This window comes from Streptomyces sp. NBC_01314 (assembly GCF_041435215.1).
Lineage (GTDB): Bacteria > Actinomycetota > Actinomycetes > Streptomycetales > Streptomycetaceae > Streptomyces.
In genome coordinates this window covers 3620898-3851583 of the sequence record NZ_CP108394.1, presented here as the reverse complement: position 1 = coordinate 3851583, position 230686 = coordinate 3620898, and the positions used below count along the sequence as shown (strand labels likewise).

Annotated in this window: 188 protein-coding genes, 7 pseudogenes and 1 riboswitch (2 of these 196 only partly in view); of the genes and pseudogenes, 117 read left to right on the top strand and 78 right to left on the bottom strand. The window is 70.4% G+C overall.

The genetic code is table 11. The annotated features are described in order from the left end of the window. From thrC to OG622_RS16675, 22 genes are all read left to right on the top strand, one after another. Window positions 1-284: the final stretch of a threonine synthase gene (thrC, locus tag OG622_RS16780; protein WP_371576894.1), read on the top strand. The gene continues 775 nt to the left of window position 1, outside the view; the window shows 284 of its 1059 coding nt (coding positions 776-1059); the start codon falls outside the window, past its left edge; it ends in the stop codon at window positions 282-284. Between the two features lie 300 nt (window positions 285-584). Beyond that, on the top strand, window positions 585-1538 hold the full coding sequence (gene thrB, locus OG622_RS16775) for a homoserine kinase (RefSeq protein WP_371576893.1): 954 nt from the start codon (window positions 585-587) through the stop codon (window positions 1536-1538). A gap of 406 nt (window positions 1539-1944) precedes the next feature. Continuing rightward, on the top strand, window positions 1945-4038 hold the full coding sequence (rho, locus tag OG622_RS16770) for a transcription termination factor Rho (RefSeq protein WP_371576892.1): 2094 nt from the start codon (window positions 1945-1947) through the stop codon (window positions 4036-4038). Window positions 4039-4230: 192 nt separating this feature from the next. Then, entirely contained in the window at window positions 4231-5931 is a 1701-nt protein-coding gene (locus OG622_RS16765) for a trypsin-like serine protease (RefSeq protein WP_371584115.1), read from the top strand. 210 nt (window positions 5932-6141) lie between these two features. Continuing rightward, the gene (locus OG622_RS16760; protein WP_371576891.1) at window positions 6142-7284 is read left to right on the top strand and encodes an LCP family protein; all 1143 of its coding nucleotides are present in this window, start codon (window positions 6142-6144) and stop codon (window positions 7282-7284) included. A gap of 187 nt (window positions 7285-7471) precedes the next feature. Further along, window positions 7472-7693, top strand: coding sequence for a 50S ribosomal protein L31 (gene rpmE, locus OG622_RS16755; protein ID WP_371576890.1), 222 nt, complete (start codon window positions 7472-7474; stop codon window positions 7691-7693). A 138-nt stretch (window positions 7694-7831) separates the two neighbouring features. After that, the gene (gene prfA / locus OG622_RS16750) at window positions 7832-8908 is read left to right on the top strand and encodes a peptide chain release factor 1 (RefSeq protein ID WP_371576889.1); all 1077 of its coding nucleotides are present in this window, start codon (window positions 7832-7834) and stop codon (window positions 8906-8908) included. A 38-nt stretch (window positions 8909-8946) separates the two neighbouring features. Then, window positions 8947-9792, top strand: coding sequence for a peptide chain release factor N(5)-glutamine methyltransferase (gene prmC, locus OG622_RS16745; protein WP_371576888.1), 846 nt, complete (start codon window positions 8947-8949; stop codon window positions 9790-9792). Window positions 9793-9851: 59 nt separating this feature from the next. Then, window positions 9852-10499: an L-threonylcarbamoyladenylate synthase gene (locus OG622_RS16740; RefSeq protein WP_371576887.1), complete on the top strand. Its 648-nt coding sequence runs from the start codon at window positions 9852-9854 to the stop codon at window positions 10497-10499. After that, window positions 10496-11167: a protein-tyrosine-phosphatase gene (locus OG622_RS16735; RefSeq protein ID WP_371576886.1), complete on the top strand. Its 672-nt coding sequence runs from the start codon at window positions 10496-10498 to the stop codon at window positions 11165-11167. The genes OG622_RS16740 and OG622_RS16735 overlap by 4 nt, the downstream gene beginning before the upstream one ends. Before the next feature lie 157 nt (window positions 11168-11324). Continuing rightward, window positions 11325-12563 carry a serine hydroxymethyltransferase gene (gene glyA, locus OG622_RS16730; RefSeq protein WP_371576885.1) on the top strand — a complete coding sequence of 413 codons (1239 nt, stop codon included), beginning with the start codon at window positions 11325-11327 and terminating at the stop codon, window positions 12561-12563. A 129-nt stretch (window positions 12564-12692) separates the two neighbouring features. After that, window positions 12693-13970, top strand: coding sequence for an MraY family glycosyltransferase (locus OG622_RS16725; RefSeq protein ID WP_371576884.1), 1278 nt, complete (start codon window positions 12693-12695; stop codon window positions 13968-13970). Between the two features lie 375 nt (window positions 13971-14345). After that, window positions 14346-14780 (top strand): hypothetical protein, encoded by a 435-nt coding sequence (locus tag OG622_RS16720; protein WP_371576883.1) that lies wholly within the window; start codon window positions 14346-14348, stop codon window positions 14778-14780. 273 nt (window positions 14781-15053) lie between these two features. Further along, entirely contained in the window at window positions 15054-15824 is a 771-nt protein-coding gene (gene atpB / locus OG622_RS16715) for a F0F1 ATP synthase subunit A (protein WP_371584114.1), read from the top strand. 78 nt (window positions 15825-15902) lie between these two features. Further along, entirely contained in the window at window positions 15903-16136 is a 234-nt protein-coding gene (gene atpE / locus OG622_RS16710; RefSeq protein ID WP_013000660.1) for an ATP synthase F0 subunit C, read from the top strand. Window positions 16137-16176: 40 nt separating this feature from the next. Then, the gene (locus OG622_RS16705; protein WP_371576882.1) at window positions 16177-16725 is read left to right on the top strand and encodes a F0F1 ATP synthase subunit B; all 549 of its coding nucleotides are present in this window, start codon (window positions 16177-16179) and stop codon (window positions 16723-16725) included. Continuing rightward, window positions 16722-17537 (top strand): F0F1 ATP synthase subunit delta, encoded by an 816-nt coding sequence (locus OG622_RS16700; protein WP_371576881.1) that lies wholly within the window; start codon window positions 16722-16724, stop codon window positions 17535-17537. The genes OG622_RS16705 and OG622_RS16700 overlap by 4 nt, the downstream gene beginning before the upstream one ends. Before the next feature lie 133 nt (window positions 17538-17670). Continuing rightward, window positions 17671-19260 (top strand): F0F1 ATP synthase subunit alpha, encoded by a 1590-nt coding sequence (gene atpA / locus OG622_RS16695; RefSeq protein ID WP_371576880.1) that lies wholly within the window; start codon window positions 17671-17673, stop codon window positions 19258-19260. A 21-nt stretch (window positions 19261-19281) separates the two neighbouring features. Beyond that, complete coding sequence (locus OG622_RS16690) at window positions 19282-20199, top strand: F0F1 ATP synthase subunit gamma (RefSeq protein WP_371576879.1); 918 nt, start codon at window positions 19282-19284, stop codon at window positions 20197-20199. Further along, on the top strand, window positions 20199-21635 hold the full coding sequence (atpD, locus tag OG622_RS16685) for a F0F1 ATP synthase subunit beta (protein WP_046705579.1): 1437 nt from the start codon (window positions 20199-20201) through the stop codon (window positions 21633-21635). Before OG622_RS16690 ends, atpD begins: the two co-directional genes overlap by 1 nt. 130 nt (window positions 21636-21765) lie before the next feature. After that, window positions 21766-22140 (top strand): F0F1 ATP synthase subunit epsilon, encoded by a 375-nt coding sequence (locus OG622_RS16680; protein ID WP_371576878.1) that lies wholly within the window; start codon window positions 21766-21768, stop codon window positions 22138-22140. Window positions 22141-22289: 149 nt separating this feature from the next. After that, window positions 22290-22742: a DUF2550 domain-containing protein gene (locus OG622_RS16675; protein ID WP_371576877.1), complete on the top strand. Its 453-nt coding sequence runs from the start codon at window positions 22290-22292 to the stop codon at window positions 22740-22742. Window positions 22743-22810: 68 nt separating this feature from the next. On the opposite strand, the gene OG622_RS16670 is transcribed toward OG622_RS16675, so the two are convergent. The 3 genes from OG622_RS16670 to OG622_RS16660 all read right to left on the bottom strand — a co-directional run bounded on the left by OG622_RS16670 (window position 22811) and on the right by OG622_RS16660 (window position 26660). Beyond that, window positions 22811-24631, bottom strand: a complete 1821-nt coding sequence (locus OG622_RS16670) for a glycosyl hydrolase family 18 protein (protein WP_371576876.1) — start codon at window positions 24629-24631, stop codon at window positions 22811-22813. A gap of 162 nt (window positions 24632-24793) precedes the next feature. Further along, window positions 24794-25435, bottom strand: coding sequence for a response regulator (locus OG622_RS16665; protein WP_371576875.1), 642 nt, complete (start codon window positions 25433-25435; stop codon window positions 24794-24796). 37 nt (window positions 25436-25472) lie between these two features. Then, window positions 25473-26660, bottom strand: coding sequence for a sensor histidine kinase (locus OG622_RS16660; protein WP_371576874.1), 1188 nt, complete (start codon window positions 26658-26660; stop codon window positions 25473-25475). Window positions 26661-26812: 152 nt separating this feature from the next. Here OG622_RS16660 and OG622_RS16655 point away from each other — a divergent pair, with 152 nt between their 5' ends. Both OG622_RS16655 and OG622_RS16650 read left to right on the top strand, forming a co-directional pair. Next, on the top strand, window positions 26813-27400 hold the full coding sequence (locus tag OG622_RS16655) for a hypothetical protein (RefSeq protein WP_371576873.1): 588 nt from the start codon (window positions 26813-26815) through the stop codon (window positions 27398-27400). After that, the gene (locus OG622_RS16650; RefSeq protein ID WP_371576872.1) at window positions 27397-27618 is read left to right on the top strand and encodes a DUF5708 family protein; all 222 of its coding nucleotides are present in this window, start codon (window positions 27397-27399) and stop codon (window positions 27616-27618) included. Before OG622_RS16655 ends, OG622_RS16650 begins: the two co-directional genes overlap by 4 nt. On the opposite strand, the gene OG622_RS16645 is transcribed toward OG622_RS16650, so the two are convergent. Genes OG622_RS16645 through OG622_RS16635 form a run of 3 tightly spaced genes read right to left on the bottom strand, consistent with a single transcriptional unit; the run spans window position 27615 to window position 29752 of the window. After that, window positions 27615-28187 (bottom strand): cob(I)yrinic acid a,c-diamide adenosyltransferase, encoded by a 573-nt coding sequence (locus OG622_RS16645; RefSeq protein WP_371576871.1) that lies wholly within the window; start codon window positions 28185-28187, stop codon window positions 27615-27617. The genes OG622_RS16650 and OG622_RS16645 overlap by 4 nt on opposite strands. A gap of 13 nt (window positions 28188-28200) precedes the next feature. Further along, on the bottom strand, window positions 28201-28950 hold the full coding sequence (locus tag OG622_RS16640; RefSeq protein ID WP_371576870.1) for an ABC transporter permease: 750 nt from the start codon (window positions 28948-28950) through the stop codon (window positions 28201-28203). 19 nt (window positions 28951-28969) lie between these two features. After that, entirely contained in the window at window positions 28970-29752 is a 783-nt protein-coding gene (locus OG622_RS16635) for an ABC transporter ATP-binding protein (protein WP_371576869.1), read from the bottom strand. Window positions 29753-29853: 101 nt separating this feature from the next. On the opposite strand from OG622_RS16635, the gene OG622_RS16630 reads away from it, so the two are divergent. The 4 genes from OG622_RS16630 (at window position 29854) to OG622_RS16615 (ending at window position 34908) form a co-directional block, all read left to right on the top strand. Next, complete coding sequence (locus tag OG622_RS16630) at window positions 29854-30495, top strand: TetR/AcrR family transcriptional regulator (RefSeq protein ID WP_371576868.1); 642 nt, start codon at window positions 29854-29856, stop codon at window positions 30493-30495. A gap of 129 nt (window positions 30496-30624) precedes the next feature. Then, on the top strand, window positions 30625-31473 hold the full coding sequence (locus tag OG622_RS16625; RefSeq protein WP_371576867.1) for a 3-hydroxyacyl-CoA dehydrogenase family protein: 849 nt from the start codon (window positions 30625-30627) through the stop codon (window positions 31471-31473). Window positions 31474-31657: 184 nt separating this feature from the next. Next, window positions 31658-31981, top strand: a complete 324-nt coding sequence (locus OG622_RS16620) for an STAS domain-containing protein (protein WP_033526497.1) — start codon at window positions 31658-31660, stop codon at window positions 31979-31981. Window positions 31982-32334: 353 nt separating this feature from the next. Further along, window positions 32335-34908, top strand: coding sequence for an ATP-binding protein (locus OG622_RS16615; protein ID WP_371576866.1), 2574 nt, complete (start codon window positions 32335-32337; stop codon window positions 34906-34908). 103 nt (window positions 34909-35011) lie between these two features. Here the strand turns inward: OG622_RS16615 and nucS are convergent, their stop codons facing one another. Continuing rightward, entirely contained in the window at window positions 35012-35683 is a 672-nt protein-coding gene (nucS, locus tag OG622_RS16610; protein WP_371576865.1) for an endonuclease NucS, read from the bottom strand. 394 nt (window positions 35684-36077) lie between these two features. Between nucS and OG622_RS16605 the strand changes: the two genes are divergently transcribed. Beyond that, window positions 36078-36470 carry an SCO5389 family protein gene (locus OG622_RS16605; RefSeq protein WP_037695424.1) on the top strand — a complete coding sequence of 131 codons (393 nt, stop codon included), beginning with the start codon at window positions 36078-36080 and terminating at the stop codon, window positions 36468-36470. A gap of 79 nt (window positions 36471-36549) precedes the next feature. Here the strand turns inward: OG622_RS16605 and OG622_RS16600 are convergent, their stop codons facing one another. Continuing rightward, a complete protein-coding gene (locus tag OG622_RS16600; protein ID WP_371576864.1) occupies window positions 36550-37578 on the bottom strand; it encodes an LLM class flavin-dependent oxidoreductase in 1029 nt (342 codons plus the stop codon). Window positions 37579-37799: 221 nt separating this feature from the next. Here OG622_RS16600 and OG622_RS16595 point away from each other — a divergent pair, with 221 nt between their 5' ends. Next, window positions 37800-38141, top strand: coding sequence for an ATP/GTP-binding protein (locus OG622_RS16595; protein ID WP_371576863.1), 342 nt, complete (start codon window positions 37800-37802; stop codon window positions 38139-38141). Between the two features lie 39 nt (window positions 38142-38180). On the opposite strand, the gene OG622_RS16590 is transcribed toward OG622_RS16595, so the two are convergent. The 7 genes from OG622_RS16590 to mce all read right to left on the bottom strand — a co-directional run bounded on the left by OG622_RS16590 (window position 38181) and on the right by mce (window position 48247). Further along, window positions 38181-39047 carry an ABC transporter permease subunit gene (locus OG622_RS16590; RefSeq protein WP_371576862.1) on the bottom strand — a complete coding sequence of 289 codons (867 nt, stop codon included), beginning with the start codon at window positions 39045-39047 and terminating at the stop codon, window positions 38181-38183. Next, window positions 39044-40318: an ABC transporter ATP-binding protein gene (locus OG622_RS16585; RefSeq protein WP_371576861.1), complete on the bottom strand. Its 1275-nt coding sequence runs from the start codon at window positions 40316-40318 to the stop codon at window positions 39044-39046. The genes OG622_RS16590 and OG622_RS16585 overlap by 4 nt, the downstream gene beginning before the upstream one ends. 196 nt (window positions 40319-40514) lie before the next feature. Further along, window positions 40515-41285, bottom strand: coding sequence for an ABC transporter permease (locus OG622_RS16580; RefSeq protein ID WP_371576860.1), 771 nt, complete (start codon window positions 41283-41285; stop codon window positions 40515-40517). A 3-nt stretch (window positions 41286-41288) separates the two neighbouring features. Beyond that, window positions 41289-42263, bottom strand: coding sequence for an ABC transporter ATP-binding protein (locus OG622_RS16575; RefSeq protein ID WP_371576859.1), 975 nt, complete (start codon window positions 42261-42263; stop codon window positions 41289-41291). Window positions 42264-42500: 237 nt separating this feature from the next. Beyond that, on the bottom strand, window positions 42501-43439 hold the full coding sequence (locus tag OG622_RS16570) for a cellulose-binding protein (protein ID WP_371576858.1): 939 nt from the start codon (window positions 43437-43439) through the stop codon (window positions 42501-42503). 237 nt (window positions 43440-43676) lie between these two features. Further along, the gene (gene scy, locus OG622_RS16565; RefSeq protein ID WP_371576857.1) at window positions 43677-47528 is read right to left on the bottom strand and encodes a polarized growth protein Scy; all 3852 of its coding nucleotides are present in this window, start codon (window positions 47526-47528) and stop codon (window positions 43677-43679) included. A gap of 278 nt (window positions 47529-47806) precedes the next feature. Further along, the gene (gene mce, locus OG622_RS16560) at window positions 47807-48247 is read right to left on the bottom strand and encodes a methylmalonyl-CoA epimerase (protein ID WP_013000629.1); all 441 of its coding nucleotides are present in this window, start codon (window positions 48245-48247) and stop codon (window positions 47807-47809) included. 151 nt (window positions 48248-48398) lie between these two features. Between mce and OG622_RS16555 the strand changes: the two genes are divergently transcribed. From OG622_RS16555 to OG622_RS16545, 3 genes are all read left to right on the top strand, one after another. Further along, window positions 48399-49601: an acetyl-CoA C-acetyltransferase gene (locus OG622_RS16555; protein WP_371576856.1), complete on the top strand. Its 1203-nt coding sequence runs from the start codon at window positions 48399-48401 to the stop codon at window positions 49599-49601. Between the two features lie 46 nt (window positions 49602-49647). Beyond that, window positions 49648-50604, top strand: coding sequence for a methylmalonyl Co-A mutase-associated GTPase MeaB (meaB, locus tag OG622_RS16550; protein WP_371576855.1), 957 nt, complete (start codon window positions 49648-49650; stop codon window positions 50602-50604). Between the two features lie 265 nt (window positions 50605-50869). Continuing rightward, the gene (locus OG622_RS16545) at window positions 50870-52138 is read left to right on the top strand and encodes an MFS transporter (RefSeq protein ID WP_371576854.1); all 1269 of its coding nucleotides are present in this window, start codon (window positions 50870-50872) and stop codon (window positions 52136-52138) included. Between the two features lie 117 nt (window positions 52139-52255). Here the strand turns inward: OG622_RS16545 and OG622_RS16540 are convergent, their stop codons facing one another. Beyond that, window positions 52256-52969: a PepSY domain-containing protein gene (locus OG622_RS16540; RefSeq protein WP_371576853.1), complete on the bottom strand. Its 714-nt coding sequence runs from the start codon at window positions 52967-52969 to the stop codon at window positions 52256-52258. Between the two features lie 172 nt (window positions 52970-53141). Between OG622_RS16540 and OG622_RS16535 the strand changes: the two genes are divergently transcribed. Both OG622_RS16535 and OG622_RS16530 read left to right on the top strand, forming a co-directional pair. Then, a complete protein-coding gene (locus tag OG622_RS16535; protein WP_371576852.1) occupies window positions 53142-53810 on the top strand; it encodes a response regulator transcription factor in 669 nt (222 codons plus the stop codon). Beyond that, on the top strand, window positions 53807-55228 hold the full coding sequence (locus tag OG622_RS16530) for an ATP-binding protein (RefSeq protein WP_371576851.1): 1422 nt from the start codon (window positions 53807-53809) through the stop codon (window positions 55226-55228). The genes OG622_RS16535 and OG622_RS16530 overlap by 4 nt, the downstream gene beginning before the upstream one ends. Window positions 55229-55324: 96 nt before the next feature. Here the strand turns inward: OG622_RS16530 and OG622_RS16525 are convergent, their stop codons facing one another. From OG622_RS16525 to OG622_RS16510, 4 genes are all read right to left on the bottom strand, one after another. After that, window positions 55325-55801: a MarR family winged helix-turn-helix transcriptional regulator gene (locus OG622_RS16525; protein ID WP_371576850.1), complete on the bottom strand. Its 477-nt coding sequence runs from the start codon at window positions 55799-55801 to the stop codon at window positions 55325-55327. A gap of 136 nt (window positions 55802-55937) precedes the next feature. Continuing rightward, the gene (locus tag OG622_RS16520) at window positions 55938-56735 is read right to left on the bottom strand and encodes an AIM24 family protein (RefSeq protein ID WP_371584113.1); all 798 of its coding nucleotides are present in this window, start codon (window positions 56733-56735) and stop codon (window positions 55938-55940) included. Window positions 56736-56737: 2 nt separating this feature from the next. Next, on the bottom strand, window positions 56738-57388 hold the full coding sequence (locus OG622_RS16515) for an AIM24 family protein (RefSeq protein ID WP_371576849.1): 651 nt from the start codon (window positions 57386-57388) through the stop codon (window positions 56738-56740). A 1-nt stretch (window position 57389) separates the two neighbouring features. Beyond that, window positions 57390-58022, bottom strand: coding sequence for an AIM24 family protein (locus OG622_RS16510; RefSeq protein WP_371584112.1), 633 nt, complete (start codon window positions 58020-58022; stop codon window positions 57390-57392). A 191-nt stretch (window positions 58023-58213) separates the two neighbouring features. Between OG622_RS16510 and OG622_RS16505 the strand changes: the two genes are divergently transcribed. The 3 genes and pseudogenes from OG622_RS16505 to OG622_RS16495 all read left to right on the top strand — a co-directional run bounded on the left by OG622_RS16505 (window position 58214) and on the right by OG622_RS16495 (window position 60130). Continuing rightward, on the top strand, window positions 58214-58579 hold the full coding sequence (locus tag OG622_RS16505) for a DUF3817 domain-containing protein (RefSeq protein ID WP_371576848.1): 366 nt from the start codon (window positions 58214-58216) through the stop codon (window positions 58577-58579). Further along, window positions 58576-58713: pseudogene (locus tag OG622_RS16500) on the top strand (MTH1187 family thiamine-binding protein); the annotation flags it as partial. The gene OG622_RS16505 and the pseudogene OG622_RS16500, both read left to right, overlap by 4 nt. 19 nt (window positions 58714-58732) lie before the next feature. Beyond that, the gene (locus OG622_RS16495) at window positions 58733-60130 is read left to right on the top strand and encodes a recombinase family protein (protein WP_371576847.1); all 1398 of its coding nucleotides are present in this window, start codon (window positions 58733-58735) and stop codon (window positions 60128-60130) included. Between the two features lie 246 nt (window positions 60131-60376). Here the strand turns inward: OG622_RS16495 and OG622_RS16490 are convergent, their stop codons facing one another. Further along, on the bottom strand, window positions 60377-61048 hold the full coding sequence (locus OG622_RS16490) for a hypothetical protein (RefSeq protein WP_371572328.1): 672 nt from the start codon (window positions 61046-61048) through the stop codon (window positions 60377-60379). Between the two features lie 69 nt (window positions 61049-61117). Then, a complete protein-coding gene (locus OG622_RS16485) occupies window positions 61118-62353 on the bottom strand; it encodes an IS701 family transposase (RefSeq protein ID WP_371572326.1) in 1236 nt (411 codons plus the stop codon). A gap of 791 nt (window positions 62354-63144) precedes the next feature. Here OG622_RS16485 and OG622_RS16480 point away from each other — a divergent pair. The 6 genes and pseudogenes from OG622_RS16480 (at window position 63145) to OG622_RS16455 (ending at window position 66588) form a co-directional block, all read left to right on the top strand. Continuing rightward, window positions 63145-63381 (top strand): HNH endonuclease, encoded by a 237-nt coding sequence (locus OG622_RS16480; protein WP_371576846.1) that lies wholly within the window; start codon window positions 63145-63147, stop codon window positions 63379-63381. Window positions 63382-63689: 308 nt separating this feature from the next. Next, a complete protein-coding gene (locus OG622_RS16475; protein ID WP_371576845.1) occupies window positions 63690-64481 on the top strand; it encodes a class I SAM-dependent methyltransferase in 792 nt (263 codons plus the stop codon). A gap of 225 nt (window positions 64482-64706) precedes the next feature. Continuing rightward, window positions 64707-65306 carry a recombinase family protein gene (locus OG622_RS16470; RefSeq protein ID WP_371576844.1) on the top strand — a complete coding sequence of 200 codons (600 nt, stop codon included), beginning with the start codon at window positions 64707-64709 and terminating at the stop codon, window positions 65304-65306. Between the two features lie 311 nt (window positions 65307-65617). Next, window positions 65618-65779: pseudogene (locus OG622_RS16465) on the top strand (MTH1187 family thiamine-binding protein); the annotation flags it as partial. Between the two features lie 67 nt (window positions 65780-65846). Then, window positions 65847-66011: pseudogene (locus OG622_RS16460) on the top strand (DUF4166 domain-containing protein); the annotation flags it as partial. A 67-nt stretch (window positions 66012-66078) separates the two neighbouring features. Continuing rightward, entirely contained in the window at window positions 66079-66588 is a 510-nt protein-coding gene (locus tag OG622_RS16455; protein ID WP_371576843.1) for a MarR family winged helix-turn-helix transcriptional regulator, read from the top strand. A 70-nt stretch (window positions 66589-66658) separates the two neighbouring features. Here the strand turns inward: OG622_RS16455 and OG622_RS16450 are convergent, their stop codons facing one another. After that, window positions 66659-67000, bottom strand: coding sequence for a DUF3817 domain-containing protein (locus OG622_RS16450; RefSeq protein WP_371576842.1), 342 nt, complete (start codon window positions 66998-67000; stop codon window positions 66659-66661). A 94-nt stretch (window positions 67001-67094) separates the two neighbouring features. Between OG622_RS16450 and OG622_RS16445 the strand changes: the two genes are divergently transcribed. Continuing rightward, on the top strand, window positions 67095-68795 hold the full coding sequence (locus OG622_RS16445) for a methylmalonyl-CoA mutase (protein WP_371576841.1): 1701 nt from the start codon (window positions 67095-67097) through the stop codon (window positions 68793-68795). A gap of 178 nt (window positions 68796-68973) precedes the next feature. On the opposite strand, the gene OG622_RS16440 is transcribed toward OG622_RS16445, so the two are convergent. After that, a complete protein-coding gene (locus OG622_RS16440) occupies window positions 68974-69609 on the bottom strand; it encodes a TetR/AcrR family transcriptional regulator (RefSeq protein WP_371576840.1) in 636 nt (211 codons plus the stop codon). 191 nt (window positions 69610-69800) lie between these two features. Between OG622_RS16440 and OG622_RS16435 the strand changes: the two genes are divergently transcribed. The 4 genes from OG622_RS16435 to OG622_RS16420 all read left to right on the top strand — a co-directional run bounded on the left by OG622_RS16435 (window position 69801) and on the right by OG622_RS16420 (window position 74274). After that, a complete protein-coding gene (locus tag OG622_RS16435; protein WP_371576839.1) occupies window positions 69801-70778 on the top strand; it encodes a tetratricopeptide repeat protein in 978 nt (325 codons plus the stop codon). A gap of 692 nt (window positions 70779-71470) precedes the next feature. Next, the gene (locus OG622_RS16430; protein WP_371576838.1) at window positions 71471-72106 is read left to right on the top strand and encodes a DUF6230 family protein; all 636 of its coding nucleotides are present in this window, start codon (window positions 71471-71473) and stop codon (window positions 72104-72106) included. 169 nt (window positions 72107-72275) lie between these two features. Further along, the gene (locus tag OG622_RS16425; protein WP_371576837.1) at window positions 72276-72926 is read left to right on the top strand and encodes a DUF6114 domain-containing protein; all 651 of its coding nucleotides are present in this window, start codon (window positions 72276-72278) and stop codon (window positions 72924-72926) included. A 94-nt stretch (window positions 72927-73020) separates the two neighbouring features. Beyond that, entirely contained in the window at window positions 73021-74274 is a 1254-nt protein-coding gene (locus OG622_RS16420; RefSeq protein WP_371576836.1) for a hypothetical protein, read from the top strand. Between the two features lie 123 nt (window positions 74275-74397). On the opposite strand, the gene pyk is transcribed toward OG622_RS16420, so the two are convergent. From pyk to pta, 3 genes are all read right to left on the bottom strand, one after another. Then, complete coding sequence (pyk, locus tag OG622_RS16415; protein ID WP_371576835.1) at window positions 74398-75828, bottom strand: pyruvate kinase; 1431 nt, start codon at window positions 75826-75828, stop codon at window positions 74398-74400. Window positions 75829-75961: 133 nt separating this feature from the next. Then, the gene (locus tag OG622_RS16410) at window positions 75962-77167 is read right to left on the bottom strand and encodes an acetate kinase (RefSeq protein WP_371576834.1); all 1206 of its coding nucleotides are present in this window, start codon (window positions 77165-77167) and stop codon (window positions 75962-75964) included. A gap of 20 nt (window positions 77168-77187) precedes the next feature. Continuing rightward, window positions 77188-79299, bottom strand: a complete 2112-nt coding sequence (pta, locus tag OG622_RS16405; protein ID WP_371576833.1) for a phosphate acetyltransferase — start codon at window positions 79297-79299, stop codon at window positions 77188-77190. A 317-nt stretch (window positions 79300-79616) separates the two neighbouring features. Between pta and OG622_RS16400 the strand changes: the two genes are divergently transcribed. Beyond that, entirely contained in the window at window positions 79617-80642 is a 1026-nt protein-coding gene (locus OG622_RS16400; protein ID WP_371576832.1) for an ATP-dependent 6-phosphofructokinase, read from the top strand. 77 nt (window positions 80643-80719) lie between these two features. Here OG622_RS16400 and OG622_RS16395 read toward each other — a convergent pair whose 3' ends face one another. Further along, the gene (locus OG622_RS16395; RefSeq protein WP_371576831.1) at window positions 80720-81484 is read right to left on the bottom strand and encodes a helix-turn-helix domain-containing protein; all 765 of its coding nucleotides are present in this window, start codon (window positions 81482-81484) and stop codon (window positions 80720-80722) included. A gap of 131 nt (window positions 81485-81615) precedes the next feature. On the opposite strand from OG622_RS16395, the gene OG622_RS16390 reads away from it, so the two are divergent. Then, window positions 81616-82065 carry a PPOX class F420-dependent oxidoreductase gene (locus OG622_RS16390; RefSeq protein WP_371576830.1) on the top strand — a complete coding sequence of 150 codons (450 nt, stop codon included), beginning with the start codon at window positions 81616-81618 and terminating at the stop codon, window positions 82063-82065. Between the two features lie 68 nt (window positions 82066-82133). Here the strand turns inward: OG622_RS16390 and OG622_RS16385 are convergent, their stop codons facing one another. The 3 genes from OG622_RS16385 to OG622_RS16375 are packed head-to-tail and all read right to left on the bottom strand — an operon-like array spanning window position 82134 to window position 85331. Next, window positions 82134-82985, bottom strand: coding sequence for a carbohydrate ABC transporter permease (locus tag OG622_RS16385; RefSeq protein ID WP_371576829.1), 852 nt, complete (start codon window positions 82983-82985; stop codon window positions 82134-82136). Window positions 82986-82990: 5 nt separating this feature from the next. After that, window positions 82991-83899, bottom strand: coding sequence for a carbohydrate ABC transporter permease (locus OG622_RS16380; RefSeq protein WP_371576828.1), 909 nt, complete (start codon window positions 83897-83899; stop codon window positions 82991-82993). A 22-nt stretch (window positions 83900-83921) separates the two neighbouring features. Further along, window positions 83922-85331, bottom strand: coding sequence for an extracellular solute-binding protein (locus OG622_RS16375; RefSeq protein WP_371576827.1), 1410 nt, complete (start codon window positions 85329-85331; stop codon window positions 83922-83924). Between the two features lie 98 nt (window positions 85332-85429). Between OG622_RS16375 and OG622_RS16370 the strand changes: the two are divergent. Further along, window positions 85430-85965, top strand: a pseudogene (locus tag OG622_RS16370) (hypothetical protein). A 10-nt stretch (window positions 85966-85975) separates the two neighbouring features. Here OG622_RS16370 and OG622_RS16365 read toward each other — a convergent pair. Together OG622_RS16365 and OG622_RS16360 are read right to left on the bottom strand one after the other, a co-directional pair. Beyond that, window positions 85976-86659, bottom strand: coding sequence for a response regulator (locus tag OG622_RS16365; RefSeq protein WP_371576826.1), 684 nt, complete (start codon window positions 86657-86659; stop codon window positions 85976-85978). Continuing rightward, window positions 86656-88413 (bottom strand): ATP-binding protein, encoded by a 1758-nt coding sequence (locus OG622_RS16360; RefSeq protein WP_371576825.1) that lies wholly within the window; start codon window positions 88411-88413, stop codon window positions 86656-86658. Before OG622_RS16360 ends, OG622_RS16365 begins: the two co-directional genes overlap by 4 nt. 514 nt (window positions 88414-88927) lie before the next feature. On the opposite strand from OG622_RS16360, the gene OG622_RS16355 reads away from it, so the two are divergent. The 5 genes from OG622_RS16355 to OG622_RS16335 all read left to right on the top strand — a co-directional run bounded on the left by OG622_RS16355 (window position 88928) and on the right by OG622_RS16335 (window position 95398). Continuing rightward, on the top strand, window positions 88928-90328 hold the full coding sequence (locus tag OG622_RS16355; RefSeq protein ID WP_371584111.1) for a cation:dicarboxylate symporter family transporter: 1401 nt from the start codon (window positions 88928-88930) through the stop codon (window positions 90326-90328). 311 nt (window positions 90329-90639) lie between these two features. Then, entirely contained in the window at window positions 90640-91068 is a 429-nt protein-coding gene (locus OG622_RS16350; RefSeq protein ID WP_371576824.1) for a MerR family transcriptional regulator, read from the top strand. Continuing rightward, window positions 91065-91397, top strand: a complete 333-nt coding sequence (locus OG622_RS16345; RefSeq protein WP_371576823.1) for a thioredoxin family protein — start codon at window positions 91065-91067, stop codon at window positions 91395-91397. The genes OG622_RS16350 and OG622_RS16345 overlap by 4 nt, the downstream gene beginning before the upstream one ends. A gap of 175 nt (window positions 91398-91572) precedes the next feature. Continuing rightward, complete coding sequence (locus OG622_RS16340; RefSeq protein ID WP_371576822.1) at window positions 91573-93822, top strand: UvrD-helicase domain-containing protein; 2250 nt, start codon at window positions 91573-91575, stop codon at window positions 93820-93822. Between the two features lie 142 nt (window positions 93823-93964). Then, on the top strand, window positions 93965-95398 hold the full coding sequence (locus OG622_RS16335; RefSeq protein ID WP_371576821.1) for a cytochrome: 1434 nt from the start codon (window positions 93965-93967) through the stop codon (window positions 95396-95398). Between the two features lie 247 nt (window positions 95399-95645). On the opposite strand, the gene glgB is transcribed toward OG622_RS16335, so the two are convergent. The 5 genes from glgB to OG622_RS16310 form a co-directional block, all read right to left on the bottom strand. Further along, window positions 95646-98933, bottom strand: a complete 3288-nt coding sequence (glgB, locus tag OG622_RS16330; RefSeq protein ID WP_371576820.1) for a 1,4-alpha-glucan branching enzyme — start codon at window positions 98931-98933, stop codon at window positions 95646-95648. 38 nt (window positions 98934-98971) lie between these two features. Then, the gene (locus OG622_RS16325; protein WP_371576819.1) at window positions 98972-100423 is read right to left on the bottom strand and encodes a maltokinase; all 1452 of its coding nucleotides are present in this window, start codon (window positions 100421-100423) and stop codon (window positions 98972-98974) included. 94 nt (window positions 100424-100517) lie between these two features. Further along, a complete protein-coding gene (gene treS / locus OG622_RS16320; RefSeq protein ID WP_371576818.1) occupies window positions 100518-102236 on the bottom strand; it encodes a maltose alpha-D-glucosyltransferase in 1719 nt (572 codons plus the stop codon). Next, complete coding sequence (locus tag OG622_RS16315) at window positions 102233-104371, bottom strand: maltotransferase domain-containing protein (protein WP_371576817.1); 2139 nt, start codon at window positions 104369-104371, stop codon at window positions 102233-102235. The genes treS and OG622_RS16315 overlap by 4 nt, the downstream gene beginning before the upstream one ends. Window positions 104372-104600: 229 nt before the next feature. Further along, window positions 104601-105854 carry a S8 family peptidase gene (locus tag OG622_RS16310; RefSeq protein WP_371576816.1) on the bottom strand — a complete coding sequence of 418 codons (1254 nt, stop codon included), beginning with the start codon at window positions 105852-105854 and terminating at the stop codon, window positions 104601-104603. Window positions 105855-106261: 407 nt separating this feature from the next. On the opposite strand from OG622_RS16310, the gene glgP reads away from it, so the two are divergent. Then, window positions 106262-108931, top strand: a complete 2670-nt coding sequence (glgP, locus tag OG622_RS16305; protein ID WP_371576815.1) for an alpha-glucan family phosphorylase — start codon at window positions 106262-106264, stop codon at window positions 108929-108931. A 296-nt stretch (window positions 108932-109227) separates the two neighbouring features. On the opposite strand, the gene OG622_RS16300 is transcribed toward glgP, so the two are convergent. After that, window positions 109228-110391: a helix-turn-helix domain-containing protein gene (locus tag OG622_RS16300; RefSeq protein ID WP_371576814.1), complete on the bottom strand. Its 1164-nt coding sequence runs from the start codon at window positions 110389-110391 to the stop codon at window positions 109228-109230. Window positions 110392-110552: 161 nt separating this feature from the next. Here OG622_RS16300 and OG622_RS16295 point away from each other — a divergent pair, with 161 nt between their 5' ends. Together OG622_RS16295 and OG622_RS16290 are read left to right on the top strand one after the other, a co-directional pair. Further along, window positions 110553-110792 carry a hypothetical protein gene (locus tag OG622_RS16295; RefSeq protein ID WP_371576813.1) on the top strand — a complete coding sequence of 80 codons (240 nt, stop codon included), beginning with the start codon at window positions 110553-110555 and terminating at the stop codon, window positions 110790-110792. A 5-nt stretch (window positions 110793-110797) separates the two neighbouring features. Then, the gene (locus OG622_RS16290) at window positions 110798-110989 is read left to right on the top strand and encodes a hypothetical protein (protein ID WP_371576812.1); all 192 of its coding nucleotides are present in this window, start codon (window positions 110798-110800) and stop codon (window positions 110987-110989) included. Window positions 110990-111191: 202 nt separating this feature from the next. On the opposite strand, the gene OG622_RS16285 is transcribed toward OG622_RS16290, so the two are convergent. Then, window positions 111192-112706 (bottom strand): ATP-binding protein, encoded by a 1515-nt coding sequence (locus tag OG622_RS16285; RefSeq protein WP_371576811.1) that lies wholly within the window; start codon window positions 112704-112706, stop codon window positions 111192-111194. 357 nt (window positions 112707-113063) lie between these two features. On the opposite strand from OG622_RS16285, the gene OG622_RS16280 reads away from it, so the two are divergent. The 3 genes and pseudogenes from OG622_RS16280 to OG622_RS16270 all read left to right on the top strand — a co-directional run bounded on the left by OG622_RS16280 (window position 113064) and on the right by OG622_RS16270 (window position 114148). Further along, window positions 113064-113363 (top strand): helix-turn-helix domain-containing protein, encoded by a 300-nt coding sequence (locus OG622_RS16280; protein WP_371576810.1) that lies wholly within the window; start codon window positions 113064-113066, stop codon window positions 113361-113363. 35 nt (window positions 113364-113398) lie between these two features. Further along, a pseudogene (locus OG622_RS16275) lies at window positions 113399-113602 on the top strand (helix-turn-helix domain-containing protein); the annotation flags it as partial. A 280-nt stretch (window positions 113603-113882) separates the two neighbouring features. Continuing rightward, a pseudogene (locus tag OG622_RS16270) lies at window positions 113883-114148 on the top strand (helix-turn-helix domain-containing protein). A gap of 99 nt (window positions 114149-114247) precedes the next feature. On the opposite strand, the pseudogene OG622_RS16265 reads toward OG622_RS16270, so the two are convergent. Continuing rightward, window positions 114248-114712 (bottom strand): annotated as a pseudogene (locus tag OG622_RS16265) (arsenic resistance protein); the annotation flags it as partial. Between the two features lie 394 nt (window positions 114713-115106). On the opposite strand from OG622_RS16265, the gene OG622_RS16260 reads away from it, so the two are divergent. Beyond that, the gene (locus OG622_RS16260) at window positions 115107-116312 is read left to right on the top strand and encodes an IS256 family transposase (protein ID WP_371584098.1); all 1206 of its coding nucleotides are present in this window, start codon (window positions 115107-115109) and stop codon (window positions 116310-116312) included. Window positions 116313-116585: 273 nt separating this feature from the next. On the opposite strand, the gene OG622_RS16255 is transcribed toward OG622_RS16260, so the two are convergent. The 11 genes from OG622_RS16255 to glgX form a co-directional block, all read right to left on the bottom strand. Continuing rightward, window positions 116586-117722 (bottom strand): YncE family protein, encoded by a 1137-nt coding sequence (locus OG622_RS16255; RefSeq protein ID WP_371576809.1) that lies wholly within the window; start codon window positions 117720-117722, stop codon window positions 116586-116588. Window positions 117723-117785: 63 nt separating this feature from the next. Continuing rightward, window positions 117786-118805, bottom strand: coding sequence for a hypothetical protein (locus OG622_RS16250; RefSeq protein ID WP_371576808.1), 1020 nt, complete (start codon window positions 118803-118805; stop codon window positions 117786-117788). 561 nt (window positions 118806-119366) lie between these two features. Next, window positions 119367-119981: a site-specific integrase gene (locus OG622_RS16245; protein WP_371576807.1), complete on the bottom strand. Its 615-nt coding sequence runs from the start codon at window positions 119979-119981 to the stop codon at window positions 119367-119369. Between the two features lie 170 nt (window positions 119982-120151). Then, a complete protein-coding gene (locus tag OG622_RS16240; RefSeq protein WP_371576806.1) occupies window positions 120152-120694 on the bottom strand; it encodes a DUF1990 family protein in 543 nt (180 codons plus the stop codon). Between the two features lie 95 nt (window positions 120695-120789). Beyond that, on the bottom strand, window positions 120790-122451 hold the full coding sequence (locus tag OG622_RS16235) for a M4 family metallopeptidase (RefSeq protein WP_371576805.1): 1662 nt from the start codon (window positions 122449-122451) through the stop codon (window positions 120790-120792). 316 nt (window positions 122452-122767) lie between these two features. Then, entirely contained in the window at window positions 122768-124837 is a 2070-nt protein-coding gene (locus OG622_RS16230; protein WP_371576804.1) for a M4 family metallopeptidase, read from the bottom strand. 429 nt (window positions 124838-125266) lie between these two features. Next, complete coding sequence (locus OG622_RS16225) at window positions 125267-127042, bottom strand: ABC transporter ATP-binding protein (RefSeq protein ID WP_371576803.1); 1776 nt, start codon at window positions 127040-127042, stop codon at window positions 125267-125269. Continuing rightward, the gene (locus tag OG622_RS16220) at window positions 127039-128796 is read right to left on the bottom strand and encodes an ABC transporter ATP-binding protein (RefSeq protein WP_371576802.1); all 1758 of its coding nucleotides are present in this window, start codon (window positions 128794-128796) and stop codon (window positions 127039-127041) included. Before OG622_RS16220 ends, OG622_RS16225 begins: the two co-directional genes overlap by 4 nt. A gap of 109 nt (window positions 128797-128905) precedes the next feature. Beyond that, window positions 128906-130858: an ABC transporter ATP-binding protein gene (locus OG622_RS16215; RefSeq protein ID WP_371576801.1), complete on the bottom strand. Its 1953-nt coding sequence runs from the start codon at window positions 130856-130858 to the stop codon at window positions 128906-128908. After that, window positions 130855-132795 (bottom strand): ABC transporter ATP-binding protein, encoded by a 1941-nt coding sequence (locus OG622_RS16210; protein WP_371576800.1) that lies wholly within the window; start codon window positions 132793-132795, stop codon window positions 130855-130857. The genes OG622_RS16215 and OG622_RS16210 overlap by 4 nt, the downstream gene beginning before the upstream one ends. Before the next feature lie 317 nt (window positions 132796-133112). Continuing rightward, entirely contained in the window at window positions 133113-135368 is a 2256-nt protein-coding gene (gene glgX, locus OG622_RS16205; RefSeq protein WP_371576799.1) for a glycogen debranching protein GlgX, read from the bottom strand. A gap of 150 nt (window positions 135369-135518) precedes the next feature. Here glgX and OG622_RS16200 point away from each other — a divergent pair, with 150 nt between their 5' ends. From OG622_RS16200 to OG622_RS16175, 6 genes are all read left to right on the top strand, one after another. Further along, entirely contained in the window at window positions 135519-136745 is a 1227-nt protein-coding gene (locus OG622_RS16200) for an Ig-like domain-containing protein (RefSeq protein WP_371576798.1), read from the top strand. A gap of 191 nt (window positions 136746-136936) precedes the next feature. After that, the gene (locus OG622_RS16195; protein WP_371576797.1) at window positions 136937-138187 is read left to right on the top strand and encodes an Ig-like domain-containing protein; all 1251 of its coding nucleotides are present in this window, start codon (window positions 136937-136939) and stop codon (window positions 138185-138187) included. Window positions 138188-138288: 101 nt separating this feature from the next. Continuing rightward, window positions 138289-139056: an enoyl-CoA hydratase/isomerase family protein gene (locus tag OG622_RS16190; RefSeq protein ID WP_371576796.1), complete on the top strand. Its 768-nt coding sequence runs from the start codon at window positions 138289-138291 to the stop codon at window positions 139054-139056. A gap of 317 nt (window positions 139057-139373) precedes the next feature. Further along, window positions 139374-139877, top strand: a complete 504-nt coding sequence (locus OG622_RS16185) for an ATP-binding protein (protein WP_371576795.1) — start codon at window positions 139374-139376, stop codon at window positions 139875-139877. A gap of 258 nt (window positions 139878-140135) precedes the next feature. Further along, on the top strand, window positions 140136-141338 hold the full coding sequence (locus OG622_RS16180) for a YncE family protein (protein WP_371584110.1): 1203 nt from the start codon (window positions 140136-140138) through the stop codon (window positions 141336-141338). A gap of 123 nt (window positions 141339-141461) precedes the next feature. After that, on the top strand, window positions 141462-142097 hold the full coding sequence (locus OG622_RS16175; protein ID WP_371576794.1) for an ADP-ribosyltransferase: 636 nt from the start codon (window positions 141462-141464) through the stop codon (window positions 142095-142097). Between the two features lie 12 nt (window positions 142098-142109). Here the strand turns inward: OG622_RS16175 and OG622_RS16170 are convergent, their stop codons facing one another. Beyond that, on the bottom strand, window positions 142110-142799 hold the full coding sequence (locus OG622_RS16170) for a GNAT family N-acetyltransferase (protein WP_371576793.1): 690 nt from the start codon (window positions 142797-142799) through the stop codon (window positions 142110-142112). A gap of 59 nt (window positions 142800-142858) precedes the next feature. Between OG622_RS16170 and OG622_RS16165 the strand changes: the two genes are divergently transcribed. Beyond that, window positions 142859-143773 (top strand): MerR family transcriptional regulator, encoded by a 915-nt coding sequence (locus tag OG622_RS16165; protein ID WP_371576792.1) that lies wholly within the window; start codon window positions 142859-142861, stop codon window positions 143771-143773. Window positions 143774-143844: 71 nt separating this feature from the next. After that, on the top strand, window positions 143845-144057 hold the full coding sequence (locus OG622_RS16160; RefSeq protein WP_033526808.1) for an EF-hand domain-containing protein: 213 nt from the start codon (window positions 143845-143847) through the stop codon (window positions 144055-144057). A 150-nt stretch (window positions 144058-144207) separates the two neighbouring features. On the opposite strand, the gene OG622_RS16155 is transcribed toward OG622_RS16160, so the two are convergent. From OG622_RS16155 to OG622_RS16120, 8 genes are all read right to left on the bottom strand, one after another. Further along, window positions 144208-145848, bottom strand: coding sequence for a zinc ribbon domain-containing protein (locus OG622_RS16155; protein ID WP_371576791.1), 1641 nt, complete (start codon window positions 145846-145848; stop codon window positions 144208-144210). Continuing rightward, the gene (locus tag OG622_RS16150; RefSeq protein ID WP_371576790.1) at window positions 145845-146402 is read right to left on the bottom strand and encodes a phage tail protein; all 558 of its coding nucleotides are present in this window, start codon (window positions 146400-146402) and stop codon (window positions 145845-145847) included. The genes OG622_RS16155 and OG622_RS16150 overlap by 4 nt, the downstream gene beginning before the upstream one ends. 136 nt (window positions 146403-146538) lie before the next feature. Continuing rightward, window positions 146539-148497 carry a putative baseplate assembly protein gene (locus OG622_RS16145; RefSeq protein WP_371576789.1) on the bottom strand — a complete coding sequence of 653 codons (1959 nt, stop codon included), beginning with the start codon at window positions 148495-148497 and terminating at the stop codon, window positions 146539-146541. Then, window positions 148497-148940, bottom strand: a complete 444-nt coding sequence (locus OG622_RS16140; RefSeq protein WP_371576788.1) for a GPW/gp25 family protein — start codon at window positions 148938-148940, stop codon at window positions 148497-148499. Before OG622_RS16140 ends, OG622_RS16145 begins: the two co-directional genes overlap by 1 nt. A gap of 88 nt (window positions 148941-149028) precedes the next feature. After that, window positions 149029-150930 carry a VgrG-related protein gene (locus tag OG622_RS16135; protein WP_371576787.1) on the bottom strand — a complete coding sequence of 634 codons (1902 nt, stop codon included), beginning with the start codon at window positions 150928-150930 and terminating at the stop codon, window positions 149029-149031. Then, on the bottom strand, window positions 150930-151655 hold the full coding sequence (locus OG622_RS16130; RefSeq protein WP_371576786.1) for a peptidase M23: 726 nt from the start codon (window positions 151653-151655) through the stop codon (window positions 150930-150932). The genes OG622_RS16135 and OG622_RS16130 overlap by 1 nt, the downstream gene beginning before the upstream one ends. Window positions 151656-151669: 14 nt before the next feature. Next, window positions 151670-152095, bottom strand: a complete 426-nt coding sequence (locus OG622_RS16125) for a phage tail protein (protein WP_371576785.1) — start codon at window positions 152093-152095, stop codon at window positions 151670-151672. 82 nt (window positions 152096-152177) lie between these two features. Beyond that, on the bottom strand, window positions 152178-152630 hold the full coding sequence (locus OG622_RS16120) for an extensin (protein ID WP_371576784.1): 453 nt from the start codon (window positions 152628-152630) through the stop codon (window positions 152178-152180). A gap of 1483 nt (window positions 152631-154113) precedes the next feature. Here OG622_RS16120 and OG622_RS16115 point away from each other — a divergent pair. Beyond that, entirely contained in the window at window positions 154114-154746 is a 633-nt protein-coding gene (locus OG622_RS16115) for a hypothetical protein (protein ID WP_371576783.1), read from the top strand. A 654-nt stretch (window positions 154747-155400) separates the two neighbouring features. Continuing rightward, window positions 155401-155751 carry a hypothetical protein gene (locus OG622_RS16110; protein ID WP_371576782.1) on the top strand — a complete coding sequence of 117 codons (351 nt, stop codon included), beginning with the start codon at window positions 155401-155403 and terminating at the stop codon, window positions 155749-155751. A gap of 302 nt (window positions 155752-156053) precedes the next feature. On the opposite strand, the gene OG622_RS16105 is transcribed toward OG622_RS16110, so the two are convergent. The 4 genes from OG622_RS16105 to OG622_RS16090 all read right to left on the bottom strand — a co-directional run bounded on the left by OG622_RS16105 (window position 156054) and on the right by OG622_RS16090 (window position 158897). Beyond that, window positions 156054-156212, bottom strand: coding sequence for a DUF6760 family protein (locus tag OG622_RS16105; protein ID WP_013000546.1), 159 nt, complete (start codon window positions 156210-156212; stop codon window positions 156054-156056). Then, entirely contained in the window at window positions 156209-156790 is a 582-nt protein-coding gene (locus OG622_RS16100) for a hypothetical protein (protein WP_371576781.1), read from the bottom strand. The genes OG622_RS16105 and OG622_RS16100 overlap by 4 nt, the downstream gene beginning before the upstream one ends. Beyond that, window positions 156790-157233 (bottom strand): phage tail protein, encoded by a 444-nt coding sequence (locus OG622_RS16095; RefSeq protein ID WP_371576780.1) that lies wholly within the window; start codon window positions 157231-157233, stop codon window positions 156790-156792. The genes OG622_RS16100 and OG622_RS16095 overlap by 1 nt, the downstream gene beginning before the upstream one ends. A gap of 86 nt (window positions 157234-157319) precedes the next feature. Further along, on the bottom strand, window positions 157320-158897 hold the full coding sequence (locus OG622_RS16090; protein ID WP_371576779.1) for a phage tail sheath subtilisin-like domain-containing protein: 1578 nt from the start codon (window positions 158895-158897) through the stop codon (window positions 157320-157322). Window positions 158898-159178: 281 nt separating this feature from the next. On the opposite strand from OG622_RS16090, the gene OG622_RS16085 reads away from it, so the two are divergent. From OG622_RS16085 to OG622_RS16075, 3 genes are all read left to right on the top strand, one after another. Next, a complete protein-coding gene (locus tag OG622_RS16085; RefSeq protein WP_371576778.1) occupies window positions 159179-160651 on the top strand; it encodes a hydrolase in 1473 nt (490 codons plus the stop codon). A 108-nt stretch (window positions 160652-160759) separates the two neighbouring features. Beyond that, entirely contained in the window at window positions 160760-162187 is a 1428-nt protein-coding gene (locus OG622_RS16080) for an RICIN domain-containing protein (protein WP_371576777.1), read from the top strand. Window positions 162188-162189: 2 nt separating this feature from the next. Then, window positions 162190-163581 carry a ricin-type beta-trefoil lectin domain protein gene (locus tag OG622_RS16075; RefSeq protein WP_371576776.1) on the top strand — a complete coding sequence of 464 codons (1392 nt, stop codon included), beginning with the start codon at window positions 162190-162192 and terminating at the stop codon, window positions 163579-163581. A gap of 60 nt (window positions 163582-163641) precedes the next feature. On the opposite strand, the gene OG622_RS16070 is transcribed toward OG622_RS16075, so the two are convergent. The 3 genes from OG622_RS16070 to OG622_RS16060 form a co-directional block, all read right to left on the bottom strand. Further along, the gene (locus tag OG622_RS16070) at window positions 163642-165768 is read right to left on the bottom strand and encodes an ATP-binding protein (RefSeq protein WP_371576775.1); all 2127 of its coding nucleotides are present in this window, start codon (window positions 165766-165768) and stop codon (window positions 163642-163644) included. Then, complete coding sequence (locus tag OG622_RS16065; RefSeq protein ID WP_371576774.1) at window positions 165765-166508, bottom strand: DUF4255 domain-containing protein; 744 nt, start codon at window positions 166506-166508, stop codon at window positions 165765-165767. The genes OG622_RS16070 and OG622_RS16065 overlap by 4 nt, the downstream gene beginning before the upstream one ends. Before the next feature lie 133 nt (window positions 166509-166641). Continuing rightward, window positions 166642-167355, bottom strand: coding sequence for a LuxR C-terminal-related transcriptional regulator (locus OG622_RS16060; RefSeq protein WP_371576773.1), 714 nt, complete (start codon window positions 167353-167355; stop codon window positions 166642-166644). Between the two features lie 284 nt (window positions 167356-167639). Between OG622_RS16060 and OG622_RS16055 the strand changes: the two genes are divergently transcribed. Both OG622_RS16055 and OG622_RS16050 read left to right on the top strand, forming a co-directional pair. Next, window positions 167640-170822 (top strand): AAA family ATPase, encoded by a 3183-nt coding sequence (locus OG622_RS16055; RefSeq protein ID WP_371576772.1) that lies wholly within the window; start codon window positions 167640-167642, stop codon window positions 170820-170822. A 141-nt stretch (window positions 170823-170963) separates the two neighbouring features. Next, window positions 170964-171416: a DoxX family protein gene (locus OG622_RS16050; RefSeq protein WP_371576771.1), complete on the top strand. Its 453-nt coding sequence runs from the start codon at window positions 170964-170966 to the stop codon at window positions 171414-171416. Window positions 171417-171608: 192 nt separating this feature from the next. On the opposite strand, the gene OG622_RS16045 is transcribed toward OG622_RS16050, so the two are convergent. The 4 genes from OG622_RS16045 to gcvT form a co-directional block, all read right to left on the bottom strand. Continuing rightward, window positions 171609-172976: an L-serine ammonia-lyase gene (locus tag OG622_RS16045; protein ID WP_371576770.1), complete on the bottom strand. Its 1368-nt coding sequence runs from the start codon at window positions 172974-172976 to the stop codon at window positions 171609-171611. A gap of 110 nt (window positions 172977-173086) precedes the next feature. Further along, the gene (gene glyA / locus OG622_RS16040) at window positions 173087-174352 is read right to left on the bottom strand and encodes a serine hydroxymethyltransferase (RefSeq protein WP_371576769.1); all 1266 of its coding nucleotides are present in this window, start codon (window positions 174350-174352) and stop codon (window positions 173087-173089) included. Between the two features lie 18 nt (window positions 174353-174370). Further along, on the bottom strand, window positions 174371-174748 hold the full coding sequence (gene gcvH / locus OG622_RS16035; protein WP_371576768.1) for a glycine cleavage system protein GcvH: 378 nt from the start codon (window positions 174746-174748) through the stop codon (window positions 174371-174373). Window positions 174749-174886: 138 nt separating this feature from the next. Continuing rightward, complete coding sequence (gene gcvT / locus OG622_RS16030) at window positions 174887-176029, bottom strand: glycine cleavage system aminomethyltransferase GcvT (protein WP_371576767.1); 1143 nt, start codon at window positions 176027-176029, stop codon at window positions 174887-174889. 160 nt (window positions 176030-176189) lie between these two features. Then, window positions 176190-176286: riboswitch (glycine riboswitch) on the bottom strand. A 217-nt stretch (window positions 176287-176503) separates the two neighbouring features. Between gcvT and OG622_RS16025 the strand changes: the two genes are divergently transcribed. The 11 genes from OG622_RS16025 (at window position 176504) to OG622_RS15975 (ending at window position 187959) form a co-directional block, all read left to right on the top strand. Continuing rightward, window positions 176504-177172 carry an AAA family ATPase gene (locus tag OG622_RS16025; RefSeq protein WP_371576766.1) on the top strand — a complete coding sequence of 223 codons (669 nt, stop codon included), beginning with the start codon at window positions 176504-176506 and terminating at the stop codon, window positions 177170-177172. A gap of 88 nt (window positions 177173-177260) precedes the next feature. Continuing rightward, window positions 177261-178037: an enhanced serine sensitivity protein SseB gene (locus OG622_RS16020; RefSeq protein WP_371576765.1), complete on the top strand. Its 777-nt coding sequence runs from the start codon at window positions 177261-177263 to the stop codon at window positions 178035-178037. A 214-nt stretch (window positions 178038-178251) separates the two neighbouring features. Next, complete coding sequence (locus tag OG622_RS16015; protein ID WP_371576764.1) at window positions 178252-179043, top strand: enhanced serine sensitivity protein SseB C-terminal domain-containing protein; 792 nt, start codon at window positions 178252-178254, stop codon at window positions 179041-179043. Between the two features lie 367 nt (window positions 179044-179410). Then, a complete protein-coding gene (locus OG622_RS16010) occupies window positions 179411-180409 on the top strand; it encodes an ABC transporter permease (RefSeq protein ID WP_371576763.1) in 999 nt (332 codons plus the stop codon). A 74-nt stretch (window positions 180410-180483) separates the two neighbouring features. Continuing rightward, window positions 180484-182241 carry an ABC transporter substrate-binding protein gene (locus OG622_RS16005; RefSeq protein WP_371576762.1) on the top strand — a complete coding sequence of 586 codons (1758 nt, stop codon included), beginning with the start codon at window positions 180484-180486 and terminating at the stop codon, window positions 182239-182241. A 68-nt stretch (window positions 182242-182309) separates the two neighbouring features. After that, a complete protein-coding gene (locus tag OG622_RS16000; RefSeq protein WP_371576761.1) occupies window positions 182310-183317 on the top strand; it encodes an ABC transporter permease in 1008 nt (335 codons plus the stop codon). Further along, window positions 183314-184408, top strand: a complete 1095-nt coding sequence (locus tag OG622_RS15995; RefSeq protein WP_371576760.1) for an ABC transporter ATP-binding protein — start codon at window positions 183314-183316, stop codon at window positions 184406-184408. The genes OG622_RS16000 and OG622_RS15995 overlap by 4 nt, the downstream gene beginning before the upstream one ends. Beyond that, complete coding sequence (locus OG622_RS15990; protein ID WP_371576759.1) at window positions 184405-185607, top strand: ABC transporter ATP-binding protein; 1203 nt, start codon at window positions 184405-184407, stop codon at window positions 185605-185607. The genes OG622_RS15995 and OG622_RS15990 overlap by 4 nt, the downstream gene beginning before the upstream one ends. A 63-nt stretch (window positions 185608-185670) precedes the next feature. Beyond that, window positions 185671-186306 carry a trimeric intracellular cation channel family protein gene (locus tag OG622_RS15985; protein WP_371576758.1) on the top strand — a complete coding sequence of 212 codons (636 nt, stop codon included), beginning with the start codon at window positions 185671-185673 and terminating at the stop codon, window positions 186304-186306. 63 nt (window positions 186307-186369) lie between these two features. Next, window positions 186370-187218, top strand: coding sequence for a thioesterase family protein (locus OG622_RS15980; protein ID WP_371576757.1), 849 nt, complete (start codon window positions 186370-186372; stop codon window positions 187216-187218). Window positions 187219-187557: 339 nt separating this feature from the next. Beyond that, window positions 187558-187959: a hypothetical protein gene (locus OG622_RS15975; protein WP_371576756.1), complete on the top strand. Its 402-nt coding sequence runs from the start codon at window positions 187558-187560 to the stop codon at window positions 187957-187959. Window positions 187960-188029: 70 nt separating this feature from the next. Here the strand turns inward: OG622_RS15975 and OG622_RS15970 are convergent, their stop codons facing one another. Next, window positions 188030-188656, bottom strand: a complete 627-nt coding sequence (locus OG622_RS15970) for a TetR family transcriptional regulator (protein WP_371576755.1) — start codon at window positions 188654-188656, stop codon at window positions 188030-188032. Window positions 188657-188857: 201 nt separating this feature from the next. On the opposite strand from OG622_RS15970, the gene OG622_RS15965 reads away from it, so the two are divergent. The 3 genes from OG622_RS15965 (at window position 188858) to OG622_RS15955 (ending at window position 190675) form a co-directional block, all read left to right on the top strand. Then, entirely contained in the window at window positions 188858-189022 is a 165-nt protein-coding gene (locus tag OG622_RS15965; protein ID WP_371576754.1) for a hypothetical protein, read from the top strand. Between the two features lie 77 nt (window positions 189023-189099). After that, window positions 189100-189390, top strand: coding sequence for a DUF4190 domain-containing protein (locus OG622_RS15960; RefSeq protein ID WP_371576753.1), 291 nt, complete (start codon window positions 189100-189102; stop codon window positions 189388-189390). 115 nt (window positions 189391-189505) lie between these two features. After that, window positions 189506-190675 carry a cysteine desulfurase family protein gene (locus OG622_RS15955; RefSeq protein WP_371576752.1) on the top strand — a complete coding sequence of 390 codons (1170 nt, stop codon included), beginning with the start codon at window positions 189506-189508 and terminating at the stop codon, window positions 190673-190675. A gap of 98 nt (window positions 190676-190773) precedes the next feature. Here OG622_RS15955 and OG622_RS15950 read toward each other — a convergent pair whose 3' ends face one another. Both OG622_RS15950 and OG622_RS15945 read right to left on the bottom strand, forming a co-directional pair. After that, entirely contained in the window at window positions 190774-192300 is a 1527-nt protein-coding gene (locus OG622_RS15950; protein ID WP_371576751.1) for a multicopper oxidase family protein, read from the bottom strand. Between the two features lie 338 nt (window positions 192301-192638). Beyond that, window positions 192639-193358: an N-acetylmuramoyl-L-alanine amidase gene (locus OG622_RS15945; protein ID WP_371576750.1), complete on the bottom strand. Its 720-nt coding sequence runs from the start codon at window positions 193356-193358 to the stop codon at window positions 192639-192641. A gap of 60 nt (window positions 193359-193418) precedes the next feature. Between OG622_RS15945 and mnmA the strand changes: the two genes are divergently transcribed. The 17 genes from mnmA (at window position 193419) to OG622_RS15860 (ending at window position 214540) form a co-directional block, all read left to right on the top strand. Then, complete coding sequence (mnmA, locus tag OG622_RS15940) at window positions 193419-194549, top strand: tRNA 2-thiouridine(34) synthase MnmA (RefSeq protein WP_371576749.1); 1131 nt, start codon at window positions 193419-193421, stop codon at window positions 194547-194549. Between the two features lie 125 nt (window positions 194550-194674). Continuing rightward, entirely contained in the window at window positions 194675-195601 is a 927-nt protein-coding gene (locus OG622_RS15935; RefSeq protein ID WP_371576748.1) for a class I SAM-dependent methyltransferase, read from the top strand. Between the two features lie 9 nt (window positions 195602-195610). Then, entirely contained in the window at window positions 195611-196150 is a 540-nt protein-coding gene (locus OG622_RS15930) for a TIGR00730 family Rossman fold protein (protein ID WP_371576747.1), read from the top strand. A gap of 40 nt (window positions 196151-196190) precedes the next feature. Next, the gene (locus tag OG622_RS15925) at window positions 196191-196880 is read left to right on the top strand and encodes an SDR family oxidoreductase (protein WP_371576746.1); all 690 of its coding nucleotides are present in this window, start codon (window positions 196191-196193) and stop codon (window positions 196878-196880) included. A gap of 195 nt (window positions 196881-197075) precedes the next feature. Then, window positions 197076-198092 carry a methionine synthase gene (locus OG622_RS15920; RefSeq protein ID WP_371576745.1) on the top strand — a complete coding sequence of 339 codons (1017 nt, stop codon included), beginning with the start codon at window positions 197076-197078 and terminating at the stop codon, window positions 198090-198092. Between the two features lie 15 nt (window positions 198093-198107). Further along, complete coding sequence (gene ligA / locus OG622_RS15915) at window positions 198108-200327, top strand: NAD-dependent DNA ligase LigA (protein WP_371576744.1); 2220 nt, start codon at window positions 198108-198110, stop codon at window positions 200325-200327. Window positions 200328-200554: 227 nt separating this feature from the next. Further along, window positions 200555-202912: a putative bifunctional diguanylate cyclase/phosphodiesterase gene (locus OG622_RS15910; RefSeq protein ID WP_371576743.1), complete on the top strand. Its 2358-nt coding sequence runs from the start codon at window positions 200555-200557 to the stop codon at window positions 202910-202912. Window positions 202913-203235: 323 nt separating this feature from the next. Next, entirely contained in the window at window positions 203236-203532 is a 297-nt protein-coding gene (gatC, locus tag OG622_RS15905) for an Asp-tRNA(Asn)/Glu-tRNA(Gln) amidotransferase subunit GatC (RefSeq protein WP_371576742.1), read from the top strand. Between the two features lie 7 nt (window positions 203533-203539). After that, window positions 203540-205036 (top strand): Asp-tRNA(Asn)/Glu-tRNA(Gln) amidotransferase subunit GatA, encoded by a 1497-nt coding sequence (gatA, locus tag OG622_RS15900; protein WP_239757414.1) that lies wholly within the window; start codon window positions 203540-203542, stop codon window positions 205034-205036. Then, entirely contained in the window at window positions 205033-205275 is a 243-nt protein-coding gene (locus OG622_RS15895; RefSeq protein WP_037695811.1) for a hypothetical protein, read from the top strand. Before gatA ends, OG622_RS15895 begins: the two co-directional genes overlap by 4 nt. Window positions 205276-205290: 15 nt before the next feature. Continuing rightward, window positions 205291-206805 carry an Asp-tRNA(Asn)/Glu-tRNA(Gln) amidotransferase subunit GatB gene (gatB, locus tag OG622_RS15890; protein WP_371576741.1) on the top strand — a complete coding sequence of 505 codons (1515 nt, stop codon included), beginning with the start codon at window positions 205291-205293 and terminating at the stop codon, window positions 206803-206805. Between the two features lie 234 nt (window positions 206806-207039). Beyond that, window positions 207040-209352 (top strand): MMPL family transporter, encoded by a 2313-nt coding sequence (locus tag OG622_RS15885; RefSeq protein WP_371576740.1) that lies wholly within the window; start codon window positions 207040-207042, stop codon window positions 209350-209352. Next, on the top strand, window positions 209330-209905 hold the full coding sequence (locus tag OG622_RS15880; protein ID WP_371576739.1) for a GNAT family N-acetyltransferase: 576 nt from the start codon (window positions 209330-209332) through the stop codon (window positions 209903-209905). Before OG622_RS15885 ends, OG622_RS15880 begins: the two co-directional genes overlap by 23 nt. Window positions 209906-209940: 35 nt before the next feature. Next, on the top strand, window positions 209941-210546 hold the full coding sequence (locus tag OG622_RS15875) for a hypothetical protein (protein WP_371576738.1): 606 nt from the start codon (window positions 209941-209943) through the stop codon (window positions 210544-210546). 185 nt (window positions 210547-210731) lie between these two features. Continuing rightward, complete coding sequence (locus OG622_RS15870) at window positions 210732-210947, top strand: hypothetical protein (protein ID WP_371576737.1); 216 nt, start codon at window positions 210732-210734, stop codon at window positions 210945-210947. Between the two features lie 227 nt (window positions 210948-211174). After that, the gene (locus OG622_RS15865; protein WP_371584109.1) at window positions 211175-214258 is read left to right on the top strand and encodes an AAA family ATPase; all 3084 of its coding nucleotides are present in this window, start codon (window positions 211175-211177) and stop codon (window positions 214256-214258) included. A gap of 81 nt (window positions 214259-214339) precedes the next feature. Continuing rightward, on the top strand, window positions 214340-214540 hold the full coding sequence (locus OG622_RS15860) for a DUF6191 domain-containing protein (RefSeq protein ID WP_371576736.1): 201 nt from the start codon (window positions 214340-214342) through the stop codon (window positions 214538-214540). 11 nt (window positions 214541-214551) lie between these two features. Here the strand turns inward: OG622_RS15860 and OG622_RS15855 are convergent, their stop codons facing one another. Further along, window positions 214552-215718 carry a sorbosone dehydrogenase family protein gene (locus OG622_RS15855; RefSeq protein WP_371576735.1) on the bottom strand — a complete coding sequence of 389 codons (1167 nt, stop codon included), beginning with the start codon at window positions 215716-215718 and terminating at the stop codon, window positions 214552-214554. A 199-nt stretch (window positions 215719-215917) separates the two neighbouring features. Beyond that, window positions 215918-216916, bottom strand: a complete 999-nt coding sequence (locus tag OG622_RS15850) for an aldo/keto reductase (RefSeq protein WP_371576734.1) — start codon at window positions 216914-216916, stop codon at window positions 215918-215920. A 74-nt stretch (window positions 216917-216990) separates the two neighbouring features. On the opposite strand from OG622_RS15850, the gene OG622_RS15845 reads away from it, so the two are divergent. The 7 genes from OG622_RS15845 to OG622_RS15815 all read left to right on the top strand — a co-directional run bounded on the left by OG622_RS15845 (window position 216991) and on the right by OG622_RS15815 (window position 230242). After that, on the top strand, window positions 216991-217992 hold the full coding sequence (locus OG622_RS15845; RefSeq protein WP_371576733.1) for a 2-hydroxyacid dehydrogenase: 1002 nt from the start codon (window positions 216991-216993) through the stop codon (window positions 217990-217992). Window positions 217993-218383: 391 nt separating this feature from the next. Further along, window positions 218384-221446, top strand: coding sequence for a putative bifunctional diguanylate cyclase/phosphodiesterase (locus OG622_RS15840; RefSeq protein WP_371576732.1), 3063 nt, complete (start codon window positions 218384-218386; stop codon window positions 221444-221446). Between the two features lie 352 nt (window positions 221447-221798). Then, entirely contained in the window at window positions 221799-223646 is a 1848-nt protein-coding gene (locus OG622_RS15835) for an acetolactate synthase large subunit (RefSeq protein ID WP_371576731.1), read from the top strand. 21 nt (window positions 223647-223667) lie between these two features. Beyond that, window positions 223668-224195 carry an acetolactate synthase small subunit gene (gene ilvN, locus OG622_RS15830; protein WP_037695846.1) on the top strand — a complete coding sequence of 176 codons (528 nt, stop codon included), beginning with the start codon at window positions 223668-223670 and terminating at the stop codon, window positions 224193-224195. Between the two features lie 118 nt (window positions 224196-224313). Continuing rightward, window positions 224314-225315 (top strand): ketol-acid reductoisomerase, encoded by a 1002-nt coding sequence (ilvC, locus tag OG622_RS15825; RefSeq protein WP_371576730.1) that lies wholly within the window; start codon window positions 224314-224316, stop codon window positions 225313-225315. Window positions 225316-225571: 256 nt separating this feature from the next. Next, window positions 225572-227161, top strand: a complete 1590-nt coding sequence (gene serA, locus OG622_RS15820; protein WP_371576729.1) for a phosphoglycerate dehydrogenase — start codon at window positions 225572-225574, stop codon at window positions 227159-227161. Window positions 227162-227353: 192 nt separating this feature from the next. Further along, window positions 227354-230242 carry an AAA family ATPase gene (locus OG622_RS15815; protein WP_371584108.1) on the top strand — a complete coding sequence of 963 codons (2889 nt, stop codon included), beginning with the start codon at window positions 227354-227356 and terminating at the stop codon, window positions 230240-230242. Here OG622_RS15815 and OG622_RS15810 read toward each other — a convergent pair. Beyond that, a protein-coding gene (locus tag OG622_RS15810; protein WP_371576728.1) for an MFS transporter crosses the window boundary here: on the bottom strand, window positions 230220-230686 show its 3' portion. The gene runs 1078 nt beyond the window's last position; the window shows 467 of its 1545 coding nt (coding positions 1079-1545); its start codon lies beyond the right edge, outside the window; it ends in the stop codon at window positions 230220-230222. The two genes, OG622_RS15815 and OG622_RS15810, sit on opposite strands and share 23 nt — an antisense overlap.

Below are 230686 nucleotides of genomic sequence, written 5' to 3'. Positions count from 1 at the left end.
AGTCGGGCGGCTTCATCGACGAGGTGACGGACCGTGAGATCCTGCGCGCCTACCGGCTGTTGGCCGCTCAGGAGGGTGTTTTCGTGGAGCCCGCCTCCGCCGCCTCCGTGGCCGGTCTGCTGAAGGCCGCCGAGCAGGGCAAGGTCGACCCGGGCCAGACCATCGTCTGCACGGTCACCGGCAACGGCCTCAAGGACCCCGACTGGGCCGTGGCGGGCGCCCCGCAGCCCGTCACGATCCCGGTGGACGCGGCGACGGCGGCCGAGCGCCTCGGCCTCGCGTAGCCTTTCGTCCAGCCGCTCGAAAGACCTGGGAGCCGCGCGTAGACGCCGGTTCCCGGGGGAAAACCCTGACAGGACCCGACAGCGGGTGCACAGGGGGCTTACGACACGCATCGTGCGCCTCCTGTGCGCCCTATGTCGCCACAGAACCTTCCTTCGATAGGCTGTACTGAACCCGCCCGCCGCATATGCCCCGCAGGGGTGCGGCGCCGCGCCGTCCTGAACGGCCGCAGGGACCTCACGTACACATCGAATGTCATTCGACAATCGTCAATCCCGCAGCTCAAGGAGAGTCATCGAGCGATGGCCGGTCCAGCGTTCCGCGCCGCCGCCGTACGGGTGCGCGTTCCCGCCACCAGCGCCAACCTCGGTCCGGGCTTCGACGCCCTGGGCCTGTCGCTGGGGCTCTATGACGACGTGGTCGTCCGGGTGGCCGACTCCGGCCTGCACGTCGACATCGCGGGGGAGGGCAGCGAGACCCTCCCGCGCGACGAGCGGCATCTGCTCGTGCGCGCCCTGCGCACCGCCTTCGACCTGCTGGGCGGGCAGCCCCGGGGCCTCGAGATCGTGTGCGCCAACCGCATTCCGCACGGCCGCGGTCTCGGCTCCTCCTCCGCCGCCATCTGCGCCGGCATCGTCGCCGCCCGCGCCGTCACCATAGGCGGCGAGAACCGGCTCGACGACGCCGCGCTGCTCGAACTGGCCACAGAGATCGAGGGCCACCCCGACAACGTCGCGGCCTGTCTCCTCGGCGGCTTCACGCTCTCCTGGATGGAGGCCGGCGCCGCGCGGGCGATCAGGATGGAGGCCGCGGATTCCATCGTTCCGGTGGTTTTCGTTCCCGGAAAGCCCGTTCTGACGGAGACGGCGCGCGGACTGCTCCCGCGCACCGTCCCGCACGTCGACGCAGCGACCAACGCGGGCCGGGCGGCCCTCCTCGTGGAAGCCCTGACCAGGCGCCCCGAGCTGCTGCTGCCCGCCACCGAGGACCGGCTGCACCAGGAGTACCGGGCGCCCGCCATGCCGGAGAGCGCGGCCCTGGTCGAGCGCCTGCGGGCCGACGGCGTCCCGGCGGTCATCTCCGGCGCCGGACCCACGGTCCTGGCCCTGGCCGACGAGGCCAGCGCCGACAAGGTGGCCGATCTCGCGGGTGTGGGCTGGGCCGCCAACCGGCTGGACCTCGACGCCCGAGGGGCGTGTGTCCTGCCGCTCACCACCACCGTGGCCGAACCCGGCACCGGCGGCGGCGACGAATAGTCGTTCGGTTGCCGGAATTCGAGAGGGGGAATGTTTGTTGGATCCGGTAGTGTTAACCTCAAGTCTGCACCTGCCCCAGCCATGGCGAGGTGCTTATCGTCCCAGTTCGGGACAGTCATTCTTCCGGGAGTCTCCCAAGCCGCACTGCGCTTCGTACGTCAAGCTCTACGCCGTACGCAGGCACTGAGCGGTCTGCCGAGCAGGCCCCGGAACAGGCGTGGCCGAGCCGCGTGACACAGACACTCAGTGCCACGGCTCGGACAAGCGCCGAATCATCAGAAATTTTCCTCCGCCGCCTTTGGCGGACCACCGCCCCGGCACGGTCCACCTGAACAGGACCGAAGTCGGACAGCACAAACGGTCGCCGAGCCAGAAGGCCGACGCCCGCTCCAGGGAAGGACCCTTCGTGAGCGACACCACCGATCTGATGGGCGCACGTGTCGAGGACACCGCTGCCGCGCCCGCCACGGACGCCGCGCCTGCCAGCGGTGCCGGCTCCCGGCGGCGCCGTGGCACCGGCCTCGAGGGCATGGTGCTGGCCGAGCTGCAACAGGTCGCATCCGGCCTCGGCATCAGGGGCACCGCGCGGATGCGCAAGAGCCAGCTGATCGAGGTCATCAAGGACGCGCAGGCGGGAGGGGGTGCCCCGGCGAAGGCCGAGGCAGCCACCGAGACCAAGCCGAAGCGCCGCGCCACCTCAAAGGCACGCACGGGCGACGACGCCGCCCCGGCCGAGAAGGCCGCCGCCAAGAAGGCCGAGGCGCCCGCCGAGAAGGCCGAGAAGGCCGTGGCCCAGCAGCAGATCGAGATCCCCGGCCAGCCGGCCGGTGGCGACGAGGCGCCCACCGAGCGCCGCCGGCGCCGTGCCACCGCCGACGCGGGGAGCCCCGAGACGGTCACCGCCGAGGCCAAGAGCGAGCCCAAGGCCGAGACGCCTGCCCAGGCCGAGGCCAAGGCCGACGCCGCCGACCAGGGCGGCGAGGGCCGTCAGGGCCGCCGTGACCGCGGTCGTGACCGCGGTGAGCGCACCGACCGGACCGAGCGCACCGACCGGACCGACCGCACGGATCGGACCGACCGCACGGATCGGACCGACCGGACCGAGCGCGGCCGTCGGGGCAAGAGCGACGAGCAGCAGGCCGGCGGTGGCCAGCCGCAGCGTGACCGCGGCCAGCAGCAGAGCCAGCAGCAGAGCCAGCAGCAGAGCGGTCGCCAGGACCGTCAGGACCGCCAGCGTGACAACGGCCCGCAGGACGACGACGACTTCGACGGCGGACGCCGTGGCCGTCGCGGCCGCTACCGCGACCGTCGTGGCCGTCGGGGCCGTGACGAGATCGGCACCCCGGAGCCGCAGCTCGCCGACGACGACGTCCTGATCCCCGTCGCGGGCATCCTGGACATCCTCGACAACTACGCGTTCATCCGTACGTCGGGCTACCTGCCGGGCCCGAACGACGTGTACGTGTCGCTCGCCCAGGTCCGCAAGAACGGCCTGCGCAAGGGTGACCACGTCACCGGCGCGGTCCGGCAGCCCAAGGACGGCGAGCGCCGCGAGAAGTTCAACGCGCTGGTCCGCCTCGACTCCGCGAACGGCATGGCCGCCGAATCGGGCCGTGGCCGACCGGAGTTCAACAAGCTGACGCCGCTCTACCCGCAGGACCGGCTCCGTCTGGAGACCGACCCGGGCGTCCTCACCACCCGCATCATCGACCTCGTCGCGCCGATCGGTAAGGGCCAGCGCGGTCTGATCGTGGCCCCGCCGAAGACCGGCAAGACCATGATCCTGCAGGCGATCGCCAACGCGATCACCGTCAACAACCCCGAGTGCCACCTGATGGTCGTCCTTGTCGACGAGCGTCCGGAAGAGGTCACCGACATGCAGCGGTCGGTGAAGGGCGAGGTCATCTCCTCGACCTTCGACCGTCCGGCCGAGGACCACACGACGGTCGCCGAGCTCGCCATCGAGCGTGCCAAGCGACTCGTCGAGCTGGGCCACGACGTGGTCGTGCTGCTCGACTCGATCACGCGTCTGGGCCGTGCCTACAACCTGGCGGCGCCGGCCTCCGGCCGCATCCTGTCCGGTGGTGTCGACTCGACCGCCCTGTACCCGCCGAAGCGCTTCTTCGGTGCGGCCCGCAACATCGAGGACGGCGGCTCGCTGACCATCCTCGCCACCGCGCTGGTGGACACCGGGTCCCGCATGGACGAGGTCATCTTCGAGGAGTTCAAGGGCACGGGCAACGCCGAGCTGAAGCTCGACCGGAAGCTCGCGGACAAGCGGATCTTCCCCGCGGTGGACGTGGACGCGTCCGGTACGCGTAAGGAAGAGATCCTGCTCGCCCCCGACGAACTCGCCGTCGTCTGGAAGCTGCGCCGGGTGCTGCACGCCCTCGACCAGCAGCAGGCGGTCGAGCTGCTTCTCGACAAGATGAAGCAGACGAAGTCGAACGCCGAGTTCCTGATGCAGATTCAGAAGACGACGCCGGGCAGCGGCGACTAGTCCGCACAGCCGGTCCGCACAGCGGAGCGCTGGGGTCACCCTCTTTTGTGAGGGTGGCCCCAGTTTTTCGTATGGGACACGTGTACGATCACGGTCTTCATGCTCTGATCAACCGTTGCACTCCCAGGGGGGAATTGAGTGGCTAGACCCTTGTCCGGAGCTGTTGCCGCCGCGATAGCCGGGGCACTGCTGATGTCGTCGGCGAGTGGGGCGACAGCCGACACCAGCCCGACGCCCGACAAGCTGGATGTGCGGATCGCCAAGGCGATGGCGGCGGACGACACCGCGAAGGTCGCCGAGCGGGAGCCGTCGTCGAGCGCGAGTTCCGACGGTGGCCTGGAGCAGTCCGCCCAGATCATCGGCGGCTCGACGACCACGATCGCCTCGGCGCCGTGGATGGCCCAGCTCTGGTACTACGACCCGACCCAGGACCTTGGCTTCTTCTGCGGCGGCACGGTCGTCTCGCCGACGAAGATCCTCACCGCCGCGCACTGCGTCGACAAAAACTACTACGACTGGGCCGCGTACGGCGAGATCATCACCGGTACCGACCAGCTGCCCACGGCCGTCTACAACGACGACGGCACCCTTGACCACGTCGACTACCACGGCGGCACCCGCAGCACGCTGTCGCGCCAGTGGAACCACTCCTCGTGGAACGAGGACGCGATCGACAACGACGTGGCCGTCCTGACGCTCTCGTCGCCGGTCAAGGCCACGCCGATCAAGATGACGACGTCGGGCGACACCGCCTCGTACACGTCCGGCACCAAGGCCAAGGTCTACGGGTGGGGCCGTACCAGCTCCAAGACCCAGGACATCTCGCAGACGCTGAAGACGGCCACGCTGCCGATCGTCAGTGACACGACCTGCGGGAACACGTGGGGCGACTACTTCATCAAGGGCCACATGGTCTGCGCGGGCAAGCCCGCCGGCGGCACCGACGCCACGACCACCGCCACCTGCAACGGTGACTCCGGTGGCCCGCTCGTCGTCAACAACAAGGTCGTCGGCGTCGTCTCGTGGGGCGTCACGGACTGTGTGTACAAGGGCGCCTACCCGGTCTTCGCCAAGGTCAGCAAGTACGTCGGCGCGACCTACCCGCGGGTCGACGACACCGACATCAGCCGGGACGGCAAGGCCGACGTCTTCCTGCGCAACAAGGAGACCGGCACGGGCTACGTCCGCGCCTCCACGGGGTCCAAGCTCGGTGACCGCCAGGCCCTGCCCTCCGAGGCGGGCAGCTGGACGGGGTACAACCTCGTCCAGCAGACGGACCTGAACCGGGACGGCTACCAGGACTTCGTCCTGCGCCGCTCCTCCGACGGTGACGTCTTCTGGCGGCGGTACGTGCCCTCGTCCGACTCCTGGACGACGACGCAGCTCTTCGACGACTGGAAGACCCGCACCCGGATCATCACCCCCGGTGATGTCACCGGCGACGCCCTGCCCGACCTGCTCTCGGTCGACTCGGCGGGCGCCCTGTGGATCTACCCGGGCAAGGGCACCGGTTCCTTCGGTACCCGCGTCAAGGTCGGCACGGGCTGGAACAGCTACAACGCGGTGCTCGGTCACGGCGACTTCACCGGCGACGGCAAGGCCGACCTGATCGCGCGCACCAAGACCGGCTCGAACGTCTACCTCTACAAGGGCGCCGGCAAGTCCGGCACGGGCGCCTTCGCCGCCCGTGTGAAGGTCCGCTCGGACTGGAGCGCCTACAACACGCTCATCACTCCCGGTGACGTGAGCGGCGACGGCAAGGCGGACCTCCTGGCCCGCACGCCGGCCGGCACGCTGTACCTCTACAAGGGCACCGGCAAGGCCACGAGCGAGATCTTCAGCACACGGGTCTCGGTCGGCACGAGCTACGCCCAGTACGACCTGCTCGGCTGAAACACCGGATGAGCCCGGCCCCGCCGGGCTCATCCGTCACACACGGTGCCCATCGCTCCCAGGCGATGGGCACCGTTCGTTGTGCAACCCTTTCCCGGATTATCCCGTCTGACCGGACGGAGCGACCATGGAGCGTCATGGCCGCGTCCGACCCGACAGGCCTGGGCCTGAGCGCAGGGGGTAACCGACCGGAAAGAGAACGAGGAGCAGATGTCCGCCGAGAGCACGCCGGAGCCCGGCATATCAGGGAAGATCGGCACCACCGCCCCGCGCCACCGCGCGGCCAAGGGCCGCCGCACGTCACGCGACGGGCACAGCAGGGCGGCACTCGCCGTCGTATGGACCGCCGCGGGCGTCCTGGTATTCGGCGGCACCGGAATCGGCTTCCTGTACTTCAAGCTCAACGAGAACATCAAGAGCGTCGACATCAACCAGGCCCTCGGCACCGACCGGCCCCTCGACGTCGACAACGGCTCGCAGGACATCCTCGTCCTCGGTTCCGACACCCGCTCGGGCAGCAACAAGAAGCTCGGCGGCGGCACGGACGACGGCAGCGCCCGCTCCGACACGGCGATGGTCGTGCACGTCTACGAGGGCCACAAGCGGGCCGGCGTGGTCTCCATACCCCGGGACACCCTGGTCGAGCGGCCGGAGTGCACCGACGCGAACGGCAAGACGTACCCGGCCGCCTCGTACGCGATGTTCAACTCCGCGTACTCGACGGGGGGCGCGGCGTGTGCGGTGAAGACCGTCGAATCCATGACCGGTATCCGCATGGACCACTACATCGAGGTCGACTTCTCGGGCTTCGAGAAGCTGATCAACGTGCTCGGCGGGGTCGACATCACCACGGCCAAGGACATCAAGGACCCCGACAGCCATCTGAACCTGAAGGCCGGGGAGCACACCCTCACGGGCAAGCAGGCGCTGGGCCTCGTCCGGACCCGTCACGGGGTGGGCGACGGGTCCGACCTCGGGCGCATCCAGCTCCAGCAGGCGTTCATCAAGGCCCTCATCGAGCAGGTCAAGGACGTCGGCCTCTTCAGCAGCCCGACGAAGCTCTACGACCTCGCCGAGACCGCCACCGACGCCGTCACCACCGACTCCGACCTCGACTCCGTCAAGGCCCTCGCGTCCTTCGCCGGCGGACTCAAGGGCATCGGTTCCAAGAACATGACCATGGTCACCATGCCCGTCCAGTACGACCCCGCCGACCCGAACCGTGTGCTGGTGGACGAGGCGAAGGCGAAGCAGGTCTGGGCCGCCCTGAAGGCCGACAGGACGATCCCGAAGTCGGCGACGAAGGGCACGGCGACGGGCACCGCCGGGGGCGTCGTGACCGCCGGCACCTGAAGCAGCGCGGGGAACCGCGCGACCGGCCCCGTAGGTACGCGGCGCTGACAGGGCGCCGGGAATACCTGAGCCCACCCCCTGGTTTGGGCAGATGGCACCAGTGCTGGCAGACTGGTAAGTCGGCTCCGGTTCACGCTCTCGCAGCCCGCGACAGCGACCCGGCGCCCTCCCGAAACTAGGAGACACCTTGAAGCGCGACATCCACCCCGAGTACGTCGACACGCAGGTCAGCTGCACCTGTGGCGCGTCGTTCATCACCCGTAGCACGATCGAGAGCGGCACCATCCGTGCCGAGGTCTGCTCCGAGTGCCACCCGTTCTACACGGGCAAGCAGAAGATCCTCGACACCGGTGGCCGCGTGGCCCGCTTCGAGGCCCGCTTCGGCAAGGCCGCCGCTGCCAACAAGTAGCGAGCCCCCAGCGCCGGTCCGCGGTGCCCCTCCGGGGGCGTCGGGACCGGCGCTTTGCGGTGCAGCGCACAGGCGCGGCCCCACGGGCGCAGCCCAGGGGTGCGGCCCACTCACAACGTCGTACAGGGAGCCGGAGAGATGTTCGAGGCGGTCGAGGAACTGGTCGGGGAACACGCCGACCTGGAGAAGAAGCTCGCCGACCCGTCGGTCCACGCCGACCAGGCCAACGCGCGCAAGCTGAACAAGCGCTACGCGGAGCTGACCCCGATCGTCGGCACGTTCCGCTCCTGGAAGCAGACCGGTGAGGACATCGACACGGCCCGCGAGTTCGCGGCGGACGACCCGGACTTCATCGCCGAGGTCAAGGAGCTGGAGAAGCAGCGCGAGGAACTGACGGAGAAGCTGCGGCTGCTCCTCGTCCCGCGCGACCCCAGCGACGACAAGGACGTCATCCTGGAGATCAAGGCCGGCGCGGGCGGCGACGAGTCCGCCCTCTTCGCCGGTGACCTCCTGCGCATGTACCTCCGGTACGCCGAGCGCGTCGGCTGGAAGACCGAGATCATCGACTCCACCGAGTCCGAGCTGGGCGGCTACAAGGACGTCCAGGTCGCCGTGAAGACCAAGGGCGGCCAGGGTGCCACTGAGCCCGGCCAGGGCGTCTGGGCCCGGATGAAGTACGAGGGCGGGGTGCACCGCGTGCAGCGCGTGCCGTCGACCGAGTCCCAGGGCCGTATCCACACCTCCGCGGCCGGCGTGCTCGTCACCCCCGAGGCCGAGGAGGTCGAGGTCGAGATCCACGCGAACGACCTGCGGATCGACGTCTACCGCTCCTCCGGGCCCGGCGGGCAGTCCGTCAACACCACCGACTCCGCCGTGCGCATCACGCACCTTCCCACCGGAGTCGTCGCCTCCTGCCAGAACGAGAAGAGCCAGCTGCAGAACAAGGAGCAGGCGATGCGTATCCTGCGCTCCAGGCTGCTCGCCGCGGCTCAGGAGGAGGCGGAGAAGAATGCCGCCGACGCCCGCCGCAGCCAGGTCCGTACCGTCGACCGCTCCGAGAAGATCCGCACGTACAACTTCCCGGAGAACCGCATCTCGGACCACCGCGTCGGCTTCAAGTCCTACAACCTGGACCAGGTCCTGGACGGTGAACTCGACGCGGTGATCCAGGCCTGCGTCGACGCGGACTCGGCCGCGAAGCTGGCAGCCGCGTAAGGCACGTACGAGTACGACCAGTACGACGGAGGACTTGCGTGAACCTGCTGCTCGGGGAAGTGGCCCAGGCCACCCAGCGCCTGGCGGACGCCGGCGTGCCCTCGCCGCGCAACGACGCGGAGGAGCTCGCCGCGTTCGTGCACGGCGTCAAGCGGGGCGGGCTGCACAGCGTCAAGGACTCCGACTTCGACGCCCGGTACTGGGAGGTCATCGCCCGGCGCGAGCAGCGCGAGCCGCTCCAGCACATCACCGGGCGCGCCTACTTCCGCTACCTCGAACTTCAGGTCGGGCCAGGGGTGTTCGTGCCCCGGCCGGAGACCGAGTCGGTGGTCGGGTGGGCCATAGACGCCGTCCGCGCGATGGATGTCGTCGAGCCGCTCATCGTCGATCTGTGCACCGGCTCCGGAGCCATCGCGCTCGCCCTCGCCCAGGAGGTGCCGCGTTCGCGTGTGCACGCCGTGGAGCTGTCCGAGGACGCCCTGACGTGGACCCGCAAGAACATGGCGGGCTCGCGCGTCGACCTGCGCCAGGGCAACGCCCTGGACGCCTTCCGCGACCTCGACGGCCAGGTCGACCTCGTCGTCTCCAACCCGCCGTACATCCCGCTCACGGAGTGGGAGTACGTGGCACCCGAGGCCCGCGACTACGATCCCGAACTCGCCCTGTTCTCGGGCGAGGACGGCCTCGAACTCATCCGTGGCCTGGAACGCACAGCACACCGGCTCCTCCGTCCCGGCGGTGTCGTCGTCGTCGAGCACGCCGACACCCAGGGCGGCCAGGTGCCCTGGATCTTCACCGAGGAGCGGGGCTGGGCCGACGCGGCCGACCACCCGGACCTCAACAACCGGCCGCGGTTCGCGACCGCCCGCAAGGCGCTGCCCTGATGAGCACGCGCCCGACGACAACCCCCCAACAGCAGTACGTGTACGAGGAGGCCCGCTAGATGGCACGGCGATACGACACCAACGACGCGACCGACCGCGCCACCGGTCTGCGCGAGGCCGCGTCCGCCGTCCGCCGGGGCGAGCTCGTGGTACTGCCGACGGACACCGTGTACGGCATCGGCGCGGACGCCTTCACCTCCGAGGCCGTGGCCGACCTCCTGGAGGCCAAGGGCCGGGGCCGCAGCATGCCCACGCCCGTGCTCATCGGCTCCCCGAACACCCTGCACGGCCTCGTCACGGACTTCTCCGAGATGGCCTGGGAGCTGGTCGACGCCTTCTGGCCGGGCGCGCTGACCCTCGTCGCCAAGCACCAGCCGTCACTGCAGTGGGACCTCGGCGACACCCGCGGCACGGTCGCCGTACGCATGCCGCTGCACCCGGTCGCCATCGAGCTGCTGACCGAGGTCGGCCCCATGGCGGTCTCCTCCGCGAACCTGACCGGGCACCCGGCGCCGGAGAACTGCGACGCCGCCGAGGCGATGCTCGGCGACTCCGTCTCCGTCTACCTGGACGGCGGCCAGACGCCGGGCAACGTGCCGTCGTCGATCGTCGACGTCACGGGCAAGGTGCCGGTGCTGCTGCGCGCGGGCGCCCTGTCGGCGGAGGAGCTGCGCAAGGTCGTACCCGACCTCGAGGTGGCGAATTGACGGCCCCTGACGCGGGGCGTGGCATATGGGACGGGGAAGAGACGCGGACCTTCACGGGGCTGCCGCGGGACAGCTTCCGCATCCTCCACGTCAGCACAGGCAACGTGTGCCGCTCGCCGATCACCGAGCGGCTGACCCGGCATGCCCTGGCGGACCGGCTCGGGGACCCGCTGTGGGGCGGTCTGGTCGTCGAGAGCGCGGGAACCTGGGGGCACGAGGGGGCGCCCATGGAGGCCAACGCGGAGGCGGTCCTCGCGGACTTCGGCGCGGACGCCTCCGGCTTCACGGGGCGTGAGCTGCTGGACGAGCACGTCATCCGCGCCGACCTCGTGCTGACGGCCACCCGGGACCACCGGGCCCAGGTCATCTCCATGGGGCACTCCGCCGGGCTGCGCACCTTCACCCTGAAGGAGTTCACCCGCCTGGTCCGCGCCATCGACCCCACCACGCTCCCTCCCCTGGAGGAGGGCATGGTCGTCCGCGCGCGTGCGCTGGTCCGTGCTGCCGCCGCTCTACGCGGGTGGCTCCTGGCCCCCACCGCCGAGGCCGACGAGGTCTACGACCCGTACGGGGCGCCCCTGCCGTTCTTCCAGTCGGTGGGCGACGAGATACATCAGGCGCTGGATCCGGTGGTGACGGCGTTGACGGGGGTGCCTGCGCGGGCGTAGCCGCCCCGCCGGCCTTGGTCACCCAGCGGGAACAGCGGCTGTGGCGGCGCGGCGTCGCGGTGGATGTCCGCGGCGGTTGGAGGTAACAACATCGGGCGCTCCGGGCGTCTCCGGCCTACATTGGTCGTACGTCACCGTCGACGCCCCGGAGTCCATCATGTCGGTCACCCCTGTCCTAGAGGCCGATGTCCTGCGGCGGCAGGACCCCGAGCTGGCCGACATCCTGCTCGGTGAGCTCGATCGGCAGGCGACGACGCTGCAGCTCGTCGCCGCGGAGAACTTCACCTCGCCGGCGGTGCTGGCCGCCCTGGGGTCGCCGCTCGCGAACAAGTACGCGGAGGGCTATCCGGGGGCCCGGTACCACGGTGGCTGCGAGATGGTGGACGCCGCCGAGCGGCTCGCCGTGGAGCGGGCGAAGGCGCTGTTCGGCGCCGAGCACGCCAACGTCCAGTCCCACTCGGGCTCTTCGGCCATGCTGGCCGCCTACGCCGCCCTGCTGCGCCCCGGCGACACCGTGCTGGCGATGGGCCTGCACTTCGGCGGTCACCTCACCCACGGGTCGCCCGCGAACTTCTCCGGCCGCTGGTTCGACTTCGTCGGGTACGGGGTCGAGGCGGAGTCCGGGCTCATCGACCACGAGCAGGTGCGGACCCTGGCCCGTACACATCGCCCCAAGGCCATCGTGTGCGGGTCGATCTCGTATCCCCGGCACATCGACCACGCGTTCTTCCGCGAGGTGGCCGACGAGGTGGGGGCCTATCTCATCGCCGACGCGGCCCATCCGATCGGGCTGGTCGCCGGGGGAGCGGCGCCCAGCCCGGTGCCGTACGCCGACATCGTGTGTGCCACCACGCACAAGGTGCTGCGTGGACCGCGCGGCGGGATGCTGCTGTGCGGAGGCGAACTGGCCGAGCGGGTGGACCGGGCGGTCTTCCCGTTCACGCAGGGCGGCGCGCAGATGCACACCATCGCCGCGAAGGCCGTCGCCTTCGGGGAGGCGGCAACACCGGGGTTCGGCGCGTACGCCCATCAGGTGGTCGCGAACGCCCGCGTACTGGCCCGGGGGCTGGCCGAAGAGGGCCTGGCGGTGGTCACCGGCGGCACCGACACCCACCTCCTCACCGTCGATCCCGCGCCACTCGGCGTCGACGGCCGCACCGCCCGCGGACGGCTCGCGGCCGCCGGGATGGTCCTCGACTGCTGCGCCCTGCCCCATGGCGACGCCCGTGGCCTGCGGCTCGGCACGGCCGCGCTGACCACACAGGGCATGGGTGAGACGGAGATGGCGCGGCTCGCCGTGCTGTTCGCGGGAGTGCTGCGGGACGGCGGGGACGGCAGGCGGACGCGTGAAGAAGTACGGGACCTGGCCGAAAGATTTCCGCCGTATCCGCGCTGAGGTGGGGTAGACGGACCACCAGGCACAGCATCACGTGCAACCATCGTCGCTACCCGGATGTCCCCAACCATATGCGCGCATCGCTAGGGTGTGGGGCTGAGATGGCCAGCGAGACCTGTGGGGAAGCCCGTGCGTGAATACCTCCTGACGCTCTGCATCACGGCCGCGGTGACGTACCTCCTGACAGGGCCGGTGCGGAAGTTCGCGATCGTGGCCGGAGCCATGCCGGCGGTCCGTGCGCGCGACGTCCACCGGGAGCCGACGCCCCGCCTCGGTGGCATCGCGATGTTCTTCGGCCTCTGCGCCGGTCTGCTGGTCGCCGACCATCTGACCAACCTCAGCGAGGTCTTCGCCGAGTCCAACGAGCCACGGGCGCTGCTCTCCGGGGCCGCGCTGATCTGGCTGATCGGCGTCCTGGACGACAAGTTCGAGATCGACGCCCTGATCAAGCTCGGCGGGCAGATGATCGCCGCGGGCGTGATGGTCATGCAGGGTCTGACGATCCTCTGGCTGCCCATCCCGGGTGTCGGCATCGTCGCGCTGACCCAGTGGCAGGGCACCCTGCTCACGGTCGCTCTGGTCGTCATCACCATCAACGCGGTCAACTTCGTCGACGGCCTCGACGGTCTCGCGGCCGGCATGGTGTGCATCGCCTCCTGCGCGTTCTTCATGTACGCCTACCGCCTCTGGTACAGCTACGGCATCGAGGCCGCGGCCCCCGCCACGCTGTTCGCGGCGGTCCTGATGGGCATGTGCCTGGGCTTCCTGCCGCACAACATGCACCCCGCGCGGATCTTCATGGGCGACTCCGGGTCGATGATGATCGGCCTGGTGCTGGCGGCCGGGGCGATCTCCATCACGGGGCAGGTCGACCCGGACGTGATGAACCTGTACCCGCGGACCACGGTCTACTCGATGGTCCCGGTCTACATCCCGCTGCTGATGCCGCTGACCATCATCGCGATCCCGGCGGCCGACCTTGTCCTCGCGATCGTGCGTCGCACCTGGCGCGGCCAGTCGCCGTTCGCCGCGGACCGGGGCCATCTGCACCACCGGCTCCTGGAGGTCGGGCACTCGCACAGCCGGGCCGTGCTGATCATGTACTTCTGGTCGGCGGTCATCGCCTTCGGCACCCTCGCGTACACCGTGAACGAGGCGTCCATGTGGATCGTCCTCGCCATCGCCATGCTCAGCGGAGTCGGCCTCTTCCTCCTGCTGCTGCCCCGCTTCACCCCGCGCGCCCCGCGCTGGGCGGAACGCTTCGTACCACCCCGCTACCGCCGTCGCGCAGCCGTCCAGGCGGCCGCGGAGCCCGTTGCCGACTGGACCCCGTCCCTCAACGGCGCGACGGCGATCGGCGCCCGGGCACAGGAAGCGGAACGCAGCCCGGCGGGCGCGCGCCGCTGAGCCGAGGCCGTCCGTAGAGCGGGCGAGGGCGGGCGAGTGCGGGCGCAGGGCGGTGCATCGGGCTGACGGCAAGGTAAGAATCTGACTAACGCTTTGCCGTTGCCATGCAAGAGCGTGACGGTGCAAACCGGCCTTATACCAGACAAGTCGGCCCTGTTTCTGCACAGGCGGGCGGGTTCACTCTCATGTGTGACACCTTGCGCGGCATTCAGGTAAAGACCTCATCAAATAGTTTGTGATACGGTTCACGAGAACCCGGGACAGAGTCGAAGGACCGCAATACGACGGTCCGTTGGCGCGAGATTTCCCCTCGCCCCCGGGGTCTACGCTCGTCCATGACGACACCCTGCCCCCTCAGCAAGCGGAGTTGCCGCCATGCCCAATGACGTCCGGACCCTCCTTCAGGCCGCCGTACCCACGGCAGCCGCCGGCGCGATCGCCGCTGTCATCAGCGGTGTGGTCGTCGGAGGCAAGGGGGCTCTCGGTGCCGTCGTGGCGGCGGTGATCACGATCCTCTTCATGGGAATCGGGTTCTACGTTCTGCAGCGCACTGCCAAATCGCTTCCTCATCTGTTCCAGATGATGGGGTTGATGCTTTACGCGGCACAGATTCTGCTGTTGTTCATCTTTCTGTCCGCGTTCAAGAACACCACTCTGTTCCACCCCAGGGCCTTCGCGTTCACGCTCGTCGCGACCACGCTCGTGTGGATCGCCGCACAGACGCGCGCACACATGAAGGCCAAGATCCTCTACGTCGAACCCGATGCGTCGACGGGCAACAAGCCCGAAAAATCGGGGCACTCGTCGTGAGGAGTAGGGCCGGGATAAGGGCGTGTGCGAACTCCTGCTATCGTCCGGTGCCAACTGCGGCATCGCGGGCGCGGGCATCTGAGCTGACGCCTGCTCAATCGCGAGGCTTGATGCCCCCCAGCCGCCCCCACATCCGTAAGACCAGTCCAGTGCCGACCCGCGGCTGCGCGCCGCGCCGACACAACGAGGTTGCCGTACCCATGCGTCACGCCGAAGGAGCCCGTGGTGAGTGCTGACCGGACCCAGCTCGCCTTTGACTGGAGCTGTCGGATCATGTCCGACAACGGCTGTGGCTTCCCGGCTCCGGGCCTGCACTCGTTCCTTTTCAAGCCGATCGCCACGGTCGGCGGGTTCGAGTTCAACAAGGTGATGCTGCTCGCGCTCATCACCACTCTCCTGGTGATCACCTTCTTCACCCTCGCCTTCGGCAAGGCGAAGGTAGTCCCGGGCAAGCTGCAGATGATCGGCGAGGCGGGCTACGACTTCGTGCGTCGCGGCATCGTCTACGAGACCCTCGGTAGGAAGGAGGGCGAGAAGTACGTCCCGCTGATGGTCTCGCTGTTCTTCTTCATCTGGCTCATGAACATCTGGTCCGTGATTCCGCTGGCCCAGTTCCCGGTGTCGTCGATCATCGCCTACCCGATGGTCCTGGCCCTGATCGTCTACGTGGTCTGGGTCTCGCTGACCTTCAAGAAGCACGGCTTCGTCGGCTTCTTCAAGAACGTCACCGGATACGACAAGTCGCTCGGCCCGGTGCTGCCCCTCGTGGTGATCATCGAGTTCTTCTCGAACCTGCTGGTCCGCCCGTTCACCCACGCGGTGCGACTGTTCGCCAACATGTTCGCCGGTCACCTGATGCTGGTCATGTTCACCGTTGCCTCCTGGTACCTGCTGAACAGCTGGATGATCCCGGCGGCCGGTGTCTCCTTCATCATGACCATCGTCATGATCCTCTTCGAGCTCTTCGTGCAGGCCGTCCAGGCGTACGTCTTCGTGCTCCTCGCCTGCTCGTACATCCAGGGCGCGCTCGCCGAGCACCACTGAGCCCCGCCGCTTCACAAGCCCCCCAGAACGTCCGGTGGCCAACCCCCGCCGGTCCATGAAAGAGAAGGAAGAATCAGCATGGCTGCCATGGAGACCCTCGCCGCCCTCGAAGGCAACATCGGTTCTGTCGGCTACGGCCTCGCCGCCATCGGCCCCGGCGTCGGCGTCGGCATCATCTTCGGTAACGGCACCCAGGCCCTGGCCCGCCAGCCTGAGGCCGCCGGCCTGATCCGCGCCAACCAGATCCTCGGCTTCGCCTTCTGTGAGGCGCTCGCCCTCATCGGCATCGTCATGCCGTTCGTCTACAACTGACGAACCCTGACGAGCAAACCTTTCAACGAAAGGCACTGATGTGATCGCCAACCTGGTACAGCTGGCGGCCGAGGAGGAGCAGAACCCGCTCATCCCGCCGGGCCCCGAGCTGCTTGTGGGCGCCATCGCCTTCGCCATCGTCTTCTTCTTCTTCTGGAAGAAGGCGCTCCCGAACATCAACAAGGTTCTGGAAGAGCGCCGCGAGGCGATCGAAGGCGGAATCGAAGAGGCCGACCGCATGAAGGTCGAGGCCCAGAGCGTTCTTGAGCAGTACAAGGCTCAGCTCGCCGAGGCCCGGCACGAGGCCGCGCGTCTGCGCCAGGAGGCGCAGGAGCAGGGCGCCACGCTCATCGCCGAGATGCGGGCCGAGGGCCAGCGGCAGCGCGAGGAGATCATCGCCGCCGGTCACTCGCAGCTCGTGGCCGACCGCAAGGCCGCCTCTTCGGCCCTGCGTCAGGACGTGGGCAAGCTCGCCACCGACCTGGCCGGCAAGCTCGTCGGTGAGTCCCTGGAGGACCACGCCCGGCAGAGCCGTGTGATCGACCGGTTCCTCGACGACCTCGAGGAGAAGGCCGAGGCCACGCGATGAACGGAGCGAGCCGCGGGGCCCTGGCAGCCGCACGTGAGCGTCTTGACGCGCTGACGGACTCCACGTCCGTGGACGCGGCGAGGCTCGCCGACGAGCTGGCCGCCGTCACCGCGCTGCTCGACCGCGAGGTGTCGCTGCGTCGGGTCCTCACCGACCCGGCGCAGTCGGGCGAGGCCAAGGCCGAGCTGGCCGGCCGCATCCTCGGCGGCCAGGTCGGCACGACCACCGCCGACATGGTGTCCGGTCTGGTGCGTTCCCGCTGGTCGCAGCCCCGTGACCTGGTGGACGCGCTGGAGCAGCTGGCCGCCGTCGCCGACCTCACCGCCGCGCAGCGGTCGGGCACGCTCGACGACGTAGAGGACGAGCTGTTCCGGTTCGGCCGGATCGTCGCCTCGAACACCGGGCTCCGGTCCGCGCTGACCGACCGCGCCGCAGGCGCCTCGGCCAAGGGCGAGCTGCTGAGCAGCCTGCTCGGCGGCCGCGCCAAGGCCACCACCGAGCGTCTGGTGACGCGACTCGTGACCGCGCCGCGTGGACGTAGCCTGGAAGCGGGACTCGAGTCCCTGTCCAAGCTCGCCGCCGAGCGCCGGGACCGCATGGTCGCCATCGTCACCTCGGCGGTCCCGCTGAGCGACCCGCAGAAGCGACGCCTCGGCGCCGCCCTCGCGAAGCTCTACGGGCGTGCCATGCACCTCAACCTCGACGTGGACCCCGAGGTCCTCGGCGGGATCCGGGTCCAGGTCGGCGACGAGATCATCAACGGTTCGATCGCGGACCGACTCGAGGACGCCGGCCGCCGCCTGGCGAGCTAGCACAAGCTTCATAGCAGTACGTACGTATGTCTGCGGCCCGGTTGGGCCGTGCAGAGGATTCACCTCGTTCAGGGGGGAGTCCCCATCCCCCCAAGTGAAACTTCGGGCCCAACAAGGAGAGCAGGGAACCCAGATGGCGGAGCTCACGATCCGGCCGGAGGAGATCCGGGACGCGCTGGAGAACTTCGTCCAGTCGTACAAGCCGGACGCGGCCTCGCGCGAGGAGGTCGGTACGGTCACCCTTGCCGGCGACGGCATCGCGAAGGTCGAGGGTCTTCCCTCGGCCATGGCCAACGAACTGCTGAAGTTCGAGGACGGCACCCTCGGCCTCGCGCTCAACCTGGAAGAGCGCGAGATCGGCGCCATCGTCCTCGGTGAGTTCAGCGGCATCGAGGAGGGTCAGCCGGTCACCCGTACCGGCGAGGTCCTGTCGGTCGCCGTGGGCGAGGGCTACCTCGGCCGTGTCGTCGACCCGCTCGGCAACCCGATCGACGGCCTCGGCGAGATCGAGACGTCCGGCCGCCGTGCCCTGGAGCTGCAGGCTCCGGGTGTCATGGCCCGTAAGTCGGTGCACGAGCCGATGGAGACCGGCTACAAGGCCGTCGACGCGATGACCCCGGTCGGCCGCGGCCAGCGTCAGCTGATCATCGGTGACCGCCAGACCGGCAAGACCGCCCTGGCCGTCGACACGATCATCAACCAGCGCGACAACTGGCGCTCCGGCGACGTGAACAAGCAGGTCCGCTGCGTCTACGTCGCCATCGGCCAGAAGGGCTCGACCATCGCCTCCGTGCGTGGCGCCCTCGAAGAGGCCGGCGCGCTGGAGTACACGACCATCGTCGCCGCCCCGGCGTCCGACCCGGCCGGCTTCAAGTACCTGGCGCCGTACACCGGTTCGGCCATCGGTCAGCAGTGGATGTACGAGGGCAAGCACGTCCTCATCATCTTCGACGACCTCTCGAAGCAGGCCGACGCCTACCGCGCCGTGTCGCTGCTGCTGCGCCGTCCGCCGGGCCGCGAGGCCTACCCGGGCGACGTCTTCTACCTGCACTCCCGTCTGCTGGAGCGCTGCGCGAAGCTCTCCGACGACCTGGGTGCCGGTTCGATGACCGGTCTGCCGATCGTCGAGACGAAGGCCAACGACGTCTCGGCGTTCATCCCGACCAACGTCATCTCCATCACCGACGGCCAGTGCTTCCTGGAGTCGGACCTCTTCAACGCCGGTCAGCGCCCCGCGCTGAACGTCGGTATCTCCGTCTCCCGAGTCGGTGGTTCCGCGCAGCACAAGGCGATGAAGCAGGTTTCCGGCCGTCTGCGCCTCGACCTCGCCCAGTACCGTGAGCTGGAGGCGTTCGCCGCCTTCGGTTCCGACCTGGACGCCGCGTCGAAGTCGCAGCTGGAGCGCGGTCAGCGACTGGTCGAGCTGCTCAAGCAGGCTCAGTACCAGCCGATGCCGACCGAGGACCAGGTCGTCTCCGTGTGGGCCGGCACCACCGGCAAGATGGACGACGTTCCGGTCTCCGACGTCCGCCGCTTCGAGAAGGAGCTGCTGGAGTACCTGCACCGCAAGGAGCAGGGCCTCATGACCTCCATCAAGGAGGGCGGCAAGATGTCGGACGACACCCTCACCGCTGTTGCCGACGCGATCGCCGAGTTCAAGAAGCAGTTCGAGACCTCGGACGGCAAGCTTCTCGGCGAGGACGCCCCGGCCGCGGCCAAGTGACGTAAGGAAGGGACCTGACTCATGGGAGCCCAGCTCCGGGTCTACAAGCGTCGCATCCGATCCGTCACCGCGACCAAGAAGATCACCAAGGCGATGGAGATGATCGCCGCCTCGCGCGTCGTCAAGGCGCAGCGCAAGGTGTCGGCCTCCACGCCGTACGCGACCGAGCTCACCCGCGCGGTCACGGCGGTCGGTACCGGTTCGAACACCAAGCACCCGCTGACCACGGAGGCGGAGACGGCGACCCGTTCCGCGGTACTGCTCCTCACGAGCGACCGCGGACTGGCCGGCGCCTTCAACTCCAACGCCATCAAGGTCGCCGAGCGGCTGACGGCGCGCCTCGAGGCGGAGGGCAAGGAGGTCGACACGTACATCGTCGGCCGCCGCGGTCTGGCTCACTACAACTTCCGCGAGCGCAAGGTCGTGGAATCGTGGTCGGGCTTCACCGACGAGCCCAGCTACGCGGACGCGAAGAAGGTCGCGGGTCCGCTCATCGAGGCCATCGAGAAGGAGACGGCGGACGGCGGCGTGGACGAACTCCACATCGTCTTCACCGAGTTCGTCTCGATGATGACGCAGACGGCGCTCGACGACCGTCTGCTGCCGCTCAGCCTCGACGAGGTGGCCGAGGAGTCGGCGACGAAGGGCGAGATCCTTCCGTTGTACGACTTCGAGCCGTCGGCGGAGGACGTCCTCGACGCTCTGCTGCCGCGCTACGTCGAGAGCCGTATCTACAACGCGATGCTCCAGTCGGCTGCCTCCAAGCACGCCGCCACGCGCCGTGCGATGAAGTCGGCGACCGACAACGCGGGAGACTTGATCAACACGCTCTCGCGCCTTGCCAACGCGGCCCGCCAGGCCGAAATCACCCAGGAAATCAGCGAGATCGTCGGTGGCTCCGCAGCCCTGGCCGACGCGACCGCGGGGAGTGACAGGTAATGACGACGACAGTTGAGACGGCCGTGGCCACGGGCCGCGTCGCCCGGGTCATCGGCCCGGTCGTCGACGTGGAATTCCCCGTCGACGCCATGCCGGAGATCTACAACGCCCTTCACGTCGAGATCTCCGACCCGGCCGAGGCCGGCAAGAAGAAGACGCTGACCCTGGAGGTCGCCCAGCACCTGGGTGACGGCCTGGTCCGCACGATCTCGATGCAGCCCACCGACGGTCTGGTCCGCCAGGCCGCCGTCACCGACACCGGCACGGGCATCTCCGTCCCGGTCGGTGACTTCACCAAGGGCAAGGTGTTCAACACCCTCGGTGAGGTGCTGAACACCGACGAGAAGTACGACGGCGAGCGCTGGACCATCCACCGCAAGGCCCCCAACTTCGACGAGCTCGAGTCGAAGACCGAGATGTTCGAGACCGGCGTCAAGGTCATCGACCTTCTCACCCCGTACGTCAAGGGTGGAAAGATCGGCCTGTTCGGCGGTGCCGGCGTCGGCAAGACGGTGCTCATCCAGGAGATGATCTACCGCGTCGCCAACAACCACGACGGTGTCTCCGTGTTCGCCGGTGTCGGCGAGCGCACTCGTGAGGGCAACGACCTCATCGAGGAGATGGCGGAGTCGGGCGTCATCGACAAGACCGCCCTGGTCTTCGGCCAGATGGACGAGCCCCCGGGCACCCGTCTGCGCGTGGCCCTGGCCGGTCTGACCATGGCGGAGTACTTCCGCGATGTGCAGAAGCAGGACGTGCTGTTCTTCATCGACAACATCTTCCGCTTCACCCAGGCCGGTTCCGAGGTCTCGACCCTGCTCGGCCGTATGCCCTCCGCGGTGGGCTACCAGCCGAACCTGGCCGACGAGATGGGTCTCCTCCAGGAGCGCATCACCTCGACCCGTGGTCACTCGATCACCTCGATGCAGGCGATCTACGTCCCCGCGGACGACCTGACCGACCCGGCCCCGGCCACCACGTTCGCCCACCTCGACGCGACGACGGTTCTCTCCCGTCCGATCTCCGAGAAGGGCATCTACCCGGCCGTGGACCCGCTGGACTCCACGTCCCGCATCCTGGACCCGCGCTACATCGCGGCGGACCACTACAACACCGCCATGCGCGTCAAGACGGTGCTGCAGAAGTACAAGGACCTCCAGGACATCATCGCGATCCTCGGTATCGACGAGCTGGGCGAGGAGGACAAGCTCACCGTCCACCGTGCCCGTCGCGTGGAGCGCTTCCTGTCCCAGAACACCCACGTCGCCAAGCAGTTCACCGGCGTCGACGGGTCGGACGTCCCGCTGGAGGAGTCGATCACCGCGTTCAACGCGATCATCGACGGCGAGTACGACCACTTCCCCGAGCAGGCGTTCTTCCTGTGCGGTGGTATCGAGGACCTGAAGAAGAACGCGAAGGAGCTCGGCGTCTCCTGACGCCCGGCGACTCGTGAACAGTGGGGGGCGAGGCCACACCTCATGGGGTGCGTCCCGCCCCCCTCTGCACTCCCCCTAGAATTGACCCAACACCCGGCTGAGGCGCCGGGTGGTGACCCGAGGAGCCACCTTGGCTGCTGAGCTGCACGTCGCGCTGGTCGCGGCCGACCGAGAGGTCTGGTCGGGCCAGGCCACCCTGGTCGTCGCCCGTACCACGTCCGGCGACATCGGCGTCATGCCCGGTCACCAGCCGCTGCTCGGTGTGCTGGAGTCGGGCCCGGTGACCATCCGTACGAGTGAGGGCGGCACCGTCGTCGTCGCTGTGCACGGCGGTTTCATCTCGTTCGCGGACAACAAGCTGTCCCTGCTGGCCGAGGTCGCCGAGCTGGCCGACGAGATCGACGTCCAGAGCACGGAGCGGGAGCTGGAGCGTGCGAAGGCGGCGGGCGACGCCGCCGCCGAGCGCCGCGCGGATGTACGACTGCGTACGGCGGCGGCGCGCTGAGCCCGCACGTCGTGTGATGCTGTACCTCAGCCGCGGCTGGGTCTGGATGTCTTCATCCCGACCCGGCCGCGGCTGAGGCAAATGTGGGTGTTTTTTACGTTCCATTACCTGGCAGTCGCATTACCTAGGAGACGAGGAGGTCGGTGTCGATGGTCCTCGCTCTGACTGTGTGCGGGTCGGTGATCGCGCTCGTGGTGGTGGGGCTCTTCGTCTTCGGACTGCGCCGGCGCCTCATCCAGCGCTCCGGCGGCACCTTCGACTGCAGCCTCCGCTGGGACGCCCCGGAGAAACCCGGCAGCGACGAGAACGGCAAGGGCTGGGGCTACGGGGTCGCCCGCTACAACGGCGACCGCATCGTGTGGTATCGCGTCTTCTCGTACTCGCCCCGCCCCCGCCGGGTCCTGGAGCGCTCGGCGATCGAGGTGGCCGGGCGCCGCACCCCCGAGGGTGAGGAGGAGATGGCGCTTCTCTCCGACGCCGTGATCCTCGCGTGTCTGCACCGCGGGACCCGTATCGAACTGGCGATGAGCGAGGACGCGCTGACCGGTTTCCTCGCGTGGCTGGAGGCAGCCCCGCCTGGTCAGCGAGTGAATGTGGCGTAGCCACATTCACTCGCTGGGTGGGGGTCCCCCCGGACGAAGTCTGGGGGAGCGTCAATGTCGCCCAGTCGCTACTTGAGCCCGTTGCTGATCGCGTTCACCAGCTCTCCGTTGCCGGTGTCGCCGCTGAACTCCCAGAAGAACGCGCCGCCCAGGCCCTGGTTCTTGGCCCAGGTCATCTTCGTGCCGATGGTGGCCGGGGTGTCGTAGCTCCACCAGTTGGTGCCGCAGTGCGCGTAGGCCGTGCCCGCGACGGTGCCGGTGGCCGGGCAGGAGTTCTTGAGCACCTTGTAGTCCTCGATGCCCGCCTCGTAGGTGCCGGTGGCCGCGCCGGTCGCCGTGCCGCCGGGGGCGGACTGGGTGACGCCGGTCCAGCCGCGGCCGTAGAAGCCGATGCCGAGCAGGAGCTTCGAGGCCGGGACGCCCTTCGCCTTCAGCTTGGCGATCGCGTCGGCCGAGTTGAAGCCCGCCGTCGGGATGCCGGAGTACGAGGTCAGCGGGGAGTGCGGGGCGGTCGGGCCGGTGGTGGCCCAGGCGCCGAAGTAGTCGTACGTCATCACGTTGTACCAGTTGAGCGAGGCCGCGGCGCCGCCGTAGTCGGCCGCGTCGATCTTGCCGCCGGAGGAGCCGTCGGCGGTGATGGCCGCGGTGACCAGGTAGTTCGAGCCGAACTCGGTGCGCAGTGCCGACATCAGGTTCCTGAAGGCCGCCGGGCCCGAGGTGTCGCAGGTCAGACCGCAGGCGTTCGGGTACTCCCAGTCGATGTCGATGCCGTCGAAGACGTCGGCCCAGCGCGGGTCCTCCACGACGGCCTTGCAGGACTTGGCGAACGCGGCCGGGTTCTGCGCGGCCTGGCCGAAGCCGCCGGAGTAGGTCCAGCCGCCGAAGGAGTACAGCACCTTGATGTGCGGGTACTTGGCCTTGAGCTGGCGGAGCTGGTTGAAGTTGCCGCGCAGCGGCTGGTCCCAGGTGTCGGCGGTGCCGCTGACGGACTGGTCGGCGGTGTAGGCCTTGTCGGTGGCCGCGTAGGCGTCGTCCAGCACGCACTGGCCGTTCTTGACGTTGCCGAAGGCGTAGTTGATGTGCGTGATCTTGGCGGCGGAGCCCGAGGACACCAGGTTCTTCACGTGGTAGTTGCGGCCGTAGACGCCCCACTCGGTGAAGTAGCCGAGGTTGACCTTCGCGCCGGGGTTCGGGTTCGTGCCGCCCGTGGTGCGGACGGCGGCCGCGCCGCTCACCGGTCCGGTCTGGTCGGCGGTGTCGCGGGCCTGGACGGTGTACGAGTAGTCGGTGCCGGCGGTCAGGCCGGTGTCCGTGTAGCCGGTGCCGGTGACGGTGGCGACCTTGGTGCCGCCGCGCAGGACGTCGTAGTTCTTGATCCCCTTGTCGTCGGTGGCGGCGCTCCAGCTCAGCTTCACCGAGGTGCCCGTGACGTCCGAGGTGGTCGGGGTGCCGGGGGCGGAGGGTGCCGCGTCACCGGGGACGCCGGGGCCGCCGTCGCAACTCCCGCCGTTGAGCTTGCAGTTGGCCGGGGAGCCTGAGCCGCTCCCGTTGAAACCGAAGGAGACGGAGGCGCCCGGCGCGAGGGTGCCGTTCCAGGACTTGTTCCTGGCGGTCCAGTGGGTGCCGGAGGAGGTGACGTCCGCGTCCCAGGCGGAGGTGACGGACGTGCCGGAGGGGAAGTCCCACTCGACGGTCCAGGAACTGATCGTGGTCGTCCCGGTGTTCTTGACGGTCCACTTGCCTTCGAAGCCGGAGCCCCAGTCCTGGGGCTTGGCGTAGGTGGCGGTCGCCGCCGTGGCCGCCTGGGCGGGGGTGGCGAGACCGACCAGGCCGGCGAGGGGGAGGAGAAGGGTGGCGAGACCCGCTATGGCTCTGTGCCTGAAGCGCATGTGCGCCTCCTTGTGGGGTGTCGTGAGCATGAGCATGACGTGGCGCGGTGCGGCTGAGAATAGAAAGGTCTGGACCATAGGTCAATGGGTCTGGACCAGTGCGCTCACGCGTGACACCCCCGGCGGATCAGAACGGGGTCGAAAGCAAGCTCAGGAACAGGCTCAGACCCCCAACTCCTGTGCGAGTACCGCCGCTTGCACCCTGCTGCGCAGGTCGAGCTTCCCCAGCAGACGGCTGACGTGCGTCTTCACCGTCGCCTCGGCCATGTCCAGCCGCCCGGCGATCTCCGCGTTCGACAGCCCTTCGCCCAGGCAGGAGAGGACTTCCCGTTCGCGCCGGGTCAGGGAGTCGAGGACGGCCGGATCGACCGTGGGCTCGCGTACGGGCTTGGCGGCGAACTCGGCGATCAGCCGCCGGGTGACGGCCGGGGCGATCAGGCCCTCGCCGCGCCCCACCGCCCGTACGGCCTCGATGAGGTCCTTCGCCTCCGTGTTCTTCAACAGGAACCCGGCGGCGCCGGCCCGCAGCGCCCCGAAGACGTACTCGTCGAGGTCGAAGGTGGTGAGCACCAGCACATCGGCCAGGCCCTCGGCGACGACCTGGCGGGTCGCCGACACCCCGTCCAGGCGCGGCATCTGCACATCCATCAGCACCAGGTCCGGCCGCAGCTCCCGCGCGAGTGCCACCGCCCGCTCCCCGTCCGCCGCCTCACCGACCACCTCGATGTCCGGCGCGCTGCGCAGGATGAGCACCAGGCCGGCCCGTACGGCGGACTGGTCCTCGGCGACGAGCACACGGATCATGCGGGTTCTCCTTCGACTGCGGCGACGGGTGCGGGGGTCACGCGGGCTCCCCTTCGGTGACGGGCAGGGTGGCGCGGACACTCCAGATCTTGCCGTGCCCCGAGCTCTCCGGGCCCGCCTCGAAGGTGCCGCCCAGCAGCGCGACCCGCTCCCGCATCCCGACGAGCCCGGCGCCGGAGCCGGGTGCGCTCGGGCGGTCCCGGTCGCCGTACGGGCTGGTCACGGCGATGTCGAGGGAGCCGTCCGCCTGTCGCAGCGCGACGGTGACCCGGCCGGGGCAGGCGTGTTTGAGCGCGTTGGTCAGCGACTCCTGGACGATGCGGTAGGCCGCCATTTCGACCGGGGCGGGGAGAGCGTCGCCGTGGTCGGCGTCGAGGGTGACGTCGAGCCCGTTGGTGCGGGCTCCGCCGACGAGCGAGCCGAGCCCGTCGAGCGTGGGCGCGGCGGACGGCTCGGTGTCGTCGCCGGCGTTCCGCAGGATGCCGATCAGCCGGCGCATCTCGGCCAGCCCCTCGACGCTGTTCTCGCGGATGACCCCGAGGGCCTGTCGGGAGGTGTCCGGGTCGTCGATCGAGAGCGCGGCCGTGGAGTGGATCGCGATCGCCGAGAGGTGGTTGGCGACCATGTCGTGCAACTCCCGCGCCATGCGGGCCCGTTCGGAGACGACAGCCTGGGCGCGGTCCATCTCCGCCAGCAGCGCCGTCTGTTCGGCGCGCAGCCGGGCGGCCTCGGCGGCGTCGCGGTGGTTGCGGACGATCCAGCCGGTGGCGGCGGGCATGAAGCCGACCAGCCCGACGGCCACACCGATGAGCAGGGCCTCCGGCCGCCGCCACACCGCGACCGGGACGACCGTGGCGGCCACGGTCATCAGCCCGGCGATCCAGGGCACCCGGCGGGCCGTGGCGGGCGGGCCGTACAGCACCGCCGCGTACACCAGGTCGGTGAACATCAGCACCGTGAGCAGGTTGCCCTGGGTGATGGTGTCCACGGTCAGCGCGGCCCACCCGACCAGCAGGGCCGTGCGCGGCAGGGTGCGGCGCAGTGTCTCGCAGCCCGCGGTCACGACGAGCGGCAGCAGGATCCACCCCTGGCCGTCGAGCAGCACGATCTCCTCGTCGGCGGGGCGGGTGGCGAGACCGAGCCCCCACAGAAGCAGACCCCCGAGCAGTCCGGCGAGGGCGACGTACAGGTCGAAGCGGTGCGGGCGGGGCAGTCGTACGGCCATGACTCCATCCAACACGGGACGGGTGCCCGGCGCCTGATGCCCGCGAACGGTCCTGGACTGCATCTTTCGATGTACCGCGACTTCGTCACCGCCGACGACGTATCAAGGGCCGGCGGCCGGGAGCCTGGAAGGGTGACCGAGAGGAGCGAGCCGTGATCGTCGCGTTGATCATCGCCTGTGAGGTCGGCTTCTGGGTGCTGCTGGCACTGGCCCTGGCTGTCCGTTACCTGCTGAAGAGGCGCCGGACCAGTGTCGTGCTGCTGCTGTGCGAGCCCGTGCTGGAGCTGGTGCTGTTCGTCGTGACCGCGATCGACCTGAAGAACGGCGCCGAACCGAGCTGGGAGCACGGTCTGGCGGCGCTGTACATCGGCTTCACCGTGGGCTACGGCCACTACACGATCCGCTGGCTCGACGGCCACGCGGCGCATCGCCTGGGCGGCGGACCCAAGCCGCTGGGTCCGCCGAAGTACGGCCTGGCGAGGGCCCGCCACGAGGGCGGGCTGTGGCTGCGGACGCTGGTGGCGGCGGGCGTCGCGCTGGTACTGCTCCAGGGTGCCGTCTGGTACGTCGGCGACGACGGGAACGTCGATTCGCTGAGGTCGTTCCAGTGGGCCGCGATCAGGGCCGCGGGTATTCACGGGCTGGTGGCCCTCGCCTACCTGATCTGGCCGAAGAAGGACCCGGGCGCCCCGGAGGGCGAGCACCGGGTCACGTACTCGAAGGAGAGTGTCGGACGATGAGCGGCAGGATGGGCAGGACGGTGAGCAAGCCGACGAGAAACCTGGTGGAAGGCACCGTCACCTTCGTGATCGGCCTGGTGCTCTGGTTCTGCACCGACGGGGTGGAGATCCCGGTCGTCACCCTGACCAAGGTCGGCGTGGTGATGATGTGCGTCGGCGGCGTGCTCGTCGCGACGGGCCTGTACCAGGCCGCACGCGGAACGACGGGGGGCCGCTAGCGCTCCCCGCCCGGCACCCACAGCACATCCCCGACCTCCTTGTTCGCCGTCCTGGCGAGGATGAACAGGAGGTCGGAGAGGCGGTTGAGGTAGGTCGCGGTGAGGGGGTTCATCTCCTCGACGTGGGCCTCCAGGGCCGCCCACGTCGAACGCTCGGCCCGCCGGACCACCGTGCAGGCCTGGTGGAGCAGGGCCGCGCCGGGGGTGCCACCGGGCAGGATGAAGGAGCGGAGCTTCTCCAACAGCTCGTTGAAGTGGTCGCAGTCCGCCTCCAGCTTGTCGACGTAGAACTGCTCGACCCGCAGCGGCGGGAACTCGGGGTTCTCGACGACGGGGGTGGAGAGGTCGGCGCCCACGTCGAACAGGTCGTTCTGCACGCGGGTCAGGATCTTGACGACCTCCTCGTCCAGCCCGCCCAGCGCGATCGCGACCCCGATCGCCGCGTTGGCCTCGTTGGCGTCCGCGTACGCCGAGATCCGCGGATCGGTCTTGGGCACCCGGCTCATGTCACCGAGGTTGGTGGTGCCCTTGTCGCCGGTCCTGGTGTAGATGCGCGTCAGATTGACCATGTGACCAGCGTAGTTACGCTCCGGCCGTCCGGAAGACACGTGTGCCCACCGTCACGGCGAGCGCCGTGAGCCCGACGGCGACCAGGACGCCGTACAACATGGCCGGGGTGGCGTACGCGCCGACGTACGCGTCGCGCGTCGCGTCCACCAGATAGCGGAACGGGACGAGATGGGACAGGGTGTCCAGCCAGTCCGGGGCCAGTGACATGGGCAGCATCAGACCCGACAGGAGCATCGACGGCATGGTGAGGGCGTTCACCGCCGGGCCGAACTCGTGCTGGGAGCGTGCCTTCATGGCGAGCGCGTACGACAGCGAGGCGAGCGACACCGTCAGCAGGGCCACGAAGGCGAAGCCGATCAGGATGCCGGCGAGCGGCGCGCGCAGGCCCATGAGCAGGGCCGCGAGGACGAGCAGTACCGCCTGGAAGACGAAGACCGCCGCGTCGCGCAGCACCCGGCCCAGCAGCAGGGCGAGCCGGCTCACGGGGGTGACCCGCATCCGCTCGATCACCCCCGTCTGCTTTTCGAGGATGACCATGAAGCCCGCGAACGAGGCCCCGAACAGGCTGAGTTGGAGCAGCAGGCCCGGCACCAGCACCTGCCAGGAACTGCCCCGCGTGCCGAGCGGGACGCCGGTGAGCAGCGGGCCGAAGAAGAGCAGATACAGCAGCGGCATCAGCACGCCGAACAGCATCGCGAAGCGGGAGCGCAGGGTCTGGCGGGCATAGCGCCCGAAGATCAGCGCGGTGTCGTGAAGAAGCATCGGAGTCCTCGGACCGGGTCTAGACGGCTACGGGGGTGGTGTCGGCGGGGGAGGGCCCGCGCCCGGTGATGGCCAGGAAGGTGTCCTGGAGCGTGGCGTCGACCGAGCCGCCGTGCCGCAGCTTGAGCGCGCTCGGGGTGTCGTCCGCCACGACCAGGCCCTGGTCGACGACGACGATCCGGTCGGCGAGGGCGTCCGCCTCGTCGAGGTAGTGCGTGGTCAGGAAGACCGTCGTGCCGTGCTCGTCGCGCAGCCGCCGGACCAGCTCCCACAGATCGGCGCGGCTGCCGGGGTCGAGTCCCGTCGTCGGCTCGTCGAGGAAGAGGACCCGGGGTCGGTGGGTGAGCGCCATGGCGATGTCGAGGCGGCGCCGCTGGCCGCCGGAGAGCGCGGCGCACTTGCGGTCCAGCAGCTCGGTGAGGTCCAGGTCGCGGGCCAACTCGGCGGCGCGCTCGACGGCCTGGTTCTTCGTCAGGCGGTAGAGCCGGCCCTGGGTGACCAGCTCCTCCCGCACGGTGATCTGTGGATCCACTCCGCCCGACTGCGCCACATAGCCGCAGGCCCGGCGCACCCCGGCGGGGTCGGTCGCCAGGTCGTGGCCCGCGACCGTGGCCGCGCCGCCGGTGGGGGGCAGCAGGGTCGTGAGCATCCGCAGGGTCGTCGTCTTCCCGGCGCCGTTCGGGCCGAGGAACCCGAGGATCTCGCCGGGGCGGACGGTGAGGTCGATTCCGCGCACGGCCTCCACGGGGCCGCGCTTCGTCTGGAAGGTACGGGCCAGACCGGCCGTACTGATGATGGGCATGACCCCAGAAAAACAGAGTCACTTAAATTTTGCAATGACACCAAGTTTTTAGCAGACCCAACAAATCTTCGTGGCTCGCCCGGGCGACCTACGATGTGGCCATGGCAGAGGGGCTCAGGGAGCGCAAGAAGCGTGAGACGCGGCAGCGGATCTCGGACATCGCCACCGGGCTGTTCCTGGAGCACGGCTTCGTGACCGTCACCATCGCGGAGGTCGCCGACGCGGCCGACGTCTCCGTGAACACGGTCTACAACTACTTCCCCGCCAAGGAGGACCTCTTCTTCGACCGCAGTGCGGGCATCGTCGAACGGCTCGCCCGCTGGGTGCGCGCCCGCGACCGGGGCGAGTCGGCCGTCGCCGCCGTCCTGCGTGAACTGCGCGCCGAGGTCGAGGCCGTCTCGCCGCACGTCGGCCTGATGGAGGGCTACGACCGCTTCATGAAGGCCATCCACGAGGCGCCCGCCCTGCGTTCCCGGCTGTGGAGCATCCAGCAGGAGATCCAGGACAAGCTGGAGGCGGCCCTGCGGGAGGAGACCGGCGCCGCCGCCGACGACTCCCTGCCCACCCTGATCGCGGGTCAGATCAACTGGGTCCACCAGACGGTGATGGCCGTCATCGGGCGCGAGATGCTCGCCGGTCGTAATCCGGACGAAGTGTCACGAGAGGTGCTTCTCCTCCTGGACGGTATGGAGGGTCTGTTGAGCGAGAAGGTGCTCAACTACGCCGTACGCCCGTCCGAGTGAGTCCTGCCGGTGTGATGTCCGCCCATTGAGACGTGACTCGCGTTACTAAGCGGTCACACGGCCCCTCACGAGCGCTAGTGTCCGCCGAAGAGGTAACCCATCAACAGCGCGTACCAGGGGAGTCGCACAGTGGCACGGAAGCTCGCTGTCATCGGAGCCGGACTCATGGGGTCCGGTATCGCCCAGGTGTCCGCGCAGGCGGGCTGGGACGTCGTCCTGCGCGATGTCACCGACGAGGCGCTCAACCGTGGCATCGGCGGCATCACGGCGTCGTACGACAGGTTCGTGAGCAAGGGGAAGTTGGCTGCCGAGGACGCCGAGGCGGCACTGGCGCGGATCACCGCCACCACGGACCTCGACGCGGCTGCCGACGCGGACATCGTCGTCGAGGCCGTCTTCGAGAAGCTCGAAGTGAAGCACGAGATCTTCCGGGCTCTCGACAAGGTCGTCCGCGAGGACGCCGTGCTCGCCTCGAACACCTCCGCCATCCCGATCACCAAGATCGCGGCGGCCACCGAGCGGCCCGAGCGGGTCGTCGGCGTCCACTTCTTCTCGCCGGTGCCGATGATGCAGCTGTGCGAACTGGTGCGTGGCTACAAGACCACCGACGAGACGCTCGCCACCGCGCGGGAGTTCGCCGAGTCGGTCGGCAAGACCTGCATCGTCGTCAACCGCGACGTCGCCGGCTTCGTCACCACCCGGCTCATCTCCGCCCTGGTCGTCGAGGCCGCGAAGCTGTACGAGTCGGGCGTCGCCACCGCCGAGGACATCGACCTCGCCTGCAAGCTGGGCTTCGGCCACGCGATGGGACCGCTGGCCACGGCCGACCTGACGGGCGTCGACATCCTGCTGCACGCCACGAGCAACATCTACACCGAGTCCCAGGACGAGAAGTTCGCTCCTCCGGAGCTGATGCGCCGGATGGTTGACGCCGGTGACATCGGACGCAAGAGCGGGCAGGGCTTCTACACCTACTGAGGCCGACCCACGTGTCACGGGCGGCTCTTCCCACGCATGTGAACGCATGATCCTCTCCGGCCTCACCCCTTGAGGTGAATTCGGTATCGGTTCGCTCACAGACGGCAACCTGATGGTGTCAAACGCCGTCAGACGTTGCATCACCCACATCACGGAGTACGAGACGCACTCACGGGGAGCGCTTATGTACATCAGGGGCGACCACGCCGAGCTGGTCGTCGGGGGCCGCCTCGACGTACGCAGCGCGGCGGACGCCCGTACGGTCCTGCACTCGGCCGTCGACGACGGAGCCGGCGACCTGGTGCTCGACCTGTCAGAGCTGGACTCCTGGGACGCCACCGGACTCGGGGTGATCATGGGAGCCCACCGGCGGGCGGGACGGTGCGGACGGCGGCTGGTGCTGCGCGATGTGCCACCGCAGATGCAGCGGCTGCTCGTGGCCACCCGGCTGCACCGCATCCTGGCGATCGAGGGCGGTATCGGTCTGGAGTCGTTGCCCAGAGTCTGAACGCGTGTGCGGATCTCTACGTATGGCTCGGTGTGTGCGGGACACCCGTCGGCATGACCCTTCCGGTCGCCATGCCCCCTCCGGTCGTCACGGGGGCCACGACGAACATGGGCGCCATGAGGAACATGGGGACCATGGGGGCGGAACGCACCACGCGCGCAATCCTCACGAGACTGTGATGTCTCGGACGGCGCGGGGCCCCGGACTGTCGGAGATACTGTGCGAAGGTTTAGGGTTCGGCTGCCCGCTGCCAGCTACCCTCGAGCGGGTTCCGGACCAGAAGCGACAGCGCGATGTGCGGCAAGGCCGGGAGGGGCTCCAGCACACGAGACGCTTTTGGGGGGCTTGAACCGATGGACCCGAACACCCGGGGACCCGAAGAGTACGGCCATGACGACGGACAGGCGCAGAGCAAGCGTCCACCACGTGACGCGCTGACGCAGGACTTCGACCGGCACGCTCCGGTACTCGCCCGCACCGTCCAGCTCGTCTCGGGCGACTTCCTGCTCACCGTCAACCCCGTCGACGGCAGCGAGATAGAGAACTGCCCGCCGGGCGAACTGCCTGGTCAGCCCGTCAAACACCCGCCCGCCGAGCGTGCCGCGATCGACCGCGCCGCCCGGCCGCCGGTGCCCCCGGGTCCCTCGCTGCCCCGGCTGCCCATGCTCCACCGGGACGACGAGAGAGGCCGGCTCGTACGGCTCCTCGCGCGCGGCCGCTCCGTCCGCCTCACCGGCGCCCCCGGCTCCGGCCGCACCACCCTCCTCGACGCGGTCGCCGAGGACTGCGCGGACCTGGCCCCCGACGGCGTCGTCCGGCTGAGCGGTTTCCGGCGCACCGTCGACGACCTGCTGTACGAACTGTTCGCAGCCGTGTACAGCACACGCCTGTTCCGGCCCGCCCGCCAGCAGATCCTCGACACCGTGCGGGACATCGGCGCGGTCGTCGTCCTGGACGACCTGGAGTTCGGCGGAATCGTGCTCGACGAGCTGCTCGACGCGACCCCCGAGTGCGCCTTCCTCATCGGCGCCACCCCCGACATCCCCATGCCGTCCGCCGACGCGCCCCTTGAGGAGATCGTGCTCGGCGGCTTCGACCGCGCCGCCGCCGAGCAGCTCCTCGAACGTGCCGTCGGGCGGGAGCTCACCGAGGACGAGTCGAACTGGGCCGGTGACCTCTGGTTCGAGTCCGAGGGCCTGCCGCTGCGCTTCACCCAGGCCGGGGCGCTGCTCCGGCAGCGGGACCGGCAGCGGGCCGGCGCGGACGCCGTCGACGAGTTCGGGGTCTTCCAGGACGCGCCGTCACTGGTCGACGCGTCCTTCGGGCCGGCCGCGCACGAGCACGACCTCCCCCTGCCGTCGCTCGCCGAGGGAGCCGCGCCCGCCGCGCTGCTCGCGTCCCGGCTGAGCTCCTCGGCCCGCGAGACCCTCAGGTTCGCCGTCGCTCTCGGCGGCGAGATCCCGCACCAGGCGCACCTGCCCGCCCTCGTGGGCGACACCCACGCCGACGCGGCGCTCGGCGAACTGGTCGGCTGTGCCCTGGTGACACCTGTCGGTGCCCGCTACCGGCTCGCCGCCGGGGCACGGACCCAGCTGGAGGCCGCCGGGTACGCCGACGACGCCGAGACGCGCGCCGACGCCGCCGCCCAGCACTACGCCTGGTGGGCCGGGCATCCCTCGGTCACCCCTGAGCGGGTCTCGGCCGAGGCGGACGCCGTGCTGGCCGCCCTCACCGCCCTCGTGCCGGTCACGACCCCGCCCGGCGAGGGCGAGGAGAGTGCCGCCGTGGTGCTGGCCCGCCAGGCGGCGCCCGCGTTCGCGGCCGGGCAGCGCTGGAGCGCCTGGGAACGGGCGCTCAGGGCCGGCGCGGAGGCGGCCGGGCTCGCCGCCGAGACCGGCGAACAGGCCTACTTCCACCACGAGCTGGGCGTCCTCGCGCTGTGCTCCGGGCAGTTGGAGCGGGCCCGGGCCGAGCTGGAGGCCTCCATCGGGCTGCGCAACGTCCTCGCCGACAAGCGTGGCACCGTCGCCGGCCGCAGGGCCCTCGCCCTGGTCGCCGACCGCTCCGGGGCGACACCGCCCGGCGGGCGTACGGCGGCGGGGGAGGAGGTACCGGACGCCCGGCACGAGGAGTCGGCCCCGCCACCCGGGGGCGTGCCGTCCGCGTACACGCCCCTGGGCTTCGGCGTGGTCGGCCCGGGGGCGACGGGCGCGGGGGCGGCGATCGGAGGCGGTGGCTCCTCCTCGGCTCTTCCGGTCAACGACACCACGCTCGTCACGCACCGGCCCGGTGGCGGCTCGCCGGCGCACAGGCTCGGCGGTCTCAGGACCCTCGTCGGCGGCGCCCGGCGCAACCTGGTCGCCACGGGCGCGGGCGCGCTGCTCGCCGCCGTCCTGGGCACCGTGGTGACCCTGGGCGCGACCTCCGACCGCTCCGGCGACACCCCGGCCGAGAGGGTCGGCGTCAACCCCTCCGCCAGCGAGGGCGTCGACGACGGCGGGCTCAGCGCGGACCGCCCCAAGACCGGCGAGGACGACGACGCGCCGGCCGCCGTGCCCGAGCCGACCGACCCGGGCCCCGACGGCGCCTACGGCACGTCGGACGACCCGGCGCCCACGGACAGCGCGGAGCCGTCGGACGACCCGAGCGGCACGGACGGGCCGACGAAGTCGGCGTCCCCGTCCCCGACGAAGTCGACCAAGCCGACCCCGTCCGAGTCCGAGTCGGAGTCGGCGTCCCCGTCGGCCTCCGAATCGGAGTCGGAGTCGGCGAGCCCAAGCCCGTCCGACCCGTCGTCGCAGGCGCCGACTCCGCCGGTCGACACCAACACGATGAGCGCCCCTGCCAACAGCCGGCCCGCCGAGTCCACCAGCTCGGCCGACGCCTCGGCGAACACCGGCGACTCACCGAGCGGGACGCCGGCCTGAGCTTCCGTTCAGCCCGTTCAGCCCGTTCGACGTTCCGTTCGACGCGAAAGGGCCGGGTCCGTTCCTCGGACCCGGCCCTCTTCACGTGTTTCTTGGAAAAGGCTCAGAACAGTCGCAGCTTGTCGTCCTCGATGCCACGCAACGCGTTGTAGTCGAGGACCGTGCAGCCGATGCCGCGGTCGGTGGCGAGGACACGGGCCTGGGGCTTGATCTCCTGGGCGGCGAAGATGCCGCGGACCGGCGCGAGGTGCGGGTCGCGGTTCAACAGCTCCAGGTAGCGGGTGAGTTGCTCGACTCCGTCGATCTCGCCGCGCCGTTTGATCTCGACCGCGACGGTCGCGCCGTTGGCGTCACGGCACAGGATGTCGACCGGTCCGATGGCCGTCATGTACTCGCGGCGGATGAGCGTGTAGCCCTCCCCGAGGGTCTCGATGCGGTCGGCGAGGAGTTCCTGGAGGTGTGCCTCGACGCCGTCCTTGATCAGGCCGGGGTCGACGCCCAGTTCGTGCGAGGAGTCGTGGAGGACTTCCTCCATCGTGATGATGAGCTTCTCGCCCGCCTTGTTGATGACGGTCCAGACGCCCTTCTCGTCCCCCGACCCCTCCTTCAGCGTGCAGGGCGGCGACATCCAGTTGAGGGGCTTGTAGGCGCGGTCGTCCGCGTGGATCGAGACGCTGCCGTCCGCCTTCACCAGGATCAGGCGGGGAGCCGAGGGGAGATGGGCGGTGAGCCGGCCCGCGTAGTCGACGGAGCAGCGGGCAATGACGAGACGCATGGTCGGCAACGCTACTCGACGCCGACGGGTGCGCGCGATTCGACCGCCGGAAGTGGCTCGGCCCGGGGCCCGGTCACAGTCGGCACATCCCACCGGGGACCGTTCGACTGCCACGGTGATCCCACTCGGTGACTGTCGCCCTCCGTCACGCTCTTCCGCCCCTCACGTGGGCCTCCGTCGTCCTCCGGCATGTGCCTCTGTCAACTCGTGTTCGGCAATGGCTGATTGTGTGCGTCCCGCGCCTTGTCGTTGCGCGCAATCTCCTGGTGCGGTCACGTTCGGTTGCTTACCGTAGAAACTGGAGGTCGCGAACCATGCACTCTGCGTGTTCGGTATTGCGAACTCCGACCTGTCCGTCAACCCCCGTTGTTGTGGGGGTCCGAGAGGAGAACCCATGTCGCTCGACGTCTCACCGGCCCTACTCGAACAGGCCGAGCGAGGCGAGGTCGACGAAGCCGCCTTCGTCGACTGCGTCCGGACCTCCCTGCCCTACGCGTGGGAGATGATCAGCTCTCTGGTGGCCCAGCTGAAGGTCGACGGCGGAGAGTTCGCCGACAACCAGACGCCCCCGCCGGACGAGCAGGCACGCGGACAACTGCTGCGCGCGCTCGCCAGCGACGCGATTCGCGGCGCGCTGCAGCGGCACTTCGGTGTGCGACTGGCCTTCCAGAACTGCCACCGGGTGGCGGTGTTCCCACTGGACCCGTCCGTGGACGACAGGCTGGCCCGCTTCACCTCGATCCGCGGCCAACTCCTCAACCAGTCCGCGGAACTCCGGGACTGCTGAGGTCGTGACGCACCACGGCTTGCCGCTCCGACCGCGGGAGGTGCTTCAGTAACCGGGGCGGCAAGCTCCCCGCAGTGGCTCAGCCGAGGTGAGGCAGCACCTCGGCACCGAGTCGCCGTACGTTCTCCTCCGTCGCCGCCAGGTCGCCGGAGCCCTCGACGAGCAGGGCGAAGCGGGAGATGCCCGTCCGCTCGCTGGTGGCGGCGAGGCGGTCGGCGCACAGCCGGGGGGTTCCCACCGGGTGCAGTCCGCAGAGCAGTTCGGTGTACGCCAGCGGGTCCCGCATGGCGCGGGCGCGGCCGTCGACGGTCACATGGGCGTCGAGGCCCTGCTTCAGCCAGCCCGGCATCGCCTTGGTGAGCGCCTCCACGGCGTCGGTGCGACGGTCCGCGATCTGGCAGACGCCGGCCGAGACATGGGCCGCGCCGGAGATCTCCTCCGGCGAACGGCCCGCCGCCCGGGCGTGCCTGCGCCACAGTGCGACCATCTCGGCCTTCTCCTCGTCCCCGACGTGCATCCCGAGGAGCATCGACAGCCCGCGCTCGGCGGCCAGCCGTACGCTCGCCGGTGAGGTGCAGGCGACGACGACCTCGGGTCCGGGTGTCTCGTCCAGGTCCTCGGCGGGCCTGGGTACGACGGGGACCTCACGGAAGCTGAATCGTTCCCCCGAGGCGGACACCGACGGCTCGCGCAGCCAGCGCACCAACAGATCGAGTGACTCCGGGAATCCCTTCTCGTACGCCTCGAGTCCGGCGCCGAACACTTCCAGATCGACCCATGGGCCACCGCGTCCGACGCCCAGCGAGAAGCGTCCGCCGGACGTCACATGCAGCAGCGCGGCCTGTTCGCCCAGGGCCACGGGATGGACGGTGGGCAGCACGCTGACCGCTGTGCCGACCCGGATCCGCCGGGTGCGGCCCAGCAGTAACGCGGCGAGGGTGATCGCCGACGGGCAGGTGCCGTACGGCACGAAGTGGTGCTCGGCCAGCCAGACCGCGTCCAGCCCGGCCTCCTCGGCCACTTCCGCGGTCCGTACCGCCCGGTGAAGCGCTTCCCCCTGGCCCTGGCCGGGGAACTGGGCGCCCAGTACAAATGTTCCTACGTGCATCGCTCTTCCTGCTTCCTCGGCTCCGACTCGGGAGCTCCCCCACCGGCATAACCGTGTGACACGTGCCGAAGTCACGGCTTGGCGGCGAGATTTGCGGATTGTCTGCAGAATGGGCCGGGCGGAGGGCGATCTGGGGGGTTTGGTGACGTACGCATACCCCCACCGGGCCCGCGTAGGCTGGACACCAAACCTGCTGCCCGTATAGCCCCGTGAGGTGTCCCGTGTCCCCGCGTCGCAACCGCCCCAAGGACCATGCCTCGTCGGGTCCGTCAGGTCGCAGCGCGGAGGAGGACCGGTCGGACCGCTACGGCGGCTGGCAGACCAGCGAGCCCTGGCGGGGCGAGGAGTGGAACGTGCGTCATGTGGCGGGCGCGAGCGCGGCGGGCAAGACCTACCGCTGCCCCGGCTGCGACCAGATGATCCCCTCCGGGGTGCCGCATGTCGTTGCCTGGCCCGAGCACTCGGGCGTCGACGAGCGCCGGCACTGGCACAAGGCCTGCTGGAACGCGAAGGACCGCCGCACCTCGCGGGTGCAGCGGTCCCGTAACGCGCCGAGGTTCTGAACCTCACGGACGCCCCTTACATGTCACGCGTTCCACATGTCACACGTCCCGCTGCTCCAGCAGCGCGTACGCGCCGACGAACGCCGCCGCCACCAGCCCGAGCATGATCCACAGCGGGTCCCAGCCGGACGGGCCGGACTGGCTGAGCTCCGAGCCGTAGAAGACGCTGAGCTGGCTCGGGATCGAGTACTCCAGCAGGAACTCCTGCACGTCCTTCAGCGACTCCGAGAACATGAAGATCGCGATGACCAGCGGGGCGAGGAAGACGCCGAGCATGAGGGTGATCGCACCGGCGGAGTGCCGGATCAGCGAGCCCATCAGCAGCGCCAGCAGCCCGAAGAGGGCCAGGAAGAGGCTCACGCCGACCGTGGCCTTGAGCCACTCCTCGCCGTCGGGGCTGGAGGCGCCGTTGCCCTCCAGGATCGCCACCTGGGCGAAGCCGACGAACGCGGTGGTGGCCAGGGTGACCGTGAAGGTGAGCGCGAAGAACACGATCGACTTGGCGAGCAGGACCCGGCCGCGGCTCGGGCATGCGGCCATCGTGGTCCGGATCATCCCCGTGCCGTACTCGGACGCGGTGGTCAGCACCCCGAGCGTGATGATGCAGACGCTGCCGATCATCAGCCCGAACAGACCGAGGACCAGGGGGGACTCGCCCTCCAGGTTCGTGTCGGTGGAGGCGGCGATCAGGGCGAAGAGCAGACCGAGGCCGAGCACCAGGACGACGAAGACGCCCAGCGTCCAGATCGTCGAGCGGACCGACTTGATCTTCGTCCACTCGGAGGCGATCGCGTGCCCGAGGTGGGTGCGCACCACCGGGATCGGCGAAGTGTACGAAGTGCCCGGCGCGCCCTGCCAGTTGGGGGCGGGCGGCTGCTGGGTGAGGGGCGGCTGGGGCGTGCTCATCGGGCGTCCTCGGACTTCGTCAGGTCGGCGGCGGGCGCGGCGGAGGCGGCCCGCACGGGCGCCGGCGCGGCGGCGGGCTGCGCGGGGGCCTGGGGCGCGGCCTGGGCGTACGGGTTCGGCTGGGGCTGCCCGGGGGCCGGAGCCGGGGCGGCGGGCGCCGGAGCCCCGTACGGACCGGCCGGCGGCTGCCCCTGCTGCTGTCCGTGCGGCACGGGCTGACCCTGCGGCGCGTACGGCCCGCCCCCCTGCTGAGGCGCCGGCGGGGCGTACCAGCCGGGCTGGCCCTGCCCGGGCACCGGCATCGGCGGCTGCGCGCCGGGCGGCAGGGGCTGCTGGAGACCGGCCTTCTGGTCGGTCGTCGAGCGGTAGTCGACGGCGCCCTGCGTCATCCGCATGTACGCCTCCTCCAGCGACGCCTGGTGCGGCGACAGCTCCCACAGGCGTACGTCGGCGCCGTGCGCGAGGTCGCTGATCTGGGGGAGCGGCAGCCCCATGACACGCAGCGCGCCGTCCTGCTCGGGCAGCACCTGGCCGCCCGCGCCGGTCAGCGCGGCCGACAGCTTCTCGCGCTGCTGCGGGTCGGTGTCCGGCGTGCGTACGCGCGCGAAGTCGGCGGAGTTCGCCGAGATGAAGTCCTTGATGCTCATGTCGGAGAGCAGCTGGCCGCGCCCGATCACGATGAGGTGGTCGGCGGTCACCGCCATCTCGCTCATGAGGTGCGAGGAGACGAAGACCGTACGGCCCTCGGCGGCGAGCGCCTTCATCAGGTTGCGGACCCAGAGGATGCCCTCGGGGTCGAGGCCGTTGACCGGCTCGTCGAAGAGCAGCACCTGCGGGTCGCCGAGCAGCGCGGCGGCGATGCCGAGCCGCTGGCCCATGCCGAGCGAGAAGCCCTTGGAACGCTTCTTGGCCACGTCCTGAAGGCCGACGACGCCCAGCACCTCGTCCACCCGGCGGGCCGGGATGCCCGACAGCTGCGCCAGGGACAGCAGGTGGTTGCGGGCGTGCCGGCCGCCGTGCACCGCCTTGGCGTCGAGCAGGGCACCGACCTGACGAGCGGCGTTCGGCAGCTTGCGGTAGGGATAGCCGCCGATCGTCACCTGCCCCGACGTGGGATTGTCCAGGCCGAGGATCATGCGCATCGTCGTCGACTTGCCCGAGCCGTTGGGCCCCAGGAAACCGGTGACGGCCCCCGGCCGCACCTGGAAGGAAAGGTTGTACACGGCCGTCTTGGCGCCATAGCGCTTCGTCAGGCCGACTGCCTCGATCATGCTCCGCACCCATCGAACGGTTCCAGACGTCCGAGGACGTCGGGGCACACACCCCCGTAAGGATTAGGAGCTTATAGGGGCGTTGACGGTTCCGCCCAAGGGGAAGTAAAACCCCGCAGGTCGCCCGGGCATCGGCTCGGCGTGTACGTAGCGGCTGGTCAGGCCGCTGATCACACGTGTCGCCCTCCTGGCATGGTCACGCGTCACGTTTCTTCAGCATCAGATACCCACCGAGCAGGGCCACGGCCACCCACAGCGCCATGATGCCGAGCCCGCCCCAGGGCCCGTACGGCGTGTCGTCGTCGACGGGGGTGACCACCTGCATGACCTTGCTGCCGGCCTGGTCGGGCAGGTACCGGCCGATCTTCTCGGTGGCACCGACGTTGCCCAGGATGTTGGAGATCAGGAAGAAGAACGGCATCAGGATGCCGAGCGACAGCATCGGGCTGCGCAGCATCGCCGCGACGCCCATCGAGAACATGGCGATGAGGGTCATGTAGAGCCCGCCGCCGAAGACCGCGCGCAGGACGCCCGGATCACCGATCTCGGCCCGGTGCGAGCCGAGCATCGCCTGCCCCAGGAAGAACGTCACGAAGCTGGTCGCGAGCCCCACCACGAAGGCGAGTCCGGTGGCCACCGCGATCTTGCCGAAGAGGAAGGTGCCCCGCTGCGGCACGGCGGCCAGCGATGTCCGGATCATGCCGGTGCTGTACTCGTTCGACACCACCAGCACCCCGAACACGATCATCGCCAGCTGTCCGAGGGTCATTCCCGCGAAGCTGATGAACGTCGGGTCGAACGAGATCCGGTCCTCGCGGCTCAGATTGTCGAACTCGTTCTTCGACAGCAGCGAGATCAGCACGCCGAGCGCGATCGTGACGACCCCGGCCAGCGACAGCGTCCACACCGTGGACGCCACCGAACGGATCTTGGTCCACTCCGAGCGGACCACCTGGGTGGCGGCCATGCGTCAGCCCTCCTGGTTCCAGCTGCTGCCCCAGCCATGGACCGGGACCGGGGCCGGGCGCGCCGCCGGGGCGCCGTCGTGCGCGTGGTACTCCACCGACTCGGCCGTCAGCCGCATGAACGCCTCCTCCAGCGACGCCTGCTGGGGGCTCAGTTCGTGCAGCACGATCTGGTGCTGGGCGGCCAGCTCGCCGATCTGCTCCGGTTTCCCGCCGTCCACCTCCAGCGCCCCGTTGCCCGTCTCCACGACCATGACACCGACCGCGTGCAGCACGTCGAGCAGGCGTTCCCGCTGCGGTGTGCGAATCCGTACGTACGACCGTGAGTTCTGCCGGATGAACTCCGCCATCGAGGTGTCGGCGAGCAGCCGCCCCTGCCCGATGACGACGAGGTGGTCGGCGGTCAGCGCCATCTCGCTCATCAGATGCGAGGACACGAACACGGTCCGCCCCTGTGCCGCGAGGGACTTCATCAGGTTCCGGATCCAGTGGATGCCCTCGGGGTCGAGGCCGTTGACCGGCTCGTCGAACATCAGGATCCGCGGGTCACCGAGCAGCGCGCCGGCGATCCCGAGCCGCTGCCCCATCCCGAGCGAGAACCCCTTCGCCTTCTTTCCGGCGACCGACGTCAGCCCGACCGTGTCCAGCACCTCGTGCACGCGCGCCCTGGGGATCCCGTTGCTCTGCGCGAGACAGAGGAGGTGGTTGAGGGCGCTACGGCCACCGTGCATGGCCTTGGCGTCCAGCAGCGCGCCGATGTACCTGAGCGGGTCCCTGAGGCCGTCGTAGTGCGTGCCGTCGATCCGTACGTCTCCCGCGGTGGGACGGTCGAGCCCCAGGATCATCCGCATCGTCGTCGACTTCCCGGCGCCGTTCGGTCCGAGAAACCCGGTCACGATCCCGGGCCGCACGGCAAAGGTCAGATGGTTGACCGCCACCTTCTCGCCGTACCGCTTGGTCAGCCCGTCGAGCTCGATCATGCGGCCACGCTAGAACGAGGGCCGGGCGCCTGCCACCGGAGGGGCGAACCCCCACAAGGGGCGCGGGGAACCGCGCGACCAGCCACGCACCGGCGGCAGCCGCGACACGACATGTACCCCCGCCCCATCAGGCACCCGGCACCGAGACGGGACAGGGGAACACCGAAGGCCCGCGCCCCCGGAGGGGAGACGCGGGCCCTGCTTGCCTCGTCCGGCTGCTGCCGTCAGGTGGCGGTGTTACCGGGACTGCTGGGCCGGAACCCCGCGGGAGATCGGCTCGTCGTCGGCGACCGGCGTGCCGGCCGCGGCGACGGCCGCACCCGTGAGGGTCGCCAGCATCTCGCGCACGTTCGTCAGCTGAGCGTTGATCGAGTCGCGGCGGTTCGTCAGAGCCGCCAGCTCGCGCTCGGATTCCGAGCGGATCCGGTCCGCCTTGGCGTTCGCGTCCGCGACGATGTCCTCGGCCTGACGCTGCGCGGTCTCCACCGTCTGGCGGGCGCGGCGCTCGGCGTCGGTGCGCAGCTTCTCGGCCTCCAGGCGAAGCTGCTCCGCGCGGTGCTCGATCTCGGCGAGACGCTTCTCCGCCTTCTGCTGACGCGAAGCCAGGTCCCGCTCGGACTGCTCGCGGCGCTTGGCGAGGTTCGTCTCGAAGTCGGCGGCGGCCTGCGCGGCCTTGGCGCGGGTCTCCTCGAAGAGGGCGTCCGCCTCCTCGCGCTTGGACTGCGCGTCCTTCTGCGCCTCCTGGCGCAGCTGCGAGGCGTCGCTCTTGGCCTTTTCGACGATCCGGACGCCCTCGTCCTCCGCCTTGGCCTTGCGGTCCGCAGCGAACGACTCGGCGTCGTTGCGCACCTGCTGGGCCGCCGACTCGGCGAGCTCGCGGTGCTGCTCGGAAGCGCGACGGGCCTCCTCGCGCAGGTCCTTCGCCTCCTCCTCGGCGAGGCGGAGGATCTTCTCGACGCGTGCGCCGAGACCCGCGTACGACGGCTCCGCGTCGGTGACCTGGGCCTGGGCGTTCTGCGTCTCGAGGTGCAGTTCCTCGATGCGCTTTTCCAGAGCAGTGATGCGGGCGAGAGCGGAGTCACGGTCGGAGACGAGCTTGGAGATACGTTCGTCCACCTGAGCGCGGTCGTATCCACGCCGCACAAGCTCGAAGCCGTAGGGGGAAGTGTCGCTCATGGGGTTCCTGTCGAATGAGACCGGTGAGGTGATAGGTGGAATCCTAGGGGGCGAAGCGGCGTGTCATCGAGCAGATGCACGTTTGATCTGGAGAATGACGCCCCTTTTGAGTGGCCGACCATCGGAATGCTTGCCAGAGATTTTGCACGAAAGCTTTGGGAAGCACGGAACGAACACAAATTGGTGTCACTAGTGACTCGGGCGGAGCGGGAACATACCCGCAACGCCTCTGCATCGCTAGCCGTCTGACGACTTGCCACCCGAACGAGTCGCACCCGCCGTGGCACCCGTCTTGACTCCACCGTCCTTGCCGCTCGACGGGGCCTCAAAAGACTCCAACGCCACCAGGACGTCCTGGACACGGGAAATCTCCGCATTGATGTCCTCGCGGCGCCGGACCAGCACCTCCAGCTCGCGCTTGCCCTCCTCGACCGTGCGGCGGGCCTCACGGATCGCCTCGGCCTTCAGATCCTCGGCCTCACGGACGAGCGTGGACTTCTTCTGCTCGGCCTCCTTCAGGAGACCCTCCGCCTTCTTCACCGCGGCGATACGGACCTTGCCGGCCTCGGAATTTGCCTCGGAAACGATCTCCCTGGCCTTCGACGTCGCCTTCTCCAACTGCTCCTCGGCGGCCCTGATGAGCGCGTCACAACGGTCGCCGGTCGATTTCATCGTCTCGGCGGCCTCACGGCGGGCCCGCGTGTGCAGCGACTCGATCTCGGCGGTGATGCGGTCCCGCAGCTCCTCGGCCCGCTCCCTTATGGCGGTCGCGTCCCGGCGGGCGCCCACCAGCAGCTCGTCGGCGTCCGTACGGGCCTTCTCGACCGTGGAGTTGCCCTCGACGGTCGCCTCGGAGATCAGCCGGTCGGCCTCCTTGCGAGCCGCGCCGACCATGGAGTCGGCCTGCCCCTCGGCGTCCGCGGTGGCCTTCAGGGCCTGCGACTGCGCCTCGGTGAGCAGCTTGTCGGCCTCGGCCGCGGTCTCCGTGATGAGCGTGTCGACCTGCTCGGCCGCCTCGGAGCGCCGCTTGTTGGCGTCCTTGCGGGCCGAGTCGAGGGTGTTGTCGGCCTCCTCACGCGCATGCGCCATGAGCCGGTCGGCCTCCGCCTCCGCCTCGGACCGCGCGCGCTGGGCGTCGGCCCGGACCCGCTCGGAGTGCTGCTGCGCGGAGCCCACCGTCTCGGCGGCCTCGGCCCGCAGCCGCTCGGCCTCGTCGGTGGCCTCGCCGATCAGCCGGTCGGCCTTGGCGACGGACTCGGCCCGTACGCGCTCGGCCTCCTCGTTGGTCTCCCGCGTCAGCCGCTCCGCCTCGGCCGTCACCTCGGTGATGAGGGTGTCGGCCTGGGTGGCCGCGTCCGAACGGATGCGGTTGGCGTCGTCACGGGCCTCCGCCCGGGTGCGCGAGGCGTCCTGGTCGGCCCGCGCGATGGTGTCCGAGGCCTCCGTACGGACCCGCTGGGCGTGCTCGGACGCGTCCGAACGCACCCGCTCCGCGTCGCCGATGGCCTCCGCGACCGTGCGCTCGGCGAGCGCCTTCGCGGCGTCCGTCTCGTCCCGGGCCTCGCGGCGGACCCGGTTGGCGTCCTCGGTGGCCCGCTCCCGCTCCGCGTAGGCGTCGCCGCGGACCCGGTCCGACTCCTCCTCGGCCTCCCTGCGCATCCGGTCCGCCACGTGCTCGGCCGTGTTGCGCAGCCCGGCGATCTCCTCCTGGGCCTGCTCGTGCAGCCCGGCGACGGACTCCCGCACCTGCTGGGCGTGGAGCTCGGCCGCCGACACCATCTCGCCGGCGCGCCGCTCGGACTCCTCGACCAGCCGTACGGCCTCGGTCTGGGCCTCCTCCACGCGGTTGCGCGCCGAGGCCAGCAGCTCCTCGCTCTGCTCGCGGGCCCGCCGGCGCTCCTGGTCGGCCTCGTGGCGGGCCGCGCCGGTGAGTTCCTCGGCCTCGCGGCGGCGCCGGGTGGCTTCCTCCTGAGCGGCGGCCAGCGCCTGCGAGGCCTCCGTGGCGAGCCGCTCGGCCGCGGCCTGCGCCTCCGCCCGTACCCGGTCGGCGGTGTCCTGCGCCTCGGACTTCAGCCGCTCCGCCTCGGCCGCGGCCTCCGACCGCAGGCGTACGGCGATGGCCTCGCCCTCGGCGCGGGACGCGGACGCGTCGCCCGCGGCCTCGTCGCGCAGCCGCTCGGCCTCCGCCTCGGCCTGCGCCTGGAGCGTGCGGATGCGCTCGGCGGCCTCGGAGCGCAGCCGGTCGCTCTCCTCGCCGGCCTCACGGCGGATCCGTTCGGCCTCGGCGCGGGCGTCGGCGAGCGACTCCTCGGCGGAGACCAGGCGGGCCTCGGCCTCGGTGTGCAGCCGGGTCAGCTCCTCGGCGGCCTCGGCCTTGCGGGTCTCGACGCCGCGCTCGGTCTCCTCGCGCAGCTCACGGGCGGCGCGCTCGGCCTCGGCCTTCAGCTCCTCGGTCTGCTCGGCGGCCTCGGCGCGGTAGCGCTCGGCCTCCTTGCGGGTGCGCTCCAGGGTCTCCTCGGCCTGGCGGCGCAGCGTCGAAGCACGTTCGATGGCCTCGGTGCGGACCTTCTCGCTGTCCGTGGTGGCCGTCTGCCGCAGCTCGTCGGCGTCCGTGCGCGCCTTGGCGAGCAGCTCCTCGGCGGTCTTGGCCGCCTCCTCGATCTGCTGGACGGCCTCCCGCCGGGCCTCGGACCGGATCCGCTCGCCCTCGGCGACCGCGTCGGAGCGCAGCTGCTCGGCCTCGCCGCGCAGCCGGCGCGCCTCCTCCTGCAGCTCGACCGTCTTGGCGCGGTACTCCTCGGTGTCGTCCTTCGCCGTGCCCTTGAGCTGTTCGGCGAGGTCGTGCGCCTCGGCGCGCAGCCGGTCCGCCTCGGCCTCGGCCTCCGAGCGGATGCGCTCGGCCTCCTCGACGGCGGACTTGGTGGTGTTCCTGGCTTCCTCGGACGCCTTGTTCAGTACGTCCTCGGCGGTCTTGGCCGTCTTGGCGAGCTGGGAGGCGGACTCCTCCGCGGTGATCGAGCGGGCCTTCTCGGAGGCCTCGGCGACGATCTTCTCGGCCTCGGCCCTGGCGTCCGCGACGGCTTCCTCGGCGGCCGCCTTGGTGGCCTCGGCCTCCTTCGTGGCCTCCGTGACCAGCCGGGCGACCTGTTCCTTCGCCGTACGCGTGCGCTGCTCGTTGGTCGACTCGGCGCCGGCCACGGCCTTGGCCGCGTTCTCCTTCGCCTCCGTGACCAGCTTCTCGGCCTCGGCGCGCGCCTCGCGCAGGGCCGACTCGGCCTCCGTCATGCGCTGCTCGGCGGTCCGGCTCAGTTCCGAGGCCTGGCGGCGGGCGGAGTCCGACTCGGTGGTGGTGGAGGAGCGCAGCTGCTCGGCGTGCTCGGTGGCCTCCTGCGCCTGGGTGGACGCCGCGTTCAGCAGCCGCTCGGCCTCGGCGCGGGCCCGGCGCAGGATCTGGTCGGCCTCGCCGCGGGCGGCCTCCGAGTCGCTCTGGAGCCGCTGGCGGGCCTCGGTGGCGAGCCGCTCGGCCTCGGCGCGGGCGGCGGCCAGCGCCTGCTCGGCCTCCGCGCGCGACTCGTCGACGAGCCGGCGGGCCTGGGTCTCGCTGCGGGCGCGGAGCTGTTCGGCCCACGCCACGTTCTCGTTGACGTGCGACTCGACCGTCTGGCGGCGCTCCGACAGTTCCTGGTCGAGCTGCTGGCGACGGGTGACCGCCTCCTGGTGCAGCTCCGCCTGGAGCCGCGCGGCCTGCTCGGCGTGCTCCTGCAGGATCCGCTGGGTCTGCGCCCGGGCCTGGCTCAGCTCACGCTCGGCGTCCGTGCGCAGCTGGTCGGCCTGCATCTGGGCCTGGCGGAGCATCTGCTCGGCCTGGTACCCGAGGTCGCCCCCGCTGTCGTAGGCGGGCCGGGACATGAGGGTGCGGCGCGCCTCGTGCAGCTTGGCGCGCAGCACCTCGACCTGGTAGCCGAGGTCCTCGGCGTGCTGGATCGCCTTTTCCCGCTCGGTCTTCAGCCGCTCCATCTCGGCCTCGAACCGAGAGAGGTGGTCGACGTCAGCCGCCGGCTCTCGCTCCTGGCGTTCGTAGCCCCGCACTGCGCGGTCCCATCCGTCCCCTGGTCGCAACCTTCTGGCAAACGAGCTCCGTCCAACCGTCGAACGGTGCTCCCGGGGAATGGTGTCAGATCAACGGCGGAGCACGGGCTGCCGCCCTCACCCTCGTCCGCCGAAACCTTTGACCCCGGCCCTCGGACAACCGCTGATGGATCTCCGCGGTGCCCTTGGATCCCGCTCCTCGGAAGGCGGCAGGACCCGGGCCGTCCCCCTCGAAGGCGACGGCCGAGCCCAACCCTACCGGCCCATATGTACGGGGGTCAGTGCTCAGGTGACTCAACTGGCGCCGAAGTGACCAGTTCTGTCAGTACGCCGTGGCAATCCTTGGGGTGCAGAAAGGTGATCCGTGACCCCATGGAACCGACTCGCGGCTCCTCGTACAGGACGCGTACGCCCTTGTCCTTGATCGCGGCTGCCTCGCCGTCGACGTCCGCTGTGCCGAAGGCGATGTGGTGGACGCCCTCGCCGTTCTTGGCCAGCCACTTCGCGACGGTGGAGTCCTCGCGGGTGGGCTCCAGGAGCTGCAGGTAGGAGGCGCCGCCGTCGTCCGTGCTGTTGATCCTGAGCATGGCCTCGCGCACGCCCTGTTCCTCGTTGACCTCGGAGTGGTACACCTCGAAGCCGTACGTGGCCCGGTAGAACTCGACTGTCCTGTCGAGGTCGAAACAGGCGATCCCGATGTGGTCGATTCGCGTCAGCATGGTGTCAGTGCAACGCTCCGGCGACGGTTACGCAACGTGCGCGCGATCACACCGACAGCCCGGTGACGGCACGGAGTGCCACTCAGTACATTCGAAGTAAACCCTCGTTCACTCACTTCCCGGCTGTGCAAGCTGGAAGGGATCGCACCTCATGACTGGAACGAATGGCACGACCTCGGTGATCGTCGCGGGCGCCAGGACGCCCATGGGACGGTTGCTCGGTTCGCTGAAGTCCTTCTCCGGAGCCGACCTCGGCGGCTTCGCCATCAAGGCCGCCCTGGACCGTGCGGGGATCGGCGGCGACCAGGTGCAGTACGTGATCATGGGCCAGGTGCTCCAGGCCGGGGCGGGGCAGATCCCGGCTCGCCAGGCCGCCGTCAAGGCGGGCATCCCCATGAACGTGCCCGCGCTCACGATCAACAAGGTCTGTCTCTCGGGCCTCGACGCCATCGCCCTGGCCGACCAGCTGATCCGCGCCGGCGAGTTCGACGTGATCGTGGCGGGCGGCCAGGAGTCCATGACGAACGCCCCCCACCTGCTCCCGAAGTCCCGTGAGGGCTACAAGTACGGGGCGATCCAGATGCTCGACGCCATGGCGTACGACGGGCTCACGGACGCCTTCGAGAACATCGCCATGGGTGAGTCCACCGAGAAGCACAACACCCGTCTCGGCATCCTGCGCCCCGAGCAGGACGAGATCGCCGCCCAGTCCCACCAGCGGGCCGCCGCCGCCCAGAAGAACGGCCTCTTCGAGGCCGAGATCACGCCGGTCGAGATCCCGCAGCGCAAGGGCGAACCGGTCGTTTTCAGCCAGGACGAAGGCATTCGCGGTGAGACCACCGCCGAGTCGCTGGGCAAGCTGCGCCCGGCCTTCACCAAGGACGGCACGATCACGGCCGGTTCCGCCTCGCAGATCTCCGACGGCGCGGCGGCCGTGGTCGTCATGAGCAAGGAGAAGGCGCAGGAGCTGGGCCTCACCTGGCTGGCCGAGATCGGCGCCCACGGAAATGTCGCGGGCCCGGACAACTCCCTGCAGTCGCAGCCGTCGAACGCGATCCAGCACGCCCTGAAGAAGGACGGCCTCGACGTCGCCGATCTCGACCTGATCGAGATCAACGAGGCCTTCGCCGCGGTCACCGTGCAGTCAATGAAGGACCTCGGCGTGTCCCCGGAAAAGGTGAACGTCAACGGTGGTGCGATCGCTCTCGGGCACCCCATCGGCATGTCCGGCGCCCGTCTCGTCCTCCACCTCGCCCTGGAACTGAAGCGGCGCGGAGGCGGCGTCGGCGCGGCCGCGCTGTGCGGTGGCGGTGGCCAGGGCGACGCGCTGATCGTGCGGGTACCCAAGGCCTGAGGCCCCCGGTTCTCAGGTGTACGTGGCTGTTCGGAACGGAGCTGTGATGCAGGACGTCCCCACGCTGGTGGCACAGGCCAGGGAAGGGCGGCCCCGGGCCGTCGCCCGGCTGATCTCCCTGGTGGAGGGGGCGTCCCCGCAGCTCCGCGAGGTCATGGCGGCGCTGGCCCCGCTCACGGGCGGGGCGTACGTCGTCGGCCTCACCGGCTCGCCCGGCGTGGGCAAGTCCACGTCCACGTCGGCGCTGGTGACCGCGTACCGGCGGATCGGCAAGCGGGTCGGCGTGCTGGCCGTCGACCCGTCGTCGCCCTTCTCGGGCGGCGCCCTGCTCGGCGACCGTGTCCGGATGTCGGAGCACGCCTCCGACCCCGGCGTGTACATCCGTTCGATGGCGACGCGCGGTCATCTGGGCGGTCTGGCGTGGTCGGCCCCGCAGGCGATCCGGGTGCTGGACGCGGCCGGGTGCGAGGTGGTCCTGGTCGAGACGGTCGGCGTGGGCCAGTCCGAGGTGGAGATCGCCTCCCAGGCGGACACGTCCGTGGTGCTGCTGGCGCCCGGCATGGGGGACGGAATCCAGGCGGCCAAGGCCGGAATCCTGGAGATCGGGGACGTCTACGTCGTCAACAAGGCGGACCGGGACGGCGCCGACGCGACCGCGCGCGAACTGAACCACATGCTGGGGCTCGGCGAGTCCCGCGGCCCCGGGGACTGGCGACCGCCGATCGTCAAGACGGTCGCGGCGCGGGCGGAGGGGATCGACGAGGTCGTCGAGGCCCTGGAGAAGCACCGGGCGTGGATGGAGGAGCGCGGGGTTCTGGCGGAGCGTCGGCGGTCCCGCGCGGCGCGTGAGGTGGAGACCATCGCGGTGACCGCTCTGCGGGAGCGGATCGGGGACCTGCACGGCGATCGGCGGCTGTCGGCTCTCGCCGAGCGGATCGTGGCGGGGGAACTGGATCCGTACCGGGCGGCGGACGAACTGGTGGCGGAGCTGACGCGGGGCTGAGCGTCGGAGGCCTTCCCGCCCCCGCCGCCCCTGAAAACAACAGCACGGGGCGCAGCCCCTGCTTTCAGGGGCGCGGGGAACCGCGCGACAAGCCCCCACTCGCCCGCACCCGCTCACGAACTCTTGCCCCGAGCGCTGTCGCGGGCTGCTAATTTGGCCGCATGTTCCTTCACTCCGCGTAGAGGCGGACCACCCCGCAGGCGACGTGTCGTTGCCGCGCGGGACACCGGTGTCCCCCTTCGCCTCCGAGTGAGGAACATTTCGCATGTCCGCGACCTCTTCGCGGCCTTCGTACGCCGCGGTGCTCCGCATCCCGTACGCCCGCCGCACCTTCGCCGCCGTACTCGTCGGCCGGCTCTCCTACGGCATGGTGCCCGTCGCCGTGCTGCTCGCCGTGACCCGGGCGACGGGGTCGTACGCCGTCGCCGGCACGGTCATGGCCCTGTTCGGGGCCACCAGTGTCTCTCTGTCGCCGGTGCGGGCGGCGCTGGTCGACCGGTACGGCCCACGCCGGGCGCTGCTGCCGATGGCCTCGCTGTACGCCGTACTGCTCGGGGTGCTGGCGGTGGCGAGTGGTCGGCCGGGGGCGTCGGGGCCGGTGCTGGGGGCGGTCGCGGCGGCGGCGGGAGCCTGTACTCCGCCGCTCGGGCCGACGATGCGGGCGGTGTGGAGCGAACTCGCGGCGGACCGGGGGCTGTTGCAGCGCGCGTACAGCCTCGACGGGGTCGCGGAGGAACTGCTGTTTGTGTCGGGACCGTTGGCGGTGGGCGGGGTGGTGCAGGTCGCCGCTCCGGCCGCCGCCGTGGCCGTGGGAGCGGTGCTGGTGGTGGCGGGGACCTTCGGGTTCGTGACCTCTCCGGCCGTGGCGCGTATGCCGGGGCGTCGGCCCGCGCCGAAGGACGGGGCCCGGCAACGGAAGCCGCGGGGGCCGGCCGGGACCGTGCCGCCCGTCGTCGCGGCCGGCGGGGTCGGGCTGTCGCTCGGCGCGCTCGACCTGCTCGTGCTGGCCTTCGCCGAGCAGCAAGGGCACGGGGACGACGTCGTGGCCTGGTTCTTCGCCGCGCTGTCCGCCGGGAGCGCGGCGGGCGGCCTGCTGTACGGCGCCGTCGAGTGGCGCTCCGGCGCCCCCGTGCGGCTGTCGCTGCTGACAGCGGGCCTCGGCCTCACTCTCGCCGGTGCCGGGCTCGCCCCGAACCTCGCCGTCCTCACCGGCGCCATCGTCTGTGCCGGCCTCTTCGTCGCCCCGGCCCTGACCACCGCCTACCTGGTCGCCGACGCCGCCGCCCCGCCCGCCGCCCGCACCAGATCCGGTGCCTGGGTCAACACGGCCGTCAACGCCGGCATCTCGGCGGGAGCGGCCACCTCGGGCCTCTTGGTGGCCCACTTCTCCCCGGCCCTCGGCTTCGCCCTCGCGGGCGGCGCGGCCCTGCTCGCGGCGACCGCCGTGGGGACCGCGGTCGGGGCGGGGAGGCGGCGGGGTGGTGCCGTGGGGCTGGAGGAGGGTGCGGTGGAGCGGGCCGCTGAACTGCGGTGAGCGGGCCCGAACGGCTCGCGGCGGCCCCTGGGACGGCGGTAGGGGCACCCGGTGCCATGCACCGGGTGCCCCTACCTGGGGGGGAGAGAAAGGCTTCTGAGCCGCGGGGCGAGGAGGTCAGTCCTCCGTGCGGTCGGCGGTGAGCTTGCCGGAGCCGAGGTCGACCCTCCAGTCGCTGCCGGTGCCGTCGGCGGCGGTGGTGTCGGCCTCCCAGGCCTGGTCCGTGCTCTCCTCGTCGAGGTCGACGGAGGTCACCGTGCCCTTGGCGGCGGCGGCCTCGGCGGCCTCCGCGGCCGTCACGGAGCTGCCCTGCAGGGCAGCCCGGATCTGCGCGGTCTCGGCGGCGTCGTCACCGTCGTCGTCCCGGTCGGCGAGCGCGCCGAGGACCTTGCCGGTGCCGGGGTCGACCTGGACGCTGAACCACTTGCCGCCGCCTGTCAGCACGTCGACGTCCCAGACCAGGTTCGTGCCCTCGTCGTCGAGGTCGGCGGAGACCGCCGTACCGGACTTGTGCTTCAGCGCCGTCCTGATCGCGTCGGCGGCCGTGACCTGACCGGCCTTCGCCTCGGCGGCGTTCTCGGCCTTGTCCTCGGCGTCCTGGTCCGTGTCGCGGGCGGCCTTGTCCTCGGCCTTGTCCTCGGCCTGGTCCTCGGCCTGGTCCTGGGCCGTGTCGTCGGTGTCGGTGTCGGCGCGGTTGTTGTCGTCGTTCGACACCGACACGGTCTTCTTCGCCGGCGCCTCGTCGTCACCCGCGACCGCGATGGCGGTCGCGGTGCCGCCGCCGATCAGCGCTACGGCCGTGATGGTGGCGATGACGATGTTGCGCTTCATGGGATTCCTCCAGAATGCGACTGGCTGCAACCAGTAACGGATGGTGTCGCCGGTTGCAGGCGGCTTGTCGGCCTCGTCTGCTTTCGACGAGGACCAATCTGGCCGACCGACGCTGAAGCGGACCTGAAGCCCCCTGAAGACCGTTTCAGGTTCGGTTTGCCAAGCTGAACGCATGCGTCTGTTGATCGTGGAAGATGAGAAGCGGCTCGCGGTGTCGCTGGCCAAGGGACTGACGGCCGAGGGCTACGCCGTGGACGTCGTCCACGACGGCGTCGAGGGCCTGCACCGGGCGAGCGAGGGGTCGTACGACCTCGTGATCCTCGACATCATGCTGCCAGGCATGAACGGCTACCGCGTGTGCGGCGCCCTGCGCGCCGCCGGACACGACGTGCCGATCCTGATGCTCACCGCCAAGGACGGCGAGTACGACGAGGCCGAGGGCCTCGACACGGGCGCCGACGACTATCTGACCAAGCCGTTCTCGTACGTCGTCCTCGTCGCCCGCGTGAAGGCGCTGCTGCGGCGGAGCGCCCCGTCGGGCGGCGCCTCGCCCGTGCACGAGGTCGGCGACCTGAAGCTCGACACCGCCGCCCGGCGGGTGTTCGTCGGCGAGGACGAGATAGCCCTCACCACCAAGGAGTTCTCCGTCCTGGAACAGCTCGTGCTGAGAGCCGGTGAGGTCGTGTCCAAGGCAGACATCCTGGAGCATGTCTGGGACTTCGCCTATGACGGCGACCCGAACATCGTCGAGGTCTACATCAGCACCCTGCGCCGCAAGCTCGGCCCCACGCTGATCAAGACCGTACGCGGTGCCGGATACAGACTGGAGGTCCGTCCGTGAAGCGCCGTCTCGGCTCGGTGCGGGCGCGTGCCACCCTCGCCGCGACCGTCGTCGTCGCCGTGGCGCTGGTCGCCGCGGGCACGGCCGTCCTGCTCGCGCTGCGGTTCACCCTCACCGACAAGGCGGACGCGGAGGCCGACTCCGTGGCCCGTAACGCCGCTTCGGCGCTGGCGAACGGCTTCGCCTACGACGAGCTGCGGCTGCCGGACGGTGACGAGAACCCCGTCGAGGTCCTGGACCGCAACGAGAAGCCCGTCGCCGTCGGCGAGGACGTCGAGGGCATGAACGTGACGGCCGTGGCCTCGGACCGGCTGAACTCCGAGACCAACGACGACGCCGACGACCGGGCGGAGGGCGACCGGGACGCGGAGGACGACGGCACTCTCGATGCCCGCGAGATCGCCGACGAGACGTGGTACGGCGAGGGCACCGCGACGGTCGAGGGGGTGACGGCCGACTACCGGTTCGCCGCGGTCGACGTGGTCACGCCGGCCGGCGTTCCGCTCACCGTCTACGCGGGCGCCCCGCTCTCCACCGAGGAGGACGCCGTCGGCACCGCGTCGACGACGATGCTCATCGGGCTGCCGCTCCTGCTGGTGACGGTCAGCGGGGTGACGTACTTCGTGACCGGGCGGGCGCTGCGCCCCGTCGAGGGCATCCGTTCCGAGATGGCCGCCGTCACCGCCTCCGAGGATCTCTCCCGACGTGTCCCCGAGCCGGACACGCACGACGAGATCGCCCGGCTCGCGCGTACGACGAACGAGACGCTGGCCGCGCTGGAGAGCTCGGTGGAGCGGCAGCGCGTGTTCGTCGCGGACGCCTCGCACGAGCTGCGCAGCCCGATCGCGTCGCTGCGCACCCAGCTGGAGGTGGGCGCGGCGCACCCGGAGCTGCTGGACCTGGAGGGGGCGGTCCAGGACACCGTGCGACTGCAGAGCCTCGCCGCCGACCTGCTGCTGCTCGCGCGACTGGACGCCGGGGAGCGGCCGCCGCCGGATGCCCGGTTCGACCTGGCGAAGGTCGTACGGGACGAGGTGGCGTCCCGCGACGGCGTGACCCTGGAAGGCATCGAGTCCGTGGAGCTGCGGGGCTCGCGCAACCAGATCTGCCGCGTCCTCGGCAACCTCCTGGACAATGCCCGCCGCCACGCCCACGACCGGGTCGCCGTCACCCTGCGCACCACCCCGGACCTGGCGATCCTCCAGGTCACGGACGACGGCGCGGGAGTCCCGGTCGCCGACCGCGAACGCATCTTCGAACGCTTTGTGCGCCTGGACGAGTCCCGGGCGAGGGACGACGGCGGCGCGGGCCTGGGCCTCGCCATAGCCAAAAACATCGCCGTGCGGCACGGAGGCACGTTGGCAGTCGGGGACGCCCCCGGCGGAGGTGCGCTCTTCGAACTCCGGTTGCCGCTTTGAGGGGCGCGGGGAACTGCGCGACCAGCCACGGTCAACCCGCGGCCACAAAACGCCCTGCAGTCCCCCGACGCTCAAACGGTCAACCGGAGCGGAGCGCTACGGCTTACCGCGGTGGCTCCGGAGGTGTCCCGCGATCGGCGCCAGCGACCTGTGCAGCTCCTCCAGCGCCTCCTCCGGCAGCAGATCGATGAAGTGCCGCCGCACGGAGGCGACATGATGCGGCGCCACCCGCTGCATCATCTCCATGCCGTGCTCCGTCAGTACGGCGAACAGCCCGCGCCGGTCCGACTCGCAGTTCTCCCGGCGCACCAGGTCCGCGTTCTCCATACGCGTGACCTGGTGGGAGAGGCGGCTCTTGGACTGAAGGGTGGCGGCGGCGAGGTCGCTCATCCGCATCCGCCGGCCCTCCGACTCGGAGAGGTTCACCAGGATCTCGTAGTCGTTCATTGTCAGGCCGAATGGCTGCAGGTCCCTTTCGAGCTGGTGCGTCAGCAGTCTGTTGACGTCCAGATGGGTGCGCCAGGCGCACTGCTCCGCATCGTTCAGCCAGCGCGTGGCCGTTTCGGTCTCCATGAATGAAGTCTACCTAAAAGGTTGAAAGGCGAACTAGTGAGGGTTCGGTGTGGCCGCTCGTAAGGACAGGTCGGGTGTTACGGGTCGGAGTGCGACAACGCGCACACGTTCGATGTCACACTCCGCAGACTACCGCTCACAGCCCGAAGCGACGCTGGAGGTCCCCCAGCTGTCCGGGAAGGCGCGGTGCCCCCGCCGGCTGTCCGTGCGCACCGGGTACCCCGCCGCCGCCGGGTACGCCCGGCTCGTGCGGGACCATGCCCGTGGCCTGCTCCGCCATCAGGGTTTCGGACGACTGGAGCAGGACCGTGCCCGCCCCGACGAACTCGAACTGGTGCTCCTCACCGGAGGCGCCGCCGATGCCCGTCATCGCACGTAGGCCGCCCATGAGGCCCGCCATGTAACCGTGGTCGTAGTGGTGGCACGGGGAGGGGCAGTCGGCCCACCCGACCAGCGCCTGGGGGTCGACCCGGATGGGGGGTTCCATGAACACCACCGGGCCGTTGGAGGCCGCCACGAACTTGCCCGTGCCGATCAGGGTCAGGAAGCCCGGGACGATCGACTGCTTCAGCGCGAGAGTTGGCTGAAAAGCGAGGAGGTTGCCCGAGCGAATGGTCAGGTTGCCGTCTTCGAGGTCGTACGAATTGACGTCGAAGGCCCGGTCGGCGAGGAGCATCTTGCCGGAGCCCTCGGCGACGACCCAGTCGCTCGCGTGCAGAGGCGAATGAAAAGACGTACGGACGAGACCGCCGAAACGGCCGTGTCCGATGCCGTTGAACTCCATCTGGCCGTAGTAGGCGATCATCTTGCCCTTCTGCAGGAACCACTGGCTCCCCTTGAGCTCCACGCAGAAGGTGTAGTTGTTGACGTTGTCGTCGGACGGCAGCGTCATCGGGTCGTGGACGGTCGGGCCGGCGCCCGGAGCCCCGTACATGCTCACAGCTTCTCCTCCGAGGCCTGGACGTACACCGCACCACTGCCGCTCAGCTCCAGCTGGAACGCCTCACCGGAGCCCCGGCCCACCATGTCGCGCCAGCCGAGCGCGGTGGACAGCTTGTTGCGTACGTCGCCGTGGTGCGCCACGTACGCCTGCGGGTCCACGTGGACCGGGCGCTGGGGGGTGATCGGGACCTCGATGACCCCGCCGTGCGCCATGACCGCGACCGCCCCGTGCCCCTTGAGGGTGGTGGTGAACAGGCCCTGGCCGGTCACCTGGCCCCGGACCATGCCCATGACGCCGCCCTGCGAGCCCATGAACATCGTGCCCTGCTGAAGGGTGCCGTCGAAGGCCAGCAGGCGGTCGGCCTCGACGTAGAGGGTCTCGCCGGTCAGGCCGATCACCTGGATGTGGTGACCACCGTGCCCGAACAGCACCGTGCCGCTGCCCTCGACCGTCATCAGCGGCGTCGCCTCGCCCGCCACCCGGCGGCCGATCATCGACGCGATACCGCCCTGACCGCCCTGCACGTTGGGGGTGAAGGACACCTCACCCTTGTAGGCGAGCATCGCGCCGCGCTGGCTGAACAGCCGCTGGCCCGGCATCACGGTCGCCTCGATCATCTTCGAGTTGATCTCACGGAAGGCCATGTCACACGTCTCCCGCCACCGTGTTGCGCTCGCTGGGCTGGACATAGACGAGTCCGTCGCCCTCGAAGCGGATCTGGAAGGCCTCGCCGCCGCCCTCGCCCATGAGTGTGCGGAATGTCACACCGGACTGGAAGGACTGCTGGAGGTTGCCCTGGTGCGCGATGTACGCCCCCGGGTCCACCGTCAGCGGGTACTGGCGGCTCACCCTCAGCACCACCGCCGGGCCGTCGGACATGATCGCCGCCTGGCCGTGGCCCTCGATGGTCGTGGTGAACAGGCCGTTGCCCTGCGAGGCGCCGCGCAGCCCCGTGAAACTCGTGCCCGTGCGCAGTCCGGAGTCCGTCGCGAGCAGATTGCTCGACTCCACGTACAGCTTGTCCCCCTGAAGATTCACAAGGTTGATCTCGGACGCCCGGTCCGCGAACCAGCAGGTCCCTTGCCCGGTCACCTCCATCAACGTCATCTGTTCACCCGTGAGGCGCCGCGTCACCATCCCGCGCAGACCCTCACCGCCGCCGCTCAGCTTCTTGAACGACATCTGACCGTCGTAGGCGACCATCGAGCCGTTCTTCGCCTTGACGGCGTTCCCGGTCATGTCGACGGCCAGCACTTTGCTGCCTTGAAGTCGGAACATTGCCACGGGGTGACGGTAACCGGCCAAAGGGGGGACAGGACAGGTACTTGAGGGGGATCTCGTCCCCGAAGGGACCCCTAGGGCCATCGGGAGGTTGACGGATGCCAGAATGGACGTCGCTTGTGCTTCCGTTCACAAGGATCGCCAAGCGACGCGACGACTCTCCCCGCCGACCTCACCGAAGGTGACCAGTGGACATAAAGACCGCCTCCGCCCTCCGCCGCCTGCGCCTCGTCTCCGCCCCCGAGGCCGTCTCCTTCCTGCTGCTGCTCGTCTGCTCGGTGCTCAAGCGCACCACGGACTTCAACGCGGTGCCGGTGATGGGCTGGGTCCACGCCACCCTCTTCATCCTGTACCTGGTCTTCTGGGCCGACGCCTGGAACCGCACGAAGTGGTCCCCGAAGACCGCCGCGCTCTACTTCGCCCTCTCCGTCCTGCCCACCGGCGGCTTCTTCGCCGACCGCAAGCTCCGCCGCGAGGCCGAGAACGCGGTCGGGGCGGCGCTCGCGTCCCGCTCCCGCGCCCGCGACGAGGACGAAGGGGCCGTGAAAGCGTGATCGTCGCCTTCTCCGTGACCCCGCTCGGCGTCGGTGAGGACGTGGCGGAGCACGTCGCCGACGCCGTACGGGTCGTCCGCGCATCGGGCCTGCCGAACCGTACCGATGTCATGTTCACCTCGATCGAGGGCAAACGCGGGTAGCCTGGAGTACATGGCCACCACGGCGATCTACCTGCGACTGTCCCGCGAGAGCGACGACAGTGCTTCAACCGAGACCCAGCGCGCTGCGGCCCATCAGTGGCTTACCGCCCATGGGCACGACCCGGCCGAAGCCATCGAGTACATAGATGCAGGCGTCAGCGGAGCCAAGCCGCTGGAGCAGCGCAGGGGCATGTCGGCGCTGATGGTGGCAAGGCCTGATGTGGTGATCGCATGGAAGCTGGACCGTTACGCCCGCAGCATGAGCGAGTTCCTGCGGCTGGTGGCGTGGGCGGAAGCCTATGGGGTCAAGATCGCGACCACAGACAACACGATCGACACCAGCACACCGACTGGCCGCATGGTGGGGAACGTCCTCGCTGCCCTCGCTGAGTGGGAACGCAGCATGATCGCTGCCCGTATCAGCGAAGGGCACGAGACGCGCCGGACACAGGGGCGGTGGTCCAGCGGGAGAGCGCCGTTCGGTTACCAGATCACCCGGCGGGATGGTGCGGCCTATCTCGCCGTCGACGATGCGCAGGCCGAGCTCATCCGCGCTGCAGTGGCCAAGCTGATCAGCGATGGCACGGTAGCGGGAACCGCCCGCATGGTCGGCTTGTCTGAACCCCAGTGGCGCAGACTCCTGAAGTCGCCGACGCTCCGGGGCCACCGTGCCCACAAAGGCGCCCTGGTGCTGTCTGCCGATGGCGTCACGCCGGTTCAGTTCGCCGACCCGATCCTGACTGCCGCCGAAGCAAAAGCCGTCCGGGAACGTCTACTCGCGCTGGCCACCGGCACCGACCGTGCACCACGCCGGGCGACTCCCCTGGTTGCTGGTCTGGCGTTCTGCTATCGCTGCGCGGGCAGGCTCAATGGCGGAACCAGCGATAAGGGCATCCCGCTGTACCGCTGTAAGGCTGGCCACGTGACGATCTACGCAGAGACGTTGGATCAGCGGGTGGAGGCCGAATTCCTGCGTACCTGGGGGAAGTTCGCTGAGCACGTAGTGCGCCTGGAAGGTGGGAACGATCTTTCCGACGAGATGATCGCTGCTCAGGAGCAAGCTCGCCGGCTGGGGGAACGCATGGCCACCGCCGGGCCGCTGATGCTGGCGACACTGAGCGAGATGGAAGCAGAGCTAGAAGCCGCCTACGCCGCTCTGCGGGCCGCTCATGACCCGGAGGTGCGGGAGATCCAAGTTCCCACCGGCCGGACCATGGCGGATGCATGGGAGGCTTCGCCGGAGTCGCGTAGCCGCTTGCTCGCTGACCTACACCTGCGGGTGACCCTGTGGCCGAAGCAGGAGGCGGAGCGGCTGAGAGTCGAGTGGGGGCCGGAAGGCTGGGCGGAAGCCGAACTACAGGGCATCGCCCTCGTGGAAAGCGGCCTACTCGACCAGGCGCCCGTGTGAGCGCCGTTCACGGCCCGTTGTCGGTAACCCCCGGCGGCGGGCCGTTCGGCACTCCTGGGGGTGTGCGCCCCTCCCTGCGGTGCCGTCGGCGGCTGTGTCTAGAGGCGAGCTTGGTATCGCACTTCGGTTCGGGTTTCGTCGGCGGTGTGACGAAGTGTCGTCCGGGGGGGTCCGCTAGTACTCCAGCCGTAGATCGTTACGGGCGTGGCGGCGTGCGGCAGTTACGCATTGCCAGGCCCGTCCTACTCAGGGTGCGGGCCTGCCCAACCACGGCCTTAAGCCCCGCTGCGCGACCCGCAGCACGTCATCAGGCGGCAGTCCATCGGCTGGTTCGATCACAACGAGTCCCCAGTTCTTCCGGCCGACGGTGTCGAGCGTCACCGCACGCTCGCGCAGCAGGTACTTCACCGCCGACGCGACGTCAGCCACTGGAGGGCTTACCTCGGAGCGGGCGAGCTTCTCGACATACCAGTCCAGCCACTGCTCCCCTTCTCTCCTGGCGGCTCGGGACAATGCAGCTTCGGCGTTCCCATCGAGAAAGACCATGACCGGGCAGAGCGGCGCGAGCACCTCTGTGAGCTCAGTCATGAATGCATCGATCGTCTCTTCGCCGTGCCCCATGGCCAGCAGCGTCGGCACGAACGGCATCAGGGCGTCCGCGATCACCACGTCATCGCCGGTCGCCAGAACCGCGTCAACGAACTCGGCAGTTGTTGCGATCAACGTCCCCAGGTCGACGGCGCCGGTCGCCTTGAACTCCTCAGCCACCGGGGCAAACTGCGGCCTGGTCAAGATCTCTTCCTCGCGGAAGTGGTCCACCCGCAGTCCCGCATCGGCAAGCCATCGGGACAGGCCGGCGCAAAGCGTCGACTTGCCCACTCCGGGAGATGCTCCCCACACGGTGATCAGAACCGTCATGGCAGCCGAGCCTAGGAACGGCAGTCATCGCTGCCAACCCCGCCGCGTCTCTGCCGCAGGTCCTGCCCTTCATGCCGGAACGGATCGGCGCTGGTAGTGGCTGGTCCGGGATCGGGCCTGATGGCGGCGGCGCCAGTCGGACCAGCTGAGCCGATGGGCGATGTCGGGGGCGGGCCGGACGACGAGCGTAATGAACAGGCGCTGGATCTCGTTGCAGGTGAGCTGTATGAGGCCGTCCGGTGTGGGGCTGCGGGCGTGTTCGTCCGCGCGGACGACGGCCAGGAAGGCATGCGCGAGCATGGCGAGGGTGACCCAGCGGGACCAGGATGCGTAGCGGCGGACCTGGTGCTCGTCCAGGGCGGCCAGGCCCTTTCCGGCCTGGAAGAACTCCTCGACTCGCCACCTGGACCCAGCGACTTGCACCAGCGTGGTCAGGGGAACCGGTTCGGGCGAGTAGCAGCGGTAGTAGGCGACTTCGCCGGTACTGCGGTTGCGGCGGATCAGGAGTTGGCGACTGCCGGGTCCGGCATCGGTGAGATCAATAACGGCCCAGTCGTAGAAGCGGTGGCCCTTTGCCCCGGCCCCGGCGGACAGCTTCTGCCAAGCCCGCTTGGGCACCTTCTTGGCGAGGCTGTCCGCACGGAACTTCCTGGCACCGGTGGTGACGCCGTGTGAGCACGCCACCGCGAGCACGTAGCTGATGCCGCGCACCTCCAGCGCGGTTCGCAGTTTCGGGTCGCCGCCGTAGACCTCGTCGCCCGCAACCCAGGTGGCACGGTGGCCGGCGTCCAGAAACCGAGTGACCATGCGGGCCGCGAGCTCCGGCTTGGTGGCGAAGCGCGTCTCTTCTCTCAGCCCTGCGGCGCGGCACCGGTCAGGATCCGAGGTCCAGGAGCGCGGAATGTAGAGTTCCCGGTCCACGGCCGCATGCCCGCGCTGACCTGCGTAGACCATGTAGACAGCGACCTGCGCGTTCTCGATCCGGCCAGCGGTGCCCGTGTATTGGCGCTGGACGCCGACCGTGCTGGTGCCCTTCTTCACGTCCCCGGTCTCGTCGACCACCAGAACCGCTTGGTCGTCTGCCAGATGCTCCAGGACATAGCCGCGCAGGTCGTCGCGGACCTGGTCGGCGTCCCACTTGGCCCGCCCGAGCAAGTGCTGCATGCCGTCCGGGGTGGATTCCCCGGCCCACTCGGCCATGCTCCAGCAGTTCTTGCGCGGCAGATCCGAGAGCATTCCGAGCACCAACTGCCGGACCCGACGCCGCGGTTCGACCCGACTGAACCGGCCTGCAATCTGGCTCATCAGGCCCTCGAACGCCTCCTGCCAACGGGCAGGGTCTACGCTGTGACCTGCGGCCACCGCATGATCGTTTGTCTTCACACACCGATGATCAACGGTGGCCGTACCCATGTCCGCACCGACCCCCACGGACAAGATCACAATCTACGGCTGGAGTACTAGCCCCTGCTTTGCCTCTTTACCCCTTGCCCGGAACCCAACCTCGACCGTTGCAGCTGCTGGCCTGTAGCGCCCTCGCGGAACACTCCATGATCAACAAAAATGGAAAGGTGATCTCGCTTGTCTGCCCTTGATGAGTCGCGCGCAACGTGTTCGGAGTGTGGTGGTACACGTCCCCGTGCGGATCGCAGGACGTGCGGCGCGAGCCTGTGTGTCGAGTCAGCCCGGTTGCAATTGCCGCCCGTCGTGCGCGTGAGGCGGCGCGTGCTGCCGCTGGCGCTCAACGTTGCCACCGCTGTGATGAGCCGCATGGCCGGGTTTCCTGGGCGCTGTACTGCGTGCGCTGCGCTGAGGAGGTGGACGCGTTGCGCCGGGCCGAGCACCGTAAGCGGGTGGAGCGCGAGAGGGAGCAGGTGGCCCGCAATCTGTGTCGGGGGCCGAAGTGCTCGGAGCCTGTAGGTCTGTCGGGTGGCCGTGATCGCGCCTGCTGCTCTGACGCATGCCGCCGTGCCGCTGAGTACGTCCGTAAGCGTGCCCGTACCAAGCCTGAGCCGGTTCCCTGTCGGCGCTGTGGCACGCCCGTGGTTCTCAAGTTCCGTGACGGGGTGTGCCGTTCATGTCAGAAGGTGCAGCGCATGGTGGCACGTCGGGTCACGCTTCAGCGTCGCGTGCGTAAGGCGCACGGGGACGCCGGATGTTTCCACTGCTCTGCGCCGCTTCCCGAAGGGGGTGTGGTTGATCATCTGGTCCCCATATCGCGGGGCGGGCTCTCGGCGGTCGCGAACATGCGCGTGGTCTGCGTGCTCTGCAACGCGTCGAAGAAGGATCAGTTGATGGACGAGTGGTCCCCGCCGCACATGGCGACGCGCTGACGGTCTTCCTGGCAGGCCGGGGAAGGGGTGTGAAACATTCCGACTCCCCTTCTGGGCACCCGCGCCCTTCCTGCCGCGTGTGCGCGCGGGAAATTGCCGGAACTGGTGGGAAAGGCCGCAGTTCAGAGCATGTCTGTGTGCATGGTCCCGCAAGGGGGTTCCGCCCTGGTCATGGTCCCGCGAGTGCGGATGCCTGTCTCAGTTGATGGGGTCTGTCACAGGCCTTTCGAAGTGACCAGACTTCAGCTGGTAGCGATCAGTCCACAAAGGAGGTGTCTCGCCGGGACTGCGCTGGGCAGGGTGAGGCCATGACTTTGGGATTCAGTGGTGACGCTGCCACGTACTACGCGAAGTTTCGGCGTGGTTACCCGCCTGAGGTACTCGACGCGCTGCAAGCAGCCTTCGCAGTGACCGCGAACGACGTCGTCCTCGACCTCGGATGCGGAACCGGACAGCTCGCCGTTCCGCTCGCCTCCCGGGCCCGCTCGGTCATCGGCATGGATCCCGAACCCGACATGCTTCGGCTGGCCAGGGAAACAGCCGCGAGCCACGGCGTGCGGAATGCGACGTGGGTACTCGGCTCCGACACCGACATTCCGGGGCTGGGTGCGCTGGTCGGAAAGGGGTCTCTGGCGATGACGGTCATCGGGCAGGCGCTCCACTGGATGCAACACGATGACCTCTTCCGCGACCTGTCACCGCTGTTCCGGGCAGGGGGAGGTATTGCCGTGGTCAGCAACGGGACGCCGTTGTGGTTGCAGGACAGCGCCTGGTCACGGTCGCTTCGGGCTTGTCTGGAGCACCACTTCCACACAAAGCTGGAGGCGTCATGCGGAACCGCCTCGCATGACCGGATTCGGTATGCCCAGGCACTCGATGCCGCCGGTTTCGAAGATGTGCGGGAGATCGTGAGCGAATACAGCGACGAGTTGAGCTTCGAACAACTCATCGGCGGGGTCTACTCCGCGATCCCTGAGGATGATCTGCCCGCGCCGGACGACCGACCGGCATTTGCTGAGTACATCCGGCAGTCGCTACCAACGGACCGACCCTTCACTGAATATGTCCGAGTCTCCGCACTCGTGGGTCGGATCAGGTAACCAACCGACCAGTCATCAACCGGAAAGGCGAGAACCCGTGAGGCGGGAAACTGACTGCCTCTGTGGGTGTTGCTGTGCGTGATCATCAGAGGGCCGTCTATCAAACGATGGTTATTGAGATGGCCATGTGAGGCAGTCCGAGGGGTGCTTTCGGTGTTCAAAACCCGTCTCAGAACATGCTCGAAAGGCTTGATGTTTTGAGACGAGTTATGAGACGGTCTCGGTGTGACGACGGCGAAGAGCACCGGAACCTTGATCGGCTACCAGCGAGTCAGCACCAATGCGCAGGACGCGCAGCTTCAGGCGGACGCTCTCGCTGAGGCAAGGTGCGCCCGCATCTTCGAGGACAAGGCGTCCGGCAAGAATGCCGACCGTGCCGGGCTGCTCGCTGCTCTCGACTACATGCGGGAGGGCGACACTCTCACCGTGTGGAAGCTGGACCGGTTGGGTCGTTCCACCAAGGACGTGCTCACGATCGCCGAGGATCTGCACGCCCGGGGGATCGCGCTGCGGATTCTGACGGGCACGCTGGCCGGTAGCTACTCCCCGAAGGGTGAGGGCAAGTTCTTCTTCACGATGATGGTTGCCTTTGCTGAGCTTGAGCGAGACATGATCGTTGAGCGCACCCGGGCGGGTCTGGACGCTGCCAAGGCTCAGGGTCGGACGGGTGGGCGGCCGTCCGTCATGGGCGCTGACAAGTTGGCTGCCGCTCGTGCCCGGAAGGCGAAGGGCGAGAGTGTGACGGCCATTGCCAAGGCGCTCAAGGTGTCCCGCGCGACGCTGTATCGGGCGCTTGTCGACACGGAGCGACCCGGCCCGGCTTGAGAGGCCGTCTGCCCGCCATGGTGGACGGCCTATCTCATGTCTGGGCACCGGGGGGTGGGTCAATCTCTGAGCGAAGAGGTCCCAGGGACCCGGCCCCCCGGCGCGCACACGTTCCCGCGAAATCGGGAGCCCCGGGGTCTGCGTGCAACCTTGGCAGGGACCCGCCCCGGTCGGCGTAGCCTCGTTTTGGCTGAACGCCTGGGTGACCGGCTAGCACGTCTCCTGACCTGAGGCGCGTTTGTATCTGTGCTGGGCAGGGATCGTCCGTGGAGCGACGTAGATCGCTATGTACTCAACCCTGCCCACGTTCGGGCGAGTGGGACGAGGTGATGGACGTCGTACGGCGAGCGGTCGCCGCCGTCGAGGAGCGCGCCCCCCGCGTCTCCCTGGTCCTCAAGGCCGACATCCGGCCCGGCGTCACCGACGGCCTCACGTCGAAGGTGGAGAGGGTGGAGCGCCACCTGTCCGCGTAGCCGTGGGCACACTTCCACTTCGAGAACCCCGGTCCCTCTGGGCCGGGGTCTTCTCGTGGCCTGCTGCTGGGATCCGCGCTTCACCGAGATCCGTTACCTCCCGCGCGCGGAGGGCGGGCCGCAGCCTTTCGCGCGTACCTTCGGCCTGCCCGGCCGGTCCCGCCGGTTCGACGCCCAGAGGGTGGTGGACCCCAAGGGCGACCGCGTCCTCGACCACCTGGGCACCCACAGGGCCCCGGGTCGTACCGAAAAGCGAGACGGGGCTGACCAGCATATGACCGGCCGGTAAGGTCGATGCCGTGCCGAAGCCGCTCAGCCTCTCCTTCGATCCCATCTCGCGCGCCGACGAGCACTGGAAGCAGCGCTGGGGGAACGTCCCGTCCATGGCCGCGATCACATCGATCATGCGCGCCCAGCAGATCCTGCTGGCGGAGGTCGACGCGGTGGTCAAGCCGTACGGGCTGACGTTCGCGCGCTATGAGGCGCTCGTGCTGCTCACCTTCTCCCAGAAGGGTGAGCTGCCGATGTCCAAGATCGGCGAACGGCTCATGGTGCACCCGACGTCCGTGACGAACACCGTCGACCGCCTGGTGAGGTCCGGCCTCGTCGACAAACGCCCCAACCCCAACGACGGCCGCGGCACCCTCGCCTCCATCACCGACAAGGGCCGCGAGGTCTGCGACGCCGCGACCCGCGACCTCATGTCCATGGACTTCGGCCTCGGCGCCTACGACACCGAGGAATGCGCGGAGATCTTCGCGATGCTCCGGCCGCTGCGGGTGGCGGCGGGGGATTTCGAAGAGAGCTGAGCCTGTCGCGGCCGGTCCCGGGCTCGCGGCCGGTCCCGGGCTCGCGGCCGGTCCCGGGCTCGGGGCCGGGTCAGGCCGCGGCGGGGTTCGGGGTCGCTTCCTGGATGATCAGCGGCTCGACCTCGCGGCTCACCTTGCGTTCGACGAAGAAGGCGGCCGTGGGGACGGTGCCGGCGAGCAGCACCCAGGCGAGGCGGCCCAGCGGCATCTTCGCCTTGCTGCCGAGGTCGAAGGCGAAGACCAGGTACAGCACGTACAGCCAGCCGTGCGCGAAACCGATCACCGTGACGAAGCCGTCGAAACCGTCCAGATCCAGCAGACGCTTCCCGATCACGCCCGCCGTCAGCAGGATCAGCAGTACGGCGGTGACGTAGGCCATCACCCGGTAGCGGGTCAAGACGCTCTTCTTCATGGCGTCGAGCGTAACGGGTGCTTTTCGGCGCTCCGCGCGCGCGTCCAGCCCTGCGCCACTGTCATTTACTAGGACGTCCTAGTAAATTGGGGTCATGGACGCTGACGCCATCGAAGAGGGACGCCGACGCTGGCAGGATCGCTATGACTCCGCCCGGAAGCGGGAGGGGGACTTCACGACCCTTTCCGGGGACGCGGTGGAGCCTGTGTACGGGCCCAGGGCCGGGGACGCGTATGAGGGCTTCGAACGGATCGGGTGGCCGGGGGAGTATCCGTTCACGCGCGGGCTGTATCCGACGGGGTACCGGGGGCGGACGTGGACGATCCGGCAGTTCGCGGGGTTCGGGAACGCGGAGCAGACGAACGAGCGGTACAAGATGATCCTCGCCAACGGGGGCGGGGGGCTGTCCGTCGCGTTCGACATGCCGACGCTCATGGGGCGGGATTCCGACGATCCGCGGTCGCTCGGTGAGGTCGGGCACTGCGGGGTCGCCATCGACTCCGCCGCCGACATGGAGGTGCTGTTCCAGGGCATTCCGCTGGGGGATGTCACCACGTCCATGACGATCAGCGGGCCCGCCGTTCCGGTCTTCTGCATGTATCTCGTCGCCGCCGAGCGGCAGGGCGTCGCCCCGGGCGTGCTCAACGGCACGCTCCAGACCGACATCTTCAAGGAGTACATCGCGCAGAAGGAGTGGCTCTTCCAGCCCGAGCCGCATCTCCGCCTCATCGGTGACCTCATGGAGCACTGCGCGGCCGAGATCCCCGCCTACAAGCCGCTGTCCGTCTCCGGCTACCACATCCGCGAGGCCGGGGCCACGGCCGCGCAGGAGCTGGCGTACACGCTCGCGGACGGGTTCGGGTACGTGGAGCTGGGGCTCAGCCGCGGCCTGGACGTGGAGGTGTTCGCGCCGGGGCTGTCCTTCTTCTTCGACGCGCATCTCGACTTCTTCGAGGAGATCGCCAAGTTCCGTGCGGCCAGGAGGATCTGGGCGCGGTGGATGCGCGACGTGTACGGGGCGCGGACCGACAAGGCGCAGTGGCTGCGGTTCCACACGCAGACCGCCGGGGTCTCGCTGACCGCGCAGCAGCCGTACAACAACGTGGTGCGTACGGCGGTGGAGGCGCTGTCGGCGGTCCTCGGCGGCACCAACTCCCTGCACACCAACGCCCTCGACGAGACACTGGCTCTCCCGAGCGAGCAGGCGGCGGAGATCGCGCTCAGGACCCAGCAGGTGCTGATGGAGGAGACCGGGGTCGCCAACGTGGCCGATCCGCTGGGCGGTTCGTGGTACGTCGAGCAGCTGACGGACCGGATCGAGGCCGACGCGGAGAGGATCTTCGACCGGATCAGGGAACGGGGGCTGCGGGCGCATCCGGACGGGCTGCATCCCATCGGGCCGATGACGTCCGGCATTCTGCGGGGGATCGAGGACGGGTGGTTCACCGGGGAGATCGCGGAGTCGGCGTTCCGGTACCAGCAGGCCCTGGAGAAGGGCGAGAAGCGGGTCGTCGGTGTCAACGTCCACCATGGGTCCGTGACCGGGGACCTGGAGATTCTGCGGGTCAGCCATGAGGTGGAGAGGGAGCAGGTCCGGGCGCTGGGAGGGAGGAAGGCGGGCCGGGACGACGCCTCCGTGAGCGCCGCCCTCGGTGCCATGCTCGCTGCCGCGCGCGACGGGTCCAACATGATCGGGCCGATGCTCGACGCGGTGCGGGCCGAGGCGACGTTGGGGGAGATCTGCGGGGTGCTGCGGGAGGAGTGGGGGGTGTACACGGAGCCGCCGGGGTTCTGACGAGGGCCGGCGGGTTTCTGGGTGCCGATGTCACCGCCAGGACGGCGCAGGGATTTTCGCCGCCGCCCCTACCCGTCCCTCCCTCATCCAGGGGTCCAGGGGCTGTGCCCCTTCCACCCCCCCCGTCAAAGATTCGGGGCTCCGCCCCGGACCCCGTTCGCGCAGTTCCCCGCGCCCCTCAAAGGGGCGGCTGCGCCGGCCCCCGTAGGCCTTGCAGCAGCAGAGTCGTGAAGTCCCGGGCCCACTGCTCGTCCACGGAGCCCGCGCTGACCAGGGTGCGGTGGACCACCGCGCCGGCCACGACGTCGAAGATGAGGTCGACGGTGCGGGAGGCGGCGGCGGGGTCGGGCTCCGGGGGGAGTTCACCGCGGGTCAGGGCGCGGGCGCGGCCCTCCAGGACCAGGCGTTTCTGGCGGTCGACGATGGACGCGCGGATGCGTTCGCGCAGGGCGTCGTCGCGGGTCGACTCGGCTATCACCGCCATGAGACCGTTCCTGGCCTCCGGGCGGGCGAGGATCGCCGCGAACTGGAGCACCACGCCTTCGATGTCGGCCGCCAGGCTGCCCCGGTCGGGCAGGCGGAGTTCGTCGAAGAGTTCCGCGACCGCGTCCACGACGAGTTCGTTCTTGCCGGCCCAGCGGCGGTAGAGGGTCGTTTTCGCGACGCCGGCCCGCGTGGCCACGTCGCCCAGTGTCAGCTTCGACCAGCCCAGGTCGACCAGCGCCTCCCGGGTCGCCGCCAGGATCGCGGCGTCCGCGGCGGCGCTGCGCGGGCGGCCGCCCGTGGCGCGGGAGACGGGGATGCGGCTCTGCATCCGCCGACCATATCCGGCCGTTCCCGAAATCCTTGGTGGCAGCGTGAGACAGATCACTGGGGAGTGGGTAGTGAGGGGTACAGAGAGCCGTCCGGGCCAGTTACGCTACGAGTCGTAGCGAAAGCATGGGGCGGATATCCGGCTCTCGGAACGCTTTTCACGCGCGTGCCCGGAAGGGGGAGGATGTACTCATGCAGCCACGGAACATGTCCATGAGCGGAGTCGTCGACCTCGCCGCGGTGAAGGCGGCCCAAGAGGCCAAGGTGAAGGCGGAGCAGGCGCGCGCCGAATCGGCCCTGCAGGGCGGGGGAGGGGCGGTCTCCCCGGCCGACCTGGTCATCGACGTCGATGAGGCCGGGTTCGAGAGCGAGGTCCTGCAGCGGTCCACCGAAGTACCCGTCGTCCTCGACTTCTGGGCCGAGTGGTGCCAGCCCTGCAAGCAACTCAGCCCGGTGCTGGAGCGGCTCGCCGTCGAGTACAACGGCAAGTTCGTCCTCGCCAAGATCGATGTCGACGCCAACCAGATGTTGATGCAGCAGTTCGGGATCCAGGGCATTCCGGCTGTTTTCGCCGTTGTCGCCGGGCAGGCGCTGCCCCTCTTCCAGGGGGCCGCCCCCGAGCAGCAGATCCGCTCGACCCTCGACCAGCTCGTGGAGGTCGCCGAGCAGCGCTTCGGGCTCACCGGCCTCGTGGTGGACCAGGAGGCCGAGGTCGAGGCCCCCGTCGAGGCGGCCCCGCAGATCCCGGCGGGCCCCTATGACCACCTGCTCGAAGCGGCCGTACAGGCCCTGGACGCGGGCGACTTCGGCGGTGCGGTGCAGGCGTACAAGAACGTGCTGAGTGACGACCCGGGCAACACCGAGGCCGGACTGGGTCTCGCGCAGGCCGAGTTGCTGCATCGTGTGCAGGGGGCCGACCCGCAGGACGTGCGCAAGGCGGCCGCCGAGAACCCCGGCGACGCGCAGGCCCAGATCGCGGCGGCGGACCTCGACCTCGTCGGCGGACATGTGGAGGACGCGTTCGGTCGACTCATCGACACGGTGCGGCTCACGGCGGGGGACGACCGGGACGCCGTACGGCTGCGGCTGCTGGAGCTCTTCGAGGTGGTCGGCGGCGACGATCCGCGGGTGGCCGCGGCGCGGCGGACGCTGGCGCGGGCGCTGTTCTGAGCCACAGGTGAACCATTGCCTCGGCTGAGTGTCGGCTGTGGCGGGCGGGGGGTCCGGGGCCCTGAACCGCTCGGTCCCGGAGTCCTGGGACACGTGTTGCGCGAGTGAGAGATTTGGCGACACAGCGACACCGCGGCCGCGCTTTACCAAATCTTGGTAAACGCGGCCGCTGTTACTGGCAGTAAGAGAAAGTCGTCGATCTGTCGGTCTCTGTCCATCTGTCGGCCGATGTGTCGCCTCACTCGGCGCCACTCAAAGTCGCTGGCCGATGCCGATGGGTCGTTGTTCGGTTATCCGTCCGTTACTAGCCAGTAACGACCCCCCTTGCGGGGGCGGCGAGAATGCACCACGATCGGCGACGCTCGGTCCTGTCCGTACCCCGCCAACCAGTCGGGTCCACGGGTTCTATGGGGTCCCCACCGAGTAGAGCGGGCGACAGTGGCGCCTGTCTCTTGGGCAGGGGGGTCTCCGCTCAACGGCGGAGCCTGTCCAGCAGGTTGTGCGTGATGCGTGTCAGGCGCGACCAGTGGTTGTCGCTCGGGGGTGATCGCCGGTGATTCGGGCGCTTTTGGGCCACCGAGTACGGGCGCTCTCCTTCCCGAGGACGTAGCGCTTCTCCCATCCCTGCCCGGCCGAGCCGCCGCCCAGGGGCGAGCCGGTGCCAGGAGATGTACGTCCGAGAAGGAGGAAATATGGAGTCCCAGGTGCGTGGCGGGACAAGATGGAAGCGCTTCGCTGTGGTCATGGTGCCCAGCGTCGCCGCTACAGCCGCGATAGGTGTCGCCCTTGCTCAGGGTGCTCTCGCGGCTTCGTTCAGCGTGTCGGGTCAGTCGTTCAAGGTATCGGTCGACAAGCTCGACGGTGTGGGCTTCTCGCAGTACGGAGCGCTCGACGAGGGCTACACCCTCAAGGGTGAGAAGACGGTTCACCCCGTCGCCGTTTCGGCGTTCAAGTCCGCGACGCTCACCAACATGTGCCAGTCGGTCGTCACACCTGGCGTCCCGTTCCTCGGTAGCGTCAGCCTCAAGCTGACCGCCGGTACCGGTGACAAGAAGGTCGAGGCCGAGAACCTCTACATCGACGTCGAGGAACTCTCGGCCGATGCCACCTTCCGTGGCATCGACATCGGTGTGGCGGCCAAGGACGCCAACAAGGGTCCGGGCATGAAGGGCGGCTCGGAGCAGGCCAACCCCTACGGGTTCGCCCAGCAGGCCGACTCGGCCACGCTGACCGACGTGAAGCAGACGGCGTGGGCCACCACTGCCGGAACCTTCAAGCTGAGCAACCTGAAGATGTCGCTCCACAAGGGCACCGTGGAGTGCTACTAAGCACTCCTTGGGCGGGTGAAGGGGCCTGTGCTTCTTCGCCCGCCCGTCCCTTCTCGCCGTGCGCGCGACCGCCGCGCACGCGCACTCCGTACGTGAATTCCGTGCGTGCGCTTCGTACGTGTCGTACGTGAACTTGTCACAGCAACACCGTTCCAGGGAGCTGTTGTCCATGAGCGCCGAGCCAACGGGGCAGAACGAAGACTATCTCCGCGTCCTCCGGCGGCGCTTCGGCGACTGGAGGGGCAGCCGTCCCTTCTGGGCGGGCCTGTTGGTACTGCTCAGCGGCTTCCCGATCATGTACTTCCCGTACGCGAATCTGCAGCTCGGCCACCTCACGCTCGCCATGTCGACGACGGGCGGCTCGGGCTCCCTCATCATCGGCGTGCTGCTGGTGGTGCTCGGGGTCAGCCTGTGGTTCCAGCGGCATGTACGCACCTTCGCCGGTACGGCGGCGATCCTGCTGGCGCTCGTGTCCATCCCCGTCTCCAACATCGGCGGCTTCGGCTTCGGCTTCCTGCTCGCGCTGATCGGTGGTGCGCTGGCCATCGCCTGGGCGCCCGCCCACGACGAGGCGAAGGTGCCGTCCACCTACCGGACGCCGGCACGGTCCCGGGCTTCCCAGGACACCGCGGCCCAGGGCACGGCTGCCGACGAAACGACTTCTCAGAACACGGCACAGCAAGGCGCGGTCCTCCTGCACAAGGGCGACGCCCCGGAGCCCGCGGGTGCGGGTTCGGCGAACGGGGCGGCGAACGACGAGGGCGACGACCTGTCAGGAACCACCGCCACGAACGGGATGAACGGGAGGCACAGTGCCTGACGAGGTGACCCACGGGACTTGGGTGGGAGAGTCCCGTGCGAGATCCGGACCGCGGCACGCGGCACCCAGGAAGCCCCTTCTCACCCGGCTGAACATGCCGGCGGGCAAGGCGATAGCCCTGGCGGCCATGCCTACGGCGGTCCTCATGGGCATGGGCTTCACACCCACGCTGGCCCTCGCCGAGGACCCCGCGTCGCAGAGCCTGACGGCCGACGAGTACAAGGACTGTGTGGAGGCCCTGGAGGCCACCGAGGAAGGCACGGACACCTCCGCCTCGCCGACCCCGACACCGTCCGCGTCCGCCACGGAGAGCGCCGACTCCTCGGACGACGAGGCGAAGGACGAGGACACGCCCTCCGACGACGACTCCTCGGGCAACTCCTCGGACGACTCCGCCTCCGACGACACGTCCTCGGACGACTCCTCCTCGTCGGATTCAGGTTCCGACGACAAGGACACGGCGGACGACTCCACGGCGACCGACACCGACACCACGGACACGCCGTCGGACACCGCCTCGGAGAGCGAGAGCGGCAACGTCCTGGAGAACATCGGCAGCGCGATCGAGGACCTGTTCACGCCGGACGAGGAGGAGAAGGAGAGCACCACGCCCTCCGACTCCACCAGCCCGTCCCCGTCGCCCTCGGCTGCGGAGGACGCCTCCGGCTCGGACGAGGACACGGACTCCGGCAAGGACGCGAAGGGAACCGTCGACGTCACGGACAAGGTCGAGGACGCCGCGAAGGACGTCACCGACACGGCCGAGGACACCGACGACGCGGCGAAGGACACCGCCGCCGACGCCGACGACGCCACCGCGACGCCGACGCCGACGCCGACCCCGTCCCCGAGCGAGAGCACGGACCTGGACAGCTGCTTCGTCGCCACGGACGACGAGAGCGGTGTCGAGAAGGGCATCCCGGCGCTGCCCTCCGACCCCTGGTACCTGAACGCCAGCTCGCTGCTGCTGAAGGGCGCCGACTACAAGGGCGTCGTCAAGGTGAAGACCGCCGACGGCACGGTCAAGGAGGTGCTGAAGTACGTCATCTCCGACGGCACCGACATCGGCGACCTTCACCAGACGGTCGAGGACAAGCAGGCCGGCGTGACCCACCACGTGCAGGCCGGCAAGGGCACGACGTCCACGATCCGCGACGGCCAGACGATCATGTACACGGAGAGCATCTCCGGCAACCTGCTCGGTCTGATCCCGGTGACCTTCGACCCGAAGCACCCGCCGCCGTTGAACATCCCGCTGATCTACTTCACCAAGGTGAAGGTCGTCCAGGCGGGCCAGTTCGGCGGGACGCTCACCGTGCCGGGGCTGCACCAGTACACCACCAAGTGAGCACCGTCCCCCTGCCCGGCTGAGCGCCGTACAGACCCGTCCGGGAGCCGCGACACACTGAGGGCGCCCCCTGATTCCAGGGGGCGCCCTCAGCGCTGTCGTGCTCCTTCGGGGGCGGCCGCGTCAGTCGCGGGAGCCGCCGCCCAGGTGGTGCACCCGGACCATGTTCGTGGTGCCCGGGACTCCGGGGGGCGAACCGGCGGTGATGACGGCGATCTCGCCCTCGTTGAAGCGGTTGAGCTTCACCATCTCCTGGTCGACCAGATCGACCATCTCGTCGGTGCTGTTCACGAACGGCACGACGTGCGACTCGACACCCCAGCTGAGCGCCAGCTGGTTACGGGTGGACTCGTCGGTGGTGAACGCGACGATCGGCTGCGACGCGCGATAGCGGGACAGCCGGCGTGCGGTGTCACCGGACTGCGTGAAGGCCACCAGGGCCCGGCCGCCGAGGAAGTCGGCGATCTCGCAGGCGGCACGGGCGATCGAACCGCCCTGCGTACGCGGCTTCTTGCCCGGCACCAGCGGCTGCAGACCCTTGGAGAGCAGCTCCTCCTCGGCGGCCGTGACGATCTTCGACATCGTACGGACCGTCTCCAGCGGGTACGCGCCCACGCTGGACTCCGCCGACAGCATGACGGCGTCCGCGCCGTCCAGGATCGCGTTGGCGACGTCGGACGCCTCGGCGCGCGTGGGGCGGGAGTTGGTGATCATCGACTCCATCATCTGGGTCGCCACGATCACCGGCTTGGCGTTGCGGCGGCACAGCTCGATGAGCCGCTTCTGCACCATGGGGACCTTCTCGAGCGGGTACTCGACGGCCAGGTCGCCACGGGCGACCATCACGCCGTCGAACGCCATCACGACGTCCTCCATGTTCTCGACGGCCTGCGGCTTCTCCACCTTGGCGATGACGGGGACCCGGCGGCCCACCTCGTCCATCACCTTGTGGACGTCCCGCACGTCCTCGGCGTCCCGCACGAAGGACAGCGCCACCAGGTCGCAGCCCATCCGCAGCGCGAACCGCAGGTCCTCGACGTCCTTCTCGGACAGCGCAGGCACGTTGACGGCCGCGCCGGGCAGGTTGATGCCCTTGTGGTCCGAGATGACACCGCCCTCGATGACCTCGGTCCGCACCCGCGGGCCGTCGACCTCGATGACCTTCAGCTCGACGTTGCCGTCGTTGATGAGGATCTGGTCGCCGGGGGAGACGTCACCGGGCAGACCCTTGTACGTCGTACCGCAGATCTGCTTGTCGCCCGGCACGTCCTCGGCGGTGATGGTGAACTCGTCACCGCGCACCAGCTCCACCGGACCCTCGGCGAAGGTCTCCAGGCGGATCTTCGGGCCCTGCAGGTCGGCGAGGACACCGATGGCCACGCCGGTCTCGGCGGAGGCGGCCCGGACCCGGTCGTAGCGACCCTGGTGCTCGGCGTGGCTGCCGTGGCTGAAGTTGAAACGGGCCACGTTCATGCCGGCCTCGATGAGGGCGAGCAGTTGTTCGTGGGAGTCGACCGCGGGGCCGAGAGTACAGACGATTTTCGAACGGCGCATGGGACGATCCTATCGGTTTGTTTCGCTGCGGAATATTCCGGCTACTGGAATAGCAAATGGGCGGCTATGCGCTCAGACGTGTTACCGGTGTGGATTACTCGGCTGTTCTTCGCTCACTCGCGTGCTCTTTTGCTCATATGGCGACCAGGGCGTACGTCTGTGTCGCGATCTCCAGTTCCTCGTCGGTCGGCACCACCGCGACCGCGACCCGCGCGCCCGCCGGCGAGATCAGCCGCGGCTCACCGCTCCGTACGGCGTTCAGCTCGTCGTCGACCGCGAGGCCCAGCCCCTCCAGGCCCGCCACGGCGGCCTCCCGCACGGGCGCCGCGTTCTCACCGACCCCGGCGGTGAACGTGACCGCGTCGACCCGGCCGAGCACCGCGCAGTAGGCACCGATGTACTTCTTGAGCCGGTGAATGTAGATGTCAAAGGCCAGCTTCGCCCGCTCGTCGCCCTCGTCGACGCGGCGGCGTATTTCCCGCATGTCGTTGTCGCCGCACAGCCCGATCAGACCGCTCTTCTTGTTGAGGAGAGTGTCGATCTCGTCCGTGGACATTCCGCCAACGCGCATCAAATGAAAGATGACGGCCGGGTCCACGTCTCCGGACCGTGTACCCATCACGAGCCCCTCCAATGGCGTGAGCCCCATGGAGGTGTCCACGCACCGCCCGCCCTCGACCGCCGACGCCGACGCCCCGTTGCCGAGGTGCAGCACGATGACGTTCACCTCGGCCGGGTCCCTGCCCAGCAGTTCGGCCGTCGCCCGGGACACGTACGCGTGCGAGGTGCCGTGGAAGCCGTAGCGCCGGATGCGGTGCGCGTCGGCCGTCTCGACGTCGATCGCGTAGCGCGCGGCGGACTCCGGCATCGTCGTGTGGAACGCGGTGTCGAAGACGGCGACCTGGGGGAGGTCCGGGCGCAGCGCCCGCGCCGTGCGGATGCCGGTGAGGTTGGCCGGGTTGTGCAGCGGCGCCACCGGGATCAGGCGCTCGATCTCGGCGAGCACGGTGTCGTCGACGACGGTCGGGTGCGTGAAGCTCTGCCCGCCGTGCACGACCCGGTGCCCGATGGCGGCCAGTTCGGGGGAGTCGAGGCCGAGCCCGTCCGCGGCCAGCTCGGCGGCGACGGCCTTCAGGGCGGCGTCGTGGTCCGGGATCGGCCCGGTGCGCTCGCGGGAGGCGCCGCCGTCGGTGAGCGGGGTGTGCTTCAGCCGGGAGCTCTCCTCGCCGATCCGCTCCACCAGGCCCATGGCCAGCCGGCTGCTGTCACGCATGTCGAGCAGCTGGTACTTCACCGAGGAGGAGCCGGAGTTGAGGACGAGTACGCGGGTGGCGGTCACGGTCTGCTTCCTGACGGGGTTCACTTGCCGGGAGTGGAGGAGGCGGCGGGGGTGCCGGGGGTCTGGGCCTGGATCGCCGTGATGGCGACCGTGGTGACGATGTCCTGCACGAGAGCCCCCCGCGACAGGTCGTTGACCGGCTTGCGCAGCCCCTGCAGGACCGGCCCGACCGCGAGCGCGCCGGCCGACCGCTGCACGGCCTTGTAGGTGTTGTTGCCGGTGTTGAGGTCCGGGAAGATCAACACCGTTGCCTGGCCCGCGACTTCGGAGTCCGGCAGCTTGGTCGCCGCGACGGTCGGCTCGACGGCGGCGTCGTACTGGATCGGCCCCTCGATCAGCAGATCGGGCCGCCGGGAGCGCACGAGCCCGGTGGCCTCCCGCACCTTGTCGACGTCGGCGCCCGAGCCGGACGTCCCCGTGGAGTACGACAGCATCGCGATCCGCGGCTCGACCCCGAACCGCCGTGCGGTGGCGGCGGACTGGACGGCGATGTCGGCGAGCTGCTCGGCGTCCGGATCCGGGTTGACCGCGCAGTCCCCGTACACCAGCACCTTGTCGGCGAGGCACATGAAGAAGACGGACGAGACGATTTCGGCGTCCGGCCTGGTCTTGATGATCTCGAAGGCGGGCCGGATGGTGGCGGCGGTGGAGTGCACGGACCCCGACACCATGCCGTCGGCGAGCCCTTCCTGGACCATCATCGTCCCGAAGTAGTTCACGTCGGACACGACGTCGTACGCCAGCTCCATGCTGACGTTCTTGTGGGCGCGCAACTTGGCGTACTTCTCGGCGAACATGTCCCGCCACGTGGACGTCGCAGGGTCCACCAACTGGCTTTCACCGAGGTCGATGCCCAGGTCGGCCGCCTTCTTGCGGATCTGGTCGACGGGGCCGAGGAGGGTGAGGTCGCAGACCCCGCGCCGCAGCAGCACCTCGGCGGCGTGCAGGACGCGCTCCTCGGTGCCCTCCGGCAGGACCACACGACGCCGTTCGGAGCGGGCCTGCTCCAGCAGCGTGTGCTCGAACATCATCGGGGTGACGCGGTCGCTGCTCGGCGCGGAGACCCGGCCCCGCAGCTCGGCGGTGTCGACGTACCGCTCGAAGAGGCCGAGCGCGGTCTCCGCCTTGCGTGGCGTCACCGCGCTCAACTTCCCCTCCATGGAGAAGAGTTCGGAGGCGGTGAGGAAGGAACCGGTCTCCACGGCGACCACGGGGGTGCCGGGCGCGAGACGTGAGGCGAGGGTCAGCACCTCGTCGCTGGGCCGCTCGTTGAGGGTGAGCAGCACACCGGCGATCGGCGGGGTACCGGCGCTGTGGGCGGCGAGGGCGCCGACGACGAGGTCCGCGCGGTCGCCCGGGGTGACGACCAGACAGCCCGGGGTCAGGGCGTTGAGGAAGTTCGGCAGCATGGCCCCGCCGAAGACGAAGTTCAGCGCGTCGCGCGCGAGCCCCGAGTCGTCGCCGAGGAGGACCTCGCCGCCGAGGGCGTGGGTGATCTGGGCGACCGTGGGTGCGGCGAGCGCGGGCTCGTCCGGAACGACGTAACAGGGCACGGGGAGCGGCAGCCGGGAGTCCCCGAGCCGCTCGGCTATGTCGGCGCGGTCGGCGGGCGCGACCCGGTTGACGACCATGGCGAGCACGTCACAGCCGAGGCCCTCGTAGGCGCGGAACGCGTTGTGCGTCTCGGCGGCCACGGACTCGGCGCTCTGCTTGCGCCCGCCGACGACGGGGATGACGGAGGCACCGAACTCGTTGGCGAGCCGGGCGTTGAGGGAGAGCTCGTCCGGGAACTGCGTGTCGGCGAAGTCGGTCCCCAGGACGAGGACGACGTCGTAGCCACGGGCGACGGCGTGAAACCGGTCGACGAGCGTGGACACCAGCTCGTCCGTGCCGTGCTCGGCCTGGAGGGTGGACGCCTCGTGGTAGTCCATGCCGTACACGGTCGCCGGGTCCTGGGTGAGCCGGTACCGTGCGCGCAGCAGGTCGAAGAGCCGGTCGGGTCCGTGGTGCAGCAGCGGCCGGAACACCCCCACCCGGTCGACCTGGCGGGTCAGGAGTTCCATGACCCCCAGCTCGACGACCTGGCGGCCGTCGCCGCGGTCGATCCCGGTCACGTACACGCTGCGCGTCACGTGTGCTCTCCGTTTCATGTGGGACGTGTAGGAAGTGTGGTTCGGTGGGTCGAGTCTCGTGGGGCGAGGTTGGGTCGGGGTTCGGTGGGTGGGGGGTTCGGTCGGGAGGTGTGAAAATCACCGTCGCGGCGGACAGAAACCCTCTTGACAATACCTCTGACCATGGATAAGGCGCCCATCAGTCCCGCAGTGGTGCCGGGCGGGGGCGGACGGGCGCGGCGACCCCCTGGGAGCCGTGAAACAATCGGACTGGCTCATAAGTACCAGCACCGAGCAGGACGCTCAGGACGATCAGGACGAGCAGGAGACACAGCACGATGCGTATCGGAGTTCTCACCGCAGGCGGCGACTGTCCGGGCCTGAACGCAGTGATCCGGTCGGTCGTGCACCGAGCGGTCGCCCAGTACGGCGACGAGGTCATCGGCTTCGAGGACGGTTACGCCGGTCTGCTCGACGGCCGCTACCGCGGCCTCGACCTGGAGTCCGTCAGCGGCATCCTCGCCCGCGGCGGCACCATCCTCGGCTCCTCCCGCCTCCAGCGCGACCGCCTCCGCGAGGCCTGCGAGAACGCGCAGGACATGGCCCACCGGTTCGGTATCGACGTACTGATCCCGATCGGCGGGGAGGGCACGCTGACGGCGGCGCGGATGCTGTCCGACGCGGGTCTGCCGGTGGTCGGCGTCCCGAAGACCATCGACAACGACATCTCGTCGACGGACCGGACGTTCGGCTTCGACACGGCGGTGGGCGTCGCCACGGAGGCGATGGACCGCCTGAAGACGACCGCCGAGTCCCACCAGCGGGTGATGGTGGTCGAGGTCATGGGCCGGCACGCGGGCTGGATCGCGCTGGAGTCGGGGATGGCCGCGGGCGCGCACGGCATCTGTCTCCCCGAGCGCGCGTTCGACCCGGCCGACCTCGTCAAGATGGTCGAGGAACGTTTCGCGCGCGGCAAGAAGTTCGCGGTCATCTGTGTCGCCGAGGGCGCGCACCCGGCCGAGGGGTCCATGGACTACGACCACGGCGCGATCGACCAGTTCGGTCACGAGCGCTTCCAGGGCATCGGCGCGGCGTTGGCGTACGAGCTGGAGCGGCGCCTCGGCAAGGAGGCCAAGCCCGTCATTCTCGGTCACATCCAGCGGGGCGGCACCCCGACCGCGTACGACAGGGTGCTCGCCACGCGCTTCGGCTGGCACGCGGTCGAGGCCGCGCACCGCGCGGAGTACGGCCGCATGACCGCGCTGCGCGGCACGGACGTGGTGATGGTGCCGCTGGCGGAGGCCGTGACCGAGCTGAAGACGGTGCCGAAGGATCGGATGGACGAGGCGGAGTCGGTGTTCTAGGGATCGGAATCTGGGATCTGGGCTTCCGAGGGCTTCCGGGGGCTTTTCGGGGGCTTTTCGGGAGGTTTCCCGGATTCCTAGTACGTCGTCGTTCGCCGGACCAGTGACCAGAAGTGGTCGACGATCCCGTCCAGGTAGTCGCGGCCGGCGTCGCCCGAGTCGGTGGCGGCGGTGCCGTTGGCCCAGGTGAGGGTGGCGGCCATACGGCCCTGGTAGTCGGTGTGCATCTCCCGGAGGACGTCCTCCAGGAGGTGCCGGTCGAGGGACAGCAGCTTGGCGGTCGGGCGCACATGGGCCTGCCAGCGGGTGGTCACCGCGCTGTGGAGCAGTTCCCTGAGTCTCGCCTCGCGTCCCGTGGCGACGACGAGTTCGGGGAGCGAGAGGTCGAGTGCGGCGGCGAGGGCGGCGGACTGGCGGTCCGTGCCCCGCCATTCCCCGGTCTCCTCCATCGGGAGATACACGGAGAGTTCGAGCCCGACCGCGCGGGCGATGTCCTCGGCGGCGATCCCCCGGGCCATCCGGTGCTCGCGCAAGGTCCTGGGGGTACCGATGAGTTCGCCGACCGAGCACCACAACACCCCCGCGAGTGCGGTGAGTTCGGGTCTGGTGGGCGCGATGGCGCCGCGTTCCCAGGCCCCGACCATGTCCGGGGTGACGTACGGGAGTCCGAACGAGGAGCGGATTCCGTAGGCGACGTGCTCGGGTCCCATACCGAGGGCGATACGGAGCTTTCGGGCCGCGGGTGCGTTGAAGGGCGGGGTGGGGGCGGCGGCTTGTGGATCCGGAGACGGGTACGGGTACGGATGCTGGGGCTGCTGTTCATGGGCTGAGCGTCGGTGCACGCGCACAACGTAGGGGTGCGGGACTGCGGTGACTACGGGCTGTTCGGCCACAATCACGGATTGTAGGAAACTACGGATCGCGCGAGACGTGTGGCTCTTGGGGTCTGAGGGGCCTGGGTATGGATGCCTCCATGACGAAGCTGGACGAGCACATACGTGAGCGCCTACTGGCCCCGAATTTCTGGCACTTGGCGACGGTCGGGCCGGACGGGGCGCCTCAGGTGTCACCCATGTGGGTGGACATCGAGGTCGACGGCACCGCCGAACACGTCATGGTCAACACCTCCGTGGGGCGGGTGAAGGAGGAGAACCTGCGCCGCAACCCGTTGGTGTCCCTGTCCCACCACGACCCCGAGAATCCCTACGACCGGGCCGAGATCCGGGGCCGGGTGGTGCGGTTCGTGGAGGGGGAGGAGGCGGAGCGCGCGATGGACCGGCTCACCCAGAAGTACATCGGCGAGCCCCGCTACCCGTGGCTGCTCCCCGGAGAACGCCGCCTCATGATCCTGATCGAGCCCCTGCGGGTGCGGCGGGTCGTGGGGGTGGAGCCGTTCCGGGCGGGGGTGCTGCCGGAGGGGTGAGGGCCGGGGGTGGCGTACGGCGGGGCTGGTGGGAGGAGTCGATCGACGCCTGGCTCCGGGCCCCCTCGTCACCCCTTGACCGCCCCACCCAACGCAAACCCCCCGCCCAACCGCCGGGCCACCCCCACATACAACAAAATCACCGGCGTCGAATAAATGACCGAGAACGCCGCCAACTGCCCATAGATCACCGTGCCTCGATTGCCGAAGAACTCGTTGATGCTCACCGCCGCCGGCATCTGTTCCGGTGTGAGCAGCAGCATGAACGGGACGAAGAAATTCCCCCACATCATCACGAACGAGAAGACGGTCACCACGGCGACGCCCGGTCCCATCAGCGGCAACACAACCCGCACCAGCGACTGAAGTGACGATGCGCCGTCCGTCCACGCCGCCTCCTCCAGTTCCTTGGGCACGCCGTCCATGAAGTTCTTCATCAGCCAGATCGCGAACGGCAATTGGGACGCGGCGAAGAAGAAGATCGTGCCCTGCATGGTGTCGATCAGGTTCACCTGGACGAACAAGGCGTACACCGGGACCATGATCGCCGTAATGGGGAGGCTCGTCGCGAAGAGGATCGTCAGGAGGAAAGGGCGGTTCAGGCGAGAGCGGAAGCGGGACAGCGGATACGCCGCCAGCGCCGCGCACACCACCGTCAGCGCCGTACCTCCGCCGCACAGGAGCAGGCTGTTGAGCAGCGGCGTGAAGGTGATCTCCGGGGTCAGGACCGCGTCGAAGTTGTCGAGGGTCAGGCCGTCCGGGAGTTTCACCGTCAGGGTCGCCCGCGGGTCCACCGAGGAGAGGAGCACCCAGGCCAGCGGGAGGACGAAGGTCGCGGCCACGACGAGGAGGCCTGCGTCGGCGGCCAGGCGGTGGCGGACCGTGCGGCGGGATACGGGCGTTCGGGTCTTGACGGCCACCGGACTCACACCTCCGTTCGCAGCAGCCGCAGGTAGATCGCCGAGAACAGCGAACCCACCACCAGCAGCAACAGCGCCACCGCCGTGCCGTAGCCGATCATGCTTTTCTGGAATGCCTCCTCGTACATGAACAGGGGCAGTGTCTGGCTCCTGCCGCCCGGGCCGCCTCGCGTCATCACCCAGATCAGGCCGAAGACCGACAGCGTCTGGAGCGTGATGAGCATCAGGTTCGTGCCGATGGAGCGGCGGATCATCGGGAGGGTGATGTGCCACATGCGGCGCCAGCCGCCCGCGCCGTCGACCTCCGCCGCCTCCGTGATCTCCTTCGGGATCTCGTTCAGCGCCGCTGAGTAGACCAGCATCGAGAAGGCTGTACCCCGCCAGACATTGGCGAACGAGACCGCCAGGATCGGGAGCGTGTACAGCCAGTTCTGGGTGGGGAGTCGGAGCCAGTCCAGGACGGCGTTCAGGGTGCCTTCACGGCGGAAGAAGGCGTAGAGGAGGAAGCCCGCCACCACCTCCGGGAGTACCCATGCCGTGACGACGATCCCACCGACCAGCGTGCGGACGGGTTTCGAGGCGCGCTGCATCAGGGCGGCCAGGGCCAGGCCCAGCGTGTTCTGGCCGAGCAGGGCCGAGACGACCGTGAAGACCAGGGTCAGCCAGACCGCGTTGAGGAAGCCCTCGTCCTTGAATGCCGTCCGGAAGTTCTCGAAGCCGATGAAGGAGTCCTCGGCCTGGCCGGTGAGCTGGAGGTCGGTGAAGGCGATGTAGGCGCAGTAGGCGATGGGGCCGGCGAGGAAGAGGAGCAGGAGGACGGTGGCGGGGGTGAGGGGGAGGGCTCGGGTCGCGGTGCGGAGTGCGGGGTGGGGCTGCGGGCCGGACGTCGGCCTCGTCGGCCTCGTCGGCCTCATCGGCCTCTTCATGCGCGCGGGCTCACTGCTCGGTCACCTGATCGTCCGTCGCCGCCTTCAACTCCTCGTCGTAGTTCTTCGCCGCCTCCGACACCGACGCGTCTCCCGTCGTCACGGATTCCATCGCCTCCTGGATCGCCGTGGAGACCTTGGGATACGCCGGGTACGCGGGGCGGTAGTGCGTGCTCGACACCAGGTCGGTGAAGAACTTGATGCCGGGCTGGGCCTCCGCGTAGGCGGGGTCGGACGCCACGTCCTTGCGGACCGCGATTCCGGAGTTCGCGATGTACCACTTCCGGGCGTTCGCCTTCGACTGCATCGTCTCGATGAACTCGAAGGCCAGGTCGGGGTTTCCGGCCTTGTCGGGGATGGCCCAGGTCCAGCCGCCGGACATGCTCACCTTGCCGGGTGACTGGCCGTTCTGGGTGGGCATGTGAGCGAGGCCGAGTTTCTCCGACCACTCCGGCCATGCGTGGCCGCTGCCGGGCAGCCAGTCCTGGGGGAGCCAGGAACCGTCGAGGTTGATGCCCAGTTTTCCTTCGGGGAGGAGTTCGCCGCGGACCCGGGTCGAGATGTTGGGGTCGAGGGCGTCGGAGACCTCCGGGCCGAGCTTTTCCTTGTAGACCGTCTCCACGAAACCGAGGGCGTCCTTGAAGCCCTGCGTGCCCGCCTTCCATTTCTTCGACTTCTCGTCGTACAGGGGGTCGCTCGCACCGGCGGCCGTCGCGTCCTCCGTGCCGTAGAGGAGCATCTCGAAGCCCTGCATGGTGGCGGCCTCGCCCGCCGGTTTGCCCGTGTAGACGTTCAGGGGGATGACGTCGGGGACTTTCTCCTTGATCGTGCGGGCCGCGGTGAGGATGTCGGCCCAGTTATTCGGCTGCCAGTCGGCCGGCAGGCCCGCCTTCTCGAAGATCGCCCTGTCGAACCACAACCCGCGGGTGTCGGTGCCGTCCGGAATGCCGTACGTCTTTCCGTCCTCGGCCTTCGCCGCGGTCTTGGCCGTGTCGATGAACTGGTCCCAGTCCTTCCAATCGGCCAAATAGTCGTCGAGGGGGCGCAGATAACCGCTTGTGATGTCCGAGTTGATGAGGAACGTGTCCTCGTAGACCAGGTCCGGAGCCGTCTTCGGCGAGCGCAGCATCTGCTGGACCTTGGTGTAGTACTCCGAGTCCGGGGCCTTGATCGGGACGAGTTTTACCTTCTTGCCCGGATTCGCCTTCTCGAACTGTTTCTTGACGTCGGCGAGGAAGGTGTCCAGTACGCGGATCTGGTTGTCCGTGGACTGTTTGTAGGAGACCTCCACCGTGTCCGGGTCACTGTCGGAGCCGGTGCCGCAGGCGGCGAGTGCGCCGGGCGCGGTGATCGCCAGGGCAGCGGTGAGGAGGAGGCGGCGGAGGGGGGATCGGCGGGGGTGGGGTGCGGTGGGGCGCACGGGCACGACCTCCTGCTGGCTACGTCGTTGTGGCCTGGGTGGGTGCCCGGTGACGGTACGAGGAGTGGTCTAGTCAGGTCAATGCGTCTGCACCGAAGTTGCCGCTCGCCGAATACCGGACCGTCAAGGACGAGCAGAGGACGCGTATCGGGTTCCGGGACGATCTGCTCCACGTCACCCTCACCGTCCTCGCGGCCGTCATCGCCGCCTCCGCGCAGGCCGGGCAGGGCGGGCAGGGCAGGCAGGCCGGACAGGCCGCCATGCTGCTCGCGCTGCCACCCGTGTGTGTCGTGCTCGGGTGGACCTGTCTCGTCAACGAGGAGAAGATCTCGGCGATCGGGGCGTATGCACGGGGCGAGGGGGCCTCGGGCCGCGGCTCGCGCGGCTCGCCGGGGCGGAGGGCGTTAGCGACTGGGAAGTCGTGCATCGGACCGATGCGCGTAGGTGGTCCCGCAAGACGATACAGCGCGGGATCGATCCGCCGGCCTTCTACTTCGTTCCGCTCGCCGGGCCGCTGGTGCACTGGGTGAGTGGCGTGACCGGCCCGGGGCTCGTCGTTCTCTCCGCTGCCGGGGCCCTCACCGTCATCGGGGTCGGGGTCCAGGTCATCCCCTACGCCAAGCCCCCCACCTGACGGCGGCCTCCTACCCCTTCACCCACCGGTACTGCAGCTCCGGCCGCCCCACCTGCCCGTACTGCGGGCTCCGCGCCGCCCGCCCGGCGTCCACCAGGTGCTCCAGGTACCGCCGGGCCGTGATCCGCGAGATGCCGACCGCCTCCGCGACCCCGGCCGCCGTCAGCCCCTCGCCCGCGTCGCGCAGGGTCACCGTCACCCGCTCCAGCGTCGGCGAGCTCAGCCCTTTCGGCAGGGCCGCCGGGCCAGGTGCCCGCAAGGTCGCCAGGGCCCGGTCCACCTCGTCCTGGCCGCTCGCCTCGCCGGCCGCCGCGTGGAACTCGGCGTAGCGGACAAGACGGTCGCGAAGGGTTGCGAAAGTGAACGGTTTCAGGACGTACTGGACGACGCCCAGCGAGACGCCCTCCCGCACCACCGTCAGGTCCCGGGCCGACGTCACCGCTATCACGTCCGCGTGGTGGCCGGCCGCGCGGAGGGAGCGGGCCAGCTGCAGGCCGTGTACGTCCGGCAGGTGCAGATCCAGCAACAACAGGTCCACCGGCATGCGGTCCAGCGCGCGCCGCGCCTCCGCGCCCGTGTGGGCCTTGCCCACGGCCGTGAACCCGGGGACACGGCCGACGTACATCATGTGCGCGTCGGCGGCCACGGGGTCGTCCTCGACGACCAGGACTCTGATGGGATCGGCACCGGTCATACGTCGTCGCCTCCAGCCACAGCGGCCCGAGGGGCCTGGACATCCTTGTCCCGCACTTCCTTGTCCCGCACTTCCCTGCTTCGAACCGTCCTGCCGGTACCGTCCGTGCGCAGCGGCAGCCGCACCTCGAACTGTGCCCCACCCCCGGCGGCCTCCGACACGGTCAGCGTTCCCCCGTGCCGGCGCGCGGTCTGCCGTACGAGTGCCAGGCCCAGCCCCCGACCGCCCGGACCCGCCGGTTTCGTCGAGAAGCCGCGTTCGAAGACGGCCTCCGCGTGGGCCGGATCCACGCCGCCACCCGTGTCCGACACCCTCAGCACCAGCACGGAGTCGTCCACCGCGCCGTCCGCATCATCCAGGACGTCCGCATCATCCAGGACGTCCGCCTCGTCCGTGTACGCCGTGACCGTCACCCTCGCCCCCACCGAACCCTGCGCCGCGTCCACCGCGTTGTCGATCAGGTTCCCCAGGACCGTCACCAGGTCCCGTGCGGGGAGGGACTCCGGGAGCAGACCGTCGTCGATGCGGCTGTCCTCGGACACCACCAGCTCCACGCCCCGCTCGTTCGCCTGGGCGGCCTTGCCCAGGAGCAGGGCCGCCAGCACCGGCTCGCTCACCGCCGCCACGACCTTGTCCGTCAGGGCCTGCGCCAGTTCAAGTTCCGCCGTCGCGAAGTCGATCGCCTCGTCCGAGCGGCCCAGCTCGATGAGCGAGACGACCGTGTGGAGACGGTTCGCGGCCTCGTGCGCCTGGGAGCGCAGCGCCTCGGTGAAACCGCGTTCGGAGTTCAGCTCGCCCGTGAGGGACTGGAGTTCCGTCACGTCCCGGAGCGTGACCACCGTGCCGCGGCGCTGGCCGCCCGAGACCAGGGAGGTGTTCACGACGAGCACCCGTTCGGCGGTGAGGAGGACCTCGTCCACCCGTGGCTCGGAGGACAGGAGGGCACCCGTCAACGGCGCCGGCAGGCCCAGGTCCGCCACCGAGCGGCCGATCACGTCCTCCGTCACCCCCAGCAGCTCCCGCGCCCCGTCGTTGAGGAGCGCCACCCGGTACTGCCCGTCGAGCATCAGAAGGCCCTCGCGTACGGCGTGCAGGGCGGCCTGGTGGTAGTCGTGCATGTTGCTCAGCTCGGCGGCGTTCATGTTGTGGGTGTGGCGGCGGAGGCGGGCGTTGACGATGTAGGTGCCCATGCCACCGAGGGCCAGGGCACCGGAGGCCACGCCGACGAGGGCCGTGAGCTGCTCCTGGACGCGGTCGCTGATCGCCTGGACCCTGATGCCGGCGCTGACCAGGCCGATGACCTCGCCGTTCTCCATGATCGGGGTGACCGCGCGGACCGACGGGCCGAGCGTGCCCGTGTAGGTCTCGGTGATCGAGCCGCCCTGCTGCGCCTTCTCTATGTGGCCGAGGAAGTGCTCGCCTATCCGGTCGGGGTCCGGGTGCGTCCAGCGGATGCCGCCGGGGGTCATGATCGTCACGAAGTCGACGCCGGCGTGCTGCTGCACCTCGGTGGCGTACGGCTGGAGACGCTCGGTGGGATCGGCGGTGTGGATCGCGGCCCGGACCGACGGGGCGTCGGCGACGGTGGCCGCCACGGCCAGGGCCTGGCGGGTTCCCGCCTCCTCCGCCTGGGAGCGGTCGCTGACGTAGGTGAACAGTGCGTATCCGGCCAGGACGGCCGCGATCAGCACCGCCTGCACGGCGAAGAGCTGACCGGCCAGGCTGCGGGGACGAAGGTGGTGCGGGACGCGCATGGCAACAGTCTGCCTCCACGGGTTGGCGTGAACTAAATGAACGGAAGGGTGACCGCCCTCACAGGGCGGGGGATAGTCACCCCATCGACTCGTCCAGCACACGGACACCGACAGGGAGTACGACTCCCGCACCGGGACCCCACACCCCGAGCCGCCGGGAGCCCGTCTCCCACCCCCGGGAGGCATCTCTCCCACCACCGGGAGCCTGTCTCCCCGCACCGGGAGCCCCCAGCTCCCATGGCCGGAAGCTCCCCAGCCTCCGGCCCGGAAGCCCGCCGGCTTCCACTGCCGGGAGCCCCGGCTCCCACACCCCCAGGGAGCCCCGGCTCCCACACCCTCAGGGAGCCCCGCTCCCACCGCCGGAAGTCCCCCAGCTACCGGCTCCGGGAGCCCGCCGGCTCCCGACCCCCGGGAGCCGGTCTCCCATCCGGGAACCCGCCGGTTCCCACCCTGGGAGACCGTCTCCCGAATTCCCCCGGTCGTGAGCCGCACGCCGGAGACGAACGAGCCGACGATGTCGTCGACGAGGAGGGCCGCCGTGGCCAGCAGCACCCATACGGCACCTACCGCACCCGCCAAGCGGGACCGCACCCACTACCTGTACATCGCCGTGATCGTGGCCGTGGCCCTCGGCATCGCCGTGGGTCTCATCGCCCCCGACTTCGCCGTCGAGCTGAAGCCCATCGGCACCGGCTTCGTGAACCTGATCAAGATGATGATCTCGCCGATCATCTTCTGCACGATCGTGCTGGGCATCGGCTCCGTACGGAAGGCCGCGAAGGTCGGCGCCGTCGGCGGTATCGCCCTCGCCTACTTCACGGTGATGTCGCTGGTCGCCCTGAGCATCGGCCTCGTCGTCGGCAACATCGTCGAGCCGGGCACCGGCCTCGCGCTCACCGACGCGATCAAGGAGACCGGTCAGGCGCAGGTGTCGGTGGAGGCCAAGGACACCACCGAGTTCCTGCTGGGCATCATCCCGACGACGATCGTCTCCGCCTTCACCGGCGGCGAGGTCCTCCAGACGCTGCTCGTCGCGCTGCTCGCCGGCTTCGCGCTCCAGGCCATGGGCGACTCCGGTCAGCCGGTCCTGCGCGGTGTCGAGCACATCCAGCGCCTCGTCTTCCGCATCCTCGCCATGGTGATGTGGGCCGCCCCGATCGGTGCCTTCGGCGCGATCGCGGCCGTGACCGGTTCCGCGGGCATCGACGCCCTGAAGAGCCTCGCCGTACTGATGCTCGGCTTCTACACCACCTGCTTCCTCTTCGTCTTCATCGTGCTCGGCGCGCTGCTGCGGATCGTCGCGGGCATGAACATCCTCACGCTCTTCAAGTACCTGGGCCGTGAGTTCCTGCTGATCCTGTCCACCTCCTCCTCCGAGTCGGCGCTGCCGCGCCTCATCGCGAAGATGGAGCACCTGGGCGTCAGCAAGCCCGTCGTCGGTATCACCGTCCCGACCGGCTACTCCTTCAACCTCGACGGCACCATGATCTACATGACCATGGCGTCCCTGTTCATCGCCGACGCCATGGGTACGCCGATGTCGGTCGGCGAGCAGATCCCGCTGCTGCTCTTCCTGCTGGTGGCCTCCAAGGGCGCGGCGGGTGTCACCGGCGCCGGTCTCGCGACCCTCGCGGGTGGTCTGCAGTCCCACAAGCCGGCCCTGGTGGACGGTATCGGCCTCATCGTCGGCATCGACCGCTTCATGAGCGAGGCCCGCGCCCTCACCAACTTCGCGGGCAACGCGGTCGCCACGGTCCTCATCGGTACCTGGACCAAGGAGATCGACAAGGAGCGCGTCGACCAGGTCCTCGCCGGACAGCTGCCCTTCGACGAGAAGACGCTGCTCGACGACGGCCACGGCTCCGCGGCGCCCGCGGCCGAGCCTGACGGTGAGAAGGAACTCGCCAAGGCGTAGGCCGCCCGGTAGCCGCCGGTCGGGTGTGGTCGGTCGCACGGTTCGCGCGCCCCTCGCGGGGCAGGGGCCGACCCTCCCGAGAAGGCCACCGAGAACCCCGTACGGCCGGGTCCTCCCCCCGTAGACCCGGCCGTACGGTTCCAAGAGAGACAACTGAACAAGCTTCCCAGAACACCGAGCGGCCAGGTCCTCCCCCTATAGACCTGGTCGCTCGGCTTTTGGCGTCTCCTCCTCCGTTCACCTCCTCCGTTCACCTCCCTCGTTCCCCTCGGGCTTTCCTTGACGTGGGCGTCAAGGAATACGGTCTTCGTATGCGCATCGGGGAGCTGGCGACACGGGCCGGGACGACGACACGGGCGTTGCGGTACTACGAGGCGCGGGGGCTGTTGCCCGCGCGGCGGGCCGGAAACGGGTACCGGACGTACGACGAGGACGATCTGAAGCTGCTGCGGCAGATCCGGACGCTGCAGGACTTCGGGTTCGACCTGGAGGAGACGCGGCCGTTCGTGGAGTGCCTGCGGGCGGGGCACCCGGAGGGCGACTCGTGCCCGGCGTCCTTGGCGGTGTACCGGCGGAAGCTGGACGAACTCGACGCGCTGATCGGTGAGTTGGCGGCCGTGCGGGCGTCGGTCGGCGAGCAGTTGACGCGGGCGGAGCTGGCGCGGGAGCGGCTGGCGGCCGAGGCGGAGGTTCCGGGGGGTCCGGAGCCGGATTGTGAACTGGGAGGCGGGGAGCTGTGATCAGGGCGGCGGGTGTGGCCGAGGTGACGGACGAGGACTTCGAGGCGGAGGTGATCGGGGCGGAACTGCCGGTGCTCGTGGAGTTCACGGCCGACTGGTGTCCGCCGTGCCGGCAGATGGGGCCGGTGCTCAGCGCCCTCGCCGCGGAGGAGGGGGAGCGGCTGAAGGTGGTGCAGCTGGACGTGGACACCAATCCGGAGATCACCCTCGCGTACAAGGTGCTGTCGATGCCGACGTTCATGGTGTTCAAGGACGGTGAGCCGCTGAAGGCCATGGTCGGCGCGCGGCCGAAGCGGCGGCTGCTGGAAGAGCTCGCCGACGTGCTCTGACGCCCGTACACCGTACGCGCAAAGGAAATCCCCCGAGTAATTGCGCTCGGGGGATTTCCTTGCGTATATTTGATGGTTCGCGACTTCAATGAGATTGAGTCGCAAAGAAGTTCAGTGAGCACAGTATATCCGGGCGGGAGTGGAATTGTCAAACACCGGCTTTTCGCAAGATGAATTGCGGCGTGAGCAGGAATTCATCGATGGGCTGTACGCGCGCGTGGACGCTCTGCGCGGTGCGACCGAGGGGTCGGTCACGTCCGCGCTCGGTCAGGGCAACACACCCATGCAGGCCCGCCTGGAGCGGGACATCCTCGTCGCCGAGCGCTCGGGGCTGCTGGCCGCGCTGAACGCCGTCGACGGTTCGCTCTGCTTCGGCCGCCTCGACCTCGCGGACGGGGGCGTCCACCACATCGGCCGGATCGGGCTGCGGGAGGACGACACCGAGCGCACCCCGATCCTGATCGACTGGCGCGCCGACGTCGCCCGTCCCTTCTACCTCGCCACCGGCCACACCCCGATGGGCCTGCGCCGCCGCCGGCACCTCACCACCGAGGGCCGCCGGGTCACCGCCCTGCACGACGAGATCCTCGACCTCGGCGACGAGACCCGCACCGGCTACGAGGACCCCACCGGCGACGCCGTCCTGCTCGCCGCCCTCAACTCCGCCCGCACCGGCCGCATGGGCGACATCGTGCAGACCATCCAGGCCGAGCAGGACCGCATCATCCGCGCCCCGCACCAGGGGGTGATGGTCGTGGAGGGCGGCCCCGGAACGGGCAAGACCGCCGTCGCCCTGCACCGGGCCGCCTACCTCCTCTACGAGCAGCGCGAACTGCTCGCCAAGCGTGCCGTCCTCATCGTCGGCCCCAACCCCGCCTTCCTCGGCTACATCGGCGAGGTGCTGCCCTCGCTGGGCGAGACGGGTGTACTGCTGGCCACCGTCGGCGAACTGTTCCCCGGCGTACGGGCGACCGCGGCCGACACGCCGGCGGCGGCCCGGGTGAAGGGCGGCGCCGCCATGGCCGACGTGCTCGCGGCCGTCGTACGGGACCGGCAGACGCTCCCCGACCCGGTGATCGCCATCGAGCACGACCGGGAGATCCTCATGCTCGACGACGACCTCGTGCGGGTCGCCCGCGAGCGCACCCGCGAGGCGAAGCTCCCGCACAACGTCGCCCGCGAACACTTCGAGGGCTACATCCTCAACACCCTCACGGAGATGGTCGCCGAACGCATCGGCACCGACCCCTACGACGGCGCCAACCTCCTCGACGCCAGTGACATCACCCAGATCCGCGACGAACTCGCCGAGAACCCCGAGGTCTGGTCCGCCATCGGCCGGCTGTGGCCCCGGATCACCCCGCGCCGCCTGATCACCGACTTCCTCGCCGAGCCGGACGCGTACCTGCCGGAGGAGGAAGCGGACGCCGTACGCCGTCCCGTCACGCGGGCGTGGACCGTCGCCGACGTACCCCTCCTCGACGAGGCCGCCGAACTCCTGGGCGAGGACGACCGGCTGACGCGGGCGCGGGCCGAGCGCGAGCGGGAGACCCGGATCGCGTACGCGCAGGGCGTGCTGGAGGTGTCGTACGCGTCCCGGACCTACGAGTTCGAGGACAAGGAGGACAGCGACCCCGACGGCTCGGAGGTGCTGTCCGCGCACGACATCATCGACGCCGAGCGGTTCGCGGAGCGGCACGAGGAGGACGACCACCGCAGCGCGGCCGACCGGGCGGCGGCCGACCGGACCTGGGCGTTCGGGCACATCATCGTCGACGAGGCGCAGGAGTTGTCGCCGATGGCCTGGCGGCTGCTGATGCGCCGCTCGCCGACCCGATCCATGACCCTCGTCGGCGACCCGGCCCAGACGGCGGAGGCCGCCGGCGTCGGCTCCTGGGCCGACATCCTCGCCCCGTACGTCGAGGACCGCTGGGAGCACACCCGGCTCGGCGTCAACTACCGCACCCCCGCCGAGATCATGGCGGTCGCGGCCGGAGTCGTCCGCGCCGAGCGGCCGGACTTCGAACCGCCCAGCTCCGTGCGGTCGACGGGTGTACGGCCCTGGGCCCGCCGCGCGGCGGTGAGGGAACTGCCCGCGGAGGTGGCCAAGGCGGCGGCCGAGCTGACCCCGGCCGACGGACGGCTCGCCGTGATCGCGCCGCGCGAACTGCACCGGGCGCTCGCGGGCCGGCTGGACGGCGTGACGGCGGGCGCGGAACCCGACCTGACCAGGACCGTCGTCCTCCTCGACCCCCGGCAGGCCAAGGGCCTGGAGTTCGACTCCGTCCTCGTCGTCGAGCCGGGGCGCTTCGGCACGAGCGACCTGTACGTGGCGCTCACACGGGCGACCCAGGCACTCGGCGTCGTGCACGCCGAGGAACTTCCGGAGGCACTGCGGGAGTTGTCGGCGGCCGGCCCGAAGTAGCCCGGCGGGGGGCTGCCGGGCGGATGTCCGGCGGCCCCCGGCCCCGGCACCGTCACCACAGGTGCACCAGGGATCACCAAGCCGTAACAGTTCCTGTCATCGTCACTGCTCGTGCATGGTCCATGCGGTATGCGTGTCGGTCATGGAAACACATCCGTTCGCGGCCGCTCCGGCCGGCGGCCCCGGCCTGGAATCGCTGCGCGTGGAGCCGTTGCTGACCTCGGAGTTCGACACGGACCCGGGCAGCGTCTACGAGCGACTGCGGAGCACATACGGCCCCGTGGCACCGGTGGGACTGATGGGGGTGCCGGCATGGCTGGTTCTCGACTACCGCGAGGTGCTGGAGGTCCTGCGCAACGAAAGCGTCTGGCGGCGGGACGTCCGGCACTGGCGGGCCCGGGCCGAGGGGCGGCTGCCGAAGGACTGGCCGCTCCTCGCCGGGTACGAGGTCCGGCAGACCATGTTCTTCGACGACGAGGAACACCGGCACGCCCGGCTGAGCTACCACTCGGCGATGCGGCCCTTCCAGGACGGCCATACACCCGAGGGCTGGGAGCTGCGCGCGGCCGTCACGCGGTACGCCGACGAGCTGATCGCCATGCTCGCGGCCGAGTCCGGGACCACCGGGTTCGCCGATCTCGCGGCGCAGTACACCCGGCCGTTGCTCCTGATGGTCACGACCAAGCTGTTCGGCTGCCCCGTCGAACTCGGCGACGAGATGGTCATGGACCTGTGGCGGATGCTGGACGGCGGGCCGGACGCGGGGCCGGCGACCGGGCGGGCGCTGGCCGCGATGACGCGGCTGGCCGCTCATCGGCGGTCGCGTCCCGGTGAGGACCTGACCTCCTACATGCTGCTGTCCAACCCCCAGCTGAGCGACGAACAGCTGGGCCGTGAGCTGTTCATGAACGCGGTCTACCTCAACGACATCACCGGGAACATGGTCTGCAACACCCTCCTGGAGGTGCTGCGGGGCAACGCGACGGTCCGGCGGAGCCTGTCCGACGGGCAGCTCGGGGAGACCGTGAACCGGGCGGCGCTGGCGAATCCGCCGGCGGCCAATCTGTGCTTCCGGTTCGCGGCGCGTGATGTGCGGCTCGGGAACTACTGGATCCGGGCCGGGGACATCGTGTCGCCTTCGGTGGCGGCGGCGCACCGGGATCTGCTCTCGATGGGGTCGTCCCACCTGGTCGACTCCACGATCAGTACGCGGGCGCATCTGGCGTGGGGGGCCGGGCCGCACCAGTGCCCCAGCGCCGCGCGTGAGCTCGCGGGGACGATCGTCACGACCGCGGTCGGGCGGGTCTTCGATCACTTCGCCCGTGCGGAGCTGACGTTGCCGCCGGACCAGTTGCCGTGGCGGTCGGGGCCGGTGGTGCGGGGGCTGCGGTTGTTGCCGGTGCGGTATGAGCTCGCCCCGCACAGTGCGGCGCGTGTGCCGGTGGCTCGGCGGGCGGACGAGGTCGCGCCGCCGGTGGCGCCGCCGGCCGCCGGGCCGGCTGTCGGGGAGCGGCCGGGGAGTGGGCTGTTGAGGACGTTGCGGCGGATGATGTTCGGGGGACGAAAGGGCGGCTGACGGCCGTCGGCGATGCTTTCTCGCCCCCGCCGCCCCTACCCGTCCCTCCCCCAGGGGCTGCGCCCCTTCGACCCGCCTCGGGGCTCCGCCCCGGACCTCGTTCGCGCAGTTCCCCGCGCCCCTTAAAGGGGCGCGGGGAACTGCGCGACAAGCCCCCACCCACCCGCACCCAAATACCTGCCCCCTCGGGGTCGAAGGGGCAGCGCCCCTCGTGACGGGACGGGTAGGGGCGGCGGGGCGAGGAAAACTAGGCCGGGCGGAGCCAGATCGTGGACAGCGGCGGCAGCGTGACGCGGATGCTGGCCGGGTGGGTGTGCCAGGGTTGCGGCTCCGGTTTCACGGGGTCGGGGGTCGTGATGTCGGTACCCCCGTAGGCCGCCGCGTCCGTGTTGAGGATCTCGCGCCAGGCCGGGACGTCCTCGGGAACCCCCAGGCGGTAGTCCTCGCGGACCACCGGGCTGAAGTTGGAGACGGCCAGCAGGGGCGTGCCGTCCTCGGCGAACCGCAGGAACGCCAGGACGTTGTCGTCCGCGGAGTCGCCCGTGATCCAGGAGAAGCCGGCGGGGCGGGTGTCCTGCTGCCAGAGCGCGGGGGCGTGGCGGTAGGCGGTGTTGAGGTCACGGACGAGATCCCGTACGCCCCGGTGGTCGGCCTCGGCCCCGTACGCGGGGTCCAGGAGCCACCAGTCGGGCCCGTGCGCCTCCGACCACTCCGCACCCTGCGCGAACTCCTGACCCATGAAGAGGAGTTGCTTGCCGGGGTGGGCCCACATGAAGCCCAGGTACGCGCGATGGTTCGCCCGCCGCTGCCACCAGTCGCCCGGCATCTTCGACACCAGCGAGCCCTTGCCGTGCACGACCTCGTCGTGGGAGATGGGCAGGACGTAGTTCTCGCTGTACGCGTACACCATGGAGAAGGTCATCTCGTGGTGGTGGTGCTTGCGGTGGACGGGGTCCTTGGCCATGTAGTCCAGCGAGTCGTGCATCCAGCCCATGTTCCACTTCATGCCGAAGCCCAGGCCGCCGAAGCCGCCCGGACCGGTGTGGTGGGTGGCGCGGGTGACGCCGTCCCAGGCGGTGGACTCCTCCGCGATCGTCACGACGCCCGGCACCCGCCGGTACACGGTCGCGTTCATCTCCTGCAGGAAGGCGACGGCGTCCAGGTTCTCCCGGCCGCCGTGCTCGTTCGGCGTCCACTGGCCCGGCTCGCGCGAGTAGTCGAGGTACAGCATCGACGCGACGGCATCCACCCGCAGCCCGTCGATGTGGTACTCCTCGCACCAGTAGACGGCGTTCGCCACCAGGAAGTTGCGCACCTCACGGCGGCCGTAGTCGAACTCCAGCGTCCCCCAGTCGGGGTGCGCCGCCCGCAGTGGGTCCTCGTGCTCGTACAACGGACGCCCGTCGAACTCGGCCAACGCCCAGTCGTCACGCGGGAAGTGGGCCGGCACCCAGTCCATCAGCACACCGATCCCGGCCCGGTGCAGGGCGTCGACCAGGTACTTGAAGTCGTCGGGCGTACCGAGGCGGGCGGTCGGGGCGTAGAACCCGGTGACCTGGTAGCCCCAGGAGCCGCCGAAGGGGTGCTCGGCGATGGGCAGCAGTTCGACGTGGGTGAAGCCGAGGTCGGCGACGTACGCCGGCAGCTGCTCGGCGAGTTGGCGGTACGTCAGTCCCTGGCGCCAGGACGGCAGATGGACCTCGTAGACCGAGAACGGGGCCTCGTGAGCGGGGGTCTCGGCCCGTTGGGCCAGCCACTCCTCGTCGGTCCACTCGTAGTGCGAGGCATGGATGACGGAGGACGTGTTCGGCGGGACCTCCGTGCGGCGGGCCAGCGGGTCGGCCCGGAGCGTCTTCGAACCGTCCTGCCGGGTGATCTCGAACTTGTACAGCTCGCCCTCGCCGATCCCGGGCACGAACAGCTCCCACACGCCCGAGGAGCCCAGCGAACGCATCGGGTAGCCCGTGGCGTCCCAGAAGTTGAAGGTCCCGGCCAGGCGCACACCGCGCGCGTTCGGCGCCCACACCGTGAAGCGGGTGCCGGTCACGCCCTGGTGGGTCATCGGCTCGGCGCCGAGCACCCGCCACAGCTCCTCGTGCCGCCCCTCGCCGATCAGATACAGGTCCAGCTCGCCGATCGCGGGCAGGAAACGGTACGCGTCCTCCGTGTCCTGCTCCGTCCCCTCGTACGAGACCAGCAGGCGGTACTCCTCCGGCACCTCCCGCAACGGCAGCAGCGCGGAGAAGAACCCGCCCCCGTCGTCGTGCAACTCCGCCCGCAGCGACTCCACCACCACACTCACCCCGAGCGCGTAGGGCCTGAACGCCCGGAACACCACACCCCCTGGCGCGGGGTGGGCGCCGAGCACGGAGTGCGGCGCGTGATGACTGCCGTCAAGCAGCCGCCCGCGATCGACGCCGTCCATCGCGGGGGAGAAGACGGGCTGCGCGAGGCCGGCCTCGACACCGGCGACGCCGACGTTCTCGGTGACGCCAAGTGGCTCGGCGACGGCGGAGGGCTCGGCGGCGGAGGGCTCGGCCACCAGCGGCCCGGCGGCGTCCTGCGGGGGGACCGGCGGCTGTGCGGACACCGACTCGGTCGGCACCGGATCGGCGGCGGCCTGCTTGGGGAGCACCGGCTCGGGGGCTGCCGGTTCGGCGGCGGCCTGCTTGGGGAGCACCGGTTGCGAGGGCGGCGAACCGGCCGACGCCGGGACGGGAGTGGCCGTGCCGGCGCCCGGTGGGACGGCTGGGACCAACACCGCCCTCTCCGCCTGCCGCGGCGACTTCACGGCCCGCTTCGCGGCGGCGGTCTTCCGGGCGGCAGCCTCGGTGGTCACGGCTTCCTCGGCCACGGTCTTCTTGACCGCCGCTTTCTTCGCCACGGTCTTCTTGACCGCAGCCTTTTTCGCGAGAGCCGTCTTCGGGACGGCCTTCTTCGCGGCGGCGGCGGCGGTCTTTTCCGTGACGGCGGTCTTCGCGGCAGCGGTCTCCGTGACGGAGGTCTTCGCGGCTGCAGTCTTCACGACGGCCTTCTTCGCCGTGGCTTTCTTCGCGACAGTTTTCTTCGCCACGGCCTTCTTCACGCCAGGTTTCTTCGCCGCGGCCTTCTTCGCGGTGGCCTTCTTGGCGGGTGCCTTCCCGGCCACGGCCTCGGCCGTCTTCCTCGGCGTGGACCTCTTGGCGACCGCCTTGCTCTTGGTCGGCTCCTTCGGTGCCGGTGTTCCTTCGACGGCCTTCTCGACCACCTTCTCGACCACCTTCTCGACCGCCGTCTCGACCACTGCCCTGACACCGGCTGCCTTCTTGGCCGGCGGTGCCTCCTCGGCCGCCTTCCGGCCCTTCGCCGGGCCCTCGGCAGCCTTGGCCGCCGTGCTCTTGGCCACCGCGTTCGTCGCCTTCGTCGCCGCCTTTTTCGTCGCTGTCGCTTTTTTCGCCACGGTTTTCTTCGCGGCCGTCTTCTTCACCGGGGCGGGCCCCTCAGCGGTGGGGCCGGTGGGCTCGGTGCTGTCGTCGGACGGCGGGCGGGGAGTCACAGGTACTGCCTCCTCGGCAGGGGCGGGGTGGGGCTGTGTCAGGGGGTGGCGGCGTTGGGGTCCGTGGCCAGCCGGTGGACGGCGGCCAGGGGCACCGGTAGCCAGTCGGGGCGGTGGCGGGCCTCGTAGAGGACCTCGTACACGGCCTTGTCGGTCTCGTACGCGCGCAGCAGTACGGGATCCGTACGCGGATCGGCCCCGGAGACGTCCGCGTAACCGGAGCAGTACGCGGCCCGGCAGGCGCTCGCCCAGTCGGCGGCCGGTGGCTGGAGGGAGTGCGCGGCGTAGTCGAAGGAGCGGAGCATGCCGGCGATGTCCCGGGCCACGGGCTGCGGCATCCGCCGCTCGGCCAGCGGCTTCGACGGTTCGCCCTCGAAATCTATGAGCGACCACTCCCCGGAGGGTGAGCGGAGACACTGCCCGAGGTGGAGGTCGCCGTGTATGCGCTGGGCGGTCCAGGTCCGTCCCTCCGCGGCCAGGTCGGCGAGCGCCTCGAAGGCCGTGTGCAGACCGGGCGCGTACGGCCGCAGCGCGGGCACGGCCTGCGCGGCGGCCTCCAGGCGTCCGGTCATCCCGTCGACCAGCGACTCCAGTTGCGGCCGCCCCAGGGTGACCGTGGGCAGGGCCCGCGTCAGCGCGATGTGCACCTCGGCGGTCGCCCGCCCCAGCGCCCGCGCCTCGGCGGTGAAGTCCTCACCCTTGGCCAGCATGCTCAGCGCCAGCTCCCAGCCGTCCGTCGCGCCGTGCAGAAACGGCTGGAGGACGCCCAGGACGTGATGACCGTCGGCGCCGGCGGTCCGGTCCAGCTCCGCCACCATCCAGGCCACCGGCGCGGGTACCCGGGGGCAGCCCTCGCGGGACAGCTCCATCGGCAGTTCGAGGTCGGGGTTGTCGCCGGGCACGATCCGGCGGAACAGCTTAAGGATGAACGTATCGCCATAGACGATCGAGGAGTTGGACTGCTCCGAGGTCACCACCCGCGGCACCAGGCCCTCGGGGAGGTCGTGCCGCATGTCCCGACCGCAGCGCACCTCACCGACCTGCGCCTTGGCCCGCATCGCCTCCAGGAGGACGTCGGCGAGGCGCGGGTCGTGCAGTGCCTCGTACACCGTCCGCCCGGCCAGCGGCCCTTCGGCCACATGCCCGATCAGCGCGGGCGCCAGCCGTGGCGGCAGTGTCTCGCGTACGCCGAGCAGCAGTTGGTAGCAGTCGCCGGGCTGGGCCGGGGCCCCTTGGGACGGCACCAGCGGCTGGCGGGCGCGGACGAGGAGGTGGAGCAGTCCGGCCTTGGCGGCGCCCACCGGCAGCAGTTCGGTGGCCGCCACCAGACTGAACCCGGTGACCGGCCGTCCCTTCCCCGCGAACCAGCGCTGCCGGGGCAGCCACTCCCGCAGCAGCGGCTCCAGGGAGGTGAGCAGCCCGGGTGCCGGCTCCGCGGCGGGCGGTGGAGCAGGGCTTGGCGCGGTGGGGTGCGTGGCGGCTTCCGACATGGCCTCGCGTCCTTTCCCCGGTGGCGGGGTGTTCCTGTCTGCGTGCCCCGGGCGGGCCGGGAGAAACCGGCCCGCCCGGGGGTTCCGGTCGGGCTTACACGATGTCCTTCCGCAGGCGGAACCAGTAGAAGCCGTGGCCCGCGAGGGTGAGGAGATAGGGCAGTTCACCGATGGCGGGGAAGCGCACTCCGCCGATGAGTTCGACGGGGTGGCGCCCTTCGTAGGCGCGCAGGTCGAGCTCGGTGGGCTGCGCGAAACGGGAGAAGTTGTTCACGCACAGCACCAGGTCGTCCCCGTTCCCCTCGGTCGAGGGCGCCTCCCGGAGGAAGGCGAGGACGGCCGGGTTGGACGACGGCAATTCGGTGTAGGTGCCGAGGCCGAACGCGGGGTTCTGTTTGCGGATCTCGATCATGCGGCGGGTCCAGTGCAGCAGTGACGACGGTGACGACATCGACGCCTCGACGTTGGTGACCTGGTAGCCGTAGACCGGGTCCATGATCGTCGGCAGTGAGAGGCGTCCGGGGTCGCAGGAGGAGAAGCCGGCGTTGCGGTCGGGTGTCCACTGCATGGGGGTGCGTACGGCGTCGCGGTCGCCGAGCCAGATGTTGTCGCCCATGCCGATCTCGTCGCCGTAGTAGAGGATCGGCGAGCCGGGCAGGGAGAGCAGCAGGGCGGTGAACAGTTCGATCTGGTTGCGGTCGTTGTCCAGGAGGGGGGCGAGCCGGCGCCGGATGCCGATGTTGGCGCGCATGCGCGGGTCTTTGGCGTACTCCGCGTACATGTAGTCGCGTTCTTCGTCGGTGACCATTTCGAGGGTCAGCTCGTCGTGGTTGCGCAGGAAGATGCCCCACTGGCAGCTGGAGGGAATGGCGGGGGTCTTGGCGAGGATTTCCGAGACCGGGTACCGGGACTCCCTCCGCACCGCCATGAAGATCCTCGGCATCACCGGGAAGTGGAACGCCATGTGGCATTCGTCGCCGCCGCTGGGGAAGTCGCCGAAGTAGTCGACGACGTCCTCCGGCCACTGGTTCGCCTCGGCCAGCAGCACGGTGTCCGGGTAGTGCGCGTCGATCTCCTTCCGCACCCGCTTGAGGAAGTGGTGGGTCGCGGGAAGGTTTTCGCAGTTGGTGCCCTCCTGCTGGTACAGGTACGGCACCGCGTCCAGGCGGAAGCCGTCGATGCCCAGGTCCAGCCAGAAGCGCAGCGCCGAGATGATCTCCTCCTGCACCGCCGGGTTCTCGTAGTTGAGGTCCGGTTGGTGGGAGAAGAAGCGGTGCCAGAAGTACTGCTTGCGGACGGGGTCGAAGGTCCAGTTGGAGGCTTCGGTGTCGACGAAGATGATGCGGGCGTCCTGGAACTGGTCGTCCCTGTCGGCCCAGACGTAGTAGTCGCCGTAGGGGCCGTCGGGGTCGTTCCTGGACTCCTGGAACCACGGGTGCTGGTCGCTGGTGTGGTTCATGACGAAGTCGATGATGACGCGCATGCCGCGTTGGTGGGCGGCGTCGACGAATTCCACGAAGTCGGCGAGGTCACCGAATTCGGGGAGGACGGCGGTGTAGTCGGAGACGTCGTAGCCGCCGTCGCGCAGGGGCGATTTGAAGAAGGGCGGGAGCCAGATGCAGTCGATGCCCAGCCACTGGAGGTAGTCGAGTTTTGCGGTCAGGCCTTTGAGGTCGCCGATGCCGTCGCCGTTGCTGTCCTGGAAGGAGCGGACGAGGACCTCGTAGAAGACAGCGCGTTTGAACCAGTCCGGGTCCCGGTCCTTCTGCGGAGTGTCCTCGAAGGTGTCCGGAACGGGCTCGTTGACGATCATTGTGTGGGTGACCCCCCGATCTGCGGGTTGGACGGTCGCAGGACGGTCAGTACGTGGGCGGGCGTGCGGCCCGGTTCTAGACGTACGTAGTTGTTCCTGCCCCAGGTGTAGACCTCACCGGTGAGCTCGTCTCGCACCAGCACGGACTCATGCCAGTCGAGGCCGAGTTGCGGCATGTCCAACGAGACCGTGGCCTCCTGGGTGTGGTGGGGGTCGAGGTTGACCACCACCAGAACCGTGTTCGAGCCCGCCCGCTTCGAGTAGACGATCACCGCTTCCTGGTCGGCCTGGTGGAAGCGAAGATCCCGCAACTGACGCAGCGCCGGGCTCCGACGCCTGATCTCGTTGAGCTTGCCGAGCAGTGGGGCGATCGTACGTCCGTCTTGTGCGGCTGCGTCCCAGTCGCGGGGGCGGAGTTGGTACTTCTCGGAGTCGAGGTATTCCTCGCTGCCCGGTTTGAGGGGTGTGTTCTCGCAGAGTTCGTAGCCGGAGTAGATGCCCCAGGTGGGGGAGAGGGTGGCGGCGAGGACGGCGCGGAGTTCGAAGGCGGGGCGGCCGCCTTCCTGGAGGAAGGCGTGGAGGATGTCGGGGGTGTTGACGAAGAAGTTGGGCCGCATGTAGGCGGCGGAGTCCCCGGCGAGTTCGGTGGCGTAGTCGGTGAGTTCCTGTTTGGTGGTGCGCCAGGTGAAGTAGGTGTAGGACTGCTGGAAGCCGGTGGCGGCCAGGGTGTGCATCATCGCGGGGCGGGTGAAGGCCTCGGCGAGGAAGATGACGTCGGGGTCGGTGGCGTTGATGTCGGCGATGACCTGTTCCCAGAAGAGAACCGGTTTGGTGTGGGGGTTGTCGACGCGGAAGATCCGTACGCCGTGGTCCATCCAGTGCCGCAGGACGCGGGTGGTCTCGGTGATGAGGCCGGGCAGGTCGGCGTCGAAGGCGATGGGGTAGATGTCCTGGTACTTCTTGGGCGGGTTCTCCGCGTAGGCGATGGTGCCGTCGGGGCGGTGGTGGAACCACTCGGGGTGTTTGTGCACCCAGGGGTGGTCGGGGGAGCACTGCAGGGCGAAGTCCAGGGCGACTTCCAGGCCGAGTGTGCGGGCTTCGGCGACGAAGTGGTCGAAGTCCTCGATGGTGCCCAGGTCGGGGTGGACGGTGTCGTGGCCGCCTTCGGGGGAGCCGATGGCCCAGGGCACGCCGACGTCGTCGGGGGTGGGGGAGAGGGTGTTGTTGCGGCCCTTGCGGAAGGTGGTGCCGATGGGGTGGATGGGCGGGAGGTAGAGGACGTCGAAGCCCATCCGGGCGATGGCGGGCAGGCGGCGGGCGGCGGTGCGGAACGTGCCGTGGGGCTGCTCGGGGGTGCCCTCGGAACGTGGGAAGAACTCGTACCAGGAGCCGAACAGGGCCCGTTCGCGTTCCACCAGCAGCGGCAGTGGCTCCGACGACGTGACCAGTTCACGCAGGGGGTGGCGGGTCAGGACCTCGTCCACCTCCGGCGCCAACGCCGCCGCCAGCCGTGAGGACGCGGGCCGGGCGGAGTCCCGTAGCGCGTCCACGGCGGCGCGGAGCGTGCCTCGTCCGCTTCGGCCCTCGGGGATGCCGTCGGCGGCGCGTTCGTGGAGGCGGGCGCCCTCCTCCAGAACCAGTTCGGTGTCCATGCCGGCCGGGATCTTGATGCGGGCGGTGTGACGCCAGGTGGTGATCGGGGCGCCCCAGCCCTCCACGGTGTAGGACCAGAGGCCCTCGCTCGGTGCGGAGACGGTGGCGCCCCAGCGGTCCGTGCCGGGGGCGAGTTCGCGCATCGGGGTCCAGTCGGCCGGGCGGCCCTCCGGGTCCCTGAGCACGACGTTGGCGGCGACCGCGTCGTGGCCCTCCCGGATGACGACGGCCGAGATCTCGAAGGCCTCGCCCACGACGGCCTTCGCCGGCCGGCGGCCGTGGTGGACGGTCGGCCGTACGTCGATGACCGGTATCCGCCCGATGGTGGGGGCGCCCGGAGTCTCGGGGGTCTTCGGGGGTGGCGCGACCGGCGCGGGCGGGCCGACGTGCGCCGGGCGTGCGGGGCGTGCGGCGGTGCCGTCGGGAGTGGTGGAGGTGGTACTGGTCGTCGGGGGTGGTGACGAGTGGTGCGTGGCGGGCATGACCGCTCCTGTCCGCGTCAGCGTGGGTGGGCGGATGAGGGTGTGGGGAAGTGGGACCAGAGGGACGTACCGGTGGAGCCTTCCCACACAGTGCGGGTGGGCATTCCGGCACTTTGTTAACTACTCACGCGTATGTCTACACACAAGACCGGCCTCGTCCGAGAGGGGCGAGGCCGGTCACTGTAGTCGCTCTGGGTAAAGAGCCGTTCACCTGTGGTGTTACGGGTTCCTACGGGTTGTCGACTTGGAGAAACTTGTTCGGGGAGCCCGGAAATCTGTCCTTGACCTTGCCCGAAACCGAACGCTTCACCAGTGCCTTGCTCACCTCGGCCGGTGTCGCCCGCGGATGGACGGCCAGATAGAGGGCCGCCACGCCCGCGGCGTGCGGGGAGGCCATGGACGTACCGGAGTGGGTCGCCTTCCCGGTGTTGCTTCTGTGGGACGCGGAGGTGATGGACACACCGGGGGCGAACAGGTCAAGGCTCGGGCCCCAGTTCGAGAAGTCGGCGCGGACGTCCTTCTTGTCGGTGGCGCCGACCGTGATCGCCTGCTTGACGCGGGCGGGTGAGTAGAGGCCCGCGGCGAGTCCGTCGTTGCCCGCGGCGACCGTGTAGGTGACCCCGGACGCTATGGAGTTGCGTACGGCCGCGTCGAGCTGGGCGTTGCCCTGGCCGCCCAGGCTCATGTTGGCCACGGCCGGCTTCTCGGCGTGCCCGGTGACCCAGTCGATGCCCGCTATGACCCGGGCGGTCGTCCCCCCGCCCGCGTCGTCGAGCACGCGTACGGCGACGACCTCGGCGTTCTTGGCGACGCCGTAGGTGGTGCCGGCGACGGTGCCCGCGACATGGGTGCCGTGCCCGTTGCCGTCCTGCGCGGTCCGGTCGTTCTGCACGAAGTCCCAGCCGTTGGAGGCCCGGCCGCCGAAGTCCTTGTGCGTGATCCGAACGCCGGTGTCGATCACGTACACGGTGACGCCCTTGCCCGCCGGTTTCGGCCAGGTGTAGCTCTTGTCGAGCGGGAGCTTCGCCTGGTCGACGCGGTCCAGGCCCCACGTGGGCGGGTTGGGCTGACGGCGGCCGTCCGCGATCTGCTGGTGGTTGTCCGCGACCTGCCGACGGTCATAGGTGACCTTCGTGTCCTGGACGACCGAGGCGACGCGGGAGTCCGCCGCGAGACGCCTGGCCTGTTTCTCGTCGGCCCGCACGGAGTATCCGTTCAGGGCGCTGCTGTACGTGTGGCGTATTTTCGCCCCGTATGTGGTCGCTATGCCCTTTCCCGCCTTCGACGGGGCCTTCGTTCCCGCCTTGAGGGTCACGATGTAACTGCCGTTGACGGAACCGGGATCACCGGCTCCGTGGACGAGCCCCTCCGCGGCGGCCTGCGCGGGCAGGGAGATGGCCGAGAGTGCCACGGCCGTCATGACCGCCGTGAGTCCTCCCGCCCAGCGCACACGCCTGATTCTCGCCTCTGCCGGATGACGCATGTGTGAGAACCCCCTCCTCGAACCGGCGCACCAACACCGGGGTTCTCCGGAAGCCGGTCGTGGCGGGCTGCCGGGGTTCGCCGGATTCGGCCGAGGTCGGCCGGTACGCCACTGGGCAGCCTCTCGTGCGGCGTGAAGCACCACAAGACCGCATAGAGGGGTGGAATCGGCCATAACGCCCCTGGGGTACATGTGAAGTTGCTGCGGGGTTGCGGCGAATTCAGGACTGAACCTCCCGGGGTGGACTGCCCGGCGGGGCGGCCGGGGTACGGATGCGCCGTAATCGCATACGGAGGGACGCCCCGTGGTTGCCGGGCCCTCGCGCCGCTACCGTCGGGGGTGACGAACGGCGCACAGCGGAGTGCGTCCCCCGGCCCGTACGTCCTGGCGCGAAGGTGGAACCCTCTGTGAAGGCCATCCGCAGATTCACCGTCCGACCCGTCCTCCCCCAAGCCCTCCAGCCGCTCAACGAACTGGCGCACAACCTGCGCTGGTCCTGGCACGCGGAGACCCGTGACCTCTTCCAGTCGGTCGACCCCGAGCGCTGGGCCTCCTCCGGCGGCGACCCCGTGCGCCTGCTCGGCTCCGTCTCCACCCGGCGGCTCGCCGAACTCGCCGAGGACCGGCGCTTCCTGCGCCGGCTGACCGCCGCCGCCGACGACCTGCGTGACTACGTCACCGGGGACCGCTGGTACCAGGGGCAGGGGCAGGGGGAGGCGCAAGGGCAGACGCAGGCACAGGCATCCGAACTGCCGGCCGCCATCGCCTACTTCTCGCCCGAGTTCGGCATCACGGCCGCGCTGCCGCAGTACTCCGGCGGCCTCGGCATCCTCGCCGGCGACCATCTGAAGGCGGCGAGCGACCTCGGCGTCCCGCTGATCGGCGTCGGCCTGCTCTACCGGCACGGCTACTTCCGGCAGTCCCTGTCCCGGGACGGCTGGCAGCAGGAGCACTATCCGGTGCTCGACCCGAACGAACTGCCCCTGGTACCGCTCCAGGAGGCCGACGGCTCACCGGCCCAGGTCGGCCTGGCCCTGCCCGGCGGACGCCGGCTGCACGCCCGGATCTGGCAGGCCCAGGTGGGCCGGGTACCGCTGCTGCTGCTCGACTCGGACGTCGAGGAGAACGACCTCGGCGAACGCGGCGTGACCGACCGGCTGTACGGCGGCGGCAGCGAACACCGGCTCCTCCAGGAGATGCTGCTGGGTATAGGAGGTGTGCGGGCCGTACGCACGTACTGCCGGCTCACCGGCCACGCCGGGCCCGAGGTCTTCCACACCAACGAGGGCCACGCCGGCTTCCTCGGCCTGGAACGCATCGCCGAACTCGGCGACGAGGGGCTCGACTTCGACGCCGGCCTGGAGGCGGTCCGCTCCGGCACGGTCTTCACCACCCACACCCCCGTCCCCGCCGGCATCGACCGCTTCGACCGCGAGCTGGTCGCCCGCCACTTCGGCCCCGACGCCGAACTCCCGCGCATCGACGTGGGCCGCATCCTCGGGCTGGGCATGGAGACGTACGCGGGCGGCGACCCGAACGTCTTCAACATGGCGGTGATGGGGCTGCGGCTCGCCCAGCGCGCCAACGGCGTCTCGCTGCTGCACGGGCACGTCAGCCGGCAGATGTTCTCGGGACTGTGGCCGGGATTCGACCAGGACGAGGTGCCGATCACCTCGGTCACCAACGGCGTGCACGCCCCGACCTGGGTGGCCCCGGAGGTCTTCCGCCTCGGCGCCCGGCAGGTCGGTGCCGAACGGACCGAGGACGCCATGTCGGTCGGCGGCTCGGACCGCTGGGACGCCGTGGGCGACATCCCCGACCAGGACATCTGGGACCTGCGCCGCGACCTTCGCGAACAACTGGTCGTGGAGGTACGGGAACGCCTGAACGCCTCCTGGCGGCAGCGCGGCGCGGGCACCGCCGAACTCGGCTGGATCGACGGCGTCCTGGACCCGGATGTGTTGACGATCGGGTTCGCGCGCAGAGTCCCGTCCTACAAGCGCCTGACTCTGATGCTGCGCGACCAGGACCGCCTCATGAATCTGCTGCTCCATCCGGAGCGGCCGGTGCAGATCGTGATCGCGGGCAAGGCGCACCCGGCGGACGACGGCGGGAAACGCCTGATCCAGGAACTGGTGCGGTTCGCGGACGACCCGCGCGTCCGCCACCGGATCGTGTTCCTCCCCGACTACGGCATGGCGATGGCCCAGAAGCTGTACCCGGGCTGCGACGTGTGGCTCAACAACCCTCTCCGCCCCCTGGAGGCATGCGGGACGAGCGGGATGAAGGCGGCCCTGAACGGCTGTCTGAACCTGTCCGTCCTGGACGGCTGGTGGGACGAATGGTTCCGGCCGGACTTCGGCTGGGCGATCCCCACGGCCGACGGAACGGCGACGGACGACGACCGCCGGGACGACCTGGAGGCGTCGGCCCTCTACGAGCTGCTGGAACAGCGGGTCGCGCCGCGCTTCTACGAGCGCGGACAGGGGGGCCTGCCCGACCGCTGGATCGAGATGGTCCGCGAGACACTGACACATCTGGGCCCGAAGGTGCTGGCGGGCCGCATGGTCCGGGAGTATGTCGAGCGCCTGTACGCTCCGGCCGCCCGAGCCCACCGGTCGCTGGTCCCGGACGTGGCCCGGGAGCTGTCCGGGTGGAAGGCGCGGGTGCGGAGCGCCTGGCACCGGGTGACCGTGGACCATGTGGAGACCTCGGCGGCTCCTCTCAGTACCAACGCCGAGCTGGGCGCGACGCTGGTGCTGCGCGTCCGGGTCGGCCTGGGCGACCTGGGCCCGGACGATGTCGAGGTTCAGGCGGTCTCCGGCCGCGTCGACACCGAGGACGGCATCACGGACGCGACGTACGTCCCGCTGAAGCCGACGAGCGGCCCCGACGACGGGGGCCGCTGGGGCTACGAGGGCCCGCTGTCCCTGGACCGCACGGGTTCCTTCGGCTACACGGTGCGCATCCTCCCCACCCATCGGCTGCTGGCCTCACCCGCCGAACTGGGACTGGTGGCGGTGCCGTCGGAGGAGATGGGGGAGATGGGAGAGCAGGCGGGGGTGTTGATGCGGTAACGGCGTTTTCCACGGCCGCGCCCCGTACAGGCATTGCCTGTGCGGGGCATCGGCTTGATCGGCGATCCAAAGCTTTTCCAGTAGACCGGAAGCAGCGCCCTGAAGTGTGGGCACCTGATCACCACCGGTAACAATTCGCTACGGCGCCCGAGTTGACGCTTGGCCTGTTCTTGCCGTGCCGTGCTGCCTGTCCGGCCTGCGGGTGCGGGCCTGGAATGAGGGCTGTCAAAGGCGAGGCCGGGTTTCGCAGGCAAGGGTGAGGGACGGGCTCGGTTCGACCTCTGGCGAGATTGAACTCAGAAGGGCATGCCCGCGCGCTTGGCCAGCCGGGTCAAGCGTGGGTTGCTGCGGCGGTGCAGCGACGTCAGGACGCGCATCAGTTCCTGTGACGTCGGGTGCACCCTGGCCATCTCGGGGGCGATGTCCCAGGCCGTTTCGAGTGATTCGAGAGCGCCGTCCCGGTCGCCCAGCGCGAGCTTCGACCGGCTGATGTTCATGTGCAGCGGCCCGATGCGGGTGGCGGGGAGCGTCAGGCCACTCCGGATCAGGTCGTCCGCTGTGTCGAGCGACTCGCGGTAGTCCTCCATGTCGGACGCCGTGGAGATGACGTGCACGGCGGTGTTCTCCGGGCCGAAATGGATGCCGTGGTCCTCGATGTCCTCGGGGAACTCGTCGGCTGCCCGCCAAGCGGCGTCGATGTGAGCCGCGGCGGTGGCCTTGTCCTTGATCCGGCCGGCCAGGGTCAGCCCGCGCAGATGCAGGATGCCCAGGCCGTACGCCCGGTCACGCCCCCGCAGCGTCGTTTCAGCTTCGACAACTGCGCGGTCCACGATGGCCAACCCGCCAGCGAAATCACCTGAGTTGAGGAAGGCTCCGGCCTCGTCGCGCGCGGCCACCGTGGCGGCGATCGGGTTCGCATGCTCGGCGGCCATCCGCTGCTTCATGACGGCCAACTCGGCGAGGTGCATCCAGCGGTGCCGGGCGGCCAGCCAGTAGACCACGCTGTACGTGTCGGCGACACGTGTCCAGGCGTCGGGCGACTGGGTGGCGTGGGCGAAGTTGGTCGAACGGGTGAGCACGCCCGGGGTCTTCCGTAGAACAGCCGACAGCTCGGTCCTGTAGCGGTGCTGGTTCAGCTCGGCCAGCTCGCGGGGCAGGTCCTCGGGGTGAGGCGGCGGACCGTCGGGGATGTCGAACCGCCGGATGGCGTAGTTGAGGGCGGTGAGGCTGTTCTCGTCGGCACCCTCGACCGGGGCCGTGCCCAGCAGTTCGTCAAGGGTCATCCGCATGGCTTGGGCGAGAGCGGCGGCGATGCCCTGGGTCAGCGCGCGATCACCCACCTCGATCTTGCTGAGCAGCGAGACCGACACGCCCGCCCGCCGGGCAAGGGCGACCTGGCTCAGGCCGCGTGCCTTGCGGCAGACGGCGACGTTGGCACCGGGTCCGGGAATCCTGGTCACGCTCATAACTGTGCGTCTTCCCCGCTCGACTTCCGTTACGTCCCATGGTCGCACTCCGGCCACGCACGCGCCCTGGCGTTGTGCAAGAGGTGTGCAAGTTCGGTTTGCACGAAGGCAGTTCTCTTGAGTGACACATGTATACGCAGGTGGGACGAGGGGGCATGACACAGACATACGAGAAGCCGCCGACGATGCTCAGCCACGTCGAGCCGCCGTACCCGGTGGGGACGCTCGTGAAGGACACACTCTCGAAGCGCACGGGTGAGCTTCACGGCGTGATCGAGGAGCGCACCAAGGAGGGCAACAAGGTCATCAGCCGAACGGCGTTCCTGCGGCCGGAGGGTGGTGGCACGGAATGGGACGTCCCTTTGAAGCACGTCCGCCCCGTCGGGAACCCTTGACCACCATGAAGCGTGCAGCTCTTGTCACCCCGGGCGACGTGATCGGCTACGAGGGCGAGTGGCGCACCGTCGAGGAGGCGACCACTGCTCGCGGCCCGATGGGCGGGTTAGCGGTCGTCGTCACCTGGAAGGAGGGTGGCACCGCACGCTTCCCCGCCGGGGATGAACTCCTCCTAGGTGAACGGGACGCCGCCTGACCAGCTCCTGAGCCCCACCCCAACTCGACGGGGGTGGGGCCCAGTCGTACTTCGGTGCGATGAGCTACTGGTACCAGGACGAGACCAACCACTACGACATGCTCAGCGACGACACCACTGGCACCGAGGATGTCCGGGGCAGCTACCTCAAGGACGACGCGGGCAATGCCTCCAGAGATGAGGGTGCGTCACTCTCCCGGCCTCACATGCCGTACAGCGTTTCCAGATCGACCAACAGCACGTCTGGGCGCCGCTTCGCGATCTCCCTCACGTCGGCGTGGAAGCCGTACAGGGAGAAGAGCGCCAGAGTCACCCCGCTCGTGTCGTGGCCCTGCTCGGAGAGCAGGTCTCGGATGTGTTCGAGGCGTTGGAGGTCGCTGACTCCCCGCCGGGCCACCGTCGCCTTCGCCTCGCCCAGGAGCGCGATGCGGGCGCGTGGCGACTGAGGGCGCTCGCCGAGGGCCAGGGCGATGACGTCGACCTCGTGTTTGGTGCGGGCTGCCGGGTCGGGGACCTCTGTTGTGCCGACAGGGCCCGGGAGGCCTCCCGGGAGGATCTTGTGGGCGTAGCGGCGGGTCCAGGTGCGGGCCAGTTCCTCGAAGTGCGGGCCGAGGATTTTGGAGTTGAAGGTGGGTGTGGATGCCTTCCAGGCCTCCTCCGCGAAACCCTGCTCCACGGCTGACGCCTGAGGAAGCGTGATGAGCTGGTTGAAGCGGATCACCGGGTCCACCAGCGTGATGACCGGGTGGCGGGGGCGGAGGATGTCCTGCTCCCGGTGGATGTAGCCCGTCGATTCCAGGACGTCCAGAGGGTGTGCGATCGCGTTTCGTTGCCGGCCGAGGGCGGCGCCGATCTTGGTGGGAGTGGTCGCGCCTTGCGCGATGGCGGAGAGAAGGTCGTAGTACAGCGTGTGTTGGGTGATGCGAGGGTCTTCGCGGAGGAGGTACTCGGTCTCCGTGCGTGAATAGACCGCTCGGCCGGGGTCCAGGAGTGTGCGGGACACCCAGGAGTCGAAACCGTCGTTCGGTGTCGGGTTCCCCGCGATGGGTTGGTAGCCAGGGGCGCCGCCCAGCACGGCGTGGACGCGGAGTGCGGTGAGCGGGTCCTCGATCTGCCAGAAGTGCCGGCTTGCGCGGTAGTCGAAGGCTCCCAGACGTAGGTCGATGACCGCGCGCCCGCGTAGCGGCTTCGTACCGGAGAGCAGTTCGTGCATGACGCTCATGGCCGATCCGCACAGGATGATGCGGGCGCCGATACCCTCGCCGCGCTGATGATCGTCGTACAACTGCTGCAGGAATCCCGGCAGTTCGGGAGAGTGCTGCAGGAGGTACGGCAGCTCGTCGATGATCAGGAGTGGCACTGTCGAGCTACGGGCCGTGACGTTCAGGGCGCTGCTAAGTACTGCCGGCCAGTCCGGAAGGCTCAGAGCGCCGGAGTGCAGTCCGGCGTGCGAGGCGATGACGTCACTGAAGCGCTTGAGTGCCGGGATGCGGCCTTCCTCGCGGATGGCGGTGACGTAGAGGCCGTCGATCGTTTCGGACAGGGCCTGGAGGAGGAACGACTTTCCGTGGCGCCGTCGCCCCGACACGATACCGAGTCGCATGGCCGGGGAGGGATCGCTGATGAAGTCCGTCAGCAGGGCCCATTCTCGATCCCGGTCGACGACGTCCTGGGGCTTGTCCGGGAGTGGCGGACGCTGAGTCGTAGGTCGTCCCATGATGTTCTCCCGTAAATCGCTAAATCGCTGCCGACTGATTCCGTCTAAGTCTATTTAGCTGAAATCTGTCGGCACCCACTTCGACAAGTCTCACTCCTTCGGGTGACCGCACAACCTCTGCAACACCACCCCGCCGTGAGGGGCAGGAAGCGTCTCGGCCGAGGTGTGGCGGTCTTGACGTTCTGGGCGACGTTGTGAAACCAAGATGCGCGAGCAGTCCGAAGTGGACCGCGCGCACGCCGTTCAACGGGTGTGCGAAGCCGAGCACCAGGCAGCCGCCGAGCACGACCTCTACAGCCGCGACCTCAAGGAGAACCGATTAATCACAGCGAATGGAGGACCCGCCGCCACCACCAGATGATCGGCGAACATCTCGATGCCGACCCCGAGTACGACCGCGTCTACGAAGAAGCCGGCCTGGCCATGACGCTGGGCAAGGCCGTCTACGACCGGCGCAAGCAACTCGGGCTGAGCGAGGCCGACCTGGCCGAGCGCCTGCACACGACCACCGACGAGATCGAAGGCATCGAGACCGCCACCGAACTGCCGCCCGTCGCCGTCATCATGCGCCTGGCCCGAGCCCTGGACCTCACCGTCGACATGCACCTTGCCCCTGGGGACGAGCCGACCGTCACCATCATCACCTCGGCCGCCTGAGCTCGGGAGGAGCCATGCGTGACGCCCCCACAGCACTCGCCCGCGAGCTGGGCCGACTCGTTCACGACCGGCGCACCGAACTCGGGCTGTCCCAGGCCGAGCTGGCTGAACGGTGCGGGATGAAACAGCCGCAGATCTCCCGCTTCGAAGCCGGCGGCACGGTGCCCACCCTTCCGCTGCTGCGCCGCTTGGCCCGTGCCCTTGGTGCCGACTTGACCATCAGTCTCACTCCGCACGACGAAGCCGCTTGACGTGGACTTCGAGATCCCGGGAATCTCCGGTTCTGCGGACGGTTGCCGCGTGTTGCCACTCGGCGGATGACGCTACCAGGACGAGGGTCCGTCGGCCGATGAGAACCGTCCAAGATGCCCTGCCGTTCGATTACTTGACCGAGATCCCCTTGACCTCGGAGTGGTGCCAGCGCTGGCGTGACCGCCGGCACTCGTGGCGCCACCTCAGCGAAGGTGGGTTCGATGCCCGCCGGTACGCGGTCGAGGCGCTGCCCGAGAAGGCGGCAAGGTGGGGTTCAACCCCTCGCTGAGCAAGGTCGCCGCGCTGTGGGGCGGCAAGCCGGTCACCCTCCGGCTCGACGACCTGGACCTGATGTGCGCGGCGTTGAACTGCACCGTCGCGGAACTGCTCCAGGCCGACCGCTCGCCGGTGCCCAGCCGACGCGCGAGGCCGGCGACCTGGCCGTCGGCGCGGAGACCCAGCCGTCGGGGACGGTGCGGCCGGTGCCGCGCGGCCACCGGGGCAGCGGGCCGCGTTCGCTGCCGCCGAGTTGAGGCCCCGACGATGGCCAACGAGTTTGGCAGCGCCCGCAGTTGCGAGAGCGGGAGTGCATCCGGCTGGGCCTGCCGTCCGAGCTGCCGCACGGTCGGGAGTCAGCTCTCGGACCGCGGGGCCTGCGGTTGCCAGGGGGCGACGGGAACGCTGCCGCTGTGGTCCTTGGCGGGCACCAGGCGGGGGATGAGCCGGACGTAGGTGACCATGCCGAGGACCTCGACGAGGGTCTGGGTGACCACGACGACGGCGGCCACGGCCAGGTCGTCGGGCAGTGCCAGGGCGAGGGGGAGCACGACGAGGGAGTTGCGGGTCGCGCCGGTGAAGACGATGGCCCGGCTCCCGGGCGGGTCCAGGCGGAACAGGCGTGCCACGGCCTTGCCGGCGAACGCCATCACGACGAGGAACGCGACGTAGAAGGGGACGACGGCGGCGACGTCGGCCAGGCTGCCGCCGAGCTTGGGGACCTGGGAGGCGACGACGACCAGCAGGGTGGCGGCCATCAGCGGCACCATCGTGGTGGTCGCGCCGTCGGAGACCTTCTGTCCGGCGGGTCTCGCAGCAGAAAGGTAGAAGCAGATGATCATCGCCCACATCAGTCCGCGGACTGCGGGCAAAACCACCAACGCCGGCTGGCAGGCACACGCGCTGCACGAACGGGGCTTCCGTGTGGTCGCCTTTGAGGCCGACTACAGCAGTCACGCCAGGGTCGCCCCCGACCATCCGGCGTGGGCAAGAGCGGCGCCATCCGCTCTCACGCCGCATCCGTCAACTCGCCACGACCAGCCACAAAATCTCAAGCTCGATCCCCATGACCCCTCCGTCGGGAGTGTCTAATCAACGGCGGATCTGCTGATCAAGGAGATGCGTCTGATGACGGAGACCGTCGTGGAGAACGAGCAGGCCGAGCAGGTGGTTCAGGCACCGACGAGTGCGGTGTCGGACGAGCAGCTCGTTGCGATGCTCGTTGACCGTGCCCGAAACGAGGGGCTGCAACTGACCGGCGAGGGCGGGCTGTTGCAACAGCTCACGAAGCGAGTGCTCGAGTCCGCTCTGGAGGGCGAGATCACCGACCACGTCGGCTACGAGAAGCACGATCCGGCCGGGAAGAACAACGGCAACAGCCGCAACGGGACCCGGGCGAAGACCGTGCTGACCGATGTCGGCCCGGTGGAGGTGAGGGTGCCGCGCGATACCGCCGGCAGCTTCGAGCCGCAGATCGTCAAGAAGCGCCAACGGCGTCTGACCGGCGTCGACGAGATGGTGCTCTCCTTGTCCGCGAAGGGCCTCACTCACGGAGAGATCTCCGCTCATCTCGCCGAGGTCTACGGAGCGGAGGTGTCCAAACAGACCATCTCCACCATCACCGATAAGGTCATGGACGGCATGGCCGAATGGCAGAACCGGCCCCTCGACCGCGTCTACCCCGTCCTGTTCGTGGACGCCATCAACGTGAAGATCAGGGAAGGAAAGGTCGCGAACCGTCCGATCTACGTGGTGATGGCGGTGACCGTGGACGGCACCCGCGACATCCTCGGCATCTGGGCCGGCGACGGCGGCGAGGGCGCGAAGTACTGGCTGCACGTGTTCACGGAGCTGAAGAACCGCGGCCTGGACGACGTGCTCATGCTCGTCTGCGACGGGCTCAAGGGCCTTCCCGATGCGGTGGAGGCCGTCTGGCCCCGCACGATTGTCCAGACGTGCGTGGTTCACCTGCTGCGCAATTCGTTCCGTTACGCCGCCCGTCAGGACTGGGACAAGGTCGCAGGGGCGCTCAAGCCCGTCTACACCGCACCCAGCGAGGATGCGGCGACGGAGCGGTTCCTGGAGTTCCAGGAGTCCTGGGGAGGGAAGTATCCGGCGATCGTGAAGCTGTGGTCGGACGCCTGGGCCGAGTTCGTGCCCTTCCTCTCCTTCGACGTCGAGATACGCAAGGTCATCTGCAGCACGAACGCGATCGAGAGCGTTAACGCCCGCATCCGCAGGGCTGTCCGCGCCCGCGGGCACTTCCCCAACGAGGCCGCCGCTTTGAAGTGCATCTACATGGCGCTGATGAGCCTGGACCCGACCGGCAAGGGCCGCAAGCGGTGGACCATGCGCTGGAAGGCGCCCCTGAACGCCTTCCAGATCGCCTTCGAAGGCCGCCTCACCCCGAGCAACAACTGACCTTCAACAACCAAGATCAGCCGTTAAGTTGACACACCCCCTCCGTCAGCTTCGGACAGGCCGGTCCGGCGGATCATCGGACAGGCGGGTGGTTGGGCTCGTTGGGTCCGGTGCCATGCGGGGTGAGTGGAAAAGGCTGTCGTGAGTCCGGATCCCCGGATCGCGGTGCCCGGCGGGCGGTGGCCACGGAACGGCTCCCGACCGGTGTGCCGGTCGGGAGCCGTTCGCCTGCGCGTTCACGCCTGCCGCGGCGGGCGGCGGGAGGTGGAGCGCCTATTCCCCGGCGGGCCATCCGGGAGTCGGCGACCCGCACTTCGAATCCGCTGACAACGCCAGTCCCTGCGGCTTGCTGCCCACGGGGATCGGGGTGCCGACGACCGCGTCGGTGCGGGTGCTGATGACCGAGACCGTGTTCGAGCCGTTGTTGGCCACGTAGGCGCGACCGCAAACGGCGTCGGTGACCACCCCGGCGGGGTTGGTGCCGACGGGGATCGGGGTGCCCACGACCGTGTCGGTGTCGGTGTCGATGACGGAAACGCTGTTCGAGCCGGAGTTGGTGACGTAGGCGCGACCGAGGCGATGGTCGGTGGCCACCCCGGCCGGGAAGTCGCCGACCGGGATGGGGTTCCCGACGACCGCGTCGGTGCGGGTGTTGATGACCGAAACGGTGTTCGAGCCGTTGTTGGCCACGTAGACGCGATCACGGCGGGTGTCGATGGCCACTCCGACGGGGAACCTGCCGACCGGGATCGGATCGCCGACGACGGTGTCGGTGTCGGTGTCGATCACCGAGACGGTGTTCGAACCGAAGTCGGCGACATAGGCGCGACCGCGGACGGGGTCGATGGCCACCCCCTGCGGGCCGTCGCCGATCGGGATCGGGGAGCCCACGACCGTATTCGTGTCGATGTTGATCACCGAGACGGTGTCGGAGCTGAAGTTGGTGACGTAGGCGCGACCTCTGCGGGAGTCGATGGCCACCTCGGACGGGAAGCTGCCGACGGGGATCGGATCGCCGACCACCGTGTCGGTGTCCGTGTCGATCACCGACACGGTGTTCGAGAAGCCGTTGGTCACGTAGGCGCGACCGCGAACGTTGTCGGTGGCCACGCCTTCGGGGCTGCTGCCGACGGGGATCGGGTCGCCGACGACCGCCCTGTTCCTGGTGCTGATCACCGAAACGTTGTCCGAACCTGCGTTGGTGACGTAAAGACGATTCTCAAGCCGGTCCTTGTGCGGCGACGTCCCGGCCGGAGCCGCGACGGCGTGCGCGGCGACACCGGGTAGGAGAGCGACGGACACCGCCGCTGCCAGGGTGACGCTCAGCCGGCCGGGCCCCGGGCGCCGTGCGCTACGGCGTGGGTGCGAGAAGAGGCCGGCCGATAGGGGCTCAGGGGGGACAGGGGACATCGTTCCTCCAGGCTGATCGGGTCTTGGGAGCCCGTCGCCTCGGGGGGCGGCGGGGAGGGGGGCTCATTCCCCGGCGGGCCGCCCGGGAGCCGACGGCGCGCAGTTCGAATCGGCCGACAACGCCACTCCCAGCGGGTTGGCACCGACGGGGATCGGATCGCCGACCACCGTGTCGGTGTCCGTGTTGATCACCGTGACGGTGTTCGAACCGTTGTTGGCCACGTAGGCGCGACCGCACGCGGCGTCGGAGGCCACTCCCTGCGGGTTGGCGCCGACGGGGATCGGATCGCCGACCACCGTGTCGGTGTCCGTGTTGATCACCGTGACGGTGTTCGAACCGTTGTTGGCCACGTAGGCGCGACCGCGGCGGGCGTCGGTGGCCACGGCGAGGGGGCCGTGGCCGACGGGGATCGGGTCGCCGACGACCGTGTTGGTGCGGGTGCTGATCACTGCAACGGTCTCCAAGAGGGTGGTCGCGTAGGCGCGACCGCGGCGGATGTCGGTGGCCACCCCGGCGGGGAAAGCGCCGACGGCGATCGGGGTGCCGACGACCGCGTCGGTGTCGGTGTCGATCACCGACACCGTGCCGGAATTGAGGTTGGTGACGTAGGCGCGACCACGAACGGTGTCGGTGGCCACCCCGACGGGGGTATTGCCGACCGGGATCGGGGCACCGACGACGGTGTTGGTGCGGGTGGCGATGACCGTGACCGTGTTCGAGCCGTTGTTGGTGACGTAGGCGCGACCGCGGCGGGCATCGATGGCCACCCCGACGGGGAAGGTGCCCACCGGAATCGGGGTGCCGACAACCGTGTCGGTGCCGGTGTCGATCACCGAAACGGTGTTCGAACCGGCGTTGGCCACGTAGGCACGACCGCGAACGGTGTCGGTGGCCACGGCGACGGGGTTGTCGCCGACGCGGATCGGGGTGCCGGCAACGGTGCCGGTGCCGGTGTCGATCACCGAGACGGTGTCCGAGCCGGCGTTGGTGACGTAGACGCGGGTGTGGAGCCGGTCCTTGTGCGGCACCGAGCCGGCTTGCGCTGCGGCCGCCTGCGGAGCGGCGGCCGGTAGGACGGCCACGGAACCCGCTGCCAGGCTGACACTCAACCGGACGAGCCAGTGGCCTCGTGCGCTACGGCGTGGGTGTGCGAACGCTACGAGCGCGAAGGGGGCGGGGGACATCGTTCCTCCAGGCTGGTCGGCGCGTGGCCGTCGTGGTGATTCGCGACGGCCGGGCCGCGAGGAGCACGCAGCCGTCCGTCACAGCACATCCTTCGGTCCGCCACGGTGATCTGCCAGCCGCAGTGCGCTGAACGTGACGGCCGCCGGGCCTTCTCCCGAGAGTCCGGTCATGCTCCCGCCGGCGTCGAAGGAACGCCGCCACCGAGTGGCAGACCCCTGTCCGCGGCTGCGGCTCGCCGTTCCGGATCCGCGCACGCGGAGACCGAGCGGATGCGGGGAGACCTCACCCTGAACGGATCGAGGAGCAGTGGCCCAGCGCTGTGACCGCGTAGGTTCGCCGGCTCGCGACGCCCGGCACGCACCTCGCCGCGTTGTCGCATCGCCCGAGTACGGCCGGTACAAGGCCGACGCTCCGCCGTGCGACGCACCGCGCCGGACGCCGCGAGCTTCCCGGTGAACCTATGCGGTCACAGCACTAGTCAGCAGGGTGCCACCCTCGCGTCGCCGCAAGCCGCTGGAGTACAGCAGGTCGGCGTACGCCGTGTCCCGCCCGGCGTACCGGCCGCGCCGCGCCTCGTCCTCCAGACCGCTCGGTAGCATCCCGCCGAGCCCCACGTTGCGCCACAGCCGAAAGGCCCGGGGCGACAGCCACTTCACGTCCGAGGTCTTCACGTCCGATGACACGGGCAGGGTCACCGGGTTCACCGGCACGAAGCCGCGTTTGTCCGCGATGTCGTACAGCAACTTCAGTGCGGCCAGTTCCTTCGCCCAGGTCCCGCCGCCGACCGGCGCCGGGTTCTCCGCTCCCCGCTGGCGCCACGCCTCCCAGTCCTCGACGTCGTCCTCCGACGCCCCGTCCCAGTTCAGACCGCGCTGCCACAGGAAGGTGAAGAACAACCGGTACAGCGGCGCGTAGGTGAGCTGCGTGCCCTGCGACTTCGCGGAGAACGCCGACCTCCGGAAGCACTCGCTCAGCCGGGGATCGACCCGGCCCTCTGGCGAGACGAGGATCGGCTGCTGCTCACGCAGTCCGAGCGCGTGCTCGCGCGCCTCTAGGTCTTCCCACCCTGTCACCGGCCAGTCGGTAGCGGGCACTCCGCCATCACCGACCCAGAACAGCCGCCACTCGTAAGCCACTTCGCTCCCTCAGCCGCAACACGACGTGAGGCAACACAACGTATGTCTACGGAACACCGCTATGTCTACGCCGGCGGGCTGCGGTGTCGTGTGCACTCCGGCCCGGATCACCCCTTCGGGTCCTCGACCAGCCTCCGCAACACCACCCCGCACCGCCGCGCATAAGCATGCTGCAACCCCCTGGTCGCCGCCCCGCCCGCACGGGCGTACCACTTCGCGGCGCGGCTGAAGGCCGTGACCGTGAGCCAGACGGTGCCGTCTCCGGTGCGGTCGACGACGAAGGCCTCCTCGCCGCACTCCGGGTGGCCCGGGAGCGTGCCGTAGGCCCAGCCCTTGCGGCGGGGCTCGTCCATGGTCCACACCACCCGGCACGGGGCCTTGATGACGCCGCCCAACGTCACCGTCACGTCGACGCCGGGGGCCGCCTCGGGGGCGGAGGCGCGTATGCCGACGCCCATCGCGCGGTGCATCTCCCAGGTGCGGACGGCGTGCGCGGCCCGCTCGAACACGTCCGTGCCCTCGCCTATGCGAGAGCGGACGTGCAGGGGGTTGAAGTCGGGTGGGCAGTGGCCCTCGCGGGTCGCGCCGACGGCCTCGTAGGTGAAGCCGTCCGGAGACGGGAGGGACTGTGAGCCGTCGGTGTGGGACATGGGGCACAGCGTAGGGCGGCACCCGGAGTCGCCTTCTCTCCGGGTACCGCCCCAGTCACCTACAACTACACCTGCACCTGCACCACCACGTCAGGTCAGGCCTTGACGTTGACCGCCGCCCACGCCGCGTTCACGGCCGCGTACTCCGTGCTGCTGGCGCCGTAGAGGGAGGACGCCGCGTTCAGGGTCGCCGTGCGGGCGCCCTTGTAGTTGGTCGTCGAGGTCATGTACGTGCTCAGCGCCTTGTACCAGATCTGGACGGCCTTGGCGCGGCCGATGCCGGTGATCGTGGCGCCGTTGGAGGTGGGGGAGTTGTACGAGACCCCGTTGATCGTCTTCGCGCCGCTGCCCTCCGAGAGGAGGTAGAAGAAGTGGTTCGCCGGGCCCGACGAGTAGTGGACGTCCAGGCTCGCCAGGGACGAGGACCAGTAGTTGGCCGAGTCGCCGTCCTTGCTGGGCTGGTCCATGTAACGCAGCGGGGCGCCGTCGCCGAAGATGTCGACCTTCTCGCCGATGAGGTAGTCGCCGACGTCCTTGGTGTTGGCCGCGTAGAACTCGACCGCCGTGCCGAAGATGTCGGAGGTGGCCTCGTTCAGGCCACCGGACTCGCCGGAGTAGTTGAGGCCGGCCGTGTTGGAGGTCAGGCCGTGGGACATCTCGTGGCCCGCGATGTCCAGGGAGGTCAGCGGCTTGACGTTGCCGTCGCCGTCGCCGTACGTCATGCAGAAGCAGCTGTCGTCCCAGAACGCGTTGACGTACGCGTTGCCGTAGTGGACGCGGGAGTAGGCGGCGACGCCGTTGTTCTTGATGCCGTTGCGACCGAGGACGTTCTTGTAGAAGTCCCAGGTGACCTGGGCGCCGTAGTGGGCGTCCACGGCGGCGTTCTGGTCGGTGGAGGAGCTGGAGGCGCTGCCGGTGCCCCAGGCGTCGTTGGCGTCGGTGAAGAGCGTGCCGGCCGAGGACGACGTGGAGCGGGCCTTGTTGTACGTCTTGTGGTTGCCGCGCGAGGCGTCCGTCAGGTTGTACGTCGAGCCCGACAGGGTCGTGCCGATGGTGACCGAGCCGTTGTACTTGCTGTTGCCGGTGCCGGTCTGGATGGCCTCGAACTCGAACAGCTTCTTGCCGGTCTCCGCGTCGGTGATCACGTGGAGCTGCTGCGGGGTGCCGTCGTGCTGGAAGCCGCCGACCACCGTCTCGTAGGCGAGCGCGGGCTTGCCGTCGGCCGCCCAGACGACCTTGCGCGGGGCCTTGTCGGCCTCGGTCTTGGTGGAGCCCTCGGCCTTGGCGGCCTTCAGCGCCTGCTTCTCGGCGGTGGCCTTGGTGACGTCCGCGGTGAGGTCGGAGACCTTGACGGTGGCCTTGGTGGCCTTGGTGACGCTCTTGATGGCGCCCGCCTTGGACTCGTGGACGACCAGGTCGCCGCCGAGGACCGGGAGTCCGCCGAACGTGCGCTCGTAGCGCGTGTGGACCGTGCCGTCCGCGTCCTTGAGGACGTCACGGACGACCAGGTCCTCCTTGGCGCCCAGGCCTATCTCGTCGGCGGTCTCGGTCGTGGCCGCGTCCGCCTTCTTGATCAGGGCGGTGCGCGCGGCGGGGGTCAGCGCGACCGGGGCACCGGCCGGCTTGGCCTTGTCCGCGACGGGCGCGGGCTGGGCGGTGGCGCCGGAGGTCAGCCCGGTGGTCAGCAGCGCGCCGGCGGCGACGGCGGTCGCGATGGCCAGCGTGGTTCGCTTGTGACGCGCGTAGAACTGGGTCACTCATGCTCCTTGGTGGGGGAGACCGGACGGCATGGGGTGTCGTCCGGCGGATCTGAAGTTACGAGTGCGGCGGGTGGGTGAAGCGTGCCAGTAGGGGCGCGTACATGTCAGGAGGGCAAAGTGATGTTGGCTGAAAATCAACCGTCCGGAAATGTTGCCGCCATGTAAAACGGTTTCGAACGCGGTAAAGGCGCAGCAAAGCAGGCCCCGGAGGACGGCAAAGAAGGCGCCGCCCAGGGGAGTTGGATCCCCCGGGGCGGCGCCCTCTCACATCACGCTCACAGCGGGCCCCGTATACGAAGGGCCGTGCCGCGCCCTACGGGAACGTCAGCTTCCAGCTGTTGATGTAGCCGGTGTCCCGGGCCGCGTTGTCCTGGACCCGCAACTGCCAGACACCGTTGGCGACTTCGGAGGACGCGTTCACGGTGTACGTGGTGTTGAGGTTGTCCGAGCTGCCACCGGCGCCGTACGCCTTCATGGTGTACGCCGTGCCGTCGGGGGCGACCAGCTGGACCTGGAGGTCACCGACGTAGGTGTGGACGATGTCCACGGCGACCGGGAGGTTCGAGGGGGCGTTGCCGGTCCGGCCGGAGACGGTGACCGGTGAGGTGACCGCCGCTCCGTTGTCCGGAATCGATACGTCGGTCGTGCTCTCGAACGACGTGCCGCCGCCCCCGCCACCGCCGGGCCGGGTGCCCACGTTGATGCCCGCCCACGCGTTCTGCACCGCCGTGTACTCGGCGGACGTGGTGCCGTACAGCTCACCGGCGACCGCGAGCGTGCCGGTGCGGGCCGCCGCGTAGTTGGTCGTCGACGTGAACTTCGTGGTGAGCGCCTTGAACCAGATCTGCTCCGCCTTGGCGCGGCCGATGCCGGTCACCGGGAGGCCGTCCGAGGTGGGCGAGTCGTAGCTGACGCCGTTGATGGTCTTGGCGCCGCTGCCCTCGGAGAGGAGGTAGAAGAAGTGGTTCGCGGGGCCCGACGAGTAGTGCACGTCGATCGAGCCGATGCCCGAGTACCAGGCGTCCTTGGACGAGCCGTCCTTGCTCGGCCTGTCCATGTAACGCAGCGGCGTGCCGTCGCCGTTGATGTTGATCTCCTCGCCGATGAGGTAGTCACCGACGTCGGAGGAGTTCGCCGCGTAGAACTCGACCGTGGAGCCGAAGATGTCCGAGGTGGCCTCGTTCAGGCCACCGGACTCACCGGAGTAGTTGAGACCGGCCGTGTTGGACGTGAGGCCGTGGGTCATCTCGTGCGCGGCCACGTCGATCGACGTCAGCGGGTTGGCGTTGCCCGAGCCGTCGCCGTACGTCATGCAGAAGCAGGCGTCCTGCCAGAACGCGTTGACGTAGTTGTTGCCGTAGTGCACGCGCGAGTAGGCGCCGACGCCGTCCCCGCGGATGCCGCTGCGGCCGTGCACGTTCTTGTAGTAGTCCCAGGTCAGCGCCGCACCGTAGTGGGCATCGGCGGCGGCCGACTCCAGGTTCGACGCGGCGCCGTTGCCCCACACGTCGTCGGGGCCGGAGAACAGGGTTCCGGTGCCGGAGGTGCCACGGTTCAGGTTGTACGTCTTGTGGCCGCCGCGCGTGCCGTCGGTGAGGTTGAACGTCGAACCCGACTGCGTGGTGCCGAGGGTGACCGAGCCGCTGTACACCGTGTTGCCGGTGCCTGTCTCGATCGCCTCCCACTCGTACAGCTTCGCGCCGCTGGTGGCGTCTGTGACGACGTGCAGCTCCTGCGGGGTGCCGTCGTGCTGGAAGCCGCCGACGACCGTCTCGTAGGCGAGGACGGGCTTGCCGCTCGCGGCCCAGACGACCTTGCGGGGCGCCCGGTTGACCTCGGGGCTCTTGGCGTCCTCGGCCTTCGCCGCGGCGAGCGCCTGCTTCTCGGCCTTGGCCTTGGTGACGGCGGGCGTCAGCGAGGGGACACCGATCTTCGCCTTGGTGGCTTTGACGATGCCCTCGGTCGCGCCGGCCTTCGAGGTCTCGACGACCAGGTCGCCGCCGAGGACCGGGAGGCCGTCGTACGTCCGCTCGTACCGCGTGTGCACGGTGCCGTCGCGGTCCTTGACCACGTCACGGACGACGAGCTTCTCCTTCGCGCCGAGGTTCAGCTCCTCGGCGGTCTCCGCCTTCGTGGCGTTGGCCTCGCGTATCAGCTCGGCCCGCTGGGCGGGGGTGAGCTTCACGGAGAGCGCGCCCGGGTTGGCCTTGCCCGCAGCCGACGGTGCCTTCTCCGGGGCGGCGGTGGCGGCGCCCGACTGGACGGCCGCGGCCAACAGGGCGGTGACGGCGACGAGCGCGCCGGCGGCCGCGCGCCGACGGGTGCTGTGGCCGAAAGTATTACCGGTGTGGGAGGTGCGTCTGTGGGACTGGCGTCTCAACACTGACTCCTTCTGCGTGGCCGCGGTTCGCGCGGCCAGGGGAGACCGGGCGGCTGGTGGCCGCCCGGGCAGAACAAGGTGAGAACTGGTGAACGCTTAAACCACATGCGTGGGGGGTGCTTCGCGGCACGGCCGGGCCTGCTTGTGAGGTTGCTGTGTCGCGGTTGTGGGCAGAGTGGCAGGAGACGGTGGGTCCTGTCAGGAGCGCGTCAATAAGTTGGCTGGAAATGGTCCGCTGCCCGGTTGGTCATGTTCGCTATGCGGACCGTTCGCCGTGGGCTACCTGATGCGTTCCAGCGCCTCGTCGGCCGTCAGATCCGTCAGCCCCTCGACGAGGTGAGCGTGGTCCCCGCAGAACCAGACCGCGTTCTCCGGGTGACCGACCCGCCATCGGGGTGTTCGGCATTCTCGCGCGGGGCCCGCGCGCGGTCGTCAGGCCGCCCCCTCCCCGTGCCACCTCCGCCACAGCGCCGCGTACGCGCCCTTCGCCGCCACCAGCTCCTCGTGCGTGCCCAGTTCGGTGAGCAGGCCGTCCTCCATCACGGCCACGCGGTCCGCGTCGTGGGCGGTGTGGAGACGGTGGGCGATGGCGATGACCGTGCGGCCGTCGAGGACGGCGGCGAGGGCGCGTTCCGTGTGGCGGGCGGTGGTGGGGTCGAGGAGGGCGGTGGCCTCGTCCAGGATGAGCGTGTGGGGGTCGGCGAGGACCACGCGGGCGAGGGCGAGCTGCTGCGCCTGGGGGCCGTCGGTGCGGCGACCGCCCTCGCCGAGGCGGGTGTCGAGGCCCTCGGGGAGCTCGCGGACCCACTGGTCCGCACCCACGGCCCCCAGCGCCGTCCACAACTCCTCGTCCGTGGCGGCCGGTTCGGCGATCAGGAGATTGTCGCGAACCGTACCCAGGAAGACGTGGTGCTCCTGGGTGACGAGGACGACCTGGCGGCGCAGACGTTCGGGCCCGAGGTCGACGACGGGGACGCCACCGACCGTCACCGTGCCCTCGGTCGGCGCGTCGATGCCGGCCAGAAGGCGGCTCAATGTCGTCTTGCCGGCACCGGACGGGCCCACCACCGCGAGTCGTTCGCCCGGCCGCACGGTCAGGTCCACCCCGCGCAGCACCTCGCCGCCCCGCTCATAGGCGTAACGGGCCCCGGTCACGTCGATGCGGTCGTCCGCCGGTTCCGGGGTGCCGGCGGAGCCGACGCGTGGGGCACCGGCCAGCCCCTCCACGCGGGCGAACGAGGCGCCGCTGCTCTGCAGCAGCTCGACCCGCATCAGGATCTCGTCGAGCGGGCCGCTCAGCTGCTGGAGATACAGGGCCGCCGACACCACCGCGCCCAGGCTGATCGAGCCACGCGCGAGCAGCACCCCGCCGAGGAGGAGGACGAGCACCTGGGGCACGAAGTAGGAGACCTCCACGCCCGGGAAGAACACCGTGCGCAGGAACAGGGTGTGGAACCGGCGCCGCCGGGACACCTCCAGCGCGTCACGGCTCGCGGTGATCCGCCGTCGCTCCAGCCGCAGCGCCTCGACCGTGCGCGCCCCGGACGCGGTCGCCGCGACGATCTCCGCGACCTCCGAACCGGCCGCGCCCTCCGCGAGATAGCCGGTACGCGCCCGGCGCAGATACCAGCGCAGCACCACCCCGATACCGACCAGTCCGGACAGCGCGCACATCCCGAGCAGTGGATCCAGCGCGAACACCGCGCCGATCAGGAACACCGCCTGTACCGAGCTGATCAGCAGCTCGGGGCCCACGTCCCGCAGTGTCCTGCCGACCGCGTCCACGTCCGCCGTGCCGCGCGCCGTCAGATCACCGGTCCCCGCCCGCTCCACGACCGACGCCGGCAACGCCAGCGTCCGGTCCACGAACTCCTCCCGCACCCGAGCCAGCGTCCGCTCCCCGAACCGGTGCCCCACATACCGGGCCCAGCGCGCCAGCAGCAACTGCGCCACCGCGCACAGCAGGATCGCCGAAGCCAGCCGGTCCACCGCCCCGACGCCACCCCCGCCGCGCACCTCGTCGATGATCCGCCCCAGCAGCCACGGCCCGGCCAGCCCCATCGCGGCCGCCGCCCCGTTCAGCCCCAGCACGGCGAGGAACGCCCGCCCGTCCGCCCGCACCAGCCGTACGGTGGCCCGCCGTACGGCGACCGCCTCCGCGACGGGCAGCCGGCCCGAGGAGTGGGGGGTGGGTTCGACCCTGGTCACCGTACGACCTCCTCGACCGTGCTCTCGTCCGGGTCCGTTTCCCGGCCCGGCCCGTCTTCCTCCCCCGCGTCCCGCGCCACCATCGCCCGGTACCGCGGCTCGCCCGCGAGGAGTTCGCGGTGGGTGCCGCCGGCCGCGACCTTGCCGTCGACCAGGTGCAGGACGGTGTCCGCGTGGTCGAGGACGAGGGGCGAGGTGGTGGTGACCAGCGTCGTACGGCCCTCGCGGGCGGCCCGCAGCCGCTGGGCGACCCGTGCCTCCGTATGGGCGTCGAGCGCCGAGGTCGGTTCGACGGCGAGCAGGATCTCGGGGTCGGCCACCAGCGCCCGCGCCAGCCGTACCCGTTGCCGCTGGCCGCCCGAGAGGTTGCGGCCCTGCGCGTCGATCGCCGAGTCGAGGCCGTCCGCCAGGCCCTGCACGATGTCCTCGGCCACGGCCGCGCGCAGCGCCCCCGCCGCCGTCGCGTCGTCGACGTCGCCGTGTCCGCCGAGCAGTTCGCGCAGCCGGCCCGCGAACAGGTCGGCCTCGTGGTCGGCGACCAGGATCCGCGCACGGACCTGCGCCAACGGAATCGCGTCGAGCGGGGTTCCGCCCCAGGTCACCGCCGTCGGAGCGTACCGGCCGAGCCGGTCCACCACGGCCGCCGCCTCGGCCGGCCGGTCGGCGGCCAGAGCGACCAGCCGCCCCGGCGGCACCCGTACCCCCGACTCGGGGTCGTGCAGCCCCGAGGGCTCGGCGGGCGCGTCCGTGGTGCCGTGGTCCGGCAGCGGCTCCAGGGTCGCGAACCGGATGACGCGCCGCGCGGCCACCACCCCACGGCTCAGCTCGTACCCCCAGTCGACGACGTACGACACCGGCCGCACCAGCACGGTGACATATCCGTACACCGCCACCAACTCACCCACGGTGATGGCACCCTGGGCGGCGAGCCGGGCCGCGAGCCAGGTCACCACCGCGAGGAACAGCGTCGGCAGCCCCACCCCGAGCGCCTGCATCCAGCTGGTCACCGCCCCCACCCGGTACCCCTGCGCCCGCAGCCGCTGCGAGTCCCGGTGGAACGCGTCGGCCACCAGCCCCTTGCCGCCGAGCCCGTTGAGGACGCGCAGCCCGCCCGCGAGGTCCGCGATCCGGGCGGTCAGCACGCCCTGCCGCTCCCGGTACTCCGTCTCGGTGCCCTGCAGCCGCCGCATCAACGGCCCCACGATCACGGCCATCAGCGGTATCCCGAGCAGGACGACCGCGGCGATGGGGAGGGAGACCGGCACGAGCAGCCCGGCGACCACCAGGTACGCGGCGAACGCGCCGACCCCCGGGCCGATGACCGTCAGCGAGGAGGAGATCGTGTTGACGTCGCCCACGCCGATCGTGACGACCTCCCCGGCGCCGACGCGGCGCGGCAGCGCCGCCCCCAGCCGGACCGCGTGTGCCATCACCACCTTCACCGTACGGAAGTTGGCGTCCATCCGGACCCGGGTCATCGTGCGGTGGCGCATGATGCTCAGCCAGGCGTTGAAGACGCCGACGCCGAAGAGCGCGGCCGTCCAGCCGGCCAGAGCCCGGTGGTCACCGGGTTCCAGGCCCTCGTCGATCGCCCGGGAGAGCAGGTACGGGGTGGCCGCGAGCAGCACCATCCATACGCAGGAGATGAGGGAGCCGAGGGCGGAACGGCCGGCCTGCTGCCTGACCAGCCACCACAGGTAGTGGGCGCCACTGCGGCAGTCGGGTGTGCCGGGGTCCTCGTACGCGTTGATCATCGGCCCCCGGTTCTGTGTGGACTTGGCTGACTGGATGGGTGAGAAGGGCCGCGCCCTTCGTCAGGGGCGTGCCCGTGAGAAGGGCAGCGCCTTTCATCAGGGGCGCGCTCTACGCCAGGCTGTCCCGCCACGCCCGGTGCAGGTCCGCGAACCTGCCCGTGCCCGCGATCAGGTCCGCCGGGGTGCCGTCCTCGACGATGTGGCCGTGCTCCATCACCAGGACCCGGTCGGCGATCTCGACCGTGGAGAGGCGGTGGGCGATCACCACGGCCGTGCGGCCGCGCAGGACCGTGGACATGGCGCGCTGGACCGCCCGTTCGCCCGGGATGTCGAGGGAGCTGGTCGCCTCGTCAAGGATGAGGACGGCCGGATCGGCGAGCAACGCCCGGGCGAAGGCGACGAGTTGGCGCTGACCGGCGGAGATACGGCCACCGCGCTTGCGTACGTCGGTGTCGTAGCCGTCGGGGAGGGCGGTGATGAAGTCGTGGGCGCCGATGGCCTTGGCGGCGTGCTCGATGTCCTCGCGTGTGGCGTCGGGGCGGCCGATGGCGATGTTCTCGGCGACCGTGCCGGAGAACAGGAACGACTCCTGGGTCACCATGATCACCCCGCGCCGCAGCTCGGGCACCGGGAGGTCCCGCAGGTCGACACCGTCGAGGAGGACCCGCCCGGACGACGGGTCGTAGAAACGGGCCACCAGCTTGGCGAGGGTCGACTTGCCGGCGCCGGTGGAACCGACGACCGCCACCGTGCTGCCCGCCGCGAGCGTGAGGTCGAAGCGGGGCAGGACCTCGCCGCCGGTGCGGTACGCGAACCGCACGTCGTCGAACACGACCTCGCGGCCCGGGAGTTCGGAGGCCGCCGCCGGCAGCTCCTTCGGCTCGGCGGGCTCGGGGACCGACGGGGCCTGGGCCAGCAGGCCCGCGATCTTCTCCAGCGAGGCCGCCGCCGACTGGTACGAGTTGAGGAACATGCCGAGCCGGTCGATCGGGTCGTACAGCCGCCGCAGATACAGCACCGCCGCCGCCAGCACACCCAGCGCGAGCGTCTGAGACGCCACCCGGTACGCGCCCCACAGCACGATCGCCGCGACCGTGATGTTGGCGACGACACGGGAGCAGACCACATAGCGGGCCATCTCCAGGATCGCGTCGCCGTTCGTGCGCTCGTGGTGCCGGTTCAGGGCACCGAACTCCGTGTCGTTCGCGGTCTCCCGGCGGAACGCCCGCACCGGCCGGATGCCGTTCATGGTCTCCGCGAACTTCACGATCACCGCGGCGATCGCGCTGGACCGGGCCGTGTAGACGCTCGCCGCGCGCCGCTGGTACATCCGCACGAAGCCGTACAGCGGGATGAACGACACCAGCGCCGCCGCGCCGAGACCGAGATCCAGCCAGAGCAGCATCGCCGAGATGTAGACGAAGGCGAGGATCACGCCGATGAGTTCCTGCAGACCCTCGTTGAGCAGCTCGCGCAGCGACTCGACGTCCGTGGTGGACCGGGAGATGAGCCGGCCCGAGGTGTACCGCTCGTGGAAGTCGATGCTCAGCGCCTGCGCGTGCCGGAAGATCCGGCCGCGCAGATCCAGCAGCACGTCCTGGTTCACGCGCGCGGACGCCCCGATGAACAGGTACTGCAGCCCGCCGGCCGTCAGCGCGCACACCAGATACCCGACCGCCACCGCGATCAGCGGCCCGTGCCGGCCGTCCCGGAGCGCCGGTACGGCACTGTCGATGGCGTACGCCACCAGCAGCGGGCCCGCCTGCACCGCCGCCTGCTGGAGCAGGAGCAGCACGCTCGCCATGACCACCCGGGCCCTCATCGGCGCGAGGAGGGAGCGCAGCAGGGCGACGGTGGCGCCCGGGGGAGTGGGGAGGTCGTCGTGGTCGAACGGATCGACGGCGGACGCCTTCCGCGCGGCATCGGGCCGGCCCGCGCCGGGCGTCCGGCCGGATGCCTCGCCCGTCGTCGTGCCTGTCGCCTCGTCCGTCGTCGTGCCCGTCGTACCGCCCGGCTCCTCGTCGGGTTCCTTGTTCCGCGCGGGGGTCGCGGGGGCCGTCATCGCTGGTCCTCCTCGGTCCCGGACATCAGATGGGCGTACTCCGTGTTCGTGCGCAGCAGTTCCTGGTGGGTGCCCACCGCCGTGACCCGGCCGTCGGAGAGCAGGGCCACGCGGTCGGCGAGCAGCACCGTCGACGGGCGGTGCGCCACGATCAGCGCGGTCGTCTCCGCGAGCACGCGGCGCAGCGCGGCCTCCACCGCGGCCTCCGTGTGCACGTCCAGCGCCGACAGTGGGTCGTCCAGCACGAGGAAGCGGGGGCGGCCGACCACCGCCCGCGCCAGTGCGAGACGCTGCCGCTGGCCGCCGGAGAGGCTGAGGCCCTGCTCGCCGACCTGCGTGCCGGTGCCCTGGGGGAGCGCGTGCGCGAACTCCGCCTGCGCGACGGCCAGGGCGCGGTCCAGCTCGGCTTCGCCCGCGTCCGGCCGGGCGCCCATGAGGACGTTCTCACCGATGGTCGCCGAGAAGAGGGTGGGTTCCTCGAAGGCCACGGCGACCAGGGCGCGCAGCGACTTCCGGGGCATCTCGGTGATGTCGTGGCCGTCCAGCGTGATGCGGCCGGACGTGACCTCGTGGAGGCGGGGGACGAGAGCGGTGAGGGTGGTCTTGCCGGAGCCGGTGGCCCCGACCAGGGCCATGGACTCGCCGGAGCGGATGTGCAGGTCGATGTGGTCGAGCGTGGGGGCGGTGCCGGAGGCGGCGTCGGGATAGCGGAAGGTGACGTCGTGGAACCGGAGCCCGCCCAGTTGCCCGGTGCCGGTGTAGCTGTCGCCGTCGTCCAGGGGGCGCTGCTCGTTGTGAGGTGCCGCTGCGCCCACCCCTGCCGCCCCAGCGGCACGACTGCCCGCAGCTAGGACCGTCGTCGACTCCGGCTTCTCGTCCATCACCTCGAAATACCGCTCCGTCGCCGTCGCCGCCTCCTGACTCATCGCCAGCAGGAAACCGATCGAGTCGACGGGCCACCGCAGGGCGAGGGCCGTCGACAGGAACGCCACCAGCGTGCCGGCCGACAGGACGCCGTCGGCGACCTGGACGACACCGAGCACCAGCGCCGCGCCGATGGCCAGTTCGGGGAGCGTGATGATGACGCCCCAGATCGCCGACAGGAGGCGGGCCTTGCGCAGCTCCGTTCCCCGCAGGGTCCGCGACAGCTCGCGGAACGCGCGGGCCTGGCTGCGGTGCCGGCCGAACCCCTTGATGATGCGGATACCGAGGACGCTCTCCTCGACGACGGTCGTCAGGTCGCCGACCTGGTCCTGCGCGGCGCGCGCGACCGTGGCGTACTTCCTCTCGAAGAGGACGCAGGTGACGATCACGGGGACGACGGGCCCGAGGATGACGAGCCCGAGGGTCCAGTCCTGGAGCAGCATGATGGTGACGCCGACAACGATGGTCACCGCGTTGACCAGCAGGAACGTCAGCGGGAAGGCGAGGAACATCCGCAGCAGCATCAGGTCGGTCGTGCCGCGCGAGAGCAGCTGCCCGGAGGCCCAGCGGTCGTGGAAGGCGACCGGGAGGCGCTGCAGATGCCGGTACAGATCCGCGCGCATCGACGCCTCGACCCCGGCGAGGGGCCGCGCCACGAGCCAGCGCCGCAACCCGAACAGCAGCGCCTCGGTGAGGCCGAGCAGCAGCAGGTACAGCGCCCCGAGCCACACGCCCGCCGGGTCCCGGTCGGCGACCGGCCCGTCCACCATCCACTTCAGGACGAGCGGGATGAACAGGCCCACGCACGAGGCGACTATCGCGACGAACGCGGCGACGGACAGCCGCGCCCGTACGGGCCGCACGTACGGCCACAGCCGCAGCAGCGCGCGTACGGCGGACCGCCCCTCGGCCTTCCCGGCCGCCCCTGCCCTCGCGGGCTCTGCGGGCAGCGCGGCGGCCTCGGGTTCCTGGGTCGGCTCGGGTTCTTCGGCGGGTGCACGTGTCGTGGGCATCAGCAGCGAGCCTACGGATCGCCACTGACAACGCCCACCGAGTTTTGGCCGGACCTCGCTCGGTCGCGAGTCCTACGACCAGCGCGGGCACAGCGGGCGTTCGAGGAGGCCAGAGGGGTCGTACCGGTATGTCAACCGATCGGCTGATGCCCGTTCGAGTGCGATGGCCGATGTGTTCCCGCGTGCTCCGCCGGGATTCTCGACACATGCCGCACAACTCGTCCACACCCGTCGTTCCCACCCAGCCGGGTCGAAGGGGCGGCTGCCCCTGGGGACGGGACGGACGGGACGGGCAGGGCGGCGGGGGCGAGGAGCTCTCAGCCGATCACCCGGAGCAGCAGCACACACCGCGCCGCCACCGTCACCGCCTCCCCCGCCCGGTGCACCAGGCCCGGTCCCTCCCCCTGTTCCTCCCGTGACGTGTCGACGACCACCTCGTACCGCTGCGCCCACGGCGTCCCCGGCAGGACGAAGCTCACCGGGCGGTCGCCGGCGTGCAGGACGGTGAGGAAGCTGTCGTCGAGGATCGGGGCGCCCCGGGCGTCGCGGCCGGGGATGTCGCGGCCGGAGAGGTACATGCCGAGGGTCGCGGCCGGCGCATACCAGTCCCGTTCGGTCATCTCGGTGCCGCGTGCCGTGAACCAGGCCAGGTCCCGCAGTCCGTCCGCCGAGTGGGCCCGGCCGGAGAAGAAGGCCCGGCGGCGGAGCACGGGATGCGACTGGCGCAAAGCGATCAGGCGGGCCGTCAGATCGAAGAGGGCCTTCCAGGCGGGGTCCTCCAGGAGGCTCCAGTCGAGCCAGCTGATCTCGTTGTCCTGGCAGTACGCGTTGTTGTTGCCCCCCTGGGTGCGGCCCAGTTCGTCCCCGGCGACCAGCATCGGCACCCCCGTGGACAGCAGCAGCGTCGTCAGCAGGTTCCGCAACTGCCGCCGCCGCAGGGCCCGTACCCGCTCGTCGTCCGTCTCGCCCTCGGTGCCGCAGTTCCAGGAGCGGTTGTCGTCCGAGCCGTCCCGGTTGCCCTCACCGTTCGCCTCGTTGTGCTTGCGCTCGTACGACACGAGGTCCCGCAGCGTGAAACCGTCGTGCGCGGTGATGAAGTTGACCGAGGCGTACGGCCGCCGCCCGCCCCACGCGTACAGGTCGCTCGACCCCGACAGCCGGTACCCCAGGTCCCGCACGTCCGGCAGCGCGCCCCGCCAGAAGTCCCGGACGGCGCCCCGGTAGCGGTCGTTCCACTCCGTCCACAGGGGTGGGAAGGCGCCCACCTGGTAGCCGCCCGAACCCACGTCCCACGGCTCGGCGATCAGCTTCACCCGCCGCAGCACGGGGTCCTGGGCGATGACGGCCAGAAACGGGGACAGCATGTCGACGTCGTGCATCGAGCGCGCGAGCGCGGCGGCCAGGTCGAAACGGAAGCCGTCCACGCCCATCTCCGTCACCCAGTACCGCAGCGAGTCGGTGATCAGGCGCAGGACGTGGGGCTGGACCACGTGCAGGGTGTTCCCGCAGCCCGAGTAGTCCGCGTACCGGCGGGCGTCGCTCTGCAGCCGGTAGTAGCCCCGGTTGTCGATGCCGCGCAGCGACAGGCTCGGGCCGCGCTCGTCGGCCTCGGCCGTGTGGTTGTAGACCACGTCGAGGACGACCTCGATCCCGGCGGCGTGCAGGGCCCGCACCATCCGCTTGAACTCCCCGACCTGCTGCCCGGCCGTGCCCGACGAGGCGTACCCCGCGTGCGGGGCGAAGTAGCCGATCGAGTTGTAGCCCCAGTAGTTGCGCATGCCCCGGCGCAGCAGATGGTCCTCGTGGGCGAACTGGTGCACGGGCAGCAGCTCCACCGCCGTCACCCCCAGCTTCACCAGGTGCTCGATCGCGGCGGGGTGCGCGAGCCCGGCGTACGTGCCGCGCAGCTCCTCGGGGATGCCCGGGTGGGTCATGGTGAAGCCGCGTACATGCAGTTCGTAGATGACCGAGTCCGCCCACGGGGTCTTCGGGCGGCGGTCGTCGGCCCAGTCGTCGTCGTCGTGGACGACGACACCCTTGGGGACGTGCGGCGCCGAGTCCCGCTCGTCGCGCACGGTGTCCGCGACATGCTGCTCGGGCCAGTCCCGGACATGCGCGTACACCTCCGGCGGCAGACCGAACTCGCCGTCCACGGCCCGCGCGTACGGGTCGAGGAGGAGCTTCGCCGGGTTCCAGCGGGCGCCGGTCCACGGGTCCCAGCGGCCGTGCACGCGAAAGCCGTACCGCTGCCCGGGGAGGACGCCGGGCACGAAGCCGTGCCAGATCTCATGGGTCAGCTCGGTCAGCCGCAACCGGGTCTCCTCGCCCGCCTCGGAGAACAGGCACAGCTCGACGGCCTCCGCCCCGCCGGCCCACAGCGCGAAGTTGGTGCCCGCGACCCCGTCGGGGCCCACCCGGAACCGCGCGCCGAGCGGCGTCGACGCCCCCGGCCACACGGGCCTCGTCTCCGGCACGGGCGCGCCCTGCCGACCGCCGTTCAGCACGGTGGCCGGGCGCGCGGCCGGCACCCCGCGCGTCCCCCGTACTTCCTCCTGCTCGGCTGCGCTCGACACCTCAGGCCTCCCGCGGCTCGGTGGGGCGACGGGGATGGGGCCCCGGCTGTCCCTGCACCGCTCCCCATCACGTCGTCCTCCCAAGTGTTCTGCCCAGAGCACGCCTCGCACTCACGTTTCCCGGGAGCGTGCGCCGTCGTTGGGCCGCACGTGAACCACGCACAGACGCACGCGCGCCGCGCCGTGGCCGCCCTGGCCGCCGCACTCACCTGGGCAGGTCTGCTGGCCGGGGCCGCCGGATGCACCGTCGGACCGCCGCTGACCAGTGGAAAGGCACCCGACGACACGATCCGGGTCGTTCCGGAGGACGGCAGCAAGGGCGTGCGCCCGGAGCAACGCTTCGAAGTACGGGTGCCCAGCGGGCGCCTGGAGTCCGTCAAGGTGGTGAAGTCGCAGGACGCGCAGGAGTCACCCGTACCGGGCCGGCTGTCCGCCGACGGGCTGATTTGGCGCCCCACCGGCTCACCGAAGCTCGCGCTGGCCGCCAGGTACACCGTCGACGCGGTCGCTCTCGACGGTCACGGCCGCCGCTCGGCTCGGCACGTCACCTTCACCACGTACGTCCCCGACGAGCGCTTCATCGCGTACGTCACGCCCGAGAACCGGTCCACCGTCGGCACCGGGATGATCGTCTCCCTGGAGTTCAACCGGGAGATCGAGGACCGCGCGGCCGTCGAACGCGCCGTGGACGTGACCGCCGAACCGCCCGTCGAGGTCCGCCCCCACTGGTTCGGCGGGGAACGCCTCGACTTCCGTCCCGAGACGTACTGGAAGCCCGGCACCAGGGTCACGGTCGGCCTGCGGCTGCGGGACGTCGAGGCGGCGCCCGGCGTCTACGGCCAGCAGTACAAGACGTTCTCGTTCACCGTGGGCCGCCACCAGGTCAGCGTGGTCGACGCGGCGAAGCACACCATGCGTGTGGAACGCGGCGACGGCGTGCTCGCCACGCTCCCCATCACGGCCGGGGCGCCCAGGACGACGACGTACAACGGGAAGATGGTCGTCACCGAGCTGCTGGAGGTGACCCGGATGAACGGTGCCACCGTCGGCTTCAGGAAGGCGAACGGCAAGGGCGAGTACGACATCCCGGATGTCCCGCACGCCATGCGCCTCACCGCCTCCGGCACCTTCCTGCACGGCAACTACTGGGCGCCGGACGCCTTCGGCAGGGCCAATGTCAGCCACGGCTGTGTGGGTCTGCGCGATGTGAAGGGCGGCGATTCCGGCACCCCCGCGGGCTGGTTCTTCGACCGCAGCCTCGTCGGGGACGTCGTCGAGGTCATCAACAGCGACGACAAAAAGGTCACTCCCGACAATGGGCTCGGAGGCTGGAACATGCGGTGGAATGAATGGAAAGCGGGTGCGGCGGTGAAGTAGACCGACATAGCACCGGCACGACCGACATGGCACCGGCCCGTGGGTACGCGCGCGATGATTGAAGTTGGGACTGAACGGTGACATTCACCGAGGCCAATTCATCCCGATCATCTGGTTAATGTACGAGCGTACGCGCGCTCTGCGCGTAGGGGTGCGGGCCTGATCAGGCCGTGCGAGGGGAGAACAGAGAGTTGAACGGGCGACCGATATCGGGGGCGTCGGTTGGCGCGCGGACTCGGCGGCGCAAGGGGGCCCTGGCCATGCTGCCGGTCCTGATGCTGCTCGCGGTCACCGCGTGCGGCGGAGGCGGGAGTTCGGACTCCGGCTCCGGCGGCGACAAGGGGAAGGGCTCCGACAGGACCACTTCGGACAAGACGGCCACCAAGGCCTCGGAGGCGGTGGTCTCCATCGCTCCGAAGAACGGCGCCGACTCCGTGACCACCAGCGGCGCGCTCAAGGTGAGCGCCGCCAAGGGCAAGCTGTCCGAGGTCACGGTCGAGAACGACAAGGGCGACAAGATCGCCGGCGAGATATCCGGCGACGGCGCCACCTGGACGCCGTCGATCCACCTCAACTCGGCCACCGAGTACAAGGTGCACGCCATCGCGAAGGACACCGAGGGGCGTGAGGCGGCCGAGGACTCCTCCTTCACCACGCTGACCCCGAAGAACACCTTCGTCGGCATCTTCACTCCCGAGGACGGGTCGAAGGTCGGTGTCGGCATGCCGTTCTCGATCCGCTTCACGCGGGGCATCACCGCCCCCAAGGACGTCGAGAAGGCCATCACGATCAAGACCGAGCCGGCCGTCGACGTCAAGGGCCACTGGTTCGGCAACGACCGCCTCGACTTCCGCCCGGAGAAGTACTGGAAGGCCGGCACGAAGGTCACCGTCGACCTCAACCTCGACGGCGTCGAGGGCCGCGACGGCGTCTACGGCGAGCAGAGCAAGAAGGTCTCCTTCACCATCGGCCGCAGCCAGGTCTCCGTCGTCGACGTCAAGAAGCTCACGATGAAGGTCTCGCGTGACGGCAAGGTCATCAAGACCATCCCCGTCACCACCGGCAAGCCCGGCATGGAGTCGTGGAACGGCCAGATGGTCATCAGCGAGCGCCTGCGCGTGACCCGGATGAACGGCGAGACGGTCGGCTACGGCGGCGAGTACGACATCAAGGACGTGCCGGACGCGATGCGCCTGACCAACTCGGGCACCTTCATCCACGGCAACTACTGGGGCGGCGACGCCTTCGGCAACTACAACGCCAGCCACGGCTGCATCGGCCTGCGCGACACCCGTGGCGGCTACGACCGCAAGGCGCCCGGTGCGTGGTTCTTCGACAACTCGATGGTCGGCGACGTCGTGGTCGTGAAGAACTCCAACGACCGCACCGTGGACCCGGACAACGGCTACAACGGCTGGAACATGGCCTGGTCCAAGTGGTAGGCGCGGACGCTGCCGCCTGAGAGCCCGAGAGTCTGACGCACGGCCCCGGTGTGATGTACCGCACCGGGGCCGCTGCCGTTAGTCGCCGTTAACCTGCCCTCATGACTGTGCATCTCGAAGTGGCCGAAGGCGTGGGCACCATCCGCCTCGACCGGCCGCCCATGAACGCCCTGGACATCGCCACCCAGGACCGCCTCAAGGAGCTCGCGGAGGAGGCCACGCGCCGCGACGACGTCCGCGCGGTGGTGATCTACGGCGGGGAGAAGGTCTTCGCGGCCGGCGCGGACATCAAGGAGATGCAGGCCATGGACCACGCGGCGATGGTCGCCCGGTCCCGCGCCCTGCAGGACTCCTTCAGCGCCGTGGCCCGTATCCCCAAGCCGGTCGTCGCGGCCGTCACGGGCTACGCGCTGGGCGGCGGTTGCGAGCTGGCGCTGTGCGCGGACTACCGGATCGCCGGGGAGAACGCGAAGCTCGGCCAGCCGGAGATCCTGCTCGGGGTGATCCCGGGCGCGGGCGGCACGCAGCGGCTGTCCCGCCTCATCGGTCCGTCCAGGGCCAAGGACCTCATCTTCACCGGCCGCATGGTCAAGGCGGACGAGGCCCTCGTGCTCGGCCTGGTGGACCGCGTCGTCCCGGCCGACGAGGTGTACACCGCCGCGCACGAGTGGGCCGCCCGGCTGGCGCGGGGGCCGGCGATCGCGCTGCGGGCCGCCAAGGAGTCCATCGACGCGGGTCTGGAGACCGACCTGGAGACCGGGCTCGCGATCGAGCGCAACTGGTTCGCGGGGCTGTTCGCCACGGAGGACCGTGAGCGCGGGATGCGCAGCTTCGTGGAGGAGGGGCCGGGCAAGGCGAAGTTCGTCTGACGGCCGTGGATTCAAGGGCCGGGGGCTTCGGAATCCGGCCCGCAAGTTCCGCTGGGCGACTTGCGGTTGACGCGGTGTAGGACCCGCGTCCCCCTAAGGAGCGGTTTGTCCGTTCCTTAAGGCAGCCTTAAGAGATCCTTACCCAAGGCTCTTGGCGTTGACCGAAGTTCAGGGTGTCGGCGCAGGTCAGGTGGGCCGTCGCGGGCGGCTTGTTGCCAATGGCATATGTCATCCGAAACCTCCGGAATGGTTGGTTCCGGGGGTTGTATTCCTGCGGAACGGCCCCGGACAGGGCCTGGGGCGGCCATGATGGGGGCATGGCGGGGCTGGAGGGTATCGAACAGCCGCGGCGGCACGGGAGTGCGACCGCGGCGCGTTGGTCACCTGCGATCGAGGACGAACGGGCGCAGAAGGCGCTGGAGTTGTTCGGCAACCCGACCGAGGCGGAGGTCCCGCTGCCGTCCCGTCCCGAGTCCGCGGCCACGGCCCGGCGGCTCGCCCAGGTCGTCGTCCTCCGCCAGTGGCGGCTGTCGCCGAAGATGACCGAGGACGCGGTCCTGCTCGTCTCCGAACTCGTGGGCAACGCCGTGCGGCACACCGGCGCCCGCGTCTTCGGACTCCGTATGCGCCGCCGGCCGGGCTGGATCCGGATCGAGGTCCGCGACCCCTCACGGGGGCTGCCCTGTCTGATCCCGGTGCAGGAGACGGACCTCAGCGGACGGGGGCTGTTCCTGGTGGACAAGCTCTCGGACCGGTGGGGGGTCGACCTGCTGCCGCGGGGCAAGACGACGTGGTTCGAAATGAGGGTCGCGGACCGGTAGGACGCGGGACGTGCGGCTTCGTCGGTGGGGCTCGGGCGGGTAGGACGTGCGGCTTCGTCGGTCGGGCGCGGGCCGGTAGGCCGCGGGACGTGCGTCGTCGTCGACCGGGCGCGGACCAGTAGGTCGCGCGACGCGCACCTCCGGTCGGGTGCGGACCGGTGGATCGCGCAACGCGCACCTCCGTCGATCGGGCCAATCGCCGGAATTCATGCCGGACCTCCCTATAAAGGTCGCGTGACCACCCCCCGCACCCCCCTCATGCAGTGCAACCTCGTGCAGCGCGCCCTTCTCGCGGCCGCCGTTCTCGCCGCCGTGGCCGCGTGCGGCGCGGAGACCGGGCCCCATGAGCAGGAACAGCGGATCCGGGCCGACCGGGCAACCGCCGAAGCCGAAGCAGCCGAGCGGGAGAAGAAACAGCGGACGGTGGTCAGGGGGCTGCACGGCATGCCGCCCGTCCTGGACCCCAAGGACGTCTACGCCGCCGACCGCCCGAACCGGCTCTCCCCGGTGGTCAAGGACTTCCCTTCCCGGGTGTACGTCCCCAACAGCGAGTCCGACACCGTCTCCGTCATCGACCCGAAGACGTACGAGATCATCGAGACGATCCCGGTGGGCCGCCAGCCCCAGCACGTCGTGCCCTCCTGGGACCTCAAGACCCTGTGGGTCAACAACAACCGGGGCCACACCCTCACCCCCATCGACCCCAGGACGGGGAAGGCGGGCCGGCCGGTCGAGGTGCACGACCCGTACAACCTGTACTTCACACCCAACGGCAGATACGCCGTCGTCATGGCCTCCCTCGACCGCGAACTCGTCTTCCGTGACCCGCACACCATGAAGCGGGTCAGGACCGAGCCGGTCACCTGCTACGGCGTCAACCACGCCGACTTCTCGATCGACGGCACGTACTTCATCGTGTCCTGCGAGTTCAGCGGTGAGCTGCTGAAGGTCGACACCGAGAAGATGAAGGTCGTCGGACAGCAGAAGCTCCCGTTCGAGGGGGCCATGCCGCAGGACGTGAAGGTCTCACCGGACGGCAAACGCTTCTACGTCGCCGACATGATGGCCGACGGCATGTGGGTCCTCGACGGCGACAAGTTCGACGAGCCGAAGCTGCTGCCCACCGGCAAGGGCACCCACGGGCTGTACGTCGGCCGCGACTCCCGCGAGATGTACGTCTCCAACCGGGGCGAGGGCTCCGTGTCGGTCTTCGACTTCACCGAGAACAAGCTCACCAAGAAGTGGTACCTCCCCGACGGTGGCAGCCCCGACATGGGCGGCGTCTCCGCCGACGGCAAGGTCCTGTGGCTCTCCGGCCGCTACGACTCCGAGGTGTACGCCATCGACACCCGCAGCGGGAAGCAGCTCGCTCGCATTCCCGTCGGCAGCGGCCCGCACGGCCTCGCGGTGTACCCGCAGCCCGGCCGCTACTCGCTCGGCCACACCGGCGTCTTCCGCTGACGACCGGCTCCTTCCACTGAAACCGGCGTCTTCCGGTGACACACGACAACCGAGCGGTCTGACACGCCGCCGTACGGGTGATGGTCCGGGGCCTGGCGCCGCGCAGCCGAGATCGTGCTCAGCATGATCACAACTCGTCTGCGATGCCGGGCCGCCGCCGTCGCCCTGTCCGTCTCCGCCGTCCTCGCGACCACCGCCTCGACCGCTCCGGCACAGACCCCCACCACCGCTTCGGCCAAGGCAGCCCCCGCTGCCTTTGCGGGGGCTGCCGCCCCCGCCTGCCCCCAGTTCGAAGACCCGGTCCACGCCGCCGTCGACCGCCGCGTGGACGTCGACCGCATCACGCCCGAGCCGGCCTGGCGCACGACCTGCGGCACGCTGTACCGCAGCGACAGCCGGGGCCCGGCGGCCATCTTCGAGCAGGGCTTCCACCCCAAGGACGTCATCGACGGGCAGTACGACATCGAGCAGTACGTCCTGGTCAACCAGCCCTCGCCGTACGTCTCCACGACCTACGACCACGACCTGTACAAGACCTGGTACAAGTCCGGCTACAACTACTACATCGACGCCCCAGGCGGCGTGGACGTCAACAGGACCATCGGCGACCAGCACCGGTGGGCCGACCAGGTCGAGGTCGCCTTCCCCGGCGGTATCAAGCCGCAGTACGTCATCGGCGTCTGCCCGGTCGACAAGAAGACCAAGACGGAGAAGATGAGCGAGTGCGAGAGCAACCCGCACTACGAGCCCTGGCACTGACGCCCGTCGCGCTCATCGGGCCCGTGGTCCCCGACGGGCGCTGAGCAGTATCTCGGAGCCCACCGGCAGATAGCCGGCCGACTGGAACGCCCGCACGCTGCGGGCGTTCCCCGGCGCGATCTGCGCCCACAGCGGCTCGGCGACGAGATGCCGGGCGGCGGCCACCAGCGACCGGCCCAGCCCCCGGTGCCGTCCGCCCTCGTCCACCTCGACCGAGACCTCCAGCCGTCCGGCGATTCCCCGGCCCGTCGTCAGGACTCCGCCGTCTGCCGCCCAGACCCGTACGTCGTCACGACGTCGCCGCGCGTACGCGACGCGGGGGTGTCCGGCGTCTTCTATCTCCTTCAGCGGCAGCGGCGGTTCGCCCGGCAGGGGCGAGGCGACCAGCATCGCGTCGATGGTCTCGGACGTACGGCCCGTCCGTTCCATGAGGGCCGCCAGGAACCGTGGGTTCATGCTCGCGGACAGTGCGTCGCACTCCGTGGCCGCCAGACTCTCGTACACCCTCCCCCAGTCTCGGCTTCGCTCGACCGGGGGGACCCCCACTGGATCCTCGTCCGTGAAGACGACGGAGTGCGCCGTGAAGCACAGCACCCCCGCGTCCCGGGGGGAGTGCTGAGCGACGACGGTCGTACCGCCGTCCGCCGGCGGGAAGACACCCCGGGCCACCGCGTCCAGAATGTCCCGCAAGCTCTCCGTCACCGGACTCCTTCGCCGTGCTCCTTGAGTCTCCACCCACTGGAAGGCCCACACTCGCAGACATGATCGAGAACGGCACCGGCCTTTTCACCATCGGGCAGCTCGCCCGCGGCTCCGGTCTGTCCGTCCGCACGATCCGCTACTGGTCGGACGAGGGCGTCCTGCACCCGGTCACCCGCAGCGCGGGGGGCTACCGGCTGTACGACGCCGAGTCCGTGGCCCGGCTCGAACTCATCCGCACCCTGCGGGAGCTGGGGCTCGGCCTGGACGATGTACGGCGGGTGCTCGCGGGCGAGGCGACCGTCGCGGAGGTGGCGGCCACGCACGTGACCGCGCTGGACGCGCAGATCCGGGCACTGAAGGTGACCCGGGCGGTGCTGTCGACCGTGGCGCGACGCGGCTCGACCGCGGAGGAGATGACCCTGATGAACAGACTGGCACGGCTGTCCGCCGCCGAACGAGGGCGGATCATCGACGACTTCCTGGAGGAGACCTTCGGGGGGCTCGACACCGCCGACCCCGACATCCGTACGCGGCTGAGGTTCAGCCTCGCGGATCTGCCGGAGAACCCCACGCCCGAGCAGGTGGACGCCTGGGTGGAGCTGGCCGAGATGCTCCAGGACCCGGGGTTCCGGGCGCGCATGCGCGACACCGTCGAGTTCAACGCGGCGGACCGGGGGCCGGACGTGCCGCCGGGCACCTCCCTGTGGTTCATGAGCCGTCTGGTGCAGCTCGCGGGGGAGGCGCTGCGGGAGGGCGTCGACCCCGTCTCGCCCGCCGCCGACGAGGTGCTGACCGGGCTGCTCGGCGACGCCGACCGGGCCGTCCTGCTGGAACGCGTCACCTCGGCGGCCCACCCCGAGCTGGCCCGGTTCCGGGAGCTGGCCGCGCTGGTGCGGGGCGTGGAGCCGCTGTCGGCGCACACGGAGGAGTTCGCGTGGGTGGTCGCCGCGCTCCGCGCTCGCGTGGCCGGTTAACCTGACCTGCGTCAGTAGGACTGTCAGCAGTACTGCCTCGCAGAGGCAGGGCACCAAGAAGGGGCGGATCGGTGGCGGACATCGAGGCAGCACGCAAGGAGTTCCAGAGGATCGACGCGGACGGTGACGGGTTCATCACCGCCGCGGAGTTCAAGACCGCCCTGGCCCAGGAGGGCGACTGGAACGTCACCGAGTCCGTGGCGGAGGTCATCATCCGCACCCGCGACCTCAACGGCGACAAGCTTCTGTCGTTCGACGAGTTCTGGGCCCACCTGGGCAAGTGAGCCGGACGCGAAGGGGCGCCCACCGTCGTACAGACGGTGGGCGCCCCTTCGCGTCCCGTCGCCGCGACAGATCCTCCCTCCGGACCGCCGCCCTGGAAGGAGGGCGGGGAGTCGTCACGACGAGGGACGGCCGGTTGTCGCGGGCGTGTTCTAGCTGTTGCCGGCCGAGCGGCCGAAGAACTCGATCTCGGCTATGGCGACCTGCTTGTCGTCGTGGGCGCCGTAGGCGGAGCGGATGGTGAAGCGGACGGTCTCGGCGTTGCCTACGCGGAACTTGCGGCTCTGGCCGCCGGCGGTCTGGTCGAGGGTGAGGATCTTGGTGGATTTGGAGCCGTCGGCGGCGGTGATCGTCGCCTCGATGCGGTGCGGGCGGGCCGACTCCGCACGCTGGTCCGGCTTCTTCGAGACGCCCGGGATGATGACCACGTCCAGCAGCCGGACGGGCTGCTCGAAGTGGGCCTCGATCCACTCCCCCTCGCCGGACTGAGTGACACCCGGGCCCCACCACGTGTTGTTGTACGTGTCGAAGGCCAGGTCCGGCTTGTGGCCGGGGAACGAGCGGGACGCCTTGAAGGTGTCCGGGACGACCGAGGCGCGCTTGGCGAAGTGGTCACGGGCCGCCTGGTAGCCGTCGTCGGCCTGGAAGGCGAGGGTGACGATCAGGGTGAGGACGAGGGCGCCGACCACCCAGTTGAGAATCCGGCCGAAGCCGCGGCGCAGGCGGGGGCGGTCACCTGCCCACGGGGTCTCCGTGTTGCGGCCGTTCAGCATCCGGCGCCACCACGGCAGCCGTCCCGGTGCCTCCGTACGCCCGGCCATCGGCATCGCGCAGCGCGCGCAGAAGTGCCGGTCCGGCCGGGTGGGGGTCCCGCACCACGGGCAGGGCACACCGCCCTCAGCGCCGAACTCCGGTCCGGGGGTACGGACCTGGGGCCGCTGCACGTCCGGGCGGCCCGGCAGGACGGGCGCGACGGCCGGTTCCGCCGGGGCACGGGGTTCGGGGTCGGCGACCGGGACCAGGAGGGACCTGGCCCGATCGGCGGCGGAGGGGGACGAGGCGGAGGGGGAGGGGGAGAGGGGTGGCGAGGCCGGCGTCGGGAGGGGGGTGGTGGGGGCCTCGCCGTCGTGGTGGGGGTGCGGGGGCGGGTGCGCCGGGCCGGGGGTGGCCGTCACGCTCGGGGCCTGGGCCTGAGCATGGTTCTGGGTTTGTGCATGGGCCGTGGGGGATGCCGGTGTCGGGTCGGCGGGCGACGGGTCGGCGGCGGGGCGGGTGGTGGCGGTGGGCGCGTCCGTGCGGACCGCCGTGCCGGCCTCCGGGGTGCCGACGCCGCCGGCGGCGACCGTGGTCGCGCCCGCCTGGGCCGGGTCGTGGCCGGTGCGGGCCGTACCCGTGCCGGCGCCCGGGTGGGCGAAGGCGTCCCAGCCGGGCTCGCCGTCGGCCGTCGCGCGCCCGGCGTTCGCCGGGGCCGGGGCTTCGGCCCTCGGGTGTCCGGCGCCGGCGTGCTCGGGCGTTGGGGCACTCGTACGTCCGGTGTCCGCGTGGGCCGGGGCCGAGGCTGTCGTCCGTGCGGCGTTCGCCGAAGCCGGGGCCGGGGCTTCGCCGCGCGGGCGTCCGGTGTCCGGCCGGTCGGCGGGTTCGCTCCCGGTGCCGCCCGCGGTCGCTCGGGCCGGGGTTCCGGACCAGCCGAGTACCGCGCCGCAGGCGTCGCAGAAGGACTGGCCGGGCTCCCCGCGGGTTCCGCATTCGGCGCAGCTTTGGGCCTGGCCGGTGCCGGGGGTCTGGCTGGTCATCTCTCGGGGATCCTTTCGGCGGCGGTCACCTGGACCGTGTAGGGCATGTGGGCGGGGCGGGCGGCGGCCACGAGGCTGTCCAGCCGGTGTTCGTCCGCGGGGGTGGGGTCGGGCAGGCGCAGGGCCACGTGGAGGCGTGGGCGGGCTTCGCCGGGGACCGGGCCGAGGGGGCGGGCGTCCCAGGTGGCGGCGCCGCTCTCGGTGATCTCCGGGGTCACGCCGAACACCAGGCGTACCGCCTCGGACAGGCCGCGCCGGGTGCCGCGTACGCGGTGCAGGTACGCGGCGGCGGCGACCGCGGCGCGCAGGCGGGCCTCCGGTTCCGTGCCGTCGGTCTCGGCGCCGACCCAGCCGGCGAGCCACTGGGTGAAGTCCAGCGGGGCGAGCGACGGCGTGAAGTAGGAGTCCAGACAGTCGAGGACGGACAGGATCGGGGCGAGTACGTCGTCCAGGCCGCCGATGAAGCGTTGGGCGAGGTCGTCGTCGGCGAACACGGCGGGGAGCATGGTGCCGATGGGGGTGGGGGAGCCGAGGCCGTCGATGGAGCCTCTCATGGGGCGCCCCCAGCCCGGTGGCCCTGCGCGGCGGGGGCCCCGTCGGCGCCCGGCGCCACAGGCTGTGCCCTCCCGTTCCGCCCAGCGGAACGATCGCCCACGGAGGGGGCGGCACCCACGGGGTGAACGGCGGGGGTCATGGCTTGTCCCCGATCACTCGGACGCGGTGGTCGAAGGAGAAGACCAGGGACGGCGGGGAGAGGTCGATGCGGTTGGTGGGGTCGCCGCGCTTGCCGGTGAGGGGGTCGGCGGGGTGGAGCTGGACGTCGTCGACGAGTTCGACGCCGGGGACGCGTTGGAGGACGGCGAAGACCTCGCCGGACTGGACCGGGCGGCCGAAGGGCCAGCCGCGGCCGTCGGCGCCGCCGGTCAGCGGGTCGAGGTGGCGATACAGCGCGTCATGGGCCTGCCTGCGGACCCGGTCGGTGTCGGTGCCGCGGAAGGCGTGCAGCGTCGCGACGACGGTGATCCCCTGGTAGAAGGGCGGACCGACCGCGAGACGCGTGCCGATCAGGCGGCGTTCGTCCAGGTGACGGGTGATGCGGCGCAACAGCGCGTCGCCGGGGACCAGTTGCTCGAAGCGGAGGCGGCCGCCCGGGTCGGGGACGGCCTGCGGGACCACCAACACCCGTACCGCGTACGCCCCGTGCTCGCCCTCCTCGCCCTCCAGACAGGTGATGCGGGCGGTCTCGGGGGCCGCGCGGCGGGCGAGTTCCTCGTAGTCGCGCAGGGTCACCGCGCGTTCCTGGGCGCGCAGGGTGATCGGGGCCCGGACCTTCGCCTCCTCCACGGTCTCGGCGTCCACCCCGCCGCGCGCGGCTTCCCGGTTGACGACCTCGGAGACGTACGGGACGGAGGTGCGCAGCACCCGGATGGCGCCCCGGGCGACGTTGCCGGCCCTGCCGCCGCCGGTGCGGTAGCGCACGGCGCGGATGACGGCGCCCTTGGGCGCGACGGCGCCGTACTCGCGCAGGGTGCCGTCGGGCTCCCGTACCGCCGGGCCGAAGGCGATCTCGCCGGTGGCGGAGTCGAGGGTGATGTGCCGGTCGTAGGAGGCGGACGCGGCGAAGGACGGGACGACGTCCCAGTCGGTCCAGCCGTCGTGCTCGGCGGTCTGGAGCACCACGGGCGGGGTGTCGCCCACCACGGGGAAGTGGGCCAGGCGCAGCCGCTGTCCGGGCAGGCCGGTGGACTCGCCGAGGGCCTCGTCGTACACGGTCTCGGCATGGACGGCGGTGGTGGTGCCGCCGATGGTGAAGGCCTCGGCCGCGCGGACCGTCGGCGAGGTGGTGTAGAAGGGCTGGCCGGGCAGGGGCTCGGTGACCCGGCAGCGCAGCCAGCCGGCCTCCTGTCCGCCGGTGCGGGACAGGGTGTGCCCGCCCGGCATGTGCAGGATCACCTCGCCCGGCCGGTTGAGGCCTCCCGTGCCGTCGCGGTCGATCTCGCACACCGTCCAGCCGTCCTCGGTCCACGCCTCCCAGACCAGCGGAGGCTGCCGCGGATCCACGCCGACGCCGTCGACCACGCTGTCCAGTTCCAGCACGATCGCGCAGTACGGCACGGCGGCGGTCAGCCCGAACAGCATGCAGTCGCCGGGCCGCGGGGACTCGGCGAAGCACATCAGGTCCTTGCCCTCGGCGAGGTCGGCCGTCCGGTCGGCGACCGGCTCACCGGGCCGCTGGGTGACCAGGTGCCGCAACTCGCAGGGCACGACGGACAGTTCGCGCTCGGTGGCGAAGACGACCGCCTCCTCGCTCTCCGTGCGCAGGGTGGCGACCTCGGTGCCCACGGGCAGTGGCACCGGCTCCTCCTGCGGCGCGGACAGCCAGAAGGTCACGTCCGTGCGGGCGGCCGAGGGCGGGAAGAGGGTGATGCCCACCAGGTCCAGGAACGCCAGATGGTTCTTCTCCGGCACCCGGTTGAGCCGGTAGACGATCTGGTCGGCCATGTGGGCGACCGTCTCCACCAGGGTGACGCCGGGGTCGGAGACGTTGTGGTCGGTCCACTCCGGGGCGCGCTGCTGGATGTAGCGCTTGGCGTCGTCGACGAACTGCTGGAAGCGGCGGTCGTCGAGGTTCGGGGAGGGCAGGGCCATCAGCGGTCGCTTTCGGGACGGTCGGAGCCTTCGGAAGCCAGGTCCGGCTCGTCGTGGGAGGGGATGACGTAGAACGGGAAGACCAGGCTGCGCGGGTTGTTGGTGCCGCGGATCGCATAGCGGACGTCGATGAAGAGGACGCCCTGGTCGGCGCCCGCCGTCACGTCGACGTCGGTCACCTCGATCCGCGGCTCCCAGCGGTCGAGGCTCGCGTACACCTCGTGCTGGATACGGCCGGCGGTCGCCTCGTTGACCGGCGCGAACACCAGGTCGTGGATGGCGCAGCCGAACTCGGGGCGCATCGGCCGCTCACCCGGCGCGGTGGCCAGCACGAGCCGGATGGCCTCCTCGACCTCGCGCTCCCCGCTGACCAGGGCGATGCCCCCGGTGGGCCCGATGCGCAGCGGGAACGCCCAGCCGGATCCGACGAACTGCTCGGCCATCAGCGGGCCACCCTTCTTTTTGAAGTCGCTTCCGAAGTCGCTTCCGAAGTCTCTGAAGTACGTGTTCTCGTGAGCGTTCGCCGAGCCGTCACGGGATCGGGTACGGCTTCTTGTTGACCAGCACGATGCCCGTGATGTCGACGTTGGCCGCCCGCAGCGCCGCCTGGCCGACGGCGTTGATCTGCACGGTTCCGGCCGCGCTGATCGTCGCGGCACCGGCCGCGCTCATGGCGATGGCGCCCACCGCGTTGATGTTGACCGCGCCGCCGAGCGACCGGAGGCCGACCATGCCCTGGCCCTGGAGGTTGAGCGGCCCGCCGCTCCTGATGGTCACGGACCGCAGCGCGCTCAGCGTCAGATCGGTCCCGGCCTTCACCGACACCGAGGTACCGCCGGTGATGCTGACGGCACCCTTGCTGTCCACCGTGATCTCGGTCTTCGTCCGGTCGAGATTGATGATCAGCCGATCGTTGCCGCTGGCGATGCGTACGCCCTGCTTGCGCAGGCCGGTCTGCTGGCTGAGCAGGTCGACCCGGTTGCCCTCCCGGTCGGACAGGGTGTGCCGGATCGCCTTCTTCTTGACCGGGTCGTGCAGCCACACGTCCTTAACGGGGGTCGGTTTGTCGACGCCGTTGTAGAGGCCGCCGATGACGAACGGGTGGTCGAGCGCGCCCCGGTCGAAGGCGACCAGCACCTCGTCGCCGACGTCCAGCGGGAAGATCCCGCCGCCGCCCTTGCCACCCATCTGCACGGTCCGCGTCCAGTCACTGACATATGCGTCGTCCAGCCACGGGAACTGCAGCTTCACCCGGCCCTGCTTCAGCGGATCCTGTACGTCGGTGACGAGGGCGTTGGCCACACTGGGCAGCCGCGGCGCCGCCGTACCGCCCCCCGACGTCAGGCCGAACAGCGAGCGCCACTGCCGGCCGCTGACGGTCACCCAGGTCTCGTAGTGGCTGCCGTCGCCGAAGGTGTGCCGAACGGAGGTGCAGGTGTACTTGCCCTCGAACGGGGAGCCCACGTCGGAGAGCGTGATCGGAACACCGGGGCGCAGCAGCGGGTTGCCGCGCACCATCACCTCCAGCTCGGCGAAGGCGGAGGTGATGTCGTCGGCGAGGGATGCGGCGGCGTGCGTGACCTCGCTCTGGAGGTCGTACGGGGTGTCGGTCTCCACCAGCTTGGCGGCCTTGAACGGGTTCGCCGCCTTCTGCGGGGTGGTGCCGATGGCGATACCGGGGTTGGCGCTCGCCTTCGTCATCGCGGTGAGCTTCTTCTTCGTCGTGACGTTCCAGCCGCGCGCCTCGACCTTGTCGACCTGGTCGGCGGCGGTGACGGCGGCCCGGCAGCGCAGGATGTCGACACCGGCCTTGAGCTCGAAGGGGCTCTTCTGACCGGGGGCGCTCGTCGGGGGCGCGCCCGACGCCGGCTTCGGCTTGACGAACTGGAACTTCCCCTTGGCGTCCAGCGACATCACCATCTCGTTCTCGTCGGCGAGCCGCGCCAGGAAGTCCCAGTCCGTCACATTGGACTGGCTGATGAAGTCGTAGACGGTCTTGGTGGACTGCACCTGCCCGACCGGGACGCCGTTCATCGTCGCCAGCTTGCGGGCGATGTCGGCGGCGGTCTGGTTGCGGTACGCCGCGACCCTGCGCACCCGCATCAGCCGGTGGCCCGCGTCGTAGCCGCGGACGACGGTGAAGGTGCCGGTGCCGTCGTAGTCGGTCTCCATACCGGTGACCTCGCCGGTGAGCACCGGGTTCGCCGCGCCCTGCCCGCCGGCCACGGGCGCGATGACCACCAGGGAGCCGAACCTGACGTTCAGTTTGCCCAGCAGCAGCCCGTGCGGGTCCCGGAACGTGAGCCGGAACGCGCCGGGTACCCCGGCCCCGAGATCGACCCAGCCGCCGACCAGCAGATCGGCGTAGTCGGACGGCAGTTCCTTGCCGTCGATGGTGACCTTGACGATGTTCGAGAAGGACGGCTTCACCATCAGTAGCCCACCTCCCCGGCCGCCGGAAGAACGAGCTCGATGCCGGTGGGCAGGTGCGTGGGGTCGTCGATGTCGTTCGCCTCCGCGATCGCCCGCCACGCGGACGCGTTCCCGTACTCCCGCCACGCCAGCGACTGCAACGAGTCACCCGCCACGACCCGGTGCACGCTCCGTGCGGTGAGCGCGCCCGACGTCGGGTTCTGCCCCTCGGTCCGGCTCGGGATCTCGTGCAGCGTCATCCGGCAGGCGGCCCGGATCGGCACCCCGGTCGTCCCGAACAGGGAGTACGTGACGTCCACGGAACTGACGTACGCGGTGAAACGGGCCGTCGAGAACGACCCCCACTGGAACACCACCCAGGGCGGCGACGGCTGCTTCGCGGCGAGGCTCTTGGCGGTCACCTCGCAGCACGACAGCAGCGTGTCCACCTTCTTCAGCACGGTGGTGCCGCTCGGCTTGTCGGAGGAGTCGAGGAAGATCTCGACGTTCATCTCCCGGGGATCGGGGCCCATGAACTCCGGCAGCGCGCCGTCGCGTACGGCCGCGCTCGTCGTCCTCTTCCACTGGGCGCCCTGGCGCAGCGTCAGTTCGGACGGGTTGAACTCGAAGTTGAACGTCTTCTTCAGCCCGCCCGGGGTGGTGCTCGTCCCGACCGGCGGCTCGTGAATGGCCAGTGTGGCCCGCACGAGACTCTTGCCGGCGCCGCCCTTGCTGCCCTTCGCCATGTTCTGTCCGCCCCTCAGTCCGTGAACCCGTGGTGCGTGATCTCCAGGACCTCGGTCGCCACGCTCGGGTTCGCCGGGTCGAGGGACGGCCCCTGCCAGCTCACCGGCAGGACGTCGATCAGCCCCCAGTGCGCCACCTCCGAGCCGTCCGCGCGCAGCGCCGCGATCTGGGCCGTGGGCCGCTTCACGCCCGTCGCCACGGACGAGATCCACGCCGCGACCTTCGCCGTGTCCGGTGTCAGCGGCCTCGTCAGCCGGATGTTCGAGAACGTCACACGCGACGGGAACTGCCAGACGAACCCGTTGTTCCCGCCCTCCTGGCGTTGCTCGATCTCCACCGTCGAGGACAGCCCTTCACACCCGTTGAAGTAACCGAGGCTCTCGCCGTCGATCGTCAGCGTGAAGAAGATGGTGGAGCCCGGGTCGAGATCGCGGGGCATCGGGGAGGGCCTTTCTGGTGGTGCTGGGTCGGCGGCGGGTCGGTGACGGGTCGGCGGTGGGTCCGTGGCGGGGCGGTGGTGGTCAGTGACGGGGGTCGCGGAGTTTGCCGATTCGTTCGCGGTCGAGACGGAGTTCGGTGCGGACGAGGCGGGTGATCCGGCCGATGAGCTTGTGCGTCAGTTCGTCGAGCTGGAAGTCGGTGAGGGTGCGGGGGTCGAACTGGGCCTTGGGTGAGGCGTCGTTCTCCACCGCGGAGTACGGCGGCGGGAGGTCGGCCGACGCGGTGCGGTGAGCTGTGGTGGACCCGCTGGTGGCCGCGGTCGCTGTGACGGGTGCGACGGCGGTGGTCGTGGTGGCGGGGATGGGCCGGAGGGGGATTTCCGGGGCCCGCTGGACCGGGGCGGGTGTGGGTGCGGGGGTGGGTGCGAGCGCGCGGGGGGTGACGGGTGCGGTGCTGGGTGTCCTGGGCGCGACGGCGAGGGGGAGTGCCGTACGGGTCGGGGCGGTGGGCTTGTGGGCCTTGAGGCGTTGCACGGCGGGGCCGGTGCCCGGGGATGAGGGGTGGCCGGTCCTGGGGGTGGGACGGCGCAGGGGCACCGCGGCCCGGGGTGCCTGACGCTGGATGGCGGGGGGCGTGGTGGCGGTGGGCAGGGCTGTAGTGAGGGCACGGGTCGGGGCGAGGGGGCGTGCGGGGGCGGGCGCGGGGGCCAGGGTGGGTGGTGAGGCCTGGGGGGAAGGTGCTTTGGGCTCCGGTGACCATGGAGGGCTTGATGGGCCGGGGAACTGCCGGGGCGGGGTGTTGGGCGGCTGCGGGGCGTGTGTGGCTGGACGCGTGGTTCCCCGCGCGACTTCGGGGCGCTGCCCGTGGCCCGTGGTTTTCAGGGGGACGGCCTGGGGGTGGTGCCGTACTGCCGGTGTGGGGGCGGACGCCTGGGGAAACGGGTGCGGGGGGTGGTTCGCCGTTGCCTGGGGTGCCGCTGTCACCCGCTGCAGGGGAGGCAGGGGAGGCAGGGCGGGAAGGGGAGCGGGAGGGGAAGAAGGCACGGTGGGGGCTGGGCCGCCGGGGGCCTTGCGCGTGGAGATGGGCTGCGCGCCCTGGGGCGGGGTGGAGAGGGGGGCGCCCAACAGGGGGCGCTGACGGGGGGTGGGGCTGGTGGCGCGCTGGATCGGGGGAGCCGGGGGAGCCGGGGTGCCCGAGGGGCTTTCTGGGGTGGGGGCTGCGGAGTGGGGTCGGTCTGCCGGGGCCGGGGCCGGGGGCGGGGCCAGGGGCGTTGGCGTGGGTGTCGGGCTTGGGTGCGCCGGGAGGGAGCCGGCCGTTGGGACGGGTCCGGAGGTGGGTGTGCCGAGGCCGATGCGCCTTGCTCCGACGGAGGTGCTCCGCTGTAGGGGGTGGGTGCCTGGGGCGGGGGCGGGGGTGCTGCTGGGGCCGCGCGTTGCCGCCCTGGGGTTGGTGGGGCTGGTGGGACTGGCTGCGGCCCGTTGGATCTGGGGCTGCGGGGTCGTCGGGGTACCTGCTGATGGACCGGTGGGGGGCGCGCCTCGGAGGCCGGTGCTGGCGTCGGCGTCGGTGCGTGTTGATGTGGGGGCGGTGCGAGGTGACCGTGCGGCCGGGTTGGCCGAAGTTCCGCTCGGGCGTGCCGCGGGGGCGCTGTTCGCCGTACCGGGGGAGTGCGTCTTGGGTGCGGCAGGCGTGGTGCTCGTACCGCCGGGGTCGGCCTCCGCCCGTTGGACGTTGACGTGTGAGCTGCCGCCGCTGCCGGTACCGGTACCGGAACTGCTGGTGTCGGCCGCCCCACCAGCGGGGCTGGAGACCGCGTCGCGGGAGGCGCTCGGTGTGCCGCCGCGGCCGGTGGTGGCTCTCTGGACGCCTGTCACAGCATCACCGGTGCTGGAGGGAGCGCCGCCGGTCGGGGCAACTGCCGCTCTGCCGAAGTCAGTTGTCGTTGCGCCGGGACCGCTTGCCGCCGCGTCGCGACCGCCCGCCGTCGGGCTGGGATCGCTTGGCGTTGCGGGCGGGTTGGTCGGGGCTCCGGCGGGCGAGGCCGCCGTACGGCTGGGGCCGGTCGCCGCCCGCTGGACATCCACGGCGCCGCTGGAAGGGCCGGCCGAGGTAGGGGCCGAGGTGCGGGTCGGCGAGGTTCGGCCGGAGCTGTCCACCGTCCTGCCGGAGCCGGATGCGAAGTCAGTGTTGGAGCCGGAGCCGGAGCCGGAGCCGGAGCCGGAGCCGGTGTTGGAGGTTGTGTGGGAGGCGGAGCCGGAGCTGGAGGTGCCCGTTGTTCCGGGGGTGGTGCTAGTGGGTCTGGTCGGAGTGGCCTCGGGGTTGACGGCCGCGCGTTGGATGCCGGCCGTCGGGTTGGCTGGGCTGGTCGCCCGAGTGCCGGGGGCGTTGGGTGTGGGGCCGTTGCCTGTTGCCGTACCGGCTGCCCTGCCCGGCGTGTCGTCGCGTCCGGCCACGGGCCGTTGGGCTTCGACCGCCGCTGTGTTCGGGCTGATCGGCGTGGCGTTGGGGCCGCCGGACGTCGCGCGAGGGCGGTCCGAAGTTTCGGGCGGGGCGGTCGGCGGTACGGCGGAGACGGGGGCCGTCGCGTCGGGGTTGGCCGGCATACCGCTGGGCCCCGTCGCCGCCCGCTGGACGCTGACCTCGGCGTGATGGGAGGCGACGGGGCTGCCCCCAGGGCCGGTGCCGGTCGCCGTCCTGGCGGGGCCGGCTGCCGTTCGGCCGGAGGCCGCTGCCGTACCGCCCGAGTCGGTCGCCCTCCGCTGGATGTCGAGCCCCGCGTGACCGAGGGCGGCTGCCGCGTCGCTGGAGTGGTGGGTCGGGTCGGCGGAGCCGCCGCTGGAGGCGTCGACGCGAACAGCCGCCGTGGCAGCGGGCGTTGCCCTCAGCGGGCCGCCGGACGTGTTGACCGGACTCGCGGCATCCGAGGTGGCCGAGCCCGACGCGTCCCGCCCGGACGCCGTACTCTCCGACGCCGTGTGCCCCGATGTCGTGCGCCCTGAAGCGGTAGCGCCCGACACCGAACGCTGCGACGAGGCACCACCGGACGCCGTATGCCCGGACGAGGCACCGCCGGAATGCGCGTGCCCGGACGAGGCACCGTCGGCGACGGTGTGCCCGGCCGAAGAACCGCCCTGCGCCGTATGCCCAGTCGCGGCATCCCCCGAAGCCGTGCCTTCCGAAGCTGTGCCCCTCGAAGCCGTACCCCCCGAGGTCGTACCCCCAGACTCCCCAGCGGCCCCGGAAACCTGTGGTCGTGCCGTCGGCAGGGTCCGTCGCTGGACGGTGGGCGGCGCGGCAGGGGCCTTGGTCAGCGGGGTCGGGCGGGTGGTGCGGGGTGGTACGGGAGTCACCCGGGGGCCCGTCGGGCGGGACGGTGTGACCTGGTACGGCGCGCGCTGCACCGGCCGTGGGCCGTCGGTCGTGTCGGCGCGGACCTCGGGCTCGTCGGTCGCCACCGGCAGGGTGCGCGCGGGCAGTTCGAGTCCGGCGACGGGTGTCGCCGACGTGGTGAGGACGTCCTTGACCAGCCCGCCCGGCGCTCCGGGCAGGACGGCATGGGACAAGGTCCCGGTGAACGACGGGTTCTGCCAGGTGCTCAACCGCCCGCTGAACCCGGCGTCCGCGACGACGGCCCGCCCCCCGATGGTCCGCTGAATCGGAGCGAGCCCCTCCCAACCACGGACCGGGGCAACACCAGCGACCGAGGTGGTCCCCTCGACCGAACCGGCCCCCGTCTTCGCCGACGCTCCGGTCGGCGAAGCGGGGCCGCTCTCCGACCCCGCGACGAACGAACTGCCGCCCGCGCCGGGCGGATTCCCCTCGGAACCCGCATGCCCGGCGGCGGGCCTCACCTCGCCGACCGAGTCGACCGACCCGGCCGAGCCGAGTCCATCAACCCCGCCCCGGCGCCCGGCCGATCCGGCGGCACCCCGTAGGCGATCCAAGAACCCCACGTGTCAGCCCTCCGCCCCGCCCCGTGTCACGAGGGACGCGATCTGTTCGGTGTAGCGGCGGCGGTCGTGGTGTTCGAGGTCGAGGATCTCCTCGAAGCCCCAGTGGAAGTGGTAGGCGACGTACGCGATCTCCTCATGCAGCCGGTCGGTCGCGTACGTCACGATTCCCCCAGGCGGCTCCCGCCGAGTTCGACCTCGAAGGGCTCGGAGCAGTGGGGGCACTCCACGGCCGCACGGGTGTGACCCTCCGCGTTGACCTGCCGGTAGAAGTCCTGCAGGAACGCGAGGTCGGACGCGAACATGTTCTCCACGATCCCGTCGTGGACCATCGCCAGATTGCCGAGCCGGGTGATGACCCGGCCGAGCAGCACGACCGACAGATAGGCCGGGTTCTCCTGGACGCGCACGTCCCGGAGCGGGATCAGCTCGTCCCGGGCGGTGGCGAGACGCATCACGCCCTCCCGGTGGACGTTCCCCGCCTCGTCGACGTAGCCGCGCGGCAGCTCGAACGGGAACTCCGTCCGCAGCCGCTGCGCCACCGGCGCGACGGCCGGGGCCGGCGCGGAGACCGGGGCGGATGCGGACACGGCCGGAGCCACTCCCTCACCCGCGCCCGTCCCCACACCCACACCCATGCCCGCACCCGCCACCGGCTCCGGGCCCACTGCCCCCGCGCCCGCACCCGGACCCGCTACGTCCACGATCGAGCCCGCGCCCGCCCTGGCAGTCGTACGCCGCATTACTCGATGACCAGTTCTTCGAAGACGATGGTCACGGTCTCGGTGAGCGCGGCCGCCTCGCCGGCCTTGAGGGTGCTCGCGTCGATCTTGCTGCACCAGGCGTTGCGCATGTTGTACCGCTTCACCGGATTGTTCTGATAATCCATCATGATGATGGACGCGTTCTTACGGGCGGAACTCATCTGACCGTTGATGGAGTCGTTGATCCACGTGTTGAACGCGGCCGACTGGGTCATACCGCGGACCACGGTGCACTGCCCGTTCTTCTGCACACCGGGCAGAAGGTTGACCTCGGGCCGGCCCTGGGCGGAGTTCTGCTGGTACGTGATGACGTCCTGTTCGAGGGTGAGGCCGCTGACCTCCGCGAGGTACTCGACCATCACCCCGTCGATCTGGAGGCCGAAATTGTGTGAGGTAAGGGCGTCACCCGGCGCGAGACTCATCTGTTCTGTGTCCTTCTGAGGGGGCAGGGGCAAGGGGCTTGCGGAACGACTGGTGTGCGAACGCAGGTAGGAGCGGGCCGGACGGCCTACTCCTCCAGCTCACCGTTGCCGCTGGAGAACTGGGCCAGCCGGAAGATCACGAACTCGGCGGGCTTGACCGGGGCGATGCCGATCTCGCAGATGACCCGGCCGAGGTCGACCGACTCCGGCGGGTTGGTCTCCTCGTCGCACTTGACGTAGTACGCGTCCTCGGGCCGCTGGCCGAAGAGGGCGCCGCTGCGCCACTCGTTGACCAGGAACGCCGAGACGTTGCGCCGGATCCGGGCCCACAGCGCGTGGTCGTTCGGCTCGAACACCACCCACTGGGTGCCGATCAGGATCGACTCCTCCAGGTAGTTGAAGTACCTGCGGATGTTGAGGTAGCGCCAGGCCGGGTCGGACGACATGGTGCGGGCGCCCCAGACGCGGATGCCTCGGCCCGGGAAGGCGCGGATGCAGTTCACGCCGATGGGGTTGAGGAGGTCCTGCTCGCCGCGGGTGATCTGCAGCTCCAGGTCGACCGCGCCGCGTACGACCTCGTTGGCGGGCGCCTTGTGCACACCGCGCTCGAAGTCGTTGCGGGCCCAGACACCGGCGACGTGGCCGCTCGGCGGGATGACGCGGGACTGGCCGGAGGCCGGGTCGAAGACCTTGATCCAGGGGTAGTAGAGGGCCGCGTACTTGGAGTCGTACCCGGCGGTCTCCTGGCGCCAGACCCGTATCTGCCGGGCGTTGAGGCCGGGCGGCGGGTCGATGACGGCGACGCGGTCGCCCATCAGCTCGCAGTGCGCGATCAGACCGAGCTGGACGGCCTTGACGGCCTCCAGGTCGATCACGCCGCGCTGGTAGGCGGCCATCAGGTCGGGCACGGCGACCATCGAGATCTCGTCAACGGCCTCCAGGCCGCCGAAGCCGGTGCGGTCGGCGGAGTCGCCGAGGTACTCGGCCGGGCCGGGGTGACCGTCGTCCGTCGCGGCGGGCGTGACGGCGGCCGGGGCGGCGGGGGCCGCCAGCGCCACGGTCTGGTTGTCGGGGCGCGCGAGCTGCGCGGCCGGTGCCGTCTCCTGGACCGTGATGAGCTTGGAGCGCTCCTTGACCTGGGTGACGACGTAGTTGCGGCCGCCCTTCTTGGCGGTCACGTCGAACGTCTCCACGGCCTTGTCGCCGTCCTTGACGACCAGCTTGAACCGCTCGGCCGGACCCTCGCCCTCGGGGTCGGCGACCTCGACGCTCAGCGAACCGCCCGCGATGGCGGTCACGCTGAACGTGCCCAGCTGCTTCGGCTCGCCCGGCGGCAGCGCGGCCGGCGCGGCGGCACCCGTCACGGCTGCCGGGCCACCGGCGGACGCGCCGCCCTGGTGCGTGCCGCCGACCCGGACGACGTACGCGGCGCTGCCGCCGTTGTTGAAGAACCCGTACACCGAGTGCGCGAGGTAGTAGCCGTCGGTGAACTCGCCGAAGGCGGCGACGTACTGGGACCAGTTGGTCACCAGGGTCGGCTCGTTCAGCGGACCGGTCGGGGCCAGGCCGACGAAGGCGGCCACCGAGGTGCCCACACCCTCGATGGGACGCGAGCCGCTGGCCACCTCCTCGACGTAGACGCCCGGCGACAGGTAGGACGGCATGCTCTGCTCTCCTTGGGGTACGAGACAGGTTGCCTCTCACCCTCACGCGCGAAGCGCGTCCCCTGAAACGTCCTCCGGTACCTGATCGGGGGCACATCCGTTGCCCCCAGGGGCAGTCCGGCCGATCGGCGGAAACCGCTCCCGGGCGGGCCCGGCCGCGCCCACCCGGCCTCAGCACCCCGGCGAGCACCCCCGTGCCCGAGCGCGCTGCCCTTTCGGGCACCGCGACCGTGCACGTTTTCCTCCTGAAACGGATCCCGCACTCCCGGTAGCGTCCTGACGTGAGCCTCTGGACTTCCCTCGAACCCGCCTCCGCGACTGTGGACCCGGGGAGCAGTACGACCGTGCGGCTGCGTCTGCGCAATACCGGTGATGTGGTCGATGAGTACCGCTTCGAGCCGGTCGGTGACATCGCGCCGTGGACGACTGTGGAGCCGCAGACTCTGCGGTTGTATCCGGGGACGACGGGTTCGGTGGACCTGACGTTCGCGCCGCCCCGTACTTCGGATGCGACGGCGGGGCCGAACGCGTATGCGGTGCGGATCGTGCCGACGGAGCATCCGGAGGCGGTGACGGTTCCCGAGGGGAATCTGACGATCACGCCGTTCACCGAGGTGCGGGCGGAGCTTGTGCCGCCGACGGTGAAGGGGCGGTTGCGGGGGCGGCCGAAGCTGGCCATCGACAACCTGGGCAATACGAAGGTGACCGCGTCGGTCAGTGGCAGCGACAACGGTGACCAGTTGTCGTACGACATCCATCCGAGCAATGTGCAGATCGAGCCGGGTCGTGCCGCGTTCGTGAAGGCCACGTTGAAGCCGCGGCAGATCACCTGGTTCGGGTCGAAGGAGGAGCGGCCGTACACCTTCGCGGTGAAGCGGTCGGGGGTGACGCCGCTGGATGTCGAGGGCACCTATGTGCAGCGCAGCTTCCTGCCGGGCTGGCTCGCCACCTGCCTCGGCATCTTCCTGGCCCTCGCGATCACCTTCCTCACCCTCTGGCTCGCCTACAGACCCACCGTGACCAGCGCCGCGACGGAGCTGCAGAAAGCCGGCGTGAGCACGCTGCCGCCCAGCCCCTCGGCGCCGGTGTCGACCCCTCCGCCGCCCACTCCCTCCGCGCCTCCCGCCTCCTCGCCACCCCCGCAGGCGACGGAAACCGAGACGGAGAGTGACAGCGGGAACGGGAGCGGCGGCGGCAGCGGCGGTGGCGGTGGCGGTGGCTCCGGCGGTGGTTCCGAGGAGAAGAAGAAGCCCGCTCCCACGGCCGCGACCGCCGTACGGCAGTTGGCGGCAGCGGACCCGGCCGGCCGGCACATCTGCTATCGCGCGTTCGTGACGGGCAAGGGCTGGACGGCCCCCGAGTGCGACGGCGACACGGCCGGCACGGTGGGCCAGGCCAGGTCGCTCAAGGCCCTCAACATCGCGGTGTCCGGCGTCAACGGCACGGCCAGCGCCGCGTTCGTCCACAACCCCGACTCGACCAACGGCCAGGGTCACTACAACGGGAAGCCGTGGGCGAGCGCGAAGGACGGCTTCGACAACTACTTCGGCAGCTCCAAGAGGGGCGCCCCGGACATGCTGGGCTTCACCATCAACGTCGACGAAGGCGGCCGGGGGGTATGCCAGTCGGTCCACCAGAAGGACCGGGGCTGGCAGAACCTGGCCTGCGACAAGCCCGGCCAAGGAGATAACTACATCTTCGGCGGCACCCTCGACAACGGCATCTGGCTCGAAGCCGTCAAGTTCACCGTGTGACAAGGCCGTTGGGGCAGGACCGTTGGGACGGCTTCGGTGGCCGTCGGGGCAGCCGGGCCTGCCCCGACGGCTCCTGACCGGACGACGCCCGCCCCGTAGCGTCCCTCTGTGAGCCTTTGGACTTCTCTGGAACCCGCGTCGGCCGCGGTGGATCCCGGTGGCAGTACGACCGTGCGGCTGCGTCTGCGCAATACCGGTGATGTGGTCGATGAGTACCGCTTCGAGCCGGTCGGTGACATCGCGCCGTGGACGACTGTGGAGCCGCAGACTCTGCGGTTGTATCCGGGGACGACGGGTTCGGTGGACCTGACGTTCGCGCCGCCCCGTACTTCGGATGCGACGGCGGGGCCGAACGCGTATGCGGTGCGGATCGTGCCGACGGAGCATCCGGAGGCGGTGACGGTTCCCGAGGGGAATCTGACGATCACGCCGTTCACCGAGGTGCGGGCGGAGCTTGTGCCGCCGACGGTGAAGGGGCGGTTGCGGGGGCGGCCGAAGCTGGCCATCGACAACCTGGGCAATACGAAGGTGACCGCGTCGGTCAGTGGCAGCGACAACGGTGACCAGTTGTCGTACGACATCCATCCGAGCAATGTGCAGATCGAGCCGGGTCGTGCCGCGTTCGTGAAGGCCACGTTGAAGCCGCGGCAGATCACCTGGTTCGGGTCGAAGGAGGAGCGGCCGTACACCTTCGCGGTGAAGCGGTCGGGGGTGACGCCGCTGGATGTCGAGGGCACCTATGTGCAGCGCAGCTTCCTGCCGGGCTGGCTCGCCACCTGCCTCGGCATCTTCCTGGCCCTCGCGATCACCTTCCTCACCCTCTGGCTCGCCTACAGACCCACCGTGACCAGCGCCGCCACCGAGTTCCGGGAGACCGGCGTCAGCACGCTGCCGCCCTCGGCCTCGCCGCAACCGCTGGAGTCCGCGAAGCCGGAGCCGGAGTCTGAGCCGGAGCAGGAATCGGTCCCGTCCGAAGAGGCCGACGACGGCGGTGGCGGTGGCGACGCGCCCGCGGCGCCGCCCGAGCCGACCGAGAAGGAGGACGAGAGCGTGCTGCCCGCCCGCAACATCCTCCTGCGCAACCTCGCCACCAAGCTGTGCGCCGACGTCCCCGGCGAGGGCAACGGGCGGAGAGACGGCCGGGTCCAGCAGTTCACCTGCGACGACAGCACGGCGGACAACCAGCTCTGGAACCTGGAGGTGAAGGCCGCGAAGAAGGCGCCCGACGGCAGTGATCTCTTCCAGATCCGCAACGCCAAGGACCAGCTCTGCATGGACCTGCCGAACTACGGAGAGAACCCGATCCATACGAAGATCACGGAGTTCACCTGTGACGGCACGACCAGTGACAACCAGTTGTGGTGGCTCGACCCGCAGCAGGGCGGCGGCTACTGGATCCGCAACTTCGCGAGCAAGAACAGGTGTCTCGAAATCGCGGGCAACGAAGACACACGCGACGAGGTGACCTTGATGCTCTTCCACTGCACCGTCACCGACGACCAGGAATGGCAGATCGTTCCTGCCGCGGGGGCCTGACCGTGAGCCTCTGGACTTCCCTCGAACCCGCCTCCGCCACCGTGGACCCGGGGAGCAGTACGACCGTACGGCTGCGCTTACGCAACACCGGCGACGTCGTCGACGAGTACCGCTTCGAGCCGGTCGGTGACATCGCGCCGTGGACGACCGTGGAGCCGCAGACCCTGCGGCTCTACCCGGGGACGACAGGAACCGTGGAGCTGACGTTCGCTCCGCCCCGCACCCCGGACGCGACGGCCGGCCCGAACCCGTACGCCGTACGGATCACGCCGACCCAGCATCCCGAGGCGACGACCGTCCCCGAGGGGAACCTGACGATCACGCCCTTCACCGAGGTACGGGCGGAACTCGTGCCGCCGACCGTGAAGGGGCGCTTCCGGGGACGGCCCAAGCTCGCCATCGACAACCTCGGCAACACGAGGGTGACCGCCGCCGTCAGCGGCAGCGACAACGGCGACCAGCTGTCGTACGACATCCATCCGAGCAATGTGCAGATCGAGCCAGGCCGTGCCGCGTTCGTGAAGGCCACGTTGAAGCCGAGACAGGTCATCTGGTTCGGTTCCAAGGAGGAGAGACCGTACGCGCTCGCCGTCCAACGGGCGGGCGTCGCACCCCAGCCCGTCGACGGCACCTATGTCCAGCGAGGGTTCCTGCCGGGCTGGCTCGCCACCTGCATGGGCGTCCTCCTGGCCCTGGCGATCACCTTCGTGACGCTGTGGTTCGCCTACCAGCCCAAGGTCACCAGCGCCGCGACCGATCTCCAGCAGGCCGGTACGACGGCCCTGCCGAGCGCCAGCCCGTCGGCCATGGCCCCGGCGCCGAACATCTCCGCGGCGCCGCTGCCCTCGGAGACGCCCGAGGCACCCCGGCAGGAGGAGGAGCAGCCGGAGGACTCGGGTGCGGGCTCGGGGAGCGGCTCCGGGGGATCGGGGCCGGGATCGGGATCGGGCTCCGAAAAGGAACCGGACACGAAGCCCACGAAGAAGAAGCCGGCCGCCGCCAAGGGGTTCAGGATCATCGGCCAGGCCTCGAACCGCTGTGTCGACGTCACGGACGCGGAGAACGGCAAGGGCAAGGACGGCACCCCGCTCCAGATCTGGGACTGCGCCGGTACCGCCAACCAGAAGTGGGACTTCCGCGACGACGGCACCGTGCGCTCCCTCGGGCTGTGCATGGACGTCGCCTGGGGCTCCCGCGACGACGGGGCCGTCATCCAGGTGGCCAGGTGCAGCGGCAACCCCGCCCAGCAGTTCGTGCTCAGCACCGCCGGTGACCTGGTCAACCCGCAGGCCGACAAGTGCGTCGACGTGAAGGACAACGCCACCGGCAACGGTGCCAAGCTCCAGCTCTGGACGTGCGCGGGTACCCCCAACCAGAAGTGGCGCGTGAAGTAGACCGCCCGGCGGGGGCGGCCCCATCGGGGTGCTCCCGCCGTCCTCGGCCGCCGGGGCCCGCTACCAGTTGCCCTCGCCCGGCACCAGCCGCCCGGCCTTGCGGTACTCGCGCTCCGCGCCCTCCCGCAGGTCGGCCGTGGTGACCGACCCGGCGCGCCCGGCGGCGGCGTAGGCGGCGGTGACGACCGCGCTGCGGATCGAACCGCCGGCCAGCTCGAAGTCGCGGGCGACCGCCGCCGGGTCGATGTCGTCCGCGCGGGGCACCGCGGCGAGGCTGTGCCGCCACAGGGCCAGCCGCTGGGCGGCGTCCGGGAACGGGAAGTCGACCACCAGATCCAGCCGCCGGGTGAACGCCTCGTCGATGTTGGCCCGCAGATTGGTGGTCAGCAGGGCGATGCCGTCGAAGGACTCCAGACGCTGGAGCAGATAGGCGCTCTCCATGTTGGCGTACTTGTCGTGGGAGTCCTTGACCTCCGAGCGCTTGCCGAACACGGCGTCCGCCTCGTCGAAGAGCAGCACGGCGTCCGTGCGGTCGGCCTCCGTGAAGATCCGTTCGAGGTTCTTCTCGGTCTCGCCCACGTACTTGTCGACGATCGAGGAGAGCTGCACGACATAGAGGTCCAGCCCGAGTTCGGCGGCCACGACCTCCGCCGACAGCGTCTTGCCGGTGCCCGACTCGCCCGCGAAGAGCCCCAGCACCCCATGGCCCCGGCCGCCCCCGGCGCTCAGCCGCCAGTCGCCGAGCACCCGGTCGCGATGGCGGGCGCGCAGCGCGAGTTCCCGCAACTGGGCGAGGGGCTTGTCCGGCAGGACGAGGTCGACCCAGCCGACGTCCGGGCGGATCCGGCGTGCGTGCCGCTCCAGACCGGAGGCGGACTGCAGCCGCGCGGCCAGTCGCAGATGGGCCGCGGTCACCGGGGTGCCGTCGAACGCCGCGAGGTCCACGGCGGCGCGGGCCGCCCGCTCGATCCGGTCCCCGCCGAGCCGGTACGGGGCGACCGTGGCCGCCAGGTCGAATCCCGGCCCGTCCGCCCCGGCACCGAGCGCCGCCGACCAGGCGTCCACGGCACCCGAGGGCGGCCGGGGCACGTCGAGGACCAGCGGATCACGGTCGCACCACTGCGGGTCGTACGGCTGCGCCCCGGTGAACAGCACGGACACGTCGGCCGCTGTCAGCGCCCGGACGAGCGGCCCCGGCTTCTCCGGCAGCGGCGACACCACGACCGCGCAACCGCGCAGCCGGGCCTCGCGCAGCAGCCGGGGGAGGAGCCCGGCCGCCTCGTCCTGGGCCGCCGGGGGCGTGAAGTGCAGCGCCTCCACCCCCGCCGCACGCAGAGCGGCAGAGGCACGCACCAGCCCGTCACCCTCGCGGTGCTCCCGCAGATGGACGGTGACCGGGGCGGCGGCCAGCCGGGCGGCCAGCCTGGCGGTGAAGCCGCCGTCCTCCCCGGACGAGGACGAGGACGAGGCCGGGGACGAAGGCGCGGCCGGCGACGAAAGCGAGGCCAGGGAATTCGGCGACTGGGACCGCGACGGCGACTGCGTCCGCGACGGCCACGTGAGCGGACGCACATGGCCGACGAGCGCCGCGTCCAGCGTGTCGTCGCCCAGCAGATGCGCGACCAGCCGGTCCGGTACCCGCAACACCCGCCCGAGGAAGGGGCGTTCGGTCTCCTCGATCGTCAGCAGTCCGAGCGCGCTCAGCGGCGCCGAGGGCAGGAACCGGGCCCGCGCCCGGGCGAGATGCACGGGCAGCCCGCACAGATCGAGCGCGAGCCCCACGGTGGCCCGACGCCTGCTGACGTCGTCGTTCAGGTACCCGTACAACTGCTCGTAGGAGCGGTCCAGATCGGGCGCCAGGGCGATCAGCAGGATGCGCGTGTCCAGTTCGGTGAGGCCGAGCCGCCCCGCGAGCCGCTCCAGCGGACCGTGCGGGGCCGGGTCCGCGTCCTCGAAGTCGTCGAACACGGGGGCGTACGACCCCGCCGACGGCTCCAGCAGATGCCGTACGCCCTCCTCGGACACGTACAGCCCCCGCAGCGGATCACCCGCCGTCGGATCACCGGCACCGCGCTCGGCCACCAACTCGGCGACGCGGTCACGCAGTCGGGCGAGCCGGAGGAGGAGCGCGTCGGTGGTGGGGGAGGCGGGGGCCGGCAAAGACTCGGGCGGAGTGTGGGTGGTCACCGCTGCCGTTCTCTGGTGCTGGTGCTGGTGCTGGTGCTGGTGCTGGTGCTGGTGCTGGTGCTGGTGCTGGTGCCGGGCGTCGGACGGTCCTGCCGTTCCCCGGTGTTCGGCGCGGACGCCAACTGCCCCGGCCGGTGGGCGCGTTCCTCCGAGCCCTCCAGGGAGCCGTCCATGCCGCGTACGCGGATCGCCGCGCCCTCGGTGACCGGGGGACCGGCGTCGTACTCGGGGAAGGCCGGGAACGGAGCGGTGACGACGAGGTCGAGGGACGGCTTCAGCTCGCCGCCCAACGCGGACCAGATCTCGGCGAGGGACCGCGACTCGGAGTGCAGCCCCGCCACCGAGACCGGCACGGACAGGCCCAGCGCGCCGAGCGCGCCCGGGAGTTCGGCGGGCGGCAGCAGCTCGCGCGGCAGCAGGTTGGCCAGCACCGCGGAGAGCAGCCGGTGCTCGTCCTGAGGCTGTTTGGTCCAGGCGGTGACCAGGTACGACAGCCGGAACCAGCGGGGCGGCTGGCGGCGGCGCACGACGATGTCGCGCTCGTCGCGGACCGGCATGTGGCCGCGCTGGCGGCGGGAGACGTCCTCGCGGATGTCGTACAGATAGGTGTTGACGGCGGGCGCGTTGCGCCGGGCCGCCCAGTCGCGGGTCGGCGCCTCGAAGGAGACGTCGATGCCGGAGCCGGCCAGGGCACCACCGCCGATCAGTCCCTTGAGGACCTCGTCCACCTCGTGGATCACGGTCGTGCTCCTGCTGTGTCGTGTGCCTGTCCGCCGATCCTGCCCGGCGTCGGCGCCGCGTTCCCAGAGGTGCCGGGGACGTGCGGCGGGCAGAATGTGGTGCCCAAGAGGCCTGTTGGGTCTGCCCGTTCGATCAGATGTAGCCTTCCCGGAGGGCATAGGCCACCGCGTGCGCCCGGTTGCGGAGATGCAGTCGGGTGGTGAGCCCGTGCATCACGTTCTTGACGGTGCGTTCGGAGTAGGAGAGCTTGCTCGCGATCTCACCGGTGTCCATCCCCTCGGCGACGAGCCGGAGGACGTCGATCTCACGCGGCACCAGGCCGGACAGCGGCGCCCCGGTGCGGCCGGCCACGGAACGCTGCAACGTTCCCACCTGGTTGATCAGCCGGCCGAGCAGATCGGCGGGCAGGTCGCCGTCCCCGCGCGAGGCCGCGAGCACGGCCTGCGACAGCCGGTGCGCGGTGGCCTCGTGGCGCCAGACGATGGCCCCGACCCCGCACTCGATGACGTCGAGCAGTTCGGTCTCCCGGATCAGGCTCACCACCAGGACGGCCCGCGCCCCCTCGCTGCGCACCATCCGGCGCAGCGCGGACAGCAGCGGCTCGTCCGGCGTCTCCCCGACCAGCACGGCCACGCTGCCCGGCCGTGCCACGGCGTCGTCCACCACGTCGATCACCGGGTGCCCGCGCAGTTGGCTGAGCACTCCGGCGCGGGAGAGCGGGTCGAGAGTGTGGACCACGACGGGGATACGGCGCCGGGGCTCCTGGTGCTCCGCCGTGACGGTGGCCCTGGCCGTGGCTACCGCCGTGGCCGCCGCCGTCTCCGCGGTCCGGAATGTGCTGCGCAACCGTTTCTCCCGTGTGCACGAAGTCGCCGCTCCGGTGAGGGGAGTGGCCGATGGGCTCGATTCACCCTTCTGTGTGTCGTGTGCGCTGCGCAATCGTGGAGGACCACGAGATGCACCACGAGATACATCACGAGATGCGCCACGAGCTTCACCACGGGACCGGCCGCGGGACCGGCTACGGCACTTTTCCGCCGACCGTCCGCGAACAGTGCACCCGGAGGGCCCGTGCCCCGTCCTCGGAAGCGGAGAACGACAGTCCACGAAGTCCACGACAGGAGACAGCGATGCGCGGGCCGGAACCGCTTCTCGAACGCCGTGAGCCCCTGGAGCTGCTGGCCGCCGAGGCCGCCCGTGCCCGGACCGGCTCCGGCCGTCTGGTGCTGCTCCGGGGCGCCACCGGCACCGGTCGTACCGCGCTCCTGGAGGCCGCCGCCGACCACGCGGCGGCCAACGGCATGCGTGTCCTGCGGGCCCGCTGCTCCCCCGAGCACCGCTCCGTACCGTTCGACACCGTCTTCCAACTCCTGGCCCACGGACCGGAGTTCGACCAGGCCGTCGGCGAGGCGCCGGACCCGCCGGGCACCCAGCCGCACCGGGGCAGGCCCGCACGCCTGTGGCGGTTGCTGCGTTCCTACGCGGCCGAGTCCCCGCTGTTCGTCGCCGTGGACGACGCGCACTTCGCCGACGCCCCGTCCCGCCGCTGGCTCGTCGAGGCCGTCCGCCGCATCGACCGCCTGCCGGTGCTCCTGGTGGTCACCGAGCGCAGCCAGTACGACATCGACCCCCCGGCGCACGGGCTCGCGCACGCTCTCTCCCCCGCCCTCGTGCACAGCCGCACCCTGGCCCCGCTGAGCCCGGACGCCGGGGCGCGGCTGGTCCGTTCCGTCCACGCCGGCGCCCCGCCGGACTGGGTCGACGCCTGCTTACGGGCGGGCGCGAGCAGCCCCCTTCTGCTGCACGCCCTGCTGTCCGACCTCCGCGACGCCGACCCCGAGGCCTTCCCGGCTGCCCTTCCGGACACCTGTGCCGCGCTCTATCCGGGCAGCTACTCCGCCGCGGTGTCCTGGTGGCTGGACAGCGCCGGACCGACGACCACCGACGTCGCCCGCGCGCTCGCCGCGCTGGACGACGGGGACACCCCCGTACCGGCCGACGCCGACCTGCTCGCCCGGACGGCCGGCGCCGACCCCGCCCGCGTACCCGGCTGGCTCACCGCGATGACCCGCCTCGGCCTGCTGCGCCCCGGCCCCGAAGGACGGCCCCGCTACGCCCACCCCCTGCTGCGGGACGCCGTGCTCGGCGGCTGGGCGGGCGCCGACCGGCAGGCCGCCCACCGCCGGGCGGCCGAGGCGATGCTGCACCGCGGCGACCACGCCGAGGCCGTCGCGGGACAACTGCTGCGCTCCGGCCCCGTCGGCGAGGCCTGGGCGACCGGCGCCCTGCTCGACGCCGCCGACCTCGCCGTCCGCGACGACCGCAGCGACCGCAGCGACGAAGCCCTCGCCTACCTCCGCCGCGCCCTCGACGAACCGATGCCGGCGGCCCGCCGCACCATGGTCCTCACCGAACTGGGATCCCTGGAGTACGCCACCGTGCGCTCCACCGCCGGCATCCCCCGGCTCGCCGAGGCGATGCGTCTGCCCGGCGGCCCGCCCCGGGAACGCGTCCACGCGGCGGTCGCCCTCGGCACGGCCCTGGCCCGCCGGGGCGAGGCCCGCGCCGCCGTCGACGTGCTGCGCGGGCTGCGCGACGAGCACCTGACGGGCCACCCGGACCTGATCCGTACCGTCCAGACCGCCTCCGCGCTGCTCTCCGACCACGACCGGGGCGTACGGCAGGAGGTGTACCGCTGGCTGCGCGAGACCGCCGAACGCTCGTCCCACCTGGTCGGCACCGCCGGGCAGGCGCTCCTCGTGCGCTACGAGGCCACCGCCGGTCTGACCTCGGCGGCTGCGGCGATGCACCGCGTCCGGGCCCTCCTCTCCCAGCCGGCCGACCCGCTGTCCGAGGTCTTCCTGCTGGGCACCGCCGCCGCCGTCGCCCAGTGGGCCGACCGGCTCGACGAGGCCGAACGCCTCGTCCACCGAGGCCTCAGCGGCCAGCGCACCTCCCTCCTCCACCCCATGCATCTGGCCCTCCTCAACGTCCGCATCGACATCGCCGCCGCACGGGGAGCCCACGAGGAGGTCCTCGCCGACCCCGAGGTCGCGCGCGCGGTCGCCGGCCGTCCCGAGTCCGCCAACGCGCTGGCCCACGCGGTCATCGCCCTCGTGGAGACCGGCCGTACGGACGAAGCCGCCCGGCTCGCCGACGCCTTCGACCTCGGACGGGCCCACGACTCCTGGGAGTTGAACCGCTTCCTCTACGCCCGGGGCCTCCTCCACGCCGCCACCGGCGACCCGGAGGCCGCACTCGACGACTTCCAGGAGTGCGGCCGCCGCCAGTCCGCACGGGACGTCGACAGCCCCGTCGTCACCCCCTGGCGCACCGCCGCCGCCGCATGCCACCTCGCCCTCGGCCGCCCCCACGAGGCTCTGGCCCTCGCCGAACACGAACTGCGCCTCGCCACCGTCTGGAACACCCCCCGCGTGCTGGGCCGCGCCCTCTCCGCCCTCGGCACGGCGACGGGCGGGCGCCGGGGCCTGGAGCTGGGGAACCGGGCGGTACGGATGCTGCGCCAGGGAGCCGTCGAGGCGCCGGAGGAGGCAGCGGAGGTGGCCGCGGAGGCGACCGGCGCCGAGGTCGTGGCGCTGGGAAGCGCCGCTTCGGGGGCCGGCGGCCGGCTGTCGGCCAGGGGGCCCGCGGCGGCAAAGGGGGGCTGGAACCAGGGCGGAACACGGGTGACGGCGACGGCCGTGCACGGCTGGGCACCGGGCGGAGCCTCCGCACGGGCCGTGGGCGGCTGGGCGGTGGGCGGATCGTCCGCGGTGCCGTCGATCGGAGGCTGGGCAGCCGTCGAGGCGCCGGACGGAGGCACGGCCGGGATGCCGGACGGCGTGTCGCAAGGGGTGTCACAAGGGGTGCCGGTGGGGGCGTCGGACGGTATGCCGGGTGGGGAGCCGGTGGAGACGGAGCTGATAGCGGCCCTCGTGGCGCAGGGACGGGGGCTCGCCTCCTCCGGGGAGCGGGCGCGGGCCCGTGACGCCTTCCGGGAGGCCGCCGAACGCGCCGAACGCCTGGGCGCGCTCCGCCTGCGCGCGCTCGCGGAGGAGGCCCTGCGCGAGGGCGGCGCCCGCCGCACGACGGCGGCCCTGACCGGCCCCTCCGCCCTCACCGCGGGCGAGCGCCGCATCGCCGAACTCGCCGCGCAGAGCCGCACGAACACCGAGATAGCCCAACTCCTCCACCTCGCCCGCCGCACCGTCGAGACCCACCTGACCAGCACCTACCGCAAGCTCGGCATCCGCCGCAGGGCCGAACTCGGCGCGGCCCTCGCGAACCCGGGGAGAGCACCTGACCGGCCCTGACCGGTACTGACGTGACACAACCGCGGCCACGTCCGTGGCCGCCCCGAAGTCGGCGACGGATTCCCTGAACCGGAGGCCGGGCGCATGGGTAAGGAAAAACCGGGAGCACCCACGCGTAGCCGACACATCCGAGGAGTACCGATGAGCGACACCCCGCGCCTGAACGACTGGCTCACGACGCGCCAACCCGTCGTCCTGGGCCTGTTCCGCATCGTCCTGGGCCTGTTGTTCGCCAGCGAGGGCGCGGCCACGGTCTTCGGCATCCTGGACCGCAAGGCGAGCCCGGTCGGTGACTGGCCCTTCTGGTACGCCGGAGTCGTCGAGCTGGTCTGCGGCGTCCTGGTCCTCCTCGGCCTGGCGACCCGTGGTGCCGCGTTCCTCAGCTCGGGCATCATGGCCTTCGCCTACTTCACGGAACACCAGAAGGACGGTCTCTTCCCCCTCCAGAACGGCGGCCTCGCCCCCGTCCTCTTCTGCTGGGGCTTCCTCCTCCTGGTCTTCACCGGCCCCGGCGCCATGTCCCTGACGGGCCTGACCACCCGCAAAGCCGACACCCGCCCCGGCTCCCACCACGTCACCGAGCCGTCCGCGTGACACCGCCTTCCCCACGGGGCGCGGTTCCACCTTGCTTCCTGCTTGCGCCCGCACGGACGGACGGTTGAACCAGGGGGAGCCGGTGCCGGTCAGGCCCTTCCTGCCACCGCCAGATGGGACTTTCCGTCGCCTGGACGGGGAAGGCCCTGACAGCGCCGAAAGTTGCGAACGCACTGGTCAGGGCCGATTTCCCTAGCACTCGATGATGTTCACCGCGAGCCCGCCCCGCGCGGTCTCCTTGTACTTGACGCTCATGTCCGCGCCGGTCTCCTTCATGGTCTTGATGACCTTGTCGAGGGACACCTTGTGCGTGCCGTCGCCGCGCATGGCCATCCTGGCCGCCGTGACGGCCTTGACCGCGGCCATGCCGTTGCGTTCGATGCAGGGGATCTGGACGAGGCCGCCGACGGGGTCGCAGGTGAGGCCGAGGTTGTGTTCCATGCCGATCTCGGCGGCGTTCTCGACCTGTTCGGGGGAGCCGCCGAGGACTTCGGCGAGGGCTCCGGCGGCCATGGAGCAGGCGGAGCCGACCTCGCCCTGGCAGCCGACCTCGGCGCCGGAGATGGAGGCGTTCTCCTTGAAGAGCATGCCGATGGCGCCGGCGGCGAGCATGAACCGTACGACTCCGTCCTCGTCGGCGCCCGGCACGAAGTTGATGTAGTAGTGCAGGACGGCGGGGATGATGCCGGCCGCGCCGTTGGTGGGGGCCGTGACGACCCGGCCGCCGGCCGCGTTCTCCTCGTTCACCGCCATCGCGTAGAGCGTGATCCACTCCATGGAGTGGGCCAACGCGTCGCCCTCCGCACGGAGTTGACGGGCCGACATGGCCGCGCGGCGACGGACCTTCAGTCCGCCGGGCAGGATGCCCTCGCGGGACATACCGCGTGAGACACAGGTCTGCATCACGCGCCAGATGTCGAGGAGCCCGGAGCGGATCTCGTCCTCGCCGCGCCAGGCCCGCTCGTTCTCCAGCATCAGCGCGGAGATCGACAGGCCCGTCTCCTTCGCCACGCGGAGCAGCTCGTCGCCCGAACGGAAGGGGTACTTGAGGGGCGTGTCGTCGAGTTTGATGCGGTCCGCGCCGACCGCTTCCTCGTCGACGACGAACCCGCCGCCGACGGAGTAGTACGTCTTCGACAACAGCTCCGTGCCCGCCGCGTCGAACGCCCAGATCGTCATGCCGTTGGCGTGGTACGGCAGCGTCTTGCGGCGGTGCAGGACCAGGTCCTTGTCGAAGGAGAAGGGGATCTCGTGGTCGTCCAGGAGGCGGAGACGGCCCGACCCCTTGATCGCCTCCACCCGCTCGTCGGCCGACTCGACGTCGACCGTGCGCGGTGAGGCGCCTTCCAGGCCCAGGAGTACGGCCTTGGGGGTGCCGTGGCCGTGGCCGGTGGCGCCGAGCGAGCCGTACAGCTCGACGCGTACCGAGGCCACGCCCGCGAGCAGCTCCTCGTTGCGCAGCCGCCGGGCGAAGATGCGGGCGGCGCGCATCGGGCCGACCGTGTGGGAGCTGGATGGGCCGATGCCGATCGAGAACAGGTCGAAGACCGAGATGGCCACGGTGACTCCTCAGAACGGGGGAGGGTGGTGCGGGGAGTGGGGCACCGCGCGCACCCCCCAGTGTGCGCGGTGCCCCGGAAAAGCGGGACTACGGACCGATGAAGCCCGGGTTACTTCCCCAACCCGGGGTAGAGCGGGTGCTTGTCGGCCAGTGCCTTGACCCGGGTTTTGAGGGCTTCGGTGTCGTAGGACGGTTTGAGGGCTTCGGCGATGACGTCGGCGACCTCGGTGAAGTCCTCGGCGGTGAAGCCGCGGGTGGCGAGGGCGGGGGTGCCGATGCGCAGGCCGGAGGTGATCATCGGGGGGCGGGGGTCGTTGGGGACGGCGTTGCGGTTGACGGTGATGCCGACCTCGTGGAGGCGGTCCTCGGCCTGCTGTCCGTCGAGTTCGCTCGCGCGCAGGTCGACCAGGATGAGGTGGACGTCGGTGCCGCCGGACAGGACGTCGACGCCGGCGTCACGGGCGTCGGCGGCGGTCAGCCGCTCGGCCAGAATGCGGGCGCCGTCAATGGTGCGCTGCTGGCGCTCCTTGAACTCCTCCGAGGCCGCGACCTTGAAGGAGACGGCCTTGGCGGCGATCACGTGTTCCAGGGGGCCGCCCTGGAAGCCGGGGAAGACGGAGGAGTTGAGCTTCTTGGCGAATGCCTGCTTGGCGAGGATGATGCCGCCGCGGGGGCCGCCGAGGGTCTTGTGGGTGGTGGAGGTGACCACGTCGGCGTGTTCGACGGGGTTGGGGTGCAGTCCGGCGGCGACCAGGCCGGCGAAGTGTGCCATGTCCACCCACAGGTACGCGCCGACCTCGTCGGCGATGCGGCGGAAGGCGGCGAAGTCCAGTTGGCGCGGGTAGGCCGACCAGCCGGCGATGATCACCTTGGGGCGGTGTTCCTTGGCGAGCTGCTCCAGTTCGGCCATGTCGACGAGGCCGGTGGTGGTGTCGACGTGGTAGGCGACGACGTTGAACTGTTTGCCGGAGAAGTTCAGGCGCATGCCGTGGGTGAGGTGGCCGCCGTGGGCGAGGTCGAGGCCGAGGATGGTGTCGCCGGGCTGGGCGAGGGCGAAGAGGGCGGCCTGGTTGGCGGAGGCGCCGGAGTGGGGCTGGACGTTGGCGTATTCGGCGCCGAAGAGGTCTTTGAGGCGGTCGATGGCGATCTGTTCGGTGACGTCGACGTGTTCGCAGCCGCCGTAGTAGCGGCGGCCGGGGTAGCCCTCGGCGTACTTGTTGGTGAGGACGGTGCCCTGGGCCTCCATGACGGCGACGGGGGCGAAGTTCTCCGAGGCGATCATTTCCAGGGTGGACTGCTGGCGGTGCAGCTCGGCGTCGACGGCGGCGGCGACCTCCGGGTCCAGCTCGTGCAGGGGCGTGTTCAGAAGCGACATGCGAACGACCTCGTCATCTCAGCCGGCGGTGTGGGCGACGTACTCGTCGGCGGAGAGCAGATCGTCCGGCTCCTCCGCGACACGTACCTTGAACAGCCAGCCGCCCTCGAACGGGGCGGTGTTCACCAGCGACGGATCGTTGACGACGTCCTCGTTGATCTCGGTGATCTCACCGGAGACCGGCGAGTACAGGTCACTGACCGACTTCGTGGACTCCAGTTCGCCGCAGGTCTCGCCCGCGGCCACCGTGGAGCCCACCTCGGGAAGCTGGGCGAAGACGACATCGCCGAGCGCGTTCGCCGCGAACTCCGTGATGCCGACCGTCGAGACGCCGTCCTCGGCGACCGACAGCCACTCGTGCTCCTTGCTGTAACGCAGCTGCTGGGGGTTGCTCATGGCCTGAATTCTCCTGTAAGCGGGGGAGTGGTGAGGAAGGGGGGACTGCTGAAACCGCTGTTGAGCAGCGCGGATGTGCCCCGTGTCACTCTCGGGGTCCGCACCGGTGCCGCTTCTGAACGGACGACTACGAAGGTGTCACTTCTGCCGCTTGTAGAACGGCAGCGCCACGACCTCGTACGGCTCGTGGCTGCCCCGGATGTCCACTCCCACACCGGCGGTGCCCGGCGCGGAGTGCGTGGCGTCGACGTACGCCATGGCGATCGGCCGGCCCAGCGTCGGGGAGGGCGCACCGGAGGTGACCTCGCCGATCACCTTGCCGTCGGCGACGACCGGATATCCGGCGCGCGGCACCCGGCGGCCCTCGGCGACCAGCCCGACGAGGACGCGCGGCGGGGCCGAGGCGGCGCGCCCGGCGGCCGCCGTCAGCGCCGTACGCCCGACGAAGTCGCCCTCCTTCTCGAACTTCACGACCCGCCCGAGCCCGGCGTCGAACGGCGTCAGCGCGGTGGACAGTTCATGCCCGTACAGCGGCATGCCCGCCTCCAGGCGGAGCGTGTCCCGGCAGGACAGCCCGCAGGGCACCAGGCCGACACCCTCGCCCGCCTCGGTCAGCGCCTGCCACAGCTCGACGGCGTGCTCCGGCCTCACGAACAGCTCGAAGCCGTCCTCGCCGGTGTACCCGGTGCGCGCGATCAGCGCGGGGACCCCGGCGACCGTGCCGGGCAGCCCCGCGTAGTACTTCAGCCCGTCGAGGTCGGCGTCGGTGAGGGCGGCCAGGATCCCGGGCGACTCGGGGCCCTGGACGGCGATCAGCGCGTACGCGTCCCGGTCGTCCCGCACCTCGGCGTCGAACCCGGCCGAACGCTCCACGAGCGCGTCCAGCACCACCTGGGCGTTCGAGGCGTTCGCGACGACCAGATAGGTCGAGGATCCAGCCTCGGTCTCGCCCAGGCGGTAGACGATCAGGTCGTCGAGGATGCCGCCGTCCTCGCGGCAGATCATGCTGTAGCGGGCGCGGCCGGGCTTCACACCGCCGATGTTGCCGACCAGCGCGTGATCGAGCAGTGCGGCGGCCCGCGGGCCGGACACGGTGATCTCACCCATGTGGGAGAGGTCGAAGAGGCCGGCCCTCGTGCGGACGGCGAGGTGCTCGTCGCGTTCGGAGCCGTAGCGCAGGGGCATGTCCCAGCCTGCGAAGTCGGTCATCGTCGCACCGAGCGAGCGATGCAGGGCATCGAGCGCGGTACGGCGCGATCCAGCGGTGGGGCTACTGCTCATCGGTTCTGCTCCCAGGGCATGACAGGCGAGGTCGATCCTCCCCATCTGTCATCGGAACCTGAGAGGTTCACCACGACCGTACGTACTGGTGGTCGTGGTTTGCACCGTGGGTGGAGCCGTCCTCTGCGGAAGAGAGGTGCGGCCCGCTTTTCAGATGTGCCTCGCCCACGCGGTATCTGAGCCTGAGAGATTCAAGGGAGGGACTTGCTCCTTCGGCGCCCCAGCGAGACTGCTGGGAGCTCTCCCGCGCGGATTCAAGCGGCCGGTATGCAGTTGGCGCGCACATCATTGCACGCATCGACGGGGCGCGGCAGGGGGACCTTTCACAGGTGGGGAGTCGACGAGCACAGGCAGGCACAGCGGTCCGTAGCACTCTTGTGGCCATACGAGGACTGAAACAGGAGGGATCGGGCATTACCTTCTCTTTACAGTCTGTGGGGATGGGACTCCATACCCCCGGGGAGGACGATCACGGTGAACAGGACCACGGCGTACGCGACTACCTCGGGCATCGCCATGCCCAAGCAGCCCGTCGCGCCGGCGGGTGAGGCGTGCGGCCCGTTCCCGAGGGCCGTCGTCCGCGACCTCAGGGAGCGTGCCGGGCGGAGCCCGCACGGACTGTCCTTCGGACCCGACGACCTGGTGGTGGTCACCGGGCTCCCCGGCAGCGGCAAGTCGACGCTGATGCGGCGGTCCGTGCCCGGCGTACGGATCGACTCCCAGGACACCCGCGACCGCTTCGACGCGCGCTTCGCCCGCCACCTGCCGTACGCGGCCTACCGGCCCTTCGTGCGCCTCGCCCACTACGCGGGGCTGCGGCGAGCCCTCCGCTCGGGGGAGGGCGTCGTCGTGCACGACTGCGGGGCACAGGCGTGGGTACGGAGGTGGCTCGCGCGTGAGGCCGGAAGGCGGGGCGGCACCCTGCATCTGCTGTTGCTCGACGTGACTCCCGGCGAGGCGCGGGACGGGCAGCGGGAGCGGGGGCGGGGCGTGTCGCGGTACGCCTTCGCCCGGCACCGGGGGGCCATGACCCGGCTGCTGCGAGCGGTGGAGGAGGGGCGGCTGCCTGAGGGGTGCGGGGCGGCGGTGCTGATCGACCGGGCCGCGGCGGACGTCCTGAAGCGGATCGACTTCGGGGGGTGAGAGAGAGGCTCCGCGGGGCGCGCCCCTGGCCCGGAAGCAATTAAGGTGCAGGGACAACAGCATCACGGAGCAAAGCGGTAGGCAGCAGATGGACTTCCCGGCGGACTTTTCGGCACAGGCACATCCCCACGGGCACGGCGGGTGGCCCGGCAACGAGCTGGAGGAGGTGCTGTCCGCGTCGCTCGGGGTGCCCCAGGCCGGGGCGCGGATCGTCGAGGTGCTGGCCCGCAGCTTCGTATGGGTGCCGCTGCCGGAGGGCGGCGGGCCCCGGAGCGGTCAGCTCGATCTGCCCACGATGGAGTTCGACGGCCAGGCGTACGTGCCGGTCTTCAGCTCCGAGGAGCAGTTCCGCCAAGTCGCCGGCAGCCACATGTCGTACACGATCGCCCCGGCCGTCGAGTTCGCGCGTGGCCTGCCCCCGCAGATCGGTCTGGTCCTGAACCCGGACGGTGTCGTGGGTATGCCGTTGCCGCCGCCCGCCGTGGCCGAGCTGTGCCGGGCCGGGCGGACCCCGCTGGACGGATCGGCGAACGGCGCCCGCGTGCGGCTGTTCGAACCGGACTGGCAGGACGACCCCGTGGACTTCCTCGCGGCCGCCTCGGCCGAGTTCGCCGCGACCGGAGTGGTCCTCTCCGCCCGCCGCTGCCTCGCCTCCGTCGAGACCGCCGACCCCGTCATGTTCATCGGCGTCGAACTGGCCTCCTGGGAGGCCGACCGCGCCCTCCCCCTGGCCGCCCTCGGCCGGGCCCTCACCAGGACCCCCGTCCCCTGGCCCGTCAACATGGTCTTCCTGGACGTCGCCCAGGACCCGGTGGGCGAATGGCTCCGCGAGAAGGTCCGGCCCTTCTATCAGCAGGGCTACTGACCGGCGCGCGTAAGGGGCGGGGGCTGTACCGCTGCGCGGCCCCGCCGCGATGGGGGTCCCTCCCGCTCGAGCGAAGTCGAGAGTGGGGGAGCGACCAGCCGCGACGCATCCGCACCCCGCCACGCGCGACAACCCCCGAGCCCTGACCGGCTCAACCCGCACACCACCTAAGCTGGTTCCTACAACCAAGGTCCAACACCGAAGGGCGGCCCACGTGAGCGCCAGCAGCCGCATCGCCACCGGGCAGGTCGAGCACATGCTGCGCCAGGTGACGCCCGGGCGTTACGACGCCTACGAGGCGCTGCTGCGTGCCCTCGCCGACCCGTCCTCCGGCCAGATCTGGATGCTGCTCTGGCACGGCCAGGGCGGCTCCCCGGACGCCCAGTACGGGAACATGGAGGTCGACGGGTTCAACTACGCCCCGTGCGTCACCTCCGCCCAGGAGCTCTCCGCCAGTGGCTGGAACCGCAGTTACGAGGTGGTCGACGGCCTCGACGTGGCCCGCACCCTCTACCCCGACCACTACGGCCTCTGGCTGAACCCGCACGCGCCGGGCGGCGGCGTCGGCATCCCCTGGCTCGACCTGCGCCGGATCGCCACGGGCCTGGAGCGGCAGCCCGCGGGCCCGCTCCGGCTGTCCGAGCCGGCCATCGAGATCCCGCAGTTCTACGCCCTGCTGACGCAGAACGCCCACCGCACGCCCGCCGTGCGCTCGCTGCGCCGCGCCTGGGTGCAGCCCGCGCTCGGCGCGCCGTACCTGGCGATCGGCCTCGACGTGTACGACACCTCGCCGCCGGCCGTCGACTCGGTGCGCGGGATGATGCAGCAGTCCATCGGCGCGGTCCCGGACGGCCTGCCCGTCTCCACCGTCGCCATGTCCGACGAGTACGACCCGGTCGCCATGTGGCTGCGGGCCGGCGCCCGCCCCTTCTACGACCGCGAGGCCCACGCGGCCCCGGCGCAGGCCCCGGCAGCGGGCGGATACGGGTACCCGCGCGCGTACTGAGGCTCGCGCTCCGCGCAGGCCGCCCCGCCCCTCATCTCGTGGCTCGGTCACGTGTCACCGTCGCGCCCACCGCTCAACAGAGCGTCACGTTCGGATAGCGGAACCCTGCTGGCCACATCACGGTTGCGCATACATTCGCCGCCGGGTCTGGTGCCTGATCGCGCGACCGTTGAAGACTCCCCCAGAGCGATGGGGGGATCGGGCGAACGCGCTGTTCATACGGTGAAGTTCGATGCCGTCTCTCCCCTCGTACCAAGCAGTAACACAGTGCAACAGAGAGAACAGCAGTGGTGACGGACCGCACCGCAGACCCGGGCGGCCGTCAGGCACAGTCGGCAACCACCGGCACGGGCAAGCACGAGGGACGATGACCGCACCCATTGAGACGACCGGATCGCAGGCCGAGGCGCAGCCCGAAGCCGTGCTGGAAGGTGTCGAGGCCAAGAAGATCGAGGGCCGTTCGCTCGGCCAGATCGCCTGGACCCGCTTCAAGCGCGACAAGGTGGCGGTCGCCGGCGGTCTCATCGTCGTCCTGCTGATCCTGATCGCGGCCCTCTCCCGGCCGCTGCAGTCGATGCTGGGGCTCGACCCCAACACCTTCAACCAGGATCTGATCGACGCCAACACCTCCCTACCCAAGGGCGACTTCGGCGGGATGAGCTTGGACCACCCGCTCGGGGTCGACCCCAAGTTCGGCCGTGACATCCTCGCCCGCATTCTTGAGGGCTCCTGGGTCTCCCTGGTCGTGGCCTTCGGCGCGACGATCCTGTCCAACGCCATCGGAGTGGTGCTCGGCCTGGTCGCCGGCTACTACGGCGGCCGGGTCGACACGATCGTGAGCCGGCTGATGGACACCTTCCTGGCGTTCCCGTTGCTGCTCTTCGCCATCGCCATCTCCGCGACGCTCCAGGGCGGTGCCTTCGGCCTCGAAGGACTGCCACTCCACATCTCGGTGCTCATCTTCGTCATCGGTTTCTTCAACTGGCCGTACATGGGACGCATCGTGCGCGGTCAGACCCTGGCGCTGCGCGAGCGGGAGTTCATCGACGCCTCGCGGGGGATGGGGGCCGGCGGCCCGTACGTCCTGTTCAAGGAGTTGCTGCCCAACCTCGTCGCGCCGATCATCGTCTACTCGACCCTGCTCATCCCGACCAACATCATCTTCGAGGCGTCGCTCAGCTTCCTCGGCGTCGGGATCCAGCCGCCGCAGGCCTCCTGGGGCGGAATGCTCAACGACGCGGTCGACTTCTTCCAGGTCGACCCGCAGTACATGATCGTTCCCGGCCTCGCGATCTTCATCACGGTGCTGGCCTTCAACCTCCTCGGTGACGGCCTCCGGGACGCCCTCGACCCCCGCAGCCGCTGACGTCTGCGACCGCGGCCCGGTTGTGGCCCGAAGTCCCACGCAACTGTCCAACTACGAAGGAGAAACCGACCATCATGCGAAGGTCAGCAATGGCCGCTGTCGCGGTTGTGAGCAGCGCCGGCTTGCTTCTGTCCGCCTGCAGCAAGGCTGAAGACGGCACGGAGGACACCCCCAAGGGCGCCGGCGCCAACGCCGCGACCAAGGGTGTCGTGAACGAGTCCACGGCGAAGGGCGGTACGGTCACCTACGCCAGTACGGACACCCCCGAGTCCCTCGACCCGGGCAACATGTACTACGCGTACGGCTTCAACTTCAGCCGCCTCTACGCGCGTCCGCTGATGACGTTCAAGCCCGGCGCGGGCGAGGCGGGCAACGAGCTCGTCCCGGACCTGGCCGAGAGCGCGGGCACCCCCAGCGACGGCGGCAAGACCTGGACGTACAAGATCCGCCAGGGCGTCAAGTACGAGGACGGCACCGCGGTCACCTCCGCGGACGTCAAGTACGCCGTGGAGCGCTCGAACTTCTCGCGTGACGTGCTCTCGCTCGGCCCCAACTACTTCCAGCAGATGCTGGACGACCCGAAGAAGTACAAGGGTCCCTACGCGGACAAGAGCGACAAGGGCATCTCGTCCATCGAGACCCCGGACGACCACACGATCGTCTTCAAGCTGAACAAGCCGTTCTCCGAGTTCGACTACCTGGCGAGCATGCCGCAGACGGCTCCGGTGCCGAAGGCCAAGGACACCGGCGTCGACTACACCAAGAAGGTCGTCTCCACCGGCTCGTACAAGTTCGAGAAGTACGAGGAGGGCAAGCAGATCGTCCTCGTCCGCAACACGGAGTGGGACGCCAAGACGGACCCGCTGCGCAAGCAGTACCCGGACAAGATCGTGGTGAACCTGAAGGTCAACAAGGCCACCATCGACAAGGACGTCGTGGCCGGCGACACCATGATCGACATCCAGGGCACCGGTGTCGACGCCCAGACCCAGGCCCAGGTCCTCAAGGACAAGGACCAGCTGGCCAACACGGACAACGCGTCCGGCGGCCGTCTCGTCTACACGGCGATCAACACCAAGGTCGCGCCGTTCGACAACGTCGACTGCCGCAAGGCCGTCGAGTACGCGATCGACAAGGTGGCCGTGCAGACCGCCATGGGCGGCCCGATCCGCGGTGACATCGCCTCCACCGTCCTGCCCCCCGACGTCACGGGCTACGAGAAGGCCGACGCGTACGCCACCCCGGACAGCAAGGGTGACGTCACCAAGGCCAAGGAGTCCCTGAAGGCCTGCGGCAAGGAGAACGGCTTCAAGACCTCCATCTCCGCCCGCACCGACCGTCAGGGCGAGGTCGACGCGGCCACCGCGGTCGTCGAGGCGCTGAAGAAGGTCGGCATCGAGGCCGACATCAAGCAGTACCCGTCGGGCAAGTACTTCTCCGACTACGCGGGTGTGCCGTCCTTCAACAAGAAGAACAACATCGGCCTGATCATGATGCAGTGGGGTTCCGACTGGCCCACCGGCTACGGCTTCCTGCAGCAGATCGTGCACGGCAAGGCCATCGGCCAGTCCGGTAACACCAACCTGTCCGAGCTGGACGACCCCGCGATCAACAAGCTGCTCGACGACGCGATCGGCAACACCGACGAGGCCGCCCGCACCGCCGCGTACACCGAGGTCGACAAGAAGGTCATGGAGCAGGCCGCCATCGTCCCGCTGACCTACTTCAAGGTCCTGCTGTACCGCTCGCCGTACGCCACCAACCTGGTGTCGTCCTCGGCCTTCAGTGGTCAGTACGACTACCTCAACATCGGTGCCAAGGAAAAGAAGTAGCCCCGGAAGGCAGGTGAAGGCATTGGCGCCCGCGGGAGAACATCCTGCGGGCGCCGGCGCCGGTCCTCGTGATCTCGTACATCATCCGCCGGTCGATCGCGGCGGTGATCCTGCTGCTCGTCGTCACCGCGGTCACCTTCGGCATCTTCTTCATCCTGCCGAAGCTCGCCGGACAGACCGTCGACCAGCTGGCACAGCAGTACATCGGCAAGAACCCCTCGCCCGAGGACATCGCGGCGGTCAAGCGGAACCTCGGCCTGGACCAGCCGGTCTACGAGCAGTACTGGAACTTCGTCAAGGGCATTGTCTCCGGTGCCACGTACGACCTGGGCCCCACGACGGTCCGCTGTGACGCCCCCTGCTTCGGCTACTCCTTCAAGGACCACCTGGAGGTCTGGCCGCAGCTCACCAGTCGGCTGCCGGTGACCATCTCGCTCGCCGCCGGTGCCGCCGTGCTGTGGCTGATCGGCGGTATCACGGCCGGTGTGATCTCGGCCCTGAAGCCCGGCTCGTTCTTCGACCGGGCCGCGATGGGCGTGGCGCTCGCGGGCGTCTCCCTGCCCATGTTCTTCACCGGACAGCTGGCCCTGCTGCTGTTCAGCTACAACCTGGAGATCTTCGGCAGGACCTACGTCCCCTTCACTGAGAACCCCTCGCAGTGGGCCAACACCCTCTTCCTTCCGTGGTGCTCGCTGGCGCTCCTCTACTCGGCCATCTACGCCCGGCTCACCCGCTCGGGCATGCTGGAGACGATGAACGAGGACTACATCCGCACCGCGCGGGCCAAGGGCCTGCGCGAGCGCAAGGTGGTCGTCCGGCACGGCCTGCGGGCCGCGCTGACCCCGCTGGTGACCGTCTTCGGCATGGACGTCGGTCTGCTCCTCGGCGGTGCCCTCATCACGGAGTACGTGTTCTCCCTGCACGGCATCGGCGAGTACGCGGTCCAGTCGATCGGCGCCAACGACCTGCCCCCGATCCTCGGGGTGACCCTGCTCGCGGCGTTCTTCGTCGTCTTCATGAACCTTGTGGTGGACCTGCTGTACGCCACGATCGACCCGCGGGTGAGGCTCTCGTGACCGAACTGTCCAAGACCGGGGCCGCCGTCGGCGAGCCCGCACGCGCCGGGGACGACTCCCGGGCGTTCCTCGATGTGCGCGATCTCAAGGTGCACTTCCCGACCGACGACGGCATGGTCAAGTCCGTCGACGGCCTCTCCTTCCATCTGGAGAAGGGCAAGACCCTCGGCATCGTGGGCGAGTCCGGCTCCGGCAAGTCGGTGACCTCACTGGCGATCATGGGCCTGCACCGACTCGGCGCGCGCGGCAAGAACGTGCGGATGTCCGGCGAGATCTGGCTCGACGGCAAGGAACTCGTCGGGGCGAGCCCCGACGAGGTGCGTCGGCTGCGCGGCCGCGACATGGCGATGATCTTCCAGGACCCGCTGTCCGCGATGCACCCGTACTACAAGGTCGGCAGCCAGATCGTCGAGGCGTACCGCGTCCACCACGACGTCAGCAAGAAGGTCGCCCGCAGGCGCGCCATCGAACTCCTCGACCGCGTCGGCATCCCGGAGCCCGACAAGCGGGTCGACGGCTACCCGCACGAGTTCTCCGGCGGTATGCGCCAGCGCGCCATGATCGCCATGGCCCTGGTCAACAACCCCGAACTGCTGATCGCCGACGAGCCCACGACCGCCCTGGACGTCACCGTCCAGGCGCAGATCCTGGACCTCATCCGGGACCTGCAGAAGGAGTTCGGCTCCGCGGTCATCATCATCACGCACGACCTCGGCGTGGTCGCCGAGATCGCCGACGACATCCTCGTGATGTACGGCGGCCGCTGCGTGGAACGCGGTCCGGTCGACGACATCTTCTACGGGCCGCAGCACCCCTACACCTGGGGCCTGCTCGGCTCGATGCCACGCCTCGACCGCGCGCAGACCGACCGGCTCATCCCGGTCAAGGGCCAGCCGCCGAGCCTCATCAACGTGCCCTCGGGCTGCGCCTTCAACCCGCGCTGCCCCTACGCGGACGTGCCCAAGGACAACATCACCCGCACCGAGCGCCCCGAGCTGCGTGAGGTCGGCGGCCGGCACTTCACCGCCTGCCACCTGTCGCAGGAGGACCGCACGCGGATCTGGACCGAAGAGATTGCGCCGAAGCTGTGAGCGAGACTGAGACCCGGGCCCCCGTGCCGGCCCCGCGCGACGACGACGAGAAACCGCTGCTCAGGGTCGAGGGCCTGGTCAAGCACTTCCCCATCAAGAAGGGCCTGCTCCAGCGGCAGGTCGGGGCGGTCAAGGCCGTCGACGGCATCGACTTCGAGGTGCGCCGGGGCGAGACCCTCGGCGTCGTCGGCGAGTCCGGCTGCGGCAAGTCGACCATGGGACGGCTCATCACCCGCCTCCTGGAACCGTCCGGCGGGAAGATCGAGTTCGACGGCACGGACATCACGCACCTCAACACCGCCGGCATGCGCCCGCTCCGCCGCGACGTGCAGATGATCTTCCAGGACCCGTACGGCTCGCTGAACCCCCGGCACACCATCGGCACCATCGTGTCGGCGCCGTTCAAGCTCCAGGGCGTCGAACCCGAGGGCGGGGTGAAGAAGGAGGTTCAGCGCCTCCTTGAGCTGGTGGGCCTGAGCCCCGAGCACTACAACCGCTACCCGCACGAGTTCTCCGGCGGCCAGCGCCAGCGCATCGGCATCGCCCGCGCGCTCGCCCTGAAGCCCCGGATGGTCGTCGCGGACGAGCCGGTCTCCGCGCTCGACGTGTCCATCCAGGCCCAGGTCGTCAACCTGATGGACGACCTCCAGGACGAGCTCGGCCTGACGTACGTGATCATCGCGCACGACCTGTCGGTGGTCCGCCACGTCTCCGACCGCATCGCGGTGATGTACCTCGGCAAGATCGTGGAGCTGGCCGACCGGGACTCCCTGTACACGGCGCCGATGCACCCGTACACCAAGGCGCTGCTCTCGGCCGTGCCGATCCCGGACCCCAAGCGCCGGAACGCCAAGAGCGAGCGGATCCTGCTCAAGGGCGACGTTCCCTCGCCGATAGCGCCGCCGAGCGGGTGCCGCTTCCACACCCGGTGCTGGAAGGCCACGCAGGTCTGCACGACCACCGAGCCGCCCCTCGCCGAGCTGAAGCCCGGGCAGCGGGTCGCCTGCCACCACCCCGAGAACTTCGAGGACCAGCAGCCCCAGGACGTCGTCCTGCTGACGGCCGCGAAGGAGGCGGGCGAGCTGGTGCCTGACGCGGTGCTGGCCGAGTCGGCGGAGACGTCGGCGGCGGTGGCGAAGGCGGTCGAGTCCGACGCGCCACAGAAGGCGGAAGCGCCCGAAGGCCCCAGCAAAGACTGACCCCATCCGTGTGTGCGCCTTGCAATGTAAGGCGCACACACGTTCGCGGGGGAGAATGTGCGAGTGTCTCCCTACCCGCTCGACCTGATCGGCATCTTCGTCTTCGCCATCTCCGGCGCGCTGCTGGCCGTCCGCAAGAACTTCGACGTCTTCGGCATCGCGGTCCTCGCCGAGGTGACCGCGCTCGGCGGCGGACTCTTCCGGGACCTGGTCATCGGCGCCGTACCGCCGGCCGCCTTCACCGACCTCGGCTACTTCCTCACCCCGCTGCTCGCCGCCCTCCTGGTCTTCTTCCTCCACCCGCATGTGGAGCGCATCCAGACAGGGGTGAACGTCTTCGACGCGGCCGGCCTCGGCCTCTTCTGTGTCGCGGGCACGACCAAGGCGTACGAGTACGGTCTCGGCCTGACCGCCTCCGTCGCTCTCGGCCTCGCCACGGCGGTCGGCGGCGGTGTGCTCCGTGACGTCCTCGCCAACGAGGTGCCCTCGCTGCTGCGCTGGGACCGCGACCTGTACGCCGTGCCCGCGATGGTCGGCGCCGGGATGGTCGTCCTGTGCATCAGCCAGGACGCTCTGAACCCGCTCACCTCGGCCGTCGCCGCGATCACGGCCTTCGTGCTGCGGCTGCTGGCGATGCGGTACCACTGGCGGGCACCGAGGGCGTGGAACCGGCGGTCCGCGGCGGTCGAGGAGGGGTGACGGGCGGGTTGCACCGCCACGCATAAGCTACCGCTTAGTATTTATCTGTTGTACGGTACCGCCATGGCTCAGGCATCCCAGGCGATCATCGGCGACAGCGAGTTCGACCGCGACACGACGGCCACGCGCCGCGAAGAGGGCGTCTACGACATCGACCTCTCCGCCGGCTGGACCATCACCGGCGCCGTCAACGGCGGCTATCTCCTCGCCGTCCTGGGTCGCGCCCTCGCCGACGCGCTCCCGCACGACGATCCGTTCACCATCTCCGCGCACTACCTGACCGCCTCCCGGCCCGGCCCGGCCGTCGTCCGCACGGCCGTCGTCCGCACCGGACGGACCCTGTCGACCGGCCAGGCCTCCCTCTTCCAGTACGACGACGAGGGCCGCGAGGTGGAGCGGATACGCGTCCTCGCCTCCTACGGCGACCTGGACACCCTCCCGGACGACGTCCGTACGACGGCGAAGTCGCCCGCGATCCCGCCGATCGAGCAGTGCTTCGGCTCCGAGGACGCCCCCGGCCCCGTCCCCGGCGGCTCCGCGCTCGTCGACCGGCTGCTCCTGAAGCTCGACCCCGCGACACTCGGCTGGGCGCTCGGCGCGCCGTCCGGCAAGGGCGAGATGCGGGCCTGGTTCGGGCTCGCCGACGGCCGGGACGCCGACCCGTTCTCCCTGCTCCTCGCGGTGGACGCGCTGCCGCCGACCGCGTTCGAGCTGGGCATGACGGGCTGGGTCCCGACGGTCGAGCTGACCGTCCACGTCCGCTGCCGTCCGGCGCCCGGACCGCTCCGGGTCGCCATCGTCACCCGCAACCTCGCCGGCGGCTTCCTGGAGGAGGACGCCGAGGTCTGGGACAGCGCGGACCGGCTGGTCGCGCAGTCGCGGCAGCTGGCGCGCGTCAGGTTGTCGGACTGAGCGGCCTGCGGCCCGGCCACGCCGCCAACCGGCCTTAGGCGTCGGCCCCTTCGGGGGCCGTCACCGCCGCCGCGAACGGCCGCCCCTCGCGCGGCGCGTCCGGCAGGTGGGTTCGCCCGCTGGAGCCGGTGAGTCGGTGCTTCCGGCGCCGTCTCCCTGTCACGAGCCCGTATCAGCGACGAGTTACGGGAAAGGCGTGAAAGTCCAGGTCAGGCATGGTGAGTTGGCGATGGCTTTGCCGTTCGCACAGGTTTGGCACAGCGGGAACCCAAGAGAGCCCCAAGCTGCGTTGATTCGATGCCGCCCACGAACTCTTCATCGTTCTTGGAGCTGTCTCTCATGAAGCGTGCACGTCTCGTCCCCGCCGTCGTCCTGCTGGCGGCCGCACCCCTCTTCCTTGTGGCGTGCGGCTCCAGCGACTCGTCGTCGTCCACATCGAACAACGGCAACTCCGGGCAGCAGAGCTGCCAGGCCCCGTCGGGCGCCCCGTCCGGTGCCCCCTCGGGCGCCGCTCCCTCCGGCCGGCCCTCCGCGAACGGCCAGGCCTCTTCCGGCGCCCCCTCGGGCATGCCGTCCGGTGCGCCGAGCGGCGCACCGGGGGGTGGCGGCCAGAACGGCGGCCCCGGTGGTGGTGGCGGCTGCGGCGGCCCCGGCGGTGGCGGTCAGCCGGGCCAGGGCGGCCAGGCTCCGAGCGGGGCACCGAGCCAGGAGGCCTCGGCGTCGGCGTCCAAGGACGGCTGACCCGCGGGTGGGCAAGAGGGAGGGCGCGCCCGGCGATCGGGCGCGCCCTCCCTCTTGCGTATGCGCGGCTTCAGTCCAGCCAGTGGCGACAGCCGATGCTGATCAGCCGCATACGGCGGCTCGCCAGCCGGGTCACCCGCAGGCGGTCCTCCTCCGGCTCGTCCAGGGCCTCCAGGAACAGTGAGGCGGTCATCAGCATCTGATCGACGTACAGACCCGCGAGCATCAGCCGGTCGTCGTCGGTCCAACCGTCGGTCTCCGGCCGCTTGGCCAGTTCGCCGCGCACCTCCTCGGTGAAGCGGGCCAGTTGCCCCCGGATGGCGTCCCTGACCGGCTGGACCCCGCTGTGACGCTCGCGCGCGATGAACCTGACGTGTGCGGGGTACGCGTCCACATGGCGGGCGATCAGATCGATGGCGCGCTCGATGAGTTCGTCGCTGTCGCCCACCGCCGACATCAGATCCCCGAGGACCGGGTGCAGACTGCCGAGCACCTCCTCGACCAGCGCGACACCGAGGTCCGCGGTCGACCGGAAGTGCCGGTAGAACGCGGTGGGGGCGACGCCCACGGCCCGGGTGACCTCGCGAAGTCCCAGGCTGCTGAGGCTCTGCTCCTCCAGCAGGCCGAGCGCGGCGTCCATGAGCGCCTGCCGGGTCCGCTGCTTCTGGACCTGCCGGATGCCGAGAGTGTGACTCATGCCATGCAGTTAACAACTGTTCTCCGTAATTGCAAAGCCGGGCGACGCGCTAGACTTGGCAGTCAGTGAACAGTTGTAACCACAACCGTTCACCCAGCCGTAACGTACGAGTCGTGACGAACGATCTGTGACGAACCATCCGAAACGATGATCCGAAACGACGCACTGAAACGACGTACCGAAACGAGAGGTGAATCCGCCATGTTGTTCCTCGTCGCCGCACTCCTGTTGCTGGGTGTCGTCCTGGGCACCGTCGCCCACGTGCCGCTGGCGGTCTCGTCCGCCCTGGCGGCCGGCATCGCCCTGTGGCTGGCGGTCTTCGCGTACCGCGAGCGCCACGCCCGCAGCGGCCGCATCACCGACTGACCCTTGCCGACCGACTTCTTACCGACTGCCCCCCGCCGAACGACCTCCCCCGAAAGCCCGTTTGGAGCAGACCGACCATGCAACTCACCGCCGCACGTCAGCAGACCGGAACGACCGCCACCCGCACCCGCACCCGAGGCCGGGACGCCGACGGCATGGCCGTCGCCTCCTTCATCCTCGGCCTGCTCGGCCTCCTCGTCCTCAACCTCTTCCTCGGCCCCATCGCCATCGTCCTGGCCGCGGTCGCTCTGAAGCGCGGCACCACCCGCCGGGGCCGCGCCTTCCTGGGCCTGGGCCTGGGCGTCGCCGACCTCGTGGTCCTGGCGACCCTGATGCAGACGACGAACTCGGTGTCCTGGAGCTTCTGAGCCGGAGTGAGGGAGGGCGGGCACAGCCGACAGCCGACAGCAGCGGGCGCGTTACGGCCATGTACGAGCACACCCGCCGAGGTCACCGGAACACGGCCCGTAGAATCGGGTCACCATGGCTTACCTCGACCACGCGGCGACCACCCCGATGCTCCCCGAGGCGGCGCAGGCCCTGACCGCCCAGCTGAGCGTCACCGGCAACGCCTCCTCGCTGCACGCCTCCGGCCGCCGAGCGCGGCGCACCGTCGAGGAGGCCCGTGAAACCCTCGCCGAAGCCCTCGGAGCCCGCCCCAGCGAGGTGGTCTTCACCTCCGGCGGCACCGAGGCCGACAACCTCGCCGTGAAGGGCCTGTACTGGTCCCGCCGCGACTCCGACCCGGCCCGCACCCGCGTCCTCGCCAGCCCCGTCGAGCACCACGCGGTCCTCGACGCCGTCCACTGGCTCGGCGAACACGAGGGCGCCACCGTCGAATACCTCCCGGTCGACCCGTACGGCAGGGTCCACCCGGACACTCTCCGTGAGGCCATCGCCCGCAACCCCGACGACGTCGCCCTGGCCACCGTGATGTGGGCCAACAACGAGATCGGCACGATCCTGCCGGTCCGCGAACTCGCCGACGTGGCACAGGAGTTCGGCGTCCCGCTGCATGCCGACGCGGTGCAGGCCTTCGGTCAGGTTCCGGTCGACTTCGGCGCCTCCGGCCTCGCCGCCATGACCGTCTCCGGCCACAAGATCGGCGGCCCGTACGGCGTCGGCGCGCTGCTGCTGGGCCGCGAGTACAGCCCCGTGCCCGTCCTGCACGGCGGCGGCCAGGAACGCCACGTCCGCTCCGGCACGCTCGACGTCCCGGCGATCGCTTCCTTCGCGGTCGCCGGCCGGCTCGCCGCCGAGCAGCACGAGTGGTTCGCCCGGGAGATCGGCGCCCTGCGCGACGCCCTGGTCGAGGCGGTCCGTGCGGCGGTGCCGGACGCGATCCTGGGCGGTGACCCGGCCCCGGCGGGACGTCTCCCGGCCAACGCGCACTTCACGTTCCCCGGCTGCGAGGGCGACTCCCTGCTCCTGCTGCTCGACGCCCAGGGCATCGAGTGCTCCACGGGTTCCGCCTGCACCGCCGGCGTCGCCCAGCCCAGCCACGTCCTCCTCGCCACCGGCACCGACCCCGACCTGGCCCGCGGCACCCTCCGCTTCTCCCTCGGCCACACCTCCACGGAGGCGGACGTGGAGGCGGTCGCCAAGGCGATCGGCCCGGTGGTGGAACGCGCCCGCGACGCGGGCCTCAGCTGAAGAACCATGCCCGGCACGTGAGTTGACGGCGGGGCCGCGGTCACCGAGTCCGCGGATACGCGACCCGCCGTCGTCCTGGGGCTCCCCGGGCCAGGGCCCTAGCTCTCCATCACCATGAGGGCGGCCATCATGCCCTCGTCCTCGTGCTGGAGGAGGTGGCAGTGGAGCATGTACATGTACGTGTCGTCCGCGAAGTCGGTGAACTCCATGGCGATCTTGATGGAGCCGCCGCCGACCACCTCGTAGGTGTCGAACCAGCCGAGATCGACGCCGGTCGGTTCCTCGCCGTTGATCTCGATCAGCTGGAACGGCACGTCGTGCAGATGGAACGAGTGCTCCAGCATCGTGCTGTTGGTGATCGTCCAGATCTCCTTGGAACCGAGCGTCGTCATGATCGTCGCCATGGAGTCCATGGTGGTGCCGACCGCCCCGTTGATCGCCATCTCCAGGCCGTCCTGGTCGAGGGTGATCTCGCGGGCGGTGAAGCTCGACGTGTCGTACCGCTCGATCGTGTTGAGCGAGGACGGCAGGTCGTCGGGGCTGTCCGAGGCGTCCGGGGTGACGGTGAGGAAGTCGTACGTACCGCTGCCGCCACGGACCCATCCGGTGGTGATGACGGCCTGCAGCGTGACCGCGTCGCTGAGGTCCATGACGAACTCGGCGCGTCCGCCCGCCACCAGCCGGATGGTCTTCACCTCGGTGGCCTCGGTGAGATAGCCCTGCTCGGTGGCGACCTGGGTGAGCGTGCCGCCGTCGCCGCGCTGGACGGTGATGATGTCGGACGGTGAGGCGTTGAGCACCCGGAACCGGGTGCGGGTCTTGGCCGCGGTGAACGTCAACGTGGTGTCGTCGACGTTCGTGCCGTTGCACAGCACCGGGAAGCTGAGGGTGTTGCGCAGATAGCCGTTCAGGTCGTACTTGATGTCGCCCGCGGCGTCGGTGGCCAGGCACTGCAGGACGATCGGGATGTCGTCGACGCCGTACTCGCTCGGCAGCGCGGCGGACGCGTCGGTCTCGTCCTCCACGATGATCAGACCGGCCAGACCGTGCACGACCTGTTCGGCCGTGGTGCCGAGCGCGTGCGGGTGGTACCAGAGCGTCTTGGCCTCGTCGAGGATCTCGAAGGTGGGGGACCAGGTCTCCCCGGCGGCGAAGGCGTTCTGCGGGCCGCCGTCCATGTCGGGCGGGATGTGCGCGCCGTGGAAGTGGACGCTGGTGTCGGCGTCGAGGTCGTTGGTGATGTTCAGCAGGACCGTGGAGCCGGTGGTCCACTTCATGGTGGGGCCGAGGTACGACCCGTTGTAGCCGGCGGTGTCGCTGCTGACACCGCTGAGGATCTCGTGGGTGCCGGTCTGGGCGGTCAGCGTGAACGTGGTCGTGCCGTCGGAGGTGGTGCCCTCCAGGAGGTCCGGGACGTTCAGCGAGGCGGTGTTGGTCGCGGCGCCCGCCTTGTTGCCCTTCGCGTCGGTCAGCAGGGAGAAGGCCGTACCGGCCACCGCGACGGCCGCCAGCCCGGCCCCCGCCATGCCGCCGAGGAACTTGCGGCGGTGCAGCCCCCTGCCCTTGCGGTGCTCGCTCTTGGGGTGCCTGCCCGTGCCGGAGGTCGGCTCCGTGTTGTTCGTCATGAGCCGGGATGTTTGACCTGAGGGCTGTGTAAGTACTGGGGTGAAGTTAGGAGCCGACCGAGCGGGCTGTGAGACCGCCGTGAGCGTCTCGCTCGCCCAACTCTCCTGAAGCAACGCTGAGTTGAGGCCGCCGCAGGTGGAGTCCGGGGCGAGGGACGTATCGGACGGCCGCAGGGCGGGAAGCGTCGGCCGTGCCGTGCGGATGTGATGCGCGCCACATCGCCACTGATCTGTGCCGACGCTGTCCCGGCCCCTTCGCACCCCTGTGACCCGGCTGTCCCCGCCCGTCGGCGCGACGGCTCTCGGTCACCGGAACCGGCCGTGCGCGGATGTCCGGTTCAGGCGGGCGTCGACGTCCGGGCGGCGGCCGCCGCGCGCACCAGCTTCATGTAGCGGTCCCAGTCCCAGTCCTCGCCGGGGTCGGTGTGGTCCGTCCCCGGGACCTCGACGTGGCCGAGGATGTGCTCGCGGTCGAGGGGGATGTCGTACCGCGCGCAGATACGGGCCGTCAGCCGCGCGGAGGCCTCGTACATCTCGGCGGTGAAGTCCTCGGGGCGCTCGACGAAGCCCTCGTGCTCGATGCCGACACTGCGCTCGTTGTAGTCGCGGTTGCCCGCGTGGTACGCCACGTCCAGCTCGCGGATCATCTGTGTGACGTGGCCGTCCTTGCGGACGATGTAGTGCGCTGCCGCGCCGTGCTCCGGGTCCTGGAAGACCTTCACGGCGCTGTCGAAACTGCCCTGCGTGACATGGATGATCACCATGTCTATGCCGAAGTCGTCCGGCCGGTCCGCCATTCGCCAGTTCGCGTCCGACGCCGAGACCCACTTCGCGCCCGTGTAGTCGACCTCGCCCTCCTTGCGCGGCTTCGTGACACCGGGCACCCGCCACCACGCGCGCTTCAGCTCGTCCTTGGCCACGACGGCCGTACCGACGGCGGCCGCGGCCGTGCCGATGAGCAGCGCCCGGCGTCCGACGCGCCGGCCCGCGTCCTTGCCGCCGGAGGCGCCGGCGCCGCTGTCCCCGGAACCGTTCTTGGAAGCCCGTCTCGTTCCCACGAGATCGTCAACGGATACTCGCGGGCTCCGGTTCCCGGCGCCCCTTACCCTTGAAGGGTTATGACTGAGATCTCGCAGCGCTCCCGCCCCCTCCGTGTCCTCGCCGCCATGTCCGGCGGGGTCGATTCCGCCGTGGCCGCCGCCCGCGCGGCGGAAGCCGGGCACGACGTGACGGGCGTCCACCTGGCGCTCTCCGCGAACCCGCAGTCGTTCCGCACCGGCGCGCGCGGCTGCTGCACGATCGAGGACTCACGGGACGCGCGCCGCGCCGCCGACGTCATCGGCATCCCCTTCTACGTGTGGGACCTCGCCGAGCGCTTCCGCGAGGACGTCGTCGAGGACTTCGTCGCCGAGTACGAGGCCGGCCGCACCCCGAACCCCTGCCTGCGCTGCAACGAGAAGATCAAGTTCGCGGCCCTGCTCGACAAGGCCCTCGCCCTGGGCTTCGACGCCGTCTGCACGGGCCACTACGCCCAGGTGATCGTGCGCGAGGACGGCACCCGAGAGCTGCACCGCGCCTCCGACATGGCCAAGGACCAGTCGTACGTCCTCGGCGTGCTCGACGACAGGCAGCTCGCCCATGCCCTGTTCCCCCTCGGCGACACCGTCACCACCAAGGACGAGATCCGCGCCGAGGCCGAGCGCCGGGGCCTCGCGGTCGCCAAGAAGCCCGACTCCCACGACATCTGCTTCATCGCCGACGGCGACACCCAGGGCTTTCTCGCCCACCGGCTGGGCCGCTCCGAGGGCGACATCGTCGACGAGTCCGGCAACGTCCTGGGCACCCACGAGGGCGCGTACGGCTACACCATCGGCCAGCGCAAGGGCCTTCGCATCGGCACCCCGGCCCCCGACGGCAAGCCGCGCTACGTCCTCGACATCTCGCCGGTGAACAACACGGTGACGGTCGGCCCGGCCGCCGCGCTCGACGTGGACGCCCTGACCGCGATCAGGCCCCGCTGGTGCGGCGCGGCCCCCACCGGGCCCGGCACCTACACCGCCCAGCTCCGCGCGCACGGCGGCGAGACGGAGGTCCGCGCCGAGCTGGTCGACGGCACCCTGGAGGTCACGTTCACGGAGCCCGTCCGCGGAGTGGCCCCCGGCCAGGCGATCGTGCTGTACGACGACACGCGTGTCGTGGGGTCGGCGACGATCGCGTCCACCACGCGCGCGCGGGCGGGCGTCGAGTAGGGCCTCCGGCCACGATCGTCCCTCCCCGGGTAGCCGTCTCCGCGTGCGCGGAGCAGGCTGCTTGGTGAGCTCCCCAGCTTTCCTGGGAGCCCCGGCGGGCCGCAGGGGGGCGGTAGGAGGTCACCATGGCAGCCACAGATCCGGCAGGGCAGGCGGGAAGCCCGTCCCCGGACACGTCACACGACTCGTCCTCGGACACGTCACGGGATCCGGCACGCGAATCGTCACGGGATCCGTCCCGGGACCCGTCCAGGAACCGCCGGAGCCTCACCCACCGGGCTCGGTACGCCCTGCGCCACCCCCACCGCGTGCCCGCGCACGCCCACCGGGTGGCGCGGGACACCTGGCTGCGGCTGCGGCATCGCGATCACATCGAGTTCTACCGGGCCGTCATGGCCGCCGACACGGCACGCAGCCCGGAGGCCGCCGTCGGGCACAACCCGTCCGTCGAGAAGTGGGAACGCGTCGGCCGGATGCAGTTCGACTACCTTCTGCGGCACGGTCTGGAGCCCCGGCACCGGATGCTGGAGATCGGTTGCGGGAACCTGCGGGCCGGGCGCCTGTTCATCGGCCACCTGGACGCCGGGAACTACTACGGGATCGACATCTCGCCGGCCATCCTCATGGAGGCCCAGCGCACCCTCGCGCGAGAGGGTCTGCAATCCAAACTGCCTCACCTGGCGCTCGTCGCCGACCTCACCTTCTCCTTCCTGCCCGCCGGCCACTTCGACGTCGTCCACGCGCACAGCGTGTTCTCCCACTCCCCGCCGCACGTCATCGAGCAGTGCCTCGCACACGTCGGCCGCGTCCTCGCCCCAGGCGGCTTCTTCGACTTCACCTTCGGCCGCACCGAGGGCAGGGAACACCAGGTGCTCCACGAGGACTTCTACTACCGCACCGACACCCTCGTCGAACTTGCCCGGCGATACGGCCTGTCCGCCCGCCTCATGGACGACTGGGAGGACCTGCCGCACCGCCAGTCGAAGATCCGCCTGACCGTGGCGGAGGAAGCCGGTGGGGAAGGCGGCTCCGATGCCGGTGCCGCCCCCTAACGTGGACGCATGAACATCTGCGTCTTCCTCTCCGCCGCCGACCTCGCCGACCGTTACACGCGCCCCGCGAAGGAGTTCGCCGAGCTGATCGGCAAGGGCGGGCACACCCTGGTGTGGGGCGGTTCGGACGTCGGGCTGATGAAGGTGGTCGCCGACGGCGTGCAGGAGGCGGGCGGCAGACTGCTGGGCGTCTCGGTCGAGTTCCTGGCGGCCAAGGCGCGGCCGGGCACCGACGAGATGGTGGTCGCGCGAGACCTCGCCGAGAGGAAGCGGCTGCTCCTGCAGAAGGCCGACGCGGTCGTCATCATGGTCGGCGGGACCGGCACACTCGACGAGGCGACCGAGATCCTGGAGCTGAAGAAGCACGGCCACACCGAGATGCCGGTCGTGCTCCTCAACAGCGCGGGTTTCTACGACGGCCTGAAGGAACAGTTCCGGCGCATGGACGACGAGGGCTTCCTGCCCCGCCCGCTCACCGACCTGGTCTTCTTCGCGGAGGAGCCGGTGGGGGCGATGGCCTACCTGGAGGAGAGCCGGGGCGTCGCCTGAGCCGTTCTCCGTCCCGCTCCGGTGATGCGAGCATGACGGCATGGCTACTCATGTGATCACCGGAGCGGGTTCCGGCATCGGCGCGGCCGTCGCCCGACGGCTGCACGAGCGCGGGGACGACCTTGTGCTGCACGCGCGCGACGCGGGACGGGCGAAGGAGCTGGCGGCGGAGTTCCCGGGGGCGAAGACGCTGGTCGGCGATCTGGCGGACCCGGACAAGATCTCCTGGGCCTTCTCCCACCAGAGCCTGCCCGACCGAGTGGACTCGCTGCTGCACATCGCGGGAGTGGTCGACCTCGGCCCGGTCGGCGAGCTGACGCCCAAGGCCTGGCGCCACCAGCTCAACGTCAACCTCATCGCCCCCGCCGAGCTGACCCGCCATCTCCTGCCCCAACTCCGGGTCGCCCGCGGACACGTGGTGTTCGTCAACTCCGGCGCGGGGCTCAACGCGCACGCGGACTGGTCCGCTTACGCCGCGTCCAAGCACGGGCTCAAGGCGCTGGCGGACTCCCTGCGGTGGGAGGAGCACGGGAACGGGGTCCGGGTCACCACGGTGTACCCCGGGCGCACGGCCAGCCCCATGCAGGCGAAGGTCCACCAGCAGGAGGGCAAGGAGTACGACCCGTCTCGGTGGATCGCCCCCGAGTCGGTCGCGACGACGATCCTCATGGCCCTGGACCTGCCCCGAGACGCGGAAGTGAACGACCTGACGGTCCGCCCCGGCCGCTGACGCGGTCTCTCGCCCCGGCGCGTTCGTTGTGGTTGCTCGCGCAGTTCCCCGCGCCCCTTTTAGGGGCGCGGGGAACTGCGCGACAAGCCCCCACCCACCCGCAGACGACTCACAGCCGACCGGGGTCGAAGGGGCGGAGCCCCTGGGGAGGGACGGGTAGGGGCGGCGGGGGCGGAAAAACGTAGGCTTCGACACGTGAAAGAACACTTCAGCTTCGGCCTCGCCACCGGCATCGGCTCCCTGCCCGGCGGTGACGCCAGAGAGGCTGCCAAAACCGTCACCGGCACATTCGCCTGGCCGGAGACCGGGATGGCCCACCTGCCCGAACTGCCCGGCAGAGGCCCCGGCGCCGACATGATCGGCAGAACCGCCGGAATGCTGGTCGAGCTGTACGCGCGCGTGGAGCCCAGCGGCTGGCGGCTCGGTGACCGACCGGGACGCGACACCAAGCGGGCACGTTCGTGGCTGGGCGAGGACCTGGACGCGCTGGAGGAGCACACGCAGGGGTACGAGGGCCCGCTGAAGGTGCAGGCCGTCGGACCATGGACGCTCGCCGCCGCGCTGGAGCTGCGGAACGGCGAGGTGGCCCTCTCCGACCCCGGCGCCTGCCGCGACCTCGCCGGCTCGCTCGCCGAGGGCCTGCGCCAGCACCTCGCCGAACTCCGCCGACGCGCACCGGGAGCCCAACTCGTCCTGCAGCTCGACGAACCCTCCCTCATCGCCGTCCTGCGCGGCCAGGTGAAGAGCGCGAGCGGCTACCGCACGCACCGCGCAGTCGACCGCCAACTCATCGAGGCCACACTCAGGGACGTCATCGGCGTCCACACGCCGGAAGGAGCGGTCGTCGTGCACTCCTGCGCCCCCGACGTACCCTTCGCGCTCCTGCGCCGGGCCGGTGCCACCGGGATCTCCTTCGACTTCACCTTGCTCACCGAGCGTGACGACGATGTGATCGGGGAAGCGGTGGAAGGGGGCACGAAGCTGTTGGCCGGTGTCGTGCCGACCACCGAGGGCCCGTTGTCGGACCCTGCCGGTAGCGTCATGGGTGTCAGGACGCTGTGGCGCAGGCTGGGGCTGCCTCCGGGGCTTCTCGCGGAGGCGGTCACGGTCACTCCGACGTGCGGACTCGCGGGGGTCTCCCCGGCGTACGCGCGTCACGCGCTCGCCCACTGCGTCAAGGCGGCGAAATCTCTCGCGGACAACCCAGAGTAACGGGAGGACAACACGGTGGCCGGCGACAAGGACGCACAGCCCACATCGGTACCCGCCGAGGCAGCGGTGCCCGCCGAGGCACGCGAGAAGCACGCGCGGCTCGCCGAACAGATCGAGGAGCACCGCTTCCGGTACTACGTGAAGGACGCCCCGGTCGTCAGCGACGCCGAGTTCGACGAACTTCTGCGCACCCTGGAGGCGTTGGAGGACGAGTACGCCGAGCTGCGCACCCCGGACTCGCCGACGCAGAAGGTCGCCGTCGAGTACGAGACCGACCTCGCCGAGGTGGAGCACCGCGAGCGCATGCTCTCCCTCGACAACGTCTTCGACGACGCGGGGCTCGCCGCCTGGGCCGACCGCGTGGCCAAGGACGTCGGCACCTCCGACTACCACCTGCTGTGCGAGCTCAAGATCGACGGCCTCGCGGTCAACCTGACGTACGAGGACGGCAGGCTCACCCGCGCCGCCACCCGGGGCACCGGGCGGACCGGCGAGGACATCACGCCCAACGTCATGACGATCGCCGAGATCCCGCACCGGCTGCAGGGCGACCGGGTCCCGCGGCTCGTCGAGATCCGGGGCGAGGTCTACTTCCCCATGGCGGCCTTCCTGGGTCTCAACGAACGCCGCGTGGCAGCCGGCGAGAAGCCGTACGCCAACCCCCGTAACTCCGCCTCGGGTTCACTGCGCCAGAAGGACCCCAAGGTCACGGCCACACTCCCCCTCCACATGGTCGTTCACGGCATCGGCGCCCTGGAGGGTTTCGACGGCGGTTTCACCCGCCTCTCCCAGGCCTACGACCTCCTCAAGTCCTGGGGCCTGCCCACCGCCGAGCACAACAGGGTGGTCGACGACCTCGACGGCGTACGGGAGTTCATCGCCCACTACGGCGAACACCGGCACTCCGTGGCGCACGAGATCGACGGCGCGGTCGTCAAGCTCGACGAGATCCGTCTGCAGGGCCGTCTCGGCTCGACGGCGCGCGCACCCCGCTGGGCGATCGCGTACAAGTACGCGCCGGAAGAGGTCAACACCAAGCTCATCGACATCAAGGTGGGCGTCGGCCGCACCGGCAGGGTCACGCCGTACGCCCAGGTCGAGCCGGTCACGGTGGCCGGCTCGGAGGTCGAGTTCGCCACGCTGCACAACCAGGAGGTCGTCAAGGCCAAGAACGTCCTCATCGGGGACACGGTCGTGATCCGCAAGGCCGGTGACGTCATCCCCGAGATCCTCTGGCCGGTCATGGACCTGCGCGTCGAAGGCGAGACACGCCCCTTCGTGATGCCGACCGAGTGCCCGGAGTGCGGGACGCCGCTGCGGCCGATGAAGGAGGGCGACATCGACCTGCGGTGCCCCAACGCCCGTAGTTGCCCGGCCCAGTTGAGAGAACGCGTCTCGTATCTGGCGGGCCGGGAATGCCTGGACATCGAGCACTTCGGCGGTGTCGCCGCCGCCGCCCTCACCCGGCCCCTGGAGCCCGCCGACCCGCCCCTCGTCGACGAGGGCGACCTCTTCGACCTCACGGTGGAGAAGCTGCTCCCCATCAAGGCGTACGTTTTGGACGCCGACAGCGGTCTGCCGAAGCACGATCCGAAGACCGGCGAGCCGAAGGTCGTCACGGTCTTCGCCAACCAGAAGGGCGAGCCCAAGAAGAACACCCTCGCGCTGCTCCAGAAGATCGAGGAGGCCAAGAGCCGCCCGCTCGCCCGTTTCCTCAACGGGCTCTCCATCCGTCACGTCGGACCGGTCGCGGCACAGGCGCTGGCCCGTGAGTTCCGTTCGATCGACCGTATCGAGCAGGCCACGCAGGCGGAGCTCACGGCGGTCGACGGCGTGGGCGCCATCGTCGCGAAGGCGCTGGAGGAGTGGTTCGCCGAGGAATGGCACCGAGAGATCATCCGTAAGTGGCAGGCCGCCGGTGTCCCCCTGGAGGACAAGGGGGCCGGCGAGGACGAGGGACCGAGACCCCTCGAAGGGCTGACGGTCGTCGTGACCGGCACGCTCGAACACCACACGCGCGACGGGGCCAAGGAGGCGCTGCAGAGCCGGGGCGCGAAGGTGACCGGCTCGGTGTCGAAGAAGACCTCATTCGTCGTAGTGGGTGAGAACCCGGGTTCCAAGTACGACAAGGCGATGCAGTTCAAGGTGCCCGTCCTGAACGAGGACGGCTTCGTCGTACTGCTCGAACAGGGACCGGACGCGGCGGCGGAAGTCGCGCTCCCGATCGAGGAGTAGGGGTTGAAGGCCACCCGTTCGGCGCATACCAGATGCATACGGGTAGCCGGTCGCATTCGGGCAACCGACGTCGACCGCTGCCCGTAGAAGCCTTGTGCGGCCTACTGTTGAGGTGTGCGCCTGCCGTGCCCGGACGCGTGGTGGGTTCTCGGACGCGGTGCCGTTGAGGTTGTCGGGAGCAAACGGGCCGCGTGGCGTGGGCACCGCCGGCTGTGAGAGGGACGGGAATGGAACCGACCGAGAGCGTCGCCCCGGACTCACGGCTGCGCCGGGTGTCCGGGGCCTGGAGATGGGGGCGCTCCCTGCTCATGGGAGGACACCCGTTCGAGGGAAGCCGGGAGCGGGGCCCGGGGCAGGCGACGGTGGCGGATTCCAGGGCCGGGACGGCACGGCCGGCGGGCCGTGCGGGCGCGAGCGCACACGCCCCGCACGTACCGGGGCCGGCACAGCTCACCTCCGGCACCGCCGTCGGCACGGGCGGGGCTCCCGCCGTCACCGGCGCGCTCAGCGAGGGCCGCGGACACGAACTGCCGGGTCACGACGGAGACCGGCACCTGTCCTGGCCCGCACTGCCCGCCCTGATCGTGGGCCTCGCCGGCGCCATTCTGGGCGCCGGCTTCTACCGGGCGTTCGCCGGGCAGCACGCCCTCTTCCCGGCCGGCACCGTCGGCTGGGCCCTCGCCCTGCTGACCGGCATCATCGTCGGCCATCTCGTCGCCATGGGCCGCGCCCGCTGGTGGGGCGGCACCGGCTCCGGCGCCGCCCTCACCCTCGCAGTCCTGCTGCTGTACGGCTGGGTGGCCGCCGGGATGATCAGCCTCACCGTGGTCGTCCTCGTCGGCATCGCCCGCCGGGGACGCTGGCGCCAGGGCGTCCTGCACGGCGCGGTCGACATCATCGGCATCGGCGCCGGCGCGCTGGTTCTGCGGGTCTTCGGCCGCGTCCCCTCGGTGGAGCGGCCGTGGGACCCGGACAGCTGGAACCTCTACTCGGCGCCCCAGGTGGCGCTGGTCGCCATCGCCTATCTCGCGGTCAGCCGCGGCCTGCTCTGGTATCTGGCCGCACCGCGCGGCGGACTGCCCACCGTCGCGCGTACGGCCCTGGTCAGGCAGGGGCTCGTCGCGGTCGCACTGCTCGGTATCGCCCCGCTCGTCTGCGTCGTCGCCACCGCCCAGTCCCTGTTGCTGCCGCTGTTCGCCATCCCCCTCATCGCGCTCGACTCCACCCTGTGGATAGCCCGCGCCCGCGCCGAGGAGCAGCTGCGCGACCCGCTCACCGGACTGCCGAACCGCCAGTGGCTGCTGGAACGGACCTGGGCCGCCCTGGACGACGCCGAACGCATCGGAGCGAGGTCGGCCCTGCTGCTGATCGACCTCGACCGCTTCAGGGCCGTCAACGACACGCTCGGGCATCTCGCGGGCGACCGGTTGCTGTTGCAGATAGCGGATCGGCTGCGGGTCGCCCTGCCACGCGGAGCGGAGGCCGCGCGGCTCGGCGGTGACGAGTTCGCCGTACTGCTGCCCGTCGCCGACTCCACGACGTCCGCGTCGCGGGTCGCCCGCAACCTCGTCGCCGCGCTCGGCTCACCGCTCGACCTCGACGGGCTCACCCTCGTCCTGGAGGCCAGCGCCGGACTCGCCGTCTTCCCCGACCACGCGCTCGACGCGGAGGGGCTGTTGCGGCGGGCGGACGTGGCGATGTACCAGGCGAAGCGGGACCGTACGGGCGTCGAGGTCTACGAGTCGAAGCGGGATTCGAACACCCCGGACCGGCTCGGTCTGCTGGGCGATCTGCGGCGCGCGCTCGACGCGCAGGAGGTCGAGCTGCACTACCAGCCGAAGGTCCGCTTCGACGGGCAGGTCGCCGGCCTGGAGGCGCTGGTGCGGTGGGTGCATCCCGAGCGGGGGAAGGTGCCGCCGGACGAGTTCATAGCGATCGCCGAGTCGTCCGGGCTGATGCCGCATCTGACGGAGTACGTCCTGGACACCGCGCTCGCGCAGGTGGCGCGGTGGCGGGCGCAGGGGCTGCACGTACCGGTCGCCGTGAACGTGTCCCCGCGTGATGTCCACACCCCCGGATTCGCGGGTGCGGTGGCCGCGAGGCTGGCCCGTCACGGCGTACCCGCCGGGTCGTTGCAGCTGGAGATCACGGAGCATGTGCTGCTCGAAGACCCGCAGCGGGCCGCGGACACGCTCGCCGGGCTGACCGGGCACGGGGTGAAGATGTCGCTCGACGACTTCGGGACGGGGTACTCGTCCCTGGTGCATCTGCGGCGGCTGCCGGTGAGCGAACTGAAGATCGACCGGTCGTTCGTGGCCCGGCTGGCCATCGACAACGAGGACGCGGAGATCGTGCGCTGCACGGTCGATCTCGCGCATTCGCTGGGGCTGCTCGTCGTCGCGGAGGGCGTCGAGGACGACGAGACGTGGGAGCGGTTGCGGGATCTGGGGTGTGACGCGGTGCAGGGTTGGCTCGTCGCTGCCGCGATGCCTGCGGAGGAGGCCACGGCCTGGTTGCGGGCGCGGGGGTCTCGGGGGTGGCAGCGGCCCGCCGCGGCCTTGCCCGCGGCGAAGGCGGACGAGTAGCGCTGACCGCTCGGGGGCGCCGGGTTCGTGGGCGGGTGCGGCTCCGGTGGGGCTTCTCGCGCGGTTCCCCGCGCCCCTGAAAGCCCAGGCCCCTGCGGGCCTGAAAGACGACGGGGCTGCGGGCCCGAGAAGCAAGGGGCGCAGCTCCGGCTTTTCAGTGACGCGGGGAACTGCGGGGCCGGCCCCCACCTGCCTGCAGCCGCCAACGAACCCGCAACCCCCCGAGCCACAAGGCGCCCGAGTCCAAACCCGTGCGCGGGCAGCGGCGCGGGCCCCATAGGATTGGCGCCAAACCACACTCACTCACCCCAGAGGATCGCTGCATGGCTGGCATTACGCGCGAGGAGGTCGCCCACCTCGCCCGGCTGGCGCGTCTGGAGCTGAAGCCCGAAGAGCTTGAACACTTCGCGGGTCAGCTGGACGACATCATCGGCGCGGTCGCCCGCGTCAGTGAGGTCGCCGACCAAGACGTACCGCCGACCTCGCACCCGCTGCCGCTGACGAACGTCATGCGCGCGGACGAGGTCCGTCCGTCGCTCACCCCCGAGCAGGCACTTTCCGCCGCCCCGGCCCAGGAGCAGCAGCGTTTCAAGGTGCCGCAGATCCTGGGGGAGGACTGATCACGTCATGACCGACAGCATCATCAAGCTCACCGCGGCGGAGATCGCCGCGAAGATCGCTTCCGGCGAGCTCACCGCCGTACAGGTCACCGAGGCCCATCTGGCCCGGATCGAGGCCGTCGACGAGAAGGTGCACGCCTTCCTTCACGTCGACCGTGAGGGCGCCCTCGCGCAGGCCCGCGCCGTCGACGAGAAGAAGGCCAGGGGCGAGAAGCTCGGCCCGCTCGCCGGTGTTCCGCTCGCGCTCAAGGACATCTTCACCACGGTCGGTATCCCGACCACCGTGGGCTCGAAGATCCTCGAAGGGTGGATCCCGCCGTACGACGCCACCCTCACCAAGCGTCTGAAGGACGCCGACGTCGTCATCCTCGGCAAGACCAACATGGACGAGTTCGCCATGGGGTCCTCCACCGAGAACAGCGCGTACGGGCCGACCGGCAACCCCTGGGACCTCACCCGTATCCCCGGTGGCTCCGGCGGCGGTTCCTCCGCCTCCCTCGCCTCCTACCAGGCACCCCTCGCCATCGGCACCGACACCGGCGGCTCCATCCGCCAGCCGGCCGCCGTCACCGGCACGGTCGGTGTGAAGCCGACGTACGGCGCGGTCTCCCGCTACGGCATGGTGGCGTTCAGCAGCAGCCTCGACCAGGGTGGGCCCTGCGCCCGTACGGTCCTGGACGCGGCGCTCCTGCACGAGGTCATCGCCGGGCACGACCCGCTGGACTCCACCTCCATCGACGCCCCGGTCCCGCCGGTCGTCGAGGCCGCCCGCAACGGCAGTGTCGCCGGGATGCGCGTGGGCGTCGTCAAGCAGTTCCGCGGCGAGGGCTACCAGGCCGGTGTCGTCCAGCGGTTCGACGAGTCCGTCGAGCTGCTGAAGGAACTGGGCGCCGAGATCGTCGAGCTGGACTGCCCGTCGTTCGACCTGGCACTGGCCGCGTACTACCTGATCGCGCCGAGCGAGTGTTCGAGCAACCTCGCCCGCTTCGACGGGCTGCGCTACGGCCTGCGTACCGGCGACGACGGCACCAACTCCGCCGAGGCGGTCACCTCCCTCACCCGTGAGGCGGGCTTCGGCCCAGAGGTGAAGCGCCGCATCATGCTCGGCACGTACGCGCTCAGCTCCGGCTACTACGACGCGTACTACGGCAGCGCCCAGAAGGTCCGTACGCTCATCACGCGGGACTTCGAAAAGTCGTTCGAGAAGGTCGACGTCATCGTCTCGCCGACCACGCCCACCACCGCCTTCCCGATCGGCGAGCGCGCCGACGACCCGATGGCGATGTACCTGGCGGACCTCTGCACCATCCCGACCAACCTCGCGGGCAACGCCGCGATGTCCCTGCCCTGCGGCCTCGCGCCGGAGGACGGGCTGCCGGTCGGGCTGCAGATCATCGCCCCGGCACTGAAGGACGACCGTCTTTACAAGGTCGGCGCCGCCGTAGAGGCCGCCTTCGTGGAAAAGTGGGGGCACCCGCTCCTCGAGGAGGCTCCGTCGCTGTGACCAACGCACTGTCCAAGGCCAAGGACTTCCAGAAGTCCAAGTCCGGCACGTACGTGTCCATCGCCACCACCGCCTTCGGCGCGTGGGGTATCGCCAAGCGGATCAAGAAGGCCCGCGCGGACGAGGACACCCTGCGCCTGATCGACGCGACGGTCGCCGCCGTCGGCATCGTCACCGGCCTCGCCATCCTGTACCGCGAACTGAAGCGGCTGGGCGACGACGACGTCCTGCTGGGCTGAGAGGGAAGTTCAACCGTGACCACCACGACCGACCTGGTGTCGTACGAGGACGCGCTGGCGTCGTACGACCCCGTCATGGGCCTTGAGGTCCATGTCGAACTCGGCACCAAGACCAAGATGTTCTGCGGTTGTTCGACCGAACTCGGTCAGGACGCCAACACGCAGACCTGCCCCACCTGCCTCGGCCTGCCCGGCGCGCTTCCGGTCGTCAACGCGATCGGCATCGAGTCCGCGATCAGGATCGGTCTCGCGCTGAACTGCGAGATCGCCGAGTGGTGCCGCTTCGCCCGGAAGAACTACTTCTATCCGGACATGCCGAAGAACTTCCAGACCTCCCAGTACGACGAGCCGATCGCCTTCAACGGCTACCTCGACGTACAGCTGGAGGACGGGGAGACCTTCCGCGTGGAGATCGAGCGCGCCCACATGGAGGAGGACACCGGCAAGTCGACGCACGTCGGCGGTGCCACCGGCCGCATCCACGGCGCCTCGCACTCGCTGCTCGACTACAACCGCGCGGGCATCCCGCTCATCGAGATCGTCACCAAGCCGATCGAGGGTGCGGGTGAGCGTGCTCCCGAGGTCGCCAAGGCGTACGTCCGTGAACTGCGCGAGGTCATCAAGGCGCTCGGTGTCTCGGAAGCCCGCATGGAGATGGGGCAGATGCGCTGCGACGTGAACCTGTCGCTGCGCCCGCACGGCCGCGAGAAGTTCGGCACGCGCTCCGAGACGAAGAACGTGAACTCGCTGCGCAGCGTCGAGCGTGCCGCCCGTTTCGAGATCCAGCGGCACGCGGCCGTTCTGAACGGCGGCGGGACGATCATCCAGGAGACCCGGCACTTCCACGAGGACACGGGGTCCACGACCTCGGGCCGCGTGAAGGAGGAGGCCGAGGACTACCGGTACTTCCCCGAGCCGGACCTCGTTCCGGTGGCCCCCTCGCGCGAGTGGGTCGAGGAGATCCGGGCCTCACTGCCCGAGCTGCCGCTGGTCCGCCGCAACCGACTCCTCGCGGAGTGGGGCATCTCGGGCACCGAGATGCAGGCGATCCTCAACGCCGGCGCGCTGGACCTGATCGTCGCCACCATCGAGGCCGGGGCGGACTCCGTCTCCGCCCGCAAGTGGTGGATGGGCGAGCTGGCCCGCAGCGCCAACGAGTCGGGTGTCCCGCTCGACGGGCTGGCGATCACGCCGGAGCAGGTCGCCCGGGTCACCGCGCTGGTCGCGTCCGGCGACCTGAACGACAAGCTGGCCCGCCAGGTCATCGAAGGCGTTCTCGCGGGCGAAGGCACCCCGGACGAGGTCGTCGACAAGCGCGGTCTGAAGGTCGTCTCCGACGAGGGTGCCCTGACGACGGCCGTCGAGGAGGCCATCGCCGGCAACCCGGGCATCGCCGACAAGATCCGTGGCGGCAAGGTGGCCGCGGCCGGAGCCCTGGTCGGCGCCGTCATGAAGGCCACCCGGGGTCAGGCCGACGCGGCTCGCGTCAAGGAGCTTATCCTGGAACAGCTGGGCGTCACCGAAGGCTGAGCCGAGGTGAACAGGCGGGCGGTTCCCCGCGTACCCCTGAGGGCGGCACATCACTGCGATGAGCCGCCCTCAGGCGTGTGCGCGGCAGTGACGCGGGGCGACAGAGTGCCGCCGTTTGTCCTGTGAGGTGGCTCCCATCCCATGTGAGGAGACCCTCAAAGGGGCTAAACGATCACATTGTGGTGCAATAGTTGCCAGGAATTGCTCATGCCTCCCCCCTCAGGAGCACGATCTGTGGCAGCCCTTGCGCGCTGGTGTGTCCGGCACCGCCTTGTCGCCGTACTTCTGTGGCTTCTCGCGTTCGCCGGCACGGCCGCCGGCGCCGCCGTGGCGGGAGCCGCGTACTCGAACGACTACAAGACCCCCGGCACCGAATCCAGCCGCGCCACCGAACTCCTGAGCAAGGGCTTCCCCGGCGTCAGCGGGGACAGCGCCACCGTCGTCTGGCACACGGACGAGGGGTCCGTACGGGCCGCCGCCGTCGAGCAGACGATGACCCGGACCCTCGACGAGCTGGCCGACCTGCCGGGCGTCGCCGCCGTGACCGATCCGTACGACGGCGCCGACGGCGGCCGGATCAGCGAGGACGGCCGTACGGCGTACGCCACCCTCACCTTCGACAGGCCTGCCGAGGACGTGGACAAGGCACAGGCCGAGGCCGTCGTCGACGCCGCGAAGGGCGCCGAGGGCGCCGGTCTCCAGGTGGAACTGGGCGGCACCTCGATCGAACTCACCGAGACCTCCGGCGGGCACCTCGCCGAGATCGTCGGCGTGCTCGTCGCCGCCCTCGTCCTCTTCCTCGCGTTCGGCTCGCTCGCCGCCAGCCTGCTGCCGATCGCGACCGCCCTGGTCAGTGTCGGTACCGCCTACGCGGGGATCACCCTGCTCGGGCACGCCATGACGGTCGCCGACTTCGCGCCCATGCTGGGCACCCTGATCGGCCTCGGCGTCGGCATCGACTACGCGCTGTTCATCGTGACCCGGCACCGCCGGGGGCTGAAGCGGGGCCTGTCCGTCGAGGAGGCCGCGCGGAACGCGGTCGCGACCACCGGACGGGCCGTCGTCTTCGCGGGCGCCACGGTCTGCATAGCCCTGCTCGGCATGCTGATCCTGCGGCTCGGCTTCCTCAACGGCGTCGCGATCGCCGCCTCCCTCACCGTGGTCCTCACCGTCGCCGCCTCCGTGACGCTGCTGCCGGCCCTGCTGTCGTTCATCGGCATGCGGGCGCTGAGCCGCCGTGAGCGCCGCCGGCTCGCCGAGCACGGCCCCGAGCCCGAGCTGCCCACGGGCTTCGCCGCCCGCTGGTCCGCCTTCGTCGAACGGCACCCCAAGAAGCTCGGCGCGATCGCCCTCGTCGTCATGACCCTGCTTGCCCTGCCCACGCTCGGGCTGCGCCTGGGCACCTCCGACCAGGGCAACGACCCGGCGGCGACGACCACCCGCCAGGCCTACGACCTCCTGGCAAAGGGCTTCGGGCCCGGCGTCAACGGCCCGCTCACCCTCGTCACCAAGGTCGACGGCGCCGCCGACAAACTCGCGCTCGACAACCTCGACACCACGCTGAGGGCCACCGAGGGCGTCTCGGCGGTGACCCCGGTGACGTACAACACCGGCGGCGACACCGCGTACCTCACCGTCGTACCGAAGTCCTCCCCGCAGTCCGCGAAGACCAGCGACCTCGTCGAACGGCTGCGCGACGAGGTACTGCCGCGCGCCGAGACCGGAACCTCGCTCGATCTGCACGTCGGCGGGGTGACCGCCGGGTACGACGACTTCGCGGACGTCATCGTCGGCAAGCTGCCGCTGTTCGTGGGGGTCGTCATCGGCCTCGGCTGCCTGCTGCTCCTGCTCGCCTTCCGGTCCATCGGGATACCGCTCAAGGCCGCCGCGATGAACGTCGCCGCCGTCGCCGCCGCGTTCGGCGTGGTCGTCGCGATCTTCCAGTGGGGCTGGGGCAGTGAGCTGCTGGGCCTCGGCCGCGCCGGGCCGATCGAGCCCTTCCTCCCCGTGATCATGGTCTCGGTCCTCTTCGGGCTCTCCATGGACTACCAGGTCTTCCTGGTCAGCCGGATGTACGAGGAGTGGCTGGAGACCGGCGACAACCGGCGCGCGGTCCGGGTCGGCCTCGCCGAGACCAGCCGGGTGATCAACTCCGCGGCGGTCATCATGATCTCCGTCTTCCTCGCCTTCGTGCTCAGCGGCGACCGCGTGATCGCCATGTTCGGCATCGCCCTGGCCGTCGCCGTCGCCCTCGACGCCTTCGTCCTCCGTACGCTGCTCGTCCCCGCCCTCATGCACCTGCTCGGCGGCGCCAACTGGTGGCTGCCCCGCTGGCTCGACCGGCGCATGCCCCGCATCAGCATCGAGCCGCCCGAATCCCGCGCCGCCCATGAGAGGCTGGCCGCCGCGACGGACGCCGAGGCGGCGGACGTACTGGCGGGGGACGCCGGCGAAGTACCGGCGCGGGACGCCGACGCGACGGGCGTACGGGCTACGGACGTACGGGCGAAGGAGCGACAGCCGGATGTACGCGATATCCCTGGGTGACGACGGGGCCGAACTGCGGCCCCTGGAGCCCTGGCACGCCGAGGAGTTCCTCACGCACCTGGAGCGGGGGCGGGACTTCGTCAACGAGTACGTCCCCTTCGGCCAGACCGCCACGGATGTCGCGTCGGCACGCGCCGCCCTCCAGCGGTACGCCGACATGCGCGCCGCCGACACCGGCTCCCTGCACGGCATCTGGCTCGACGGCAAGCTCGTCGGCGGGGTCCTCTTCCTCAACTTCGACGCGGAGAACGCCAACTGCGAGGTCGGCTGCTGGCTGGAGCCCGCCGGCACGGGGCGGGGGCTGGTCACCCGTGCGATGCGGATCCTCATCGACTGGGCCGTCGACGTCCGCGCCGTCCACCGCGTCGAGTGGATCGCGGCCTCCGGCAACACACCGAGCCTGAACGTGGCACGGCGGCTCGGCATGGTCAGGGACGGCGTGCAGCGGGAGAGGTATCCCCATCGAGGTGTCCGGCACGACTTGGAGATATGGTCCGTCCTGGCGCCCGAATGGCGTGCGGCACGTGATCGCAGCGCTCACAGCGATCATTAAGAAACCTCTCAGACAACATTCGTACGGTGCGAGGTATGGGAACCAAGACAGTTGACGAGACCGGTGCCGACACGGGCACCGAGGCCAAGAACGAGGACGAGTCGGTGAAGGTCGCCGACGTCACCAAGGACGACGCGGCGAAGGAGGAAGCCGCGACGGACACCGGCGACTCGGTCGAGGCCGACGACTCCGACGATGCCGGAGTGTTCGACGAGGAGTTCCCGCCGGCCGCCGCGAAGGCGTCGCCGGGTGTGGGACAGGGTGCCGCCGGCATCGTGTCCGTGGTGCTGGGCCTCGTGTCGCTGACCGGCGGCTGGGTCGGCACGGTCGCCTCCGCGCGCGAGGGGATCAACGGCCAGATCGAGATGCAGGCCGCGACGAACGCGACCGTCGCCACGCAGCTCCAGGCGGTCTACGGCGACGCCTGGCAGGCATCCGCGCTGTGGGGCGGCATCTTCGCGCTGGTCGGGCTGCTCGTCGGCGTCGCCGTGCTGGTGCGGCCCGCGTTCGGCGACCCCGACCAGGTGCAGACACCGTGGATCAAGTCGGTGGCCTGGGCCGGTGTCTCGGTCGGCTTCATCGGGCTGGTGCTCGCCGCCCTGAAGTACTCCGACGCCATTCTGACACTGCCGAGCACCTGACGCCCGCTGCGGCAGGACGACTTCTGAGGGGCCTTAGGCCCGTCGTAGGTATCCCTACGACGGGCCTAAGGCCCCTTTGGCGTTCAAGATGCGGAACTCTCCCGATGTGGCCGCCCCGCCTTGGAGACGAAGGTTGAGACATCGCAGCAAGCGAGCCGAGACCGACTCTTCACAAGGGGTACGAGATGTTCGAGTACGAGCTCCAGCAGATCCGTTCCGCAGAGCTGATCCGCGAGGCGGAGCACCACCGTCAGGTACGCGAGGCCCGCCGCGCCCGCCGCGAGGCCGCGCACGACTCCAGGACGACGGCGAGCTCCGCGTCGGGGGAGGGGGACAAGGACGCCGAGGGGTGGGTGCTCGGTGACCGCATACGCAGGCTCCGCTTCACACGCGCCGCGTGAGCGCGGGGGCGGGGGCGGGGGCCGGGAAGCGGGCCGGCTCGGCCGGGGACCGTGGTGACACGGAGGCCGGACGGGCGGGCTCGGCCGAAGGCCCCCGAGTCGCGGAGACCGGACACGGCAGCCCGATGGCGAGCGGGGGCGGCGGCGGACTCGGGGACCCGGCCGGCGGCAGGCCGGCTGTCCGGGGCCTGCGGATAATCGGTGCCGGAGTGTCCGAGGGTCGTGCGATGCTCGGCGATGTGGAGACCAGGTCCGTCAGTCCCGTGTTCGTCGGTCGCGCCGACGAACTGGAGGTGTTGCGCGAGGCGTTGGCCCGCGCCGGTCGAGGCGCCGCGCGCGCGGCGGGGAACGGGGGAGACGGGGGCGGGCCGCAGGCACTGCTGCTCGGCGGCGAGGCCGGGGTGGGGAAGACCCGCCTGGTCGAGGAGTTCGCCGGCGAGGCCACGCGCCAGGGCGCGGTCGTCGCGCCCGGCGGCTGCGTCGAGATCGGCGCCGACGGACTGCCCTTCGCCCCCTTCTCCACCGCGCTGCGCGCCCTGCGCCGCAGGCTGCCCGACGAACTGGCCGCCGCGGCCGCCGGACAGGAACAGGAACTGGCCCGGCTGCTGCCCGAGTTGGGTGAGACCTCGCGCGCACGGGACGACGAGGAAGGCACGGCCCGCCTCTTCGAACTCACCGCCCGCCTCCTGGAACGCCTCGCCGCCGACCGGACGATCGTCCTCGTCCTGGAGGACCTGCACTGGGCCGACGCCTCCACCCGCCACCTCCTCTCCTACCTCCTGCGCACGCTGCGCACCGGCCGTCTCGTCGTCCTCGCCACCTACCGCTCCGACGACATCCACCGCCGTCACCCGCTGCGCCCCCTCCTCGCCGAACTCGACCGCCTCCGCACGGTCCGCCGCATCGAACTGCCCCGCTTCGACCGCGCCGAGGTCGGCCGCCAGCTCGCCGGCATCCTCGCCGCCGAACCCGACCCGGAACGCGCCGACGAGATCTTCGAACGCTCCGACGGCAACGCCTTCTTCGTCGAGGAACTCGCCGTCGCCGCCCACGACGGCGGCTGCCCCGGCCTCACCGACTCCCTGCGCGACCTGCTCCTGGTCCGCGTCGAACGGCTCCCCGACGACGCCCAGCGGATCGCCCGCATCGTCGCCGAGGGTGGCTCCACCGTGGAGTACTCCCTGCTCGCGGCTGTCGCCCGGCTCCCCGAGGACGACCTCATCGAAGCCCTGCGGGCCGCCGTCGGCGCCAACATCCTGATCGCCGCCCCCGGCGACGACGGCTACCGCTTCCGCCACTCCCTGGTCCGCGAGGCCGTCAGCGACGACCTGCTGCCCGGCGAACGCTCCCGCCTCAACCGCCGCTACGCCGAGGTACTGGAAGCCGACCCCGCACTCGTCCCCACCGACGGCCGCGCCACCCGCCTGGCCAGCTACTGGTACCACGCCCACGACGCCGCCAAGGCCCTGCCCGCCGTCCTCGACGCCTCCGCCGAGGCCCGCTCCCGGCACGCGCACTCCGAGCAACTACGCCTCCTGGAACGGGCGATGGAGCTGTGGGACGCGGCCCCCGACGTCGTACGCGCCGCACTGCGCCCCGTCGACTACACCGAGGTCTACCCGCCCTGCGGCTGCGCCCCGGGCACCCACCCCCTGCGCTACCTCGACCTGATGGCCGAGGCGGCCGTCGCCGGACGACTGTGCGGAGAGCGGGAACGGGCCCTGAGGATCACCCGACGGGCACTCGACCGGCTCGCCGACACGGACAATCCCCTGCGCGCCGCCTGGTTCTGGGTGCAGCGCTCCCTGCTGACCGAGGGCCTGGCCCGGGGCGACGGCTGGAAGGAGCTCGCCACCGCCCAGGAACTGGTCCGCGGCCAGCCCCCGTCCGAGGTGCACGCCGAGGTGCTCTCCCGCGTCGCCTGCTGGTCCATGCTCCACGCCCCCGGCCCCGACGCGCTCTCCGACGCCCAGCGCGCCGTCGAGTACGCGCGCATGGTCGGCGCCGAGGACATCGAACTCAACGCCCGCCTCACCCTCGGCGGCCTGATGGCCGACGCGGGCCACGTCGACACGGGCATCGCCGAGATGCAGGCGGTCCTCCGGAGCGCGCTCGAACGCGGGCCCGCCGCCGTCGTGGGCCGCGCCCATGTGAACCTTCCGTCCTGCCTGGAGGGCGTCGGCCGCTCGCAGGAGGCCGCCGGCCTGCTGCGCACGGGACTCGACGTCACCCGACGCATGGGTCTGCGGGACTCCGAGGCCTGGATCTGGGGCAACCTCTCCGAATCGCTCTTCTCCCTCGGACACTGGGACGAGGCCATGGAGGCCGCCACGAAAGCCGGGTGCACCGGGAGCAGCACCAAGGCGCGCGGCGGCAGCTCCCTCTGTGTCGCCGCCCTCGCCCTCGCCCGCGGCGACACCGCCGATGCCCGACGCCAACTCGCCGCCGCACACGGCTACTTCGGCACCCACAACCCCATGCCCCAGAACAACCTGCCGTTGTCCTCCCTCACCATCGGCGTCGCCGCCGCCGACGGCCGCCTCCCGGACGCCCGCGCCGAACTGGCCCGCGTCCTCGACACCGGCTTCCCCGTCGGCACCCAGCGCTACGCCTGGCCCCTGCTGCTCACCGCCGCCACCGCCGAGGCCGACGCCCGCGCCCTGCCGACCGCCGGGCCCGGCCGTGCCGAATCCCTCGACCGGATCTTCACCGTGGTCAGGAAGCTCACCACCGGCGCACCGGTCTGGCTCGCCCACGAACGCTGGGTCCGCGCCGAACTCCAGCGCGCCGAGGGCATGACGGCCCCCGACACCTGGTCCGACGTCGTCACCGCCTTCGAGGCCCTGGAGCGGCCCTACGACCTCGCCCGCGTCCGGCACCGCCTCGCCGAGGCGCTGCTGGCCGACGGCACGGACGACGAGGCGCGGGACCGCGCGACGGAACTGCTGCGACTGGCAGCCGCCGTCGCCGACCACCTCGGCGCCCGCCCGCTCGCCGACGAGGTCGCCCTCCTCGCCCGCCGAGCCCGCCTCACCCTGAGCCGCGCCTCCGAGCCCGCCCTCACCTCCGCCGACCCCGTCGCCGCACTCGGCCTCACCGGCCGCGAGCACGACGTCCTCCGCCTGGTGGCCGCCGGCCGCACCAACCGCCAGATAGCGGAGGAACTCTTCATCTCCCCGAAGACGGCCAGCGTCCACGTCTCCAACATCCTCGCCAAGCTCGGCGTCTCGAGCCGGGGCGAGGCGGCGGCGGTGGCCCATCGGGTGGGATTGTTCCCGGAGGGGGCCGGGGAGCGGCTTGCGGCGGGATGATGGCACAGAGGACCGCCGAGGCTCCGCTGTTCGACCGGGACCGACCGTCCGCCGCCTCGCGGCCCTGGGGGAGGAACAGCTGTGTTCAACGCCTTCGAGGAACTGTTCGCACCCGGCCGCAAGCACACCCGTGACGAGCAGAAGCGGCTGGAACTGACCCGTGAGGACGTAGGGGACAACGACCGCGGACGCGGACCGATAGACCTCGCGTCCGGGAAGGTCGTCGTACGGCCCCCCGAGCCGGTGACGGAAGAGGCCGAGGAGCGCCTCGCAGAGGAGTAGGGGCGGGCGGTCTACTTCACCTCCAGCTCCAGGATCTTGTCGTCGCCGCCCTCCGGGGAACCCCGCCCGTCCGTCTCGCTGGTCACCAGCCAGAGTCTGTCCTCACCGGCGGAGACGACCGTGCGCAGTCGGCCGTAGTCGCCCTCCAGGAAGGCCTGGGGGTCGGCGGCGGTCTCGGTGCCGTCGAGGGGGATGCGCCACAGGCGCTCGCCCCTGAGGCCCGCCATCCAGACCGAGCCCTCCGCCATGGCGATGCCGCTCGGAGAGGCCTCGTCCGTACGCCACACGGCCACCGGGTCGACGTAACCGGACTTGCCGCCCTTGCCCTCCACCTCCGGCCAGCCGTAGTTCCCGCCGGGCCGGATCTGGTTCAGCTCGTCCCAGGTGTTCTGGCCGAACTCCGAGGCCCACAGGCGCTGCTTGCCGTCCCAGGCGAGACCCTGGACGTTGCGGTGGCCGTACGAGTACACGACGGAGTCGTCGAAGGGGTTGCCCGGGGCCGGCTCGCCGTCCGGGGTCATCCGGAGGATCTTGCCGCCGAGGGAGTCCTTGTCCTGGGCCAGGGGGCCCTCGTACCGCTCGCCCGTGCTCGCGTACAGCATCTTGTCGGGGCCGAAGGCGAGCCGGCCGCCGTTGTGGTTCGTGCCCTTGGGGATGGAGCGGAGGATGATGTCGGGGGCGCCGAGCTGCCCGCCCGCGGGTTTCTCGGGGTCGTACAGCATCCGCACGATCCGGTTGTCGGACTCCGAGGTGAAGTACGCGTAGATCATGTGGTCGGAGGCGTACTCCGAGGAGAGCGCGATGCCCATGAGGCCGCCCTCGCCGGCCGGGGCCACGCCGGGGACCTCCCCGAGCACGGTCTTCTTGCCGGACTCCTCGTCGATTCTGCTGATCGTGGCCTCGTCACGGGAGGACACGAGGAGCCCGCCCTCGGGCAGGGGCGCGAGACCCCAGGGGGTGTCCAGGTCCTCGGCGACGGTGCGGACCACCTTCACCGAGCCCTCGGCCGGGGGTGCCGCGTCCGCCCCTTGCTCGGGCGGGGGTGACTCGGCACCGCTGCTGCTCGGGGGTGAGCCGCCGGCAGCGCCCCTCTTCTCTCCGTCGTCGGAGGAGCAGCTGGTCGTCACCAGGAGCACGGCTGCGGCCAATGCGGCCGTCACCACTCGACGTTGCACCATCACGATCCCTTCGGCGTGGAGCTTCTACTTGTCTTACACCGCGAGTGCCCCACAGGTTCCACCTCCGCCCGATCAAGCACATATTTCGCCTGACGCACGACTCATAACGCGCGACTCACAACGCATGACGCCTGACGCACTGTTCACGACGCACGACGCACGGCGCCTGGTACGCGACGCACGGCCGGCCGTCGTCCCCTCAGTCCCAGGATCCAAGCGCGGGAGGAAGTCCCGCCACCTCTGCCAGATCCTCGGCCGTGAGGCGCAGGGCGTGGGCGGCCGCGTTCTCCGTCACCCAGCGTGCCTGCTTGGTGCCCGGCACCGGGACCACGTGCGGGCCGAGGGACAGGACCCAGGCGAGGGCGACCTGAGCAGGGGTCACGGTCCCCCCGTGACGGGCCGCGACGCGGCGGAGGCAGACGACGAGGGGCTGGTTGGCGGCCATCATGTCGGCGGTGAAGCGGGGGTGGCGGGCGCGGAGGTCGTCGCGCTCGAAGCCCCCACCGGGCGTCAGGGTGCCGGTGAGGAAACCATTCCCCAGGGGCATGGCGGCGAGGAAGCCGATACCGCGGGCCACGCACCAGGGGAGAAGGGAGTCCAGGGCCTCACGCGACCAGACCGACAGCTCCGCCTGCACGGCGCTCACCGGGAAGACCTGCTGGACCCGCCGGAGCTGGCGGATCGTGGTGTCGTACATACCCGCGCCCGACCGGCGCCCCGCCCGCGCGCCCACCGCGCACAGGCCCAACGCCCTTACCTTCCCGGCCTGTACGAGTTCCGCCATCGCGCCCCACGTCTCCTCCACGGGAACCTCGGGGTCCGCCCGGTGGAGCTGGTAGAGATCGATGACGTCGGTCTGGAGCCGGCGCAGCGAGGCGTCGCAGGCACGTCGCACATAACCGGGGCGGCCGTTGGCCACGATGTGCTGCTCACCCACCAGCAGGCCCACCTTGGTGGAGACGAAGGCCTCCGCGCGGCGCTCCTTCAGCACCCGGCCCACCAGCAGCTCGTTGGTGAAGGGGCCGTACATGTCGGCCGTGTCCAGCAGTGTGGTGCCGAGGTCGAGCGCGCGGTGCACCGTCCGCATCGACTCGTCGCCCCGTTGCCGCGACCCGGTGTACGCCCAGCTCATCGGCATGCACCCGAGCCCTACAGCCCCCACCTCGAGCGTCGCCGCGCCGATCGTCCTGCGCTCCACCTGGTCGTGACCCTCCCTCTCCCGACCCCCAACCTAACCTCTGCCGTGCCGGGTACCTGACATAGCCTCCGGGCATGACTCCTGAAGCGACTGCCGCCCCGACCGCGGACGTGACCGCCGAGGTGTGGCTCCCCATCCCACCGGACGAGATCGAGGGGCTCCCACCGGGTCCCCGCTACCTTTTCTGGGACGGCGGTGACGACGGCACACAGCCTTATCCGGGCGACCCCGCGGACTGCGTCCTGTACGTGGTGCCCTACATGAAGCGCTGGCCGGTGAAGGTGAACCCGCTGGAGCACATGCGGAACCTGCGGGTGGTCCAGACGCTCACGGCGGGCGTCGACGACGTCCTGACCCGGCTGTCGGTGCTCGCTCCCGGGGTGCAGCTGTGCAACGCGCGTGGAGTGCACGAGGCCAGCACGGCCGAGCTCGCGCTCACCCTGACCCTCGCCTCGCTGCGCGGCGTCCCCGACTTCGTGCGGGCCCAGCAACAGGAGCGCTGGCAGGGCGACTTCCGTCCCGCGCTCGCCGACCGGACGGTCCTGATCGTCGGCTACGGGGCGATCGGCGCCGCCATCGAGGACCGGCTCGTGCCCTTCGATGTGGCGCGGGTGGCGCGCGTCGCGCGCTCTGAGCGCACCACGGCGCGCGGACCGGTGCATTCGTTCACCGAACTGCCCTCCCTGTTGCCGCAGGCGGATGTCGTGATCCTGTCCACTCCTCTCACGGAACAGACGAAAGGCCTGGTCAACGCCGATTTCCTGGCCCGCATGAAGGACGGGGCCCTCCTGGTGAATGTTGCCCGCGGAGGCGTCGTCGACACCAAGGCGCTGCTCGCGGAACTGGACGGCGGACGCATCACCGCGGCACTCGACGTCACCGACCCGGAGCCGCTGCCGCCGGGGCACCCGCTCTGGCGCGCGCCCGGGGTCCTCATCAGCCCGCACGTCGGCGGCCCCACGTCGGCCTTCCTGCCGCGTGCCAAAAGGCTGCTGGTGGACCAGTTGGGACGATTCGTGAACCGTGAACCACTGCGCAACGTGGTCCTTACGACGGGCGAGACGGACGACGTGTAATCCACTTCGGGCACCCTCCGCGTTCCTTCGGAAGCGGAACGTGCTCGTGTTGCCAGAGGTGGTCACGGAGCGTAGAGGAGCTATGTCCCTGAGTGACGAGACTGGTGTATCGTCCCGACAGGGGCTGCGCCGCGCACCGTTCGGCGCCGGGGACGGACTTGAGACAGCGAGGGGGGCGACGGGCGATGCACGGCCTATGGACGAACGATCCGACGCGGCGGAGTCGCCGACGGCGGCCCTGGCGAGCTGCGACGCGGAGGCACCCGCACGGGAGCCACGGCGGCCACAGCGGTCACGGTCATCACCGCAGGCACAGCAACCGCAGAAAGCACGCCCACCCGACGCACCGGGACCAGAGGGACACGGGAGCGGCGCTCATCAGGGAGACCCGGTGAGCACCCGCCAGTCCTCCGCCTCCACGCTGAGCCCCACGTTCCGGGCGGCCAAGCCGGTGTCCGGTCCGCCGCTGCCCGGCGGGCGGGCGCCCGCCCGCCGTGGCGCGAGCCTGCGGGCCCAGCTCGTCCTCGCCCTGCTCTGCGCGGCCTACGCCGTCGGCGCCGCGTTCGGCTGGGGCAATGAGCAGGTCGCCCTCGTCATGGGCGACTTCGGGCTCAGCGCCGCCGCCGCCGCGGCCGCCGTCTCCTGTTTCCGCTACGCGCGCCGCCGCCGCAGCCGCTTTCGGCCCGCCTGGCTGCTGTTCGCCCTCTCCTCCGCCATGGCGGCCCTGGGCAACGGCGTCTGGGGGTGGTACGAGGTCGTCCTGGAGCGGCCCGTGCCCGAGCCGAGCTACGCGGACCTGTTCTTCCTCTGCTTCGCGCCACCCGCCATCGTCGGCCTGCTGGTGCTGGCCAAGAGGCCCGTGACCAGGGCCGGCTGGGTCTGCCTGGCGCTGGACTCCTGGCTCATCGGCGGCTCCCTGGTCACCCTCTCCTGGAGCCTCGCGCTCGCCCAGACCGCCCAGCTCGACGACTCCGACACCGCGCACACGGCGCTCTCGCTGGCCTACCCGCTGCTCGACATCGCCCTGGTCAGCATGGTGCTCGCGCTGCACTTCCGCCGCTCCTCCATGCACCGCTCCGCGGTGAACACCGCGATCGGCGCCCTCGCGCTCACCGTGATGTGCGACGCCCTGTTCACCTCGCCCCTGCTGCACACCAGCTACCGCTCCGGCCAGCTCCTCGACGCCGGCTGGTTCGCGGGCTCCCTGCTCCTCGCCTACGCCCCCTGGACCGGTCAGCGGCACGGACAGCCGGACGAGGGCGGGCACGCGCGCGTGGTGCACGAACACATCCCGGGCCAGCGCCACGAGGTGCAGCCGGGCCACCGTCACGAGGTCCAGCCGGGCCACCGGCACGACGGACCACAGGGAGGACACATGCATGTGCTCCTCCAGGGAGGAGGTGACAGTCACAATCCGGCCACCCGCCCCATGGCCGGTTCCCTGGCCGCGCTCACTCCCTACCTGGCCGCCGCCGTCTGCACCCTGGGCATCCTCTACAACGTCCTCAACGGCCGCAGGGTCGACCGCGTGGTGCTCATCACCGCCTGCACCGTCGTGCTCGCCCTCGTCGTGCGCCAGGGCATCATGCTCCTCGACAACATCACCCTCACCCAGGAACTGGCCCAGAAGGAGAACCACTTCCGCTCCCTGGTGCAGGGCTCCAGCGACGTCATCATGATCGCCGCACCGAACGGCATCCTCCGCTACGTCAGCCCGGCCGCCGCCGGGGTCTACGGCCGCCCTGCGGAGGACCTCGTCGGCAAGGAGCTGGCCTCGATCATCCACCCCGAGGACCTCGGCTGCGTCGTCCACGAGGTGCGACGCTTCCTCGCCGCCAGCCCGGCCGAGGAGCCCACCACCCGCATCGAGTGCCGCTTCAAGGCCGGCGGTGGGGGCACCTCCCGCTCGAGCCAAGCCGGGAGTGGGGGTGGCTGGCTGAACGTGGAGTCCACGGTCAACCGCCACCACGGCGGCCTCATCCTCAACAGCCGGGACGTGACCGAAAGAGTGCGTCTGCAGGCCCAGCTGCAGCACAACGCCGAGCACGATCCGCTCACCGACCTGCCCAACCGCGCCCTGTTCACCAAGCGCGTCCAGCAGGCGCTCTCCGGCCGCCGCTCCTCCGACCGCGGGGCCGCCCTGCGCAACACGGCTGTCCTCTTCATCGACCTCGACGGCTTCAAGGCCGTCAACGACACGATCGGGCACCAGGCCGGGGACGAGCTGCTCGTCCAGGCCGCCCGCAGACTCCAGGACGCCGTCCGGCAGGGCGACACCGCCTCCCGCCTCGGCGGCGACGAGTTCGCCGCTCTCATCGTCGGGGACGGCTCCCGCGACCGCACCGCCCGGGAACAGCACATCCTGGAGCTCGCCGACCGGCTCCGGATCGCCCTCTCGCAGCCCTACACCATCGGCGGCAACGATGTACGGGTCGCCGCCTCCATCGGCGTCTCGTTCGCCGAGCCGGGCCTCGGTGCGGGCGAGCTGCTGCGCAACGCCGACCTCGCCATGTACCGGGCCAAGGCGTCCGGCAAGGGCCGCGTCGAGCTGTACAAGCCGCAGATGCAGCAGGACGTCGTACGCAAGGCCGAGCTGGCCACCCGGCTGCGGGCCGCGCTGCACGACGGCGAGTTCATGCTGCTGAACCAGCCCGTGGTGGAGCTGGAGACCGGCCGGATCTCGTCGGTCGCGACCGCGGCCCGCTGGCGCTCGTCCCAGGGGGTGCTCTTCACGCCCGCCGAGTTCCTACGGGTTTCCGAGGACAGCGAGAAGACCGCGGAGCTGGGCCGCTGGATGCTGGAGCAGGCGGTCGAGCAGGCCGCCGACCGCCTCACCAGCGGCCTGAACGTACCGGTGTCCGTGCGGATGAGCGCCCGGCGCCTGCTGGACCGCTCACTGCCCCCCGGCTCGGTCGAGATGCTCCTGGCCCGTCACGGGCTGCCCTCCGGCTCCCTGGTCGTCGAGTTGTCCGACACCGAGCTGAAGGGCCCACTGGACGAGCTGGAGCGTCGGCTGAACCACCTTCGCCGCCTCGGTGTCCGGATCGCCCTGGACGGCCTCGGCAGCGGCCACGCGGCGATCACGGCCCTGCGCCGGCTTCCCGTCGACGTACTGAAGCTGGACCGCGGCCTCGTCGAGGGGATCGTGGAGTCCACGCGGCTGCAGAAGATCACGCGTGGGCTGCTGCGCATCGCCGACGACCTGGGGCTGCAGTCCGTGGCCGACGGAGTGGATCTGCCCGAGCAGGTCGTCGCCCTGCGCGCGATGGGCTGTACCCACGGCCAGGGCGCCGCCTTCTCCGGACCGCTCGACGAGTACCGCCTCCGCCGGGCCCTGTCCCTCGGGCACTTTCCGGTGCCCTCGGGACCGGCGGAACCCGCGTTCGCGGGTGGCACGAGAGAACCGGAGGGGCGCGTCGTGGCCTCGGCGCCGACCATGGCGCCCCGGAGGTGAGCGCGCATGGACGGGCGCGGGGGTGTACACAAGTGGGTGATCGCTGTCCACGGAGGCGGAAGTGCCCATCGCTCACATAGTGAGACTCCCATCCCACCCACTTGACACACGGTGCGCGCCGGGGAGAGGGTCATTGCCATGCGCACCCGAATCCTCGTACTTGGAAAGCGCGTCGGCTGAAGCTGGGACCCACCGGACGGTGATCCGTAATCCCCAGCGACCGTACCCGACGCGCTCCCCTCGCTTGCCTCGTGGCAAGGAGGGGTTTTTTGTTGCACGGGCACCAGTCAGACGCTAGCCGCACACCGCACGAACCTCGCAAAACACCCTCAGCATCGAGAAGAGAATGCCGATGACCGAGCAGGCCACCGGGGCCCACCATCCGCAGCCGCGGCCCCGATCCGGAGGACCGTCCACCCCCGTCGAGCACGTCACGGGTGCGCAGTCCCTCATCCGCTCTCTCGAGGAGGTCGGGGCCGACACGGTATTCGGCATCCCCGGCGGCACCATCCTGCCGGCGTACGACCCGATGATGGACTCCAAGCGGGTGCATCATGTGCTGGTCCGCCACGAGCAGGGCGCCGGCCACGCGGCCACCGGTTACGCGCAGGCCACCGGCAAGGTCGGGGTGTGCATGGCGACGTCCGGGCCGGGCGCCACGAACCTCGTCACCCCGATCGCGGACGCGCACATGGACTCCGTGCCGCTGGTCGCGATCACCGGGCAGGTCGCGTCGAAGGCGATCGGTACGGACGCCTTCCAGGAGGCGGACATCGTCGGCATCACCATGCCGATCACCAAGCACAGCTACCTGGTCACCAAGGCGGAGGACATCCCCCGGGCGATCGCGGAGGCGTTCCACATCGCCTCCACCGGCCGCCCGGGCCCGGTCCTGGTCGACATCCCCAAGGACATCCTCCAGGCGAAGACCACCTTCAGCTGGCCGCCGACCATGGACCTGCCCGGCTACCGCCCGGTGACCAAGCCGCACGCCAAGCAGATCCGCGAGGCCGCCAAGCTGATCACCGCCGCCAAGCGGCCCGTCCTGTACGTCGGCGGCGGCGTCCTCAAGGCGCACGCGACGGCCGAGCTGAAGGTGCTGGCCGAGCTGACCGGCGCGCCCGTCACCACCACCCTGATGGCGCTCGGCGCGTTCCCCGACAGCCACCCGCAGCACCTGGGCATGCCCGGTATGCACGGCTCCGTGGCCGCCGTCACCGCACTGCAGAAGGCCGACCTGATCGTCGCCCTCGGTGCCCGCTTCGACGACCGGGTCACGGGCAAGCTGGACAGCTTCGCGCCGTTCGCCAAGATCGTCCACGCGGACATCGACCCGGCCGAGATCGGCAAGAACCGCACCGCCGACGTGCCGATCGTCGGTGACGCCCGCGAGGTCGTCGCCGATCTGATCCAGGCCGTGCAGAAGGAGCACAGCGAGGGCGGCCAGGGCGACTACACCGCTTGGTGGAAGGACCTCAACCGCTGGCGCGAGACCTACCCGCTCGGCTACGACCAGCCGGCCGACGGCTCGCTCTCCCCGCAGCAGGTCATCGAGCGCATCGGACAGCTCGCCCCCGAGGGCACCATCTTCACGGCGGGCGTCGGCCAGCACCAGATGTGGGCCGCCCACTTCATCCAGTACGAGAAGCCCGCCACCTGGCTGAACTCCGGCGGCGCCGGAACGATGGGGTACGCGGTCCCGGCCGCCATGGGCGCCAAGGCCGGAGCCCCGGCGCAGACCGTCTGGGCGATCGACGGCGACGGCTGCTTCCAGATGACCAACCAGGAACTCACCACCTGCGCGCTGAACAACATCCCGATCAAGGTCGCCATCATCAACAACGGCGCCCTCGGGATGGTCCGCCAGTGGCAGACCCTGTTCTACAACCAGCGGTACTCCAACACCGTCCTGCACAGCGGCCCGGACGACGTCAATCCGAACGCCCGCGGCACCCGCGTCCCCGACTTCGTGAAGCTCTCCGAGGCCATGGGCTGCTATGCGATCCGCTGCGAGTCCCCGGACGACCTCGACAAGGTCATCGAGGAGGCGAACTCGATCAACGACCGCCCGGTCGTCGTCGACTTCATCGTCCACGAGGACGCGATGGTGTGGCCGATGGTCGCCGCAGGCACCTCGAACGACACGATCATGGCCGCCCGGGACGTCCGCCCCGACTTCGGCGACAACGAAGACGACTGAGCGAGAGAGACTGAACGAGACATGTCCAAGCACACGCTCTCCGTCCTGGTGGAGAACACCCCCGGCATCCTGGCCCGGATCGCCGCCCTCTTCTCCCGCCGCGGCTTCAACATCGACTCGCTCGCGGTCGGTGTCACCGAGCACCCCGAGATCTCCCGCATCACCATCGTGGTGAACGTGATCGAGGAACTGCCGCTGGAGCAGGTGACGAAGCAGCTCAACAAGCTCGTCAACGTCCTGAAGATCGTCGAACTGGAGCCGGGCTCCGCCGTTCAGCGGGAACTCGTTCTGGTGAAGGTGCGCGCCGACAACGAGACGCGCTCCCAGATCGTCGAGATCGTCCAGCTGTTCCGCGCCAAGACGGTCGACGTCTCCCCGGAGGCCGTCACCATCGAGGCCACCGGGTCCAACGACAAGCTGACCGCCATGCTCAAGATGCTGGAGCCGTTCGGCATCAAGGAACTGGTCCAGTCCGGCACGATCGCGATCGGCCGCGGTTCCCGTTCGATCACGGACCGCTCGCTGCGCGCCCTGGACCGGTCGGCCTGACACTCGATACGGGCGGCCGGTGACGCTCGGCCGCCCGTATACCGAGACCCGCAGACTTTCATTCCGCTCGCCGTCATACGGTGGGACGCAACACCTGCACTCAAGGAGAGAACCCAAAGTGGCCGAGCTGTTCTACGACGCCGACGCCGACCTGTCCATCATCCAGGGCCGCAAGGTCGCGGTCATCGGCTACGGCAGCCAGGGCCACGCCCACGCCCTGTCCCTGCGCGACTCGGGCGCGGATGTCCGCGTGGGTCTGCACGAGGGCTCCAAGTCCAAGGCGAAGGCCGAGGAGCAGGGCCTGCGCGTGGTGACCCCGTCGGAGGCCGCCGCCGAGGCCGACGTCATCATGATCCTTGTCCCGGACCCGCTCCAGGCCCAGGTCTACGAGGAGTCCATCAAGGACAACCTCAGCGACGGCGACGCGCTGTTCTTCGGCCACGGCCTGAACATCCGCTTCGGCTTCATCAAGCCCCCGGCCGGCGTCGACGTCTGCATGGTCGCCCCCAAGGGCCCCGGCCACCTCGTCCGCCGCCAGTACGAGGAGGGCCGCGGCGTTCCGTGTATCGCCGCCGTCGAGCAGGACGCCACGGGCAACGCCTTCGCGCTGGCGCTGTCGTACGCCAAGGGCATCGGTGGCACCCGCGCGGGTGTCATCAAGACGACCTTCACCGAGGAGACCGAGACCGACCTGTTCGGTGAGCAGGCCGTTCTCTGCGGTGGTACGGCCGCGCTGGTCAAGGCCGGTTTCGAGACGCTGACCGAGGCGGGTTACCAGCCGGAGATCGCGTACTTCGAGTGCCTGCACGAGCTGAAGCTGATCGTCGACCTCATGTACGAGGGCGGCCTGGAGAAGATGCGCTGGTCGATCTCCGAGACCGCCGAGTGGGGCGACTACGTCACCGGCCCGCGGATCATCACGGACGCCACCAAGGCCGAGATGAAGAAGATCCTCGCCGAGATCCAGGACGGCACCTTCGCCCAGGCGTGGATGGACGAGTACCACGGCGGTCTGAAGAAGTACAACGAGTACAAGACCCAGGACTCCGAGCACCTGCTGGAGACCACGGGCAAGGAGCTGCGCAAGCTCATGTCGTGGGTCAACGACGACGAGGCGTGACCTTGTGAGGTCGGCCGTGGCGGGGTTTCACCCGGTGCCACGGCCGGCCTTGTTTCACGTCCGGGTGATCCTTCCGCAGTGGCGTGAGGCGACGCCCCCGGCGCCACTACACTGCTGCACTACATACGCGTCAGGCCCACAGCGTCGTGCGTCTTCCACGCGCCCAGCGACACCGGGGAATTCCGGGTGTCACTCCCCTCCACCGCCTGCGGCCGTCGGGACGGCCGTCCGCAGCATTGGACTTGTGAGGACTCACGTGAGCTCGAAACCAGTCGTACTGATCGCTGAAGAGCTGTCGCCCGCCACCGTCGACGCGCTGGGCCCGGACTTCGAGATCCGGAACGTCAACGGAGCGGACCGAGCCGTACTGCTCCCGGCCATCGCAGACGTCGACGCCATTCTCATCCGCTCGGCCACCAAGGTCGACGCCGAGGCGATCGCCGCCGCGAAGAAGCTGAAGGTCGTCGCGCGCGCCGGCGTCGGCCTGGACAACGTGGACGTCTCCGCCGCCACCAAGGCCGGCGTGATGGTCGTCAACGCACCCACCTCGAACATCGTGACCGCCGCCGAGCTGGCCTGTGGTCTGCTCCTCGCCACCGCCCGCCACATCCCGCAGGCGAACACGGCGCTGAAGAACGGCGAGTGGAAGCGCAGCAAGTACACGGGCGTGGAGCTGGCCGAGAAGACCCTCGGTGTCGTGGGCCTCGGCCGTATCGGTGCCCTGGTGGCCCAGCGCATGTCCGCCTTCGGCATGAAGGTCGTCGCCTACGACCCCTACGTGCAGCCCGCGCGCGCCGCGCAGATGGGCGTGAAGGTCCTGACGCTGGACGAGCTCCTCGAGGTCTCCGACTTCATCACCGTCCACCTGCCGAAGACCCCCGAGACGGTCGGTCTCATCGGCGACGAGGCGCTGCGCAAGGTCAAGCCGTCGGTGCGCATCGTCAACGCCGCGCGCGGTGGGATCGTCGACGAGGCCGCGCTGTACTCGGCGCTCAAGGAGGGCCGGGTCGCGGGCGCGGGCCTCGACGTGTACGCCAAGGAGCCGTGCACCGACTCGCCGCTGTTCGAGCTGGACGAGGTCGTCTGCACCCCGCACCTGGGCGCCTCCACCGACGAGGCTCAGGAGAAGGCGGGCATCGCGGTCGCCCGTTCCGTCCGCCTCGCCCTCGCCGGTGAGCTGGTCCCGGACGCGGTGAACGTGCAGGGCGGTGTCATCGCCGAGGACGTCAAGCCGGGCCTGCCGCTCGCCGAGCGTCTCGGCCGGATCTTCACCGCGCTGGCCGGTGAGGTCGCCGTCCGCCTCGACGTCGAGGTGTACGGCGAGATCACCCAGCACGACGTGAAGGTGCTGGAGCTGTCCGCCCTCAAGGGCGTCTTCGAGGACGTCGTCGACGAGACGGTGTCGTACGTCAACGCTCCGCTGTTCGCCCAGGAGCGTGGCGTCGAGGTCCGGCTGACCACCAGCTCCGAGTCGCCCGACCACCGCAACGTCGTCACCGTGCGCGGCACGCTCAGCAGTGGTGAGGAGGTGTCGGTGTCCGGCACGCTGGCCGGGCCGAAGCACCACCAGAAGATCGTCGCGGTCGGTGAGTACGACGTGGACCTCGCGCTCGCCGACCACATGGTCGTCCTCAGCTACGTCGACCGTCCCGGTGTCGTCGGCACCGTCGGCCGGATCTTCGGCGAGGCCGGGATCAACATCGCCGGTATGCAGGTGGCCCGCTCCACGGCGGGCGGCGAGGCGCTCGCCGTGCTGACCGTCGACGACACGGTTCCCCAGCCGGTGCTCGTGGAGGTCGCGGAGGAGATCGGCGCGACGTCCGCCCGCTCGGTGAACCTGGTCTGAGGTTCGTTCACGCGTCGGCGGGGCCTGGTCACCTGGGGTGGCCGGGCCCCGCCTTTTTGCGCCGCGCCCCATTTCAGGGGGCGGCGTGGCGAGGAAGCCCGGCGGTGTGGGGGTGGGTGTGGTGGTGCGTGCCAGGATGGCCGGGTGCCGCAGAACATATTCCACGCGCCGTTCGTCGGGCGGGACACCGAGATGGCCCGGTTGAGGGACGTACTGGACCGGGCCGGGCGCGGTGAGCCGCGGGCCGTGCTGGTCGCGGGGGACGCGGGCGTGGGGAAGAGCCGGACGCTGGCGGAGGCGGCGGCGTACGCGGTGGGCGAGGGGACGGCCGTGTTCACCGGGCACTGCGTGGACCTCGGTGATGTCGGTCTGCCGTACCTGCCGTTCACGGAGATCCTCGGTGCCCTGGCCGCGGACGAGCGATTCGCCCCGCTCCTCCAGGCGCATCCGGCGACAGCACGGCTCCTCGGCGGCGGCGCGGACGGCGGTGACCGGCTGCAGCTCTTCGAGGGCATCGCCGCGCTACTGACGGACCTCGCCGGGACGACGCCCGTCCTGCTCGTGCTGGAGGACCTGCACTGGGCCGACCAGTCCTCGCGGGATCTGCTGCGTTTCCTGCTCAGCCGGGCCGTGCTCCAGCACCCCGCCCCCGGCGCCCCGGCCCACCGCCTCGCCGTCTTCGCCTCGTATCGCGCGGACGACCTGCACCGCCGCCACCCACTGCGCCCCCTGCTCGCCGAGCTGGTGCGGCTGCCCGCCGTGGAGCGGCTGGACCTGAGGCCGATGCCGGACCCGGAGGTCGCGCGGCTGGTGCGTTCGCTGCGCGCCGAGCCGCTGTCCGAGGCCACGGTCGGCCGGATCGTCGAGCGGGCGGAGGGCAACGCGTTCTACGCGGAGGAGTTGCTGGCCGCGACGGCGGACGAGCCGGGGGCGGTGCTGCCGAGCGGGCTGGCCGACGTCCTGCTGATCCGGATCGAGCAACTGCCCGGTGCCGCCCAGCAGGTGGTGCGCACGGCGGCGGTGGCGGGCCGCAGGGTCGGGCACGATCTGTTGCGGGACGCCGTCCAACTCCCCGAGGACGAGCTGGAGTCGGCTCTACGGGAGGCGGTCGGCCGGCAACTGCTGCTGCCGGGCGAGGGATCGACGTATCAGTTCCGGCACGCCCTCATCCGGGAGGCGGTCTACGCGGATCTGCTGCCGGGTGAACGGGTCCGGCTGCACCGGGTGTTCGCCGGGCTGCTGGCCCGCCGGGGCCGGGCCGGGGAGAGCGCCGAGCGCGCCCACCACTCGCGCGAGAGCCATGACCTCGCCGACGCGCTGACGGCGTCCGTCGAGGCAGCCGACCACGCGCACGGGATCGGGGCGCCCGCCGAGGAGCTGCGGCATCTGGAGGGCGCCCTCGACCTGTGGTCGTCCGTGGGTGCCGGGGCCCGGCCCCAGGACCTCGACACGGTCACCCTCACCCTGCGCGCCTCGTCCGCCGCCGCGCGCGCCGGGGACAACCACCGGGCGGTCACCCTCACCCGCGCGGCGCTCGCCGGAGCGGGTCCGGACGCGGACTCCGAGCTGGCCGCCCGGGTCCGCTACACCCTCGCCGGTGACCTGATGCGCGTGGACAGCCTGAAGGCCGCGTTCCGCTACAGCAGCGAGGCGCTGGAGATGATCCCCGCCGAGCCCCCGTCCCGTACCTGGGTGTGGGCGGCGGCCACGCATGTGATGGCGGCGCGGTACGTGGGGGAGGACGAGGAGGCCGGGCGGGTCGCGAGTGGTGCGCTGCCCGTCGCCGAGCGGCTCGAACTGGGCGACGCCCAGGCCGACCTGATCATCTCCTTGGTCGGTCTCCACCCCCGGAGCAACCGGTCGACGCCGGAGGGCCGGGCGCGGCTGCGCGACGCCCGCGAGCTGGCCCGCCGCGCGGGCAACCTCCCCGTGGAGATGCGTGCCCTGTTCAACCTCGCCATGGGCTGCTACGAATCCGGTGACCTGGAGGAATGCCTCAGCTGGCTCTCCGAGGGGCTGGACCGCGCGGGCCGCACCGGCCTGCTGTCCTCCCCGTACCCGGTGGAGATGCGTTACCTCCACTCCCTCTGCCTCTACACCCTGGGCCGCTGGGACGAGTGCGCCCGCTCGGCCGCCGACACCGACCGGCTGCCCGCCACGGCCGGCCACGCGGCCGGTCCCGCCCTGTACGTCGCCCTCGCCCGCGGCGACGAGACCGCCGCGGAGCGGGCCCGGACCCTTCTGGACGGGTCGTACGACTGGATGGCCGGCCTCGTCGCGGGCGTCGTGCTCATCGAGGCGGCCGTCCTGCGCCGCGATCCGGAGACCGCGGTCGCGCAGTTCAGGACGACCGTCGCCGCCCTCTCCGACGAGTCCGGATCCCGGCCCGACGCGACCGTCCGACTGGCCGCGCTGGCCCTCGGGGCGATCGCCGACGCGGTGGCGGAGCGCCGGTCGGCCGGGGACGAGAAGGGCGCGCGGGGCTGGGCCGCCACGGGCGAGGAGCTGGTGGAGGCGGCGCGGGCCACCGCCGCCGAGGCGGATGACGACGGGAGCGGGCAGGGACCGGAAGGGCTGGCCTGGCTGGCGCGGGCCGAGGCGGAGTGGGCCCGGGTGAGCACCGGGCCCGATGTGGGGGCCTGGCGCAGGGCGGTGGACGCGTTCGCGTTCGGCGATCCGTACGAGCGGGCCCGGTGCCGACTGCGGCTGGCGGAGGCGTTGTTGGGGGCGGGCGCCCGGGAGGAGGCCGTGTCCGAGGCGCGGGCGGTGGGGGAGACCGCCGACCGGCTGGGGGCCGTTCCGTTGCGCGCCGCCCTGGACGCGCTCGTCCGTCGGGGGCGGCTGGCGGAGGTCACGGGGGAGAAGGACGTCCCCTCGCTCACCGCGCGGGAGAGCGATGTCCTTCGGCTGCTCGCGCTCGGGCGCACCAATCGGCAGATCGGCGACGAGCTGTTCATCACCGGGAAGACAGCGAGTGTGCATGTGTCCAACATCCTGGCCAAGTTGGGGGCGGCGAGCCGTACGGAGGCCGTGGCCATCGCGTACCGGGAGGGCCTGATCACGACTGGCTCGCCGTCCTGACCAGGCTCTTCTCCTCCTCGCGATCCCGCACCCGCACCCCGCGCAGCGCCCCGAGCGCCAGCACCGCGGCCGCCAGCAGCACGACGGCCCCCGCTGTCGCCGCGCCCTGCATACCGGTGGTGAAGGCGGCTCGGGCCGCTGCCGTCAGGGACTCGGCCGCGGGGCCGGGCAGCTGGTCGGCCACCGCGAGGGCGCCCCCGAGGGTTTCGCGGGCCGGTTCGGGCGCGGAGGCCGGCATCTCGTGGTGGTAGAGGGCGGTGCCGATGGAGCCGAGGGTGGCCATGCCGAGGGCGCCGCCGAACTCCTGGCTCGTCTCCAGGAGGGAGGACGCGGAGCCGGCGCGTTCCACGGGGGCGGCGCTGAGGGCGAGGTCGGTCATCTGGGAGAGGACGGTGACGATGCCGGCGGCCAGGACACCGGCGCCGGCGAGGACCAGCCAGAGGG

Bases quoted from the DNA above. Each gene is read 5' to 3' on its own strand.
- thrB (WP_371576893.1), top strand. From the start codon at position 585: ATGGCCGGTCCAGCGTTCCGCGCCGCCGCCGTACGGGTGCGCGTTCCC.
- OG622_RS16765 (WP_371584115.1), top strand. From the start codon at position 4,231: ATGTCGTCGGCGAGTGGGGCGACAGCCGACACCAGCCCGACGCCCGAC.
- OG622_RS16760 (WP_371576891.1), top strand. From the start codon at position 6,142: ATGTCCGCCGAGAGCACGCCGGAGCCCGGCATATCAGGGAAGATCGGC.
- prfA (WP_371576889.1), top strand. From the start codon at position 7,832: ATGTTCGAGGCGGTCGAGGAACTGGTCGGGGAACACGCCGACCTGGAG.
- OG622_RS16740 (WP_371576887.1), top strand. From the start codon at position 9,852: ATGGCACGGCGATACGACACCAACGACGCGACCGACCGCGCCACCGGT.
- glyA (WP_371576885.1), top strand. From the start codon at position 11,325: ATGTCGGTCACCCCTGTCCTAGAGGCCGATGTCCTGCGGCGGCAGGAC.
- OG622_RS16720 (WP_371576883.1), top strand. From the start codon at position 14,346: ATGCCCAATGACGTCCGGACCCTCCTTCAGGCCGCCGTACCCACGGCA.
- atpB (WP_371584114.1), top strand. From the start codon at position 15,054: ATGTCCGACAACGGCTGTGGCTTCCCGGCTCCGGGCCTGCACTCGTTC.
- atpE (WP_013000660.1), top strand. From the start codon at position 15,903: ATGGCTGCCATGGAGACCCTCGCCGCCCTCGAAGGCAACATCGGTTCT.
- OG622_RS16700 (WP_371576881.1), top strand. From the start codon at position 16,722: ATGAACGGAGCGAGCCGCGGGGCCCTGGCAGCCGCACGTGAGCGTCTT.
- atpA (WP_371576880.1), top strand. From the start codon at position 17,671: ATGGCGGAGCTCACGATCCGGCCGGAGGAGATCCGGGACGCGCTGGAG.
- OG622_RS16690 (WP_371576879.1), top strand. From the start codon at position 19,282: ATGGGAGCCCAGCTCCGGGTCTACAAGCGTCGCATCCGATCCGTCACC.
- atpD (WP_046705579.1), top strand. From the start codon at position 20,199: ATGACGACGACAGTTGAGACGGCCGTGGCCACGGGCCGCGTCGCCCGG.
- OG622_RS16675 (WP_371576877.1), top strand. From the start codon at position 22,290: ATGGTCCTCGCTCTGACTGTGTGCGGGTCGGTGATCGCGCTCGTGGTG.
- OG622_RS16670 (WP_371576876.1), bottom strand. From the start codon at position 24,631: ATGCGCTTCAGGCACAGAGCCATAGCGGGTCTCGCCACCCTTCTCCTC.
- OG622_RS16665 (WP_371576875.1), bottom strand. From the start codon at position 25,435: ATGATCCGTGTGCTCGTCGCCGAGGACCAGTCCGCCGTACGGGCCGGC.
- OG622_RS16660 (WP_371576874.1), bottom strand. From the start codon at position 26,660: ATGGCCGTACGACTGCCCCGCCCGCACCGCTTCGACCTGTACGTCGCC.
- OG622_RS16650 (WP_371576872.1), top strand. From the start codon at position 27,397: ATGAGCGGCAGGATGGGCAGGACGGTGAGCAAGCCGACGAGAAACCTG.
- OG622_RS16645 (WP_371576871.1), bottom strand. From the start codon at position 28,187: ATGGTCAATCTGACGCGCATCTACACCAGGACCGGCGACAAGGGCACC.
- OG622_RS16640 (WP_371576870.1), bottom strand. From the start codon at position 28,950: ATGCTTCTTCACGACACCGCGCTGATCTTCGGGCGCTATGCCCGCCAG.
- OG622_RS16635 (WP_371576869.1), bottom strand. From the start codon at position 29,752: ATGCCCATCATCAGTACGGCCGGTCTGGCCCGTACCTTCCAGACGAAG.
- OG622_RS16630 (WP_371576868.1), top strand. From the start codon at position 29,854: ATGGCAGAGGGGCTCAGGGAGCGCAAGAAGCGTGAGACGCGGCAGCGG.
- OG622_RS16620 (WP_033526497.1), top strand. From the start codon at position 31,658: ATGTACATCAGGGGCGACCACGCCGAGCTGGTCGTCGGGGGCCGCCTC.
- OG622_RS16615 (WP_371576866.1), top strand. From the start codon at position 32,335: ATGGACCCGAACACCCGGGGACCCGAAGAGTACGGCCATGACGACGGA.
- nucS (WP_371576865.1), bottom strand. From the start codon at position 35,683: ATGCGTCTCGTCATTGCCCGCTGCTCCGTCGACTACGCGGGCCGGCTC.
- OG622_RS16605 (WP_037695424.1), top strand. From the start codon at position 36,078: ATGTCGCTCGACGTCTCACCGGCCCTACTCGAACAGGCCGAGCGAGGC.
- OG622_RS16600 (WP_371576864.1), bottom strand. From the start codon at position 37,578: ATGCACGTAGGAACATTTGTACTGGGCGCCCAGTTCCCCGGCCAGGGC.
- OG622_RS16590 (WP_371576862.1), bottom strand. From the start codon at position 39,047: ATGAGCACGCCCCAGCCGCCCCTCACCCAGCAGCCGCCCGCCCCCAAC.
- OG622_RS16585 (WP_371576861.1), bottom strand. From the start codon at position 40,318: ATGATCGAGGCAGTCGGCCTGACGAAGCGCTATGGCGCCAAGACGGCC.
- OG622_RS16580 (WP_371576860.1), bottom strand. From the start codon at position 41,285: ATGGCCGCCACCCAGGTGGTCCGCTCGGAGTGGACCAAGATCCGTTCG.
- OG622_RS16575 (WP_371576859.1), bottom strand. From the start codon at position 42,263: ATGATCGAGCTCGACGGGCTGACCAAGCGGTACGGCGAGAAGGTGGCG.
- OG622_RS16570 (WP_371576858.1), bottom strand. From the start codon at position 43,439: ATGAGCGACACTTCCCCCTACGGCTTCGAGCTTGTGCGGCGTGGATAC.
- mce (WP_013000629.1), bottom strand. From the start codon at position 48,247: ATGCTGACGCGAATCGACCACATCGGGATCGCCTGTTTCGACCTCGAC.
- OG622_RS16555 (WP_371576856.1), top strand. From the start codon at position 48,399: ATGACTGGAACGAATGGCACGACCTCGGTGATCGTCGCGGGCGCCAGG.
- meaB (WP_371576855.1), top strand. From the start codon at position 49,648: ATGCAGGACGTCCCCACGCTGGTGGCACAGGCCAGGGAAGGGCGGCCC.
- OG622_RS16545 (WP_371576854.1), top strand. From the start codon at position 50,870: ATGTCCGCGACCTCTTCGCGGCCTTCGTACGCCGCGGTGCTCCGCATC.
- OG622_RS16540 (WP_371576853.1), bottom strand. From the start codon at position 52,969: ATGAAGCGCAACATCGTCATCGCCACCATCACGGCCGTAGCGCTGATC.
- OG622_RS16535 (WP_371576852.1), top strand. From the start codon at position 53,142: ATGCGTCTGTTGATCGTGGAAGATGAGAAGCGGCTCGCGGTGTCGCTG.
- OG622_RS16525 (WP_371576850.1), bottom strand. From the start codon at position 55,801: ATGGAGACCGAAACGGCCACGCGCTGGCTGAACGATGCGGAGCAGTGC.
- OG622_RS16520 (WP_371584113.1), bottom strand. From the start codon at position 56,735: ATGTACGGGGCTCCGGGCGCCGGCCCGACCGTCCACGACCCGATGACG.
- OG622_RS16515 (WP_371576849.1), bottom strand. From the start codon at position 57,388: ATGGCCTTCCGTGAGATCAACTCGAAGATGATCGAGGCGACCGTGATG.
- OG622_RS16510 (WP_371584112.1), bottom strand. From the start codon at position 58,022: ATGTTCCGACTTCAAGGCAGCAAAGTGCTGGCCGTCGACATGACCGGG.
- OG622_RS16495 (WP_371576847.1), top strand. From the start codon at position 58,733: ATGGCCACCACGGCGATCTACCTGCGACTGTCCCGCGAGAGCGACGAC.
- OG622_RS16490 (WP_371572328.1), bottom strand. From the start codon at position 61,048: ATGACGGTTCTGATCACCGTGTGGGGAGCATCTCCCGGAGTGGGCAAG.
- OG622_RS16485 (WP_371572326.1), bottom strand. From the start codon at position 62,353: ATGAGCCAGATTGCAGGCCGGTTCAGTCGGGTCGAACCGCGGCGTCGG.
- OG622_RS16480 (WP_371576846.1), top strand. From the start codon at position 63,145: ATGGTGGCACGTCGGGTCACGCTTCAGCGTCGCGTGCGTAAGGCGCAC.
- OG622_RS16475 (WP_371576845.1), top strand. From the start codon at position 63,690: ATGACTTTGGGATTCAGTGGTGACGCTGCCACGTACTACGCGAAGTTT.
- OG622_RS16450 (WP_371576842.1), bottom strand. From the start codon at position 67,000: ATGAAGAAGAGCGTCTTGACCCGCTACCGGGTGATGGCCTACGTCACC.
- OG622_RS16445 (WP_371576841.1), top strand. From the start codon at position 67,095: ATGGACGCTGACGCCATCGAAGAGGGACGCCGACGCTGGCAGGATCGC.
- OG622_RS16440 (WP_371576840.1), bottom strand. From the start codon at position 69,609: ATGCAGAGCCGCATCCCCGTCTCCCGCGCCACGGGCGGCCGCCCGCGC.
- OG622_RS16435 (WP_371576839.1), top strand. From the start codon at position 69,801: ATGCAGCCACGGAACATGTCCATGAGCGGAGTCGTCGACCTCGCCGCG.
- OG622_RS16430 (WP_371576838.1), top strand. From the start codon at position 71,471: ATGGAGTCCCAGGTGCGTGGCGGGACAAGATGGAAGCGCTTCGCTGTG.
- OG622_RS16425 (WP_371576837.1), top strand. From the start codon at position 72,276: ATGAGCGCCGAGCCAACGGGGCAGAACGAAGACTATCTCCGCGTCCTC.
- OG622_RS16420 (WP_371576836.1), top strand. From the start codon at position 73,021: ATGCCGGCGGGCAAGGCGATAGCCCTGGCGGCCATGCCTACGGCGGTC.
- pyk (WP_371576835.1), bottom strand. From the start codon at position 75,828: ATGCGCCGTTCGAAAATCGTCTGTACTCTCGGCCCCGCGGTCGACTCC.
- OG622_RS16400 (WP_371576832.1), top strand. From the start codon at position 79,617: ATGCGTATCGGAGTTCTCACCGCAGGCGGCGACTGTCCGGGCCTGAAC.
- OG622_RS16390 (WP_371576830.1), top strand. From the start codon at position 81,616: ATGACGAAGCTGGACGAGCACATACGTGAGCGCCTACTGGCCCCGAAT.
- OG622_RS16380 (WP_371576828.1), bottom strand. From the start codon at position 83,899: ATGAGGCCGACGAGGCCGACGAGGCCGACGTCCGGCCCGCAGCCCCAC.
- OG622_RS16365 (WP_371576826.1), bottom strand. From the start codon at position 86,659: ATGACCGGTGCCGATCCCATCAGAGTCCTGGTCGTCGAGGACGACCCC.
- OG622_RS16360 (WP_371576825.1), bottom strand. From the start codon at position 88,413: ATGCGCGTCCCGCACCACCTTCGTCCCCGCAGCCTGGCCGGTCAGCTC.
- OG622_RS16355 (WP_371584111.1), top strand. From the start codon at position 88,928: ATGTCGTCGACGAGGAGGGCCGCCGTGGCCAGCAGCACCCATACGGCA.
- OG622_RS16350 (WP_371576824.1), top strand. From the start codon at position 90,640: ATGCGCATCGGGGAGCTGGCGACACGGGCCGGGACGACGACACGGGCG.
- OG622_RS16335 (WP_371576821.1), top strand. From the start codon at position 93,965: ATGGAAACACATCCGTTCGCGGCCGCTCCGGCCGGCGGCCCCGGCCTG.
- OG622_RS16325 (WP_371576819.1), bottom strand. From the start codon at position 100,423: ATGTCGGAAGCCGCCACGCACCCCACCGCGCCAAGCCCTGCTCCACCG.
- treS (WP_371576818.1), bottom strand. From the start codon at position 102,236: ATGATCGTCAACGAGCCCGTTCCGGACACCTTCGAGGACACTCCGCAG.
- OG622_RS16315 (WP_371576817.1), bottom strand. From the start codon at position 104,371: ATGCCCGCCACGCACCACTCGTCACCACCCCCGACGACCAGTACCACC.
- OG622_RS16310 (WP_371576816.1), bottom strand. From the start codon at position 105,854: ATGCGTCATCCGGCAGAGGCGAGAATCAGGCGTGTGCGCTGGGCGGGA.
- OG622_RS16295 (WP_371576813.1), top strand. From the start codon at position 110,553: ATGACACAGACATACGAGAAGCCGCCGACGATGCTCAGCCACGTCGAG.
- OG622_RS16290 (WP_371576812.1), top strand. From the start codon at position 110,798: ATGAAGCGTGCAGCTCTTGTCACCCCGGGCGACGTGATCGGCTACGAG.
- OG622_RS16285 (WP_371576811.1), bottom strand. From the start codon at position 112,706: ATGGGACGACCTACGACTCAGCGTCCGCCACTCCCGGACAAGCCCCAG.
- OG622_RS16280 (WP_371576810.1), top strand. From the start codon at position 113,064: ATGATCGGCGAACATCTCGATGCCGACCCCGAGTACGACCGCGTCTAC.
- OG622_RS16260 (WP_371584098.1), top strand. From the start codon at position 115,107: ATGCTCGTTGACCGTGCCCGAAACGAGGGGCTGCAACTGACCGGCGAG.
- OG622_RS16255 (WP_371576809.1), bottom strand. From the start codon at position 117,722: ATGTCCCCTGTCCCCCCTGAGCCCCTATCGGCCGGCCTCTTCTCGCAC.
- OG622_RS16240 (WP_371576806.1), bottom strand. From the start codon at position 120,694: ATGTCCCACACCGACGGCTCACAGTCCCTCCCGTCTCCGGACGGCTTC.
- OG622_RS16220 (WP_371576802.1), bottom strand. From the start codon at position 128,796: ATGATCAACGCGTACGAGGACCCCGGCACACCCGACTGCCGCAGTGGC.
- OG622_RS16215 (WP_371576801.1), bottom strand. From the start codon at position 130,858: ATGACGGCCCCCGCGACCCCCGCGCGGAACAAGGAACCCGACGAGGAG.
- OG622_RS16210 (WP_371576800.1), bottom strand. From the start codon at position 132,795: ATGCCCACGACACGTGCACCCGCCGAAGAACCCGAGCCGACCCAGGAA.
- OG622_RS16190 (WP_371576796.1), top strand. From the start codon at position 138,289: ATGACTGTGCATCTCGAAGTGGCCGAAGGCGTGGGCACCATCCGCCTC.
- OG622_RS16185 (WP_371576795.1), top strand. From the start codon at position 139,374: ATGGCGGGGCTGGAGGGTATCGAACAGCCGCGGCGGCACGGGAGTGCG.
- OG622_RS16180 (WP_371584110.1), top strand. From the start codon at position 140,136: ATGCAGTGCAACCTCGTGCAGCGCGCCCTTCTCGCGGCCGCCGTTCTC.
- OG622_RS16175 (WP_371576794.1), top strand. From the start codon at position 141,462: ATGATCACAACTCGTCTGCGATGCCGGGCCGCCGCCGTCGCCCTGTCC.
- OG622_RS16165 (WP_371576792.1), top strand. From the start codon at position 142,859: ATGATCGAGAACGGCACCGGCCTTTTCACCATCGGGCAGCTCGCCCGC.
- OG622_RS16155 (WP_371576791.1), bottom strand. From the start codon at position 145,848: ATGACCAGCCAGACCCCCGGCACCGGCCAGGCCCAAAGCTGCGCCGAA.
- OG622_RS16150 (WP_371576790.1), bottom strand. From the start codon at position 146,402: ATGAGAGGCTCCATCGACGGCCTCGGCTCCCCCACCCCCATCGGCACC.
- OG622_RS16145 (WP_371576789.1), bottom strand. From the start codon at position 148,497: ATGGCCCTGCCCTCCCCGAACCTCGACGACCGCCGCTTCCAGCAGTTC.
- OG622_RS16140 (WP_371576788.1), bottom strand. From the start codon at position 148,940: ATGGCCGAGCAGTTCGTCGGATCCGGCTGGGCGTTCCCGCTGCGCATC.
- OG622_RS16135 (WP_371576787.1), bottom strand. From the start codon at position 150,930: ATGGTGAAGCCGTCCTTCTCGAACATCGTCAAGGTCACCATCGACGGC.
- OG622_RS16130 (WP_371576786.1), bottom strand. From the start codon at position 151,655: ATGGCGAAGGGCAGCAAGGGCGGCGCCGGCAAGAGTCTCGTGCGGGCC.
- OG622_RS16125 (WP_371576785.1), bottom strand. From the start codon at position 152,095: ATGCCCCGCGATCTCGACCCGGGCTCCACCATCTTCTTCACGCTGACG.
- OG622_RS16100 (WP_371576781.1), bottom strand. From the start codon at position 156,790: ATGCGGCGTACGACTGCCAGGGCGGGCGCGGGCTCGATCGTGGACGTA.
- OG622_RS16095 (WP_371576780.1), bottom strand. From the start codon at position 157,233: ATGAGTCTCGCGCCGGGTGACGCCCTTACCTCACACAATTTCGGCCTC.
- OG622_RS16090 (WP_371576779.1), bottom strand. From the start codon at position 158,897: ATGCCGTCCTACCTGTCGCCGGGCGTCTACGTCGAGGAGGTGGCCAGC.
- OG622_RS16055 (WP_371576772.1), top strand. From the start codon at position 167,640: ATGCGCGGGCCGGAACCGCTTCTCGAACGCCGTGAGCCCCTGGAGCTG.
- OG622_RS16050 (WP_371576771.1), top strand. From the start codon at position 170,964: ATGAGCGACACCCCGCGCCTGAACGACTGGCTCACGACGCGCCAACCC.
- glyA (WP_371576769.1), bottom strand. From the start codon at position 174,352: ATGTCGCTTCTGAACACGCCCCTGCACGAGCTGGACCCGGAGGTCGCC.
- gcvH (WP_371576768.1), bottom strand. From the start codon at position 174,748: ATGAGCAACCCCCAGCAGCTGCGTTACAGCAAGGAGCACGAGTGGCTG.
- gcvT (WP_371576767.1), bottom strand. From the start codon at position 176,029: ATGAGCAGTAGCCCCACCGCTGGATCGCGCCGTACCGCGCTCGATGCC.
- OG622_RS16020 (WP_371576765.1), top strand. From the start codon at position 177,261: ATGGACTTCCCGGCGGACTTTTCGGCACAGGCACATCCCCACGGGCAC.
- OG622_RS16010 (WP_371576763.1), top strand. From the start codon at position 179,411: ATGACCGCACCCATTGAGACGACCGGATCGCAGGCCGAGGCGCAGCCC.
- OG622_RS16005 (WP_371576762.1), top strand. From the start codon at position 180,484: ATGCGAAGGTCAGCAATGGCCGCTGTCGCGGTTGTGAGCAGCGCCGGC.
- OG622_RS15980 (WP_371576757.1), top strand. From the start codon at position 186,370: ATGGCTCAGGCATCCCAGGCGATCATCGGCGACAGCGAGTTCGACCGC.
- OG622_RS15975 (WP_371576756.1), top strand. From the start codon at position 187,558: ATGAAGCGTGCACGTCTCGTCCCCGCCGTCGTCCTGCTGGCGGCCGCA.
- OG622_RS15970 (WP_371576755.1), bottom strand. From the start codon at position 188,656: ATGAGTCACACTCTCGGCATCCGGCAGGTCCAGAAGCAGCGGACCCGG.
- OG622_RS15965 (WP_371576754.1), top strand. From the start codon at position 188,858: ATGTTGTTCCTCGTCGCCGCACTCCTGTTGCTGGGTGTCGTCCTGGGC.
- OG622_RS15960 (WP_371576753.1), top strand. From the start codon at position 189,100: ATGCAACTCACCGCCGCACGTCAGCAGACCGGAACGACCGCCACCCGC.
- OG622_RS15955 (WP_371576752.1), top strand. From the start codon at position 189,506: ATGGCTTACCTCGACCACGCGGCGACCACCCCGATGCTCCCCGAGGCG.
- OG622_RS15950 (WP_371576751.1), bottom strand. From the start codon at position 192,300: ATGACGAACAACACGGAGCCGACCTCCGGCACGGGCAGGCACCCCAAG.
- mnmA (WP_371576749.1), top strand. From the start codon at position 193,419: ATGACTGAGATCTCGCAGCGCTCCCGCCCCCTCCGTGTCCTCGCCGCC.
- OG622_RS15935 (WP_371576748.1), top strand. From the start codon at position 194,675: ATGGCAGCCACAGATCCGGCAGGGCAGGCGGGAAGCCCGTCCCCGGAC.
- OG622_RS15930 (WP_371576747.1), top strand. From the start codon at position 195,611: ATGAACATCTGCGTCTTCCTCTCCGCCGCCGACCTCGCCGACCGTTAC.
- OG622_RS15925 (WP_371576746.1), top strand. From the start codon at position 196,191: ATGGCTACTCATGTGATCACCGGAGCGGGTTCCGGCATCGGCGCGGCC.
- OG622_RS15910 (WP_371576743.1), top strand. From the start codon at position 200,555: ATGGAACCGACCGAGAGCGTCGCCCCGGACTCACGGCTGCGCCGGGTG.
- gatC (WP_371576742.1), top strand. From the start codon at position 203,236: ATGGCTGGCATTACGCGCGAGGAGGTCGCCCACCTCGCCCGGCTGGCG.
- gatA (WP_239757414.1), top strand. From the start codon at position 203,540: ATGACCGACAGCATCATCAAGCTCACCGCGGCGGAGATCGCCGCGAAG.
- OG622_RS15880 (WP_371576739.1), top strand. From the start codon at position 209,330: ATGTACGCGATATCCCTGGGTGACGACGGGGCCGAACTGCGGCCCCTG.
- OG622_RS15875 (WP_371576738.1), top strand. From the start codon at position 209,941: ATGGGAACCAAGACAGTTGACGAGACCGGTGCCGACACGGGCACCGAG.
- OG622_RS15870 (WP_371576737.1), top strand. From the start codon at position 210,732: ATGTTCGAGTACGAGCTCCAGCAGATCCGTTCCGCAGAGCTGATCCGC.
- OG622_RS15865 (WP_371584109.1), top strand. From the start codon at position 211,175: ATGCTCGGCGATGTGGAGACCAGGTCCGTCAGTCCCGTGTTCGTCGGT.
- OG622_RS15855 (WP_371576735.1), bottom strand. From the start codon at position 215,718: ATGGTGCAACGTCGAGTGGTGACGGCCGCATTGGCCGCAGCCGTGCTC.
- OG622_RS15845 (WP_371576733.1), top strand. From the start codon at position 216,991: ATGACTCCTGAAGCGACTGCCGCCCCGACCGCGGACGTGACCGCCGAG.
- OG622_RS15835 (WP_371576731.1), top strand. From the start codon at position 221,799: ATGACCGAGCAGGCCACCGGGGCCCACCATCCGCAGCCGCGGCCCCGA.
- ilvN (WP_037695846.1), top strand. From the start codon at position 223,668: ATGTCCAAGCACACGCTCTCCGTCCTGGTGGAGAACACCCCCGGCATC.
- OG622_RS15815 (WP_371584108.1), top strand. From the start codon at position 227,354: ATGGCCCGGTTGAGGGACGTACTGGACCGGGCCGGGCGCGGTGAGCCG.